The organism is Vibrio sp. KUL78 (genome assembly GCF_059725505.1).
In genome coordinates, this window is the sequence record NZ_AP045838.1 from 690,406 (window position 1) to 921,091 (window position 230,686).

The window sequence follows — 230,686 nt, forward strand, 5'->3', positions numbered from 1 at the left end:
CATCCCAAGTCTTTTCTAGTAACGCTCGAGCTGCAGCAACCTGGTGCGTCGATTCAGCCAAACGCATCAATGCAGGTGTTGCCACTCCAACATTCGCCCCTGTATAGGCACGGACTCGGTTCTTCTGTTTCTCTTTATAGACTTCCAACATTCGCTCTGCGATACCCAAACTGATTGCCGCGAAGCCACAAGCAAAATATGGACGGTATGGGGTATAGAAAATATCGCTTTCTGGATACAAGTCAAAACCGGCAGAGTACCCTTCCATCATGCCTTTCGCTGTCTCAATGCGGTGTTCAGGGATAAAGACGTCGCGAAGCTCTAGTGTCTTAGTGCCACTGGACTTCATTCCTGCGGCATACCAATCATCGACAATCTTGTATTGATGGCGAGGTACGACACCAAAACAGTAAACCTTGTTGCCGTCTTCATCGAATCGATTAAATCCTAAGATGGCCCAGTCAGCGTGATCGCAGCCGCTACTCCAACGCATGTCGCCATTAAAGATTACACCACCTTCGGTTTCTTCTGTCTTACCAAATGGCGCAATACTACTGCTTGCTGTTGCTTCTGGGTCGGTTCCCCAAAACTCTTCTTGTGCCTGTTTGGAGAACATCGCCATTTGATGACTATGCGTTGCGAGCAAGCTCGCCCCCCAAGCCGTGCCACCACAAGCGCCAGCTAGCGCGGCAACACAATCCGCAAACTCAGGAAGAGAGATCTCTAAGCCACCATACGCTTTAGGCTGAAACGCTCTAAAGAAGCCAATTTCTCGTAACAAGCGAATATTCTCTTCCGGTGGTGTACGGTCCTGTTCAGCTTGCATGGCATTGCTAGCAATAGTTGGAAGAACAGTTTGAAGTTTTTCGAGTAGAGGATTAGGTCTTTTCATCATCGATTCCTTTTGAACGTTAGCCCTGTAGTAATTGTGTTGGGTGGGCAATTACTACGTAGTATGTTCACAAAACCGACAATGTTAAATGGATGTTAGCAACGTTAACTTGTACTTTTCGTAGATTTACCTAATATATTAACTATTATCAAAATCAAAAGGTGAGTTGGATACATGGAAGGACTAACGATCCCGAATTTGAACATTGGGAAAGTCTACGACTCTCGTTACGAGGAGAGTGAATTTCACGTCGAAAAGCTCGATAGTTTGGCGCTGTTTTTTGGTCGAAACATGCCAACACACTACCATGATCGCTACTACCAGATTCACTGCATTTTGGAGGGAACTACCCACGTATTGTTGGATGAATCTCACTACTCCAAACACGGTGTCACTCTATTCTTTACCCCTCCGACAGTACCGCACTCATTCGTGACAGATGATCACGCCAACGGCTTTGTGATTACGGCAAGCCAAACATTAGTCTGGAGACTTTTGGACATCGAAATTGGGCGCAATGATGTAGCTTCAACCGCGATGCAGCCATTTTGTACTGAGGTCGCGGAAGACCACCGACTTATTCAACGCTTTGAGCAGTTGATTGATGAGCAAAGTGGCGCGGATTTCATGAGTGACTCTGCATGTCAGGCTATATTGCAATTGATCCTAATTGATGTACTGCGGCTTGCTAATGCGCAGCCAACGAACACCACCTACCGTAGCAATGATGTCCATGTTTTCAATCAGTTTAGTCAGCTCATCGAGCAAAATTATAAGTCTCATTGGACCTTACCTCAGTACGCGGATCAATTAGGTTTAACCACAGCGAGGCTCAATGATATTTGTCGCCGAGTGAGTGGGCTTGCTTCTAAACGCCTAGTAGCCGACCGTGTCATGCAAGAAGCAAGGCGCTTGCTACTCCTTACCGCTATGTCGGTACAAGAAGTGGCGTACGAACTGGGTTATCAAGATCCGGCGTACTTTGCGAGGTTTTTTAAGAAAAACTCAGGGGAAACTGCGTCTGGGTTTAGAGAAAGGGAGCAGCGCTAACGGCTCTCCCTTATTATGAGATTTGCAGAATGGGGATGGTCAAGTATGGCTAATCTAGACCACCCATAAACAAGTACTTCATTTCCATAAATTCATCCATCCCGTGACGTGAACCTTCGCGGCCGAGCCCTGACTCTTTAACACCACCAAACGGAGCAGCAGCTGTCGATATCAAGCCTTCATTGATGCCTACCATCCCAACTTCTAGTGCATCCCCGACTCGCCACGCCTTACCTAATGACTTGGTATAGAAATAACCAGCAAGACCAGACTCGGTGTCATTGGCTCGCTCGATAACCTCTGCTTCACTAGTAAACCTAAACAATGGGGCCAAAGGCCCAAACGTTTCTTCTTCAGCAATCAGCATCTCATCGGTCACTTCAGTTACAACGAACGGGTGAACAAACTGACTATTAACGGAGTCAAACTCACCACACTGAACCACCGCCCCTTTTTCAAGGGCATCACTGACGTGAGCTTGCACTTTTGCTACTGCTTGTTGATTGATTAACGGTCCAATAGTAACGCCTTCTTCAAAGCCATCACCGACCTTTAGTGCTAGCACTCTTTGAGTCAATTTACTTTCAAACTCATCGTAAACCGCGTCATGTACGTACAGTCGATTAGCGCACACGCAGGTTTGTCCGGCGTTTCTAAACTTGGCGATCATGGCACCTTCGACAGCAGCATCAATATCTGCATCTTCAAATACAATAAATGGCGCATTTCCACCAAGCTCAAGTGCCATCTTTTTGATAGAAGACGCAGATTGATTCATGAGGATTCGACCCACGTTAGTGGAACCGGTAAACGACACTTTACGGACCTTCTTACTCGACGTCAGCACGCTACCAATTTCGATTGCATCACCGGTAATCACATTGAACAAACCATCAGGGATCCCCGCCTGTTGAGCCAATTTCGCTAGCGCTAACGCGGTAAATGGCGTTTCCGGTGCTGGCTTTAGTACGACGGAACAACCTGCTGCAAAAGCGGGAGCACATTTGCGCGTAATCATTGCTGCAGGGAAGTTCCAAGGGGTAATCGCTGCCACCACACCTATAGGCTCTTTCGTGACAACGATCTTGCCATCCGCTTTGTGGCTAGGGATGATTTCTCCATAAGCGCGCTTCGCTTCTTCGCTGTACCAAAGAACAAAGCTTGCGGCGTAAGCGATTTCCCCTTTCGCTTCAGTAAACGGCTTCCCCTGCTCTGTCGTCAAGATACGGGCTAAATCATCCGTATTTTCAACGATTAGATCGTACCATTTCCTCAATACCAAAGACTTATGCTCTGCCGTCGTTTGCTTCCACCCTTGAAACGCCGCTTGGGCAACTTCAACGGATAGTTCAGCCTCTACTGAACCAAGATTCGGGACACCACCTAGAGACTGCAGAGTCGAGGGGTTCATTACACTTGTGTTGCTTTGAGTGGGCGACGCAAACCACTCTCCGCCTATAAAGCAGTGTTCGGTTATGAATAGCGCTGGGTTAGTTAGCTGCATAACGCCCCCTTAATCTGTTACTTCGAATACAACGTTCACTTGTCCGGTACCCGAGCTTGGGAAGTACTCCGTGACTACGGTACTTTCGCCTTCATATTTATCCCAACCGAGTGCACCAAACAGCATGGCGGTATCGTGCATGCCACCTTCCCCAGAGCAGAGGTTGGCGTAATCGGGTAACATCTTCAGGAAGGTCGAATAATCTCGCTGCGCCCACAGTTCAAGGACTCTTAAATCCACCTGTCGGTTGAACTCTTTTGAGATGGTGAAGGTGCCATTGTTGGCTTCGTAGTCCTCATTATTCCAAATTCGATGCGATAACGACCCTGAAGCGAGCAACATCACGCGACTATTACTGGCTTCAATCGCTTCTCGAATCGCTTCTCCCAGTCTTCTAGACGATTGGATGTCGTGAACCGTACACCAAGCGGCAATTGAGACGACCTTAAACTGACAGTCTTCGTTCATATAACGCATAGGAACCAAGGTACCATACTCTAGATCCAGAGAATCTACTTGATGCGACAAGGTATACACGCCTTTTTCTGTCGCCAGCTCAGCGATTTTATCGCCCAGTTCTGGGTTTCCGTAGTATTGGTAGCCTAGGTTTTGAATAAAATGGGGAAACTCGTTACTGGTATAGGTGCCAGAGAACTTGTCTCGCGCATTGATGTGATAGCCCGCATTGACCAGCCAGTGCGTATCTAAGATGACAACAGTATCAACATCGAGATCCTTAGCCATCTGAGCGATCTGCTTGTGGCCATCAATCGCAGGCTTTCGACAACCATGAAGACGGCCAGGTTCTTCGGACATTAACATGGTTGGTACATGAGTAATTTTGGCGGCAACGCAGAGTTTTCCCATCGTTCTATTCCTTTTGAATATGGCTTCCCGTCATTGTGCAAAGAAGCTCGTTGTACGGTTTCAAGTTATCGATTAAGCCCTTAATAGAGGCTAAAAATCATGATGACCGATGCCGTCACTAGGCTCACGGTCACCATTGCAAAAATGGTGGTTGGAAGCAGCACTGCTGAGCAGATGGCTCCCATGTTGTATTTCTGTCCAATCACGGCGTAGACACCAAACATAGGCATGCTTGCCAAAATTACGGCAACAGCAGCCATAGTCGGCTCAAGGTCAAACCAAAGCAGAATCATTATTAGCAACAGCAAAGGGTGTATAAGCAGCTTGCCCAGCATCACCGTGCCGATTTCCTTCTTGCGTCCGCGAACACTGACGCCAACCAGACCGCCCCCTATGGTAAACAAGGCCACACCTGTGACTGTATTTGCTAACATGTCAACGATATGGGTTGCGGTTTCGGGTGTTTTTATCCCAAGCGCTGACACGGACATACCCAGCACTATCGCCATCACGACCGGGTTCTTAGTCAGGCTAAAAAACGTTGCTTTCATTTTCTCAGTTAACTGACTACCGCCACCGCCGTTTGTCAGGTCTGCGAGCGTAAGGAGTAGCGGTAGCATGATTAAGTTTTCCACCACGAGCGTGAGTGAAAACGGCACTAATGCTTGTGTTCCAAACAGAAAGAAGATAATCGGAAAACCAATAAGTAGACTGTTTGAAAAACTCCCCCCAAGTCCTAGCACCACGCTTTCTGTCAGGTTCTTTTGTAGAACTAACGCACTCACCACAGCGACCAAGGTGAAAGCAAGCAGAGAGCCGATGGTGTAAACCAGCAAATAGTCCGCATTCCAAATTTCCAACAGTGGTCTGGTACTTAGCGCACTGAAAATGGCCGCTGGCAATCCGAAGTTAAACACAAACGCCGCAAGCGCCTTGTGACCATTTTCCGGAATAATTTTTTGTTTAGAAGCAAGGTAGCCCAGGCCAATAACGAGAAAAACAGGAAGAATAGTCATCACCACATGATTCAAATGCCCTAGTGACAGCATGTTGCTCTCCCTTTCTCTTTCAAGCGTTATTGTTCGCCGCTAGCTTCTGATGAATATTGTTCTTCTTGTAATTCAGCTCTGGATGCAGCTCGATCATCTCAAAACCAATGCTGAGATATTGGCTATCAAACGTTGGCTGTAAATAGTCACAAAACACGTTAAAGATACGCTCTGCTGCTTGTCGGCGAACCTCAAGGTCTCGCCCTACTCCCACTTTTGCCGTGAGATGTATAAAGCGATTGTTTGGGTCTTCGTCGGCGATGAGGTAATAGTCACTTTTGACGGCACGGGTTCGAATTCCACCCTTTGGAAATACGCCTGTTTCGATGGCTTCTCGGTGAATCACTTTCATCAGCTCTGGAATATCGATATCCGACTCAATATTTGGTGAGAATTCCATAATAAAATGTGGCATTGGGTCACTCCTTAAAAAAGGCTCGCTAAGCAGCGCGAAGCGAGCCTGCGCAAAGGTTGTTATTATTGTTTCAACTACTACCTATTGTTTTCCTAGCGTAGGGACGTTGTGAGTGTCATGCGCAATACAAATGTTCTTCGTTTCCATATAGAAATCGAAGCTCCAGTCTCCACCATCACGACCAATGCCCGACATTTTTACACCGCCAAATGGTGATGGTAGGTTTCGATTATTTTCAGAGTTCACCCAGATCATTCCTGCTTCTACTTTGCTTGCCATGCGCATAGCTCGACCTGTGTTTGAGGTCCAGATATACCCTGACAGCCCGTAGTCAGTGTCGTTTGCAATCTCTAGAGCTTGCTCTTCACTGTCAAACTCAATACAGGTTAGTACGGGTCCAAAGATCTCTTCTTTGGCAATACGCATGCTGTTATCGGCGTCTGTAAACAGCGTAGGCGTCAGGTAGTTACCATTTCCAAAGCTATCAATCGCTTTGCCACCAACAGCAATGGTCGCGCCATCTTCGGTTGCAGCGTCCATATAACTTAGGACTTTGTTGTAATGGGATTGATGAACCAAAGGGCCAACTTCTGTTGCAGGATCCAATGGATGGCCGACTTGAATGTTCTCGACTCGTGCTTTTAGTGCTTCAATGAACTTGGGCTTGATACCACTTTGGATAAGAAGGCGGCTTGAACTGGTACAGCGCTGACCGTTCAAGCTGTAGATCATGAACACAACAGCATCGAGTGCACGTTCGAAATCGGCATCATCAAACACGATGACAGGGTTCTTTCCGCCAAGTTCAAAGTGAACACGCTTAAGCGTTGGTGCGCCTTGAGCTTGAATCATTGAGCCAGTCACGGTTTCACCAACAAATGCCACCGCTTTGATTGCTTTATGTTCGGTCAGAGCTTTACCTGCAACTTCACCAAAACCGTTCACCATGTTCCACACACCCGCTGGTAAACCTGCCGCTTCCGCACATTCCGCCAATATTGCTGCCGTTAACGGACTGAATTCCGCCGGTTTATGAACTACAGTACAACCCGCCGCCAACGCTGGTGCAATCTTCCACGTTGATAACATGAAAGGCGTGTTCCAAGGAGTGATGACGCCAACAGGACCAATCGGTGTACGAACCGTATAGTTAGTGTGATTGTCTTGGTGTAGAGACAATCCGTTTTTCGCTTCCGGTGACTTATCCGCAAAAAATCGGAAGTTCGCTGCGCCTCGAATAGCTGCCTGCTTCATAAAGCGCAGAGGCTGACCGCAGTCCATGGATTCAACCAAAGCGATCTCTTCAGCTCGCTCTTCGATTTTGTCGGCTAGGCGATGCAGGATCTTTTTACGATCACTACCAGCCATCTCCGCCCATTCCGTAAAGGCTGATTGCGCCGCAAGGCACGCTTGGTTCACATCTTCGGCGCTGCCTTTAACGACTTTACCAAGGCTTTCGTTGTTCGTTGGCGATAAGTTTTCGAATGTTTCACTCTCTGAGCCTAAGCTCCACTCGCCAGCAATATAATGACCGAGTGTTTGGTTGCGATATTTTGCTAGGTACTGCTCGGCTTTGGTGAGGTTGCTATCTAGTTGTTGAGCCATAATCTTTGTTCCTTTTTCTTATTCTGAGCTATCGCTGGGCGTAAAAATCTTGTTCCGAAAGGACTGGGTTTTCGAGCGCACCAATGCCTTCTATTTCGCAGCGAACCACATCGCCTGGATGAATGTCTTTGAGTCCTTTCGGCGTGCCTGTCGCGATAAGATCGCCCGGTTTTAGAGTCATAAATTCACTCAAGTACTCAATCAAGAAAGGCACATCGAAGATCATGTCTGCAGTCGTCCCAACCTGAGTCACTTCGCCATTGACCTGAGTTTCAAGTTTGAGGTTGGTGACATCTTCGATGTCGTCTACATCCACAATCCACGGACCAATAGGACACAGCGAGTCTCGGCTTTTCACTCTTAGGTTTGGTCGGTAGTAATTCTCTAGGTAGTCGCGAATGGCGTAATCGTTACACACGGTAAAACCACTCAAATACTGCAGCGCATCCTCACGCTTTACGTTGCGTGCTTCCTTGCCAATCACAGCAACAAGCTCACACTCGTAATGCATAAATTCGATACCATCTGGTCGATATGATGGCTTGCCGTGCGGTGTTAGCGTGTTTTGACCCTTGAGGAAAACTAACGGTTCTTTTGGCGGCTCAAAGGCGAGCTCTGACGCATGATCGGCATAGTTAAGTCCCAGCGCGAAAATTGTTCCTGGGTTCTCTACTGGCACCAAAAACTCATAGGCACCTGACTCAATGACATCACCCGCTTCGGTATTCACCGATAGATCGTCATTGACTGTCACATTCAGCACTTGTTGTTGATATTGAATACGTGCCCGTTTCATTACTCACCTCCTGCGACAATATTTTCTAAACGTAGTACCTCACCAAGCGTTGAGGTGACGTGATCGTATGGTTGGAGTTCGACGCGCTCACCCGCAAAACCAACCGCGATGACATCTCCTTTCTCTAGCGTCATAATGCGAGAGATCTTCTCAAGTAATTGCTCAACATCACGCTCTAATCGGCTCAAAGGAAAGTAGCGCTTCACCGAACCATTAACTGCCGTCACCAACTCCAGTTCTTTGTAGTTGCTCAAATCTGATGTGAGCACAGGGACAGATATCGTGGCAGATTTGTCGATACATTTACCTTTGATATCTGGGCGGTAATAGCTCGCTTCTGGCAAAGAAAAATCATGTAGCAGCGCAAACCCTTCCACATAATTAAGAGCTGCTTCTTGAGTCACTCGACAGCAATGCTTGCCAATAATCACGGCGAGACTCGCACCAACAACCAGCTCGTTTTGCTTCACAGGCCATTCGATAGCACGGTTATCCTGATTCCAAGTATTGTGTGGCTTGAAATACAGCACAGGCTCTGTCGGCAATGCTTTGTATGGTGGTTGCTTAAAGGTGTCAGCTAGGTTTTCGAGCTGCTGGCTATCGTTGAGCGCCACGCAAACTACTTTCCCTTGTAATTTCGCATTCATCGTTTTTCCTACCTTTAATAGACGTTATCGATGACGGGGGTTTCAATATCGTCAACGTGTTTAAGTTTGTATGCGAGCTGCTCCGCGCTTAGACGAAGCAGCAGCGTATCGACGCCAGCGCCGATGAAGGTAACGCCGCGATCGGCATAATCTTTCGCTTGTGTTGGGTTGAGAGAGAGTATCCCCACTGCTTTGCCTGCTTTTTGAATCACGTCGATTGCGTGGTCGATGGCGGCAGTCACTTGAGGGTGACTAGGGTTTCCAATGTGCCCCATCGAACCACTTAGGTCTGACGGACCAATGAAAATGCCATCAATGCCCTCAACAGCGGCGATTGCCTCAATGTTTTCGATTGCTTCTTTGGTCTCTACTTGAACCAAAATGCAAATCTGGTCGTTAGCGCGGTGCAGATACTGTGGAATGCGATTCCACTGCGATGCTCGTGCGAGCGCACTGCCAATACCACGAGTACCAAGCGGCGGGTATAACGCTGATTTAACAACATTTTCTGCTTGTTCAGCGGTATTAATCATTGGCACTAGCAAAGTTTGCGCGCCAATATCAAGCAGACGCTTAATCAATGTGGGATTCGCATCTTCCGCACGGACTATTGGTGATGTGTTGTATGGTGCGAGCGCTTGCAGATGAAGCTTAATATTGGTTAGGTCAAACGAGGCGTGTTCGCCATCGATTAATACCCAATCGAACCCTGCACCACCGCAGATCTCTGCGCAGCTTGTATCTGGCAAGCCTAGCCACAATCCCCAAAGAGGGTCATTACCTGATAGCGACTGTTTAAATTGGTTTTCCAACATAACTTTCCCCTACACGAACTTGACTGAAATACCGCCTAACGGACCAAAGTCAGCATGAATCGTATCGCCTTCTTTCACTGGAACGGGTCTTGTAAAGGAGCCCGCTAGAATGACCTGACCCGGCTCAAGAGAGACACCGTGCGGCGCAAAGCGCTTACAGACCCAGCAGATACCATTTGCAGGATGGCCCAATACCGCAGCAGCAAGGCCGGTCTCTTCGATCTGTCCATTGAGATACAACATGGCGCCAGCCCATCGAAGGTCGATTTCTGTTGGTTTGATCGGTCGTCCACCTAAAATGATGCCGGCATTTGCAGCGTTATCTGCGATGGTGTCGTACACCTTGCGGGTATAGCCTGTCTCGGGATCGGTTCGATGGCATCGAGCTGCAATAAGTTCAAGCGCAGGAATGACGTAATCGGTCGCGTTGAGGACATCGAAAATAGTGACATTGTCACCTTCTAATTTGTCCTTTAGAACAAAAGCCAGCTCTACTTCGATGCGGGGGTCTAGGAAGTCTGAAACAGCGATCTGCGCACCATCAGAAAAGAACATGTCATCCAAAAGCACACCGTAGTCAGGTTGGTCGATATTGACGGCCATTTGCATAGCGCGTGACGTTAGCCCGATTTTGTAACCTTTAACCTCTGCCCCTTCGCGTTTTTTGCGTTCCACCCAGCGGCTCTGGATCTTGTAGGCATCGTCCATCGACATTTCTGGGTAATCCAACGTAAGAGCAGCGATCTGCTCTCTGGTTTTCTCTGCCTTATAGAGACGTTCGGCAGCTACTTGAATTTGCTCTTCTGTTAACATTCGATTTCCTTTCGTTTCCGTGCTGGCTAAAGCAATGACTTATTGTTTTCTATTTTGGTCTTGCTGATTGAGCGGTTACCCGCCCAAAGTAATTAATATGTTAAGTACTTTAGTTAATATGTTAAGTAAAGTCCAGAAATGACAAAATCCAGATTAAGCTGCTGTTTTTAAATAAATTTAATTAAAACTCCAATTTTACAGAATGATGAAATGTAACTTCATTTCACGCTTACCGTGACAGGAGTCATGATTTTTGATGGGTATTCAGAGCAAAGTGAGGCATCTATCACTAAGAGTGTTTTACAAAACCCTGATTAATTTTTGTTTCATTGATCTAGTTAACATATTAAGCATTATTGATACATTTAATTAACACTGGCGATTTGATTTTGAGCGAAACTAGTTAATACATTAAGTAATCAACAAAACAACGACTCACTAAGTGGGCAATGCTCAAGCAGGATCGAGCAACTAATAAACCGTGAAACGAAAGGAAAGACGTTATGCGAGTAAATAAAGTCGCCGCTATTACTACAACTGCTCTACTTCTTATGGGATCTTTTTCCGTACACGCTGAACCAGAAAAAGTCATTAAAATCAGTACTTGGGGTTCACCCAACCATGGCATCAACAAGGTTGTATGGCCAACTTGGGGACAATGGATAGAAGAAGCGACTGATGGTCGTGTCGGTATCAAAATTGAATACGATCTCGCCCCACCACAAACACAAGTTGATGTCGTTACAGATGGCATCGGTGATGTCACTTGGATTTTTCATGGTCACAAAGCAGGACGCTTTCAGTTGACTCAGTTACCTGAAATTCCAACCTTTTCTGAAGGCACTAGCTCTGAGTTAATGTCACAAGCTTACTGGCGAACCTACGATAAGTACCTTAAGAAAGGGCGTGAGCACCGCGGTGTTGAAGTGATGGCATTGAGCGTCCACGGACCCGGTCAGCTCATTACTAAAAATCCCGTAGAGTCCCTTGAAGCTATCCAGGGTAAGAAAATTCGTGTCGGTGGTGGTGTGATTTCTTCTGTCGCCAAAGATATGAAGGTGACTCCAGTTTTCATTCCAACAACTAAAGTTTACGAGTCTATCTCTCAAGGTGTCGTTGAAGGCGCGTATCAACCGGTTGAGGCGCTGAGTTCATTCCGACTTGCCGAAGTTGCAGACAATACACTAGTGATTCCTGGCGGCCTGTATCGCGGCAGCTTTGCCATCGTTATGAACATCGATACCTTCCGTGGACTTTCGAAAGAAGATCAACAAGCGATCAAAGATGTTTCCGGTGAAAAACTCTCGCGTTTGTTCGGCAAAATGTGGGATGACGTTGACAACGCTGCTTACGAAACCGCTTTAGAGGGCGGGCATACTTTCACTCCAGCATCACCAGAAATGATTGAGTCGTTGAAAAAATCCAGCGAGCCGCTCGTCAATAACTGGTACAAGGTTGCGAAAAAGCGCAAGGTCGATGGTCCTGCCGCTTATGAGTATTTCTACCAACAACTTGATCAAGGATTGTAATCACTATGAATGGTTTTAGTGTTGCTAAGACCATACGGCGAGGGCTAGAAACCCTCGCTGCCATCAGCTTACTTCTCATGATGTTGATAACGTTCGTTGATGTGACTGGTCGATACTTCTTTAACGCTCCCGTGATGGGGTCTACTGAGCTCATCGAAGTATTGCTCGCAGTGATGGTTTTTATGGCGTTTCCACTGGTGTCGTGGAATGAAGAAAATATATGTGTTGACCTGCTCGACAACTACTTCCCAGAGAAGTGGATTGGCGTGAGGCAGATTGTGATTAACCTCATCTGCAGCTGCTCGCTTATTTTGGTGGCAATGATGAACTGGAAGCTAGCCGGACGCTCTCTGGAATACGAAGAGGTGACCGAGATCCTTGAAATGCCACTAGGCTATGTCACTTATCTCATCTCCATTACCGGCTTTGTTGGTGGCGCACTTACAGGTTTCAACGCTCTGGTGTACGCAAAAGGCTTATTTAGCAAAAAGAGCCCTGCTCCAACCGTCAACACAAATAGCAAGGAGGCGTAAATGATTGAGTCAATTATCGGCTTTACTGCATTGATCATTATGGTATTTCTTCGCCTTCCTCTCGCGTTTGCGATGGGTGTGGTTGGATTTATCGGCTTTTGGTATATCAATGACTACAACTGGAATGCCGCCATGTCGATGGCAGCAAGACGCATCATCGATACCGGCCAAGACTACAGTCTTTCAGTCATTCCACTATTTATCTTAATGGGCAACTTCGTAACTAAAGCGGGCTTATCGAACGAGCTTTACCGCGCTTGTAATGCCTTTGTTGGGCACAAGCGAGGCGGGCTATCGATGTCGACGATTCTTGCCTGCGGTGGGTTCTCTGCAATATGCGGGTCTAGTCTTGCAACCTCTGCCACCATGTCACAAGTTGCCATGCCGCCGATGCGAAAGTATGGCTACTCTGATGGCTTAGCAGCTGCGTCCATTGCGGCAGGAGGTACACTTGGGATCCTTATTCCACCGAGTGTCATGCTGGTAATTTATGGACTGCTCACTGAGAGCAGTATTCGCGAACTCTTTGCCGCAGGCTTCTTACCTGGACTGCTTGGTATCGGGCTCTATCTTGCGGCAGTACAGTGGGTTGTATTCCGCTCCCCTGAAAGTGCACCTCCTGGTGAGCGCATACCTTGGGGTCAAAGATTTATCGCATTAAAAGGCATCCTCTCAACGCTACTCTTGTTTGTGCTTGTGATGGGAGGCATCTATGTGGGAGCCTTTACGCCAACGGAAGCAGCTGGTATAGGTGCAACAGGTGCATTTACGCTCGCCGCATATCGACGCAAGCTCAACTATCAGGTGATGCGTGATATTTTGGTGGATACTGCAAAAACGTCCGCTTCACTCTTCGCTGTTGTCATTTGCGCGCTGATTCTGTCTAACTTTATTAACCGTGCTGGGCTGCCAACTGCCTTAGTTGAAATGATTCAAGCCGCTAACGTAACACCAATGATGGCGCTCGGTTTGATTCTACTGGTCTACATCATTCTCGGTTGCGTGTTTGAAAGTATGTCGATGATGCTACTGACGGTGCCAATCTTCTTCCCCGTCGTGGTTGAATTGGGCTTCGATCCTATCTGGTTTGGTATTGTTGTTGTCGTGGTAACGGAGATCAGCTTGATAACCCCACCTGTGGGTCTAAACGTATTTGTTCTCTCGGGCATTATAAAAGACATCAACACCGGTACTATTTTCAAAGGCGTGTTCCCATTTTGGGTAGCAGATATGGTTCGATTAGCCGTTATCGTTCTAGTACCCGCTATTGTGTTGTTCTTGCCTAACATGTTGTATTAAAAAGCAAAGTGGCTTTCCTTTGGGGAAGCCACTTTTTCGTTTAGAGTAAAGTATCTATCTGTATTTATTGACAAATAAATCACCATATATCAATAGGATGACTTCATTTTATTTCTGATATATGGTTTATTAGTAGTAAGGAAATTATGAAGGTTAACCTAGTGACAAAATACGAAGATTCTCTGCCGCTCCAACTGATTAGAGCCAGAGACATCGCCATGGAATATTTCCGTCCCGTGCTGGCAAGTAACGACCTTACCGAGCAGCAATGGCGCGTTATGCGTGTATTGGACACCAAAGGCGAAATCGACTTCACTACCCTATCTCGTGAGTCTTGTATTCTCAGTCCCAGTCTCACTGGTATTATCAATCGACTCGAAAAGCTTGGTTATGTAGAGAAGAAGAAGTGCGAACACGACGGACGCAAGTCCTACATTCACCTAACTGCCAAAGCGGAAAGCTTGGTAGAACGCTTACGGCCACAAATTGAAGAGCAATATGTCGCTCTAAAAGAGCGTATTGGAGAGGATCGTTATTCAGAGCTCTCTAACTTGCTCAACGAACTTATCGCGAGCAAACACTAAAACACCCGCTTATGCGGGTGTTTTTATTTTTATTCCTACTTAGCTTTTTAACGACTATGCCACTTCGGCGACCTTCACATCTGCTTGTAGATGTTTGAACTGACGGTCAAAGTACATGAGCGCATCTTTGTCTTGTGTCGTGATTGCCTCGACTTCTAAAAAGAACACCGTGTGCGTCCCCACTTCTTTCATATCACTGATGCGACCCTCAAGCGTGGTTAGTGCACCGTTCAATACTGGTACCTGATGCTGGTTGAGCTTCCAACCTTCCAGCTCGAAACGCTCTTCCATCTCTAATCCTGTCATTCCAGCAAAGTGCATGGACATTTCCTGGTGTTCACTCGCACAGGTATTGATGCACATACGACCATTGCGCTTAAAGATATCGTTAGAAGCACTGGAACGGTTCACACAAACCAACAAGGTTGCTGGGCTATCTGTTACCGAACACACGGCGGTAGCGGTAATGCCAATGGTACCTGCTTCACCGCCCGTGGTCACAATGTTGACGGCAGCTGCGAGTTTCGACATCGCGTTACGAAATTCTTGTTGTAGAGACATGGTATCTTCCTTTTCGCTAGACTGAGTTTTGGCGCTTTGGAGAGCGCTCCCTGTTATGTGCTTTCATTGTGGTTTATTAACGCAGATTGGAACATAGACAGTTATCGTGTTCGCTTGTACTTTTCGCAGCAGTTGGAGTAATACATCGAGGGGATAAAAGTAAAGGAATAAGGTAGGTGAATGGATTTCAATCATTTTCAGCCCCAAAACCAACAAACCCACATGCTAAGCATATGGGTTTACTGTTATGAACAGTCTTTTGTTGAGACCTGACTAGTCTCGATCAATGGCAAACGGTGACCAAGCTTGACGTGTCGGCATCACCTCAACTCTGTTGATATTAATGTGCTCGGGAAGATTGGCGATATAAAACATATGCTCAGCAATATCTTGAGCGCTAAGTGGAGTTGTACCTTTGTATAAGTTATCTGAGGCCGTTTGATCGCCTTTGGTCCTTACCAAGGTAAACTCTGTCTCAGCAATACCTGGAGCGAGATCTGTCACTCTTACACCTGTGCCTTGAAGGTCACAGCGCAGGTTGTAGCTAAACTGCTTAACAAATGCCTTACTTGCACCATAAACGTGGCTACCTGGATAAGGCCATTGTCCTGCAATAGAGCCAACATTAATGATAGTTGTCCCCGCGCCTACTTCAATTAGCTTCGGCAGTAAGGCATGGGTCACGTTGACGAGCCCCGTGCAGTTGGTATCAATCATGGTGTGCCAATCGGATAGGTCCACATCTGCAGCGCCTTCTGGCGCCAGCGCTAGCCCTGCGTTATTGATAAGTGCGGTTATCTCTGAGAACTCACTCGGTAGGGATTCGACAGCCTCTTTCACAGCCGCTGCATCTCGTACATCCAACTGAATGATATGCGTTGGGACATCAAAACATTCCTTAAGATCTAACAATCTTTCCAAGCGTCTTCCCGATAGCACTAAAGACCACCCCTCACTTGCAAATTTCTCTGCGGCTGCACGTCCAAAACCAGAAGTTGCGCCAGTAATAAATGCAATTTTCTTCATCTTGCTGTTCCCTCTCAAAGTAAGTCCATATCAAAGTAAAAAAAGTAACGAGCGCTAAACCCATTAAAATTGGAGCTGTAGTAAACCTTGGCGAGAGCTCAGGTAGCCATTGATGCATCTTTTGCCCAAGCAAATTACCCACTAAAGCAAAAGGCAGCAGTGTAAGACCGACTAACATCAAATATCTACTAACCGCTCCAATTGCCGTTAACCCCACCAATGAGGTCAAAGCACTGACCATAAAAAAGACGATGGCTGTTGCCCTGAGCTCTTTGCTGCTCATCGTCAGATTCAACAAGTACAAAATAAGCGGTGGTCCACCTGCAGAACCGGCAGTCATACCAAACCCGGAGAACGCCCCGACTGCGAGTGAATATCGCTTGTCGAGCCAAAGCAGCCTTAAATCCAGCATTATCAGCCCTCCCGCCGCCATAGACAGCCCGGCGATTAACATTTTCAAAGCCTCAGATGAAATCCAAGACACGACAAATAGCGAAAACGGCGTAGCGATAAGCATGCCTACTATCAACCTCTTGACTAGCGGTTTGTCTATCTCGGTATGCACACCACGCAGCAAGCAAACGCTACTAAGTAGGTCCAGCGTAATGGCGATAACAATCGACTCAATCGGTGTAAAAACAAAGTTCAAACAAAGAGCCGCAATGACCGCAAAACCAAATCCGGAATAGCCACGTACCACTCCTGCAAAAACGATCAGTACCGACGCGATCCCTATCTCAATCCATGCCATGACGATGCTGTTCCAATGTGCTGACCTCAAATCTCAATACTGATGCGCTGTGTGTTTTCAATGTAAATAGATTGCGTTTGGTGCCATAGAGCCAGTTTGAAGAATCCTCTAGGGCAGACAGATGCTGGAATTACTGACCCACGACTTTTTTGAAACTGACACTACTTCCATGACGCCATTTCTCGCCAAGATAGCTTTACTGCTCGCGTTTCAAGAGCGATGTCATTGCACAGGAGAGAAAAATGGATTTGTTATCATCTGAAATTACTAACCAAGACGTTATTGAACTGGATAAACACGTCTTCCATTCTTGGTCAGTTCAAGAGAGTGCGACGCCCATCGCGATTGCTAATGGGCAAGGCTGCACTATGTGGGATTTTGACGGAAAAGAGTATTTAGACTTTAGCAGCCAGTTGGTGAATACCAATATCGGTCATCAACATCCTAAGGTCATTGAAGCGCTAAAGAATCAGGCAGATACGCTAGCAACCATAGCGCCAGCTACTGCCAACTTCACTCGCGGTATGGCGGCCAAACGCATTCTTGAGCGTGCGCCTGATAGCTTCAAAAAGGTATTCTTCACCAATGCAGGTGCCGATGCTAACGAGAACGCCATTCGCATGGCAAGGCAGTTTACTGGACGTGATAAAGTCCTCTCAGCCTATCGCTCTTATCATGGCAACACTGGTTCAGCAATCGCAGCGACTGGCGACTTCAGACGCGTGCCGAATGAGTACAGTCGCGGTCACGTGCACTTCTTTAACCCGTATCTGTATCGCACCGAATTTAACTCGACTTCTGAACATGAAGAGTGTGAACGCGCACTTGCTCACCTAAAACGAGTCATTGAGTGCGAAGGACCAAACTCAATTGCCGCTATTATTCTTGAAACCATCCCAGGAACGGCTGGATTTCTATTGCCCCCTGAAGGTTACCTACAAGGTGTGCGTGACATCGCGACACAACATGGCATTCAGCTGATCTTCGATGAAGTGATGGTCGGCTTCGGACGCACTGGCAAATGGTTTGCGTTTGAACACTTCAATGTGACGCCTGATCTTGTGACCTTTGCTAAAGGGGTCAACTCCGGATATGTGCCCGTGGGAGGCGTGATGGTTAGCGAAGCTATCTGCGAGTTCTTTAAGTCCGAATTCTTTATGGGTGGACTGACCTACTCAGGCCATCCGCTTGCCATGTCGACAATTGTCGCGGCAATCGATGCAATGGAAGAAGAAGGCATCATTCATTACGCCGATGAGATCGGAAACTCATTGCTCGGCCCTTCATTAATGGCCCTGTGCGACCAGCGCAGCGTCATTGGTAACATTCGAGGTAAAGGGATGTTTTGGGCGGTAGAACTCGTCGAAGACAAATCAACCAAAGAGCCGCTGAGTAATGCGAAGATGGGACTCATCAAGCAAAAACTCACTGAGCGAGGATTGTTGACCTTTATCGTTAATAACCGTATTCATGTCACCCCACCGCTGATCATCAAGCCAAACGAGATCAAGCATGGCGTCGCTCTTATTGACGAAGTCTTAGCTGAATTCGATTAACAACAGCAATAAGTGCCAAGCGATTCGCTTGGCACTTACTTTCACTCTCTCTAAACTATCCGCTAACCAAACTATTAAGGCACTACCTTAGCCCATCAAACGCTTTTGCGAGCTCGATAATACCGGGTTGTATTAGTGCTTTATCAATGGAATGAAACCCCAACCTGAAATAGCGATTAGCATCGTTACTCATCAACGTATTAGACATTGTCCATTGATCACCTAAATCGGGCTGAGATGCCGTCATAAAGTGCGAATACCCGGTTTCCACTAATACCCCATGTTGTGCTGCGCGCGAAACAAGTCTTTGGCTGCTTATCTTGTCGGGAGTTTGCAACCATAGAGCGTTGCTCAGTTCATTCTTGGCAAGTCTGTCGCAGTATGGGATGTGTTTTGATACTGCATCATTGATAATATCCCAGCGCTGTCGGGTGTTTTCACGAAAACGACGTACAAAGCTATCGTAGTAGCCTTGAGCGATGAAATGCGCCATCTCCATCTGTAATCGAGTCGGTGGATGACGAAACATCAACCGGCGCAGCGCTCTCAGCTCATAAATAAGCTCCTCTGGAGCGACAATAAACCCAAGTCTGAGTCCTGGTGCGAGGATTTTCGAGAAGCTACTTACGTATATCACTCTACCGGACTTGTCTTGCGCTTTTAAAGCCGGTGCAGGGTTGAGCTCAAAGTTACTGTTGGAGTCGTAGTCATCTTCAATAACGATGGCGTCGTTCCGCTGCGCAAGTTCCAATAGCTCTTTTCGACGCTGCTGGCTCATCGTTACTCCCGTTGGCGCTTGATGACTAGGCGTTACATAGAAATAGTCGCACATTGAAGAGAGTGAGTTTGGTTTCAAACCTTCATCATCAACTTGATGTGGATGTAACTGCGCACCTGCCAAGCCGAAAATGTTGTACGCCTCTTTGTAGCCAGGATTCTCAACACCCACCCTTGAATCACGATTCATCAGCAACTGAGACAACAAATAGAGACCATTTTGAGATCCAATGGTAATCAAAATCTCATCATTGCTGGCGTGAATGCCCCTTTGCGGAAGAACGCGAGTTCGTATCTGTTCAACGAGCAACTCAACATCCTTATCAACCTTGTCGCAAAGCCAGCCATGATCGTGGGAGTCGGCAATCACCTTTCTTGTGGCCTCTCTCCAGTGTGATAATGGAAAATCATTAATATAGGGCTGACCATAAATAAACGGATACTTATAGCAACTCCAATGTGTCGGTTTTACAATTCTTGGAAATTGGTGGGTATTCACCTTTATTTTATCGTCCCAATTTGGTGCAGCGTCTGCACTATTATCTGCACTTAGCTCTATATTCACAGCACTCTCTTGCGAGCTTTCTTTATAGCCATCAGATAAATAATACCCACTTCTTGGACGACTAATTAGATAACCATCGTCTAGCAGACTCTCATACACCAAAGAGACAGTATTCCTAGAAACTTTCAGTTGCTGGGACAGCTTACGACAAGATGGGAGCGCCTGCTCAGGCGAGAAGATCCCCGACAAAATCGCTTTCACAAGGTATTCACGAACTTGCTCCTGCAAGCTTCTGGTTGAATCAAACTCAATAAAACACTGATAATCCACGGCCACAACTTAACCCCTCCAGAAATACATTACGACGACTAACTGTTAATTAAGAGAGCAAGAAATAGACCACAACAACTGTGGGTATTATTTGTTTACAAACTGCAGCTGTCCCATGCCGATTTTAAAATTGGCTCTAACTCCGAATGGTTACAAATATCTAAAGTGAATGTGTTCAAAGAAAACGTTCACAATATTGAAAAGGATGGATATATGGGACATGGAAAGCAGATTAAAAAATGGTTCTCAGTCGCGGCAATTGCATTAGCAGTAGGCTCTTCAGCTAGCGCTGTCAGTGCCGACCTTCCACAGGTTTTGGAGTCGGGCGTACTAAAGGTGGCGACAGAGGATAACTACTCACCGTTTAACTACATCGCTAAAGGTCAACCAAGCGGCATCAACAAAGATCTTCTCGATGAGCTTCGCGAATACGCAAAGTTTGAGGTCAAACAAGACATCCTACCTTGGACAGGCCTACTCGCTTCTGTTTCTGCGGGTCAATATGACTTGGCTCTAACTGGCGCAATCGTCACCGATGCAAGGCTTCAAGTTTTTGATTTCACTCCCCCTATCGCCTCTGCTCAGCATTACTTCTTAGCTCGAGCCAAAGATGACTCGATATCTGGCGTATCTGACTTAGACGGGAAAACAGTGGGCCTTCAAGCCGGTAGCGCTCTGCTAGAGCGTCTCCCAGAGCTTAAAACCATGCTTGAGGCCGAGGGCAAATCTTTGGGTCGAGTGGTTGAATATCAATCTTACCCAGAAGCCTATGCCGATCTTGCGAATGGACGCGTTGACTATGTCATTAACAGCATCGTTTCCGTCAATGAGGTAGTGAAGACTAAGTCGAAGGTGTTTAAGAAGGGTGAAGCGGTATCTGGTCCTGGTTTCGTAAGCTGGCCCGTACCAAAACAAAATCCAGAACTCTTGGCATACCTAACGGACTTTTTCAAACACCTCAAAGAAACGGGACGATTAGCTGAGCTCCAAGAGAAATGGTTCGGCGAATCCTTTGATGACTTGCCAATCGAGCCAATCACAACAGTTGAACAATACCACTCATTAACTGCAGTAAACCCTAGCTAAACGATGACCTAAGCAAGTGGGCTTGTCATGTAACTGCAAGCCCACATTCCTAAACAATCTTTTTGGAGGTGCATACATTATGGATTACTACGCATGGATGCAGTTATTAGAAGGCGCGTGGACGACCGCTTGGATCTCCCTTGTTTCTATCGCTTTAGGCGTTGTCATAGGACTCGTGATTGCTCTGGTTAGGATGGCGAAAGTGCCTTTCTTAGACCAATTTCTAGGCGTCTACGTCAGTTGGGCGAGAGCGACACCACTGGTCACGTTAGCCTTGTTTATTTTCTTATCTTTCCCATCATTTGGCATCAATCTAGACAAACACCTTTCCGCTATCTTATGTCTCACACTCAATACGTCCGCGTTCAACGCTGAAATCTGGCGCAATGCGTTTCTCAACTTTTCAAATGGACAAAAAGAAGCCGCCGAAGCGATCGGCATGTCTCGATTAGTATATTTTCGCCGCATTATGTTCCCACAGATGGTGATCGTTAGCCTACCCGCGCTTGTGAATGAAATGTCGTTCTTAATTAAGGGCAGCCCAGCAATTGCCGTCATTGGTGTGGTAGACCTAACACGCGTAACTAACCGTATCGCAGCCGTCACTTATGAACCTCTAGGACCAATACTCTGCGCGGCTGTCCTATATATGTGCATCATCGGCTTACTGATAAAGCTTCAACATATGGCTGAGCAAAAAGCCAGTAACTTAGCCGCGTAGGAGGAAACAGTATGAACGAATGGCAAATTATTTGGGATCAACGCGAGATCTTTACCTACGGCCTATTTACGACAGTCATGCTGTTTGTGTCGGCATCAACGATAAGCTTTTTTATGGGATTAGCACTTCTAAGCGTGCTTGAAAATGGCAGCAAGGGTCTAAGCTACTGCGTGCGAGGTAGTATCAACATAATGAGGACGCTGCCGTTTCTTATCCTTGCCTACTTACTCTATTACGGCTTACCGCAAGTTGGCATTCGCATGGATGCTATCACCGCCGGTCTCGTTTCACTGTGTTTGTACCACAGCACCTATTTCTGCGAAATATTCCGTGGTGTCAGAAAGGATATGGATGAAGGCTACATAGAAGCCGCTAAATCCTGTGGCTTCTCGAAGTTCAAGATTTTCACTCGAGTTATTGCACCGAATGTGTTGTTTAAGTCCATTCCACTCATTGCGAATCAACTCATTATCTGTCTCAAGGATACGGCATTTTTGAGCATCATTACCGTCAGCGAGATCACCGCCGCTGCGAACAGCATTCAATCTACCTACTTTATCCCACTCAATGCCTTTATCGTCGCGATTGGTTTGTATTGGATGGTCAGTATTGCAGTTGAACAAGTAACCAAATTAGCACTTAGCAAAGTGCAACAACGAGGGCTAAGTCATGCTTAAACAATCAGTTGAAACTACTCCAGACATCCCACTCAGCACATTTAAAGAAAGCGCGGAGCTGCACATCGTTGACACCGTTGAGCACCAAGAAACGCCATTAATTGACACGACTCAAGATGCTATTGAAGATGATAAAGATTCAATCATCAAAATCATTAATCTATCTAAGCAGTTTGACGGCATCGAAGTGCTTCGAGATATCAACCTCAATATACAAAAAGGCGAAGTCGTCAGCATTCTTGGCTCATCGGGCTCAGGTAAATCTACCTTGTTGCGCTGCATTAACTGGCTCGAGCAGCCGGAGCGCGGTTTTATCTATGTTGGCGACGAACGTATCGGTGTCAACGCCGAGACCAACAAGCCAGCTAAATACAAAGAGCTTGCCAAGATGCGACAACGCGTCGGCATGGTATTTCAAAGCTTCAATTTATGGCCGCACCTTACCGTTAAGCAAAACGTGATGGAAGCGCTCATTCATGTGAAAAAATGGTCGAAGTCCGAAGCAGAGAGCATGGCGGAAACACAACTAGAGAAAGTTGGCATGTCACACAAACTCGACAGTTACCCAAGCATGCTATCGGGAGGACAGAAGCAGCGCGTGGCTATTGCTCGCGCATTAGCAATGGAGCCTGAGGTACTGCTCTTTGATGAGCCAACCTCAGCTCTTGACCCTGAGCTCGTAGAGGAAGTACTAACGGTTATGCAAAAGCTCTCTAAAGAGGGCTATACCATGGTCATCGTCACCCATGAGATGGATTTCGCTCGACAAGTTTCTGACCAAGTAGTGTTTTTGGAAAAAGGCATATTGATTGAGAAAAATCCCCCAGAAAAATTCTTTACCGACCCAGATTCCACTCGAGTAAGACAGTTTTTGAAACTCGATGCGAGCTAACCCACCTACGAAAATCGGAGAGTCTTGCTCTCCGATTTTCTCTCTCCTGTTTCCTACATTTCATCGAACCCTCGATACTTATCACTGCTAAATCGCCATCCCATATACGTCAGCCAATGTCCCTACAAAATTTTTCAAACATTGCAAAACTAGGCGCTAGAGCACAATTTCACGTTCTGAATATTTCGCTAACTCCTGAACAATGATATCTACCTTATCAAAATGTATGACAATAATATAAAAAGGTTTAACTCATGAAAAATAAGCTTATCTCTACTGCTGTGTTGCTTGCTATCTCTTCAATGGCGAGTGCAAATGTTCAGTTTTCGAATCCTGAAGGCAAACTAGGTGAACCTGCAGATTACCCTCAATACAGCAATGTGTTATCGGCTTCTGAGCTGCAAATCTCTGATCCTGATGGAAAGAAAGGCAACAAAGAGTATTTTGCGCTCGACAACAACTATTCAGGTATTGTGAACGACAACTTCTATGTCGACAAAACGAGCGAAGCTTTGGTCTTCAAGATGAAGAACGACCATCTTCGTAATGAATTAAGAGTACAAGAAAACTTTCGTACTGATCTTCCAAATGAGTTCTATACACTCAGCTCAAAAGTTGAAATCGTGAACCCTGAAACAGCGATGGAAAACTCGAAGTCCAAACAGAACGAAATCACCTTCTTGCAAGTTCATAACAAAGGTCTGGACGACCTAGGCACACACAATGTTCCGCACCCACTTCTTCGTGTCGTGTGGAAGCAAGACAATAACGGCGTTCAAGGGCACTACTGGGCTATCGTGAAAAACAATGCGGTAATTTGCAAAGGCTCGATGGGCAAGAAAAACAAAGACAAAGAGATGTGCAAATCTGACGTTGCGTACTCTCAGATTGACTTAGGTAAAGCGCCTGTTGGTGAAACGACTGAGTTTGACATCACCGTCGGCAACAAGATCCTTGCGGTCGATGTAAATGGCGAGAGAAAAATGGAGAAGGACATCGACTATTGGCGTCACCTTCTCAGCTACTTCAAAGCAGGCGTCTACAATCAGTTTACCGATGGTGAGAGCGAAGCTCACTTCTACAAGCTAGAGTACACTGAACACAAAGGCTAATGTCGTAACTTATTCAAACCCTACCAAACCTCTTATGTATGAGTATAAAAGGCTTGGTAGGGCTATTCAAAACGTTATGGCGGAAAGCGCAGTTACTTTTCACGACTTCCAATAACTACTCCCATACCACGATACCGTGTCTATCTATCGTCCCTACTCGATCCCGAGTAATAAATTGAACTCTATGATACTGAACATCGATGGCTTTAAAGCCCGTCTCTAGCATTAGGCTTGCAAGTTTTCGGATAGCCATTGGGCTGAAATGTGTCATTGTGCGCCTCCCTTAGTGTGTTTGATGGACTAAAGTTAGCTTGATAGCAGCAAGATCAAAAATCGTTCTTGTAGGATGCGACCCTTCGTTTTAGCCATATTGAGGCAAACGCTTGCTTCGTTTATGTACGAAAATCTAAAGCCGAATAAAATTGACTGAAAAACGAATATTTACTATCGAAAAACCACAAAAGCTCTGATACCTTTACGCCATCAAAAAAAGACCCCCAGATTGATTAGACGGACCTATGCCTTCCACTCAAACCATCAAGAAAATCGTCGATATTGGTGACACGCTTCATCGAAGCGGCTGTGCTCCCTACAAAGTAGAGAAATACGCTCAACATTACGCCCAAAAGCACGGGGTTGACGTTATGGTCCAAGCGACACCAACGGCAATCAACTACCAGTTTCCCGACAAGAACAATACGGTGGTTTTGAAGCGCTTAAAGCCAGCATCAATCAATCTTAGCCTACTCGCTAACACCATTATTCGCATCAATCAGCCAAGTAATGAACCGGTTCCAGAGCCAGTAGGCTATCCGAAGTGGATCGTAGCACTTGCCAATATGGGTATACCACCCGCTTATCTGATGCTGGTTGGTAGCACACTCGAAGCGATTGCCTTTTCTATGTTGCTGGGTTTAATGGTATGGGTTTGTCAGTTAGTTTATCGTGGCCGCAACGCAATCGCGGTTGAGTTTATCTCAGCACTGCTAACGGGTGTTTTGGTCGCCTTTATTGCCAGTACTGGCGCCGCAATACCGATATGGGCGCTCTGTATTGCGAGTGTGGTGCTTTTTGTGCCCGGACTTTCCATTGCCAACTCGCTCGAATGTTTGGCCTTTAATGATTTGGTGTCCGGGACCGCGCTTTTGGGTCAAAGTGCCCTAACCCTCATCAAACTCTTTATCGGCGTGATGATGGGACTGAATATCGGTGAAGCCTTTTGGGGACAAACCGACTCTATCTCTTACACTAACGAAGTTCCGCTATGGCTGCATTGCTTTGGCCTGTTGCTCATCTCCACCTCTATCGGCGTGATATTCAACGCAAGACCGAAAGATATCTTATTGGGATTGCCGGTAGCAGTACTCGGAATGTGGGGACCGTTTTATCTTGGTTTTGAAAGTGGTTGGGTTGTTGGAACTTGGGTCACGACAGTACTTATTACCCTCTATGGCACCTGGGTAGCTAAGCGTCTGGACCTCACAGGTTCTATTTATATTGTTCAAGGCATCATTATTTTGGTACCAGGCAGTCGAGTAATGGTGAGCGCCAGCCAGTCGGTTTTTGAACAATCGATTCTACCGATACCTAATATCGGTTTATCCGCATTATTTATGTTCTCAGCAATTGTGGCAGGACAAATTACCGCATACTCAATATATTCGCCTAAAATAGAGAGGTAGCGTCTTACTTTAATTGGTAATTCTATAAAAACCGCTAGCGCTTCAAAATACTAATAATGTTTGCACAATCTTTACAAAACATTATTTCGAAGCGCTAAATAATGTTTTATATCAATACGTTACAAGCTTTGCACATTTGTTGACCTAGCATCAAAAATTTATCTTCGCGTTTGAAAATGTCATGTAAGTGACACCTAAAAACGAGCTGCACTTCAAATATTCAGACAAATTGTAATTGCAGCTCTTTGACTTACCTAAGAACTCGCTTATATTCGTGACTGGCTAGAAAAAAAAGTTACATTGTTTACAAGTAGCATTCGTTGAATTCTCGTGATTCCCCCGACGCGTTGTACGCAATAGCAATTTCCTTTTCACGCTATAGCTGCCGGATTGGCAATAAAGAAACAAAAGATAGTAGAAAATTTTAGGATATAAGTATGTCTAACACAGTTACTGGTACAGTTAAGTGGTTCAACGAAACTAAAGGCTTTGGCTTCATTCAACAAGAGAACGGTCCAGACGTTTTCGCTCACTTCAGCAACATCAAAGCAGACGGTTTCCGTACGCTTACTGAAGGTCAGAAAGTTGAATTTCGCGTGACTCAAGGTCAAAAAGGACCTCAAGCGGAAGAAATCCAACCAGTCTAAGTACTCGCTTCCAGTACATTCTGATAAATAGCCAGCTCAGCTGGCTATTTTTGTATCAGTTAGCACATGTGCGCCCCTTTGTTAGTGTCCTTTTACCCATAGACGCGTACTATAGGCATTAATGCATTCAAATATCCCCAGAGCAATCTCATGGCTTTAAAACCAACTATTTACAAATTTCGTGTCGCATTGACAGACATGAATCGCGATTATTACGACTCTCTGAATCTTACCGTCGCTCTACACCCATCAGAGAATGAGCAGCGCATGATGGCAAGGCTAATGGCATTCTGTCTTAACGCCTCTCCTGAGCTCCAGTTCACCAAAGGGCTGTCCACCATTGAAGAGCCTGATATTTGGGAAAAGTCTTTGGACGACCAAACACTAGTATGGATTGATATCGGCGAACCTGATGTCGATCGTGTGAAGAAAGCGACTCGCCTTTCAAAGAAAACGAAGGTATATAGCTTCAACACCAAAAGCGATGTTTGGTGGCAACAAAACCAAGGCAAGTTTGGCTATCTAGATGCAAGCATCTTCCGCTTTAACAATGAATCGATCGAGTCTCTAGCTGGTCTTGTCACTCGCACTATGGATCTATCGGTAATGATTACTGGCACGTCGCTGTTTGTCGATGCCGAAGGCGGTTCGGTTGAGGTAACAGTCGAGGAACTTCAGGACAAATGATTGAGCTAAGGAAAGCACTAGCAGAAATCCAAATCGACAAGTTAGCAATTGTCGCAACGCACACTGACGCGCTCAATAATTTATGTGAACGTGAAAGTATGCTGTTTGCCAGAGCCCAAGAAAACAAACCTGACAACGCTCCGTCGGATCTGTTGCTAGGCTTGTTCACTAAGCTCAATGTCGAAGCGCTTTCCTCATTAAATGCTCACCTTGATCAGATTCAAGCGATGCAATCGGCCATTGAAGAGCAAGTCGGCAGAAAGCACGCAGAGTCCTTCAAACTACCTGTTGTCGAAGAACTCATGTTGGTCACTCATATTTGGGTTTATGTTCAGGGCTACCTTGGATTGGATTACAGCCTAGCAAACGATCATGCCATGCAAACCAGTGAAACGCTGAGCCCACTCGTTGGGTTGAGCGTGGATGAAATTCGAACTCAGTTTACCCAGAGTTACTATCAAGGCTACCGTGAATTTGAAGCTAAAAAACCACCGTCTTCCGGTTGGAAGCGGTGGTTTGAAAAGTGGTTTAATTAACGACCTGTAAGTTATTAACGATTTATAGGTTAATAACGATTTATAGGTTCGCGTGCGGACCAAATACTTCGTAGTGAACGCGAGAGCGGTCCACATCTAACGCATCTAATTGCTGAACCATAGCATCCATAAAGGCAATCGGGCCACAGATGTAGAACTCACCGAAGTGTACTGGCAATGTCTCTTTGATCGCGTTGAGATCCATCAGCCCTTTCGCCGATTCGTTCTCAGTTTGCTTTGGCTCACGGTACCAAACTTTTTGATTCCAACCTTTCGCAGATACGATCGTCGCGACTTCATCGACAAAGGAATGCTGCTGTTCGTGTTCACAAGCATGCAGATACGTGACGGTTTCGGTCTTGTCGTCTTGTGATAGTTTCTGCAAAATCGCCTGCATCGGCGTACAACCCACACCAGCGGAAATCAATACTACTGGTTTGTCGGTTTCTTTGTAGAAGAAATCACCCGCAGGCGGCATGACATCGATAACGTCCCCTACATTAACACTGTCGTGTAAGTAGTTAGACACTAGACCATTATCGTGAGAATCCGATAGCTCGCGTTTTACCGAGATACGGTAGTTGCTGCCTGTTGGCGCTTGGGACAACGAATACTGACGAATTTCAACGTGTTCACTATTGGTTGGCTTCACCTGAATACCGAGATACTGCCCTACTTCATAGCCAAGAACTTTACCGCCATCTTCTGGTTGAAGCACAAAGCTAGTCACCAACTCAGACTCTGGGGTTTTCTCCGCAACAACAAAGCGGCGCGTACCACGCCAGCCACCCAGCGCTTTTTCACGCAACTGATATAACTCTTCTTCACGGTCAATAAAGATCTGCGCTAGGAAAAGATACGCTTCTGTCCACGCCTCTTCAACTGGCTGGGTGAATGCATCAGGAGCCAATTCTCGCAGAGTCTCAATCAAATGATGTCCCACTATTTGGTAATGTTCCGCTTTGATATTGAAACTGGTGTGCTTATGCGCGATGCGTTCTACTGCTGTGGTAAGTGCGGCTAGGTTTTCAATGTTTTTTGCGTATGCCGCTACCGCTTCGAATAGCGCGACACTTTGACGACCGGTTTTCTGGTGCGTCATGTTAAAGATATCTTTCAGCTCTGGATTGTGAGAAAACATTCTTTGATAGAAATGTTGAGTCAATGCAGGTCCTGCTGATTCTAATAGAGGAATGGTGCTTTTGATGATCTCAATATGTTGGTTGTTTAGCATAGTCGCTCCCTAGAAGGCTTAATAATACTACTTATCGTTTTTATGATATTTTTAATAATAGGCTGAATTGTTGAATACATAGTGTGCACTTCAACAACTGAATATATCATTGCATGGTTTGTGCCAAGTTTAGAAACACCGTAGTCATTGGTTTTATTGGTAATTTTCTTCTGTTAAAAAGTCAAAATGACTCCTTTTCTTTATGTCTAAATGACACTAAAATGAGCTCTTCACTCATTTCGACTCGCTATCCGTTTTTATGCAAGATATCTCCACTTCTAGCCTTATCGATCTCACTGTTGGTCTTGCCAGCAGCAGCAACGATCAAGAGCGCTTCGATTCGCTTCTCAATACTATACGTAAAACCATTCGATGTGATTGCGTTGCCTTGCTCTCTATGCAGGGAGACACGCTCGTACCTCTCGCTATGCAAGGACTGGCTCGAGACACCCTCGGACGAAGGTTCGTCATTCAAGAACACCCTAGATTCGCTGAAATATGTGCTGCCACCAGCCCCGTTATCTTTGATGCTGATAGTGAGTTGCCCGACCCGTTTGATGGTCTGCTGATTGATCATCATGGCGATCTGCCTATGCACTCGTGTATGGGGCTTCCATTGGTTTTTGGCGAGAAAATGCTTGGTGCGCTGACGCTAGATAGCCTCGCCCCGAATGCGTTTGAAGACATTCCACAGCGCAGTCTTGAAGTATTGTCCGCGGTTGCTGCTTCTACGCTAAAAATGGCACTGACATTTTCTCAACTGGAGTATCAAGCAAAGCAATCAAAACAGCTTCTCGAAGAGCTCAATGTTGAAGCCTGGGAGAGAGACGGTGGTGAGATGATTGGCAACAGCGAGCCAATGTTAGCCCTCAAATCCGACATTGAGATCGTCGCACCATCGGATTTCAATATCCTTATCCACGGTGAAACGGGCGTTGGTAAAGAGCTCGTTGCTCGTACTCTCCACTACCAATCGACCCGACGACAGCAGCCTTTGGTCTACGTAAACTGCGCGGCAATTCCAGAGAACTTGATTGAAAGCGAACTGTTTGGTCACGTTAAAGGTGCATTTACCGGAGCAGACAAAAATCGAATGGGTAAATTTGCGCTTGCAGACGGCGGTACGTTATTTCTTGATGAAATCGGTGAGCTGCCACTTGCCGCACAAAGTAAGCTGCTACGAGCACTGCAAAACAATGAGATTCAACCTGTCGGTAAAGACCAGATCCAGAAGATCAACGTGCGTGTTCTAGCGGCAACAAACCGAGACCTAAAAGCAGAAGTCGACAACGGTAAGTTCCGCGCCGATTTGTACCATCGACTCAGTGTTTACCCGATTTCTGTGCCGCCACTAAAGGAGCGCCACGGAGATATCGAGCTTCTCACCGGCTTCTTCTTAGAGCAAGCACGAAGAAAGCTTGGCATTTCACAGATAAAAATGAGCCCCAACGCGGTTACACACCTCAACCGTTATTCCTGGCCAGGCAATGTGCGTGAGCTGGAGCATGTGATTAACCGAGCTGCACTCAAGGCAAAAGCGCGCTCGATGGGCAAAAAAGTTGTCACAGTTAGCATAGACGATTGTGGTCAGTTCGATGACGATGTCTCAACTCCAGCACCTAAGACATCGTCAAAAAACGGCTTGGTTGTCGATACCACTAAAGGCATCCGAGAAGCGACCGAAGAGTATCAACGTGCCCTTATCACCGATGCTCTATTGAGTGCCGATTACAATTGGGCGAAAGCAGCGCGCACCTTGCAAACTGACCGCGCGAACCTGATTCGACTCTCTAAACGTCTAGGGCTAAGTGTTACCAAACGTCACACACTCTCTCGAGACTAGAGTTAAACGTATCAGTAAAGTGAAAGAGGTGTTAATATTCTGCGGTGTGATGCGTGTTTATCACACCCTATAACAACCATAAAGCTCAACGTATTCAAGATAAGAAAGGTAGTTATGAAGTTTATTCGCATTATCTTAGGAAAGATCATCCTTCTACTTAACTTCGTATTTTCACCACGTGGTGTAAAGCGCAGCGAAGAAGCCCAAAAGCAAGCAGATGAAAAAGCATCAACCATGCAACTTTACCAATTCGAGGCATGTCCCTTTTGTGTAAAAGTTCGCCGTGAAATGAAGCGCCAATCGGTAAACATCGCTTTGAAAGACGCTAAGAACGACAACATCGCTCGAGAAGAACTATTGGCCGGTGGTGGTCGAGTTAAGGTGCCATGCCTAAAAATTACTGAAAATGGTAAAGAGACATGGATGTACGAGTCATCTGATATCGTTACCTATCTTCAGAAAGAGTTTGCGTAGTTAGAATAATGCAACCACAGACAATAAAGGGTGTTACTCTACTGAGTGACACCCTTTTTGTTTTTAACCGTTCCTATGATGACGCTATTTCGCTGTAAGTTCTAGTTCGTTTTGACTTAAATATCTATGATTGCAAAAGTAGAACGCGCTAATCCAGTGAAGCACCAAGCTTGAATCTTGAGGTTTGTTAATCTGCTCTAACGCATCAAAGTAATGATTTTCTGTGATTAAAGAACGTCGTTTTTCAATTAGAAGCCGAGTAAATTCGGCGCTGAATTCAGGGTGCCCTTGGACCGTCAAAATATGATTGTCCTTTGCAAGCATGAAGTTGGGACAAAAGTCATTGGTCGCCAATACTTTCATACCGCTGGGTACAATAACCACTTGGTCTTGATGGCTTACTAACATCCTTAGCGAGTCGACGGATAGGTTCATCCATTTCTTTTGAGAAGTAATGTTCACTTCGTAGCTGCCGAGCCCCCAACCTTTGGTCGATTTTTCAACCTTGCCACCCAGAGCACGAGCAATTAACTGATGACCGAAACATATCCCCACCAACGGCTTATGGCGAGCTTCACAGCTTACTATCCAATCACACAGTGCCAGAATCCAAGGATCGCCATCGTAAGCGTTCATCACACTGCCTGTGATTATAAACCCATGGCATGAATCCAAGTCCGGCAACTCGCCTTTTGTTGCGTCAAAATTAGCAAACTCGAAGGTGTTATCCACGGCTGCGAGGTTTGCAGAAATCATATCTGCATATTGACCACTTTCATCACTTAGTGGTGGGTCTACATGTCCACACGTTAATATCCCTATTCTCATTACTCACCTATATCACTGTTAGCACACAAATTTTTCCTTCCATTTGAGTATAGAAGCCACTCCGCCGATTGCCATTGCGAGTAGTCCTCTTCACTTTCAGTGACGGTTCTCTAATACTAAAGCTAGTGTTAAACTTAGCGCCAACATGTCATGTATTAAGAAGGTAAGACAATGAACCCAATTATTGCCCTATTGAAAGAGAACAATATTGGCGACGCTCAGATCAACGAGATTTTCGAGACACTCACTCAAAACCCACTCGCGGCGATGGCAACCATCAGCCAGCTTGGTCTGCCTCAAGACAAGCTACAGCTTCTTATGGGTCAAGTTATGCAAAACCCTAACCTAATCAAAGAAGCGGTTGAAGAGCTAGGACTAGACTTCTCTAAAGTTGAAGCAGCGAAAGAGCAGCTGAACAAGTAGTCTTTGTGCGTCAAGGCGTTGTAGTTTCGAAACACCTTGACGCCTACCTCTAACTACAACGACACCTAATCTCTTACTGCCTTCTTCAGCCTCCAAAATAGTAGAATCACCATGTACCAACTAAGCGTTAATCTTGAAGACTTCCTCGCCAAGTATTGGCAAAAGCAACCCACTATTATCAAAGGTGGATTCGCTGCCTTTATCGATCCTATTTCTCCAGAGGAGCTTGCAGGGCTTTCGATGGAAGAAGAGATCGACTCTCGATTTGTATCGAATGCCAACGACCAATGGCAAGCGGAGCATGGTCCATTCTCTGAAGACAAATTTGTAGGCCTTGGCGCAAGCCACTGGTCTCTGATTATTCAGGCGGTTAACCATTGGCATGCAGGCGCTGCTGAACTCGTCGAGCCATTCAAGGCACTTCCTCAGTGGCTGTTCGATGACCTTATGATCAGCTATTCGGTCGAAGGGGGTGGCGTGGGTCCACACATTGATCAATACGACGTCTTCATTATTCAAGGCTCTGGTAAACGCCATTGGCGAGTGGGCGCTAAAGACGTTGGTCAGTACAAAGAGACCAAGCGCCACGAAGCACTTCGCCAAATTGAATCGTTCGACGCCATCATTGATGATGTGCTCGAGCCTGGCGATATCCTATATATCCCACCCGGTTTCCCACACGATGGTTACGCGTTGGAGCCATCAATGAGCTACTCAGTTGGCTTTCGTTCACCAAAAGAACAAGAGCTAATCAGTAACTTTGCAGACTATGTTCTCGCCCACGATTATGGTGATGTGCACATGCACAAACCAGAGCTTTCGACTCAAGAACACTTCGGTGAAATAACCTCCGGAGATCGAGAGACTCTGACTAAGATGCTGACCTCAGCACTTGAAAATGAAACCACAGTTAAAGACTTTCTTGGCTGCATGTTAAGTCAATCTCGTCACCAACTGAATATTATTGAACCAGACGCTAAATGGACGTCGGAAGAAGTAGCTGAGCATCTTTCACAAGGTGGTGAACTGTATAAAGTAGCCGGCCTTAGAGCTTTAGTTCATGAAGACGAACCGACAATGGTGTACATCAATGGTGAAGTTTTCAAACTGGCCGAGTCACAGGTTTGGTTGGCACGTGCATTGACCAATGAAGAGGTTCTTGTTGACGTTGAACCTAATACTCACGTTGTTCCTCTGCTTACCGAGTTACTCAACAAGGGGTACTGGTACGCAGAATAACCCAAAGCGTAGCTCGTCAACATACTTAAAAAATGGCGCTCTTAAGAGCGCCATGATATTGCAATGTATGTCGTTTAACACCGTATCCGTCCAATATCTAATCTGGACACACAATAACATCCTCTTCTATTTCAACCAGATTTCTTAACTAGTATTAGCTTATCTAATTCAACTCATTAACAGAGTTATATCTAATTTTAGGACTATTTCACAGTTACATATTTGGCAATAATTAGTTTCATAAAAATAATCCTTCACTTGATGCGGATCAGTATTCTGGCACATGGAAATCCTCAAACTATGCACTCTGTTCCAGTCTCTAAGGACCCCCCAATGTCTGATCTAACAAAAGAACGTAAGGTGACAATAGGAAGCTATATTGCTCTGGCTTTCGCTATTGTCTTTTTCTCAGGATTACTTCAATCAAACGAGTGGTATGGTGTTTTTGACTTCACCACACTAAACGGTGCGTTCGGTCAAGTTGCCCATAACGTAACGGAAACCGAAAACGGTGTTCAAGCAGCTACCACCTCTTTCCGTGGTGTGGGTGGCAGCGGTGCACGTGACGGCTTTATCTTCGCTTTAACGCTAATTCCAACCGTGATGTTTGCTCTCGGTATGATCAACGTACTTGAGCACTACGGTGCATTAGATGCTGCTCGTAAACTTCTATCTCCACTTCTTCGTCCACTGATGGGTATTCCAGGTAACTCTGGTTTGGCTCTAATCGCTTCTTTGCAAAGCACTGATGCTGGTGCGGCGATGACGCGCCAGCTTAAAGATGAAGGTCACCTGACTAAACGCGAAACCGATGTCTTCACCATGTTCCAGTTCACTGCCGGTGCAGCGATCGTTAACTTCTTCTCATCGGGTGCCGTGCTATTTACGCTGACTATGATGGACGGTTCACTAGCTGTTACTTCTTCTATTGGTTTGGCGGTAGCTGTCATGTTCCTATTCAAATTTGTCGGCGCTAACCTGTTCCGTGTGTACCTAAACATCACAGAGGGCAAAGAAGACAAATCACCTAAGCAAGACCAAACCAACGCACAGCAGGAGACCGCATAATGAGCGAAGTAAAAGCAAAAAAACCTATGGTCACTGATATCTTCGTAGAAGGTGCGAAAAAAGGTTGGGTTATCGCGACAACGTCTACAGTACCTAACGTACTGATGGCATTCGTTATCATAAAGGCGCTTCAGATTACTGGTGCACTGGATGCAATGGGCGCGATCTTCGCACCTATTATGGCCATCTTTGGTTTGCCAGGTGAAGCGGCGGCAGTATTGATTGGTGCTTGGATGTCGATGGGTGGTGCAGTTGGTGTGGTTATCACGCTATTTGACCAAGGTATCTTGAATGGCTCTCATATCGCGATTCTTGCCCCTGCTATCTACCTAATGGGCTCTCAGATCCAATACATGGGTCGTATCTTGGGTCCAATCGGTACAGAAGGTCGTTACATTCCTGTCATGATTGCTATCTCTGTATTGAATGCCTTTGGTGCTATGTTCTTAATGAACATTCTGGTGTAACCACTCACCGCATATCAGAGATAAAAATGCCCATCGTTTGATGGGCATTTTTTGTTTCTTACTGTCAGTACTTAGACTTTAAAGTTCGATACCTGAGCATGAAGATCCCCAACATTGCTCGTCACCTGCTCGGTCACTTGGTTCGCTGAACGTGTCTGCTCTGCGACTGCGCTCAATGACTCGTTGATATCGTTAACGAGACCCGAGATTCTCTGTGTGGCATTTGCTTGCTGCTCTGCTGTCGCTGCCAGGCTTTCCATCTGCTCATTCACCAACTCCACTTGTCCAGCAGAGGATTGAATACGACTCAGTGCCTGATGGGTCTGTCCCATGGCATCTGACGCTATGGTTGTCCCTTCGTTGATTTGCTGTTCGACTTTGTTGGTTGAAGTGCGAATCGCTTGCACGATGGCGTTGATCTCCGTCGTCGACTCTGTGGTTCGACTTGCCAGCATTCTCACTTCATCTGCAACGACCGCAAAACCTCGTCCCTGCTCACCCGCGCGCGCCGCTTCAATCGCCGCATTCAGCGCTAGCAAGTTGGTCTGCTCAGCCAAGCCTTCAATCACTTCCGTCACTTTGCCAATTGCTTGGCTTTCATTACTTAGCTGCTCAACAAGCTGTTGCGCGTTCTGAATCGCATCGACAAGTGACGTCATATTGCTGTGATTCTCGGTTAGCATACTCTCACCAGAAGCTAACTCTTGCTTAGCGTCCACCAACGCAGATGAAGAAACCTGAACTTGGCTTGCAGTTTGCTCTGAACCCACAGCGACTTCTGAAAGAGAGTGGCCAATGTTGTCTAGGCTTGAAGATTGCTGTTCAACTTGTTCAAGACTTTGACGGCTGTTCTGGGTCAAATCCCCCATTCGCGCTTCCACCGCCTTTACGCTGTGTGAGACCTTGCCGACCAACTGAGCTAACGACTGGTTCATTGAGTTAATTGATGTCATTAGGTCCGCGAGCTCGTCGTTACCTGCTACCTTGAGTGGTTCACTCGATACATCACCAGCTGCAATCAACTGTGCTCGTTTGGCGATAAGAGAGACTCGCCCACCTATCTGGCGTCCTAAGAAATGAGAAACCAAGAAGGCAACCGCAAGTACGATGGCGCAGCTTATCGCCAAGATGGCAATCAACGATGTTACACTACTTGAAATATGCGTTTCCGTCTCGCGAGCTTTTTGCTGTTGCGTAGAAACGATACTGTTGAGTTCAGTCTGGACAGTATCAATCGCAGGCAGTAGTGTACTCGCCATAAGATAGTTAGATTCATTCCAGTTAGGTGACTGTCGCAGTTCAATCACTTGCGCTGCCAGCGGCGTGTAGAGCGATTTCATTTCGTTAAATAGTGACCAAAGGCTCTGATCGCTACTGCTCAGCAGGTCGGTCTTATAGCCGATTTGCTCGACAACTTTTGCATGCGCTTTAATGAAGTCGTTGTATTTTTCTAGATAATCCTTATTACCATACTGAAGATAATCACGCTGAGCAGCAAGCGCATTGGCAAGCGAGTTATACGCATCGGCATAAAGCTTAAACAGATGCTTTCTTTCCCCACCTTCTGAGCGACCTGCTTCGTCGTTGATCAAGCCTTGTAGTTGGTCTAACGCAACCTCGGCAATCGGTGCAGCTTCATTGATGAATAATGCGTGTGCAGGCAAATTTTCGTTGGTTTGAGCAATATCGAGGATTTGGTTTGCCGACTCTTTAATCGAGCTCCAACTGTCGTTGATCGCATGATAGCTTTGGTCTGATAGCAACCCCTCAAGGCTCAGTAGCTGAATGTCGACGCCATCCATATGTTGGAGGACACTTGCTTTAGACTGCTCGACTTGCTCTTCACTGCCCACAAGGAGCATGTGGCCTCGCAGTTCAGACACGGTAGTTTGTAGCGATTGACCTAATTGCCTACTCGCATCAACGGTTGGCAAATCATACTGCAACAATGAATGGGTTTGTGATTGCAGCCCATCAACACTGCGATACACAAACAGAGATGAGACGATAAAAAGTACACCAAGCGCCAGATAACTCGTCCGAAGCTTACCCGATATCGAGAGTTTCATCCTTAAACCTCTATAAAATACAACTGATTTGACACTATATCGACAACCAACGAGAATTTTAAACAATTTGTTTATATTTTTGTTACTGAAGGTTTTGCAGTGCTTGATATTTGTACTTAAGATTGAAATCAGACCTTGTACAATGAGATGTTTTCATGGCTAAAGACTTATTCGCTAACCTCGACCTCAACCTCCTTCGCACCTTCATCATTTTGAATCAAGAACGCAATATGCGAAAAGCATCAGAGCGTTTATTTGTCTCACAACCTGCCGTAAGTAAAGCCCTTCAGCGTTTACGAGATCATTTTGAAGATGAGTTATTTGTGAAGACGCACCATGGTTTGCGAGCGACAGAAAAAGCAAATCAGCTGGCAGAGTCTATATCACCACTGATGGATGAACTTGCCAGTGCGGTTAATCATTCCAGTAAGTTTGATCCGGCCGAATTGGATGTGACGCTCAAAATCGCGATATCACCTTTCCTTCTTTCTGGTATCGCTAAAGATCTATTTAAAGCCATACGCTCAGAAGCTCCGAATGTACAAGTTCAATTACTCAACTGGAGTAAATCGACTATTCAAGACATCGTCAATAACGATATTCACCTCGGTTTGAATTACACCATCGGGCATGCACCCAAAGAGTTGGTCCAAAAAAAGGTCACTGAAGACACATTTAAAGGCTACGTTCGCGCAGACCATCCAATCGAAAAAGATTACCTCGAAATCGACGATGGCGTTGATTTTGAGATCGCTACCTTAGTTGCTGCAGATTGGAACTCCAATCAATCAATTACAGAGAAAATGATCAAAATGCGTGGACATGAAGCCAATATCGTTTTCCGTTCTGAACTACCGTCAGCTATTATCGATATCGTCAAAAATTCGGATATTTTGTTTCCTGGCTCTAGTTTTCTTAACCTCGACGCTCATCCCGGCTTACGACCTTTAGATATCTACTTTGGCAAAGTTCCTTTTGACAGCGACATTAATGCTATCTACCACTATAAAAACCGAAACAATGCGACCACGTTGTGGTTACGTTCATTGGTTAAGAATGTCTTATGTCGTGATAACTCTGAGTTATCAGGCCATTAACTACTATTTATTAATAACTTAGAGTTATATCCATTATTTCAAGCTTTCATTAGAGCTCGTTTCGTGACGTTTTTAGAATACCGCCAATGGAACACCTTGCCGGTGCTTATTTCGACGGATTTTACGGTTTTACACACGAGAACTTAAATGAAGAAAACTAGCTTAACAATTGCAATCATTGGTGCTTTAACTAATTTGGCACACGCGTCATCAACTACTGTCGACAGAGTTGAAGCTGACAGACAGACAAATTTGCTTATTGCGGAACAAATGACCGCAATAGATGCAACTGTGTTAGCTCAGCTGGAAGCTCAAAATTCAAATGTGGTGGTATTCGATAACACCACTTACGAAAAACAAGAAAACGGTGTTTGGAAAATCGTTGGCGGTGCATCAGCAGCACTTCTTGCAGGCATTGTTTCATCTTCCTCTACAACTTCGGAAGGTAAACCTGCAGTAACCAACCCATTGGAAGCTGTTCCAGAAATTGATACAGGAAGAAGTGTCGATCGTATCGCTGAGAACGCTTGGGTAGTAACTACACATGGCGAAGTTGACGGCTACGTTACCTTCGAAAATGGTACCATCTACGTTCGTGACAGCGACCGTCAGGAAGTCGCTAGTTGGAAGCCAGGGTCGAACCTACCGATTCAAGGTGAACCGTCTAACCCGATTGAAGCGACTCCAGAAGCAGATAATGGTCGCTCGGTTGAGAAGATCGCTGAAAACGCTTGGGTAGTAACAACTCACGATGAAGTAGACGGCTACATCACCATCGAAAATGGCACCATCTACGTTCGTGACAGCGACCGTCAGGAAATCGCTAGCTGGAAGCCAGGATCGAACCTACCAATTCAAGGTACACCGTCTAACCCGATTGAAGCGACTCCAGAAGCAGACAATGGTCGCTCGGTTGAGAAGATCGCTGAAAACGCATGGGTAGTGACAACTCACGATGAAGTAGACGGCTACATCACCATCGAAAATGGCACCATCTACGTTCGTGACAGCAACCGCCAGGAAATCGCTAGCTGGAAGCCAGGATCGAACCTACCGATTCAAGGTGAACCGTCTAACCCGATTGAAGCGACTCCAGAAGCAGATAATGGTCGCTCGGTTGAGAAGATCGCTGAAAACGCTTGGGTAGTAACAACTCACGATGAAGTAGACGGCTACATCACCATCGAAAATGGCACCATCTACGTTCGTGACAGCGACCGTCAGGAAATCGCTAGCTGGAAGCCAGGATCGAACCTACCAATTCAAGGTACACCGTCTAACCCGATTGAAGCGACTCCAGAAGCAGACAATGGTCGCTCGGTTGAGAAGATCGCTGAAAACGCATGGGTAGTGACAACTCACGATGAAGTAGACGGCTACATCACCATCGAAAATGGCACCATCTACGTTCGTGACAGCAACCGCCAGGAAATCGCTAGCTGGAAGCCAGGATCGAACCTACCGATTCAAGGTGAACCGTCTAACCCGATTGAAGCGACTCCAGAGGCAGACAATGGTCGCTCGGTTGAGAAGATCGCTGAAAACGCTTGGGTAGTAACAACTCACGATGAAGTAGACGGCTACATCACCATCGAAAATGGCACCATCTACGTTCGTGATAGCGATCGTCAGGAAGTCGCTAGCTGGAAGCCAGGATCGAACCTACCAATTCAAGGTACACCGTCTAATCCGATTGAAGCGACTCCAGAAGCAGACAATGGTCGCTCGGTTGAGAAGATCGCTGAAAACGCATGGGTAGTGACAACTCACGATGAAGTAGACGGCTACATCACCATCGAAAATGGCACCATCTACGTTCGTGACAGCGACCGCCAGGAAATCGCTAGCTGGAAGCCAGGATCGAACCTACCGATTCAAGGTACACCGTCTAACCCGATTGAAGCGACTCCAGAGGCAGACAATGGTCGCTCGGTTGAGAAGATCGCTGAAAACGCTTGGGTAGTAACAACTCACGATGAAGTAGACGGCTACATCACCATCGAAAATGGTACCATCTACGTTCGTGACAGCGACCGTCAGGAAATCGCTAGTTGGAAGCCAGGATCGAACCTACCGATTCAAGGTACACCGTCTAACCCGATTGAAGCGACTCCAGAAGCAGATAATGGTCGCTCGGTTGAGAAGATCGCTGAAAACGCATGGGTGGTGACAACTCATGATGAAGTAGAAGGCTACATCACCATCGAAAATGGCACCATCTACGTTCGTAACAGCGACCTCCAGGAAGTCGCTAGCTGGAAGCCAGGATCGAACCTACCGATTCAAGGTGAACCGTCTAACCCGATTGAAGCGACTCCAGAAGCAGACAATGGTCGCTCGGTTGAGAAAATCGCTGAAAACGCATGGGTAGTGACAACTCACGATGAAGTAGACGGCTACATCACTATCGAAAATGGCACCATCTACGTTCGTGACAGCGACCGTCAGGAAATCGCTAGCTGGAAGCCAGGATCGAACCTACCGATTCAAGGTACACCGTCTAACCCGATTGAAGCGACTCCAGAAGCAGACAATGGTCGCTCGGTTGAGAAGATCGCTGAAAATGCATGGGTCGTGACAACTCACGATGAAGTAGATGGCTACATCACCATCGAAAATGGCACCATCTACGTTCGTGACAGTGACCGTAAGGAAATCGCTAGCTGGAAGCCAGGATCGAACCTACCGATTCAAGGTACACCGTCTAACCCGATTGAAGCGACTCCAGAAGCAGACAACGGTCGCTCAGTTGAGAAGATCGCTGACAACGCATGGGCAGTTTCAACACATGGCACTGTTGACGGCTACATTACCATCGAAAACGGTACGTTATATGTGCGTGACAGTGATTTAAATGAAATTGCTAACTGGTCTCCGAGAAAGCCAGAGTTTGACCGAAACAAGCTAAAACAAAGAATGGAGAAACTAACGATCAAACAAAGGCAGCAAATTAGACAATCTATTAGCAGCCGACTCTAATTGCATAGTTTCCTATAACTAAAAACAGGGAGCCAAACACTCAGGCTCCCTTTTGTTTACCTGCCATGGAGGGAAAGCAAGCGAGAACATCAATGCCAAATAAGCCTCTTCTAGTACTAGCACTATTCATTTCATCAGTCTCCAACCTTGTTTTCGCATCCAATGATGAAAATGAGTTTGACTACTTAGGTTTTATCAACGACACATTTTATTTGTCCGTTGGTAAAAGTGATTTTTCTGGAGAGTATGCGGGGGAATACATAGTTACATTAAATGGCTCTCACAACTTCAACGACACATGGAGACTATTTGGTTCATTTGACAGCGACGCTTATGCCGATATCGGGATAGGTTATTCCTTTATCCTCGCGGAGCAAGTCTACAATGAGGTCTCTTTAACCGTTGGCGGCAAGCTAGAAAATGTATTCACCACGAGTGGCGCACTATTTACTGCATACAAACATAATGATTGGGTCTTCTACAGCAATTTCGAACTTCAATATATTGATAGATATAAAGAGACACTTGATCTACCGATTATAGGTCTGGTTACTATTGACTCTCACACTCTAGCATTGAACAAATTAGTAGGATTTAGCTATGACATAAATACCGTCATATCGATTCTCTCCTCATATGGGCATGATAAGCGCCATATAAATCAAAGCAAAGTCTCAGGGAAATCTGAGCATATTGCCAAGTTAAAACCAAACCACGATAGCTATGTAAATCTCGGTTTTGCTCTAGATCTATGGGGAGTAAAACCTTTTCTGTCCCACCGTTTTAATCTAGAGGACTCTTCATTAAACTATTGGGACTTTAATTTGTCTTTCGACTTTTGACTTTCATCGCTCTTTCTAAACTAATCAAGTTAAATACGATTACATCTCATGCAACCATAGTTCAAGCGTTGACAGGTCTTAAACTATGGTTGCTAACTACTAGTAGAAGTAAATATTATCCAAATACACACTATCGCTAGACGTACCAAATAACTGCATACCAAGCTGCTGCATGTTGGCGCGGTCATAATCAGGACCTGCCTCTAGCGCATCAAAGCCTAGCTCTACCGTAATCCAAGTACCCGTTTCTACATTCTCAATGGTATAAAACAGGGGTTGAGAGCCGGACAATAATTGGAATACCGCTTTGGTGACTCCAGATGTGGCGTAGAAGTCGAAGCGTAGTCCAGTTTTGTCTGAAGCGTCGACTGGTGTCTCTATGCCATATTGGATTCCCGTCACACCGCCCTCTTCTCCATCTGGCGTAATGTCGAACTTAGCGGTCAGATTACCATCAATAGTGATTTCAGAATGTGTTGGCGGGTTCCACCATGGATCGGACCAATTGGTAATCCAATGATTACTCGTTAGGTCGTCACTGTACAAAGAAATCACATCATCACTTGAGACATTAGGTACTGGCGCCGCTTCAGTCGGACCGGTCGCCAATCGTTGTAGCGCAAATACTGGCTGTGCGCCCTCTTCTACTTGGATAATTTGCTGAGCCACTGCAAAGCCATCAGCACTCACTTTGACCTTCTGCTTACCTTGTGAAAGTGAAAGGTCAGCAAAACCGGTAGCATCTGTTGTCACTTTATAGGCTGCATCATGTTCTCCGTCGACACCGACCGACACTTGCGCATTCGGGATTGGCGTTCCGAGATCGTCCGTCACCAGTACTTGTAGTTGATGAGTAATCGCCGTACCAGAGAAGTACAGGTTATCAACAAACACTGCTTGCCCTTCATCGCCCCAAAGCTGCAAGCCTATCATTTGCATTTGGGCGCTATTGAGCGCGACATCGCCATTTAAGGTCATTGACGCTAAAGGAATATCCAGTGACAACCACTGGTCGGTCTCGGGAGCATCTATCATGTAGCTGCTGGAACCGTCTGTAGAAACGAGCTGAAGCAATACTTGTCTCACGCCCGATTCAACGTAGAGATCGATGTGCCAGTAATCGTGTTGAGAAACATCAATGCTGCCGTATTCAATACCATACTCGATCCCTGCTACGCCGCCCTCGGTGCCTGCTCCAACAATCTCATAGCGCGCGTAGTTATCACCATCAATACTGGCTGATGTATATAAAGGGGCATTCCACCAGTTGGCATTCCAAACAGAAATAAACTTGTCTTCTGTGAGCGTATCACTGAACAGCGCAAAGGCATCTTCATCACCGACAGAAGGCACCGGCGCACTGACGCTTGGTTGGCTGTATTCCACTTGCTTGGTAATCAAAGCGATGTCGGTCATCTTCGCCATGCCATCAACGTCACTTGGCAGCACCAACCCCAACCAAACCAATTCTGCAGTGCTAGAAAATGGCACCTCAAACTGGTACCAGCCATTATCTAATGCTTCACCAGAATCTGTCGCATACATGATTTTGGATTCAGTGATATCCGAACCTTGAACGACAACTTCGATGTTTGCAAAACCCTCTGTTTTGATCTTAAAGTTGAGGTGAGTATACGCTGAGGCATCAATACTGTTTTCAGCTTCATTACCCCAAGCAATAGCCGCTCCTTTTCCCCAGTTGGTGCCACTCGTGACAACAAGCACCTCGCCGTAATCAGGGTCGTCATTAGCAGTGCTAATTCCAGAACCAGAGCCCCAATCATCTCCCCAATATTCAATAGCAAATGAAGCTTCGTTGCTGGAGTCAAATATATAGCCAACTTCTGGTAATTCCGGCGTTTCTGCAGTTTGAGTAAGTTCTACCGAAGTCGTTAAGTTCGCGCCCGACACATCGAAACTGTGTTGTGCCATTTGATAGCCACTCATCGTTAACGTCGCTGTGTAGTTTCCGTCTTCTAGATCAAAGTTCGCTTCACCTTGCGCGTTCGTCGCTGCCATCTTGCCACCGATGTCAACAACGACTCCCGATAGCGGGCTTTGAGTGTTCACGTCAAGTACCGTGATACGAACCTGATAATAAGCCTCTTGATTGTCTGTGTTGTTATTACCACCGTTTATTCCGTTGTCTGCAGCTATGGTTGCATCGTCCTCACCACAGCCAACTAAACTAGCGGCGAGAAGGGTAACCACCCAAGCTTTTCCTAGATTTTGCATAGCGTTATTTCCTTGTAATTGGTTTCCGTTTTTTGATTGCAGCTATGGTCAGTAGTGCAAGGAGTGTCCATAGAGATTGCGCGCCGCCATTCGATGTCGAATCAACGCCTGCACTTGGTAGTTCTGGAATGGTTTCATTGGGATTGGCGACGGGCGTATCGTCATCGCAATATTGACTATCGTTAGAGGTAGAACGTTGGCAATGCGCAATATAATCGACCTCCATCGTTGCTTGTTGAAGGTTTGGGTCAATATTACCGCCAAGCATGCCGCCCATTGCGACATTGAGTAAGACGAACATAGGTTCTTTATAACGTGGGCACTGGCTCACATCGTGTCTTGTCACCAACTCATCATCGATGTAGAAGGCTATCTCGTTTTCATCCCACTCCATGGCATAGCGATGCCAATCAAGAACATCTTGTGCACCATTGGGGTAGGTGTAGCGATACTCGCTTCCGCAAGAATGTGCGGTATTGAAAAAATTGGTAATGTAACTTTCTGGTTCATTAGAGAACCATTCCCAAACATCTATCTCACTCGCGCCAGCATTGGGCCAACCTACATTGTCGTTGTCACCTTTGATTGGCTGCTCTGCAATACGATTTTCCAACATCCAGAAGGCGGGCCATGTCCCTCCCTCAAGATTGTGAAAGCGAATTCTAGCTTCCAAGCGACCGTACAAAAATTCCTGCTTGTCTTTGGTATTAATTCGACCTGAAGTCCAAGTCTTTGTTTGTCCGCCCAAGGTCATACACTGATTCGTGCCTTTGCGAGCAATGATTTTCAAAGTGCCATCCGATACGTCGTAGTTACGCTGTTCGGATGAGTCATCATCTGTGTAACACTGAACTTCATTGTTGTAGTTGGCTTGAGTTTGAGCAGTCCAATTATTCCAGTTGACGCTGTTGCCCTCGAAGGTATCAATCCAGTGAACTTGCCAACCCGCCAAGACTGGCATAGTGCAAACGCCGATGATTAGTAGACCAAGACGTCTAAACCAAGTGGTCATTTGGTTTTACTCCGTATTTTTCAGATAGCTCAAAGGCTACTTGCGACATAGTGTCGAAGCAGTATTGGAGCTATTCGGGTTCAAGAGGTGGTGATGGCATGATTGCCATCACCGTGTGATTAGCAGCGGTTATTCAAACCAAGAGATGTTTCGAACTTGAATATCTGCCTCAGTAAGCCCCTCTTTTGTTGTGCCATGCACAATAAATGGCTGGGTAACTTGGGTCAGATTCGGTGAGTTAGAGAACTGGCTGATATCAACTTCAATGGTCTGCCAATCAGTCGTGAGTTGGTAGTCGCCTGTATTAAATCGAATTGTGTGGTTGGTAGACCATTGCCCACCAGTATCGGACTGGAAGCCAACGCCAAAGGTGAACTCGGCTAATGCCTTACCACCCTCGGTGAAGCCTCTAATATCAAACTTGAGTGTTTTAACCGCAGTAAAGTCTCGGCGGCTTTCATCACCAATATGTGTACCCCATCCCCAGTCTTTTGCACTCGTTGGAGAGGTCGCAACAGTCAGCACCCCGTCTTCGTCAACGCCAGCCCAAGCCGTGTCTTCCCATGCGAATGCGCCAGCACCGCTGAACAGGGCAGAACCTAGCACCTTGAACTCTCCCTCAACCGGAGGCTGCTCTACTGGAGCGTATGGCGGCGCGAGCACGTCATCCATTAACGTGGCATAAACGCCACCGTAACTCGCCGTAAAGCTGTTGCAGTCTCGAGTCAGTCCTAGGTCATTGAGCGTATCAACCTTATCCCATGCAACGTACTTGACGTTACAATCTATATCGATAAGACCGAAGTTTTTCTCAGAATGGCCTGGGTTATCGCCACCTTTCCATGGTTCATCGAACGCTTGGAAAAAGAACAGTGATACACCCTCATTGTTGGCGAAATCGCGCATGTCATCATGGAACATCTTCTGTTTGTATTCATCCGCAGCTTGAGTTCCCCCAGCGCCGTAACCGTCAGTTGAGTATGTCGACCACCCCGTTTCACCTATGTGAATAGGTTTCGTTGGATCAACGCTATTGACGAAAGCCTGAGCCGCTGCATACTGCTCGAGAGAGCGTGTGTAAGCCTTCTGCATTGAGATAGCGATTTGCTCTTCTTTACTAAGGGCTTGGTCAGCTTCGGAGACTTTCCAGTCCTCCTTAAAAATTGGGTCATAATGCGTATCGTGGTGCGCGTAGGTATGCAAAGACACATAATCAACTGCTTGGATAAGCGATTTAAGATCAGCTTGCTCACCATAGTTACCATTGTTGTCTATGCCTGCCCACACCGCCCAGTTGTCGGATGTTGTGATCCACAGGTCATCAGTGTCGCTGTTCTCGAGCTTCCAACTCTGCAGGTCATTGACATGATTAAGGATAATCGAAGGGTGTACCTTGTATGACGATGCCCAGTCCACCATCGCTTCATTACCAACAGCAATAACCTTGATGATATCTGGATACGCCAGTGCCAGTTCTTTCGCCTTCGCAATCTCCAACGCGTTTTTCGGCGAGTCTGTGGATGAATCAATAGGAGAGCCAGTCCACGCATTATTGGCATCAATCCAGACACCGAGCATGACGTACATCTCAAACGTATTACCGTCAGCCGCAGCTTCGTCTTTCAGTTGTCGAATCGCCGCCAGTAGATTTTCTGTGTTGCTATAGCCGTCAGTACCGATAAAGCCTTGTGTGTTGTACGTGCGAATAACTTTTATACCCATCGCATTGAGGATCTTCATGTCCTCAATATGCTCCTGAACCGTTGGCACTAAATCTCCAGACTCTCGGGTATCGCTTCGCCACGCACCATAGGAAATTGCTTGATACTGAGGGTTACCCAAAAGCGGCTGACCGCTATCGGAAACTGGAAATGAATCAGGCGTTGGTTGAGCGGATAGACCTGCCCCTTCGAGGCGAAGGTTGTCCCAATAAAACACGTTATCACTACCAACGTTGCCAAAATCGAAGAACAGACTCTTTTTGTTATAGTTAAAAGCCTCGTTAAGTTCGCCTAGGTTTAGTTCCTTGAAGTCAAAAGTAAGCTGCTCCCATTCATTGGCTTTACTTGTGGTCACTAAGACTTCTGCAAACTGAGAGTCATCGGCGTCGTTTTCCACCTTAAAGAGAATAGGAATACCAGCTTCTGGAGAATATACCCAAGCCGTAACGACACTCCTTTCTTCTGAAAGCGCCAAGCTTGATTGATCGGCCACAGTACTGCCCGCCCAGGTTTCCGCACCCGCTGACTTTGTCGTCTTTAATACAGTGCCAGTGACATACATAGAACTAGGATCCGGGTTAATCGCGTTTAGCTCGGTCAAAGCATTGCCAAAATCAATCGGCAATGACGACTTAACATCGAGCTGATAGTCTGGAGTGACTGAGACATTAATATCTCCATTACCATTGTTCCCGTTATTTGCGCCGCCTGAATCCCCACTCCCCGTTGTTGAATCATTTGAATCGGAACCACATGCAGACAGCATGACTGCCGCAGAAGCGAGAACAAGAGGTGTTAGACTTCTTTTCATCATTGTTACTTCCTTGCTATTTTATTTTTTATAAAGCTCGTAGATTCAACGCTGGCATACACATAAACGAATCCACATAAGGTAAGCGCTTTCTTTTCATGAAATAGAATTACGCTATTAGACACTCATTATTTCATTAAGAAACAAGGTTCCTTAATTGCCACAACAACTGATATAGCTAGTATTGATTACGATAATCATCATGTATACATCAAGACTCCAAGTAAGTTTCAGAAGATCGAATCCGCTCACCCAAAAGAAAGCGCTTACTTTAGTGAGCACAAAATCGGATGTTTTGATGGCCCTTAAATGGCAAAAAACGGAGCACCTTGTGATGCTCCGTTTTTCTGCTTAATAGACTCTATTAGCGTGTTATCTTTCAAATCGAATGTTATCGAGTTTGAACGTCATGGCCCCTTGTGGTTCAAAAACCAAGATATTATTTACTGCTTTCGGGTCAGCTTGTGCTCCTGGAGCGAAACTGTTGTCACTATCGAGGATGTCTGCAATGGCGATTTTCACTTGCTTCCACTCTCCCACGTTCGATTTTGGTACCACGTAGTCGCTCGTATTTGGCCAGCCGCTATCCATCTTTATTAGCAGCTCAGTATCTGCTCCCTCTTCTACTTTGATATCAAAGACTAACGTTCCTTCTTTTTTCCATTCCGTCATATCAGTAACCGGGGAACGGAAATAAAGGTTACCAGCGCCGTTTTGTTTAGTGATCTCTAGAACTGACCCTCTTTCGTCTTCTTGCGCTATTTTATGTTCGACAATATTCACTGGGTCATAGCTGGCGTATGCAAGTGCTGCATTCAGCGTATCCGTAAAGATTTCAAGCGTTGGCCCTTCAGCGTAGCTATCATCTGCTGCCAATATTGCTGGCGCTTCGTGTCCCTCAACTACCTTCGCAAACTCAGAGTGGCTTGAACATCCGTGCCCTTTCCATCGGTCAACACCACAGCGATACACCTTAACGTAATCCACCAGCATGGTTTTTGGGTAGTCATTGTCATCAACGCCACCATAGTTGGCATTTGCTGGCCATGAACCACCGATCGCTAGGTTAAGTAGTAAGTGAAACTTCTCGTTGAAAGGCGCCGCACCTTCTGCATTGACCACAAGCCCTTTTTCTTTCTCATATTGGCTGTACCAACCGTCTTGAGTTTGCGTCGCATAATGCAGATCGTCAACATACCAGCGTATCTCACCCTCTTCCCACTCTATTGCATACGTGTGGAAACCATCGGCAGGGTTAACGCCATCGGGTAGCGTTGCTCCCTGTCCGCTATACACATTATCTGGCCAGTTTTTACCATAGTGAAGGCTGCCATAGATACGGTTCTCACCATCGCCTTCTTTTGCTCCCGGTGCATCAGACTGAACCTTAAGGTTAACGGCTTCCATTATGTCTATCTCACCAGATGCAGCCCATGTGCCGTATTTGTTTTCAGTGGGTAGCATCCAAATTGCAGGCCACGTGCCTTGTCCGCTTGGTAGTTTGGCTCGTATTTCAAATCGGCCGTATTTCTGATCTCGCTTTCCTTTGGTGCGAAGTCTGGCAGAGGTATAAGGGAGCGTCTTGTTAATTCCGGCTTTGCCCTCAGGGTTATCCGGTCCCGTGAAGCGTTCTTTGTGAGCAACAATGTGGAGCATTCCATCTTTTACAAACGCGTTTTTGCTTCTATCGGTATAACATTGCTGTTCATTGTTACCGCCGCCCCAACAGTTGGTCTCAAAGCTCCAATTGCGCTTGCTGATGGCGTCACCTTCAAATTGGTCTTCCCAGACGAGTTGCCAATCGTCACTGACCGCTACGGGCACGTTAGTCAGTTCTACTGGCGCTTTGGTTTGGACTAAATCCGTGTTCGCGCTCTCGCCTTCTTCGGTACTGGCACAACCTGACAGTAGAGCCAAAGAAACCACCGAACCTAGAACCGTGGGTGTGTGCTTCATTTTTCGCATTGTTACTCCTTGAATACGAGCATTCTTTTATTGGCAATCACTGATGAGGGCCTCCAAACCGGAGTATGATCGCGGATAAAGTTCATCAAACCTTTATGTAAGCGCTTTCTTTAAAATTCAAAAAAAACGTTATGTATCATACTAATTTGGTACTGAGTAGTTCTTGGAACCACCCTCATCATCCCTTGGTAACTATGACACTATAAATTGACTTCGCTGTATAGAGCTAGTGAGATATCAATATCTAAAAAGCAACCTCGCATCACCAAAAAGAAAGCGCTTTCAAAGTATAGGCAAGTTTTGTGATAATAGAGTCTAGGGATAGTGAGTCAGCCGCACAAAGCAGCTAACCCTTTTAACTATAACTATGCGGCTAAAATGCGGATAGCGAGACGAGCGTCTTGGTGTAGTCCTTTTCTGGGTTCGCAAACAAATGTTGCGTGCTACCCTGCTCCACTATTTGACCGTCTTTCATCACTATAGTGTAATGACACAGCGATTTGACCACATTCAAGTCATGGGAGATAAACAGGTAAGTCAGACCGTGCTTCACTTGTAGCTCTTTCAATAAGTCTAAAACCTGAGCCTGAACCGTCCTATCCAGCGAGGAGGTTGGTTCATCGAGCAGAATGAACTCGGGCTTTAGAATCAGCGCACGTGCAATAGCGATGCGTTGCCTCTGACCACCAGAAAACTCGTTTGGATAACGGTGCCTTGTTTCTGGTTCGAGGTCCACCTCTCGCATCACATCGCAAATCATAGAGTCTAAGGTTTGCTCGTCATGTTCAAAGTGAACTCTTAAACCTTCCCCGATAACTTGGGCAACAGACATCCTCGGGTTTAAGGCTGAGAATGGGTCTTGGAAAACGACCTGCATCCGACTTCGATAAGGCAGCATGCCTTTGCGGTCTAATGATTGAATATCTTGACCATCAAACTCAATCAAGCCTTCACTTTGAACCAGCTTGAGAATAGCCATACCCGTCGTCGACTTACCAGAGCCGCTCTCTCCTACTAAGCCGATAGAGTAGCCCTGTTTAAGTTCAAACTTCATATCGGTCACAGCTTTAACATGGTCGATAACACGTTTGAACAATCCGCCTTTAATTGGAAACCACACTTTAAGGTTTTCAACAGACAGCAAAGGTATCGCTTGCTCATTCACCTCAACAGGTAGCCCCCTTGGATCGGAGTTAATAAGTTTCTGCGTGTATGGATGGCTTGGAGTAGTGAACACCTGCTGGCACTCTCCGACTTCAACTAATTTACCTTGCTGCATAACGGCGACACGGTCCGCAATACGACGCACGATACTAAGATCATGAGTAATGAACAGCATCGCCATCCCCATCTCTTTTTGCAGGTCTTTCAGCAAATCGAGAATTTGCGCCTGAACAGACACATCCAACGCAGTAGTAGGCTCATCAGCTATCAAAAGTTCGGGCTCATTAATAAGCGCCATCGCAATCATAACGCGTTGTCTCTCACCACCAGACAGCTCGTGAGGATACGCAGTAATCTTCTGCTCAGGATTACGAATCCCAACTTTTTTGAGCCAGCTGATTGCCAGTTGCTCTGCTTTATTGGTTCGCATGCCACGGTGAACCGCCAGCGTTTCAACTAGCTGACGTCCGATTTTATGCAGTGGATTAAGTGAGACCATCGGCTCCTGAAAGATCATTCCAATACGACCACCACGAATACCTCTCAATTGGCGCTCTGAGCAATTGAGCATATCAATATCGTCAAACTCAATATGACCGTTCAAATAGTGACTAGAGCCTTTTGGTAACAGCTTGAGAATAGAGTTGGCCGTGACCGATTTGCCAGAACCACTTTCGCCAACCAGTGCCAGAGTTTCACCCTTACGAATATCCAGCGATACATCGAACGTCACTTGTTCGATGTTCTTACCTCGACCAAAACCTACCGATAGGCTGTCGATTGAGAGAACGTGTTTCGGATCGTCTTTTGTCATCATCCTCTCCTTAGCCTTGTTGGTGTGGGTCAAATGCATCGCGAACGGCTTCGCCCGCAAATACGAGAAGGGTTAGCATAATCGACAATACCGCAAACGCAGATAATCCGAGCCATGGCGCTTGTAGGTTTGCTTTACCTTGAGCAAGCAGCTCACCAAGTGATGGTGACCCTGCTGGTAGACCGAACCCTAAGAAATCTAGCGAGGTTAATGTCGTCACAGAGCCGGAAAGAATAAACGGCATCATTGTCAATGATGCCACCATCGCGTTCGGTAGCATGTGACGTAGCATGATACGTTTATCATCAACGCCCATGGCATGGGCTGCCTTTACATAATCAAAATTTCTGCAGCGTAAAAATTCAGCCCGAACAACGCCCACTAAGCTCATCCAGCTAAACAGCACCATAATTCCGAGTAGCCACCAGAAATTCGGCTCTACAAAGCTTGATAGGATAATCAAAAGGAAAAGTGTCGGCATCCCCGACCACACTTCGATAAACCGTTGCCCCAGTAGATCAATCCAGCCGCCATAGTAGCCTTGCGTCGCACCAACAGCGACACCAATTACGCTCGATACCAGCGTCAGAATAAACCCAAACAATACGGAAATTCTAAAACCGTAAATCACCCTAGCTAGAACATCGCGCCCTTTGTCATCGGTGCCCAGCCAGTTCACGTTGTCAGGCGCTGATGGTACGGAGGCGACAATATCGTAATTAATAGTGTCATAGCTGAATCGAATCAACGGCCAGATTAAAAACCCTTTCTCTTCAATAAGGTCAATAACATAAGGGTCTGTATAGTCAGCTTCCGTTTCGAACTCTCCGCCAAACTCGGTTTCAGCGTACTGTTCAAAGATCGGGTAGTACCATTGATTATCAAACTCAACCAAAAGTGGTTTATCGTTGGCAATAAACTCGGCAAATAGACTAAAGAAAAACAGGACCAAAAAGATCCATGTCGACCAATAGCCTCGCTTGTTTGCTTTAAAGCGCTGCCAACGTGCTTTCGTGAGAGGATTCATAGCCATCTATCGCGCCTCGAAATCGATACGAGGATCCACCCACGTATAAGTTAAGTCAGAAATAATGCTCAAAATCAGACCCAATAACGTCATTATATAAAGCGAGCTAAATACCACTGGGTAGTCGCGTTGAATCGTTGACTCAAATCCCAACAGACCTATCCCCTCAAGTGAGAACATCACCTCAATCAACATCGAACCGGTAAAGAAGATACTGATAAAAGCGCTGGGGAATCCAGCAATGATGATTAACATGGCGTTGCGGAAAACGTGCTTGTAGAGAATGCTACTCTCATCGAGACCTTTCGCTCGAGCCGTCACGACATACTGCTTATTGATCTCATCAAGAAACGAGTTCTTAGTAAGCATACTTAAGGTTGCAAACCCACCAATTACCATGGCCAAGATCGGCAGCGTTAGGTGCCAAAAGTAATCAATGATCTGCTGGTACCAGGTTAGCTGGTCAAAATTACTCGACACCAATCCACGCAAAGGGAACCAACTAAAGTAGTTACCACTTGCGAAGAAAATAATCAGGATAATCGCAAATAAGAAGCCAGGGATAGCGTAACCAACAATCACCACAGCACTCGACCAAATATCGAATCGAGAACCATGGTGAATAGCCTTGAGAATTCCAAGTGGTATCGATATCAGATAGATAATCAGCGTACTCCATAATCCAAGCGAGATGGACACGGGAAGACGTTCTTTAATCAAGTCAATAACATTACCACCTCTGAAAAGACTGTCGCCAAAATTAAACATGGCGTAGTTTTTCAGCATATCGAAATAACGTTCGTGCAGCGGCTTATCAAAACCAAACTGGATTTTAATGGCTTCAACAACTTCAGGGTCTAGACCACGAGAGCCTTTATAACCCGTCGCCACGTCACCTTGGTCGGTATCCAAGTCAACCTCTGTACCCCCACCACTGAATCGCTCCATGATGCCAGAATCTAGCCCCTGAGCTTGTGCAATCGCCTGTTCTACAGGCCCCCCAGGAGCAATCTGAATGATAAAAAAGTTGATCGTAATAATCGCCCAAAGCGTTGGAATCACCAACAACAAGCGTCGGAATATATAGGCCGCCATTGTTTCCTCTTATCGACGTTTTGCAGGTAGCTTTTGTGCCTTTTCTTCTGACACCCACCACGTATCAATACCTAAGTCATAAGTAGGTAAGACATCTGGGCGCTCGAATTTATCCCATGTTGCCACACGATATTTTTTGATATGCCACTGAGGGATAACGAAATAGTTCCACTGAAGCACTCTATCTAATGACCGACCTAGGACCAATAATCTTTCTGGATCATCCTGGCTGTCTGCAATTAAGTCGGTCAACTCGTCGATAACAGGGTCTTTTACCCCTGCTTGGTTGTAGGTTGAATCGATAAAATTCGAGTTCCATACAATCTTTAGGTTTGAGCTAGGATAACGCTGTGCTGAATAGCTAGAAGAAATCATATCGTAATCGCGGTCGCGCCAGCGTTTCAGGTACTGTGTTGTATCCACGGTGCGAATACGCATGTCGATCCCCATCGCACGCATGTTCTTTTGGACCGGAATCGCAATTCGCTCAGTCGTTGGGCTGTACATCAACAGCTCGAAACTTAGAGGCTGACCTGTTTCTACATTAGTCATCACCTTGTTTTTAAGCTCCCAACCAGCCTCTTTTAATAGGGCAAATGCTTTGCGCATTTGTGGGCGAATACGACCTGTACCATCGGTAACGGGTGGGTTGTACTCATCAGTGAATACACGCTCAGGTATCTTCCCTTTATACTTATTCAGCACCTCAAGCTCGGCCGAAGAAGGAAGTCCTTTTGCTTCATAATCTGAGTTTTGGAAATAGCTTCGGGTACGAGTGTATTGGTCGTAGAACATGTTTCGGTTCATCCACTCAAAGTCCATCGCATAGCTCAGCGCTTCTCGCACTTTTGGATCGCTAAACACAGGTCGTTCAATATTGAAAACGAAGCCTTGAGTAGCCATTGGCTTGTGATGCTCAATCTCTTCTTTCTTGATAAAACCACGATCAAAATTGGCACCTGTGTATGAGCTAGCCCAGAACTTCGCGCTATTTTCTTGTCTCAGGTCGAACTCACCGGCTTTAAATGCCTCAAGCATCACGGTGTCATCACGGTAATAGTCATACTGGATGGTCTTAAAGTTGTTGCGACCGACATTGACAGGTAGATCTTTTGCCCAGTAGTTTTCATCTAAGGCATAAGTCAGAGACTGACCCATCTTGTAATCAACGATTTTATAAGCGCCGCTTCCTACTGGAGGCTCATTCAAAGGCTCTGCAAAGTTCTTATCTTTCCAAAAATGCTCTGGTAACACTCGAGTGCCCTGAGCCAATCCAAACAGTTTTTCTTTATTAGGAACTGACATTTCGATGCGCACAGTTAGCTTCGACGTCGCCTTAACACTTTTCACGTCTTTGTAATACGCCCTGAACTGAGGAACCCCCTCTTTCATGAACTTATCGAAAGTAAACTCGACGTCTTTCGCTGTGATAGGGACTCCATCACTAAAACGCGCGTTAGGGTTGATGTCGATCTCAAGCCAACTGTAGTCGTCGGCATAACGAACTTTCTCGGCAATCAATGGATAGTAAGAGTCAATCTCATCAGAGGAAGGGAGCATCAGGGGATCATAGAGCTCGCCAGTTGCAGCAGCAGGTTGGCCACGAGAAGCATAGCGATTGAAGTTGTCAAAGGTACCCATTTGTCCAAAGGTAACTTTACCGTATTTGGGTGCTTCTGGGTTTACATAATCAAAGTGCTGGAAGTCTTGCGGGTATTTAGCCGTACCAAACCCGGTTAGAGACGTGGTCTCAACCACATTTGCTGCCATCACACCTGAGGCAAACAGCCCCACTCCTATCGCTAAAAGCGCGTTTCGTTTTAACGTCATCCCTTTCCCCTAAAAATAAAGAAAGGGCGTTTGAGAGCGTCCTTTCCTAAATCAGTTTTATCTTGCTTATACTGTTATAAATAGCTGTATTTGACGGGGTTTTCAAGGGTGAACAGGGGAGGCTGTTTCAAAATTGGGTTAAAGTTTACTGGATGCATGTTCAAGCGATGATTTAATCACCACATTGGCTGCACTCTTGTATAACATGGGTTTCAGGACAATACATGTGGACGCGACCAGAGCACCCTTTTTTAGACATGTAGAGCGCCTTATCCGCACGCTCCACAATACTTCCGTCATCGAGCGCTTGAGTCGCGACACCAATTGAGCATGACACACCAAAGGTTTTACCACTGCTGCTCTGAAATTCGAGCGCATCTATTTTGCGCGACAGACGCGTAGCAAGTGCATAAGCTTGATGAACATTACTGCCGGGTAGCAGCAAGACAAACTCATCTCCACCATATCGACACAATTTATCTTGCTCACGAGTACATTGGTCAATAACAGCGACCACATCAACCAATACTCTGTCGCCAATTGAATGTCCGTATTTGTCGTTAATTGGTTTGAAGCGATCAACATCAATGATCAATAGCGAACTCGGCACTCCGAGATCCCTATGTTTAATTTGCTCTTCTTCTAACGCTAAGTGCATATAACGACGGTTAAAACACCCAGTCAGCCCATCGGTATTAGCCTCCTCGAGCAGAACCTGACGTTCAGCCATGTCTTTGGACACATCTACGGCAAAACCAATGACGCCTAGAACCTGATTATTTTTAATGATTGGGGACGTCACCGTTAAATGGCAGAGCTCACTATTGTCGATGGAGAAAGGAATTTTTTGCTGAGTGGGTTTGCGAGTGTCTATAACGCTCTTATCATTCAAACGCATCATTTTGGCGGTGCGAAAACTAAACAAATGCCAGTCTGTTTTGCCTCTAATTCCATCGAGAGTCACACCAAAAGTGTCTAAGACTTTACGATTGACATAATGATAGTGACCTTCGTTATCTTTTATAAATATATAGGCATCCACAGCGTCAAACACCTCAGATAAACCGAGCAGCTCTTCGTGTGAACCCTGATGTGTTGATAAGATCAGATCAAGCATATAGTTGCTTTAAAATGCACCGTGTTGAATATAATAATCTTAGAGTTTAAACCCTACTTATTGGTTTTGCAGTGATTCTTATCCAATCCCTAAGCCTAAAATCAAATTTTGATATCTAGAGCACGATTTGAACAAAGATCACAGCTTTGCTCTAGAATCTGCCTTTCAATCTATTGACATTGTCGTCATTTACAAAAATAGTTGCGTTTTAAACACAACCTCACGATACGTAGGTCGTTATCTGAAGATAACAAGAGTGGTGACAACGACCTTGTAAATAGAAAAAACCGAACTAGTCTTACTGATAACAAGTGTGACACAAGTCACGTTTGGTACATATTCATTCAGTTCAACGAAAGGACTTAGTCATGAAAGCACTAATCATTGCAGCGCTTACGTTTGGTTTCGCAGTTTCAGCTTCAGCGCAACAATTGGAACCAGCAGGCGTAGCAACCGGACAGGGTGGTTCTAATGTATGTTTGTACAAAGCGGCAGGGACAGATACGGTAGTTTATGCACTCAACACCAATACGCCTTGCCCTACTCTCACCAGCAATTAATCTGCTTCGATAAGTTGTCGTGTGTTAAGAGATAAGATTGCAAATGGAAGAGTATAGTTTCAGGGCAACAAATTAAACGTTGCCCTGAATGCTTGGAACACTTTTTGATCGCCCATTAGTACTGTTTCATCGCGTCAACAAAGGCTTGTTGAGCGCTCTTTGAGCCTAAGCTCTCCGCTTCTTTTGATAGTCTCAGCGCTTTCTCAAACTCACCTTGTTCAACAGCTCGTTCAATGGCTTCATTAAATGCTTTTTCTTGTGACACCGAGAGCTGTTCTGGCACTACTGTTTCCGAGTGCTGAGCAACCGCTTCCTGCCTTGTTTGCTGCTCTGCTTCTGTTTCCGAACGTAAACCGGTTGGCTCATAGTCAAGCTCTAACGTGACTTTACCAACCGCAGAATGTGTAATAGTAAGATTTGAGTAATATGGGTCATTAGCCGAAACCGAGCCTGATTGCAGGGCAAACTCACTCGGTGGCATTGGCTCAGAACTCGTCGCTAGTGCTTCTTTTGTGGTTACAACGGCGAGATAAACAGGCTTTTGGCCATTAGAGAAGCGATTTGGGATCGCGTATTCACCCAAATAGCCAGATTTGTATAGTATCGAGCTCTCCCTATGTTTGATGATATCTTCTCCAATAACATCAAGAACTTGAAATTGCTCATCAAGCACAAGTACTGTCGGTACAAAAACTTGTTTGTCGATAATAGAGTAAACCGTTAACTTTATCTCACCGAGCGCAGACGGCAGTTCAATACCTTCAGCAAAAGTGCGCCCGCTGTTTAGTTCAATTTTTGGCGACTGAGTAGACAAGTTGATCTCTACAGCGCCCGGTTTGCTCACTGGAGCGAAACTCACATTGGCCAAAGATTCACAGCACCCTTGTTGTGAGCTTAAAGCTGCTATACCTGCCTCATCTTTACTATTGTTTGTGTCTTGTGCTTGGCTGGCACAGCCCACTATGGTTGCCAGCGCTAAGGCGAGAATCGTCTTTCGTATCATAGCAACACTCCTTAACTACTTATATTCACATCATTGTAGAATGACTATTATTTTACCTAAAAAGTAAACGCTTTCACGAAACAATTAGACAAAATTAGAACTCAAACAAAAAAAGCCACTCAGCAAGCTGAGTGGCAAAATCAAACTGCCCTGAATATACAAGAACCAATGCACTTATTATCAAAGACATAAACACAATATGAATCATGAATATTGTGAAAAATACGGGTATGCTCTCTCCCTATGATGCACATACCCGTCCCCTCTCCTAAGACAGTGGTTGGGGTTACCACCACATATCAGCTTGGATGCCTACTAACAAATCCGCTTTATCACGGTCAGAACCATCTAGGTACGTCGCTAGGAAACGAATCTCTGGTGCAGGGCCGAATCCAGTACCTACTGTCACTGTTGGTGCGATAGTCAGTTTATAGTCATAGTTACTGCCGCCTACGCCATTTTCATCAGACCAATCGCCATACTGGTAGCCCGCTTCAGTTGCGATAGACCAGTTTTTAGAAATTGGGAAAGTTGGTCGAATCATTGCAGATGCCCAAGAGTCTTTACCACGTTTTTCGAGATCATTATATTGACCTTGAATAGAGTGGAAAATACTTACGCCATTCTCAAAGAAGTAGCCACCCCAAATAAGTGCACGAGTCGATACATCACCAGAATCAATTTTCTTCATGTTATCAGGACCCATCGCACCGCCGTAACCTGGCTTCCATGCATTATAGGTTGTAATTGTACCACCCAATAATTGTCCTGAACCTAAACCTTGACCTGCTTGTGCAATATATTTAGTAAAGCCTTTTTCAGACAAACCAAATACAGTATCAGAATGATAAATACCGGTAACTTCAAAACCAGAATCTGCATATTCAACATCATCTACAAAGTTATCTGGTAAATATTTACCCATAGCATGTAGTTCAAAAGAACCAAAGTTAACGCCCACGTGTACAGCATGCATTGGGTTATTATCATCAAGTCCCCAGTAACCACCCTCAGCGTTGTCACTCGCTACGTATGCGAAATCCCATTTATTTCCACCAAGCTCGATACCTTCAATACCAACACCAGTACCTGACATATCTGTATAGAAGAAGTCAGTCATAAAGATGTAGTTATCTTTACCATAGAAACGCTTACCACCCCACATGGTGCCTGTTTCTGTCACGCCGTCAAACTCTACAAACGTCTCGATTAAACCAATGCTACCGTTTGCAGCATCAGCGTTTGTACCTAGCTGGTTTTTACCTCCTGACTGAGCATTATCTGCACCTGCACGGGTTTTAATTCTCACCGATTGACCATCTGCAGTATCAAAGTTTTTCTGAAGTGCAAGCTCAAAGTGGTTATCAGATTCAATACCTAAACGACCAAGTTTTTCTTTTGTTGCTGGGAACTTAGAGCGCTTAAAATCGTCATTAGTGCTATATAATGCACCAGCACGAAAATAACCATGAAACTCAAAACCTTGTGTATTTTCACTTGCAATCACGTTAGAACTAGCAGCACTTAATCCAGCCATTAAACAGGCTAGAGTCACTTGTGATAATTTCATTATCAACTCCTAAATTTTATTATAAATTTTCCATTTTTTAAGTGCGTATAAATAAAGACAACCACTGCTTTCATTTAATTCACACTGAGAGTTAGAAGAAAAATGAACCTAGACCCCCTCCAAATTCACTCCACTTCCGGTTTTCCTTTCCGCCTATAGAAAAGACAGAAATAAAATTAGTTATTCTGATATTTTTACGGTTAGCACGTACCAAGCTCGAAGCTATGTGCTTATAAATTCACCAAAAATCCTTTCCACCTCAAGTAAGCGCTTTCAAAATTCACTATGCAAAAATTAGCATAGCGTGTTACACGCAACCCAGTTAACTTAATCAAATAAGGCTTTGGTTCGATTTATACCTCAAGTCCTTAAGAAAACCTTTCAATCTATTAAGAAAGCGCTTTCATTAAAAAGGAAAAAATTAAGAGAAAGTGCCTTGTCTTGACTCTGTTCCCCATTGCTTGATAACTATATTAATTGTTGAGCCAGGCTATGTATATAGGTCGAAATTGCACGTATCTACAAAACATGAGGCTCGTCACCACAAAGAAAGCGCTTACTTTTACTAATGTGGAGTCAGTCACTAAATGTGAGAAAGCAATCCGATATGATGCTCTCCGCACTACAAATCGCTAACCAGATCACAGTTCACCGTCGTGGAACGTATCTACAACACTCGAATTACCATCAGATGAGCGCTTTGTAGTATAGTGAGTGGAAGTCATTGAAGAAATTTCCAATAATTTCAACAAGATTGAATGATAGGATCGCGAATTGATTACGATAAAAGAAGTCGCTGAGTTAGCTCAAGTCTCGCAAGCAACAGTGTCAAGGACACTGAACGGTCACTCTTCGGTTAAAGAAGCTAACAAGCAAAAAGTGTATGCCGCAATGGAAGAATTAGGTTACCAACCTAATACGTTTGCGCAGGCACTCGCCTCAAACCGCTCTTGCAGTATTGGTATGCTTGTCGGTACGCTTGATGGTCCCTTTTATGGGCCAATGATGCACGAAGTCGAAAAGGTCGTTCGCTCGGAAAACTATCACCTGATTATTACTAGCGGCCACGAAGAGTATGATGAAGAACATGAATCGATTCGTTTTCTTCGCTCAAAGAAAGTGGACGGGCTGGTGTTGACTGTCGATACCCTATCGGACAGTGAACTTCTTGAGATCTCGCGCCAAAATGAAGCGACAGTACTTATCAACCGCTACATTCCTGAAATGGCTGACCGCTGTGTATGGCTCGACAATGAAAAAGGTGGCTTTTTAGCCACTGAGTATCTGATTAAAAAAGGTCATACACAAATTGGATGTATCAGTGGTCAGCTCAGTAAAGTCGATAGTCGCGACCGTCTGCAAGGATATCGCAATGCATTGAGCCATTACGGCGTGGATTACAATCCCAATGCTGTTGTCGAGGGCCGATTTGACCATCAATGTAATCATGATGCCATTCGTCGTTTGTTAGATCGAGATATCCCGTTAACCGCCATCTTCTGTATGAACGATAATATCGCGATGACCGCCTACACGTTATGTTTGGAACGCGGACTCCGCGTTGGTGAAGATATCTCAATTATCGGATTCGATAACGTACCCTTTGGTCAGCACATGACACCAGGGTTAACAACTGTAGATTTCCCAATTCAAAAAATGGCAACCGCCGCAGCTAAAAAAGTAATGGCGATTGTTAAAGGTAAAAGTAGTGCTTCACAACCCATCGAACCTATCGAACCGACTATCATCAGCCGAGGGTCTGTGAAAAACCTCGCTTGAATGACGAAAGGTTAAACCTTTATTACGCTCAGAAGATAAAAAAAGGCAGGACAACTAAATTGTCCTGCCTTTTTGTTTGCCCTGATATCTAGTTAATGTGTGGCTAGATAACCAGTTTTTCTGCTGGAATCGTCACGTAAACAGCTTTCACCTGAGCACTGCGATCAAAAATGTGCTTACTTAGATTCTCTGGAATCATGTTCGATATTTTTTCAATCGTAGGCCCATTGGTTAGCTCAACAGTCAAAGACACATCATGTTGTTCTTCACTCAATGTGTATACAAACGGAACCTGGCATAGCGTAAACGCTAGGCTCCCCACATTCACATCGATACGATTCACCTGACCTTGCAAATCAAAGTACTCAAATGCCACAGGTTCAGTCAAGAACTCGCTTTCAGACAACAAGTTAGGCGTGATCTGGATTTCTCCATCCGTCACGGTAATACCCAGCTCGCCAAAGCGTGTAATCACTTCTTCTTTAACCTGACCAGTCATACCTGGCTGCTGTGCACCTGCTTGTTTTGGCGTATGCGAATATGGATCCGTTGGGAACGCACCGTACACTTCTGGTGTTTTGTTAAAGCCAATGCCTTCACGCACTCGGTAGTAGAACTCACCCAATTGCTTAGTCTTATCACAGTTACCTAGCTCTACCCATGCTTGCTGGTAGTTCTCTTGAACCGCAAGTAGAAGTTTAGAGACCATGTGCCAATAGATACAACCTAAGCCTTCATAACCAAACATAGTACCAGAGCGACCTGTAAACGCTTTGTGGTTGAAGGTCTGCTCATAGATATCAGACACTTCGGCCCACTCTTTGCGACCAAAGCGAGGGTAATCCTCAGCAACAGTTGCAATACGAGCCTCTAAAATCGCTGCGTTCTCGAAATCAGCATTAAAATGAACTCGGTTCTCAATATCTTGATTAACGATTCGTTTATCGCCATTCGCCAGCATCGCCTGAAGCAGCTCACTATTATCAACAAGATTCTTAGTGATATGGTTCTTCTTCAAAAATGCCGTTAGATCACGATCCGGGTAAAGCATGAAGCTCAGTTGATCTTCACGGAACATCTCGCTATCAAACAGCTTAGTCAGCAAATCTACCGCTTGTGTCGCATCCAGAATACCCGCACTTAGGATGGCAACCTGCCCTTCCAGCATTGGATATAGATATTCGACATTCGCACCATCACCTTGAAGGTCAAGGATGTTGTAAGCATTGTACAGGCCATCATCGCGCTTGTTGCTATGGATGGTGTGGTCAAGCAAAGTCTTAGATACGCGAAGTAACTCTTCAACTTCTGTCATCTCCAGCGTCGATTTACCCGAGAAGCCGTTGGCATAAACGCCCATACGATACTCTTCTGCGACTTTAGCCAATTTCGTGAGCAGCGATTTACGAGACTGAGGTGTAATTTTCTCAACTCGCAGCGATGCCGCCGCTTCAGACAATACCTGACTTGTCTTGGTTAGCCATACTGCCACTTCGCTCGATAGCGCAACATTAATTGGAGCGCGGCAAATTAGCTTCTGCATAAAGGTTACATAACGACGCATGTAGTACAGTGTCACCATCGAGAGACCGTTACCCACAATAGCGTTGTTGGCATCATTCCACTCTGGACGTTGCGTGTTAAGCCAAATACCGCCATCAATGACGAAGTTGCTTAGCTTAGACAACAGCGGTACAAGGAGCTTCTCAAGTAGGTTCACTTGATAAACATCGCCATTCTCACCCATCACCAATCGACCGTCGCTACCTAGTGAATCGGTAAGCTCTTCCGTCGCAGCTTGCTTTTGCTCATTAAAGGCAACCGTATCTTTCGGGTTAGCAAACAGCTGCTCAACACCCGCAATTTCATACGGTACATTTGCATAGCTGTAGGTTTCTTCGCTCAGCCATTCGATAAGGTCATTACTTTGATACTTATCGGCAAGCTCTAGGAACTTGAGTAGATAGATGATTTGGTGGTCACCCCAGTAACCAATGTTGCTCCATGGATCATCCAAATCAAGTAGCTCCCAGTCCACGCCCTCTTTGGTGATGCGGTAAGGGTTATAGCCATCAATCGTCGACGCATTTACAAACTTAGCGACAAATGAACCGATAAAGTTTGGATAGCTCAATGCCATCGCTTCCCAGTTCTGGAAGATATCACGCCAGTTGCCTTGATAAGCCAACAAACGTTGTCCCTCATCGTCACGTACCTTGATTTCAAAATGGTTCCAAGGACGGCTTGGGTCACCGTGACGACGACCAAAGGTGAGTGGCAAATATTCGTAGGCCATACGCAGAAGCTGTTGATCACCTGTCTCTTTCGCCATCGATACTAACTGCGGATGCGATAGGTTTTCTGGAAGCGTGCGTAGCAGTGCAGAATGTTTTTCTACGACTCTTTTGTTGATGCGAGTAAATGTAGCGAGGACATCATCCGCATCCAACTTATAACCAGAGACAAACACGCCACCACGCATGTTGTTAAATAGCACGTTCGCATAGTGATGAACGGCAGTCTCTTCCGAAGAGGTTAACTGCCACGCGTCTGCACCCGCCATAAGAAGTTTCAGCTCATCTTGGTTCGCTTGGACGTCTTGTTTAACGGTTACTGCGATCTCATCGTCTAAGACCATCTGATTTTTCAACGCAGCAACATCTGCATGAGACTTGTCGATATCAGCCACCATCAGCCAAGATTCCGTCTCACCCGCCTCAAGTACTAGAGATTGAGTGATAAGGAAGGCGCCACGTTCACCACGAGTTAATGGCTGCGCATCAAGTGGTTGCCCTTTACGGAACTTAGCTACGTCTTTGGCATTAAGAGAAATTTGCTGCGCTTTTTCTGCAATACCAAATACAGTAGTCGCTCTTAAAGATTCCGCTGGCTCAGCACGGTCACTGAGCTTGGCGTACATACTGTAGGTTGCCATCGGTAGATCATCGATTCGCTCGTTCCATTTATAAGCATCGACCAGCGCGCTGCGTGTTTGGAGCGCTTGAAGCGGCGCGCCAGATGGAAGTAGGTTTTGAATACCATCGATAATCTCAAATTGTACCTGTTCATCAGCAAGGTTCGTCACATGTGTTTCGCGTACAAAACCAAATTTATCCGACGTAGACCAGCTGTATTGATAGCGAAGGCCTAAGGTGTGGTTTAGCTCTTCAAATAGGATCTTGTCACCGACAGCATTTTTGTAAAGGTTGCGCTGCACTTGGTACAAACCATCATGGTGCGGGTTGAAAGGTTCCCATAATGCAGGTGCCCCATCGGTAGTCGCCACACGAATAACGGCTTTAGAGCCTGTGTTGTCCGCATTTTCATGAATATGATCAACTGAGCGATACGGGAAAAGTGCATTCTCTGGACGAATGCGTCCCGCAGACAAGCTGCCTGTTGATGAAATAAACAACCAATGATTACTGGCAGAGACAACACTGATAAAAAACGGTGCCATCTGATCGACATTAGATATCTGGTAAAAACGTTCTTCGTTGAGAGTGATAAATTTCCCGTTCACTTCAAACGCTTGATTAGCTTGTAATTGTTCCATAATTTGGTCACTTCTGATTTTTTGTAAGCGCTTTCTTTAGAGCGCAAAATTTTTGGGATTCTTTAAACTACATGTTGTGGCAACGAACAAAGTGTTGCTCTGAGATCTGCGTCGTTTCAGGCATCTCTTTAGTACAGATTTCGCTTGCGTTCGGGCAGCGAGTAGCAAAAGGACAACCGACACTCGATGGCTTCCATAGAGGGATCTCCCCTTTCTTCACGGCAAGATCGCGTCGACCCGCATTGCCTACTTCTGGTACCGCAGAAAGCAGTAGCTTAGAGTAAGGATGCTGTGGGTTTTGCGTCACGCTGTCACTTTCGCCCCACTCCACCATGTGACCGACATACATGACGGCTGTCTTCTCCGCAAAGTAGCGAGCAGTCGCAATATCGTGGGTGATGTACATAAATGAAATGCCGTGCTTATCTTTTAAGTCAGCCATTAGGTTCAAAATACCAAGGCGAACAGACACATCGAGCATAGAGATAGGCTCATCCGCTAGAATAACCTCAGGATCAACAGCAATTGCACGAGCGATAGCAACGCGCTGTCTTTGACCACCACTGAGCTCATGTGGGAACTTCTCTGCCGTCTCTTTTACCGGAGTCAAACCCACCAGCTCAAGCAAATCATAGACTAGCTGCGGGATAGCTTTCTTATCTGCGCGATTGTGAATCATCAAAGGGCGCGCGATATGGTGATAGATGGTATGTACTGGGTTAAGCGATCCAAACGGGTCTTGGAAAATCATTTGCACCTGACGTGCATACTCCAATTGACCATTTTGCTCAATGTATTCATTGATCGGTACACCTTTGAAATGGATATCGCCAGCCGTCTTGTCATAAATCTGAGTCAAGATACGTGCACCCGTGCTCTTACCGGAGCCCGATTCGCCTACGATTGCCAAAGCTTCACCTTTACGAAGCTCAAACGACACGTCGTTTACTGCTCGCATTAGGTTCGACTTCACTGATTGGCCCAGAGGAAAATCTTTAACTAAGTTTTTTACCGATAGGATGACTTCGTTACTTTGCATCATTACTTCCTTAAACCAGATGACAAGAGACTTGACGACCATTCGCCAGAGCAGAGAGCGCAGGCTCTACCGATTTACACTTCTCAAAACACTCTCCACAGCGAGCTTGGAAGTTACACCCTGTCGGGATATCGAGTAGGTTCACTGGATTACCAGGAATGCCGTATAGACGCTCTTTTGGACCGTGAATTGTAGGGAATGAAGCTACCAAGCCTTTGGTATACGGATGCTCAGGAGCACCAAACACCTGCTGAGCGTCACCCAGTTCAATTAGGTTACCTGCGTACATCACACCAATACGGTCAGCAATTTCACCCATCAAGCTCAAGTCATGGCTGATGAACAAAATTGAAAAGCCAAACTTAGTTTTAAGGTCATACAACTCGTTAAGAATTTCACGTTCGACAACCACATCCAATGCCGTAGTTGGTTCATCCATAATGATGAGCTTAGGCTCAAGGGCAAGTGCTACGGCAATAACCACACGCTGACGCATACCACCACTCAATTGGTGCGGGAAGCTACCCATGCGGTCACCGTGAATCCCAACAATGGATAGAAGCTCAACTGCCTTTTCATGGGCTTGCTTGTAAGGAATCTTCTTGTGAGCCAAGATCACGTCCGTTAGCTGCTCGCCGATGGTGATTACAGGGTTAAGCGAGTTCATAGCACTTTGAAACACGACAGACACATCGTTCCAGCGGAACTGGCGCAATTTACGGTCGTTCATTTTCAGCACGTCTTCGCCTTTATAAAGGATTTCACCTTCTGAAATCAGTGCAGGTGCTTTGTGTAAGCGAGAGATAGCAAACGCTAGCGTACTTTTACCGCAACCAGACTCACCAGCAATGCCAAGTGTTTCGCCTTCTTTGATCGTTAGGCTGACATTATTGACCGCGCGAGCAACGCCGTTTGGCGATACATAGTCGACACATAGATTATTGATTTCGAGTAATGCGCTCATCGTAGGCCTCTCTTCTTATCTGCTTCTTTTTTCAGTTTGTGCCACAGTTTGATGTGTGGACCTGTACGAAGTTTCGGGTTACTCACTTGGTCAATCGACATGTTGATCAGTGCCAATGCACCACCTGTGATTGCTAGCGCCATTGCTGGAACCATCATTTCCCACCAAGCACCTGTGTATAGTGACGATGACGTTTGTGCCCAGTACAGCATTGAACCCCAGCTCACTTCTGTCGCATCACCAAGACCAAGGATACCCAAGCCAGCCTCAGCGCCCATTGCGTAGATAACTGTGCCCAAGAAGCCACCAAACACGATAGAGATTAGGTTTGGTAAGATCTCAACAAGAATGATGCGGATCTTAGACTCACCCATTACCTCAGCAGAAATAATGAACTCCTTATTACGAATCGCCATTGTCTGAGAACGTATCACCCTCGCGCCCCACGGCCAGGAGGTGATACCGAGCAACACGGTAATAACGAGGGACCCCACCTGCCCTAAGAATGCTGCTAATACTATGAGTAACGGAAGCTGTGGAAACACCAGAAATACGTTAGTAAGAAAGTTCAAGCGTTCATCGATTTTGCCACCAAAATAGCCCGAAGAAACACCAACCAAAACCGCAATACTCATTGCAATAACTCCAGCCGTGAGGGCTACGGTTAGCGACTTTCTCGCTCCATAAAGCACTTGGCTATAGACATCACGACCACTACGTGTCGAGCCCAGTACATGCTCAGCGTTGGGCGCAACATGAGGGCGCGCTACGCGGCGTTCTGGATCATGAGTTGCCAATGCAGGTGCAAAGATGGCTCCAGCAAGAACAACGGTAAGTAGAAATCCTCCGATTATCGCTGGCGGGTTGCCATAGAAGAAGGCATATACCTTACCTAGTTTCGATTTGATGTTTTTCCATGAGAAAGCAGATTCTCGTACCGCGAGCTTCGACTCGTGGTCATATTTATGCGCGTCTATTAACTTTTCCATAATACGGCCTAGTTGGAAATTCGTGGGTCTAGCCAAACGTATAGAAGATCGGCGATAAAGTTAGCAGTCAGAACTGCGGTCACTAAGATAAGCAGAATGGCTTGGATTAGCGGATAGTCACGAGCAACGATGCCTTTAAGCAGAATGTTACCCAAACCTTGGTAGTTGAAGACCACCTCAGTCATGATTGAGCCCGCAAATGAGAAACCAATCGCCATTGCGATAGCCGTCGCAACAGGCAAGATGGCGTTACGACCTGCATAGCGGTACATCACGCGGAAGCTACTCAATCCTTTGGCTTCAGCCATGGTGACATAGTCTTCGCCTAATACGTTGATCATGGCGTTACGCATGTTGAATACCCAAGTCGCGATTCCGACCACCACCATAGAGCCAACCGGCAACACAGCATGTTTAGCGACGCTTGCGATGAACTCCCACGTCCAACCTGGTTCTAGTGAAGGGTCGTAGGTATACGCAAGTGGTAGTAACTCCATCTTCAAACCGAAGAAGTAGAACAAAAGCAGTGCGGTTACTATGTATGGGAAGTTACTGATAAATGCCAATACTGGCGGTACAACCTGACCAAAGAAGCCTTCGCGGCGATACGACGCGTAAGTACCAATGCTGACACCAATAATGAGAGCAACAATGAGAGAGCCTAGAGCTAGGAACATGGTCCAAGGAAGTGCCATCGCGATGACGTCAGACACGTTAATTGGGAACATGAGAACCGAAGGGCCAAGGTCGAGCGTGAAAACACTCTTGATGTAATGGATGTATTGAACAAATACGTTGCCATCAACAAAGCCGTACATTTCGCGAACAGCATCCATCTGAGCCGGATCCATACGTCCCTGCGCTGCTGCAAATAGTGCATCTACAGGGTCACCAGGCATAAGACGAGGCAACATAAAGTTAAACGAAATTGCGATAAGAAACGCAGTGAAATAAAAGCCAAAGCGGCGAGCTAAAAACGACATAGCAGTACCTTTTAAATGTGGGGCCTCATTCGAGACCCCAAGTGTTACGATTTACTTAAGGTGCAAGTTATTTAGGATAAGAACTCGCTTACCACCATCGTAAAATACTGGCTGAACGTAAGGGTTTTCTTCACTTGGCCAACCAACGATTTTATCCGTGTTGTATTGGAACCATGTTGCGTTAGAGAACAGCGGAATAAACGGTAGATTTTGTGCCGTAAACTCTTGAAGCTCAGAGATGATCTCTTGCTGCTTAACCGCATCACCCGTTTTGCCGAAGCTATCGATTAGCGCGTCGATTTCAGGGCTGTTTACGCCGTGACCTGCGTGCCAAATCTTACCAACGTAAGCTGATGAGAAGTATGCTTGGTACGCCAAGATTGGGTTAGTCGATACCATTGACCAGTTGATAGACATCTTGTAGTTGCTGTCTTTAAGGTTCTTGTCATATACCGCCCAGTCGACAGTCTTAACGTTCGCCTTCACACCAACTTCATCAAAGTACTCAGTTGCCATCTGAACAACTTGAATCCAGTCCGTCCAGCCGTTTACCACTTCGATATCAAACACAAACTTGTCGCCGTTTGGCATATCACGGTAGCCGTCACCATCGAGGTCTTTCAGACCTGCAGCATCAAGTAGTTTCTTTGCTTCATCTGGGTTGTAAGTCGTCAGGCCGCGATATTTATCTGTCACGCCTTGGTCGATACTTGATTTATATAGTTCACCAATACCACCCGCGTTGTAGTTCACCGTTGGGTAACCGTAAGCGGCAATATCGACAATCATTTCGCGATCAAGCGACATAGAAAGCGCTTGGCGCACACGGATATCATCAAATGGCGCTTCCTTCGTGTTTACATAAAGATGGATTGCGTCATTCGCTGGATACCAGAAATGGTGGTTATCAGGGTTTTGCTTCACAAACGTGCTTTCGATATCAGCAATGAAGTTTGAGCCCCAATCAATCTCACCTTTGATCAATGCTGGCTGGATTTGAGAGTTGTCGTTGTATGAGCGGAACGTCATACAATCTAGGTAAGGACGATTCTCTAGATAGTAGTTTTCGTTACGGCAAAGCTCCATTTGTTGCGGCTTAAGATACTTAACCGTCGTCATTGGACCGCTACCAATTGGATTTGGGTTGGTAAACGTGGTTAGGTCTTCTGCTTTGCTCCAAACTTTCTTAGGAACAATGTGATAGTCCGCTAGGTTCCAAAGGAACGTCGAATCCGCTTCAGCAAGGTTAACCTTCAAAGTGCGTGCATCAACGACATCGATATTCTTAAGGTTACCGCCAGACCAAATACCTTTAAGGTCAAAAGCTGGCGCTTTTTGCGTCATTTCAAAACTAAACGCCACGTCTTCTGCTGTTAATGGGCTGCCGTCAGACCACTTAAGACCCTCTCTCAACTTGATCGTAATGGTCTTAAGATCATCTGAGTAGTCCGCTGACTCAGCCAAACGCCAGTGCGTTTCTCCAGTCATGTTGTTGAACACCATCAATGGTTCAAACATGGTGCCGTTGTAAATATCTTTTACTGTGTATGGATTGAAGTTATCAACAAAGCCTGTGTTGATAATTGGCACAGTCAAGGTGCCCCCCTGTTTAATTTCTTCCGCTTGCGCAGTCACTGCACTACCAGCAAACAATGCACCACAAATCACTGAGGCGATGAATGTTTTCTTTTGCATCACTGTATCCTTTAGTTTTGTTTTCGGGTTTAGCGATTTCCATTTAAGTGGAACTAAAAAGTTCGGGGGTAACACCTCAAGAAAGCGCTTTCTCAGAATACTAAGTAGTCTCGACGCATTTAACAAAATACAGACCCAAAAAGCCTGCATTGATCACATTAAAATTAATTCTTTAATATCAATGACTTAAGCAAATCATAGCTGGTCAAAAGAAAAACAACAGAGAAATTAACTCTTATAATTCAGTGTATTATCGCCACATCAATCTACTCATATTTCCATATTTAGAAGTGTGATCGCTTTAACGATGTAACACAGGTTAACAAGCCAAAAAGCCTTTTCAAGATAGAAACCTCCTTGCATAGATGAACAAATAGCCGCCTCATAATGATTCGTTATTATTTTAATAACAGTAACTTATAATAGTTTTCGGAACTATTATTCCGTTATGTGATCTGCTCACTATCCCCATATTAGCATCCTGATTATTCTAAAAAGAAACCGCTTACTTTTGGTGATAGATGTGACAACAATAAAATCGGTACGTTTTTGGAACGGCAATAAATCTGCGTATCGTCAACAATTTGAGTTTGATGTGCTGAGTTTATTGCTTACGGCAACCGCCGATAGCTACGGACATGCAAACATTATTGATGACAGAACCGACCTGCCTTTGGCCGAACAAGAAGGCGCGGTGTTAGATAATGGCAGCGATGTACTTGTAACCGTAAAAGGCAATGCGAAGTTTGCCGGGAAACGATTTATCGAGCTTGCTCTTTCTGTTACCAAACAATTGCTTGGGCAAAGAATACTGTTCGCTCGTGACGACAAAATCGCTGATTTCACAACGACCGAAGCCATTAAGTCGATGTCTGTTGGCGTCCCTGAGACCTGGGTTGATGCCGAGCTATTTCGTCAAAATGGCTTTAATGTCGTTGAACGAGGTGACTTCGATCGCGTTTTCAGACGCCTAACTGATGGCGAATTTGATTTTGTTTGCTTTGGTGCCAATGAAGCGCTAGAAGTGTTTGAAAGTCGAGTGGCTAATCAATACCCCATTAGCCTAGTGGGTGGCGTGATGATCGAATACCCCTTCCCTCTCGTTTTCTACATCAACGCGGACAATCCCGAGCTTGCCCAAAGGTTGCAGACAGGCTGTGAAATTGTCCTTGCTAGCGGTGAGTATGAAGCCCTTTACCAACGCTATTTTTCTGAAATCGAGAACACGTTGCACCTAGCGCAACGAGAGCGACTATTACTCGAGAACCCGTTTATTTAACTCTCATACCAACGATAACAACCAACAAAAACAGGAATTGGAATTCATTTATGCCCTTGACTACCATCGAATCGGCAAGACAAGCTCTTGCCCCTGTCAGTCGCCAAGCCGCGACTGAAGGGATTGTTTTACTTAAGAACATCGACGGCACCCTACCACTGCCTTCAATGAGTAGAGTCTCACTATTTGGTCGATGCCAGATTGATACTGTACGCAGCGGCACAGGTTCTGGTGGTGCAGTCAATGTTCCATACAGTGTCAATGCGCTAGAAGGGCTCTCCGCTCATCCATGTATCCAGGTAAACATGGACTTAGTATCCATCTATCAATCATGGCTAGAGCAACATCCATTTGACGATGGCGGCGGTGGCTGGGCAGCTGAACCTTGGTATCAAGAAGAAATGCCGCTTTCAAGTGAAATTGTTTCACAAGCACGTAAACAAAGTGACTATGCACTCGTGTTTATCGGTCGTACAGCAGGTGAAGATCAAGACAATGCCGATGAATCCGGCAGCTATCGTCTTACCGAAACCGAATACGACATGCTGCATAAGGTCTGCGGGCAATTCGACAAGGTCATTGTTGTTCTAAACGTCACTAACATCATCGATATGTCTTGGGTTGACAGCATGGAGAACGCGGATTCAATTAAGGCGATTCTTTACAGCTGGGCAGCGGGAATGGAAGGAGGGCACGCGCTTGCTGATGTATTATCAGGCGATGTGTCACCAAGCGGAAAATTAGCAGACACCATCGCTAAACAGCTCGTTGATTACCCTTCTCATGCTAACTTCGGTAATAGTGATCAAAACCTTTACTGCGAAGACATCTATCTGGGTTACCGCTACTTTTCTACCTTTAAGCCGGATGCGGTACGCTATGCCTTCGGTGAAGGCCTAAGTTACACAAGCTTCACTCGAAAATTTGTATCCTCTTCAATTGAGGGCTCAGGCAAGAACAGAGCCATTCATTTCCACGTAGAAGTGACCAATGTCGGTGATACGCACCGCGGAAAAGAGGTGGTACAAATCTACGTTGAAGCACCACAGGGTAAGCTTGGCAAACCTGCACGAGTTCTCGCGGGTTTTGGAAAATCAAAAACGCTGGCTCCCAATGAGTCAGAGCTGATGCGCATTATTGTACCAGTGTCTGCTCTCGCGTCTTATGACGATTCAGGATGCACCGGTTATAAATCTTGCTACGTATTAGAAGCTGGTCGCTACCAGTTCCATCTGGGCGGCAGTGTTCGTGAAGCCACGCTCATCGATGCATCGTTTGATGTCGACACATTGCAGGTAATCGAACAGTTATCTGAATCTGCCGCCCCTGTCACCCCTTTCCAGCGCATAAAGCCCGCAGCTACAAGTAATGCTCTACCTTACGCCATCGAGCACGAATCCGTCCCGACTCGCTCGATTTGTATGGAAACGCGTATTTCAGAAAGGTTGCCGGTCGATATCGAAATCACAGGTGACACGGGTATCAAACTCAAAGATGTCGCCTCAGGCTCTGCGTCAATGAGTTCATTTGTAGCTCAGTTCACTCCAGCCATGTTGGCCACCATTGTCCGTGGTGAAGGCATGTGTAGCCCGAAAGTAACACCGGGGACTGCTGCAGCATTTGGCGGCGTCAGTGATACGCTTTTCGATTTAGGTATTCCAGTAGCCGCAGCAGCAGATGGTCCTTCTGGCATACGTATGGATAGCGGTCATAAAGCTACGCAAGTACCGATTGGCACTTTGCTGGGTTGTACGTGGAATACCGAACTTAATGAACACCTGTTCTACCTAGTTGGTGGCGAGCTACAAAGCTACAACATCGATACTCTACTTGGTCCTGGAATCAATATTCACCGCCACCCGCTTAATGGGCGCAACTTTGAGTACTTCTCTGAAGACCCGCTACTGACTGGCTCTATGGCTGCAGCTCAAGTAGGCGGCTTAAAGAAAGCTGGCGTATCGGGCACAATCAAGCACTTTGCTTCAAACGATCAAGAAACATCGCGATTTGACGTCGACAGCGTCATGTCTGAGCGTGCTCTTCGCGAAGTGCACATCAAGCCTTTCGAGCTCGCGGTCAAACATGGTGGTGCTACGACTATCATGACATCTTATAACCCAATCAATGGTCACTGGGGGGCGTCAAATTACGATCTTAACACTTCCATTCTACGAGGAGAGTGGGGCTTTGACGGCATCGTAATGTCTGACTGGTGGGCAAAAATGAACCACCCTGTGCACGGTGGTGACGAAGCGAAGACATATACCTCTTACATGGTTCGCGCTCAAAACGATTTGTATATGGTTGTCGATAACGATGGCGCTGAGCGCAATGCCATGAAAGATGACACGCTAGCTGCACTAGAATCCGGTACTCTCACGCTTGGAGAGCTGCAGCGCAGTGCTATGAATATCTGCCGATTCTTAATCAACACACCGGCTATGCAGCGCCCTATCGAGAGATATAACCCGGTCAAGCCATTTGCCGCAAAACAGCAAGCACCAGATGGGCAATCACATACCATTAAGCAACCTGTGAAGCTTGCGACGTCAAACGATACTTCTGCGGTTATCAATGTAGACAAAGCCGCCAAGTATCTAGTGAGCGTCCAAGTGAGCTACGACCGCAACGAGCTGGCACAGTCATCTTGCAGCTTAAGTTTCAATGGCGAGTACAGTATGTCGCTGTCCACCAACGGAACGGATGGTGCAATCACAGATATTGATGGCTTAATTGTCGACCTAGAATCGGGTTGGTATGAAGTTGGCGTTGCTTTTGTAAAACCAGGACTCACTCTACACCACATTGCGTTTAGTGAAATCAAATAGTCACGATTTGCACTCAATCAAAAAGGGCTAATCCATGGATTAGCCCTTTTTACATCTGTAGATACTATCGCCATCAACTAGACTGTTGCCTGACGATGATTGATCACCCACAGTCGGATATGGTCATACGTTAAGTTAAACAAGAATGCGTAGACAGTAACAAAAATGGTCACGCCAATATCCATCAAAAATGCCTGCCATAAATTTACACCTAACATGTACGCCATGACGGGAACTGTGGCTATCAATAGTCCCGCTTCAAACAGTAGCACGTGAACAACTCGAACCATCACGGTTCGTTCTACACGCTCACCCTTAACGAAGTAGTCGAAGATAAGATTGAAGATATAATTCCAACACATCGCCATTGTCGCGATAACAATCATGGTCCCTGATAGTCGAGTGACATCATGATCAGTAAAAATGGCTAAACCCGCAATAGATAAGCTCACTGCTAACACTTCAAACAATACTGAATGAAAGACTCTTTCAAGCACTCCCATTTTCAACTCCTCATTTTCTGTTCTTTGTTTAATAATGAATTGACAGTGATTATGCCTAGCTAAAATTAGATAGAAAGTTAACAACCATCACACATCGTGATACCTTTGAAATAAATCTGTGATTTGGAATCGCTATGTACAGTTTCGAACAGCTTAAAGTCTTTGTTGCCGTGTGCGAATACGGCTCTTTCTCAGCCGCAGCACGCAAACTAGGTCGAGCACAATCAGGCGTTAGCCAGGCCGTATCAAACTTAGAAATCGCGATTGACCAAACCCTATTCAGTCGAGAGAAAAATACGCCTGAACTGACTGACAGCGGCAGAGCGTTATTGCCGATAGCCCGCTCAATACTTCACCAGCAACAGTATTTTGATCAGAAAGTGGATTCCTTGGCGAACGATTATGAGCATGAGCTGGTGATTGCCGTCGACGAAAGCTTGATGAGCAAAACTCTGCTCTCCATTCTTGCTCCTCTCGCAAACCAATATCCTGTTACCAACTTCGAAATCATCACTGCCTCTACGTTTGATGTCGAACAATTGGTTCGAGACGAAGTTGCGCAGATAGGCATCGTCTATGCCGACGGTGAGTTGCGAGTGGATATGGATTTCTTCGTGCTCGGACAAGCGAGATTTCTAACGGTTGTCGCTCCTGATCACGCCCTAGTAACACTGCCCATAGTTAAAGATTCTGACCTCAAAGCGTATCGCCAATGCGTACATCGTAGTTCGGACAAAGAAGAGCTTTGGTTTACTTACGGCATCAGCACCAATGTTTGGTATGCGAACACTCATCAAAACCTTGTAGACATGGTGTTGCAGGGAATCGGTTGGTCAAACTTACCTGAGATGTTGGTTAAACAACCTATACAAGACGGGAAGCTCATCGCCCTACCCGTTGCGCATGAGAAAAGTGGCTGGGTGACGACGGTAGGTTGTTTAGTCTCCCGTCGCCATGCCAACGGTCCAGTGCTTTCAGAGCTTATTGGGTTATTGCAAAAACACCAATTTGTTAACGACCACTGGAGGTAGCTGCAGGTGGACATCAAAGCTTGAAACTTGACTATAAAGCCCGAAACTTTTCGATGTTTTTTGTCGTGATTTGACCTACTTCTCCTAATCAGCATAGTGTCTATGAAAGTGGGGTCTTACCCACTTCGTCTACTATTTCGAATAGGCCGTCTTATTTCCATTTTTTAACCTACCGAAGAAACGTGTTCTCTGTTAGAGTCACCGTCAACTACGCATTGAATAAAGACACCCACAGATCGCATGTGATTGATGGATTTTTATTCACCCTTAGAACTCATTTTAGGAATCCCTAGTGACTAACAACCAAATTTTACGTCGTATCCAACACGCGTTAAACCTTAAAAACGCACAGATAATGAAAGCTTTCGGGCAGGCCGAAGTCACTGTGGCTCACGATAAAGTGGCAAACTGGTTAAAAGATGAAAGCGACAAATCTTACGTTAAGATGAAGGATCAAGAGCTAGCGGTATTCTTAAATGGCTTTATTAACCTCAAGCGAGGAAAAAAAGACGGCGAGCAACCTAAGCCAGAAGTCTCGTTGACCAACAACATGATTTTCATGAAGCTGCGCATCGCGCTAGACATGAAAGCAGAAGACGTGTTGGACGTACTAGAAGTGGTTGGTATTAGTTTAAGTAAATACGAAATTGGTGCGTATTTCCGCAAGCCAAACAACAAAAACTATAAACAGTGTGAAGACCAACTGCTGTGCGACTTCTTAAATGGTGTGCAGTTTACCAATCGTCCCGATTCTGAAGAGTTTACTGGGTAATTTTTATCTCGAATCGAACGTGATAATTGACTAAAAAGCGAGAACCATTTTATTTGGCTACTCGCTTCTATCATGTTAAAGACCGATATTAGAGCTTCACAATCACGTCTACTCTTTGACTTTCTTCAGTAGATACCTATCAAACCATGCTGAAATCTGCTCGGCTTTTAGAATCAAGACACACACCGCCCTCTATGATCCTACCAAGATAAGCCCAAGCTAAAACCTTAAGCCAGTTAAGAGCCTATATTCCGGTCAAGCTATTCCAGGCATTTTGTAGTGATTCACTAAAACTGGCCACGTATATAGAGTTTTTCCATACTTTCAGTCATGCGAGCAAGGTCACGACTAACTCCATTGGTAACACGAAATTGCCCCATTGTTTGTTACGAATAGTAGAAAGCACGTCTATTCCAATAGTTAAGTGAATTAGTTTTTCTTATGAAAGTAGATTGTTACTTTAACGAAAAAAGCTCCCAACAAAATGGGAGCTTTGATTCCTTACCTAAACAAGTCGTAGTTTACTTTGGAGACACATCTTTAGTCATGATGCGGTTCCATACTTGCTCTTCCCAACCTTGGTTGTTCATACCTGGGTGGTTTGGCTTGATGCCTGTGTCGAATACAGAAACGTACACTGGATTTGGCTTCGCTTCTGGGAACGGTAGTTGTTGGTCTGCGTATGGGCAGTTTGATACTACGAAGTACTGGTCTTTCTCTGCGTAGAACTCAACAGCTGTACCGTCTGGCACTGCTGGTGCAGGCGCTAGAACACAGCGAGTGATGTCACCTTCCATTTGTGTGAAACGGTTCGGTTGGAAGATGTTTACATCGTTACGGTTCGCATGGAAGATAGCCGTTTCACGACGCTCAGTTTCGTCTTCAATAGCTGCAATAGCAGGTACACGCAGGAAGCCGTGCAGGAAGTTCTCGTTACAAGAGTTTACGTTACCTTCCTCACCGTACAGCATGGTTAGCCAGTCAGCGTTACAGTGTGCTGCGTAGAAGATGTGCGTGAAGCCTTCTTCTAGTTTTTCGTATGGGAAGTTATCCTCCACTAGTGTCGCCATTTTTTCCATCTTGTGACGCTGAGACCACACACCAGAGTTAACACGTAGGTTCAAGCCTTCAAGTGCAGAAGTGTTTAGGTGGTCAGCCCACTGAGTTAGGTCAGGAGTAATCATCTGAACGTCGATGATTTGAGTACGACCGTTGTGGCGGCTTGGGTTGTTCTCAAAGCGGATAACTTGACCAGCTTTAACGAAGAACGCGTTACCAGTGTGAGCTTCTAGGATGTCGTCATATACGTGAGTACGAGTGCCGTTTACTTTTGTTGCACGCACTGAATCGTAGAAGGCCATATCTGGAGAAGCCATACGCTCATACGTTTTTGCAGGATCTGCATCTTCGTTGTACTCGTAAACACCGCTCTCGTTGATTTTGCTTTCTACTACTTTGATATCAGACATAATATGTACCTTTTATCTTAAACTTAACTTTGTCCTTACCAGTCTCGGTTGATGTATGAGTAGGCTTCCTCTTTGCCAGTGGTTGTAGAATAGCAAGTAAAAATGAAAGAAAAAGTCAGTTTACCTTAAGAATAATTTACACAAAGAGATGAAAATGCTTTTGACTAGGGTTTGTTTCTGTACGGCCACTATGTGACTTGAGCTTTCAGTTAATGTCATCTAAATTAGCAGGAAAGTTGCTGATTATTTAAGTATTTCTTATGCTGAACATTAACCTGTTACAACTGCAAGCATTTGTCCTTTCTGCGGAGTTAGGGTCATTTTCTGCTGCCGCAAGAAAACTTCGTAAAACGCACTCGGCCATCAGTATGACGGTCTCCAACTTAGAGCTTGATCTCAACCAAGAGCTGTTTGAACGAAGCACACGAAACCCAAGCCTTACCGCTGCTGGCGAGACGCTCTACAGAGAAGCCAAATTAATTCTTGGACGCTGCCAACATTTCGAGCAGTTGGCAAGGGAACTTGAACCTCAGCAAGAATCACAAATCATAATCGCATTAGACTCAGCGTATAATGTACCGCAAGAACGTGAGCTCCTTAGCTTTTTAGATAAATACTATCCAGAGCTCGAGCTAAAACTTATCGAACGCTCATCCGAAGATGTGATTAGTCACATAGTGAAAGGAGAAGCTGATATAGGTTTTACGCTTCTTGAACAACCCATTTTTAGCAACCTACATTCCATCGCTTTACCTGAAGCTGAACAACTTTATGTCGCCGCTCCTGATCATCCTCTCGCTGCTCTTGAACAAGTCACTATCAGCGATCTGCAAAAATACAGACAAGCAAGCTTACAAAGAAGGAGCGAACAACGCCTAACAGAGATATCCTCATACCAATGGAAATGTGATTCAGTTGTCGCGACTACAGTTGTCGCACAATACGGACTTGCATGGACTATGGCTGTCAGGCCATTTCTAAGAAAATATTTGGAGTCTGGTAGTTTAGTAGAGTTGAATGTCGTAGCCGATTTAAAACGCTCTATACCTGCCTCACTTATCTGGAGAACAGACAAAGGTGATGGGATAATTCACACCGCAATTCGTCAACTCATCCGTGAGCACAGCGTAGGCAGCTAGGGACGTCTAGACGCTCTATCACTGCTCATTTCTACAACCGAAAAGCACTCAGTTACGCTGAGCGCTTTATCTAGTTGATCAAATTGGTAAGTATCACTTTTACTTGCTAAAGATTTTTTTCATTTTCGACTTTACCAGTGCAACCATTGGCTTACCAAGCAGTAAAGCAGAGCCAAGAATCAGCACTTCAGTCGTGATAAAAGCCATGCCAGAATAGGATGCAATTTCGCTGGCACTCCAACCTAAAGAGCCACCAATCGCTGCTACTGATTCTGGTGCTGCCACAACGCCAATATTGGCCACAACAAATGTGGCTAATGCTAGCTTTTTAACTGGTGTGTTTGCTAGATCCTTAATAGTAGGTTGGACCGTGTGGTCGTTGTTAGTCCTAGCGATTGAGTTTATAGATGTTTGGTGATTGGACATGGTGTATTCCCCATAATTCGTTGGTTTCACAGTTATCCCATCCATATGACTCTGTGGTTGGTACAGTTATAGCGACTTCATACTTTGTCGCCCTGCTCTTGGAATACCATTATTATTTGACAGATAATGTTTAATAAAAAATCATTAAACATTAAGAATTACTGACAGGTTGCGACGCACACCAAAATACGCGCACACCGCCAATACACTAGAAAGGCGACATGCCTTTACTGTAATACCTACCTCACTTCTTTATCACTAACCAACCACCATTATTTGATCCGCACAACACGACTCAAAACTAAACTGCAGCGACTAAGATTGTGCTTGTTGACGTGTAAGAATTTCTTAAGGTTTACTGCAATTGTATTTAATTTATGAATGCGTAGTATGTAACCCATCGGCGGGGTGATTAACTGATTCGCAAGCCCTTAAGATACTTTTCTAGAAGTCGTGCACGGAACCCACGGCCATTACCGAAAAGGAATCCGCAGCTATAGGTTTTAATACTATGACTGAACTAAGCAATGTAACTGAAGCAGAACTAAACGCACTTGAGAACTTTGACTCAAACTACGACGCTGACGTTGACCCAGTAAAAACGTTCTCTGACTCTGTGTCTCCAGACCTAGACTTCTACGAGCGTGTTCGTGAAACTAAGCGTAACGGCACTCGTAAGCTTGTTTACACAGACATCTTAGAGCGCGAAACGGGTAATGCATTCCTAGTTAAAGCGGGCCAAACAATCCGTATCGAACAACGTCCAAACGCAGAAGGCAACGATGGCCGTACGCAAATCATGGATGTGATGTTCGTGACTCCTGACCTAAGCCAGTACGGTGACCACCTAAACTCAACAGCGATGGACGGTTTCAACCAGCGTCTATACTCAGGTGTTTGGACTCAGTCGCGTAATTTCCGCAAGATTGCGACGCTAGTAGAAGACGAGTTCCCATACGATGAACTACCAGAAGGCTTCACGCACATTTGGCTAGCAGCGCACTGTTCGCCAGAGTACATTGGTCTTGCACACGGTCTAGACAAAGTAACAAACAGCTGTCACGAGAACTTCCTACACGGTTTCTCACGCATCCCAGCGATTGCAGCCATCGAAGACAAGAAACTACGTCGTGAAGTGTGTCAGTTCTTCTCTGACCACAACGACTGGAACATCTTCCAAGGTAACCAGTTCATGCTAGACGATCAAAACATCACTCGCGCTCGCATGTGCCCAACACCACCAGTGAAAGATGGTACTGCAATCGAATGGTACGCAGAGCAGGACATGTATGTGGTTATCTCTAACTGCCCATACGGTGACCAGCACACTTGTTACACTAAGATTGAAAACAACGATGTATTCATCGAAGTGTACGACACAGGTATCGCACCTTACTCACAAGCGTCAACTGACCGCATTCAAGGTTGGGAAGAAGCAGCGTGGGAACGTGTTGAAGCACGCGGCGGCAAGCTAGCAGAGCAACAGCTTCTAGAGCCCGTAGAAATTACTCTACCGTTCGACGTGGTGAAAATTGAAGGCAAATAAAGCCTAGTCCGATTGTAACCCTCTCGACTTGTTGAGAGGGTTTCTTGGTATTTGTATTGTGGCTAATTTAGCTGATACACCAACTCATTCCTGCCCCAATTCGGTGTTTCAAACCATACCCAAAATCACCGTCATCCCCTTGAAAAAGGGGATCTCATTCAGCGCGTTGAAAAGTTGAATTACGTGATTTAGTCGAATATTTTCAGTCACCTACACGTGATAGGAGATCCTCACTTTCGCGATGTATGGACTCCCTCCCTCAAGAGGGAACTAAAATTACTGGTGACGAAACCATAATCCTTAGGAGTCCATACATGAACAAGTCTACGACCATTGCTATTGATTTAGCAAAAAACTCATTCCAAGTTTGTAAGCTGGTTGGCAATCATGTCGCTACAGAGAAACCATTCAGTAAAGCCAAACTGAAATCCTGGTTACTCAAACAACCGCCTTGCACCGTCGTAATGGAGTCCTGTGCTACTTCTCACTTCTGGGGGCGTTTGTGCCAATCCGTAGGGCATAACGTTATCTTGATCGCGCCAAAGAATGTCTCACCATTTCGCACTAATCAAAAAACAGACAAGAATGATGCAATGGCCATTGCAGTCGCAGCTAAACAGCCAAATGTTCACTTCATTGCAGTCAAATCTGTAAGGGCGCAATCACTTCAATCCATCGACAAGATGAGACAGCACTTGGTCGATACAATCACTGCTACTAGCAATATGATTAGAGCACTAATTGCCGAGTTTGGGATTGATATTCCACGCGGAACGTCCGCTTTTGGAAAGCAAGTCCCTTTCGTCTTGGAAGATGCTAAAAATGGCTTACCGGATATTGTCAGAGAACAAGTATCGACAATGTATTGGTTGTACCAAGACCTTACAGATAGGAAAGAAAAGGTCGTAAAACAACTCAACAATGAGATTCAACAACAACCGGAATGTCGTGCTCTATCTGCTCTTGAGGGCGTAGGTAATGTCAATGCATTAGCCTTGTATCTCTCGATAGGTGAAGGTGGTGGCAACTTCAAGAATGGCCGTGAAGCTTCTGCGTGCATTGGCCTGACACCAAAACAGTACAGCACTGGTGGCAAGACTGTACTTTTAGGTATTGGTAAAAAATTCGCCTGTAAACGAATACGAGCTAATTTGATCCAAGGTGCTCTCGCTTTTGTTCGGGTTGTCGACCGAAGGGAGCCTAAGACAACAAAAGAGGCTTGGGTCAAAAGCCTGATAGAAAGAGCAGGGCTTCGAAGAGCAGCAGTTGCTCTCGCTAACAAAACAGTCAGAACGGCATGGTCAATGCTTAATCACCACCAACCATACCGATTACCCGAACTAGTTTAAGTACCTTATTTAGATTACAACCAAGAGTAAGACGAAAACAGGTAAGACCGACCCTAACGAGCCAGATCATCCTCATGGTACTAGGTACCTTTTTCGCGAAGTGGCATTAGGGTGCGAAAACATCAAGGGGCAGAGTTCGCTACTCAACAAGAGCCCGAATATGCGCATGCTTCCTACTTATTTCCGTCCTCTAGTTGCAATCTAATGGGAGTCCATATATGAGGATGACCAATATCTGGTGAGCGGAGGGGTTGAAATCAACAAGAAACTTTTGTCCAAAAATGAGTTTCAAACTTTGTTGTCCAACGTCATTACCAAACGACAACTTATTCGCGTTGCCAGCGTATGTTCGCTATGACAACGTCAAGTGTTCCTATAGTCTCGATGCCAAAAGGGATTTGGATTTGTTTTAACGCTGCCGAATTAGAAGCAACCGAAGTCACGGGAATTACCACGGTTTTAAACTTGTCATTGGAGCGAAGCTGTTCAGTGATGTCTAACTTGGTGAACTGGCTACAAACCTCATTACTTTGCCTCTCAATTAAGAGATAGACTGGCTCGCTACTAGGTGAGATGACTTTTGCATCAAACGCGATACTGCCAGACTCATAGAACTGAGCAAAGTTTTCAGGCTCTTGATCACCAGTTGCCATTGTTAGTGCCGCATCTCCACCCAGAAAGTTCACGTGAACGGCATCCTGCTGCTGTTGGTAGTTATAGGGCTTGGTAGAAATCGCGCTAAGTTGAAGAGCGTTATTGCGTGAAACATTTATACCCTCTGAGTGGTCGCCATCTTCTACTTTCATTTGATAGTCGCCAATAGACGCCCTCACTCCAAACAAATGCTCGGTATTGACGTCTGCAGATCCCGCAAGCTCATCAGTGATATCTAGAGGAATGTTAGTGAGATCCCTTGTTTGCAGTTTATCCGAGTAATTAAGCCCGTAGCCGTACTCAAACAGAGGTCGATGCTCACCGTTCGGACACTGTTCAAACTCTGGAACATCATAGTCTGGGATATGTAATGGTTGGCGACTAACCATCGTGCCTAATTTGGTATTGGGCCAGCTGTAAGATAGCGTCCCTTGAAAATCGAATCTTGGTTTACCTGAGTCGTCGGCAATCAACACATCAGTAATGCCCGCACCTTCACTTCCTGGTAACCACGCCGCAACGAAAGCGTCTGATTTTGCTATCTCCTCATTGAGGTAAAGAGGACGACCGCTGAATAAAATCGTAATCACGCGCACTCCGTGTTGGTGAAGCAGACGGATCTTCTCTGCATCTTTACGATAACTGCGCTTCAGCTTGGCAAACTCTAAGCTCTGCCATGACTTGATATCTCCCATCATCTCGGCGTATGGGTCTTCACCGATGACTACGATAGCGACATCTTGTTTTGAAAGCGGTACATCTAACGACGGGCTAAAGGTGACATTGTCACGGCCAAGCTCTTCGATCAATGCCATTTTAACCGTCGTCGCACCGGGGAAGTCATCTAAGCTGTTCTCATCGCCCTGCCATGTTAGGTTCCAACCTCCGGATTGCTTTTGAATATCATCCGCTCCGCTTCCAGTAAGAATCACGCGTTGATCGGGGTGCAACGGCAGGATTTGCTCTTCATTTTTGAGCAATACCAGAGATTTACGAACGGCCTCACACGCGACAGATCTATGCTCTGGAGCTCCTAGTATGTTTTGCTTACCCGCGAGCGCGCGCTTTGACGGACAAGGCTTATCCCAAAGTCCCGCACGCATCTTCACCCTGAGGATACGAGTCACCGCATCATCAACGCGACTCATGGGTATGACACCTGATTTAATATCCGCTAACGCCTTTTCGTATACCTCTATCCAGTGTTCGTAAACAGGTACCATCAATACGTCGTTACCTGCATTGATAGCGTATGTCGCGTCGCCATCAGAACACTTACTGACTTCTGCATGACCATGCCAATCTGTGACGACAAAGCCATCGAATCCCATTTTTCCTTTGAGAACGTCTTCGATGAGATAGCGACTGCCATGGATTTTGTGATTATAGGCTTCGCCGTCTTGTGGAGAGTGATCGTAGTTAGCTAGATTGACCCAAGAATTGAAAGAAGACATCACCACTTGAGCGCCAGCTTCTAATCCACTGAAATAGCCCACGGCATGAATATTGCGAAGCGAAGACTCATCATAGTGATTTCTACCCCTATCCTCCCCCTCAAGCGTTCCGCCATCCCCAACCCAATGCTTCACGTTAGAGATAACGCGTTGGTCGCCTTTTAGCTCTTCTGCCGACCCCTGAAGACCTTTGACCATTTTTGACGCATACAGATAGGTAATTTCGGGGTCTTCTGAGTAACCTTCATAGACTCTGCCCCATCTTAGATTTCTGGGGACAGCAACCGTAGGAGCAAATGTCCAATCTAGCCCGGTTACCGCGACCTCTTTGGCCGTAATGAAGCCTATTTTCTCAATGAGGTCTGGGTCCCGAGCCGCCCCTAAGCCAATATTGTGTGGAAAAACGGTCGCAGAGAAGACATTGTTGTGTCCATGGACGGCATCCGTCGCCCACATAAAGGGGATTCTGAATGGACGGTCGCGATATGCCTCCTCTACCGCGTGCCAAAGTTCGTCAGCAAGCAACACCCACTCACGCGCACTTGCCCGCTTGTTCTCATTTGGCCACGCGCCTCCTCCGTTCAATATGGAGCCGAGTTTGTACTGCTTCGCCAATTCGGGCGTGACACCTCGAAGATCTGGCTGAATCATTTGACCTAGCTTCTCTTCAATTGTCATCAGAGAAACCAGTCTAGCCACCTCAGTCTCTATCAAGGGGTCTTGCTTAATCGCAGAGTCAATGCGCGGCCAATCTTCAAAGTATGGCAGTGAGTGGTGCATATCTATTTCCTATTTACATTAGGTATACTCTATACTTTACAGTACTTTAGATAACTAGCGTCCCAAGTTATGTGCGGATGCTTTTCCTATTGTCATTTCTCTTTTGACATCCATCACAGATAGCGAATCTTAAAGGGCAAAACATGCAGACTCCCTCCGAGACGAAACAACAACGTAAAAACTTGGGGATCTTGGTAGAACTACTCGCCTTTATTCGACCCTATCGTATGAAGGTGTTTGCGGCTCTTATCGCTTTAATCGTTACCGCAGGGTTAACGCTCTCTGTCGGCCATGGTGTTCGAATCCTAATAGACCAAGGATTCACGCAGCAATCTCTATCCGACCTTGAAAACGCTATCCAGTTTATTCTGGTCATCACATTATGCATTTCGATTGGCACCTTTTTCCGCTTCTACTTAGTCTCATCAGTTGGTGAGCGCGTGAGTGCCGACATTCGTCAAGCCGTGTTTGACCACATTATTACGCTGCATCCAAGCTACTTTGAAACCAACGGTAGCGGCGACATCATGTCACGTATCACCACAGACACGACGCTACTGCAAAGCATCATCGGCTCGTCTTTTTCTATGGCAATGCGTAGCGCGTTAATGTGCGTAGGGGCCATCGTCATGCTATTTGCGACCAATATCAAACTGACGCTAATTGTACTTGCCTCCGTGCCATTTATTTTAGTTCCTATTTTGTTTTATGGCAGACGAGTTCGAGCCCTTTCAAGACAAAGCCAAGACTCAATGGCAGATGTAGGAAGCTATGCCGGGGAAGCCATTGAGCATATTAAGACGGTACAAAGCTACAGCTTTGAAGCGCAAGAGCGCGCTTCGTTCGCCACAGAAGTAGAACGCGCTTATGAGATAGGTCGACGACGAGTAAAACAGCGCGCAATTCTCATCTCTGGTGTCATCGTGATTGTCTTTAGTGCAATCGCAGGCATGTTGTGGGTAGGTGGCAGTGACGTGATCAATGGCGTTATGTCAGCCGGCGACCTAGGTGCATTTGTGTTTTACGCTATTATGGTTGCCTCTTCTCTCGCCACTATTTCTGAAGTTTTGGGAGAGCTACAACGAGCTGCTGGCGCAACCGAGCGATTAATTGAGATCCTACAGGTCGAAAGCCACATCACGGCACCAACGGAAGACGTGCTTTCTCCTGATACATTGCGCCCAGAAGTCGCCTTCAATCAAGTTGTCTTCCATTACCCTTCTAGACCGACACAAGCGGCGGTTGAATCGCTTGATCTTGTTGCCGAAGAAGGGAAAGTGCTCGCGCTTGTGGGGCCATCTGGAGCAGGAAAAACAACCTTATTTGAATTGATGCAACGATTCTACGACCCAGAAAGCGGACAAGTCACGCTTGGCGGAGTTGATATCAAACGTTTCGATCCGCTTGAGCTTCGCAAACAGATGGCATTGGTTCCGCAGCAGCCTGCACTGTTCAGTAATGATGTGTTCCACAACATTCGATATGGCAACCCAACCGCCACTGATGAAGAGGTGATTGAAGCCGCGAAAAAGGCGCATGCGCACGATTTTATTATGAACTTACCTGACGATTATGGAAGCTTCTTGGGAGAGCGAGGAGTGCGACTCTCTGGCGGACAACGTCAACGCATTGCCATCGCTAGGGCCATTCTAAAAGATCCAAAGATCCTGTTATTGGATGAAGCCACCAGCGCCCTAGATAGCGAAAGCGAACATCACGTCCAACAGGCACTGGACGAGCTAATGCAAGGTCGCACAACCATCATCATCGCACACCGCTTATCCACCATTCAGCATGCCGACCAAATTGCGGTACTTGACCATGGTCGCCTGATCGATAAAGGCAATCACCGAGAACTTCTACAGACGTGCGAGCTATATCGAAGGCTCGTCGACCTGCAGTTTAAACACTTGGCGAGCTAACTCTACCCTCTAACCATGCTTGATGTGACAGTCCATAGATAGCATGGCTAACGACTCGACCATTTAGATTCTCGGCACACGTGATAACGCCTTCAAGGGTAAAACCGAGTCTCTCGCACACCGCTCGGCTTGGTTGGTTCTCACTTGCCGCCGAGATCTGAACCTTCTCCATTTTTAGCTCTAAGAAAGCAAATTCGATGAGTTTTGAGACAGCTCGCGTGACGATGCCGCGCCCCTGCATAGACTGGCTTAGCCAATAGCCTAGCTCGACTCTTTTTAATGACGAATCTATAGTGTTGAAACTGATGTTCCCAACGACCTCATCTTGATAAATCATCGCGCAGGTCATGGATTTTCCATCGGCATAATCATGTAAAGATTGTCTTATGAAACTTAGGAAAAACGCTTCATCTTGAGCGTGTGGCGGCCAGGCTAGCCACTGTGAAAGATAGTCACGTTCATGGGTAACAATCTCAAGATACCGAGCAGCAAAACTCGGCTGTACCAACGCTAGTGATAAATCCTTATCTACTTTTAGTGTGAACATGCGACTTCCCTAATAAATACATATACCTAGACATACTATATCAACCTAATCGTCTGCTAAGTGATTTCTGCGCAAACTGTTTTCTTAACTATGACAACGGAATGAGTATGCCGATGCTTTTTCTCCTCTTTATTCATTTTTGAAGGAGGCAAGCAATCATATCGGTAATCCAAGCCTAAATATGAATGATTTCATCCATCAAAATGAATTACTGAGAATTCGTATTGCTCGATAGACTCAAAATTCAACGGGAGTTACTGCCTTTGTACAGTAACAAACAGAAATAAAGAACAACCAAAAGCTGCACACTGAATAGTCGATGAGAATTCTATGACGAAAAAACTACTAGCATTATCAATCAGCGCCCTAATGACAACAGGCGCAGCCTTCGCGGAGAACATTGTGAACGCCGACACAACCAACAAAGAAGTCTACGACATTCACGAGTTTTTCTCTGAACAAGGAAATCGTGTCAAACTTCAGTTTCCTATTGAGCAAGCTGCATTTGCTTGGCAAAACTTAAGTCGTTTTTACCCTACTGCGATGATTGAGCGTGATGGTGAGGTGGTTAACCTCCCTTATAAGTTCAATGACGACATTGGCAAGGTAAAAGCTACCGTCAAAGGTGAAACTAAAACACTAAACGAGCACTTAGATAGCAACCCTGTCGATGGTTTCCTAGTCATCAAAGACGGAGAGATAGTGTTTGAGCGCTATAACACTATGCGTAAAACAGACAAGCACAACTGGTTTTCAAATTCGAAAATCACGGCTGGCATTGAGTTAGCAAAACTCGTCAATAGCGGCAAGGTAGACCCTGACGACGTTGTTTCCAAGTACATTCCAGAGCTAAAAGAATCAGTTTGGGATACAGTGAAAGTGATTGAAGTTGCCAACCAGGCCACAGGTCTAAATGCGACCGAGCACGATGAACCCACTGCCGATTCACGTACTAACCCAGACCAACCATTTTTTAAGTGGATCGTTTCTATCGGTGTGTTTGAAGGCGAGAGTCAGAAAATGCCTTTGGAAGTTCTAGCAGAAATGGAACGAAGAACGAAAGGCGGACAAACCTTTGAATATAATTCGATAAACACATTCATCCTTTCTCGTATTGTTGAGAATGTTCGTGGCTTACCTTTCAACGAGATTCTTAGTGATGACATTTGGAAGCATATGGGAGCCAATAATGATGCGTATACCGTTGTGTCACCAAAAGGCGGATACCCTTTAATGTTCTTTTCGATGAACTCTACCTTAGAGGATATGGCTAAGTTTGGCATGTTACTGACGCCATCAGGTGCAAAGCTTGGCACCGCGCATATCTCTTCTGACGTGGTTAAGATCATTCAAGAGTCTGGTGATCCTGCAGCCTTTGGTGGTGGGTATGTCGGCAAAATGATGCAAAACTCATTTTACAACGACAAAGACCTTAAAAACGGATATATGTTCGACACTATTTTTGACGATGGTGACTTGTTCAAAGCAGGTGTCGGAGGACAAGGTATCTACATCTCTCCAGAGAAGGACCTTGTAGTCGCATTTTTCTCAACTGGCGATGGTAGTAATCAAGAAGAAAGCTATGCTCGTGAGATCGCTCGTTACTTCAAGTAGTTGCCTAGTAATCGGTACTCAGCAAAACTTCATATCGCACATAATGTCGTGATTTTGATATACAAGCATTCCACTCTGGTGGAATGCTTTTAATCTTTGCAATTGGCTTAAATGATCAGAAATTATTCACCTACATTAATTACCAATGGATATCCAAATCTTGATTAAGACCACTTTGAATGTCATGCCACTCAGCCATTAAAGTACTCGCCTTTTCGCTGCTGATTGGCTTTTCTAACGAGGCATCTTTGTGGTCTTTTAATGTTAACAGGTAGGTCTTTGCATTGAGGTCAGCGCTGATAGCGTGGTATTCATCGATACATTCCTGCGTGGTTTTGTTTGGTCCCCACGCGAGCACTATTTTACTTCCGTTAATGTCCATTGAGATGGCAAGTGAGCAACAGTCCATGTCTTTCTCCTTTGTTATTTAGAGTTTTTATACTAGTAAGAATAGTCACTTTCCTAGGTGCCGCGAGCTATCTGTTCGAAACAGTGACTAAATCCGCACTAGTTACACAACTAACTACGCAACTCCAATAGTTCCAGTTTCCTTTTCTGGAACAATTCTCTTTAACCACTTTACGTTAGTAGAGAAGAAACAGCCCTTGATAACCGCCAATAGTGACTTCTTCAACGTAACCTCCAATTTGACCATCAGCACCCACCACTCTCATCGGAGTATTCAAATAGACAATGACAGGCTCTGATTGATAGAAGTCGCTGCTCTTACCAAAGAAATCGGTTCGATACAGGACCTTGCCTTTAGTAAACTCTCTAGCAAGGACCATATCTTCAGGTCCACCAGTAACTACAGTACTTTCTGATTGATACAGAAAATAGGTGTAGGTTGGCAAGAGGTGACTTATCCCTTCTGGAAGGTCTGCATGTACTACAGAGGTTTGAGAAGCGTCTCCGACAACAGTGTAATCGGCTGGATAAGGAGTTTCAGTTGAGAGCATCAAAGGAATTGGCTCATATCCTTCTGGGATCTGCTCTGCCGGCTGGCCTAGATCCACAGCCAATAACGCGCTTGGTTGATATGCCATGTTCTTGGGCACACCTGACTGCCAGAAGTTGTCTGATGATGTGTTGTCACTTCCGTAGACATAGCCGTTGTTCCATTGATTAAAAAAGCTAAGTTCTGGGTGGCTATTTAAGTAGTAGATCGCCAACGCTGCATACTGGTCTTGCTGCCAATTGTCCTGTGAGTTACCAAAATACTGGACGCGTCCATATCGGGTACTCGCTTGAAAGATGACACTGCGTCCGTCGCTCGCAAATACGGAGTTATCCCAGTATTTTGCAATCCCAGCGTAGCCACTAAGCCCCGTTGAAGGGAAGATATAGTGCTCACGCAGATACAGTGACGCGGCTTCGGTCAATGCCTGTTGTCCATTTCTTCCTAATAAGTTAGCAGTACCAACGTTAACACTTATCAGCGAATTACTTTGGCGCACAGAGAGTTCTTGCAGGAACTTGGCGAACTGAGTCTGATATAGCTGATCCGCCGCTTCAGAGCCTGCCACGACGTCAAGTTCTGCCACCCGACCACCGCTGTAAACATGAAATTGATTCGGACCAAGGAGCTTATTTGTGTCGTCGTTATACGCACCATTCAGTCCTTGTTCTGACCAGATTGACGCATAGTAATCGCTCATCAAGGCAAGGTAACTTGGGTTGGCTAGATTAGTCAGCGCCCAAGATGAGTTTTGATTCCACATTCGACCAAATGGAATGACTCGAGATTCCCAACGAAAGCGTGCAGTAGCCTGTTTATTACTCCGGTTTTTGTACTCAGACCACGAAAGGTAATTGTCACCATCAAGATCCGCTGACGCATCAAACCCCCGTACCTTACGCCAGCGCTCTATCGTTTTTCCGTCAGTGGTTTCCGTTGGGGCATCGGTTAGTTTCACTGTCTGGAAGCTATTTTTGAGTTTCACCTCTTTTAGACGCGGACGATGCTCTGGGTCACTCCCGCTCCAACGAATACGCGCAACGTATAATTTGCCACCATCCCGCAGATACGTAGAACCAAAGTACTGACCGCCGCCATAGCTTGCGCCAGAGCCATCGTGTGTTGTTGCCCTCAACCAATCCGTTGGAACACTCCAAATCACATTTTGATTTTTTGTCATGTTTAAGGTTTTGTCTTTAGTGATGGTAAAACGCTCCCATGTTAACGCCTTACCATTACCATCAACCGAGCTTGGATACTCGACCCAAAACTCCCCACCTTGGGCATATTTGGAAAACTTCAACACTAGGCGATCGAACGGTTCAGAATGATAAACATACAAAGCACCACCAGACGTAAAGTTCTCGAACACATCGGCGTCCCAAGGGGGAGCTTGATAAAGCCAAAAGCCCGCGTGATCCTCGTTGGCGGTATAGCCAACTATCATAGGTTTACGATTCAGAATAGTATTCTCACCGTGCGTTTTATCTACCTCGGCAAACACCGTATCTTCAGAAAAGTGCAAAAACAGGTCTTCGAAGTCTATACCTTGCTGTTCCGCTTTCTCTCTAAGTTCATGTTCAAGCCAATTGGAATTCATCTCTAGCTTTTGGTTGTACATGTAACCCACGGCTTGCGTACGCTGGTTATCCGCAGTGTCAGCATAAGAGCCGAACACAAGATCACTGTGGTTTATTTCCCAATCAATCACATCTTGCGAAGATACTGCAGAGCCCGACAAGTCCACCCCATTTTCATGAAGACCGGGAAGAACGATAGCCGTATTAGCGGAGGGGTATTGGGCGGCGATAAGAGGTAAAGAGGCGAAAAATACGGCAAGTGGCACAATGTGTTTCATTCGGGTGTCCTTTCTCGTCGAGCTGGCAAAATGTCATTTTGCTTCTCAATTTGAGAGAGAAAGTATTGTAGAGCGGCCTATACTGCGCAAGGCAGTTGCCGCTCCAAAGCTAATCAAAATAAGCGATTCCAACAAGTGAGACACAGTTTGCGCCTCAAGCTTAGAATCAAGTCACGACAAATTTTCTCAAAATGAGAATGCGGTACTCAGTTGTTAAGCCTTTCCTTGTTCAAGGTTTCTCGCCATCTTCTCAGCAGTTTTCGTGAAATCAACCAATTCATCCTGGTTTATCCCGTTAGACATAATCTCGAAAACTCGGCGGTCAATATCCGCCAGACTCGTCATCACTTTCTGCCCTGATTCAGTAAGCTCCAAAAAGTGGCTGCGCTTGTCAGCAGGGTTCGCAGCTTTAACCAACAAACCTTGCGAAATAAGCGCATTTATCAAGCGTGTTACCTGAGCTTTATCTCGATCAAGGTAGTGGGCGATATCGATAGACGTACACGGTGACGTTTTAGTAATTATCTTCATTACGCGCATATGCATAGGTGCAATATCGTAGTCGAGCTGCTCGATTTGTTCGGTCATCTGACGTTTCAAAGAGTGGACTAAACGAAAGACAGATTCCAAAGAGGTGTTTTCAGACATGATCGATCCCTTAAAAATATAGTTGACACTGTCAACTACTGGATTTATAGTTGACATTATCAACTTAATTGAACGCTATTTCAAGACTGGAGAATCGAAATGACGACACAACTAACACTTAGTCCATTAGAGTCAAACGCCTCTCTAGAGACCAACAAAAAAACACCTGTCCTTCTTAAAGTACTCGTTATGGTGAGCATGATGAGCCTAGTCGGAGGATCACTGACCGCAGTGATGACCTACATGAACGTCGGATTTGGTGAGTCATTCGTTCATCAATGGTTGTCTTCATTTGCCCTAGCCGCATTGGTGATGATGCCCGTGGGTATGGGAATGATGACGCTGATGACCAAACTTATCAGCAAGCTAATGCCAGAGAAAAGCGAGCACGTTCGCAACTTGGTGGTTGGCTTATTCATGGCCGTTGTTATGGAGTCACTTTTGGCTTTCGTGACCGCTGCCAACACAATTGGATTTTCTGATGCTTCAGATTTTACCACTGGATGGTTCAACGGCTTTATCGCCGCGCTCCCAGTTGGCCTAACGATCATGATCGTTATGTCACTGACCATAAAACCTAAGATTGAAAAGTTTCTTAAAAGCTAACTCAGTTACTAATTTTTGGAGAACCACATGAAATCACTTATCAGCAAACACAACCAATACCGTATTACTATTGAAGAAGTCAGCACCAAAGCAGAGCGTGAACCGCAAACGCTGACTTTCGAGTTCGAGGATCGCGAAGACATGTTCAATGTCATCGAAAAAATGAAACAAGGCAGCGGTCTCGATGAGCAGTCCGCGACTCGTTTGGGCTTAAGCATCCGCCTGCTTGGTCCTTTGATGATGCAAGACAGAAAGAACCCATTATTTGCGGACTTCTTCCCACACTTCAAAGACTTCATGCAAAACCTAAAGAAGACCATTAAAGGTCAGATCAAAGGTCAATAAGCCTAACTAGCCTCGCAATTGCGGGGCTTTTTTCTGTTACTTATCTCTTCTCGATACACGTCGAATTTTTACAAACGGTAACGTCATTTCTATCAAAAATAGAATGAGTTAACAGCGCAGTCAGAACTTTACTGCTAGGGTTTAGGTTCACCCATAAATCAATCTAGGCAATGTATGTCAAAGACAGCAAAATTAGAAAACGAAGACAAGTTGTTCAAAAAGGCACTTGAAGTGGGTTGTAAAATGGCAGCAATGCAGGGCTATCCAATACACGACCCGTCCGCAAGTCAGTCTATGAAAGCTAGAGCGCTTTATCTGTTCTTAGTAGAAGTTCGCCAAATCGTCCCGCTGCCAGAAGATAAAGTCGATGGGCAGAATATTAAGAAGCGTCTTGCGCTTTGGTTGCATAGTGCGCTGCCGGATGGTGATCCTCTAAAATAATCCCCTACTTCGATTGATAAGACCACAAACTAAAAAAGCCCCCAAAGGGGCTTTTGTACATATAAAACTATAACTGGGCAATCTATTTAAAAGTGTATTGAGCACCTACACCAACAGCCAAATCACTCTTCGTGTATTTGCCCGCAGTCTCGTAGCTACCGATAAAGTTACCGCTCCAGTTTTCGTTGAATTGATACGCACCACCGATTGCCAATGCACGCTTACTGCCCGCAGCACCAATACCCGCACCAACGGCAAACTCGCCTGGCTCAGACGTAAATGCACGTGCTGACATTGCAGCGTGAGTTGACGCTTTAACGCCGTCGTAGCGCTCACGCATTTCTTCACCTTGGCGTTGTAAATCATCACGAAGAGAGTCAATGCGGGCTGAGTTTTCTTCAATCTTATCAGAGTTCGCAGTGACCTGACTGTCTACAGTAGCCATCTTTTTAGACACAGCTCCTTGAAATTCTTTATATTCTGAGTCCGCAGCTTTCACATCATGATCAACCTCAGCCTGAACTCGTTTGTATTCATCTTGAGCTTCTTTGTTTTCTTTATCTAGGCGGTCGTTGATATCTTTGGTGTTTTTATCTACTTTCTTCTCGATGCGGTTACGCTCGCTATTGCCACGACGATCTACGTCTTCAATTGCACGCTTATTAGCGTCGATGTTGTCTTTGTTTTCGTCAACTTTACGACCATTGTCATCAATTCGACGGTTTGCATCGTCTACACGCTTGTTGGTGTCGTCGATACGTTTGCCGTTCTCATCGATACGGTCAGAGTTACCTTTAATAGCATCTTTGTTCTTCTCGATATTCTGACGGTTGTACTCCGACTTAGTCTCGTTGTTAATTGAGCGATCTTCGTTAGCACGGCTGCGTTTGTCGTTGTCGATAGAGCGCTTTTCATTTGCATCAGATTTAACATCGCGATTTTGGTTTTCACGATCAATACGACCAATTTCAGATTTGTTCTTATCGATACCCTGTCGATTTTCTTCGCTGCGGCGAGAGTTTTCTTCACGCTGCTGGTCTTGACGATCAATCTCATCATTAATTATTTTAACATTACCTTCAGCAGCACCTTTCCAATCCTCGGTTCGACTCGTCGGCGTATAATCTTTCATAGCATCCTTTGCTGCATCGAAATCTTCTTTTGTCGCACCTGCTTTCACCATCTCATCACGCATAGCACGTTGATGCGCGTTGTTTGGAGTACCAGATACAGCTCCTTTAAGATCAGCCAATAAGTGATCTCCCGCGCCCCATGCTTTATCTTCACCACCAACTTTAGTAGCAATAGTGTTCGCCACGTCAATTAGCTGTGGGTTTTCTGCTGCAGCCCTTGCAAACTCCAATGCGCCTTGAGCGCGTACAGCTGGCTCATCAGAACCAAAGTATTTGTCAAAGCCTGGAATACCAGATTCAGAAGCTATTGCAGCACCGGTACCGTTAATAACCAACTCGTCGACAAAGTCGCCTGTTGGCTCGTTAGCAAACGCAGTTCCAGATGTAATAGCAACCATTAGAGCCATTGCAAGTGTCTTTTTTATTCATTTTAAATTGTCTCGATAATTAAAAGGCTTTGCCAATTCCATCGACAATGTGGTCCATCCTCATGGAGCGGCGCGAACTCTACGAACGAACACAATTTGTTACAAAATGGAAAGCATTCACGAATCGAATGGGTTCAACTGTGGCGGGCGCTAGCGAGATGTTTGCTGAAAAAATTATTAATAGAACAATCAAAAAGCCCCAGCGCTATGGCTGGGGCTCATTCATAAAAACAGCTTATTTTAGGTGTTCGGCAGGTTTACTTTGCCTCAGTGTCGGTTGATTCATCCGTCCAAACATTCCTAAAATCAGGCCATGACCAGTCGGTTATTTTTACTCCTTGCAGCACGCTACCCCATCGCAGAGTTTGTCTATGGTGGAACAAAGGCAGAAGCCTGTTTTCTATCAATAGATTCGTCGCAACAGACTCTAGTTCTTTGAGGTAGAAGTCTGCGCTTTGTTGCTCTCTGATTTCAGTGAGTTGTGTATCCAGCCATTCTAGACTGGGCGCATCGAGTCCTTGTCTCAGAACCGCATCCGAGCACATCCAGCGATAGACAGATACTGGAAGGTTGTCATCAACAATAAAGCTGGCGATTGTGATCTCTTCTGTGAGCTTTCTTTCGTTCGCTTTACTGTGCAATGCCTCGAGCGTATACACATTGATTTGGCACTCTACACCTAACAAGGCTAACTGTGCTTTGATGCCGTTCGCGCAGTCTAGTATCACTTGATGGTCATACACGGCTATGCTCAGTGTCTCTGGTAGCGCGACTCTTTCGGCGACACGTCGTTTGATCTTGGTCCAGCTTGGCAAGATATTGTGAGCGGGAATAGAGGCTCTTGAGAGTGGGTTGAGGTCTGGGTTTTCTAGTATCGAATACGGGGAGAGAACACTGCAAAGGTAGGCTCTTTGTAAGTTGCTCAGCGAGTGTGGAGATCCATTGGCATTCAAGATTAAATAAAGGCACCCATTCTCAATACGAGTTTGGGTGTGAGCTTGAGCGTTCAGATTCTCGCGTTTCACAGAACCACTCTCTGCCTGTGAGTGTTCAAGTTCAATCCGTTCATTTGCCGTCTTATCAAGCTGCCAAATTGTCACGGTATCGGTTAGTGGGGGAAGATCGAAGAATCTATCGTACGCTTCTAACCGAAGGCGATCATCCGAATGCTCGATGACTCGAAACGCACCACATCCATCCACGACTCGCCCCACTAAACCCTCCAGTTGCTTTGGGGGCTGAATCGAATAGCGTAAATCCGACACCAAAGCATCAAAGCTGCAATCCGGACGATCTAGCTCAAAAGTGACGGTTTGATGCCCAAATTTTACTGCTCTTAAGTGAGCCAGTTCGGAGTCATATTCCGGTAGTGATTTGAGTTTAGAGAACAGCTCTGCCACGACTTCTGGAGTAAGCGCTAGACCTGAGTGAAATTCCAGTCTCGGTCTTAAATAAAAGCGCCACTGGGTATGATTTTCGTTCACCGTCCAATGATGAGCTAGCTGTGGTGATACGTTTCCTTCATGATCGCACGCCGTCAGACACGAATAGATCTGGCGAACCAAAAACCGCTCGCTATTTCTGAGTGGCTTATGTGGCAAGATAGTCTGGAAAGCACGTTGGTAAGTCAGCTGAATATGAAGCTGCCCTTCTCTAACCATGGTTCCGGAAGTTTGTTGCAGTAATTGCGAAAACTGTTGTTGATCGCCATGCAACAGTGAAAAAGCAGACTCATATTGCCCCTGTTCAATCAGCTCTTTACTCAACTGCTGGCGCAGAGTTTTAGCATCAAAATGCAACGTGAGGTGGGAACGCTGGTTTCTGCCAACTTTTGGGTTCCAAGTTAACCAACCTCGTTGCTGAAGAGCTTGCAGAACAGTTCTTGCATGCCGTGCTGTGGTAAACAAAACATCGGCGACATCAGCCAAAGGCAGGTGGTATTCATTGTTCGAAACTGAACGTTCAGCATCTAGATTTTTAGAACTAAGACTCAACAGTCTCTCGTAGTATTGCAGCGCTCGTTCGTCTTTCATACGTTTACAATTTAAGGAAATAAATAGATAGCTAGCTTCCTTATATTAGCCTTTGAACGTCAATAATCCTAAGAATATTCGCTTTACTCCCTATTGGGGAAATTTATAATTAAAACTAAGCTCTTTTTATCTTCCCATTTAAGTCAGATACTAAGTCTATATTGAACAAGCGCGTATACGCTGCGCTGCCCACCAATCTCATCAATCCAGAGGTTTCTATGACTCAGTTTCCAGACAATTTCCTATGGGGTGGCGCTATCGCCGCAAACCAAGTTGAAGGTTCGTATATCCTTGATGGTAAAGGACTCTCGACATCCGACATGTTGCCCTCTGGTATTTTAAGCCCACACCAAACGCGTGACGAGCGCACTTCGGGAATTAAGGATATAGCGATCGACTTCTACAATCGCTACCCAGAAGACATAGCTCTGTTCGATGAGATGGGCTTTAACTGCCTGAGATTATCCATAGCATGGACCCGCATCTTCCCTAATGGCGATGATGCAGAACCGAACGAAGCGGGTCTCGCCTACTATGACCGCATTTTCGACGAACTGGCAAAATACAACATGACGCCATTTGTGACCCTATCGCATTACGAAATGCCTTACGCGCTGGTCGAGAATTATGGCGGCTGGGGCGATCGTCGGTTGATTGTTCTGTTTGAGCGCTACGTGACAACTGTGTTTGAGCGTTACAAAAACAAGGTCAAACTTTGGCTCACATTTAACGAGATCAACATGTCTTTGCATGCCCCGTTCACGGGTGTGGGTCTGCAAGAAAATGCCACTGAACAAGAGATCTACCAAGCTATCCATCATCAATTGGTGGCGAATGCCAAAGCAGTACAAGCCTGTAAGCGTATTATCCCAGATGGCCAGATCGGTAATATGCTGCTTGGAGCGCTGAACTACCCGTACACCTGCAACCCTGACGATGTCATTGCCGCCATGCACGAAAACAACAAGTGGTTGTTCTTTGGTGATGTACAAACTCGAGGTAAATACCCAGGCTACATGCTGCGTTACTTCCGTGAAAACGGCATCGAGCTAGCTATGGAAGATGGTGATTTGGAGACCATTGCGAACGCCTCTGTCGATTTCATTTCGTTCAGTTATTATGCAAGTGGCTGTGCGAGTGCCGATCCAAAGCAAAAAGAAGTGGGAAACATTGTTGATAGCGTGCCAAACCCTTACTTAGAGAAAAGTCAGTGGGGCTGGCTGATCGACCCTAAAGGGCTGCGCGTGCTGCTTAACTTCTTGTATGACCGCTACCAAAAACCACTATTCATTGTTGAAAATGGTTTAGGTGCGCGAGATGAGCTCGATGCAAACGGAGATATCCAAGATGACTACCGTATCGCTTATTTGAACGATCACTTAGTTCAAGCGAGAGAAGCCGTTGCAGATGGTGTCGAGCTTATGGGTTTTACAAGCTGGGGGCCGATTGACCTAGTTGCCAACTCCACTGCCGAAATGAGTAAGCGCTATGGCTTTATCTACGTCGATCGTCATGACGATGGCACGGGCTCATTAGAGCGAAAACGCAAGAAGAGCTTCCACTGGTACCAAGGTGTCATTTCAAGCAACGGTCAGTCACTAACAGAATAGTATCCGCCTACATTACAGCTGGTAAAGAATTCATCGATCGCGTTCAAACATAAGATAAACCTCTAGTTTCGGCGCGAATTCAGTGTTAAATTTATGAAAAAATTAACAAGGAGTTCACGATGAATTCGAAAATTGCAGTGGTAATGGGCTTAGCGTTGGCGGCTGTACTAGCGGGCTGTGCCCCATCAAACGAATATCGTAACAACCAAGAAATTGGTACTAAGATGGAAGAGGACGCGAAGCGCGAAAAAGAGATTTGTACGGCATTGGGTGACATCAACTGCGCACAGCAGCTTTAACCCCATCTTATTGAAACCAAAAAGGTAGCTCTCTTTACGTTACAATAAGAGTGACAAACACAATACATACCAACAAGTTCAAGATCCGAGTATATCCCGTGTACTCGGATTTTTTTATTACAAAATTCAGCACGTAATAAGAGCGGCTTGTTCTGAAGAAAAATTGACAAGCATCGCTCGACCTATGAATACCAATATTCAAGTGTTCTGGATGTTTGAAACATGAAGGTGTTAAATTTGTAAATATACTTTATCAATACTGTGATCTAGCCTATGTTTTACCCGAAGGTAAACAGACAGGAGAGAACACTATGAAACTGCTAATTGCATCAACAATGCTTTTCTCAGCGGCAACTTTCGCGTCAACCGATGCTGAGATGTGTCAACAGTATGGACGTGACATAGCGAGTAGCTCCACCGAAAACCAAACCGCATTTCTTGAGCACTTAACAGAACAGGTAAGCACTGGAACCTGGACACTTAGCATGACCGAGTGCAACGTCCACATCCAACGGGGAAAGCACGAGCACAACTTTGAAATTGCAGATTTGGTGAACGATGGCTAGACGATAACGCCTTCTCAAAGCAGTTTAGCTTCTCAACTTGATTTTCCTTGGAATCAACTCGACGCCAGGATTGTATCGCCTGGCAGACGCGTTGAGTGCCAACTCTAGTGCACTATCACAAATGAGTTCAAACTGCTGAGGGAGGGAGTTCACTCTAAGCGGCAGAAAATCAAGCAAACGGTTATCACCGAAAGTGCCTATTTTAATCTTGCCCATAAGCTCAGGTTTATCAATCAAGACATCCAGAACACCTTCTAGTAAGGTATAAGATGTAGTGACCAACGCGTTAGGGAGTTTTCCTTGCTCTATCCATTCCATAAATACGCGTTTACCTTCGTCACTGTTAAAGTGATCACCATAGGCAACTTGTGATGTGAGTTGCTTTTCCTTTATCGCAGTCTCAAAACCCAGCTGACGTTCGCGAGAGATGTTTAGCTCAGGCAGTGCGCCAATCAATCCGATGGTCTCAACCTGCTCATCAATAACAGATTGAGTCAACTCATACGCTGCCCCGTGATCTTCACTGATCACGCAGCTAAAATGTTCATCATCAAGGCTACGGTCAATTGCGATAACTGGCGTACCACGCTGCTGAATCGACAAGTAGTAGTCACTGGCATCGGTGATGGCACTGGCAACAAACAGCGCATCTATGCGACGTGATATTAGAGCATCGGCCACCAGCTTTTCGGTGTCAGGATCATCATCCGAACAACCTATTAGTATCTGGAAACCCGCCTTACGAGAGTTCTGTTCAAGCAATTTTGCAATGCGTGCATAACTGGTGTTCTCAAGGTCAGGGATGATCAAACCAAACGACCGGCTCTGCCCCGCACGCAAAGAAGACGCGGCGTGGTCTGGTCGATAGTTATGTTCTTCAACGACCGCCATCACCTTACGCTGTGTTTTTTCTGAGATTCTATACTTTTGAGCTTTGCCATTAATGACATAGCTCGCGGTCGTCTTAGACACGCCAGCTAATTTCGCTATCTCGTCGAGAGTCATGTTTCGATCCTTTTCTGTGCGATGGATCATATAAATGAATTCCAAGCCAACTGATAAATTGAATTATATGCTGAATCGGTTCAGTATAAAAGCTGAAAGGATTCAGCATAGTTCACAGTTTTAGAATTTGGTCCATAATGATAGTGGACAGACAGTGAACATAGACAAGAGTGGCGCTAAGTCTGATGCGGAGAATTACGCATCCTTGTGAGTAGCAACTCCATAAAAAAGACCACCAAGACAACAGCAAAGGACATGCTGACTTTTTTTGAGATTTTTGCTGAATCGATTCAGTTAAGCTTAAAGCAGTAAGCGTCAAGCAAACGAGAATCGGTTCTTAAATAGAATTAAACAGGTGAGCAACTATGCTTCAACTCGACACGAACACGATTACACTGAATCAATCCTCCGATAACAAACTTAACGCTATCAAAGCGATCGCTGCCGACCTAACCTCTAAAGGCTTGGTACAAGATGGCTACGTTGATGGCATGCTCAATCGCGAAGGTCAAAACTCAACATTTCTAGGCAATGGTATCGCCATTCCTCACGGCACTACCGATACCCGAGATCTTGTTAAGCAAACTGGCGTTGCCGTTCATCACTTCCCTAACGGTGTAGATTGGGGTGATGGCAATGTGGCGTACGTTGCGATTGGTATCGCGGCGAAGTCTGACGAGCACCTAGGCATCCTAAAACAGCTAACGAAGATCCTTTCAGCTGACGGTGTAGAACAAAAGCTAAAACAAGCTAAGAGCGAGAAAGACATCATCTCCCTGCTTAACGGTGACGTGCAGCTGGAAGCAGATTTCGATGCTTCGTTAATCCAACTTAACTTCCCAGCAAGCGACATGGTTCAGATGGCAGCCGTCGCTGGTGGCCTACTTAAAAACACCGGTGGCGCAGGCGCTGAATTCGTTGCTGATCTCGTTACTAAGTCCCCTACTCACCTTGGTAAAGGTCTGTGGCTGGTTAGTAGCGATAAAGCGGTAACACGTACAGGTATGGCGTTTGTTTCTACGATTAATCAGTGCGACCTTGACGGTACGCCAGTACAAGGGCTGATTGCCTTTGCAGCGTGTAACAACGTGCACCAACCTATGCTCAATAAAATCACCGAAGTGGTCTTCAAGCAAGAGCAAGACAAACTGCTTTCGCTGTCTGCGGAACAAGTACTTGGTTTCTTCACGGGCGAGGAAGTTCAAGCTGCGAGCTCTGAAGATGGCAACGTGGCTGTATTCAAGATTAAAAATGCTCACGGTCTTCATGCTCGTCCGGGCGCGATGCTGGTTGCAGAAGCGAAGAAATTCGAATCGTCAATCAAGGTGTCTAACCTAAATGGCGATGGCAAAGCAGTAAACGCGAAAAGCCTTATGAAAGTTATCGCTCTTGGTGTGAAACACGGTCACGAGCTGCAGTTCAGTGCTGAAGGTACTGATGCCGCTGAAGCATTGGAAGCGATTGGTAAAGCCATTGCTTCTGGCCTAGGTGAAGGCTAAGGAGTCGGTTATGACAGTTACAAACAAAGTCGTCACCATCACACTTAACCCAGCATTGGATTTGACAGGTAGCTTAGACACGCTGAACAAGGGCTCAGTAAGCTTGGTCAATCAAGGCTCATTGCATGCTGCGGGTAAAGGCGTCAACGTTGCCAAAGTATTAAGCGATCTCGGTGCAGATGTCACAGTAACCGGCTTTCTGGGCACAGATAACCAAGAGCTATTCTGTCAACTGTTCGCTGACATGGGTGCACAAGACAAGTTTGTTCGCGTAGCAGGTTCAACTCGCATCAACGTAAAACTTGTGGAAGCGAACGGTGACGTTAGTGATATCAACTTTCCTGGCGTCGAAGTCAACACTGACGCTATCGACGCGTTTGAACAAACCCTTAACGAGTTAATGAAAGAGCACGATTACTTTGTGTTCGCAGGCAGCCTACCTCGCGGTATTACGCCTGAGCAATGCGCAGTTTGGATTGAGCTTCTTCAAGAAAACGGTAAGCGCGTTTTGTTCGATAGCAGCCGTGATGCGCTGGCAAAAGGACTGGACTCTAAACCTTGGTTGATCAAACCAAACGACGAAGAGCTATCCCAATTCGTTGGTCGCCATTTAACGACTCAAGAACAATGCCTTGAAGCTGCCGAGTCACTGTCTGACAAAGGCATTGCCAATATCGTCGTCTCCATGGGTGCTGAAGGCGTGTTGTGGCTTGAAAACGGCGAATGGCTACAAGCCAAGCCACCAAAAATGTCCGTCGTTAGCACCGTCGGTGCGGGCGACACCTTAGTTGCAGGTCTATGTTGGGGACACATGCAATCTAAGCCAAAAACAGAATTACTCTCTTTCGCAACCGCTCTGTCTGCACTAGCTGTTAGTCAAGTTGGCGTGGGTGTTTCGGATGTGGACGAAGTTTTATCCCTACAACAAAAAATAGAGTTACAAAAGCTTAGCCACTAATTTCCCTAAGTCTTTGGCTTAGATTCTTGTGGCAATGGACACGAAGGTCGAACCTATGAAAATTTCAATTATTACCGCTTGCCCTAGTGGCGTAGCAAACAGCATTATCGCGGCAGGTCTATTAGACCAAGCAGCAAAAGCGCTAGGACATGAGGCAAATGTCGAATGTCATTCTAGTGTGGTTGAAACGCAAACGCTTAGCGATGCACAAATCAGCGAAGCCGACGTTATTGTTATTGCGGCAAATACGCCGGTTGATACACAGCGTTTTGTGGGTAAAAAAGTCTATCAAGCGAGCATCTCAGAATGTACGTCTGATCCAAAAGCATTCCTGACGGATGCTATCGAAAAAGCAACCGAACTAGAGCAAGGTGTCGCAGTAGCATCAGCGCCTGAACAGTCTGCAAACGGCGCGAAGAAGATCGTGGCGATTACTGCCTGCCCTACTGGCGTGGCACACACCTTCATGGCAGCAGAAGCGCTAGAAGAAGAAGCGAAACGCCTAGGTCACACTATCAAAGTAGAAACTCGTGGCTCTGTTGGTGCTAAGAACCAACTGACAGCGCAAGAGATTGCCGATGCTGACCTAGTCATCATCGCTGCTGATATCGAAGTACCTCTCGATCGTTTCGACGGTAAGCCGATGTACAAAACCAGCACAGGTCTAGCGCTTAAAAAGACCGAACAAGAGATCAACAAAGCATTTGTTGAAGCTGCACTTTACAAACACACCGCTGGCGCAAGCCAATCGGGTGGGACTGAAGAGAAGAAAGGCGTTTATAAGCACCTGATGACAGGTGTATCGCACATGCTTCCTGTTGTCGTAGCGGGTGGTTTGATCATCGCCCTATCATTTGTATTCGGTATCGAAGCGTTTAAAGAAGAAGGCACATTAGCAGCTGCACTCATGACTATTGGTGGCGGTAGCGCCTTTGCTCTAATGATCCCTGTTCTTGCGGGTTACATTGCATTCTCAATTGCTGACCGTCCTGGCCTAGCTCCTGGTCTTATTGGCGGCATGCTAGCGAGCTCAACAGGTGCAGGCTTCCTAGGTGGTATTGTGGCTGGTTTCCTTGCAGGTTACTCAGCAAAACTGATTGCCGATAAAGTCAGCCTTCCTCAATCAATGGAAGCGCTCAAACCAATCTTGATCATTCCATTTATTGCTAGCTTGTTCACCGGCCTTGTGATGATTTACATCGTTGGCGGCCCGGTTTCTGGCATTATGGCGGGTCTAACTGACTTCCTAAACAACATGGGTAGTGCAAACGCGGTTCTGCTCGGTGTGCTTTTAGGCGCAATGATGTGTTTCGATTTGGGTGGTCCAGTAAACAAAGCGGCATACACCTTTGGTGTGGGTCTATTGGCTTCTCAAACTTATGCTCCAATGGCAGCGATCATGGCAGCGGGTATGGTACCAGCACTTGGCATGGGTCTGGCGACATTCCTAGCGAAAGACAAGTTCGAAGCGGGCGAGCGCGAAGCTGGTAAAGCGTCATTCGTACTCGGTATGTGCTTTATTTCTGAAGGTGCGATTCCATTTGCAGCGAAAGATCCTGTACGTGTTATCCCTTCATGCATGATCGGTGGTGCGTTAACGGGTGCGCTATCTATGCTGATTGGTGCGAAGCTAATGGCTCCACACGGTGGCCTCTTCGTACTACTAATCCCAGGTGCAATTTCCCCAGTGCTAATGTACTTGGTAGCGATTGCAGCAGGTACGGCAGTCACTGGCTTTACTTACGCATTCCTAAAGCGTCGCGCTGACGACAAAGCGCTCGCTACGGCTTAATTGCGACAAGCCCGAGTAACACTTGGGCTAAACATCCACTCACCCCCAATAGTGGAATTTTAATAGCGCTGCCCTCGCAGCGCTTTTTTTAGTTCTGTTATTCTGGTTCACGCCTTCGAAGCACAGCCAGTGACAACAGACCGAGTGAGAGCCACAAAGACCACTCTCCGCCACCATCGCCTTCCGTCGTGCTGATGGACCCACCTTGATAAATAACACGACCATTTAACGCAAGGTAATCCAATCTATCTTGCTCAGTCACCGTGACCGTTGGTACTTCTTGTCCAGCCAACACACTGTCAATCCAGTCAACATAATCAGCGACTTCTGTATAAGCCGCCGTAACATCTGACGAAGAGTCGCCGCAAGTTGCAGGCCCGAAACTCGTAATACCTACCTGTTTAAATGTTCCGTTGTCATCCCAATAGATAGGACCGCCCGAATCGCCCTGACAAGTTCCGGCTTTCAATCCGTTGGAAATAGACGTCGCACCACTAAAGCAAATTTGTTTGTCAGTTAGGAAGCGTCCATTGGTGAAGTTGTTAGCGCAAGTAAGATTAGTGACCCAAAAAAAGGTCTGCTCTTTGCAGAATCGACGTCCCAGAAACTCCCGTTGCTACATCCCCATGACCGAGAGCCACGAAAGAGGCTGAGAAACTACGATATAGCGATGCTTCAGCGGAGGTAGCACGCATCACTGCACTGCCATCATTGACCGCTTGCTCAAGTCGCAAGATCACTATGTCATTGGGTAACAATCGAGAGATATTATTTTCAAAATTAGGATGGAAGAACACGGCTTCTACGCGCTGCTTTTCTGCATTTAAAAAGCGGTTTTCGTTCTCTAACCCAACAACCGCACTGGTAAATAAGACTGCACCTTCATCATAGGTGTCGAAGCTCGACAAGCAGTGCCCTGCTGTCATTACATGCGTGTTGTTAAGTAAAGTTCCCCCACAATAAGCTCCCGACGAATAGCGACCGTCATACTCTAACGAGTCGATGTACAGGCTCACGAATGAGGGAAAGTCGAGTATCGAGGCATTGGTACCATTTACAATCATCGGAGCCACTTCGACGCTTTCGGCGTGTACTTTGCCGACCGCCAAAGTAAAAGGCAGCAGAACGGATGCAATCAACGCGGATTTCACGCTTAGATTCATTCGGAATCTCCTTTTCTGAATAATCTGTGGGAGTTAACGTGATTTAGCTCTCACTTTCAGTATAGAGTGTTACGAACGATCCGTTAGGTTCGATTAAACAAGTCTTAGCAATGAGTCTATAGACAACAAAAAAACGCCGCGTGGAAGACGCGACGTTTTATTATAGGAATCATAAAGATAGATAATCACTGTCTCCTACGACGTGACCAACCTACTAAAGCTAATAAGGAGCCGAATAGTAGAGACATACTACCACCGCCACCGCTGCCAGAAGTAGACACATTCGGAGTCGGTGATATGGCTTGGCCAAAGTCTATACGGTCTTGCTCTGAAATCGTATAGGTTGCCGTTTCGTGACCGCCTAATACAGATTCAATCCAATCGTAATGATCGGCAACCTCAGTAAACACAGAAGTTACTGGTATTGATGGGTCGCCACACGTTGTCGGACCAAAGCTAGTAATCCCTACTTGTACCAGACGACCATTATCATTCCAATAGACAGGCCCACCAGAATCGCCTTGGCATGTGCCGCCATTGAGTTGTGTCACCGCGCTGTAATCACCACTAAAACAAATGTAATCATCACGCACGTTACTCAAACCAAATGCCTGGCATTGACTATCAGTGACATAATTAAGCGAAACTTGGAGCAAGTCGGTGGAATCGTCGAATCCAGTTCTCGTATCACCATGCCCAACTGCCTTAAAGCTTGCCGGTTCGTTTCGATAGTCCTTTGAAAAGCCATAGTTTACAACCTCACCACGAGTCGCTGGTGTCGCTAGCTTTAAGATGGCAATGTCATTTGACCAGAGATAACGCTCGCCATCCTTGTAATTAGGGTGCATGTAAATCTCTGCAATTCGCAAACGCTCAGCGCTCGCCGCTTCGCTTGAGTCTTGAAGCTCAGTCACTGCAACCGTAAAGAGTCGGTTCCACTTAGCATTGTTGTCACTGCCGTAAAAACAGTGCGCTGCCGTCAATACATACTCTTGATTAAGCAAGGTAGCACCGCACAATGGACCTTCAATAGAATAGTTTGTATAGCCTGTTGGATCGGAAAACAGTGAGATGAATGAGCGATAGTCATCAATGTTCGCAACGTTACCATTCACAATGTATGGTGCGACTGATGTACTATTTTCAACGGCATCTGCTGCGTGCGCGCCAAATGATGCTAGACCTAAACTGGTTGTCAAAATAGCAGTCGAGACAGGACTGCGAGAAAATAAGCTTTGAAACACTAAACGATACTCCTTTCGTGTGTACAGCTACGATACGCCTATCATGGCGCTTATTATCAGTGACCGCTGATAGTAACCGTCTTCAATTCCGTAAGTTTTTAAGCTTCTCACAGGATGACAAAATTCAGACAAAAAAGCACCACTGTCTTACAGTGGTGCTTTTGATGTTGGTAGCAAAACCGAGAGAATGTTCTCTAAGATGCTTTTATGAACTAAGTTGGCTTAGCCGCGGTAGTAGCGTTGAGGCACAAACGGCATTTTCTCTACCGTCATCGCCAGTTTTTTACCACGTACTTCTGCAAATACTTCAGTGCCAATCGCAGCAAACTCGGTCTTAACATAACCCATAGACACTGGCTTGCCTGCTGTTGGGCCGGCAGTACCACTGGTCACGATACCGATTTCATTGTCATTTGCATCAAACAGCTTCGCGCCTTCACGCACTGGCGCTTTAGTTTGGCCAATCAAGCCGATACGTTTACGAGCTACATCTTTGGTTTCGATTTGGTTTAGAACGATATCTGCACCAGGGAAGCCACCTGCGCGCTCGCCGTCATTACGACGTACTTTCTGAATGCCCCATAGTAGGCTTGCTTCAACTGGCGTAGTCGTTGTGTCTAGATCATGACCGTACAAACACAGACCACACTCAAGACGCAGCGAGTCACGAGCACCAAGGCCGATCCACTCTACTTCTTCATATTCTGTTAGCGCTTGTGCAAGAGCTTCTGCATTTTCAGATGGTACTGAGATTTCGTAACCGTCCTCACCTGTGTAACCAGAGCGGCTAACAATGCACTCAACACCGTTGATATCCAGTTTACGAACATCCATGAACAACATCTCAGCCACTTCTGGTTGAATGCGCGCTAAGACTTCAGCCGCTTTAGGACCTTGAAGTGCAAGCAGAGCGCGATCTTCGATCACTTCCATCTCAACACCTTCATCAAGGTGCGCTTGGAGGTGAGCAATATCCTGCTCTTTACACGCAGCGTTGACCACAACAAACAGATGATCGCCTAGGTTTGCCACCATAAGATCATCCATGATGCCGCCTTGCTCATTAGTAAAGAACGCATAGCGCTGTTTACCTGCTGGTAGATCCATAATATCGACAGGAACCAATGTTTCGAGGATTTTAGCGGCATTTGCACCGTGCAGACGAATCTGTCCCATATGCGAAACATCGAACAGTCCTGCAGCATCACGACAATGAAGGTGTTCCTTCTTTACACCCAATGGGTATTGTACCGGCATATCGTAGCCAGCAAATGGCACCATCTTAGCGCCAACACTTACGTGTAATGCGTGCAGCGGTGTTTTCAATAGATCTTGGGTTGCTTGTTCTTGAGCCATTGTAATCTCCATTGGGTTGGACCACGTTTCAGTGAGTCCTGCTCCTGTTGTAAGGTGAGTGGTTCACTATCTTCATCTGCGCAAGTTTACTGACTTACGCATGTCCGATGGATTCAATCGGTATCCATTAAAACAGTATCCAGAGTGGTGAATAGTTCACCACCAGGAAACCATGTTTCCTATAGTAAACAAGAATGCGGGTATTTTTCTCATTTAACAAGATACAAACACCGCAAAATGTGACATTTAACATCTTATTCACAGTATAACTGTCAATAAAAAAGCGCCATTTCGACGAGATTACCGTCAAAACCGCGCTTTATCAGGGCATTTTCGCAACAAAGCAAACGTTTGCCTTTATTATAAGAAACTTAATCAACTGGCGATTATTTCGCCGTCACCCAGAGGATGTGAGCGTCTTCATCACTGGTTGAGATAAGCATATGCCCCATGTTCGCATCGTAATAAACACTGTCACCTTCACTCATTGACATAGGTTCATAAAACTCAGAAAAGAACATCACTTGACCAGACAAAATAAGCAAAAATTCTTCACCATCATGCCTTACCCAATCACTGTATTCTTCAAAGGTACGCGCTCTGACGGTGCTTTTGAATGGCATCATCTTTTTGTTCGATAATTGCGTTGCTAAAAGCTCGTGTTCATACGTTGGCGTAGGGTGCGGTTTTCCTTCTCCACGCTTGGTAAAGTCACGACGCCCTGTAGCTACTTTTTTCTTAGGTGGTTCAAAGAGTTGAGGCATGTCGATATGCAGACCTGAAGCCAGCTTTTGCATCGCCTGAAAGGTCGGAGAGATCTGCTCGTTTTCAATCTTGCTCAATGTAGAGCGCGCAAGCCCTGTTCGCTGGCTCGCTTCTTCGAGCGTGAGCCCCATCTTAGAACGAATGTCCTTGATGCGCTCTCCCAGTTTTAGGGGTTCTATATTTTCGTCCGTCGACTCTCTGGCCAACGTTAGAGACGGATACTCATCGTAGATGTCTTCTGACATGCGATCCTTCTTATTCATGACTTCCTGTATTGCAATTTCATTGTTGCATGAAGCGACTTCTATATTAAAGACCATGTATAAAAATAAAGCGTGCTCTCGATAACATTTTTGGAAACTGTGTTTCCTATAGGAAATTTCTGATTGATTGTTTGGGCTGACAGAGGTATGTTATCGGCTTGTTAGATGAAGAGATGCACTTGCGAGCTGGCGAGCTAATGGAAATCCCCTACTCTACAGCCCGTTTACTGAATGATTTTTGTCCTACCTATTGGGACTTATTCGCGCCGCTGTTTTGAACAGGTTGACTGTTCTTACAGTACTAAGACACGACTCAATCGACACAATGACAAACACAAACGTCGATTGGATAATGGAAGGTTCAACGCCATGAATGCTCAGTACTCAAAAAGCTATCCAAATCACAGCCTAGAAAACTTCTTCTCAACCAATTTGTCTGCGACAGACGATGCTGTGTTCACAGGAATCCAAGCAGAGTTCGCTCGCCAGAATGACCAAATCGAGCTGATTGCCTCTGAAAACATCGTTTCAAAAGCAGTCATGCAAGCGCAAGGCACTTGCCTAACCAATAAATACGCAGAAGGTTACCCTAACCGTCGTTACTACGGTGGTTGTGAGCACGTTGATACCGTGGAAGCCATCGCTATCGAACGCGCTAAATCTCTTTTTAAGTGCGAATACGCAAACGTTCAACCTCACTCAGGTGCTCAAGCTAACGGTGCAGTAAAACTGGCGCTACTTCAGCCTGGCGACACAATCATGGGCATGTCACTTGATGCTGGTGGTCACCTTACACACGGTGCTCGCCCAGCGCTTTCTGGTAAATGGTTCAACGCCGTTCAATACGGTGTGGACAAAGAAACGCTAGAGATTAACTACGATGACGTACGCGCTCTAGCAGTTGAACATAAGCCAAAAATGATCATCGCTGGCGGCAGTGCGATTCCTCGCGTTATCGACTTTGCTAAGTTCCGTGAAATCGCTGACGAAGTTGACGCGATCCTAATGGTTGACATGGCGCACATCGCAGGTCTGATTGCGACTGGTGCACACCCTAGTCCATTACCGCACGCACACGTTGTTACTACAACAACACACAAAACACTGCGTGGCCCTCGTGGTGGCATGATCCTGACCAACCACGAAGACATCATTAAGAAAATCAACTCAGCGGTATTCCCTGGCCTTCAAGGCGGTCCGCTGATGCACGTGATTGCAGCCAAAGCCGTCTCGTTCGGTGAGGCGCTAGGCCCACAATTTTCAACTTATATCGATTCAGTGATCGCGAACGCAAAAGTACTTTCTGAAGTATTGCAAACTCGCGGTTGCGACATCGTGACTGGCGGCACTGACACTCATCTAATGCTTGTTGACCTACGTCCAAAAGGTCTAAAAGGCAACAAAGCAGAAGAAGCCTTAGAGCGTGCTGGCATCACATGTAATAAAAATGGCATCCCGTTCGACACAGAAAAACCTATGATTACATCTGGTATTCGCTTAGGGACGCCAGCTGGAACCACTCGTGGTTTCGGTACAGAAGAATTTAAACTCATTGGTGAGTGGATTGGTGACGTGCTAGACGGATTAGTGGAGAGCCCTGAGGGCAATCCAGAAGTCGAAAAGCGCGTACGTAAAGAAGTGAAGGCACTGTGTGCTCGCTTCCCGCTCTACACTTAAAGAATAAAACATCCTTAATTTTGGAGATAAAGCAATGGACAACACTTTGAAGTTTTCTGACAGCCACGAATGGGTACGCGACAACGGTGACGGTACTGTGACTATCGGTATTTCAGAGCACGCTCAAGAAATGCTAGGTGACGTAGTATTCGTTGACCTACCAGAAGTAGAAGACGAAATCGAAGCTGGTGAAAGCTTCTCTCTAGTTGAGTCAGTAAAAGCTGCATCTGACATCTACGCGCCAATCACTGGTGAAATCGTTGAAATTAACGAAGAGCTAGAAGACAGCCCAGAGCTTATCAACGAAGAGTCATACGAAGGTGGCTGGATCGTTAAAGTGAAAATGTCTGATGCTTCTGAGCTAGACAATCTTAAGAGCGCTGAGGAATACCTAGCGTCTATCGAAGACGAATAAGCAACACGCAACCGTTGCCTGAATAAACCTAACATACGAGTCATCCCTGCGCAGGCAGGGATCTTGTTTAAGTTGGGTACTCGCTTTTAGTAGATTCCTGCCTGCGCAGGAATGACGTACAAAGCAGAAACACGTAAAAACTTCGGGCTACGATTTTAAAGATCTCGCAGAGGATCTTTGAGAAGGTAAAGGAACCATGACTGAATTACTCAACAGCCTAAGCACACAGAATGAATTTGTTGCTCGCCACAATGGGCCAAACAAATCTGACCAACAAAAAATGCTGGACGCGATTAACGTTCTAAACCTAGACACGCTTATCGACGAGACTGTCCCAGCTCAAATCCGCCTAGAACAACCAATGACGCTAGAAGCTCCAATGAGCGAAGCAGACATGCTGGTAGAAATGAAAAAGTTCGCGGATTTGAACCAAGTAAAACGCACATTCATCGGTCAGGGTTACTACAACACCTTCACACCAAATGTGATTCTGCGAAACGTTCTAGAGAATCCAGGTTGGTACACAGCGTACACGCCATATCAGCCAGAAATCTCACAAGGTCGCCTTGAGTCATTGCTTAACTACCAGCAAATGGTCATGGACCTAACGGGCATGGAGATTGCGAACGCATCTCTGCTTGACGAAGCAACTGCAGCTGCAGAAGCGATGACGCTGTGTAAGCGTGCAGGTAAGAGCAAGAGCAAAGTCTTCTTCGTGGCAGATGATGTTCACCCACAAACACTTGAAGTTGTGAAAACTCGTGCTGAGTTCATCGGCTTTGAAGTACAAGTAGGTTCTCTAGAGTCTCTTCCAGAGCAAGATGTATTTGGCGCGTTAGTTCAATACCCAGGCACTACGGGTGAAGTTCGCGACCTAACAGACATCATCGCTGCTGCTCAAGCAAACAAGACACTTGTTACGGTTGCAACGGACCTACTTGCTTCTGCACTGCTTAAGCCAGCTGGTGAGATGGGTGCTGATGTTGTTATCGGCTCTGCACAACGCTTTGGCGTTCCAATGGGCTACGGCGGTCCACACGCTGCGTTCATGGCAACCAAAGATAAGCACAAGCGTACTATGCCTGGTCGTGTAATCGGTGTGTCTATCGACACCAACGGTAACCAAGCTTTGCGTATGGCAATGCAGACTCGTGAGCAGCACATCCGCCGCGAAAAAGCGACATCGAACATTTGTACTGCGCAAGCATTGCTAGCCAACATGGCGGCGTTCTACGCGGTATACCACGGTGAGGAAGGTCTTAAGACTATCGCTCGCCGTACGCACCACATGACGGCAATCTTAGCAGCCGGTCTAACGAAAGCGGGCTATGAATTGGCTCACAACAGCTTCTTCGATACCATCACAGTAAACACTGGTGACAACACAGACAAGCTGGTTCAAAAAGCTCTAGCGTCTGACATCAACCTTCGTCAACTAGAAGGTCAAATCGGTATCAGCTTTGATGAAACTACCACCATCGAAGATATCAACGTTCTATTCTCTGTATTTGAAGTAAAAGAGAGCGTTGAAGCTCTATCTACAGAAATTGCTGGCAACGAGTTTGCAGCGATTCCTGAAAACTGCCGTCGTACCTCTCGCTACCTAACTCACCCTGTGTTTAACACTCACCACAGTGAAACACAGATGATGCGTTACCTAAAACAGTTAGAGAACAAAGACTTCTCACTAACGCACGGTATGATCCCGCTTGGCAGCTGTACCATGAAGCTAAACGCTGCCGCAGAGATGATCCCGGTAACGTGGCCAGAATTTGGCTCTATCCACCCATTCGCGCCACTTGATCAAGCAGCAGGCTACACTGCCCTAGCGGATGACCTTAAGAAGAAGCTATGCGAAATTACAGGCTACGATGAGTTCTCACTTCAGCCTAACTCAGGTGCATCGGGCGAATACGCTGGTCTAATCGCGATTCAGCGCTACCACGAAAGCCGTGGCGAAGGTCACCGTAATGTGTGTCTGATCCCAAGCTCTGCGCACGGTACTAACCCTGCAACGGCGTCTATGGTGTCAATGAAAGTGGTTGTGGTTAAGTGTGACGACAACGGCAACATCGATACTGACGACCTAGCAGCGAAGATCGAAAAGCACCGTGACAACCTATCAAGCATCATGATCACCTACCCTTCTACGCACGGCGTATACGAAGAGCACGTGAAAGAAGTATGCGAAATGGTTCACGAAGCTGGCGGTCAGGTTTACCTTGATGGCGCAAACATGAACGCGCAGGTTGGTCTAACTAACCCAGGCTTCATCGGCTCAGACGTATCGCACCTTAACCTACACAAAACTTTCTGTATCCCACACGGTGGCGGCGGTCCAGGTATGGGTCCTATCGGTGTTAAATCACACCTAGCGCCATTCCTACCAGGTCACATCGAGAACGGTGTAGAAGGCGAAGACTACGCAGTTTCTGCAGCCGACCTTGGCAGTGCTTCGATCCTACCAATCTCGTGGGCATACATCGCGATGATGGGTGAAGCAGGCCTAACGGATGCAACCAAAGTCGCTATCCTAAACGCGAACTACGTGATGGAGCGTCTACTTCCGCACTACCCTGTTCTTTACCGTGGCACCAACGGCCGTGTAGCGCACGAATGTATTATCGACATTCGACCACTGAAAGAAGAAACAGGCATCAGCGAAGAAGACATCGCTAAGCGTCTAATGGACTACGGCTTCCACGCACCAACCATGTCGTTCCCTGTAGCGGGCACACTTATGGTTGAGCCTACTGAATCTGAAGATCTTGAAGAGCTAGACCGTTTCTGCGAAGCGATGATCGCTATCCGCGAAGAAATGACTCAAGTGAAAGACGGCGTATGGCCACTAGACAACAATCCACTAGTGAACGCACCACACACACAAGTTGACCTTTCAAAAGATGAATGGGACCGCCCATACTCTCGCGAACTAGGCTGCTTCCCATCTTCTCACCAGAGAACTTGGAAGTACTGGCCAACGGTTAACCGCGTAGACAACGTTTACGGTGACCGTAATCTGATTTGTTCTTGCCCTTCGATTGAGAACTATGAAGATTAATGAAGTTGGTGATCACAGATAACCAAGTTGGAAACTGTGATAACCGAGTTGGAAACCGATAACTAAGTTGGAAACTAACTTGAATAACAAAAGGCGAACCATTTGGTTCGCCTTTTGATGTGAGCAATCAAACTGAGTCAATTGCTGCTATTGGTATCTACTGGTTAACATATATCCTTATGATGATTTCGATGTTCATAGCTTACAAACAAATGAAAGCACCATAAAAATCAAGAAGCTAAAGTAAATGTGTTATCAAAACCCTATCACAATCGTGATATGCGGTGAAACCTTTTGCTGAACGCCTCTCGTCCACCTTCCATTATTTCACAGACTTCGTCTCTAATATGTTGCTCTATTAAACTACCACTGGCTTTGATTTGTACTTGTCCTCCGCGAAACTCCATTACATTGACTAGTTCAGCGTCTCCATTTACCACAATGTTAGGGTTATGCGTAACAATGATAATTTGTCGTCGTGCCTTATTATTTTGAATCTGATTAACAATCAAGCTATAGACTAGAGCATTATCTAGATCATCTTCAGGCTGGTCGATAATGATTGGTTCCTCTCCGTGACTTAACAAGAAAGCGAGTATCGCAGCGGCCTTTTGACCAGCAGAGCCTCTGCTAATACTTGCAAAATGAGTCCCATCCCCACGTGGTGAGTACTTAACTTCTAGCAAATCATCGGGCTGCCAACAGTCTAACCTTGCCATAAATTCAGGCTCTCGCTCATACCTTTCTGTAAGGAAATCCATGAATCGACGATCAATTCTGTATCCATTAGGTTGTTCACCCAATACCAATGATTTTATAGCACTCTTGAGTTCCCCAAGTGCCGATGTTTTTTCTTCGAAAGTACTACTTGCATTGAAAAGTCCATACAGTAACGAAGTATCATTTCCCTCTTCGTATACAGAAGAAGAGAATCTATCATGCCCGACAATAGTTCTGAATTGACGCTCTGCTTTGGATAAGTCTGAAAATGGTCTGATTGTCATCTGAACATAATCGTTATTGATAAGAACACTATCTATAAACTCTTGCCGCTTAGTCTGTAGTTCACGTCTAAGTTCTAACATCGTATTAAGTACACCTTCCTTTTGTGCACTTACTTCACTCAACCGCGCCTTGTCTACTTCGATGCATTCTAGTTGTTGTTCTATCCTCACTTTTTCTGAAGTCCACGACTCATATTCCTGTGTATTAAATTCAGAGCCACGTTCTTGATATTCACTAACAAGGTCTTGATAACGCTCATCCGACAACACTTTTTGTGTATGCCAATTGGATGATTGAATAGCTTGGTCACGTAACTCCTTAGCTCTAACTATCCGAGTTTTAAGTGTTTCAATTTGGCCTAGTACTTCATTCACTTCAGTTTCAAATGCACTTTGTATAGCAACAAGCTCTTCCTTAAGAGGATCCTCAAGCAACTCTATTTGAGTCGTATTCAAGCTAGGAACGGTTTCTTGAAGCAATTCATCGAAGCTGTTCGAAATATCATCGATGTTACCTGCATTCGAAAGTAGACGGCTTGATGTCGTCATCAGTTGGTTTCGAATCAATACTTGACTATGCCCACCAGACTCAAAGCCATTTATGTCGCTCATCAATTCTTGGAGCCTTGAGTTCTTAGAACCTTCTTTCGAAATGTTGCGACTTAGCTGAACTTCCTCTGAACTTAGCTCCATATAGAGTCGCTGGTGAGGTTCAAATCGAGAATTCCAGCTTTCTATATCTACAATAGGAGAACGATCGACTAGTTCTAAAAAGGCTTGTTGGGTTTGAGGCAAGTGCGTTTATTTGCTTTTGGCTGTATATATTAACGGCAAACCTTTCACTCACATCGCCTTCATCTACAACCCAACCTCCTTCATCAGCTCTTTCGAACTTTACGCCCCCCTCTTTAGTCCAACTAACTCGGTAACTAGAGGTATTTCTAACGAATCTAGCCTCAATTAGAGTGCGGTCTGTAGTGACTCCATCTACAAAAGACTGTACATCAGCTCCAACACTAGGCAAGTCATCTAGTTCTTGGCTCCTTCCAAGAGACAACCTTAATGACTCAATAAAAGTTGACTTTCCTGTACCGCGCCCGCCGATTATAGAGTTAAACAAAGGGTGTAATTGAAATTTTGGGATGTTAGTCGGATTCATTCCACAATGCTTCATACCGCCGATTTCTAATGATTCGATATAAGATCTTGGAAGGTTGTTTGGATTCTCAGCTTGATTCAGTATACAAAATTGGTGATCTTTCAAGGCAAAGTTGAGAGCTTCAATAGAAGGTGTTCCCATCTTAATCCAACTATAGCTACCACCAATGGCAGCCAGCGTATGAGCATCGGAACCCATAACGGTTGCTAGGTGGCTTGCATCTCTTTTTAACTCTTCATGAATAGAGTCACTCGATAGATAATCTCGATCAACAAATTGCGCTCCGTCAAACAGTGTTAAATGAGCTTTGATGTCTGGGTTCGTATTAGTAACTTCATGCAACAAGCCTTTAGGGGCGTCAATATGCGCAGGTATAGCGACACCATTTGATTCAGCGATTTTCTTTACTACAGTTTCTATCGATTGAGTGGTATAGCACGCCTCAGGATCACCAAAATCACCTTGCAAATCACAACTACCCAAGAATCTAGTCAGATCCTGTGTTGACTTACTTGGGTCGAAAATTGCTAACAGGTGTATTCGTGACGCTCCCAAAGAGATCGTGATTTCTACTCCAGGAAAAATCACAAGTGGACGGAACCACTCTTCAGACTCTATTTGTTCATATGTAGCCTTGAGTCTATCTATCCACCCCCCTGAATTGTGATCTGTAATCGCTATGCAGTCCAGTTCTCGCTCCATTGCCGTTCTAAGCCACAACTCAGGCTCGGGAGATGAGGCCTCACGATAATCTCTGGACTCGGGTGTATGTGTATGAAAATCGAATTTATACCATTTATTCGTAATATTAGCTGCGGGCATGTACTCTAACTCACTATGATGACATATGACTCTTACTGTTATGCAACTATACCATGCATCTAAACATTGCATCATTTATAACTTACTGATTCGCGGGTAGTTCATCTTTTAATCTTCATCTGAATTGATTAATGGGCCACCGCACAACAGCTCAAATAACAGCTAGAACACTCCCAGCTATAGCTGTTGATAAAGCGAGGGTGAACAACTTTATTGATCACTTGTTTAATTTACGAGGCTTTCATCTAATTCAAGCCAACACAATCTCGATAGAACGCTCCCTCACTATTTTGAAACAACCTTACCTTCCCCTCATTCGTAACCAAGAAAACAACAACAAGCCCAATAACATTGCTATTGATCAGTAAAGACCTTAACCAAAATGTTTCATTACACTCCAAAGGTGCCAGCGCGTCAGCTCCTTCAAAAATGACAAGTGTCTTGCGTCTACAACCTTCCAAAGTAGCAACCAATTCTCGGTTCTCTTCTGCTGCGAAAGCAGCTAGGGGGGATTCATACTCATTAAAGTTCAGATTAAAGACATCTATGCCTCTACTCTTAGCTTGGTCTCTACACACATCCAAGTAGCCCTCTGGTGTTTGGTCAGTTATCAATGAGCAGATGGTGAGCTCTAGTTCCCATGCCATACTGATAAATCTTTCTGCGCTAACCATAACCAAGCCTAACTAATCATCACATGTTTGTAATACTAGCCTCTTTAAAAAAGATATCTAACTCTGTCGAAAATAAGCAACCAGAACAATAAATTTGCATGTTTTATAAGTTTTTTTGAGTTAGGAATCCAAGTGTACGATCCGTGAACAATTCTTTCTTAAAGCAATGAAATATAAAGACATTAGATTCTATATCGATTTATATAAGGAATAATAATTAAGCCTAATGAAAAACTGCAAATTCCATGTATCCCTTCAAATATCACATTGAATTACAAGCTTTTCTAATTCAGCTCCCTAAGCTCTAAGTCAATTATATAAGTTATAATAAATCCTTTATTTACATAGACTTACAAGCACACCCAGTTAGACAAACCCTAGAAAGGCTGCTAACAATATATTAGTAAGTGAGGATTAGGCATATGAAAATAGTTAAGCAACCATACATAACAAACTATGAGCTCAGAAAATTAGAAAAACACTTAAAGAAGATTAAGAATGGTGAGTACGAGCCATATATTACAGTTCGACGTTCAAATAGTGTCGGTCTATCTCATATTGTTTTCAGTCACAAGACGAAACGCTGCCATCACTTATTCAGCTTAGGTGAGCTTGCTCTATTCCTTCATCTTGAGCACGATCCTGAAGTCTTGGATATACAAGAGCAATACCCCTTACCGTTAAATGAAACTCTCAAGTGGGCTAAATATCTGAATTATCGACACCCTGCTAAATACAAAGAACGGGATGGTAAAGATATTCCTGCTGCAACCATGACCACGGATTTCGTTGTCACCTTGTATGATGCGACAAGAGACCAGCTTGGCATTCAGCCGTATAACTATAAACCGAGCTCAGCACTAAGCACTGAATTTGAGCCTCCCCAAAAAGTCACACGAACCCAACAAAAGTTCAAAATTGAAGAGATGTACTGGGGGCATTACAACCATCATCTAACGCAAATAACAGATGAAGACTTAAACCCCAACAAAACATACAACCTTCAATGGCTTAGAGAGACTTACCATCATGTACGCGAGAGCCAAATCGAAGGCCCACTGTGCGAAGGGATGTTAAACACTCTAAACAAGAGCCTTATGAACGACCCAGAGAAAACTCTAAAGCAGCATTTGAATCACGCATCATTAGTACATGATGTAACCGAACTTGCTGCGTTAGAGATATTTCAACATCTTGCGTATTCAGGTCAACTAGACGTTGACCTGAATGAGCGCATAGAAGTTTTTCGCCCTGTAATGATGATTACGCAACACGATGAGAATTAATCAAAAATTAGTCGATGGCAAAAAAGGGCTTGAATATCTTATCGTAGATATTTGCCAAGACCTCGACCAAATTGCTGTCACTCAGCTCAATGTTGAACGCCCTAAAAGGCCTCATACGATTATGCTAAGTGATACGTTGAGGCAAATAGAGCTGGGCAAATGGAAAGTGCTAGAGCATTCCTTTAGCCCTTACCTATACATGTCGGACGAAGAGTTACTGAAGGATAAGAAGCGCAGAAAGTGGTTACAACGCAGAGATAGCAGCTTTAACATTATTGCCCCGTTAATCGATAACGACGAACTACGTTACAACTATCTTTTTATCGATAGCAGTTCAATCTTACATCGATTGATAGAAACATCAGGTCGCAGCCGCAGTTATGTAGCAAAAATTTTAAATCGTTACTGGTATTACGGTTCTCACGTCAATGCTCTACTCCCTCTATGGAGAAATTGCGGAACGAATCAGTCTTTACCTGAAGTACCGTCATTTGACCAAGACCCTGAGTTAGGCAAAAGTGGCCCGAAAACCAAATATGGAAGTCCTTATCGTGGAGTCACTCTACAAGACATTAAACATATTCGACGATTTGCTAAAACCATTCCAAACGGTGGCAAAGCTAGGCTGAGTGACCTTTTACGATCAGTTTACACGCAAGTTCATGTATGCGCGTGTTAAACCAATGATTGAAGAAGCACATGAGATAGCTTTACCTGTTCCAAGGGCCAAACTCATTTCACGAAATGCATTTAAATATCATTTTAAGCAAAACGTAGATCAACTTGAATTGATAAGGAAGGCTGTCGGCACGACCAATTTTCAAAAAGACTACCGAGGCCGTGCAGGCCTTGCTCGACAGGGTGTTCGTGGCCCCACAAGTCGCTATGAAATAGATGCAACAGTCGTCGATCAATACATACGCTACCCCTACGACAAAACCAATCAGTTAGCCACGGGACGCCCTGTGATCTATCTAGTTGTAGATACGTGGTCTGGCATGTTTGTTGGCACTCATGCTTGTTTTCACGGCCCAGATTGGACTGGAGCATCACAAGCCCTTTTCAATGCTTTTACCAACAAAGTCCAGTTTGCTAAACGCTATGGCGTTGAAATTACTGAAAACGAATGGCCGTGCCACCATGTCTGCTCACAGTTAGTCATGGATCGAGGTTCCGAGTATACAGACCGTAACATTGAAAGCATGCTTAAGGGTGAAATTGGCTTATCAATCGCCAGTTTCGCTCCGTATCATCGCGGGGATTGTAAAGGAACTGTCGAGAAAGCATTTGATATTTTTCATCAAAATGCTGTTCGATTTGTGCCTGGTCAAGTCATGAAAGTACCCAGCAAGGAAGAGCAACACGCTTCTAGAAAAGCGTCGATGTCCTTCGAAGCATTCATGGAAAAGCTCATAAGGACAATCATTTATACCAATAACAACCGCCTTAGAAAGAACAACCATAACTTCGAGATGTCTCGTGATGATGTAGGTTTCTCTCCTAGAGACTTATATCTCTACGGGCTAGAAGAAATGATGATACCGCCAGCTCAGATTCCTGAAGAGCGACTTCGTTTCGCATTGCTACCTGCTGACAAGGCGACTGTGAGAATGGAGGGCGTTTACTTTAAGGGGCTGTATTACAGCGCTAACAAAATCATTCATAAACAATGGTTAGACAAAGCTCGTAATTTTGGCCGATACACAGTGGAAGTTCGATACGACCAAAATTCAACGAACTTTATTTGGTGTAAAGACCCTGAGTCTAACGAACTAATTACTTTAGAACTCACTGATCGCTCTGAAGCGTATCGTAATCAAATTTGGCAATCGACCCTTCATGAAATCGAATTAACCAAACAAAAACAAAGCCTTCATGAAGAACGTTCATTCGCTAACAAAATTGAGTTCTTAAACAAACTGGATGAAATCGATAAACAAGCAAAAGCTGACGCTCGATACTTAAAAACATCGTCAGCAAAGTCTATCCAGACAGGTATCAAAGAACGAAAGAGTATCGTCTCTTCTATTGAACGCAGCAAACAATCTGAGCAAATAGCAGCAACGTTAAGTTCCGAAGATAACGCTAGCTCCACTGCTAAAAAGAATACCCAACACTTGGAAACACCTGATTTTTTTGACTTTGATGATGAACAAGATGATAGCTAATTATATACCTCACCCTAACTCTCAGATGGCACAAAATCCTCTGATTGAAGCGCTTGGAATGCCATTGCTACCTAAACAATTTATCCAGGCAACAACACTATCTCCTGACATGATGATTGATGTCAGTTCGCTCCCTACTGAGCATCATGGTTACTACACCAGAACATTCATTGATAACCTATCTGAGTGCTATGTTGTTCAGGATGAAGCCCCACGCCTTTATGACACCGTATTTCGCATGATTGAGCGAGGCTATATCTATCGCAACCCTTTGGTGTATGGCGATATTAAACAATTGCAATTTGCCGACTCTATTGAAATACCTGAAGGGCAAGAGCGCACTCTAAAGCAAACAGCAAATCAGCAGAGTTTTTTGGTAGCAGGTCTATCAGGTCGCGGAAAGTCAGCGATGGTAGAAAGCATCTTGTCTGCCATTCCTCAAGTCATTTCACATCAAGAGTACCAAGGACAAAAGTTCATCTACGAACAGATTGTCTGGCTCAAGATCGATATCCCAACAGCTCGCGGGCAGCGTGCACTACTCTGGAGGATTCTTGAGTCCATCGATTCGGTAACTGGTGAGAGTTATTACGAATCACATCAGAAAAGCTCAGTTACAGCACTAATGATTGCGGTTCGTAAGGCTCTACTCATCCATGGTGTTGGGATTATTGTTCTAGATGAAGCTCAGAACCTATCTGAAACTCGACAGTACGAGAAAGTCGGTAACAACGAGAACGCCACACTAAAGTTCGTGGAAGAGTTGTTTAACAAGGTTGGTGTACCACTATTACTCGTCGGGACACTATCAACACTTAATCTGTTTTCTAAAGAGATGACTGCCGCTAGGCGAATTGGAAAGACAGGGTCGCTAATCTTAGAGCAATGTGATGTTGAAAGTTCGTTTTGGAAACGCTTCATTAAGCAAATGTGCCCGACACAATTACTTAAGAATCAGACAACTGACATTGATACTCTAACACGCCATGTTCACTACTTATCAGCAGGGATCCCTGCTATCGCGAGCAGCCTAATAAAGGCCACATTGTCTTATCTGACTTATCTAACACCAAACAATCAAGACCTAAGCATGGCTGCTCTAGACCATGTATTCAAAGAACAATTTCTCTTGGTCTCAGGCGCATTAACGGCACTAAAGCGTGGTCAATTTTATAAATATGAGGATTGCAATCCTTTGTCTCAATTGCACTCGGTTCAACAGGATTTGTTTTCTGAAAGTGGCTCAGATATTGACGGCAACCAAGTCTATAAGAAATCCATTAGAAGCTCTCGTTCTGCCGCAAACCTTACTGAGAAAGACCAAGAAATGCTAGAGAACTTAACTCCTGAAGCCTTATTAGCGCAGGCTAGAAAATATGAATAACATCTTGTACCTGCTACCGAACGAACACCTAAGAAGCTTCCTTAGCCGAGTTCATACTATGTCCCCTTTTGGCACTTTTGCTACTTCAGCAAAACGTGTAGGGCTGGCAAATTTCAGTGCGTCGCCAGTTACAGTCATGTCTGACCTAGACGCCATACTGATGAATATTCTTAATGATGACAATCGTTCGATTTGGCAAATGCATATGAACGGTAACGTCATCGAGTCTTTCCTCAACGAGCGAGAGAAACGCGAGCTACCATTGTTTTTGAAAGGAAAGCCATATGACATCGACTTCACACAATCCCAAACGGTACATAATCGTTTTTGGCGTTACTGCAAAGACTGTATTTCTGAAGACTTAGATACTGTTGGTATTTCATATTTTCACCAACAGCACCAACTACAGGGTGTTTTTCACTGCTACAAACACGGAACGAGGCTCATTAATAGCTGTTCTTCATGCACTTACACTGTAAAGAATCTTAGTCGAATGCAAACCCCAGCATTAATCTGTCCGAGCTGTGGTTCCAGCATGACAAGTCAGGAAGCGTACTATGATGAAACAATGCTAAAAGTTGAACAGCTTATGTTGGCGTTAAATGATCAAACGCTCACCCTATGCCTTGAATCAGTGCAACAAAATACGTTGGCACACATCGGATTTACGCTTGAGCAAACTGAAACGTTGGCTTTTAAGAAAGCTTGTGGCGATTGGTACAAAGAGATTTTCGTGACTCTAGGGAAAGGCGCTCTGGAGCAGTACTTCTCGAACACGAGGAAGGTAAATGATCACATAATTTCTCCCACTATGAGGACTACACGATTATTTTTATCGACTTCAACAAACAGATTTAGTCCACCACTGATCTACATTCTCATGCTGGTTGCTACAGGACAGTTATAGACCTATGTACCTGCACGAAATAGCTGGTGAAGCCTTTTATAGCCTTGTTGCGCGACACCACGCAGCCTCACCAAGACGCTCGCTACGCGAAAAAACCGAGCTCTCCTAGGGCGCACAGATGTTCGCATTAACCCCCAGCTTCCTTGCATGCTCGAACAAGTTGCCAAACAGACTTCAATAGATGCGGAAAGGTTGTTGTTTAACAGTACTTGTTTCCCTGTTGTCGGCGCTTGCCTTCAAGATAACAAAAGCAAAGTAAGACTTAGATTGCACCTGTTGAGCAATGATGGCAGTCACATCGCGGTCTTATCACGTACTACTTCTTCTCGGTTAAGGTTTAGCAGCGCACTAAAGTTCTGTCCGCAATGCCTTGAGGAAGACACATTGAAATGGGGGCATGGTATTTGGCGTACCGTACATCAGTATTGCGGTATGTTCGTTTGTCCAAAGCATGCTTGTTGGCTGCAATATGCACCGACAGATGCCGATGGCCTTAACAAACGCATCGAACTACCACCAACACCTTACGATAGATGTTTCCATGGTTCTGATCTTTGTTTAGAACGAGCGTTGAGGTTATCGCAATTCATCAGTAGTTGGCATCGCTATGAATGCGAACGTCGATACGAGCATATTGCTACACCCTCTCACTCATCTTGGATGATTAAGACCCATTTGTTAACTCCGAAAGGACAGATCAGGCAATCAGAAGCCGTCAATCGTCTACAAGACTTTTGGGCTCCTCTATTTACTGGTGCAAAGCTACTGCCTTCGAAGCTATATAAATTCAATTTCTTAAGGTGCCTTCTCCTAAACGACCACTACAACCATTACATACAGCATGCATTGGTTGGTGCTTTCTTTGCGAAGAACGCCAAGTGTTACTTTCGACAAACTTTTCAGGTCTCGAACTATTGTAGTCGGGAATCTCATAAGCCTCGTGTCTGTCTATCCGAGTTGGCCTCAGGAAACTCGCTTCGTTCTGTCGCCAAGGCGACAGGATGTTCGGTTGGCTTTCTGGCAGCCATGGCGCAACGCAATGGGGTCACAATCAAGCATCGATTTAAAAGACTCAACGATGCATTAGTCGACCAAATATTGAGACTCGCTTTTCGCGGGACTCATAGACGAGATATCGCCAAATTATGCGGTGTTAGCGTTGGTACTGTAGAACAGCAAATAAATGCGATGTCAGGATTATCCGCATGGAGAAAACGACTCTGGTTCTGCCAAAAACGACATCAATATCGTCAAACACTCCAGAAGATCATTTCCCAAAACCCAACATTAACTCGGACAGAGATTAAACATTCGAGCAGTTGCTACATGTGGCTATTTCGATATGACAAGGACTGGCTAAACCAGCACTTACCAAAACGAGAGCCTGCCAAGTACCATCCATCTATTGATTGGAATCTGGCAGATAAAAAGCTGGCTAAACAAATTAAGCAACACGTAAAGAAGGCAACTTCGGTGTCAGACGTCGAAAGACAGGTGGACTCACAACACTCATTAATCAAAAACAGAAAACGCCTCCCCGTTTCGATTGGGCAAGCAGAAGAAATCGTCTCAAAATCCAAAAATTAGGAACAATTACTATGAAATTTCTCGGTACATTCAAACAAATTTTCGAAGCACACGAAGTCAAACCTCACTTACGTGACATCGCGATGTTTGTGACTCTTAATAATACAAGGCTCTATCCGAGAGAGCAGTTTGATGAAAATGGAGACATTCATCCGTACCTAGCACCACGTCTTAACCTGATTAAGATCATCAAACAAGAAAACTCAGTTAAGTGGTTCTTTACTGAAAGAACTTATCAAATTTGGGATTACAAAGTACCTGCTAGGCGCCCAGGTTTCCTCAAGGCACGCATGAAACAATACATGAAAGCCGAAAAGTTGTTTGAGCAAAGTCGTAACTATGTCACAGCTAGCCCTGCATCACTCTTAAGAAGAGACGATGAAGCGAAAGTGTTCAACATGTTCTGTGATTACATGCTCACATTTAATCAAATCGCTGTTGAGAGCAAATCTATAACATTGAATGAATGGCTTGTGTGGTATTCAGACATGAGGCGTATTGAAGCAGAAAAAGAAGAAAACAAAGAAAAACAAAGACGTCACCGAGAAGTTATCGCTGAATGTAACAAATTGGAAAATGACCAAGACTCAACCGACGAAAATTAACCGTATGATGACCAACGCAATGATCGCTGTGAGGAGTTCTGATGAAAAAGCTCGAAACTAAGCGATTAAAAGCTATTGTCTCGCTTCTCAACGGCCTAGAACTCATTTCTCATGAGGAATTACCCGAAGAGCAGCACGACGCTCTTTGTATCAATGTGAACGGCTGGAGGTACTACCCATCCTTTCAGTTCGATGAGCATTTTAATCTTATAGATAACCTTAGAAACAATCTTAGCCTCATGCGAGAAGGCCGAGACGACACTGATATTCTACTTTGGATGATCTCCGAGAAATCGGTATTGGTGGAGCGAGCTGTTGCTCCACCAGCATTAGTTTCTAAATACCTAGATAAAGGTGACTTAGAAGGCTACGAGAGATTGGTCTCAGCAGAAGCGCGAAGTCATAAATACGTAACCGCCAAACCTTGTGAGTTGATTGATGACCCTTTGTTTGAGGTGTTCCTCGAGGACTGGTTGAACTCAGATGAAAGAATGATCAAAGCCAAGCTAGTGCAACTTCCTAGAGAATAAACAACTTTTACGCTTTGTTAGGCTTCCAAATGCAAACGTAAGCACAATTCCCTTCCGACCTAAACCTGTACAATGAGCCACATACAGGTTCCTTAGATCCTTCTCATAATATAAAGTATGATTAACCATAATTATGCAATGGGTATCATTGCATTTGCACGCTTTAACATTTACAAAAGGAATATCAATGCCTGAAACTGCTGAATCCTACCAGTTAGTATGGATCGTACTAGCATTGCTGACGCTAACCTTCTTGTTATCCACTCGCTCTACAAAGAAAAAGCATAAAAGTCTTCTGGAATATATTGATAAAAAGCAGAAAGCTCTAGCTGAAAAGTCCGTCGAGGAATTGGTTCAAGATTTGAATAATCAAATTAGCGACGTTGAAACAAAAATTGAGTATGGAAGGCCTATCTACTCAAGGCTTAAAGACGAAGCAACTAAAAACAAAGAGCAAATGAAATACATTAACGTCGGCCTCTTTCCACCCGCTTACAAGTTTGATGACAGCCAGTCACTAAAAGATAAAATTGCCACTTGCATTGAACATCAGTATCAGGTTATTGAATCGGGTCGAGCTACAAGTGCCTATTCAGACTGGGATTGGTTTGGTAGTAAAGCAAAAGGAGCGCAGATGGTCACTTCATACCGACGCCTTCTTCTCAAAGCATTTAATGCTGAGTTCGATATGATTCGAAAGAAAATGCGCCACTCGAGCTTCGACACCGCCTTAAATAAACTAGACAGATTAGAACAACAATTGGAGAAGCTCGGTGAAACAGCAAACGTCGCCATTTCAGAAGAATACTTCAATTTAAAGGTAGAAGAACTCTCCATCTGGCATAAAGAGATGCTTCACAAAGAGAAAATTAAACAAGAAAAGAAGAAACAACAAGCACTCCTGCGAGAGCAAGCTAAACAGGCTAAGCAATCTGGAGGTGATACGGACGAGCTGGAAGACGAGATTTACTATAAAAAATCAGATCTTGTGAAAGCACAAAAACTCGCGAAAGAACTTCACGGTACCGATGCTCTAGGTATGGAAGAAAAGATCGCCAAAATGCAAAAAGAGATCGAAAAGCTAGAAAGTAAGTTTGAACGCGCAACCTCTCAAGCTCAAATTACGAAAGCTGGTTATATATATGTAATCTCTAACATCGGTAGCTTTGGGGAAGGTGTCTTGAAAATCGGAATGACGCGCCGATTAGAGCCTATGGATCGAGTCAACGAGCTAGGTGATGCCAGTGTACCATTCAAATTTGATGTGCATGCCTTAACCTTTGTAGAGAATGCGCCGAAAATAGAGAAAGAGCTTCACCGCAAGTTTAATAAGGCACGGGTGAACATTGAAAATCATCGCAAAGAGTTCTTCAGAGTGACTCCTCAAGAAGTTGCAACAGCAATGGAAGAACTTGGTGTTGAATGCGATTGGTACTTCGACGTAGAAGCCAAAGAATATCGTGAGAGCCACCTAATCAGAGAAGCTCGCAAACGAGAAACAGTGGAAACAGCTTCCGCTTCTAACCAGTTACCACAGTCAATTTAAGGAGTGTCTATGTTCGTTACTATCGCCTTAGCTGCGTTTACTGTGCTCTCACTGGTTTTATTAATAAGGTCTCGTTCTTCACTGAAAGAACTACAACTGCAAGATGAAGATATTGAGAAAGTTTATGCCCCAGTAACTGAGAAAGAACAACTACTCTCAGATATTGCAAAGAACTACCAAGCTCTACAAGAGAGTTATAAAAAAGAGCTGTTCCTCCTGAAAGAAGGTGAAAAACAACTCTCTCATTACTACCTTGGTGTCGGCACGACTGACTCAATATCTTACACCAACCTATCCCAGTCACGTGACCTAGTAAGTCTTGAGAGCAGATACTCTGAGACTAAGTTGGCAATAAAACAACTCGTTAGCGATAAACGGGCATGTATCTGCTCTATGGGCAAAAACGTCGCTGTTAATGGTAAAAAGTCAGAGGCTAAAAAACTGTTTAACAGAGAAATCAAATTAAGATTACGATGCCTAGATAACGAGTTTAAAGCGGCTTCAGCCTTGGTCGATTGGAACAATATCAACCGACTTATAGAGCGCACTCAAAAAACCTTTGAGGAGATTAATTCTTCAGCAGACTTAGTTAAAACACACCTAAAAAATGAATATTTGCAGCTGAAAATTAAGGAACTAAGGTTGGGTTACGAGATCGCCCAGCTCAAGCAAGAACTCAAGGATGAAGAACGCCAAGAGCTTCAGATTCAAAGAGAAGCTGAACGTGAGGAAAAACGAATAAAAGCTGCTGCGGAGAAAGCAGAGAAAGAACGACAAGTTATGGAGCGCTTGGTTGCTGAAGAACTTAGTAAACTAGAATCCAGCAGTTCAGAGCAAAAGGCTTTGTATGAATTGCATAAGCAAGAACTGGAAAAGCTTCGTGAAAAAGAGAAAAGAGCAGTTTCTCTAGCTCAGCAAACAAGAGCTGGGTATGTGTATGTGATATCAAATAAATTGTCGTTTGGCGATAGCATCGTCAAGATAGGAATGACACGACGTGCAGACCCAAATGACCGAGTAAAAGAGCTAGGTGATGCTTCAGTACCTGAACTATTTGATGTCCACGCATTCGCATTTACTGAAGATGCACCAACATTTGAGCGATTCTTGCACACAAGGTTTGCCGAACAAAGAGTAAACCTTGTTAATGGTAGGAAAGAGTTCTTCTTTGTTTCCGCAGATGAAGTCCTGGAAGAAATGAAAAACTACGAAGGTAACTACGAGCTAAATGAGATAGCAGCATAACTTAGTGACACAATGTTCTTACTGGCAAAGGCGAACCAATTGGTTCGCCTTTGTGTGATTAAGTAAGCTCTGATTGTTAACTCGAAAACACGACGCCCGTTTCGAGCCTACTGCTTACACAATCGACTATTCTCTAAATTACCCACACGTTGTGCTTACAATAAACAGACTTAGCTCATCACGACCGTCTTTAAGAATATCATCAGATCTATTAATCACTGTGCCTCGCATCACCAATACGATGCAAACTGTTGAGTAAAGACCCTAATCAGTATAATGTTAAACAATTAATTGCATACGATATACTTTCCGATATTGAAAGAATGTAGAAGTTTGAATCTGATAGGATAATTAAAACAATGACTGGTCTAGAGACAATCTACAAAGAGCGAGCCAAGTTCATAATACTAGGGCTTACTGGAAGAACTGGTTCTGGGTGTACAACTCTTTCAAAGTTACTGAAAAACAATACTTTCTCCGATCTCAACCCGCCAAAACCGCATCAAGCAGCGTTTCCTAATGACGAAGAAAGAAAATATAGAATTGTATATAACTACCTATCTGAACATTGGTGTAAGTTCCACCATATTAGAATGAGTGACGTCGTATCGACCTTCTTATTAGAACTACCTTTTAAAGATTTTGACAAGCTTTATAAGGCAACGCTAGATAATGAGCTCGGAACAAATAGTGAATCTCTAGATGAAAAGCTCGAACAATGCTACTCCGAGTACTACAAAAAAAGAGACAGTGCTAAAAAACATGCTGAGAAGTGTAAAGACAACCTATACAACAAAGAAATTTATGACTTTTACTTCAATGAGTTACCCGAATTTACAGATAAACTACGAAAAATCCTTCATAGAGTTCAACCAGGTTCATTTACCAAGTTTTATCAGATAGTAGGCAATAACATCAGAAAATCTGGCACTGCCGAGTCAGATGATTACGATTCTAGTAAAATCTATATGTTCTCACAGAGAGTGAACAAACTGATTAAGGTATTAAGGCATAAGTCAAAGAGCGACGGGGAAAATGTCTGTGTAGTTTTAGATGCAATAAGAAACCCTTACGAAGCATTTTTTTTCAGAGAAAGATACTCTGCGTTCTACTTGCTTTCAGTAACCACTGAAAATGACAAACGAATCAATAGATTACTGTCAGAATCAAGTATTTCCAAGGAAGATATTAAGGCCATTGATTCAAGAGAGAACCCTGATTCATTAAAAGGTGAGGATCGTTTTTGGTCTCTAGACCTCCAGAGATGTATTGAAATTTCAGACATCCACCTCTACAACCCAGATGACAACTACAAGTTGAAATCCCTTAAAAGGCAACTCATTAAATATATATCTCTGATAATGCATCCAGGCCTAGTTACGCCTTCTCAAGATGAGCGCTGCATGCAGATAGCTTACAATGCAAAACTAAACTCAGGTTGCCTTTCTCGCCAAGTTGGCGCTGTAGTTACAGATTCAGACAAGTCAATTAAAGCTGTTGGTTGGAACAATGTGGCTCAAGGTCAAACGCCATGTAATTTACGAAGGGCGGAAGACTTATTGACCAATGAAGACGAGTCTGCATTTAGCCTTTTTGAACGAGAAAACACTAAGTTCAGAACAAGCCTCGGAAACATTTATTCATTTACAGAATCCACTAACAAATCATTCCGTGGAAAACCAGTCTCCTACTGCTTTAAAGACATTAAAAACTCTATTGATGGAGAAAAGAACCAAGTTCATACAAGAGCTCTTCATGCCGAAGAGAACGCTTTTCTTCAAGTCTCTAAGTATGGTGGGATGCCAGTAAAACATGGATATTTATACACTACAGCTAGCCCATGTGAACTCTGCGCAAAAAAAGCGTATCAGTTGAAAATTGATAGTGTAATCTTCATAGATCCATACCCTGGCGTGGCAAATGACCACATAATTAATTGTGGTGTAGATACGCCTAAACTGAAGCTTTTCTCAGGCGCTATTGGTAGAGCCTATCAACAATTATTCGAACCGATCATCCCTTACAAAGATGAGCTAGAAATAGGTCTACAACTAAATGTACCAAACCAAAAAAAGATCTTAGTAGAGCAAAATAAAGAGCTGATACATAAGGCTAACTCCTTAGAAGAAAAGACTAAAGTCCTAGAAAAAGAGTTGGAGACCCTTAGAAATGAACTAACCGCAGCTCAAAAATCAAAGGCAAAAGCATCACAAGATACTGCTAAATAACACTCAAGTATTTGTCGTGTCGCTGGACATAGACATCTAAAACTCAAGGACTACAAAATGAATGATGAATACATAAAAGAGCTTCAGCTTAACCCTGATCACGAGTATAGACTCATAAAATCTGAATCAAAAGACAAAGGCAGGCTTGACTCCGACTACGAAACATACGAAGAGTATGACTTAGAGGGGAACCTAGTTCGGACATTTACAATAAAAGACGCCACCGAAAAATATCCGCCATTTTCAAGAACGATTTCATATGCGTAGCAGTGAAATGATATGCATTTGTAAAAAATTAGAGCTTATTGCGGTAGCAAAGCCGCAATAACACTCACCGAGCATCTGTATCATTGCAATGGTCGACAAGCTAGTCGTGCTATTGAAGTACGATTGAGAAGACCATTGCACTAAAAAGTGTCACCCCTTATAAGAACGGGGGACTTTTTATGTGAAATGACTAACTAAGCTCACAGCTCACCAACTGGCACTGATTTTTAATCAAGTGCTCTTGCGTTATTGCCAATGTATTCTTCTCAATGAAAGTTAAATGCTCTCGTATCGATACGGCGACATCTCTGCTCTTGAGCCTGTCAAGCTGCTCTAGTTGTTTCAAAAATTCATCGAGCTTATTGATACTTCGAAATAACTCCAGATTTAAAGCAGGGACAACCCAATAGTGCTTAGCATTGCTTAGCTGCTCAACCATATCCAAGCCTGCTGGATCGTAATCATAGAAAAAGCCTACTTCAACGGCATTGTTGTCAAAGCATTCAATCAGAGTAGGTAGATCTTTTTGGTTTTTTCCGTGACCACGGTAAACGAGCACAGCGGATTGCCATTCATCTGGCAAAGAGAGTACAACGTCTTTCCATCGAACCATTAGCTCGCCATTTTCGATAATAAGTACTCGGCTAAAACGCGGGAAATCTAGATCATCCAACTCTACAGAAGCTACATACCTAGCTTCTTTGGGTACATCTGGCTGGTTCTTTAAAGGGACATTCACATTACCAGCTAAGCTAATGAGCTGCTGAAACACACCACCTTTTGCAGACTTCTCGCTAATACCAGGGCGTGCAGTATCCATCCGAGAGTTGCTACTCTGTTGAAAGGTCAGAAGATTTTGTCCCAATGTTGAAGTAAAATACTTTTCAATTTCCCTCAATTCTGAACGGGATAAAAGAATTGAATTGCCACTAACAGCCCCGACTTCTACGAGCCTGCAAACTTCAGTATTGGACTTGTTGGCAGGAACCCTCTCCCTCGAATTAACAACAATCCTCTTAGCAGCATTAATTAGCGATAGAGATAGCGTCATTTAGCACCTCCGATTGTTTCAAAAACAATATCACTAATAATAACATTACCGTCATAAGGTAATACGACTTCTCTTTCTTCCTTAATTTGGACGATACTCTTCAAACTGACTTTTTGCGCACTAATGTAACCATCGACCAGTAAAAGCCAGTCCTCCAGTTCTATATCGAGATCAAACAGTGTATAGCTTTGCGCAGCAGATAGAGGGAGAATGTTAGGGTTGGATTTTATTGCCTCAAACATTAACTCTAGCGCTTCATCTACCTCGTTTAGTTCAAACTCTTCTTCATCTTCACGGACATCCGTAACTTCGATACTGTCTAAATCTGAAGCTTTACCTTTTTTCCTCTCACAGCTAGCAAGAGCCCTTACAGCCAGAACAATTAAGTCATCAGATTGAATGTCACTGTTAGTATTTCCGTAGGCTCGTACTTCTGTTTCCGAAACCTGAGACAAGCAGTCAGGCAAACATTCAATGGAATCTATAGATGGCGAAAAGGTTTTGTCATCTTGGAACTTAGCTGCAAAAACATCAATAATGCGATTAAGCTTGGAAGATTTCTTATCTCGCTGAAGCTTTGCCAACATATCGACCATTTTTTTGTTTGATACATTTAAGTCCTTCAATGCTATATCGATTTTAGATTTAAGTAGCTTCAAAAGAATTCGCTCAAGGTGAATGTCAGTTTGTACCCACTCCCTTAGCTTTTTCACACTTAAATGCTCGAAGATACTATTGATTCTACCGATCTCACGTTTGCATCGACCGATTTGACGAATTTTGTCATCAACATCAGTGACCATGCTGAATTCATCAGCAACGATCCTATGAAAAGAAGATACGGTCTCAACTAAGGCGTCATTTATCTCGACTGTTATCTCTCGAATTTCATCTAAGTAGTGTTGTTTTTTATCGTCATTAAAGTCCTTAACTCGTCGGTAACTGTCAACGGCATAATCCAAGTTTTCAATCTGATTAGAAAACTCACCATGACGTTCTCTGAATCTATAACGACTAGTTACCCTATCCAGTAAACGTTTAACAGAAGAATGAACTTGGACTCCATGCTCATCATCTAAGTGATATGCCAACTGATGTTTTGTAAGTGCTGCAATTGCAGCTTTATTGCTTTCACTATGATGAAGTACTCCAGCTTGCTCATAGCAAGCCTCGTCTACTACCTCAGTATGAGTGCTTAAAGCTCGCACAGCTTCTTTTGACTCCACTTGTCGAGACATCTAAATCAACCCCATTTGAGTATCTAATTCATTTCCACCATCAGCTTCACTTTCCAGCATCCCTTCATTAATAGCGATAAACTCCAAAGTCTCATAAAGCAATGACCATTTCGCTGTAGCGATAAAGAGAGAACCAGTTGATGATGGAGATACAAAGTATCCTTCTTGGACAAGATAATCTAAGATAGACCTCAGCTTCGTTTTACTCTCTTTGCTTTTATGGGCTCTTTTAAGCTTGTGTGCAATATGATCAAGCTGATTTTGAAGTGAGTTACTTTCCTCTATAGCTGCGAGTAACTCTGACTCCGAAAGCTTGCCACCAGCCATGATAGGTCTGGAGTCTGAATCAATATTTCGGGCTAGTTTGAGCCAAGCGATTATTCCTTCCATCGTCTGCGAAAAAACTTCAAAGTCTTTGAGAACTTCGTTTTTCTTTCGAGTGTTATCGATGTTCTCGTATCCACAGTAAAAACCTAGGCCGTCTTGTGTTTCGACTGTTGTCATGCTTATTCGAGACAAGTATTGGTTCATGTCACTTCGATTTCTGGTATCGGATAAGTATGTGTACTCAATAGGAGATGCATATTCACATATCACCTTTTTACTCATGAGCATTCGGAAAACCGATTCAAACTTATTCATTCAACCACCTCCGTAGACTGATTTTGTTTCGACTCAGAAAGCAATGGATTGACTCTGCTTCTACGTCCACCAATAAATGATTTGACACCTACATTCTTCACAATGTGATTTTTAGTGGCGAAGTACTTGTAAGTAGCTGGATGCAGATCTGGCTGAGCTGTGAACAAGCAAATACCTTTTTGAGCCATCATGTCGAATAAAATAGCCAGGTTAGAAATAGAAATTTTCCCTAATTCGTCGAGCGGCCAGTGAATGGCAACGTCTTCATCCTGACACAAGAATCGAGTCATCCCACAGAAAACAACGATAATAGCCAGTTTGGAAATCCCTTCGGAGCCGACCTTTTCTAAATCTTCATCATTCCGAACCACTGCTGGGCGTCCATTCTCAACAATCGTTATCTCCATCTCGACCAAAGACTCTAGGTTTTTAGATATCTGAGCCTCTTTAAATGAAGCCAACAGTTGCTTGAAGGAAGCAAGAAACGCTTTGGAAGGTAGACCTCTTGAGGTTTCGCCTGACCATCTATCCAATTCGACACTAAATAGATTAAGGTCTTTCCAAAGATCAAAAGTATGTATCTTGCTTGATAATTTGATATGTATGCTGTCGATAGCAGGAAAAGGATTGCCCGTTTCAATCGACTTGTCCAAAGTGCTCGAAACTGAATCTACTTTACTATTCACCTGTTTAAGGGTTTGGTGATAGTTAGAAATCTGAGTCGATATTGAACGAAGTGTCTCAATTTTAACGTCCCTAACATCTGGAATCACGTTAAGGACAAGCTCTTCAAGATCTCCCAAGCAAGCAAGGGAAAATTGAGGACTATCGTAGTTGATAGCATAGTCATAATTTTCTGAGAGCTTCGTCATGGTCGCAGAGCGCATCTGTTCCCACATCATCTTTATTTCATGGTTGTCGTCCAACCCTAAGATTGTGTTACTTACGTCTTTTACTTTACTAACGATTTCTTTCTTAAGAGTGTTAATCGCAGTGATTTTATCCGTCACTAGACTCACTGCGTGCTCAACAGAATGAAATTCCGAATCTACAGAGACATCCTCTACGTTAGCTAAATCCGATTCATCGACCGCTTTTTCTAGACTGTTAGTACAAGTAGTAAGCTGCGCTATGGCCTCCTTGACTGTAATGAGTTCTTCTTCATCTAACTTAATTGAAGACAATACTTCATCAATTCTTTTGTTTACCGACTTCTCATAGTCGTCTCTCTTCGCTTCACCTCTCGCTATCTGGCGCTCTAAAACCAGAATTTCAGAATTATAGCTATCAATGTATTTCCATTCCGATTCTAGCCAAGTACCATAACCGTGAATTAAAGCTTGAAATGTTTTTATTTCCTCACATTGGCGCTCGAGGGATTCCCAGTTCAACTTGGCTCTTTCGATGCTAACTGGATCCACTCCTTTATTCATCAACGCCTGGTTGAACGCTAACTTGTAGTCACTAACTCTGTCTGAAGTTATCTTTTCTTTATTTTTAATCAGATCATCAATAGCACTTTTTTTCGCGTCTTCTTCTGACAAACGATAGTCGAAGTTAGCTTTTACCTGAACACGCTCCTGTTGATGGCGCTGTTCTTCGTTTTCAAGTTTTTCTTTCAGCTCAGACTTGATAGCGAAAAATTGCGACTCTAGTACGCTTTTCTGTTTCTTAACTTCAGATGTACGACTTTCAGCATCACTTTCAAACTGGACTGTTTTTTGATCTTTCAGGAGATTGAGCTTGCTCAGTTCTTCCTCAAAGACTTTTGTTCTTTGACTTTGAATTTTTATTTCTTTGTGAAGCTTATCTACTTCTTGCTCATCACTTTTGGCCCTGCTCTTCGCTTTACCTTGCCGAACTTCTACTTCTGACTCCTTGATTTTTAGAGTCTCTAATCGCTCTGAAAGCTTCTCTTCACTCAGACAAAAATCAGGAAGTGCGATTGAATCCAGATCCAAATAAAGACCAAAAATCGACTCCGCAGCTTCTGGGTCGAAAAATGGTTTCAAGTTTTTCGCATTTAACAAACTAGGAGTGATTACTTTGCCTATATTGCCGTGCCAATCAGGCACTTTTTGATCTAGGTACTCGTTGAGCGATCCTTTTGCTGGCAATAATGCACGACTAACAGAAACTATTTCATCTGAAATTTCTTTTAATTCGCTAGTACATGTGTGGTAAGTAGAAAGACTGTTCTCATGATTTTTCTCTGCCTGACGTAGTTGCTCATTCAAATGAATTACTGCATTGTGGGAAGCGTTAAGTTGTTCACGCTTACTCTCAAGATCACTTTCCAGACTACGTAATTCGCCTTTTTGTTCTGGTGTGAACTCTAAAGACTGCCCTTCTAGAATTGCAAGTCGGAATTGTTCTTGTCTTATCTTGTCAGACTGTTCATCGAACTCATCTTGCAACTTTTTCTTTTGAAGGTTGAGGTCACTCTGCATCGCCTCTAAACGGTCGTTTTTTTGCTCGAATATCTCTTCCTTAGTGTTAAGTATGTTATTGATCTCTTTTTGCTTACTGGAGCGGAAATTAGCACATTCGAGTTCCAATTTTTGTACCTGACTGTTAAACGTACTTTCTTCGGTTTCTACATCTTCCAGTAAGTTGTCGTAATGTTTCCTTGCAGATTCTGCTTCCTTCAGCAAGTCACTCAAGCTATTGTAAAGCGTGATTTTTTCTAAAATATCATCCTCGTTCTCGTACTTGTCACGCTTATTGTAAATAGCATCAACTACTTTGGATTTCCTTTCAAACTCAGTCCGATGAATGCTTAACTCAGTATCAAGCTTTTGAAGTCTATCTTTCCTCTCACTGACTAGGGAGCCGTGCAACTCCTTCTGCGAACGAATTTTGTCAGACAACTGAGTGTCATTTAGTGCCAGTTGACGCAGGTAAGAAGCGATTTGAGCTCGATAGGAGTTTAGTTGCTTGATGTACTCATCAAGGCTGTCTTTACTTGCAACTGCTTCATCGAACTTGCTCTTTTTAGTGTCTAGTTGAACAAACACATCTAGGCTATTTGCTAGGTTGATATACTCTTTCTTATATGGAACATCGTCCATCGATGTATTGTTCAAGAAACAGTCCACAATCATCGTCTTAAAACGGCTCAACATCTTCTTGTGACGCATCATTGTCGCCGTCAAAATGTCGATATGATTCATGTTATGGCTCGCAGAACACAACGAGTACTCATGGGCGATTGCTACTAAGTTTTTACCCGCACTGCGTCTTTGGGCCAAACGCTTTTTATTGTTTAGAATTACTGAACGGTAATCGACACTAGTTTCAATTTGCGAACTTACAGACATTGACTGAGACACAAGGTTTTTAAGCCATGTTCGAGTTTCACTTCCTTGCTTAATTAGCTCGTCGTACAAATGCTGAGAAAACAATTGTTCAGCGGTTCCTGTCAAAAACCTATAAGCGACACTGGAGCCATTTCGATACATTACAGAACACTTTCTCTCACCAAGCTTTTCATATTCGAACACGATGACAGATTTTGGGGTGGGCAAGTAGTAATCAACAAAGGAAACTTTATCCGCTTGTCTATCTACCAGCTTACTCGGATCGGCTCCATAGAACGCTGGAAGTAAGCTTAACAAAGTGGACTTACCAGCTCCGTTATCACCCGTATTGTTGCTATGCCCGATAGCCTTGACCTTGAATAGTTTCCCAGGGATAAAGGAGTGGAAAAGTACGATCCCTAGTAGTTTTGAGCTTTTTGTTTCAGATTTATTCATTTCTTTCATCACAGCGCGGTAGAGATATTCTCAACCCCTCGGTTAGTGAATGTTCTACAACAAACTTACTGACTCGGCTGCCACTAAGTAAGTCCATTATTTGTGCTTCCAACTTCCACCAGAGTTAAGAGGCTGCGTTTAAGATAGAAATGCCTCAACACCCAAAAGAGCCAAGTGTGTCGTGTCTACTAGCGGTCAAAGAATCAACTAGTGTCATATTACACTGGAATCAAATGATTCGTTAGAGTAAATTAGTACAGTTCATTTTGATAAGGGTAATCATTGTGCGTTGTGTCGAATCTCCACAAACCAAACGACTAAGGCTTATTGATTTCTATCTCTGCTTCTTTGGGAAAGTGAATCGCTCCGACCTTATTCAGCACGGTGATATTGCCGTTGCTACAGCAAGCCGTTCTTTTAATGCTTACAAAGAACGTTTTCCCGACAACACGGTTTTCAACGAAAGCTTGCGAGCATACATGAGGTCAGCATCGTTTAGTCCAGCTTTTGAGCATGATCCAGAAGCTGCTCTGAGGTTAATCGCATGGGGTCAGGAGCTTAACTCAATTCCAGTAACAACTTATGGTGTGAGCAGCTTTGCAACAGTGTTGGATTCACTATCCATTGATATCGTCTCTCAAGTCACTAGGTCGATCCTTAATAAGCACTGTATTTCTGTCCTGTATAGTTCCTCAACTAGCACCGAGACTAGAACTCTGACGCCTCATTCTCTATTCAAAGGACTTGGGGCTTGGCACATTCGCGCTTGGGACAGTAAAAGACGTAAATTCCTGTGCTTTAGAATCAGTCGAATTCTGAGGGCTCAGCAAACTGACTGCTCATACGACAAGACTATAGAGGACGATACTCTTTGGAACCGTGACGTTGTCCTAAGTGTTGCACCGCACTCTAAGCATGAAAATAGAAATGACCTAGCTATTGATCTTGGTATGGAGGGTCAATACGTGCGAAACATTACAAGCAACGAAGCGTTAGCTGGTTACGTGCTCAATGACCTCCACGTAGACTGCACGCCTAATGCTTCTTTGCCGCCGCATGCCTTCAACTTGCAGTTGATGAATAGACACGAGCTAGAGCATGTTGACTCTATTCGAGCCCTAGTACCTGGATTTATACAGAACAAAGATGATAAAGCTTGAGGTAAGTAAGCCCTGAGCATATTGAGTTGTTTACACAAACAAGCGGCTGATTCATTACAAATTGCGGTTCGTAAAGTACGGTTCGGGTTTTACGAACTGAACAATCACTCTAATTGAGAGAGTTCTATTGAAAAGAGAGTTTTCAACTTAGTTAACCAAAACTGATGGCTTCATTTGCCATTAAGCGGCGGGAGTTTGCAACTTGGTTATTTTTGAGGGGTATTCTAGATGGTTGATTTAGAAGACTGGCGAGTTTTCATCTTAGTTATCTGTGATCAGTTGGATAACTTCTAGAAATTGAAAAGCGAACCTTGGTGGTTCGCTTTTTTTTGAAATAAACAGTAAGTCTCAATTACACCAGAAGCCTAACTCATTATAAATCACCCTTAGAGACAGAATCATGAAACAATAGGATGAGCAAATGAATTTCACTAACCCTAGTTTTGTTACAGAGTGTGGAAAATGCGCTAGACAAAGCAACAGTACTTAAAAAGGTGTACAGTCTACGCTGAATTAATGCTTAAAGAACACCTTCAAACATTAGTATAAAACGTCAACTAAAAAGAATACCTCAGGCCCAGCATAACTTCATTATCATCATTATCTCCTAAACCACCTTTCCCTTCATTTAGCAGATTGATTTTATAACTTCCAAACAAAGTAACATCACTAAAGGTTCTTGCATACTCAAGACCCACGAAGTTGATATCTAATTCATCCAGACCTTCAGCATCAAAATAACTGTACGTAACATTGACGTTATTATCACCAAATGAGTAACCAAGATAAGCGTCTGCGGATTGATAATTTGCTTCTACGACTTCAAGCTTTGAGATTTGACCTCCTTGGTACAACACAGAAACCCATAAACCGTTATCATTGACATATTTAGCCGCTAACATCTGAGCATTGGATTTTGCGGTATCGGAACCTTCACTATAAGTCTCGTCACTTGTTGCGTAACCAATACCAACCTCTAAGCCAATTGGCAAGCTATAGGCAAGAACCGCACCAACGCCTGTACTATTTTCAGCATCTACATCTGAGTTAAAGTTACCACTCAATTGAAACGTCATTCTTTCATTGGTGTAATCGTACTTCAGAACATTTTTTGCTCGGTCTGATGTGGTCACTGTATATTCATTGATGTAACCACTGAAAGTCTCAGCCATATCCGTCCAATCTGTTAAATACGTAACTGCATTATTTTGATGTCCGTAGTATATACTTCCATAATTAGTTTCCGCTCCTACATATAAGTATCTAGTATTAATAGAAACGTCATCTATCTCACCATCATCAGTTTCAGTCAACTCAAACTCATACTTTCCTGTAAAAGCGAGCCCATCACTAACGCTCTGCTTTCCTTCAATATTAAGTCTTCCGCGAGACGCATCTGAAAATTGGCTGCTTGATGTATCGCTTTCATTTGCCTTGGAGAAATTAGCTCGGGCTTCAATTCGCCCACCAATATCAAGGCTCGAGTCTTCACTTTGATATACTGTAGCTGCGGTAGAATTAAAGGTTGTCATAGCAGTAGCTACCGCTAAAGCAGCAAATCTTAGTTTCATTGGTAATTAAGTCCTTATTAAATAGTAATGTAAAGATAAATATTTTTTCACTTAAATAAAGTGTAAGTAGCCCTTGAATGTATCTAACACTCAAGGACATCATTGGTTAAATTAAATATGAAAAGTTCGTAATTAAATTAAGTTACTTACCTAGATGGAACTTTAATTAGTTCAGATTAGTCGTTTTTTAAACACAGTACGCAATACATACCACCTTCAACTTCAGCACCTTCTACTTCATGCTCAAAACCAGGGAATTGGCGATCCCATCCACCAAGTTTAATTAGGTAGTCAATTTGTGGGCTGTCTTGCTCATCAAATTTCTCACCAGACATCACCATTGGGATACCTGGTGGATACGGCATAACAGCATTAGCAGCGATTCGGCCATGAAGTCTATCTGCGGGAACTAACTCAACTTGATCCTTAACAAGACGCTGGAAAGTATCACGTGGTGTAAGCACTGGTTCAGGTAGAGACGAGTACGCGCGGTTTAATGATGTGCCTGGATCTTCATTCTTAATAAAGTCAAACATTTGGTCACCTAAGTCTTTTAAGCCAAGGCCCGCATAACGCTCTGGGTTCTCCTTAACCAAGCTGGGAATAGCCTGTTCAAGTGGTGTGTTTTCATCATACATACGCTTGAAAGTAAGCATTGTGTTGACCAATGTTGCCCATTTACCACGAGTCACACCGATGCTGAACAAGAACATCACTTGGAAATCAGTAGTACGAGTAGGAACAATGCCGAATTGACCTGCGTAAGCAGTAAATAGTTCTGCAGGCACACCTGTTTCTAATAGGTTACCGTCTTCGTCCATTCCCGGAGTTAATAGACTCACTTTAACCGGATCAAGCATGACCCAGTTATCTTCTAAATCGCTGAAGCCATGCCATTTATCTTTTGGATCTAATCTCCAACATTTTTGTTCTGTTGATAGTAGTTCCAGAGGTGCTTCTTCAAAGTTGAACGTCTCACCTGTTGTGCTATCAGTAACCACGGATGCGTTCCATGGTTTGAAGAACCAATCACCGTCGGCTTCATGACGCTTGTGAATGCGTCCAACAGCCTGACGGAATCCAATCGCTTCTTCAATCGCTTCATTGGTCAGTAACTTACCGCCATTTCCGTCCATCATTGCCGATGCAATATCATTAGATGCAACAATCGAGTACAGCGGAGATGTTGTTGCGTGCATCATGTATGACTGATTAAAACGGTCATGCGGAATAGAATCACGGCCTTCGCGCATATGGATATAGGATGCTTGAGACAATGCAGCTAGCAGTTTGTGTGTTGAGTGGGTAGCAAAGACAGTAGGAGCATTTGGCTCACCTTTTGCCTCATCACGCATTGCGAAGTGCTTGTCGTAAATAGGGTTGAAACGTGCGTAACCATACCAAGCTTCATCCATATGCACTCGCGGTGAGCTTTGACCAAGCAAGTGTTCAGCTTTTTCAGCGTTGTAGCACAAGCCATCATAAGTACAGCTTGTTAGGATAGAATAAACAGCGTTTTTGTTGTCGAGATCTTTTGTTAGTGGGCTCGAGTTGATCTTGTCTTGGATACTTTCAACAGACATATCGCTTGCAGGTACAGGACCGATGATACCGTATTGGTTACGTGTTGGAACCAGATACACTGGGCGAGCACCAGTGAGCATTAAGCCTTGCTCGACAGATTTATGTGAGTTTCGGTCGCAAATAGCCACTTCATCTTCAACCATACACGCTTGCATAATGGTGCGGTTAGATTCTGATGTACCACCTACTACGTTATAAGAACGGTCAGCACCAAACACTTTCGCAGCGTATTTTTCACTCTCTGCAACAGGGCCAGAGTGATCAAGTAGCGACCCAAGCTCTCCGCGCTCAATACCCATGTCTGTGCGGAACAAGTTTTCACCATAAAAATCGAAAAACGCACGACCCACAGGCAGTTTAGTAAACGCGATACCACCTTGGTGACCCGGAGCAGACCAAGAGTGCTCTTTACGCTGAGAGTATTTTGCCAGTGCCGATGCGAATGGAGGCAAAAGCTGATCACGATAGCGTGTTACTGCCGCAATCATACGCCCTGCAATAAAATCTGCCGTATCTTGTAGCATCCACACAAACTCTGTCGTTTTTTTCATCACGTTTTCGTCAATCGTTTTGACTTTGTCACTGTGTGTGGCCATTAGAAAAACAGGAATGTTTTCATGACGAAGTGATAGTTCTTCCAGAATCAATTTAGCTGCTGCGTGATTATCCGCTCCGCCTTGCAGCTCCCAGTTCAAGAACACACCGTGAATCGATGCATCTGAAGATGCTGTTGCAATGCCATCCTCAAGAGAGGTGGCGTGTGAGACAAATACATCTCGTATATTTAGCTCTTCAATAAGAGCGCCAACGTTACGAAACATACTGGTATTAGATGAACTGTCGTCAACCACAAGAACTTTACTTTTTACGGGTGTGTAACCTGTAGAAATCATGAGTAAACCTTTTTAAATACGCCGCTTGGGCATTTTGATTATTCTGTTATTTGGGGAGCAACATCTGTGCCCCCATGATGTTTATTTCAAGCAATATAAGCTGTAGTAACTTTCGCCCTGTTCATTGGTCTCAACCTCAACACCATGCGTGTCGTGCTCAAAACCAGGGAACTGTGCATCAAACTCTTGCAGCGCTAGCAAGTAGTCGATGACTGCAGTGTTGCTCGCTTCTACTTTCTCGCCTGGCATCATTAGTGGGATACCTGGTGGGTATGGCACAACTTGAACAGCGACGATACGGCCCACCATGTCTTTAACAGCGACTTTCTCTACGTTGCGTTTAACAAGCTGACCATAGGTTTCTCGTGGGCTTTTCACTACGTCTGGCAATTGAGTAAAGGCATTGTCCATATGCTTTAACATGCCTGTTTCTACAATAGCTAGGTGCATCTGCTTAGCGAGATCTTGAATGCCCATATCAGCGTAACGATCCGGGTAGCCTTCAGCCAAGTCAGGTAACACAACACTCAATGGAGCGTTCTCATCGTAATAACGTTTAAATTCGACTAGACCAGAAATCAGTGAGCCCCATTTACCTTTGGTTGCGCCAATCGAGAACAGAACTAAGAACGAATAGGGTTCGGTCTTTTCAACGACTATGCCGCGGCTAGAGAGGAATGAGGAAACCAAGGTTGCAGGAATACCTGATTGCTCTAGCTGCCCATCAATGTCCATTCCTGGTGTTAATATCGTGGCTTTGATTGGATCCAGCATGCAGTAGTCTTCACCTAAGTCATCAAAACCATGCCATTTTTCATTTGGTTTTAAGCACCAGCAGCTTGGGTCTGTCTTAAGTTTATCTTCAGCTACTTCAGTAAATGGAACACCGTCGATTTGGTCTGGCTGCCACATATCAAACCACCAATCGTTGGCATCACGCTGTTGGATCTGTTGCTTGATGTTGACGATTGATTTGCGGAATGCGATTGCTTCACTAATACACTCATCTGTTAGGTATTCACCTGAGTCATCCATCATTTTGGCAGATACGTCTGTCGATGCGATGATGCTGTATTGTGGTGACGTTGACGTGTGCATCATAAAGGCTTCATTAAACAGCGCCGGCTCAACGGGTACTTTGCCTGAACGCAGATGAATCATCGAAGCTTGGGACAGTGCCGCAAGAAGCTTGTGCGTTGAATGCGTCACAGAGATCGTTGCATCATCAGGATGACGTTCACCACGATGCATGCCGTAACGGCCTTCATAGAGGTTATTGAAACGTGCATAAGCGTACCAAGCTTCATCATAGTGAATACGAGGAACCGAATTGCTCAAAAGACGCGTGGTCGTTTCAACGTTGTAGCACAAGCCGTCGTAGGTTGAGTTTGTTAATGCTGCAAGGACTGGCATCGTTTGTTTGTCGACAACGATTGGGCTCTCTTCAATCTTCTGCTCAATGGCTTCTTGAGTCATTTGACTAGAAGGAACTGGGCCGATTAAACCTCGCGCATTTCGCTTAGGGACCATGTAAATAGGCATAGCCCCAGACATGTTTAACGCGTAGTTAAGCGATTTGTGACAGTTACGATCGACCAGTACTGTGTCGCCATCGGTAACTGCAGAGTGAAGAATGATCTCGTTACTTGATGAGCTTCCGCCCACTGAGAAGTATGTGTGGTCTGCTCCGAACACGCGTGCAGCATTTTTCTCAGCTTCTGCAACGGGCCCGTTGTGGTCATTAAGCGAACCTAGTTCTCCAACAGAAATCGATAAGTCAGAACGCAGCATTTGCTCACCATAAAAATCAACAAATGCTTTACCCACTGGTGTCTTCATAAACGCTGTACCACCAGTGTGGCCAGGGGTATGCCAAGAATACTCGTGAGAGTCATCAAAGTTGACCATTGCACCAAAAAATGGCGGTAGAATAGTATCTAAATAACGTTTGGCAGCCGCTTTAATGCGACCGGCGATAAACCTCGGGCTGTCTTCCGGAACATAAATAACTCCATCCATGGTCTCTATAAACTCTAGTGGAATAATAGAAGATTGTTCTTTTGACATACCAAGTAAGATTGGAATACCTGAACATTTAGAGCGAAGAGTTCTAATTGTGTCTATCGCGAATGCTTGGTTAGTTTGACACAGATGCCAACTGACAATAACAGTACTAAAGGCTGGATTTGAAGAAGCAAATGTAGAAAACTCTTTAAGTGTACGACATATTTCAACATCAATATTATCCTCTTTTAGGAAATTCTTGATTGAGGAAATACTCATATCATTAGCAATATCATTTGTTTTTTCTGAAACTAAAAGCACTGGGAACTGGCGTGCTAATCTATTTGGTAGAGAGTGGGTTATATTACTCAAATTTCCTCCTGAATTCTGTAAGCCTCAATAAGTTAGCCACATTATGCTCCCAATGAAAATGACGATAAAATACATTTTGAAGGATCGAACCCTACAAAGAGTCAACGCCCACTTAATAAACACAAACCAACAATCCATTGAAATATTTTGTTACATTCAGATTTTATTGATATTACTTGGCCAATAAATTCATTCGCCTTTAAGACCATCAGTTAACACAAGTTATATTTTGAAGGATTTGATCCTACAAAAATGATTATGCAATTGCATATAAATAACTTAGCATTCCAATTCAATGTCTTATCGATACCAAAGTCACACAACTATAATTCAACCAATGGCAGTTAAATTATTTAGCAGATGACAAACATCTCATAATGGCATTACTAACTGATAATTAGCAAACTCAAATATAGCTCTTTTTATCTGCTATATATCGAATCGGTTATCAATCATCCTGTAAGCAAAGTACTCAAACAGGGACCACATTCATTCAACTATTTTCTAGGAGAATAAAATGGCTGAATCTAGCAATAAAAAGATGACGCTAGCTGGACTAACAACATTAGTTGCAGTAAATATGATGGGATCCGGCATTATCATGCTCCCATCATCTATGGCACAAATTGGTGCTGTATCATTACTTTCATGGGTAATAACAGCGGTAGGCTCAATGGCAATTGCCTACTCTTTTGCTCAACTTGGTGTTTTTTGTAATCGCTCTGGCGGTATGTCTGCTTATTCTGAAGAAGCGCATGGTAAATCAAGCTTCTTTATGGCGTCATTCCTTTACTACCTATCACTCGCCATTGGTAACGTAGCCATTGCTATCTCTGCGGTAGGTTATTTAACTCCCTTTATTCCATGGTTGGGTACAGGTGCAACACCGTTATTTGTTGGTGTGGTAGGCTTGATTTGGCTGACTATCGTCGCAAACTTTGGTGGTGCCAGGCTTACGGGTAAGATTGGCTCTATTACAGTTTGGGGCGTAATCATCCCAGTAGCGGGACTTGGCATCATTGGTTGGTTCTGGTTCTCTGCAGATACATTTGCACAAGCGTGGAATCCACATAGCCTAGAATTTTCAGACGCAGTCGCAAAGAGTATTCCGCTTACTCTATGGGCTTTCCTAGGTATGGAGTCTGCGGCGCAAAACTCGGATGCTGTGGAAAATCCAAAGAAAAACGTTCCACTAGCGTGTTTGCTCGGGACCCTCGGCGCAGCAGTAATTTATGTACTCTCGACTTCCGTAATATTTGGTATTGTTCCAAATTCGGAGCTTGCGAACTCAAGTGCGCCTTTTGCTTACGTATATGCTCAAATGTTTAACCCATTTGTTGGACAAATCATCATGGCACTGGCAGTGATTGCTTGTGTTGGCTCACTGCTTGGTTGGCAGTTCACGCTAGCCGAAACAGCAAAATTCACTGCGGACTTCCGCATGTTCCCTAAAGTATTTGCGAAACTAAATAAAGTAGGTGCTCCTGTTGCTGGCATGATCATCGCAGGTGTTATTCAAACTCTATTTGCAGTTTCTACCATGTCTCCAGATGCGGCCGCTCAGTTTGGCAAACTTGTTGACCTAGCAGCCGTCACGAACATTGTCCCTTACATCACATCGATTTCTGCACTTGTTATTGTCATGAAAAAAGCAAACGTGACAGGTAAGGCATACACGCTAAATATCATCTGCATGTTAATCGCTATTACTTATAGTGCTTATGCTTTGTATGCCTCAGGTATGGAAGCAGTCTTCGGAGGAATGGTTGTCATGATGGTGTCTTACCTACTTTACGGCTTCATCGCTTACCGATTTGTTGACGGCGACTCTATTAAGTCAAGCGATTAAATATCTGCATCGCGACCATATGATTTATATACAAGATTAGGAACGTAGATATGTTTAATAAAACATCCTTTATTAAAAGTGCGCTGACTGTATCTGTCGTACTTTCAGCAACCACAAGTGTTGCAATTGCTGACGACAGCGATCTCACTTTTGGCTACATTCAAGATGAAGCACCATTCTCATCACTCAACTCGGTAACAGGTCAAGCCGATGGCTATACCGTTGAACTATGCCACGCTATTGCGCATTCAATGGATATAGATGGAAGCAAAGTTAATTTTGTTCCAATGACACTCGATGATGGTATACAAAAAATCGCTAACAACGAGATTGATATGTTGTGTAGTGCGATCATTCCGACAACAGAGAGACGTCAGCAAGCTAGCTTTTCCATCCCTGTATTCCAAGGTGGTATAAGCGCTATTATCCGTGAGGATGCAGCGCATGATCTTAAGCGTGTACTAGAAGGCAAACCTGCGCATGATGGGCCAAAATGGCGCGCTACGATTAATCGTGGTTTGGCAAACCATACTTATGTAGTGCATAAAGATACCGTTACAGAAGAATGGGTCAAAAACCAAGTTAAACATCTTGGTGTGATTGCTAAAGTGGTTAGCGTTGACACAGACGAGCAGGGTCTTGAGATGGTCAACTCCGGAAAAGCGGATGCATATTTTGGTGAATTGAGTTCTTTAAGTAATGAGTTAAACAAAAGTGGACTCACTAACTTAGAGCTTTCTGGTCAGGTTTATGACACGGCTATGCTTTCGCTTGTTGTTCCTCGCGACAACGATGATTTCAGATTTGCCGTTGATAAAGCCTTAAGCGATGCGTACAACAGTACTGAGTTTACTGAAGTGTTCCAGCGCTACTTTGGTCATCAAAGCGATGAGAGCTTAAAAGCTATCAAGCACTTTTCACTGAAATAATACATAACCTAACTCGCCCCACAATACCTATTTTGGTATGGGGCGAATGCGTTCTCATGCACACCTCTGAACACAAAGTATGGCGTGCTGAAAGTACTTCGATGTTTGGTTTACTTTTGTAACAGTGACAGTTTTGCCCTTCCTCATGAGATTCTTGTCCGAAAAGTTAGTGTCAAAACTTAACCAAGCGATTATTCAACTACTCATCAAGCAAACACAACAATGACAACATCAACTCCTACCAACACTAAGTCCCTAGGACTGTGGACTTGTACCGCTTTGATTATAGGCAATATGATAGGCTCAGGTTTCTTTATTGCACCTGCGGCTTTAGCACCTTATGGTACCGTTGCTATTATTGGCTGGGGTTTAATGGCATTTGCTGCCGTTTGCTTAGGTATGGTTTTCGCCCGCCTAGCGCGAATCGCACCAGCAACAGGCGGACCTTATGCATACACTCGGCTTGGATTCGGTCGATTCACAGGCTTTTTAGTGGCATGGGGCTATTGGATTTCTATATGGGCTTCACTGCCCGCCATGGCTGCAGGATTAGTTGGTTATCTGAACAGTCTAATTCCAGCTCTAAATGGAGTCACCGGAGCCAACGTGCTTATCGGTTTAGGTTCTATTTGGTTTATTGCCGCCATTAACATAAAAGGTGTAAAAGAAGCGGGATTATTCCAAGCAGTAACCGTCTACACTAAGCTGGTTCCGTTTATAGGTATTAGCGTCTTTGGACTATTTTGGGTTGACTGGGGTCATTTTGCAGTAATCAATCCAAGTGACAAACCATTCTTCAGCGCCCTTGCAGCAACAGCGCCATTAACGATGTTTGCTTTTCTCGGTATAGAGTCAGCAACTGTGCCTGCTGGTGATGTAGAAAACGCCGACAAAACGATCCCAAGAGCTACCATTTTAGGAACTATCGTTTCATCATTGGTATATATTCTCGGAACGACCGTTGTGCTAGGCGTACTCCCAAGCGAAGTGCTCATCCATTCTAGTGCCCCATTCGCTGATGCGGCCTATGCGATGTGGGGTTCAACCGCCTCAAAAATTATTTCCATCGCTGCCGTCATCTCTTCTCTCGGTGCAATTAACGGCTGGACGCTCCTTATGGGACAAGTTCCTATGGCCGCAGCCAAAAACGGAGCCATGCCCAAAGTGTTCGCTAAAGTTAACAAAGCCGGTTCTCCTATGTTTGGCATTTTGATTTCTGCCACTTTAGCTAGTCTATTGCTGGTCATCGATGTTTCTGGCGGCAAAGCCATGGCGACGTTTTATAATCTTATCGTCGATTTATCAACGGATGCCGCAATGATTCCCTACGTGTTTTGCTGCGCAGTAGAAGGCATACTGTTTGTAAAGCGAGACAAACTTTCGAGCATCCTGAATATTAAACACTACATTCCTGTTGGTACTGTGGCGTTTGTTTTTTCTGTTGCGACAATCTACGGAAGTGGTCCATCTGCCGGTATGTGGAGCTTACTTCTGCTTATGCTAGCGGTACCAGTTTGGTTGATCATTGAAAAAGAGCATCATGGAGTCAAAGATGTCGACTAATGCTCATAAGAAGGAACATAGACTTATTCAATTTTCCATAGCTATGGGAACCATCTACACCACAGTTGGAATCGCCTGGGGTTTAATCATTCAGTCTGGCATCATTCTATTCGATGCCATTTATTCAGGTGTTTCTATCTTACTGTCCATGATAACGATGTACGCTTTAGTCATTATCAGCAAAGATGACAGCTTTGATGCCCAAAACATACCTAATAGCCGCTTCCATATGGGGTCAATGGCGGTTGAACCTCTAGTGAACATGATCAAATCTCTGGTTATCATCTCCATTTGTTTGTATGGCTTTGCGAGTGCCATTCTGTTAATCATTAATGGTGGTTCTGAAAGTGCTAACGCTTTCTCTGGTGTCTACTATGGATTAATTACTGCTTTGATTTGTTCATGTAGCTGGTGTTTTCTCAAATATTTCGGAAGAAATCAAAACGACCTAATCCAAGCAGAATGTGAACAATGGATGGTTGACGCCATTTTTAGTGTATTGGTTGTTCTTTCTTTTTTGCTCAGTTATTGGATGAGCCAGACCGAAACACTCCGAGGTTTGGCGCGGTATATAGATCCCCTTTCAGTGATCATTGCAACGCTGTACTTTATCAAAGTGCCGTTCAATAGACTGCTAATTAGCACGAAAGAACTTCTGGTTATGGCTCCAGAAGAGAGCATTCAGAACAATATAGAAAAAGCTTTGCGGCCGTTTGTATCAAAGCACAGCTTCTCTGATTACTTCGTCAGAGCTACGAAGACAGGTCGTCAGTTAAGTGTCGATGTGACGTTCATTGTCGGAGATTCTATGAGCCATTTTGATATTCAACAGCAAGACTCAGTTCGAAAAAAGATAGAACAACGTCTCACACCACTTAGTGAGAATCTTTGGTTAAGTGTTTGCTTCACCAATGACCTTTATTGGGCATAGTTGGTTTGGTTTCACAATTAATTCGGTCTCCTGAAATCTAATATTCTATTCAAGAACCCTATCTAACATGAAGAATAATAAATTAGGTATCCTATATGCCTTATTAGGCGTACTCATTTTGAGCTTTGACAGTGTTCTTGTGCACTTAATCGACAGTGCAATATGGGATCTCGTTTTTTGGAGAGGTTTACTATTATCTCTAACAATATTAATCATTGCATCAGCTTCACTCGCAACAACGCGACGTAAAGCGCCAACAGCATATCGCACAATTGACCTTCTCGGGGGGTGTGCGTTTGCATTATCCACTTCCTTTTTCGTTCTATCAATAGATAGTACAGATGCCGCTAGTACTTTAGCTATCTTTAATACTGCACCATTTTTTGCTGCTGTTATCGCTTTTTTCACGCTCAAAGAGAGAATCGAAAAGCACACTGTGGCTGCAATGATGACTTCAATACTAGGGGTTGGCGTTATCTTCTTACATGGTGCAACCTCAGGCCAATTGACGGGAGACTACTATGCGATTATTGCCGCAGTTGGCTCAGCGAGCTATCTAGTTTGCTTAAGAAAGCGACAAGGTAATAATAGTCATAACATTCTCATCACTGGCGGGATAGTGATGGCCAGCATCGCGTTACTGAATGGTGCTAACCCAACATCTCTTAATGGTGTGCAGTTTATCTACATGGCACTATTAGGTTGCATTGTTGTCCCCTTCTCTGGTCTATTTATCGCCCAATCATCGAAGTACCTTCCAGCTGCCCAAACTGCACTGATATTGCTCCTCGAGCTTCTACTTGGACCGCTTTGGATATTTTTGGTATTGAGTATTGTGCCAGAAAAAGAAAACTTGTTAGGAGGGACGATTGTACTCATCTCACTCGTTATACATTCTCTTTGGGATCGAAAACTAAAATATGGAAGCGACGCCGACATATACTAAACCTGACTTTGGCATCACGATGCTCTTATCAGAGAGAACATAGCTGGCCACTCATACCTTAACGAACATGCTCATCAGATTCATAATTTATCTAGGCCTATTCTAAGCTACTTAAATAGGCTGCTATCTCTGATTTATCTTCGGCAATGGCCTTTTCAAGCGGCGTATTGCCATCGTGTCCTTTGATTGAGACATTTCCACCGTTTTCGACCAAGATTTTCAATGCAGGAAAGTTGTTTCCCCACACCGCATCATGAAGCGGTGTATAACCATTTCTTGGACCCACAGCGTTTACGTCAAATCCCGCGTCAATCAATAACTCAACAATTCGTGTATTGTCTTGAAACATGGCAGCATGCAATGCTGTGCCACCAGATGAGTCTCTATCATCTGGGTCTGGGTTAGCTTTCAATAATTCAATCACTCGTTGCTCGTTACCGTGGTAAGCCACTAGGTGAATGGTATCCGCGCAATAGGCTTGAAATGCAGCTGTCATTGCGGCGGCAAGAATTGAGAAGAGAACAATTAGCTTTTTCATGAGTAGACTAACCCTATCAATAACTAAAAAGTACTGAGCCACGTTGCAACACTTATTTATCAGCCATGAAGTGTGACCCAATACAGTATTGACGAATTCAGGCATAACCTGTAGCTTCATTTCAATTACTCTATAAATAACTATTGGTTAATGAAATCACTACCAACGCAACTTCCTATCTTCATTCAAGTAGCGAAAGTTGGCAGCTTTGCTAAGGCCGCCAGAGAACTTGGTGTATCGGCTCCTGCGGTGAGCAAGGCCATCAGTAAGCTTGAGCAAGAATGGCAAACCAAGTTATTCCTGCGCTCCTCACATTCGTTAAGCCTTACCCCTGCGGGTGAGCAGCTTTATGCGAGCCTTTCTCCATCGGTCAACTCTATTCAGAACGTGATCAGCCAGCTAACTGACGATCCCACACGCATATCAGGAAGAATAAAAGCTAACCTTCCTGCAAGCTCTATAGGTCAAGATATCATTCTGCCTATCATCATCGAGTTTATGGCGCTTTACCCCGAGGTGATATGCGAGGTCAGCTTTGACGATAGAAACGTCAGCATTGTCGAAGAGGGTTTTGATCTTGGCGTTGGTGCATCTATAAACGAAGATTCACGATTAGTCGGAAGACCTATTCTACATACAGAGATAGGGCTCTATGCGTCGAAAGAATATATCGATAAGTTTGGCAGTCCAAAATCACTAGACGACTTAGACAAACATCGTTGTCTGCCTGTGCGCTCGCTCACTACGGGAAAAATGCATAAATGGCGTTTAAGACAAGGCGACCATGCCGTTTTACTTGAGCCGAAAGGCAATCTCGTCGTCAATAACTTCTCAGCAGCCAAAGAAGCCGCTCTTTTAGGTGCAGGGATCGCCTGTTTAGGCAATTGGATGTTTGAACAAGAGCTAAAACAAGGAAAAGTCGTACCTTTGCTAGAAGATTGTTGGGGCGAGACGATTCCAATTTGGCTGTACTATTCGTCACGCGAATATCTTCCATCTCAAGTTCGACTTCTTATTGACTTTATCGTTGATAAAACAAGACGATTACCTTGAGTCATCAAGGTAATCGCCAATAACAAAACTGGTAGTTCCTAAAACGTAAAGGTCAGCGAAAACTCGGGATAATAGCCGGAATCCCAGGTAGAAGACCCACCAACGCCATCACGGTACTCAGCACAATAAACATAATTCCAGGCAATACCCAGCGGCTCATTTTGCTCAGTTCACCGCTGCGTTCTTTACAGCCGACTAGGCCCAAATTATCCAATAGCATGGTGAGAGACCAGCCAAATGCTGGGTTAACTAGCACTGATGAAAATACAACGATCGCTGCTGACTGTGTGGTTTTTCCTTCTCGTGTCATTTCCATTCCGGCTTCCAGTAATGGAACAAATACCCCAACAATGAGCGCCACACAAAGAACGGGCTGCCAAATAGCTAAATCCATTGGGTAACCCCAAACGGCAGCGATGATACAAAACAGTGCCGTCAACAAAGCACCCGCCGGAATCGGACGTTTAGCAATCGCCGCTGGTACGATATAAGTGCCCCACGAAGAAGTGAAATTAGTGCCACCAAGCAGTGAACCGAATGTTTGGCGAATTGACGCCGTCGTCATGGTGTCGTCGATGTTCATGTGTACTTTTTCGGTACGTTCTGGATAACTGATTTTTTGAAACACTTGATGGCCTAAAAAGTCAGGCGACCACATAGCTACAGCCAAAATAGCAAACGGCAATACCACCATGAAGTGTTCTATCGTCGGTAAGCCTAGCATCCAACCGGTATCTTCTCCCCACCAATACATAGGGTTCATATTGGGTAAACCTGGCTCGGTTTGAAAAGAGAACGGCGCACCCATAGCAAAAGCTAACGTACCACCTAGCAAGCAACTAAGAGGCACCGCTAGCCAGCGCTTACGAAAATGCTCCAATAGAGCGTATAGAATAATGGTGCAGAAGATCACGACAAAGGCAATGTGGCTCATGCCGATTCCGTCAGCCCAAGCGAATAACTTTTTAACTTGAGATGCGGTTCCAACAAAGCCAAGGTAGAGCAACAGCCCACCACAGACCCCTTTACTAGTCAGGTTTGCCAGCATACTGCCACCTTTACTGATGGCGAGTAATAAACCAAAGGCACCAATCAACAGCCCAAAAGCCATTGGGTGTCCACCAGCGGCAACAACGATTGGGATTAAAGGGATCAAAGGTCCGTGTGTACCTGCAAGGTTTGCGGTCGGTAGTAGAAAGCCTGAGAAAACAATAATGAACACAGAGGCGATGAGTAATTCATAACGCACGTTCTCTAAAACAAAGCCCTCATTTAGTCCTAAAGCCCCGGCAAAAGTTGCAGCAATGGCCCCCACCATAACAACTTTACCAATCGTAGCCGCCATAGCTGGAATGGTATCTTCTAGCTCAAATCGATAATCCTTGAATGGAAAATTAGGGCGCCAGCGTTTAGGTGCCATGATTTGTAACTCATGCTCTAAATATTGTTCTCGGGAAGAAAACTCTGAACTTGATTTATGTTGTTGTTCATAAGTGAGTTCATCTTGGTTGGCTTGAGGATTTTCTGTTCCTGCGTGTACGGCTTCTAAAGTGCTGCTCATTTTGATTCCTTTCATTCACACTCTATGGTGTGTTGTTCCAACAAACGTTATTGGTTCACTGCACAAAGGTTTAGCAAGTAGTTTCTACTTACTTTTGCCATGAGGTTCTGGCTAGCTCTTCTTTTGGAGACCTTTGAACTTCAGTTGCTAGTACCTTATATCAAACGAAAAAAAACAAATAGTCTCAGTCAGTTAGACATTAGTCGTAGATCAAAGCTACTAGTATGAACTTTACATATTGGATGGAAGTGAATCAGGAAGTTATCAACGGATTGACTGTTTTATTTGCATGAATCAAAAAAGGTGACTCGACAAAAACGGTTGTTCTAGGTTTTTGTCGACAACAACCAAACATCTTGCATTATAGTTTCACACGCTGTGTTTATTAATGTGTTGTTTACACCTCTATAGCGCTTGATGCATTCGTTCGTCATATTGAGCACATGGCAGCATTTACCATCAAACGTCTCGAAATCCGCTTTCGTTATGCATAATGGTTGCATCGTACCTCTTAGTGCGGCATAGAGCAGTTCTTGCTCAAAAAGAAAGGAAAAACTTTCTAACAGACTTTTTAATCTATTTAGCTTTTTTCTTGTCACATGGGCTTTCATATCAATTCTTGTCTCGATATCGATGAGTCATTAATTTGCTTTGGGATGATTTTGCTCTTGGTAGACAGAGCACTCCTTTGCCCTGAGATAAAACTTCCTGCCCGTAAGATGCAGAGCTAGTCAAAGCACACTTTGGTATAATCTTCTTTCATGAACAGTGGGTTTTCCGGTGCAAATTCCGCGCAACCTGTATTTAGATCCCAAATAAACGCTTTTGTCGTAACAAACTCATCTCCGTTGTACTTAGAGAGATTGACTGGCTTGGAGTTAAACAAATATTTCATCGACTCCACTGTCAGCTCTGGCGTGTATCGAATGAAATTCTCCGCGGCATCTTTACGAGCAAACGTCCAAAAATTCTTCTTGTTGACCTCTGTCTCTTGCTGTGCAGAAGTCCCTTCAGGCAATAGCTTTGCACGAAGAGAGTCGGAGTGATTTGTAAAAGCAACGCCTTTATCGTTACCTCTATGAACGACGGTGTCCTCACCAGCAACGTTAATGGCTGCGTAGTCACCATTTTTATCAGCAACCGTCATGTTCATTGGCACAACTAACTTGTATTGCTTTGCCAATGCGATCACTTCTTCGACAGAGTTCATTCGTGCTGCCGTTGAAGCCAGTGCGTCTAAAGTGATGATATTGCTGTAATCGGCCGTAGATTGAATCGACATACGTCCCAGGTGAGTAATCGTGACACCAACATTACGACCCATCTGTTGATACAAAGTACCATCAGCAATTTCCCCGATTTGTGTGTCTGACTTCAATAATGTCGTGTCCGACTTAATCGAATCTAATGGCCAGTCTAATGTTTGCCCTACGAGGCCGTTGTTGAATGCGAGAGACGTGCAGCCGTTTGGTAAACTGATGTAGTCAGAAAGTTCATCACCAGAAACGGCTGAATCGATGATGTAATCAGGAGCTATCGTACTCGCTACCAACCTTTCTAGTGTGATTCCTCTGTAATTGGCTTGAGATTTAAGCATACGCAGATGATCAGGATTAATCTTTTCTATGTTTTTTACCGCTTGTGAAGCAATGTCTAACCACAACTCGGCGTTGTCTCCAAGAGAAGCCAGTTCCTCACCACGCTCGATAGAGCTTTTTGCAATAATGACCCCGATCTCCTCCGGTGATTTGCCTGTAGCGTCGATGATAAGCGCTTTTTCTTGTATAGCTGGTCTATCAGCATTGAAATATGGCAGGTTATCACCAATCGTTTTATCGGAAGCAAGTACTGGAAGCGTCGTTGCAGCGGCAATGAAAGTAACAAGTAATTTAAGTTTCATAGTAGCCCTTTAGTGAGGTCTGTTGACTGATGCAATTAGATTAACAACCAAATATCGATTATTATTAACTCATTACTATGCATAAATCGGATAGCCATGATCTCTCATAACCAAATGAATGCCTTTGTCACTGTCGTTGAAATGGGATCTATGAGTCGCGCCAGTAGAAAACTCAACTGCTCACAATCGACAATCAGTCGACATATCGAGCAGTTAGAAGACGAAACAGGTTTGATTCTATTCAAGAGAGACTTCTCATCTAAGCGACTTGAACTGACCGAAGACGGGGAAGCGATACTCACCAAGTGCCATCAGACGCTCGACAACCTTTTGGAGTTTCAGACTTTTTGTCATGGGCTGAGTATGGGAATCGAACCTGAATTTTCTATTGCCCTACCCCAGATTTTTGAGGAAACACAAGTACAAAAAATGATATCTAGCCTAGTGAGGCAGTTTCCGAACACTCAATTTTCCTTCGTGGAACCAAGTATTCACGCTATTACCGAGTTGGTAGAAAGTGGAGAGGTCGATTTTGGGTTTAATGTGATGACTTACGAATATGGAAAAGGTCTAAAAGTTCTAGGGATGAGTTCCATTTCGGCGTGTTTAGTTTGTCATGAGGCGCACCCTATGACGAATAAAAACGAGATCAATGCAAGTGACTTAGAGTCTGAGTGTCACATCACATTCTTTAACCCAGACAGAACAACGCGCTCACTAGGTTTCAACTTTTCAAGAAAAACGATAGAAACTCAAACACTCCAGCGACAATTATCACTGGTCAGTTCAGGGGTAGGTTATGCTCTGATACCTGAGAGTTTGTACCTATTAAATAGACATCAGTATAAACTAGCACGTCTAAAAACTACCCTGGATAGCAGGCTAGTGTATTCCTGCCAAGCGCTATACGCCGACGCTAACCACAGCAAACCCATAAACACATGGTTGAGAAACTACATAAAGGAACATTGGTAATTATCCACGACCACGCTATGTTGACTGACCGCTAAAGCAATAGAAAGCGCGTCGTTATTTTTTTGTCTCTACCGACGTATGTTGTTCAACCATAAAGGCAAGCATTTCATCACTTAAGCAAGATTTGCTGACGTATTGGCGCTGTTTACCTATGTGAATAATGAGTCCCAAATCACTTTGTTGCAGTTGGTCGATATCACCCCATGCAATGGTGTTATTGACCTTGCCACTTTTATACGTCACGCCTTTGGCATCAACGTTGAGCTCTACTTTACTGCCAGCGCTCGAACTAATGTTCTGACGCCACACCCACCAACCTCTTTTAAAATAAACGCTTAGTACTTCGACAAAACTCAAAACAATAAAGAACCAACCCAAATAGCCGTTAGGCAGTAACTCAAACTTAACCAAAACTGAGCCAAAGAGAAGAAACAGCGCGGCTTTATAATAAGATTTAGGGAATTCAGTTGGAGTACTGGTTTGATCATAACACTCAGCGAAAAACGCTTTGTTGAGGGTGTATTCTGCGGTGAATTCTTGTTTATCGGACATATAGGGCTTCTTTGGGGCTTTCTGTGGATGAGCATTCTATGCTGCGACGTCGCAACTCAGGTATTGTATATCTTCTACAGCGTTTTCTTTAGTCATTTTAAACCTCGTATGTAAATCAATGATTCCTCTGGTGTCGAGCTCTTGGTAGCCACTCAACTACTATGTCGTAGGACACCGTGTTAGAATTCCTTCACTCGAACACGACCGTGATTAGAATGAGCACATGCGAAAACTGCACTCTCCCCTAATACTCACTTCATCGGAAACACTCCTTTACTATATACCGTACTTAGAAAGTAAGGGGATACGCTGGAGAGAGATCGCTTCAGACTGTGGCTTGCCTAGTGACGATGTGATCAACGAGTCGTGGCTACCAATGAAAGAGCTAGCGCTTTTTTTAAGCCGAATCGCTCCGCTATGTGAGGACGATATGCCCTTGATAGTGGGACAGAACATAGCGCAGCAAGTTATAGAAGGGAAATGGGGACTTATTGATAATGGTCTTGACTTTAAGCAGACTATTCAATCACTTATGAGTAATGAACATCGCTTCAGCCGTCAAAACACTTACTGGCTTGAGAAGGTGTCTGGTGTTTGGAGTTGGTGTCACCGAGGTTTACTTAAACCCAGTTTTCCTGGTTCAAATATTAATGAGTGGTTTCGGGTTTCCCTATTACTTCATATTTGTCGTCATTGGCTTGGAAATGACTGGAAGCCAGCTAGCTTAAGTCTAATGAGTAACAAGAATCAGGGCAGAATATACGCAGACATCCTGTTATCTGATACAGAAATTCGCTACGAACAAGCGTATTTTAGCTTAGAGCTCACTGACGTAGAAAACCTAGAGCCTATGGCAAACCGGGCATTGAAATCCCGAGACATAAGCGAAATCCTACTTTTAGCTGAGAGTTACTGCCATATACCCCACTTTACCGCAGATTGGGTCGCGAGTTTATTTGGGGTCACACCAAAAACACTCTATCGCTACTTTAAAGATCACGACACCTCTTTCTTGGAAATCAAAAAACACGCCATTCTTAAGCGAAGCAAACAGTTACTTTTAGACACGGACGAGTCTGTAAGTAATATCGCCTATCGAATGGGATACGATAATGTTTCTAACTACAACCGCGCCATCAAAGCCATGTGTGGTTTAACACCAGCGCAATTAAGAAGAGCCAGAACTGAGTGACCCCTACATGCCATTCATATTCTCGGCTTTAACTCACCACCCAATCTATTGTCAATTCGACTCTACCTGTCCATCGCTCAAACCTAATGCCGCTTTCTTGTAGGCACTCCATCATTTTTCGCTGACAAAGCCATCATCAAATGTCCAAAAATGACCTATTCAATGTCCAAAAATGACCTATATAGATCTTTGAAGACCTCTTAACATACCCTCATCGGAAGGAGTCTTTACGCCAACGTAGTTGCTGTAATTTACGCAAAAGGATTTTGTATCTCTCACATCTAAAACTTAGAGAATCATAGATGACAAATACAAGATCAATCCTTGTTCTATCGTTGCTAGCAGCGTCGGCTCCAGTATTGGCGGCAGACAAAACGCCCGATCCTTCAGACCTCACTGAAACCAACACATCCGCCTACGTAGGTATGAATAATCAAGGTGGTGTGAAAGGTTCAATCTCCGGTGATATGAAGTTCGATAACGGTCAGCAAGGCATGTTTACCCTCGAAGCTGCGATGGATAAGGATGGCAAATATACTGACAGCAGATTTCAATACTTTCATGTATTTACGACAGAAAACACAGCCGTTCCAAAGATCGCCGCATCACTTGATGTTCTAGATAACGCACTGTTCACCTCTGCATCACCAGGTGTGACACTCGCTATTAACTCTGGCGTTAAAGGGTTGAATATATTTCCTCGTGCGGGTGTTCTTGGTGGCAAATTTTCGGATGAAGTAAAGTCTTTCGCTAGCCTATCTGACCAAAATGCTATTGGTGGCTCTGCCGCTCTCTATGTTTTCTATACCGCTGGTGACGACGGTACTTACTTTGGTTTGTATCCAGAATACAACTACTTATCTGGTGATGTAGACATGTCTGTTCTCAATACAAACTTTCTCATGTCTACGCCTTTCAGCAAAGACCGAACACGCTGGGGCCAAATTAAAGTCACCAACACCAACACGACCATTAAAAATAGCTTTGTCGATAAAAGCATCAACGAGACGGTCGTTTGGGCAAACTACAAATTCTATTTTTAGTTCATCCAGACTCGCACTAAAAAGCACATTAATTCAAAGCTCTAGGTACTTATCATGAAAAAGTTGTTCAAAATCCGACATGCTGCATTCGTAATCGCGTCCACTTTAATGGCAGGTGTTGCCCACGCAGAATCACCACTCGAAAAGGCGTTAGCTCAGCCGGGTGCAAAACCGACGATCCCAGTGACACAAGTGAAAGAGGGATTCAGCAAACAATTCATTGACCAAGCAAACGCTAGTTTTGGCAATTTCCACATGCAAATGGGTGGTGATCATGCGCTGTATTACGCCATTAACATGTCCAAGTACATGCCAGCTGAACTGGCGATGCCTCACGGTGAAGTGAGCGTACTTAAGCGCAATATAGACAAGTCCCTAAACGATCTAACCTTCACTATGGGTGATGGAACAGAGTCTGTTTCATTGAACGACTACATCCATGATGAAAAAACGCGTGTACAGGGAATCATGATCCTAAAAGGTGGTGAAGTCGTTTATGAAGCCTTCCCCGGAATGAACCCATACGATACACACCTTTGGGCATCGGTAGCCAAATCTTCTGTTGGTACCATTCTTACCATGCTAGAAGTTGAAGGTAAAGTCGATATGAGCAGGCCTATAACTGAGTATGTGCCTGAGCTAAAAGGCACGGAATGGGATAGCGTGATTATGCTCGATGCTATGAACATGGCTTCCGGTCTTGATATCAGTGAAAATGCAGCGAATACACTCAATCCAAACTCTGTGTTCCAACGCATGTTGTCTGCGGACTTTAACGTAAAAAATGCGAAAGGTGTGATTGAAGACGAAATGAAAGTACTGCGTGATGTGGTACCTCTAGAAGGCGAACCATCTGGCGAAGTCGCGCGTTATAGTTCAACAATCACAAAGGTACTTGGTGTTGCTATCGAAAACATCACTCAAGAACCCTTTACGCAAGTTTTTGAAGAACGTATTTGGTCTAAGATTGGTGCTCGCGCATCGGCGCAAATTAACGTATCGCCAGCAGGACACGCCATTTCTTACGGCCTGATCAATACCCGCCTGGACGATTTGGCTCGATATGGCCTGCTGTTTACCCCAAGCTGGAACAAGGTATCTAAAGAGCAAGTCGTATCTCCGCAGGTACTTGAGAAAATGCAAAAAGGCGGTAACCACGAAGCTTACCTAGCCGGTGATTTCACTGACCACTCTTGGGTTAAAGCATCATTCGGCAAAGATATGCCTATCTATAACACTCATCAATGGGATGCAGCTTGGGAAGATGGTGCTCTGTTCAAACACGGCAACCTTTACCAAAACCTGTATGTCGATCCTGAGCGCGATGTAGTCGGCGTTGCCTACTCCACATCACCAGTTTACTTAACGCCGGATCTGATCCCTGGATACCTGCGCGAAGCTGCTAAACAGCTATCAGATAAGTAAGTCCCTCTTTTCAAGAAGTAAACCTTAAAACCTACGCACCTAAGTCTTGATTAGGTGCGGGGTTCACTACGTGCATTAGATGATAAAAAGCAGAATTTCGATGAATAGCAAACCGACACATCAAAGACATTACTCAACGCGCAAAACCTTCTCTATCCCCTCTGCGCTCGCGCTCGCATTGAGTGTTTCGCCAGCCTCGAGTGCGCTTGACGTTCTTGACCGAACAGAGGTGGACATCTCAGGTAAAGTCGTTGGAGCGTTAATTGCCGACAGTAATGTATCTGGAATGGGTGTAAATAACACACCGAACGGCCTATATGGTCGTAATGACGACCCAAGCGTACACATTGATACCACATTAACTCGCCTTAACTTCGGTACCAATACTCAGCTCGAAGGAGACGAGTCGATCCGCTCATTCATTTCATTCGATTTCAATGGTGCCAACAACGGGAACATGGAACTGCGTATGCGCGAGGCGCTGGTTGATTGGCAAATAGGCAATGGGTCACTGCTCATCGGGCAAACCTGGTCAACGCTTATGGATATGAACCGCCTTCCGGACACAGTACTTGAACCGACATTAAGCGGCGTTGTATTCACCCGCCAACCTATGATCCGTTGGTCGCAGAGCTTTGGGAATTTCCGCTACGACCTAGCACTTGAGAGTGGCTCAAACCGCGTTCAGATAGATGACAGTCACGATTTGGAAACGCGTTTAGATAACACGTCCAGATTCCCAGATTTCGTCATTGGCGTGCAAAACAGCACCGATGACTATTGGGTTAGAGCGTCTGCAGTGGTGAACCACATCACCACCAAAGTCGACCAAGGACAGTTTGCGGGAGAATCGTTTAGCGATAACGGATGGGCCTATCAGGTTTCGGGTGGGATTAAGTTTAACCCTAAAGATCACTTCTCAATTGCTTACTACAACAGTTACGGCAATGACCGCTACGTACTAGGTGTGAATAACACAGGTCCATTGTTTGAGCCGAGCACTGGGGAATTCCACCTACGTGAATCTCAATCACTGTGGACATCTTTAGGTCATTCATGGACCGATTCCTTGAAGTCAACTTTCGCCTATGGCGTTTGGCAAGCGGAAGAAATCGAGTGGCAAAGTGACACTTTCACTAAAACACAATTTGCATTAGCCAATATCAAATGGACTGCGCGCGAAAACCTCGTTCTGGGCCTGGAGTACAACTACACCACCTATGAACGTTCAACATCAGATGACCGCGACAATCACCGAGTGATTTTCGCCGTCGATTACACATTCTAATCAGAGAATTAACTCTTACTTTTAATCTTCTAATGAACTCAAGTTCATGACGAATAAACTTTTTAGGAAATTAACATGAAAACATTCAAATCAAATAAACTCTATACCACCATAGCGCTTAGCTTGGGGCTTTCATTTTCTGCAGCATCTCTAGCAGAGACTCAAATAAACCCTAACGGCCCAACGTTGGCTGAACAAACAAACTTGAGCACCGCAATATCAGTCGATGATATCAATAATATCAGCCGTTTCTTTAATCAGCCGCAAAATAAGGTAAAGATACAGTTCCCGTCAGCACAAACCGAGTTTGCTTGGGTAAACATGTCAAAGTTTTACCCAACGTCACAAGTGCCAAGAGATGGACAAGTGTCGGAACTCCCTTATGCAATCAATGCTGACATTAACAACGTCAAATATATGAACTATCGCTCTGAAAAAGAGATCTCAGTTGATGAGCATTTCGACACCAAACCCATTGATGCGATGGTTGTGATAAAAGACGGAAAGATTGTTTTCGAGCGATACAAAACCATGCGTCCTGAAGACAAGCACCTTTGGATGTCGGTTTCTAAGGTAACGGGTTCAACCATACTAGCGATGCTAGAACAAGAAGGGAAAATCGATACTCAAAAGCCCGTCAGCCACTATCTACCTGAGCTGAAAGGCTCGGTTTGGGATACAGTAAAAGTTGAAGAGTCACTGGATATGGCATCGGGCCTCAATGGTACAGAGCACGATGAACCGACGCCAGACTCACGCACTAACCCAGACCAAATTTGGTACCGCTGGGCGGCTACGGATATGATCGGCATGGCACCAGATGTTCGTAACCGCAAAGAGTCTTGGATTGATGTGTTAAGTTCAATGGAACGTAAAACACCTGGCCATCAAAAGTTTGAATATAACTCAATCAATACGTTTGTGATCAATCGAATTGTCGAGCATGTCACCGACAAACCGCTTTCTGAGCTATTCGCAGAGCGTATTTGGAGTAAGCTAGGTACCGAGCACGATGCATACTATATCGCTAGCCCTTCAGGCAACACGCTTGGCTTTATGGGTGTGAACTCAACGCTAAGAGACCTTGCGCGCTTTGGCATGGCATTCACTCCGAGTGCTAAACAGATTGCCGGTGAGCAAATCGTCTCCGATGAGATCATGGCGAAGATCCACGACCGCAAATACATTGACCAATACCCTGATGGCTACTTGGGCAAAAAACTGACTAAAAACTTCGCTGACGACGCTGGCAAGATCAGTAACCGCTACCAGTGGGATGCGGTCACTTCTGAAGGTGATATGTATAAAGCGGGCGTTGGTGGTCAAGGTCTTTATATTTCTCCATCAACCAATACCGTCGTAGCTTGGTTCGCGACAGGTGATGGTGAAAACCAAGAGGAATCTATGGCTCGAGCAATCGTTCAGTCAATTAACTAGTATTCCGTCCCTAGCCCCGGAGCACTCTGGTTCGGGGCTAAGTCCTTGCGTAAGGTGACACTATGAAAGTCCTCTTGTTTTTGCTCATCTCTGTCGTTGCTTTCTTCTTGGTTACAGAGATAGCCAGCTCTTCATCTGATGACGCGACCACGCCTGAAGCCATGCTCCACCAAAGCACCGCTTTTTCTTTATTCAATTAACGACTCTTGTGAGCCAGCATATCGTTGGAGAATACCATGTACGCTAATACCGACTTTTTGATCGACTTAATTACTATTTTAGGGATCAGCGCTTTCGCGTTGTCTGCCGTACTTGCCGCTAGGGAAAAGAAAGCCGATCTGTTCACCGTCATAGTATTAGGCATCGTGACCGCTGTGGGTGGAGGGACAGTAAGAGATTGTATTCTCAACGTTCCAATGTTTTGGGCTGAGCATACTTACTTTATCTGGGTGGCCATTGTCAGCAGTACATTGGGGTTTTTCTTCGTCCCACTTTTAGAAAAGCGACTCGTTAACAAGGCAAACCTCTATATCGACTCTATTGCTCTCGCAATGTTCTCTATTCAAGCAACTGATAAAGCATGGAGTCTAGATTTTGGTTTGCCCATAGCCCCCATTCTAATGGGTATCATGACAGGCGTTGGCGGCGGCGTCATAAGAGATGTGCTTATACAAAGACCAAGTTTGCTGCTCAACAAAGAGCTTTATGCCACACCAGTAGCAATTGGTTGTGTTATCCATGCATCGGTTCTTTACTTTGCGCCCGCACTGTCTGATATAAGTGCTTTAGTTGCCATTGGATTGATCATTTATCTAAGGCATTTATCTATCAGCAGGCAGTTACAAGTGCCAAGTTGGGCGGTTTTGAAATAGTGTGTCATCGACTGCGACATTTAGTCATTGCACCCCAAATCGGTTTCAGCGCAACGGCTCTAACATAGATTTCCTGCTAATCCGTTATTTTTAGCACTGGCACTTTATGATCAATAACGCCATAATCCGCCCCACTAAATTCTCTACAACCCCGATCGATAAAGTAGTACCACAGCAATGACAACAAACTCGAAAGTCGTTATCGGCCTGCACAACCCTAAAAGCCCAACTAATGTCGGCGCAGTCATGCGAGCTGCTGGGTGCTACGACGCGGGTGAAGTACGCTATAACGGTACACGCTATAGCCGAGCCGTTCGATTTCAAACTGATACCCAAAACATTCATGAGCGAATTGCTTTGGTAGAAAAGGAAGATCTCACCGCTGATTTAGCCGAAGATGTGAAAATTGTTTGTATTGAGTTTGCTGTAGGTGCGAGCTCTCTGCCTCACTTTGAACACCCAGAGAAAGCCATCTATGTATTTGGCCCAGAGGATGGCTCCTTGCCACAAGAACTTGTAGATAAAGCCCATCACGTTGTTTACGTCCCGACAAATGGCTGTATGAACCTTGCTGCGACGGTTAATGTGGTTCTATATGACCGCTTGGCTAAGACGATCGGAGCCATTGATGACCACCAACAAGTTATTGCCAATCGCGACAACAAGAACCGATTAAAAGTGAAAGCGGTTTAACCGTTTAAAGTTAACGTGACATTGCTATAGAAGCACATGCACTACATACTTTGTTTAACTTCGCCCTAAAATGAGTGAGACCCTGAAATGATGACTGACGAAGAAAGAATCGAGCTGCAACAGAACACCCCACTGCATGGGTTAAAACTAGAAACCATGTTGCAAGAGTTAGTCGACTTTTACGGCTGGGACATTCTCGATACCGCCATGCGCTTCAACTGCTTTAATACTAAGCCATCGATTGCTAGTAGCGTGAAGTACCTAAAGAAAACCGAATGGGCGAGAGAGAAGTTAGAGAACTTTTATCTCTATCGCTTTAAACGCATGCCAAGAGCAAGCGCAGAAGAATACAACATTCCACCAAGAGCACGTACTTTCCCGCACGGCCTTGAACCGAAAGAGCCAATGGCACTTACTGTTGAGTCGATTCTTAAATCACAGGCAAAAGCGGCCACAGCATTTAAAAAACGCTCCTCTCGTGGACGTCCACCACGCCGATAACGCGTTGCTGGATACTCAAATACAAAAAAGCCTTACTTGATGCTTCAAGTAAGGCTTTTTTGTATTTGATTACAGTGATGGTTCAGAAACCGATTTCGCTACTCCCCACCAAACTCACTTTATTGACTGCGCTTTTTCTTCTTTTTGCCAGTGCCAGCTGGTTTTGCGCGTGGCTTCATTGGAGCAAAGTAAGCTTCGCTTTGATCGTCTTCTACTTCAAAACCTTTAACTTGCTCGCGCTCTAGCTGGAACTTGTTTTTCTTCTCAATCACCTTGAAGTGGTGGTAATCATCGTAATCAATAAGCGATAAGCCCAGACCAACTTCGCCCGCGCGGCCACTACGACCGATTCGGTGCATATAGTCAGCAGGACTGCGCGGAAGATCGAAGTTAATCACGACTGGCAGTTTTTCGATATCTAGACCACGTGCGGCGATATCAGTCGCGATCAACACTTGAATCTCACCAGATTTAAAGCCTTCTAGTACGCGAGTACGAGCGCCCTGCCCTTTATCACCATGGAATACTTCCGCCGTGATGCCGCGCTTTGACAGTTTTTGAGCCAAGTGATTACAAGCGTTCTTAGCGTTTACAAAGATCAGCGTCTGTCGCCACTGATTCTCTTTGATGAGGTGTGCAAGTACCGCGGTCTTCTGACCTTTATTAACGCTGAATACGCGTTGAACCAAGGTACTGGCTTCGGCACTTTGAAGTTGCACTTCAACAGGGTCATTCAACAAACCTGTAGCAAGGTTCGTCACTTTTTCAGGGAACGTGGCAGAAAACAGCAGCGTTTGCTTCTTCTCTGGCAGCAATGCCAGGATCTTGTTCAGTTCCTCGGTAAACCCAAGGCTCAACATACGGTCTGCTTCATCAAGAACAAGCGTTTTCACTTGGTCCAACTTAACGGCATTGCTTGAAACCAAATCCAGTAGGCGACCCGGTGTCGCGACAATAACGTCAGCACCACCGCGAAGTGCTAGCATCTGAGGGTTCACTGAAACGCCACCAAACACCGCAACCGTTTTTATCTTATCTCTTAGGTGATAAGAGTAAGATTTAACGTTGTAAGCCACCTGTGAGGCCAATTCACGAGTTGGAACTAATATCAGATGAGATACATAGTTGCCACGACGATTCGCTGATGTCTCTTGTTGACAGATTTTCTGAAGAATCGGCAACGCAAATGCAGCAGTCTTACCAGAACCCGTATTGGCACCACCTACGATATCTCGCCCTTCAAGTACATGAGGGATAGTGTGAGATTGAATTGGGGTTGGCTGGCTATATTCCAAAGCTTCTAGCCTTTCGACTAGGGTTGGAATGAGACCAAGGCTGGCAAATGTCGCTTGCGTTGTAGTATCTGTCATTACAAAAAGTGGCTCAGTGCTAGGTAAAGGGCGTGTATCTTATGCTATTTGCCGCAAAGATGTTAGCAATATTGAAATCGAGGGGGGTAAACCAAAAAGCTCCCGACGATGCGAGAGCTTTTAGAACTGTTCATATTCTGCTTATAAGTGCTTGAGCGAAATGCCATCCTCATTGAACAAGTGGATCTTTTCTGGGTCCGCTTTCAGATAAATCTCTTCTCCCTTATGAAAATCCAAAATACCCGGCAGCTTTGCTACCACGGTTTCTTCATGCCCTTCTACTCGAATATGAAGCAGAGTGACTTCTCCTAATGATTCCACAAACAGTACCTTCCCAGACATCAATGCGTCGGCTGGCTCTGCCACCAAAAAATCTTCAGGTCGAATACCAAGTTGCAGTTTCGAGCCCGTTAGGGATTCTTGTGACGTCACTGGCACTTCGATATTGAGGCCACTTTCTGCCGTCACTAATGACTTTTCCCCGGCTTTTTCCATTCTTGCCTGACTAATGTTCATTGCGGGAGAACCAATGAACTGCGCAACAAAGACGTTTGCAGGGTCGGTATAAAGCTCTAGTGGCGTACCAACTTGCTCAATACGCCCAGCAGAGAGCACGACGATGCGATCGGCTAGTGTCATCGCTTCGACCTGATCGTGTGTCACGTAGATCATCGTCGTTTCAGTTAGCGCCTCTTTTAAGTTGGCGATTTCAATACGAGTCTGAACACGCAGCGCTGCGTCTAGGTTAGATAATGGTTCATCAAATAGGAACACCTTCGGCTGACGTACGATCGCTCGTCCAATGGCCACGCGCTGACGTTGGCCACCGGATAGTGCCTTAGGTAAACGATCTAGGTATGGCTCAAGTTGTAGCATTCGCGCAGCTTCCATCACGCGCTCATGAATCGCCTCTTTTGACTCTTTAGCGATTCGCATGGCAAACGCCATGTTGTCATACACCGTCATGTGCGGGTATAACGCGTAAGTTTGGAATACCATCGCAATACCGCGCATCGCAGCGGGTAGCTCATTGACTCTCGCGCCTTCAATACACACCTCACCGGAGGTTATCTCTTCAAGCCCCGCAATCATGCGAAGTAATGTCGATTTTCCGCAGCCTGATGGGCCTACGAATACGATAAACTCTCCTTGACTGATTTCGAGGTCAATCCCTTGCAGTACCTGAGTTTCACCGTATGATTTTTTAACGTTTGTTAAAGATAATCCTGTCATTTCACTAATCTCATCTTAAAATCAGTCACATCGTTGAATCAGGAACTGCTTATTTAACAGAACCAGAAAGTAGTCCACGAACTAAATATCGTTGCAGCACAAAGAACACACATAGCGGCACAGCAATAGAGACGAACGCCGATGCGGTTAAGATTTCCCAGTTACCGCCACGAGACCCCAATAGTTCACGCAACCTTGCGGTCAGAACCATATGCTCTTCACCTGTTCCCAAGAATACGGTCGCCACAAGTAAGTCATTCCATACCCATAAGAACTGGAAAATAGCGAATGACGCCAATGCGGGGAACGACAAAGGCAGTACGATGCGCATAAAGATCTCAAAGTCGGTAGCGCCGTCGACCTTTGCTGATTCAATGATTTCTCGCGGTAAGCTAGAGATATAATTGCGCAGTAGATAGATTGCGAGCGGCAGACCAAAACCAGTATGCGCCAACCAAATTCCAAGGTAGGTTTTCGCCCCAACACCAAAAAACGCACCGATATCGTTGTACAAACGCAGAAGTGGGATCAAAGACATCTGCAATGGCACGACAAGCAAACCAACAACGAGCGCGATCAATAAATTGCGCCCTGGCATTTTCATCCACGACAACGCATAAGCGGCGTAAGCAGCAATAAGAATTGGAATGATGGTGGCCGGAATAGTCACCGTCAGCGAGTTGATAAATGAGCGCCCTATCCCTTCAGCAGTTAATACTTCACGATAGTTATCCAACCCGAACTTAGGAGGCACCACTGCGGTATAGAAGATTCGCTTTCCGCGCTTGCCAGTAAAAGGCTCAGGCGATGTCATTTTATAGTGACCGTCTTCGGTAACAGTGAGCGTTCCATCTTTACGCATTTGTGCAACATCGTTTGGCATGAACTTAGTCGGCTCTCGAGATGAAAAACCAAATGCCATGATCTCTGTTGGGCTGCCATCTACCAATAATTGTCCAGACAGCACGTAGACATCGCCCTCTTGAACCTGCGTATCTGGGTTGTCTGTCCGTGCGACGAGGTTTTGCTCGGATGCAGTTAAGGACGTCCACCAGCCCGACAAAGCCAATTGATCTTTGTCTCTAAATGAAGAAATAAGTAGGCCTGCGGTAGGGAGCGTCCACAGAATAACTATCAGAAGTACAGATAAATGAACCAATATGGTTAGCGGCGAGCGGCGAAGCTTACTCATGCTAAATTTGGCGTTATCTGGTTCAGTCGGTGTAGGAGCAACAGCTTTACTTGTCATTATCTGTCCTCCATTTGTGCGCTCGCTTGGCGCATGTTCCAGACCATAACTGGAATTACGGCAATCATTATGATGACAGCAATCGCAGCGCCACGACCGAAATCACCCCCTCCTCTAAACATCCAGTCAAACATCATGTTGGCGAGCACCTGAGTACTCCACTGACCGTTAGTCATCGCAAGGACGATATCGAACACCTTAAGCACAAGAATAGTAATCGTGGTCCAGACTACGGCTATCGTTCCCCATATTTGTGGGATCAAGATCTTAAAGAAAATCTGAACACCATTCGCGCCATCAAGGACAGCCGCTTCCACCGTTTCTTCTGGAATGCCTCGAAGTGCTGCCGCTAAGATCACCATTGCGAAACCGGTTTGAATCCAGATCAAGATGACCATCAAAAAGAAGTTATTCCAAAACGGGATGGTTATCCAAGCTTGAGCTGTGCCACCAAATGCCTCGACGATAGCATTCAATATCCCTATCTGTTCTGAGCCCGGCGCACGATAGTCGTACACAAACTTCCAAATAATCGACGCACCAATAAAAGAGATCGCCATAGGCATGAAGACCAAACTCTTGGCAATGTTTCCCCAACTCACTCTGTCAGTGAGTGCAGCGATAACCAAGCCGAAAAACGTCGACGCTGCTGGAACCACAAGCAGCCACAGCAGATTGTTGAACAGAGACTCTCTAAACTCTGGATCCTTAAATAGCCAGGTATAGTTGCCCATTCCTACAAACTGGTCTCCATTTCGATCATGTAATGATAAGTACAAAGATTCGAAGACAGGATAGATAAGATACAGAGTTAAAAACGCAAGCGCTGGACCCAAGAACAGCCAAGGACGAATCGCCGCTGCGCGTCTTAGGTTCTTCGCCATCGTCTGGTTGGATACGTTTCTGGTCGGGAAAATAACGGTGAGCAAGAAGTTACTGCCAAAAAAGTACACGACGCAACTCGCTACGCCTAACACCATGATAAATAGAGAGGAATAAAGCTGTTCCATCACTACCTCGCTTTATTGATGCCTAACAAAGGTGTGAAATGTGAACACCGGTAGACACACTAAAAACTGCATCTACCGGTTTCACCTGACTATGCCTTATTACTTAAGTGCATCCCATGTTTTTTGGATGTCGTTGGCTACGTCTTCAGCAGATTTACCGCCACTGTAATCCACCATACCAGTCCAAAATGCACCGGCACCAATCTTACCAGGCATCAAATCAGAGCCGTCAAAGCGGAACGTCGTCGCATCGAGCAAGATCTCACCCTGTTTCTTGAGGGTATCATTGCCGTATGCGTCGATGTTGACGCCTTTATGCGGTGTTAAGAACCCAGATTGAGCCATCCAGATTTCGTGAGCGATTGGCGATTGTAGGAAAGCCATGAAAGCACGTGCTGCTTCGGAGTCTTTGGTGATACTCCACATGGTACCTGCACCAAGTACTGGCTTACCGAGATCTTTTGATTCGTAAGCTGGGAAGTAGAAGAAATCGACATCGGTCCCTAGCTCTGTGCCTTCAGGGAAGAAACTTGGAATAAACGAAGCTTGGCGATGTAGGTAACATTTCGCTGGCGACGTAAACAGACCCTTAGGCGAATCACGGAAGTCTGTCGCAGCGACTGCGCGTGCGCCACCATCGACAAACGTATCGTTTCTTACAAACCATCCGAACTCTTCAATCGCACCGACAACTTTAGGATCGTTGAACTTAAGCTCGTTCGTAGTCCACTTGTCGTAATCAGAAGGGGATTGGGTGCGAAGCATCATATCTTCAACCCAGTCGGTTGCTGGCCATCCAGTTGCACCGCCTGAACCGAGCCCTACACACCAAGGTGTCTCGCCATCTTTAACGATTTGTTCTGTCAGCGCTTTTAGCTCTTCCATCGTTTCAGGCACTTCATACCCGACATCTTCAAAGTTTTCAGGCACATACCAAACCAGAGACTTCAAGTCGACTTTGTAGAAGAATCCATATAAGTGATCTTTGCCGTCTTTGTCTGCAAACGTACCTAAATCAACCCAAGAAGAACCCGCAGCATAGTTATCGTTAATCCACTCACCCATCTTAGGATCCAGAGGCGTTAGAAAGCCTTTCGAAGCAAGATCAGCAGCAAGACCTGGTTGAGGGAAAATAGCGATATTCGGCGCACTACCCGCTTGGACGTCAATGGCTATTTGTTGCTCAAAAGAGTCGGAGCCAGAGTAGTTCACTGTTGCTCCCGTCGCCGCCTCAAAATACGCGATGACGCTTTCAACGAGTTCTTTATCTTCGGTTAACCAAGGTCCAAATATGGTGACAGTTTCACCTTTTAGATCCGTTTTTTTAAGCTCTTCAAAGCTCTGCCAGTTAAAGCGAGCATCTTCGCCAGGTGTGTACTTGAGGTCAGCAGCAAACGCAGAGGAGGTAGAAATCGTAAGCGCTATCGCACTAGCAAGTAGGGAAGTTTTCATCAGCAAGACTCCATGTATTTAGATACTTTTTATTTGTCTCTTCAGTCCTTGGCTTTCGGATTGGTAGCGTGCACAACAAAATAACTTAATCGGTTAAGCCAATATTACCTACCATAAATCCTTATTGACATTTCGACCACTTTCTAACCAGTTCTTGTGCCATCGATCATGTTTTATGTCGCTCTATTTTCAACAAGATGACGAAGTTCAAACTATTCACTCCACCTCAAAAAGTCGCATTTTCATTCTTACTTAATCGTTTTAGAATTAATCAATATCACTCGCTATTCTTGGTTCAATCTAGGGACAATCAGGGGTTGCTATGCAGCGCAAGAAGCCGACTCTAAAAACTGTCGCCGCCCATTTGGGGGTTTCAACGGCTACGGTCTCCAATGCTTTCAATCGCCCTAGCCAGCTATCTAAGGCGCTGCGAGAAAGCATTCTTCTTGAGTGCGAAAAGCTCGGCTATACCGGACCAAGCATCACAGCGCGGAGTCTTCGGACAGGTAAAACAGGTGTCATTGGGGTCTTGCTGGCAGACAATTTGGCATACAACTTCACAGACCCTGTCGCCACAGAGTTTTTGGCCGGCGTCTCCAAAACCCTAGATGAAGCACACGTAAATATGCTGTTGCTTCCTCCGAGCAGAGAAAACTATCAAAACACCCAGGTAGAGACGATCCCAGATAGCTTCATCGTCTACGGAAAGCCTGTCGATTCAAACATTATAGATTTGATATTAAGGCAGCATAAGCCCGTGGTCGCCGTCGATTTTTCGCTACCCGATATCCCATCCATTAACATTGATAACCACAAAGCTAGCTACGATATTGCGATGCACGCGATCCACTGCAGCGACGACAATGTGCTCATATTAGGTCTAAGACTTGAGCCGTCTACCTCGCTCTCGTTGGCAAATCTCGACAACCTGTATTCCAGTGAAGAATCCGTTTCGCGTTGTCGCTTTAATGGCTACAAACAAGCGCTCGAGGAAAACGGCATCATACTGTCAAATGAGAACGTTTGGCAGATCCACGACCTTGAAGAAGCCACGCTCAAGACCATGCTAAGAGGCGCGCTCACCGCTCCTAGAAAAGTCGATGTGTTGCTCTGTATGAGTGACAAGATCGCTCTTGCCGCGCTATCCGTGGCAAAAGAGCTCAACGTTAATACTCGAATCGTAGGCTTCGACGGCATTCCCAAGTCTGCCGAAGCCGAACTGACAACCGTTCAGCAACCTATTGCCAAAAAAGGTCAAATCGCCGCGCAGATGGCGCTTGGCCAACTACCCTACGAATCTATTCAGCTGGAATCGGAACTCATTATTCGTAGCAGCAGTTAGAACTTACCTCACTTGCTAAGGAGAACACTTCCATGAGCACGGAACAACTAGAGCGCCGTTGGTGGCACGACGCCGTGGTTTATCAGATTTATCCTAGAAGTTTTAATGACTCTAATGGCGATGGCATTGGCGATATCCCAGGTATTATTGAGAAGCTTGACTACATTCAAGGATTAGGCGTCAACGTGATTTGGCTAAGTCCAGTCTACAAGTCACCAATGGATGACAACGGCTATGATATTTCTGGATATCAAGAGATCGCCCCAGAATTTGGGACCATGGCAGACATGGAGAGACTCTTGAAGGAAGCCGATCAGCGTGGCATCAAGATAGTCATGGATTTAGTCGTCAATCACACCTCAGATGAACATCCATGGTTTATCGAATCCAGAAGTAGCAAAGATAATCCGAAACGCGACTGGTACATCTGGAAAGATCCCAAAGAAGATGGCAGCGAGCCTAACAATTGGGAATCGTTCTTTAAGCCCAAAGCATGGACGCTTGATGAAAACACAGGGCAATATTACCTACACCTGTTTAGCAATAAGCAACCAGATTTAAACTGGGCGAACCCAGAAGTAAGAGAAGCGGTCTACGATATGATGCACTTCTGGCTTAAAAAAGGCTTGGGTGGGTTTAGAATGGACGTCATCAACATGATAGGTAAGCCTTCAGACTACCCAGATGCAACGATTTTTGATTCAGGTGTTGCAGGATGGGAGCATTGGTCAAATAACCTACTCGTACACCAATACCTTCGAGAGATGCATGAGAAAGTGCTTAAGCATTATGATGTGCTCACTGTTGGCGAGACACCTTTCACCACCACGCTTGACGGGCGTTACTACTCTCACCCTGACCGTAATGAAATTAGCATGATCTTCCAGTTCGAGCACGTCAGCATCGACCGAGAAGAACACAACGCCGTCAAGAAAGATTTCGATTTAGTTCAGTACAAAGAAATCATGTCGCGCTGGCAAGACGATCTCTACCAAAAAAGGCTGGAACAGTCTCTATTGGAGTAATCACGATCAACCGAGAACCGTATCTCGCTATGGTTCTGATTGTGCCGAATATCGAGTCATCAGCGCCAAGATGCTTGGTACCGTGCTTCATATGATGAGCGGCACACCTTATATCTACCAAGGTGAAGAGATAGGCATGACCAATAAACACTTCAATGATATTGGAGAGTTTAACGATCTTATGGCGAAGTTCCATTATCAGAAAATGATGGAGCGCGGTGTGTCCGATGAAGACGCTATCGCCTTTCTCAACGACTTCTCTCGAGACCATGCTCGTGTTCCTGTACAATGGGATGACACAAAACACGCTGGCTTCACGACAGGTACGCCCTGGCTTCCCGTCAATGACAATTACGTCGATATTAATGCACAGCAAGCCGTCAACGACGAAACGTCTATCTACCATCACTACCGCCAACTTATTGCCCTGCGAAAAAGTGAGGAGTATGGCGGTGTGATTGTGTATGGGAACCACACACTACTCGACCCAGAAGACAGCGATGTCTACGCGTACATTCGTACATTTGAAGGCAAATCACTGCTCACCATCGCTAACTTTACCAACCAGACCTTAGAGAGAACTTACGAATACGGCGTAAAAGCAACCGTTATTAATAATTACTCTAATACCTTGAGTTCATTACACAATATGATGCTTAAGCCTTACCAAGCGTTAGTTATAGAGATATAAATAAACGATTGAAAAACTCACAGGCGAACCCACCTGGTTCGCCTTTTTATTGTCAGTTCTAACAAAAAGAATGTTCACATAGAAATGAGCTAGCTCTCTATTAACACTTTCATTTAATCCCGCAGTCATACTCAACAAAGATATTCGAGCAACAACTCAGACATCGCGCCAAGCTACATATTTAGCAACACATTTCACTCTTCTCTAAAGATCTTCGCAACTTAGTGCATACAATTTCTTTAGTTAACCACAAAAGAGGAAAAGAAATGTCTGAGTTCCATATTACTAGCACTCAACCCCTAGCGCTAAATACCACCAACCTGAAATCAACCGAAGACGTTAAGACTTTATTTCTGAGAGAAGTCCACAACTATATTGTGGCTAACGACGATAGAAAAGTTTTTGAGGTAATTATCAGTAAACGATTAGAACAGTTAAATAATCTCGATAATTCATGTAATTACGAAGGAAATTTAGATGCAAAATACAACTCCGATACTATGTCGGCACTGGTTGAAGACACCACGCTTTTTGGCGTTCCCAACTTCTACCACTACATCGAACTTCAATCACTTTCACTCTTTGGTGGGTTGTTGCCGTTCTGGGTAGAGTATAAGCGATACACCTTACTGTTAGACAATGTGTTACTGAAGTGGAGCAAGCAATCTGAGCAGGCGGTTCTACTGGGAAGGTGCGAATTAGAAGATGGGTACGTGGCAGAGCTGGTGCAGAACATTGAAAATGATGAAAGGCGCTTTCGGACTCAGTTCGCAAACGAATCACTACCTCTATCAAGTGCCAATACGCTGATTAATCTTGAAACCTTTGTAAGGCAACAGCATTGGTATGAAATGTTATCTGAACTAGAGCTGTCGTCTAAAGGTGAACATTTTATATTGTACCAACAAGACGACGAGGGTCACAAAACCTTGGTATCGTCGGCAAAAATTCAACGCTGGCGCGAAAAAAATGATTGGCTGGCTTTCAATCCATTTTTTCAATCCGATAATTGGACTGTTTCACTGGAGGATAGAAATATAAAAGCACTAGACTTTTCAGGTATTTTTAATGATAACTTAGCCAATAAACTTAACCTAACTAACCCTAAAGGCCTAGATCAATCCTTTATTCAAAACGTCAAACATGGACGAGACTGTTGTGAGTTGATTAGAATGGCAATAGGAGCCCCAGTCAGTAAACTCAATAACATCTTATTTTTGACAATTAAATATATTTCTATATTTATGAAGCAAGTAGGTATAAAAGGAGTGTATGTTATTACCGAACAACCCGCGCTGCTCTATTTTTTTCAGTCTGTAAATTTATACAGTGACCTCAATGATTGCTATGTCCCTATGACTTATCAACAAATTAACCCGACCGCACCACAAACCTATAAGGGCTTAATTTTAAGTGCGCCTATGGTTAAAGCTATTGGAGAATGCAACTATAAGCAGTACTATAAGAAGGTTTTGTCAGCACGGAAAAGAAGTAAGACACTTTTTGCATCATGCATGAAATTCTAGGATACGCTCTGTCCCATACACCAGCACTGATCATGTACTTGATCGGTACTGGTGTACTTATATGGACAGTTTACATGTCATATAAGATGGCAGAGAACCAGTTTGGAGTAGATCAATCGATCTACCTCCCTTACTGTCTGTACACCTTTTTCATCGCGTGTTGGATCTTCGCTAACGCTTACTTTCAATCGGATCTACTCACCTACTATGACACTGATGTTGCCTGGTACATGGCTATCGGCGCGAATGTTTTCTGTGCTTTTGCGATTCTCTCAGCTTATTGGTTTTCCTGTAAGCTCATCTCCAAGTCTAAAAGCCGGAAAATATCTCGATTACAGTTAGTACTTTTGGTAGGACTGTCGCTCCACTCCCTTATCGTGAACATCATTCCAGGGATGACTGTCATTAGTGTAGAGACCCGTGCAGCCGGTGAGTTTTTAATCCGCTTCGGGGATTACAACACAATCTTTTTCCTTACCGCTCCTTTCATCATCTGTCTGACTTTTATTAACTTTCTGCGAGCATGGAAGAGCGAACTACGGTTAACACAGTTGAAATCTGGCTACATGATGGGTGGTGTCATCCTGTTTATGGTCTCTACCTTGATTGTGATGATCTTTATACCCTACTTCTTTGACGACTTTTCGCTGGTCTGGGTTGCCCCCACCTTGTCAGTCTTCGAGATGACATTAATTGGTTACGCTTTACTGTGTAATCGATTCTATAGCGGTCGATACATCACACTGGTCGGCGTAAGTTCTTTAACTAACATCGCCATCTTCTTAGCTCCTGCACTCATAATCACGGATTTCGGTGGTCATCAAAACATCGCTCTACTCTGCTGGATAGTGATCACTGGCCTTTTCTATCAAAAGCTCTTCAAGAAAGTTTATTGGTTCTTTAATCAGTTCCTTTACGGCAAAGCAGGTAATAGCATTGACCAATTAGTTAGCCTTGAATCTGAGTTCCGATTCTCGTGCGACGATGCGGTTGATAAGCTCAATCAAACATTAGGAGTTAAGCGCGGCTACATAAGAAAAGTGCTGGCGGACAAAGATGCCCTACTTCTGGACTTTTTCGCAAAAGGCGAGCGAATCATCATCAAGGAAGAACTGGAGTATATTCTCGACAACCATATGGGCGGTCGGGACAAGATTGCCGAGATCGTCGGTTTCATCTCCGCCAACAACGTGTCTTTGGTCCTGCCCATCTTTGGAAGCCGCAAAGAGGTTACCCACTTCTATCTTGCGCGTCAGTCTAAACAGCACCCTTTAATTACTGCGGACCAAGAGGTCGGACTGCATGCGCTTTTCAACGAGGCTAGCCGTTGGATCATCGCCGAAGAAAAAGTACGTAAGAGCCAGATCATTGCGGGTTCAATCGCCCACGAAATACGTAACCCATTTAGCAAGCTCAAATATCACTTTGACCAGATCGATACCAAAGTGCTTGGCAAAGAAAGCATCGACTTGGGGAATCAGAGCTCAGAGGAGATCAAGGAACTCCATCAAGCGCTTAACGAGAGTAAACGAGCGGTGTTATCTGGAACACGCTTTATTGATGCGATGTTAGCAGAGATACGCGGCGATACACTTAAGTCAGAGCTGTTCTCTTTGCACTCTGCTAGTGAGTTAACCATTTCAGCCATCAACGACTTCAGCTTCAATAAACCGGAAAATAGGCAGCGCGTCAGTCTGACCCTCGAAGACTTTGTGTTTTGGGGCGACGATACCCTGTTTAGCTTCGTCATATTTAACCTGCTTAAGAACGCAACGTATTACTTCGAGCAGTATCCAGAAAGTAAAATAGACATCAAGCTGAGCCGAGGAAAAACCGCAAACACCTTGCTTGTTACCGACTATGGTCCTGGTATTCCAGAGTCAAACCTGCCACACCTTTTTGACGACCTGTTTACCGATGGTAAAGACTCGGGTACGGGTCTTGGACTTGCCTATTGCAAGAGAGTAATGGAGGCATTCAAAGGCAACATAAGCTGCACATCCCAACAAGGTGTCTATGCTACATTTAAACTCTCTTTTCCCTTAGTAGATGATTCAGAGTTTGAAGCTGAGCTACGCTCCAGTCTTCAACCACACCTATCGAACAAGCTTGCGCTAGTCGTCTCTCCTGCCGCACAGCAGAGACCTCTTGACCCATATCTTAATGATGCCTTTGACGTTTCTGTTCATTACAGCCAAAACAGTGATCAGGCGACAGGTCAAATCGAGACATCCGCGGTCGATTTTGTCCTGATATCCGACTGCGAACCATCCACAGCATCTGAAATTGCCAATGCGGTTCGGAGTACTGTACAAGGGAGTGAACTGCCAATATTGTACTGCCGCTCATATTTTCATGAGGAGCTTAGCCCAAGTGACAACGTGTTTGATGCAGCACTGTCGGTCTCAAGTAAACACAGTTTCTGGCGTTCATTCGTTAAAGCTTGTGAAGCTGGCGCTCTCAAGAAAAAGGTGTCACTGACAGGTAAGAAAGTGCTTGTCGTTGACGATACTCACGTGAATCGACTCTTAGTACAAAGCTACCTAGTTTTAGAAGGTGTCGATGTACACCTTGCAGCATCAGGAATGGAAGCCATTGAAAAGGCGAAGCAAACGGCCTTTGATCTTATTTTCATGGACATTCGAATGCCTAATATGAATGGCTTTGAAGCCTGTGAAGAGATTCGAAAGTTCTGCCGCTCTGTGCCCATTATTTCGCTCTCAGGGGAAAGCGGACCTGATGCCCGCCAATCTATCGATGAGTTAATGGATGACTATATTCCGAAGCCTGCGGAGAAAAAGCAGCTCGTATCTATGATTCGTAAATGGTGTGACGAGGATTGCTCTACAGATAATCAAAAGCCATCAGCCTCAATGGTCATTGGACAATAATCATACTCCCCTAATCCCTCTCCAAATTAGCGAAAGACTCGCTTCGTTCGACTTGCACATTTTTTTTGTATGACTAATATATGCTCCCTTTTGTAAATACTATCCCTTTATCATGCTCACTCGACTACAACGCTACCTGTTCCCGACATTAGTGCTTGCACTTGCAACACTCATTCTTTATCTCTCCCCCATTGTCAGCGAAGGCTTTCGACCTGCCGCATACAACCAGCAAACTTTTGTAAAAGCGACAGCGGAAACCATCCTCAGAGAAGAGGTTCGTCCTGATCCAATGGTGCCGAGTATTGTCACGGGAAGGCAGAGAGTCATCGCTACGATTGACGAAGGAGAGCAAATTGGTGAGCAGGTTGAAGTCGAGAACAACATAAGTCGGCTCCATAATGTCTATTTACAAGAAGGCGATTCATTCATTCTTCTCATACGCGACCGTGCATCTAGTACTCTATACTGGCCTTTTAATCATGACCGTGCGAGTGCAGTCTATTGGATGCTCGGGATAATCGTCGCGCTCATCATCCTGCTCGCTGGTTTTCAGGGTTTCAACTCCGTTGTATCACTTTATTTCACGGGTGCACTTCTCATTGGCGTCCTTATCCCTGCTATTTTTGCTGGCTTGAATCCTGTTCTAGTCACTTTAGCCCTGATGTCTCTGAAAATCATAGTCAACTTCTTACTGATCGCTGGATGGAATAAGAAGTCTCTATCAGCCATGCTTGGCACATTAGCTGGAGTTGTCGCCGCCGGCGTTGCCGCGCAGTTATTTGGGGAAATGGCACAGCTTAACGGGCTGTATCTCGAGAAAGGGGAAGACCTACTCTACCTTGGTGGTTCTGCTCAGATTCAGATTCGCTGGCTGCTGTTCGTCGCCATTATGATTTCTGCGCTGGGTGCGGTCATGGATGTTGCCATATCAATGGTTTCTTCATATCACGAACTCAGAGAAGCTAACCCTGAGCAAAGCGAGAAGGATAGACTCTTAGCGACGATTCGAATTGGTAGAGACATTCTTGGCACCATGACCAATACGCTTGTGCTTGCGTTTGTCGGTAGTAGTTTAACGACGATTATGATGGTTTGGGGCTTCCAGATGCCTGTAATGCAATTCATGAATATCCCTGCCATTTCACTAGCTATGATTCACGGGCTTGCTGGCAGTATTGGCTTGATTCTAACCGTGCCGTTTTCTGTTGCTATCGCGAGTTACATCTATCGACGCTAGCCCCCCTCTCTCACCAACCCGCTCGATAGCGGGTTTTTTTGTATCCAAAACAACCGAAAACAAGCCGAATTCAATCATATAAATGTAAGTAAATACACATCACAGAACACTGCAACTCAATAAACCTTCACGGCATATCAATTGCGACGGAGATCACAATTCAAAGCTAATATGTTAGCGTTTTTACCGTTTGCGCAACCGATTACTCCGTTGCGAAAATGTAATTTAGAACACCAAAAAAACACATGCAATCGTTTACTTCATCAGTAAACATTACCAAACTTACAAAATACATATTTGCTAACACTCTACATTAACTAGGTGTTTTACTCTAAATCTCTATACGTATAGTCAGCGCCGAGTTCGAACAAAGCAGACGCTAATAATATGTATAAATTTTCAAAACCACTTTCGCTTGTAGCTGCCGCATTGGTAATTGCAGGCTGTAATAGCAGTGATGACAACAATACAAACCCACCCGTTCATCTACCTGAACTGGAGGTTTGTAAAACTTTCCAAAACAAAAGCCCAATGATCGTTCGTGGTGATAATCCAGATCTGTATCACCAGAAAATCACTATCGGTGCTACAGGTGACATGCACGGTCGTATCTGGGCTTATGACTATGCCCTTGATGATGAAGATGTAAACGCAGGCTTTACTAAGATTGCGACTCTTCTTCACGAAGAGCGTGCGAACGCTGAAAACATGCTAATGATCGACCTTGGTGATACCGTTCAAGGTAATTCAGCTGAGCTATTTAACAGTGAACCAGTTCACCCAGTTGTCGAAACCATGAACTTTATGGATTACGACCTATGGGTTCCGGGTAACCACGAGTTTGATTTTGAGCGCTCGTTCCTGTTCCGTAACTTAGAGGGCTTTAAAGGTTCAATTATCTCTTCAAACATCATCTGGGAAGACAACATCACAGAATGTAAAACTGAAGGTCAAGAAATCCCGCTACTGCCTCCTTATCAGGTTTATGAGTTTAACGGTGCTCGCGTAGCAATCGTAGGTTTAACTCCATCTTGGGTAAAAGTTTGGCAAGCTGCGTCACCTGACAACTTCCGCAATTTGGACTTCAAAGATGAGTTTACTTCTGTCGAGTCTGCCGTAAATGAAGTTATCAACGAGTACAACCCAGATGTGGTTATTGGTGCACTTCACTACGGTCGTAAGGAAAATGGCGACGGTGTACACAAAATTGCGTCTAAGCTTGCGGATAAGTTTGACGTAATCTTCATGGGTCACGAACACGCTCGTTTCATCGAGCAAGTCGAAAAAGACTCTGATTACACTGAAGAGATGCTTGAGATTTCAATCGATGGCGAAGCTGAGATGGAAGACAAGTCTATCTCAGGAGAGTACAACTCTGAAAACCGTCACACGAAAGTAAAAGTTATTGAGCCAGGCAACTGGGGCTGGGCGCTAGCTAAAGCTGAGATCGAGCTTGAGAAAGACGATAATGGCAAGTGGCAGATTGTCGATACGACGCTTTCAAACCGAAAAGTAGATGAAATTGAAGAAGACGCTGCGCTGCAAAATAAAATGCAGTGGGTACACGATATATCTGTTGCAGATGCGAACGAACTGATTGGTGAAGTTGAAGGTAACTTTACTAACTCAGCAAACGGCGGTGCTGATGAAGCGACCGGTGAAGAGCAAGTGTTAAACAACGATGGCCTTCGTCTCTACACTACCATTCACAACGCTAAACTCGCTGATTCGCCTCTGTCGGCATTGATCAACGACATTCAAATCATGAATATCGAAGAGAAAGGCCCACAAGGCATTAAAGTTGACGTTTCTGCTGCGGCAATCTTCTCTGATGGCTCAAACCTATTTAACGGTCAAGAGTACAAAAAGAAAGACAGTGCAAACCTGTACATGTACGACAACGAACTTGTCGCAGTATCGATTAAAGGTGAGCAGCTAAAAGACTACATGGAATGGTCATACAGCTACTTCAACCAATATGTAGAAGGCGACATCACAGTATCGTTCAACCCAAACATGCCAGCATTCAACTACGACATCTTTGGCGGTTCAATCAAGTACGTTGTGGACCTAAGCAAACAAGGTCGTGTTGAAGACAGTGAAGGTAACAAGATCACCGATGGCGAGCGTATCGACATTGTTGAAATCGCAGGTACTGAGTTTGATGCGAATGCAACTTACACGCTAGCCGTAAACGACTACCGCTACGGCACAACTATGCTGTCAAAAGGCTGGATCACTGAAGCGGATAACCTATGGCAGTCAACAAACGAGCCAATCTATGCTGTTCGTGACATGCTAACTGACTATGTTGATACTCACCACACGCTAGCTCGCAAAGACTTTGACTATCAAAACTGGTATATCAAACAATATGGCATTGTGGCTGAAGATGGCAGCATCACAGAGCAAGGCAGCATGATAGATACTCGCGAAGGTGAAGGTAAAACGCTTTGGAACAAGCTGCAGAACAAAGAGATCTGTATCCTGCGCGCAGAAGCTGGAGCACGCTCCTCAATCTATAAAGCCGTAAACATTAATGATGAATCAACTTACTTTACGAACCCAGAGTTTGGTTCAGCACAAGGTAATGCTCTTTATCAAGGTTGTGTTTACGCTAACCAACCATAAAGAGTGATTCATTAGATAACGCTCTGACAAAGCCTCTCGATACGAGAGGCTTTATTAATTCGGGATTAATAAAATTTCAATCACTGCCTATTCGCTTTCTTTATGCCAGTTCTTGATAGCATGTTTGCCGGCTTCTACACCCAACTGATACGCTTTTGTCAGTTCTCCCTTCGATTGTGTCAGTCGACTCAACGAAAACCCATCTGGCGGACAAACTTCTAATATCTGGATACCTTTTGGCGGATGATTGATAAGCTCAAGCGTTTGATTATAACGCTCATAGATGGTTTGCATTGGCGTAATAAGAGCCGGCGTTTTTTTCAAAAACAGAGGATAACTAGCGCCTAACTTCGGCTTGGATTTCTTATACGATTTATCTCGGCTTCGTATGATCATGATCTTTGAAGCGCCACGTTTTATCGCCTCTTCGATAGGAATAGAATCCGACACGCCGCCATCGACGAAGTGACCATTGTCGAGTTCTACACCACTACGATAAAGAATGGGTAGTGCGCTACTCGCCTTCATTGTTTCCGCTAATAGCTCAGAGTCCGGCGTGAGGTATTCCGGCTGACCTGTTGCACTGTTCGTCACAACAAGAAAAAATGGACGCATATCGCTATCAAAAGTTTGCTTATCGATACCGAGTTCTTTAAGGGTAATCTCCCACATCCAGTCCAAGTCAATCATGTCGCCGCCACGAATAAAACGAGAGAGCGATACAAACTCTTTTCTCAAACTATAATCAAGATAAATACGCTTGTTCCTTAGTGGCATCTTAGCGAGGTATGCAGCCAAGTTACTCGCACCGGCCGATACTCCCCAAAAGCTGTCAAAAGGCGAAAAGTCCATTGCCATAAAGTGGTCCAACACGCCGCATGAAAAGACGCTTCTCATCGCGCCACCTTCAACGATTAAGGCCGTTTTTCCGACACGTTCCATGTAGACCTACTCCTTATTTAAGCTCTGCTTCCATTTCGTCAACTCATCGATATGGCGCGGCTCAATGCCACAACAGCCACCAATGATAGAAGCGCCAAGGGCATGCCAGCGTTTCGCGAACACCAAGTACTCTTGCGGAGAAAAATGCCTCACAGTTTGAATCGATGCATTGGCTTGATGACCCGACTTGATTGGCGTAAAGCTATTAGCAAACACACCTACTTCAAGTGACTTACCCACTTGGTTGGTAACCTGATTGACCACTTCTATCGCTCGCTCAATCACTTCTGGGATCGAGCAGTTAAAAAAGACACCCTGTGCGTCAATATCTGCCAATAAGGCGATGGCGTCTTTCAAAGACTCTCCCGAACGTAGCGTTGCAGGCTGATCCTCTTCATCTTGCAGCGTAAAACAGATGTACGCAGGTTTATTGGTGAGACTGAAGAGCTCAGCATACATTTTCGCTTCAGCAATACTTGCGACTGTCTCCGCCAACCACAAATCGACATACTCATCTTGTGCGTGTAGCAGTTCAATGCTTATTGCTTTCCCGCGCTCTGGTTCAAATAGATCGGGGCGATACGAACCAAATACAGGTGGCAGTGAACCTGCTACCTGCACCTTTTGCTCGCTCTGCGATGCAACTTCATGAGCCAACCGTGCTGCTTTACCCGCGAGTGAGACGCCTTGTTCTTCGTATAGCTCATCTCCGAGGTGAAACGGAACGCAAGCGTAACTGTTGACCGTGATGATCTCAGCACCGGCATCAATAAAAGCTTGGTGAGCTTGCTTAACATAATGGGGGGTTTCAATAAGAGCTTGCGCACTCCACAAAGGCTGCGAAAAAGGCGCACCAATACGCTCTAGCTCTCGCCCCATGCCACCATCTAAAATTGTTAATCTAGCCATCCTTCTCACCTACTGCTCTATATTGGTGTTTGTAGACCAGCCATTAAACCATAAATTTGAATAACTTTAAGTGTAGGATGGAAACAAGATAGATCATGGTGACCGTGAAGCTTAAGCGGGATTGATGCTGGCCCCAGCTGGAACCAGCATCTCATCTAGTGAGAGTTACTGAATTAACCCGAACATTCTTGGCAATGTAAGACTGATCTCTGGAATAAAAGTAATCGCCAACAAGGTAATTATGAGTAACGCACAGAAAGGTATCACCGATTTAATGACGCTCTCAATCTTGGCTCCACTGACACTACAACCTACAAATAATGCAGTGCCAACTGGAGGCGTTGCAATACCGATACATAGATTAAAGATGATCATCATAGCAAAGTGCACAGGATGCATACCCAACTGAGTTGCAATAGGCATGAAAATAGGGGTGAAAATCAATACGGCGGGGGTCAAGTCCATGAACATGCCCACAACCAACAGTATGAGGTTCATCATGATAAATATCATGATTGGATCGTCTGATATAGACATCATCCACTCACTGATCAAGCTTGGAAGTCCAGTAAATGCCATTGCCCATGACATAATGGTAGAAGCACCAATTAAGAACAACATAATGCCCGTAATTTCTGCCGTTTCTACCAGTATGGTTTTCATGATGTTTAGATTCAAAGTGCGATAGCACAAAGACAGTGCAAAAGCATAAAGCACTGCAATGCACGCCCCCTCTGTTGCTGTAAATATACCTCCGATAATCCCACCGATAACCACAACGATGAGGCCTAAACTCGGCATTGCACGTAAACTTATCTGGAGAGCTTCACGCACTGAAACTCTTGGTGACGTATCTTGGTACCCACGTTTTTTAGCAATAAAGTAGGCAAGTACCATACAGGTTACGCCCATCAATATGCCAGGAATGTAACCCGCAATGAAAAGTGCAGCGATAGAAGTACCACCACTTACTACCGAAAATACAATCAGCGAGTTACTTGGCGGAATAAGCAAACCTGCAGGACATGAAGCAACGTTTACGGCAGTCGAGAAGGATTTGTCGTAACCCTCTTTTTCGAGCTCTGGTTCAAGCGTTTTACCAACTGCTGCCGCAGCGGCTACCGCAGAGCCCGAAACTGAACCAAAAAGCATGTTCGCTATCACGTTAACGTGACATAAACTCCCTGGCATTTTTCCTACTAGAACCTTCGCAAAGTCAACGAGCCTTGCTGCAATACCCCCACGATTCATAATATTGCCCGCAAGAATAAAGAACGGAATCGCTAACAGGCTAAAACTATCAATTCCCGTCACTATTTTCTGCCCTGCGGTCATAAATGCCACATTCGTAGGCATGATAGTGCACATGATAATCAACGAAGAGGTCGCTATAGCAATTGCGATAGGTACGCTAAAAGCAATCAACCCCAAGAACAAACATAGAAGCCAAAAACCAACTGAAATATCCATAACTAACCTCCGCTATGTTCGGGTTTGGTGAATAGCTCTAACGTATTAAGAACGATATAGAGCGTCATGAGTACACCCGCAACTGGGAGAATTGTGTATACATAGGACATTGGGATTTGAAGCGCTGGAGACAACTGAGAACCTGTTCTTCCAATTAGCTGCAAGCCCCCTTTGATCATAGCGACACTGATAAAGGCCACACATGTCGCGTTAATCACTAAGTAGGCGTATTTCTGGTGTGTGCTCTTCAACGCACCAACAAATAAAGTAATGGCTAAATGACCATTCTTGCCAAATAAATAGCTGGCTCCCGCCAAACCAAACCAAATCATTAAGTAACGAGCTGCTTCATCGGTCCACGAACTTGGATCATTGAGTACATAACGACTAAACACCTGCCATGTTACGGCCAACACAAGACTGATAATGGCAAAGCCACAAAAGCAGAGGACAAATTTATCCATCCACTGCTTAATCATATGGATATATTTATACATAAAACTTACCTAATCGAATGCGCCAAAGGGAAATGACCCTTGGCGCAGATAGAGAACGGATGTTGCTTATAGTGCTTCAATTGCGTTGATGTAGTAGCCCAGAACAGGGTCCGATTTGGCTTGCGTGATCATAGGGGCAACTCGCTCACGGAACTTAGATTTATCCACCTCGATAAACTCAACGTTTGCTTGCTTCGCTTTTTTCATGTTAGCGGAATCGATCTCGGCCCAGATTTTGATTTCTTCTTCCATCGACTCGGTCGCAGCTTCCTTAACGATTTTTTGATGCTCTGGAGACAGCCCATTCCACGTGGTTTCAGAAATCATGATGAGGTCAGGTGTAATCATGTGCTGGTCCATAGCGTAGAATTTCGCCACTTCCATGTGCTTCATTTCAACTAGTGAAGAGATATTGTTTTCTGCTGCATCAATGACTCCTTGTTGCAACGCAGTGTAAACCTCCGTAAATGGGACCGGCGTTGCTTTTGCTCCTAATAAACGAATCATCTCAATCATAGTTGGTGATTCTGGAACACGGATCTTTAGACCTGCCAAATCATCAGGAGAATGAATAGGTTTTGAGCTGTAGAAGCTTCGGGAACCACTATCATAAAATGTTAAGCCTAAAAAACCTTTACCTTGGCTAGACTGGAGCATTTTTTCCGCTGCTTCGCTTCGAATGAAGTCATGCATGTGCTCAGAACTTCTAAACAAAAATGGAATAGAAACCGCTTTAAACGTTGGTTCAAAAGACTCGGCTAATGAGCCATTGATTTTCGCCATATCAATGGCACCAGTGACCACTTGTTCTGCTTGATCACGTTCAGAACCTAACATTCCGTTAGCAAAGATGCGCACGTCCAAGTCACCACCAGACTTTTCTTTCACTTTTGCAGCAAAAATCTCCATGCCTTTGTGCGCCGCACTTTCTAAGTTCATCGCGTGGCCGAGTGTTAACGTTTTAGCCTGTACACCGCAAGCAAGAAGTACTGAAGCAGCAGCGAGGGTCAGAGTAGGTTTGATCTTCATGTTTTCATTCCTTGATAGGTAAGTTAGTTTTAATTCTTTTGGTTACTTATTGCACTATCAATGAATACTCTTATATTTTTGTATTACAATTTATCAGCTACACTTATGTGATGGATTGCTTATTTTTTTACCACGTCATATAGCAAACTGTGACAAATTTCTAAAATTGTAGATTCGATATAAAGATAGGAAAGATTAGACAGTTTAGAGCATAAGAATCGCTCTCAAAGTACTATTTTAAAAGCATTAATTATTCTTATTAGCTGCAACATTTGATCGCTGAAATAGGCTAATTTTGTTAACTAGCGCCAATATTCAATACGCAGTTTTGGTTGATATGTGATCGGCTACACATATCAATTTAACTCAACTTTTCATTCTATTTTGCCTAAATATTATGTAAGACAATATGACATTACAATGGAATTAACATAATGAAAAAGTTGACCATCATTGCCGGCTCTATCCTACTCTCCCTACCATTAACCACACTAGCTGATGTCGCTAACAATGGCGTTTCATATCCTGTACCTGCTGACAAGTTTGACATGCGTAACTGGAAGATCACGATCCCATCTGACATTAATGAAGATGGTAAGGTCGATGAAATTGAAGGGGTAGCTATGCTTAGCTACTCTCACGAGGACTTCTTCCATCTCGATCAAGATGGCAACCTAGTATTTGAAGTACACAACAAAGCCATCACCACCAAGAACTCAAAGAATGCACGCTCTGAGCTTCGTCAAATGCCACGCGGCGCGAACTTCGATAACATTCTCACCAACGACAAACTCAACCAATGGGCTCTCTCTAGCCACCCAGATGCCAAAAGCTACAGCGCTGTGGGCGGAACGCTTGAGGCAACGTTGAAAGTCAATCACGTTTCCATGAACGCAAAATTCCCTGAGAAGTACCCTGCACACTCTGTGGTGGTTGGTCAGATTCACGCTAAAAAACACAACGAGTTAATTGAAGCGAAAACCGGTTATGGGCACGGTAATGAACCGCTGAAGATTTTCTACAAGAAGTTTCCTGACCACGAGTATGGTTCCGTTTTCTGGAACTATGAGCGTAACCTAGCCAAAGCTGACCCTGATCGCGCAGACATCGCTTACCCAGTTTGGGGTAACACATGGGAAAACCCAGCAGAACCAGGCAAAGCAGGTATCAAGCTTGGAGAAGAGTTCAGCTACAAAGTGGAAGTGAAAGGCACCATGATGTATCTAACGTTTGAGACTGCTCGACACGATACCGTGAAATACGAAATCGACCTAAGTAAAGGCATCGATGAGAAAGACTTTCCAACTGGCTACGCGGAAGATGACTTCTACTTCAAGGCAGGTGCTTACGGTCAATGTAGCACCCAAGAAAAACACCCAGTTTGGGGACCAGGCTGTGCAGGTACGGGTGACTTCGCGACAGATAAGAAAAATGGCGATTACAACAGCGTAACCTTCTCAGTACTTAAGCTGAATGGTAAATAAAACCGCTCACTAAGACTATTGCGCTCTTGGCACATCTCCAGTTCAAAGAGCGCAATAGATGTGCCACGCGTTATTTCAAGCGCACCGACCGATAAAATACACTCACCTATCAAATAGCATGTCATAAAATACTTGTCTCGACTCAGAAGTACTGCCTCGGTGTGTCACGTAATTGGCGTGTTCATCGTTTGAAGCCGTCGGCGACAACTCGATGCTCCATAGCGCTTTAAACTCATTAGGTACAACCGAATACCTAACGTCCATAATTCGGGATGAGTTATTGGGATCTTGAGCTAGGTATCCATGAGAGAACCAACGAAATCGCTCCACGTCTTTCGCTTGCTGCGAATTTGGATCTAACCAAGGAAAATCTCTGGTAACCACCAGTTTATTAATGGACTCTCCCGGATAAGTTTTTACTGTCCTCCCCACTCGCACTGCATCCGCAAAGTAACTATCCTCAGTCTCATAAACTACCTTCCACACTAGGATATTGGCAAAACTCGGTTTGGCTTCCAGCTCAACAACCTGATGTTGACGCGCCTTGGCCAGTTGCCAGCCCGCAACCTCAGCACGATCCCTTTGAACCATTCCAACAAGCGGATAAGCTAGCGCCCATATCATGGCGATTCTGGCGAACCACGGACTACGCTTTAGTGTTGCGATGACCAACAACATTAAAAGAGGCAAGGTAAATGTGGGATCGATAACTGACACCACACGCCACGCATACCTATCATTGCTAAATGGCCAGAGAAGCTGAGTACCGTAAGAGGTGCACGCATCCAAAAGCGCATGGGTACCGTATCCTAGAGCGCAGTAAAACAAAGTCTGTGCGAATGAAAAGCCGAAACGTTTGGCAAACACGTGGAACAAAACAAAGGCACAAATAACACTGCCAAAGGGGATAAAAAGTAGAGAGTGGGTAAACTGGCGGTGATACTCCAAGAACAGCAAAGGATCGCTTGAAGAGCGAATTAAAACGTCGAGATCAGGCGACATGCCAGCAAGAAGCCCAAGAGCGCCAGCAATCAGTATATTTTGCTTTTTACTCGCCGATTGCGACAAAGACGCGCCGAGGACACCCTGTGTTATTGGATCCATAATTCACTCTAAAGCTGATAATTTCGAAGAGACCATACAATCAGCTATAGCAGTAAATGACTGATCTTTCTAATGTAGCTATGATTGAAGTGAAATCTTTTACCTATCGAGCAAATAGGTTTATACCTATTCCTATATAACAATAAGTATCTATTCATTATGACCGTCAAAGAGATCCTGCAAGTTCGCAACGTCCGCTGTTTCTTAATGTTCCGAAGCAGTTACTTTGCACGCTTTTACTACCCAGTTTTCACACTACTCTACTTGGATTACGGTCTTACCCTCTCACAGTTTGCTATGCTCAATGTCGTTTGGGCGGCGACCATTGTCATTTCAGAAGTGCCATCGGGCGCATTTGCTGACACCTTAGGTCGCAAAAAGCTGGTCGTCCTCTCCTCGCTCGTGATGTTTGTTGAAATCGCCATGATAGCCTTGGTTCCGACAGAGAACCCCAACGTGGTCTTCATGGTTTTCTTGATTAATCGAGTGTTGAGTGGGCTCGCTATGTCATTGGCAAGTGGTGCCGACGAAGCACTCGCGTACGACACACTCAAAGATCAAGGTAAAGAAGAAGTCTGGCCCCAAGTTCTGCAAATGCAGCTTCGCATTGCCTCAAGCGTAGGGATTGTCGTTACCTTGCTTGGTGCGGCGATGTACGATGTGAACTTTATGGCTTCGATTTTTGAAGTGCTTGGGATGAACAGGCCAGAGTCAACACAAGACATCATGCGTATTCCAGTGTTCGCCACTCTAATTGTCGCTCTCATTGCTATCTATGCTGCATTTAGTATGGAAGAAGAGAAAAAGGAGAAGACGGCCGAAGGCGGAAAACTCGCTACAACGATGGCGAGCCTTAAGCTAACCATGAATACTGGGAAGTGGGTGCTATCAACTCCTTACGTTCTGTTTATTTTGCTCTACTACAGCCTATTCGAGCATACCTCGCGCATGTTTCTCACCATGAACAGTCAATATTATCGAGCGATTGAGATCCCCATTATCTACATCGGCTTTATTGGCGCAGGAATCAGTGTGTTTCAAATACTACTCGCAGGAAGGAGCCGCAGGCTGGCTGAACAAATGGAGCCAAAACGATTCATCCTAGCAATGGGGGTCGCCACCATCGCAACCTACTATTGCATTAGTCTGGGCTGGCCTATCTTTGGAGTCATTCCCGCACTAGCATTAATCTTCATCACCATGACGATGAATATATTCATCAGCTATCACCTGAACAAGAAGACCGAATCGCACAACAGAGCCACTGTACTTAGTTTTAAGGGACTCATGTTTAATCTTGGCTATGGGTTTATCGGCATGCTATACGCCTATTACTACAAACTGCTTTCCCAAAACTACACGGAACAACAAATTGAGCAACATATTGATTTCATTGCCTCTCTGTCATCGTTTGTTTACTACTTTGCGTTTCTGTTTATCGCTATCAGTGCTTGGTTCTACATAAACAACAAGCGAAAAACAGTGTTTTCTTAATGGCTAGCTTGGAAGTTATGTAATGCAGTCTATTTCTCTCGCACAGGCTCAGAAAATTGCTCTGCTGTCTCAGGGGCTCCCGGCTCAAAAACTAACTGGCACCGCTTACCAGAAAAGCGTGCAAGCGATGCAGACGTTAGGCTATGTGCAGATTGATACTATCTCTGTAGTGCAACGCGCTCACCACCATACCTTATGGAGCCGGAATCATAGTTACGCTCCAGAGCACTTAGATCGGATGGTGAAAGAACGTTTGGTATACGAATATTGGTCTCATGCTGCTTCGTATCTGGATATGGCAAATTTTCAATTTTCACTACCTCGAAAACACGCCATCAAGTCAGACAAGCAAAATCACTGGTTTAGGAAAAACCCTAAGCTGATGTCGGAGGTACTCGCGAGAATCACATCAGATGGGCCATTAATGGCGAAAGACTTCGATTCTACGGTCACAAAGAAAACGGGATGGGAGAGCAAACCAACTAAACAAGCGCTTGAAATGCTGTATATGCAAGGTGATTTAATGATCACTGAACGCAAAAACTTCCATAAAGTTTACGATCTAACTGAACGTGTACTGCCATCTAGTATCAATACAACCACTCCCTCGGCGCTAGAGTACGCCAAGTTTCTTGTCATTAACTCGCTTGTGACTCATGGTCTAGCCACATTGGCAGAAATAACCTATCTACAAAAAGGTATGAAAGCGAGCGTCAATGAAGCGATAAATCAGCTAATTGAGGAGGGAGAAATAGATAAGGTATCAGTGAATGGAGAGATCTATTTCACTCGTCCTCAATCCCTTTCGTTATTGGATAAAAGGCTGAATCGAAAACAAACACGCATCCTCTCCCCTTTGATAATCTTGTCATTCAGCGCGACAGGGTGAGCAAGCTTTTTAACTTCGATTACCTTCTAGAGTGCTACGTCCCCGCGACCAAACGGCAACATGGCTACTTTGTCTTACCGATATTGTGGGACGGGCGATTGGTTGCGAGAGCAGATTGTAAAGCCCACAGGAAAGAGGCGCACCTAGAGGTTATAACGCTCCACATTGAGCCCAGTGCGAACAAGCAGACTGCATTTAAGGACAATCTGGAGCTTGAACTCACACAATTTGCTCATTTCAACGGATGTGCAACATTCAGTATCACACGACAGATTAGCTAACTCACATGCGAGCCCTAGCCTTTTACTTTTTTAGACACACCGAAGAACTGCTCTGGCGTTTTCTCTTCACCCTGGGCAATAACAAATGCCAGCTCATCCGCCAGAGGTGAACGCAATTGTCTCAGCGTATCTAGATCTTCTCTCGCGAGTGCGGCATTGCCCATCTGAACATGTAATACACCTCGATACATGTAAGGTTCAGGCATTTTTGGAGAGAGAGCTATGGCTTTGTTGTAGTGAAACATCGCGGTATTGTAATGGTCTGGGCCTTGCTTTCTTAGGGTATACGCTAGGTTGTTGTGCGCTTCCGCCCAGTCTTTATCTCGCTTCAAGGCTGTTCGAAATTTTCGCTCTGCATCAAGAAACTGCTTGTCCATCATCAACTCAACACCCTGATTGTATATCCGCTCAGCCCGGCTGAGAGGGTTGCTGCTCGAGCCAGAGCCGGCAGCCCAAAGGCTTGATGAAACGATCATACTGGTTACGAGGATTATAGTGCTTCGCATGGTTCTCTCCTGATTTGCCGACGCTCTTTACTTACGCGACGCAATTCTTACTGGTTCACCTTTTAGCAAAATCACCACACCTCAAATACCAGAAAACACACTCCCTTCGTGTTACCAAAAACGATCCCGTTATCAGTTTGTAATATTTGGTTATATTTCCTCAATAAGAGAACAGTCTCAGAATTTTATATTGAACAGACCTGTCGTTAACGATAAAAATCAGAATTATCTCAAAAACAGCTAACAAAACGCAGCAAGAAAACTTGCACATTTTGTGACCTATTACTCTCACCCTTTGCACTCATCCCCCTTCACCTCTTTAGGGGGATGAGTAGCTATTTTGGGGTGAGGAATATCCTAGGCTCGCCCTAACCAAAAATAAAAAAGGACAAACCATGACATCAATAAAATCTGCTCTGTCTATGGCAGTGATAAGTGCACTAATGTTTGGCTGTGCGTCTGACCCAGCGACATCATCAGCGGATGACAGTGCTGCAACAACGACAGCTGCTGTGGCGGCTGCTCCAGCAGGCGTCGATACCGCCGCAATGGCAGCCTGTGACGCGCCAACGGTTGCTGATAAAGGTCCTGTTAGCAAACAGCTTTTCGTAGTCGGTACGTTTGCCGATTCAAACTGGAAACACGTCGACGGACGTAAGTTCGAGCACAAAGGAGACGGCTTGTATCAAGCAGTGATCGACGAAAAACCAGGTAAGTTCAGCATGCAGTACGCAGCTTCAGACTGGAAACCACAATACACCGCTGAAGGTCGTTCGCTTAACCCAGGAGAGACAAAAGTACTTAAATGGGGTGGCTATGGCAAAGATACTAAATCTGTCATTGAAACTGCTGGAAAGTACGTTTGGTCAGTTAAGTTCGACGAGAAAGCAAATCCCGTCGCCGTTTCAGTGAATAAGTGCATGTAGCGCCTCGTAGCCAAGTGAGTGAACCTCACTTGGCTTCAAATCTCGCTTGACCCCTCAAAACTCTCAATGGCTAACTCAATAGGTTTGCCAATATCCCTCTTTCGTCGCTATCATTTATACCATCTGATGTAATTCACAAAGCCCGCAATGAAAAAGCATGAACAGCTGGTTCAAGACCTGATCAGTAAAATCTGCCAAGGTGTTATCACACACAAACTGCCTTCAGAAAGAGAACTCGCCGACAAATATCAATTATCTCGATTCTCTATTAGAAAGGCCCTATCGAAACTTGAGGCAATTGGTGTAGCCAAACCCAAAACGGGGTCGGGGTATTTTGTTAATACAGCGATGATTGGCTCGCCACTCATATATAACTCGATAACAGAAAATAGCTTCGAGCAGATCTCCTATAAAAAAGTTCAGCTTAACAAACGAGTACCTACTCATCACGAGATGCAAGTTTTCTCTATAGGTGAAAATGATTACTTGTGGCACATCAAACGGTTAAGACTCGTTCAAGATAAAATCACTCAAATAGAAGAAACGATTCTACCGGTACATTTATTCCCTAAAATGAACGACACTATCGTTGAAAGTTCGCTGCAAAAGCTCGCGCTTTCATTGGGCTTAGAAATAGACAGCTACTTAACGAGTTATAAAGCCGTTAGTTTATCTTCAGAAGATGCTAAGTTACTAGAATGCAAACGTTCTACGTCGGCTATGAATATTACTAATCGAGGTTTTCTTTTATCGGGAGAGGCTTTTATTGTCAGTGATATTCTCGATATTAACTATCAATGTACGTATCACACCAAATTTAATAACGAAAGTTTGCAATACCGAGATCAAAACGACCGCTAAATTAGCGGTCGCTTTCTATTAATCATTTTATGGCGTATGGATTGAACCATCAGGCAGTCTACTTTGTGTCCATTCATGTGGACGATATTCAACCGGGAAGTCTTTCGCTGCTTGCACATCCATTTCAACGCCAATACCTGGCTTTTCTGAAGCGTACAAGAAACCTTTTCTTGGCTCTGCTGCATTCGGGAACACGCGGCGCGTATTCTCTTTGTAATGCACGTGTTCTTGAATGGCCGCGTTGTGCAGATGGACATTCATATGCGTGTTCACTGCAGCACCGATTGGTGTCATATCTGGTGGGCAGTGCCAAGCAATTCGCACACCGAAGCTCTCGCAGAAATGACCGAGTTTCAATGCAGGTGTGATACCACCGATTTGCGAAACATGGCAACGAATAAAATCAATCTGACGATTAATGATGATCGACTTCCACTCTTCTGGATTGTTAAACAGCTCGCCTAAAGCCAAAGATACCGAGGTCTGACTGCGGATGTTACTCAACCATTCAGTTTGATTTGGTGGCAGGATATCTTCAATAAAGTATGGATAATACTGCTCGACTTGCTTGGCAAATTGAATCGCTTGGTTCGGGAACAACCTTTCGTGAACATCATGCAGAATATGGAACTGATTACCGTACTTCTCACGAAGTAGCTTAAACATGTTCAGTGTATTCGCCATGTATTGGTCTTGATCGTAATACGAGCCTTCCGTTGGGCTTTCTGTTGTGTGCATGTTCTCTGGTACGCCACCGTAAAAACCAAGCTGACAACGAATGTGCTTATAGCCCTGTTTTAGGAACTGATCGACTTGCTCGTACAAGCCTTCCATAGTGTCACTGGTTGCATGCGTGTAGACCTGAATCGCATCTCTTGATTTGCCGCCAAATAGTTGATGTAACGGCATATTTGCAAGCTTTGCTTTAATGTCCCAAAGCGCCATATCCACACCAGAAATCGCATTATTAATGACTGGTCCATTTCGCCAATAGGAATTAACCATCATCATCTGCCACAGGTCTTCGATGTTATTTGCATTTCGACCAATAACCAGTGGCTTAATATATTCATCCACCATTGTTTTTACGGTAAGTGGACGCTGCTGAAATGTTGCACAACCATAACCTGTCACCCCTGATTCGGTTTCCACAATCACTGTAATTAGATTATGACGGTCTGGTTTGGTAATCACACATTCAATATTTGTAATGAGATTTTCTTTCACGATATTGGCTCTAGGTCAGAAATTTCATTCTATCTAACAGCGAAAAAAAACAGAATTCAAGCGCTATTTTATGGCAAAATTTGACTGGTTCGTTATCGATGGACTTTTGCAAAGAAAAACGAACCAATCGATGAAAATAGCTTAAAATTAATGAATTGACGCATTTAATGTGACGAATCTCTCTGTTTTTTCGATTGGGGCAGATACGCCCTCTGGATATTATGTCCCCATCAAATAACGGCAGGAAATTCCATTATGCAACTGACTGAAACGCTTGATGACGTGAACTCAACAACGAAAAATAATAGTGAGCAAAACGGTTTCAACGACAACCTAAAAGTGCTAGTGACGGCGCTTGGTGGTGAGAGCAACATCGTAAACATTACCCACTGTATGACGCGCCTGCGCTTTAAGCTTGCAGACGAGTCACTGGCAAAGAAAGATGCCCTTGAGAAAATCCCTGGTGTGCGAGGCGTTGTGCTAGCACAGGGACAGACTCAAGTTGTCATCGGTGTCGATGTGGAGAAATGGTACAACGCGCTCTCTGGTGTCAGCACGAGTACCGAAGAGCCAACTCTCGAAGTCGAAAAAGGTAAACTGTTCCAAAGTGCAATGCGCGTGGTAGCGGGTATTTTCGGGCCAGTAGTACCAGCCATCGCTGGTGCCGGTATGTTAATGGGACTGTTGTCTGGTCTTATCGCTACCAATGTGATTTCAGAATCATCCGATACGGTCTACTTCTTCCGTTCAATCTCTACAGCCGTTTTCTTTTTCCTACCTATGCTGGTTTCTTTCTCTGCTGCTAAGGTGTTTAAAGTTAACGAGTACATCGCACTAGCCGTGTCGTCAGCAATGCTGGCACCAAAACTGGTTGAGAAAGCAGCGCTACTTAAAGATGCTGGCGCGGCACCTGAACTCACCGTAATGGGCGTGATTCCAGTAGAGCTCCTGAACTACGGCGGCGCTATTGTTCCGGCCATCCTAGCCGTTTGGGTACTCTCAAAGGTGACACCGTTTGTTGACCGATTCGTTCCATCGTCAGCAAAACCGGTATTCACACCGCTGCTCGCCTTTACTGTGACATCTACAATCGTCCTATCTTTAGTTGCTCCAGCGGGTATGTGGCTAAGTAACGGTGCGGGCTGGGTAGTGAGCTCACTTCTTGAGATTTCACCAACGCTAACTGGTTTCGTGTTCGGTTTGACACGCCCAATTACTATCGTGTTTGGTATCCACCACAGCATGACGCCAATCAGCTTGAACAACTTTGCTTTGTACGGAAAAGATCTACTGATGCCAATCATGTGTCTTGGCAACCTAGCAATCGCTGGTGCAACTATGGCTGTGTGGTACAAACAGCGTAAGCATGTTTCTAAAGAAGAGTCGTCAGTAACAGTAGGCTCTGGTATCACCGCAATTCTAGGTATCACTGAACCAGCTCTATTCGGTGTTCTAACTAAGTACACAAAGGCACTGTTTACTGCGAGCTTGGCGGCAGGTGTTGTCGGCGCAATCTCTGTGACGATTGATACTCACCTAACAAGCTACATTCTATCGTCTGTGTTCAGTCTTCCTGCATACCTAGCAAGCGGCACACAGAACTTCATTCAAGCAGTACTTGGCGTTGTGGGTGTATTTGCTCTGGCATTTGCTCTGACTATGATGTTTGTTAACGTCGACGACAAGTAATCTACTATTAGCCTAAAACAAAAAGGCTCATACGCTTATAACTAGAGATAGTTACTGGGGTGTGGGCCTTATTAGCGTCTAATACAAGAGGTACATCCTCGACACGCAGAACGTGTTGCAGGGTCTAATCGACCTCTTTGGATCTTACAATACGCATTTCTAAGCACCCTTCTCGCTGCAAACCAGTCTTCCGGTTTTTGCATCAAAAGATAGCCGTTGAAACGCTTTAAAAGCGGCAGGCGATATTCATCAAGAAACTTGCGATCGTATTCAACCTCAAAGTAGTCAAACACTTGTTCTAAAGCGGTGAAGGTCGCCAGTTTGTCTTGAAGTTCAACAAAGCTCATCGTACTGGAAAGGGTTAAGGAAGTTGTCGAGATTGTAAGCGATCAAATGTGAATAGTCACTTTGGAAGCGAATTAGCAAGAAAGGAAAAGGATAGCTGGGAGCGAGGGACAAGCCCAAGGCGTCATTCCCTAAATGGGAAGCCCCCTAGCCTCGGGCTTGTAAAGTTATGCTTGGTACTCTGGGTAGTCAAGCAGACCGACTTCGTTACCGCCAAACAGGGTGTTTGGATTGTGCTCAGCTAGCGGGTAGCCGTGCTTGATACGATTTGGTAAGTCTGGGTTTGAGATAAATGGACGACCGAAGCCAACCATGTCAGCAAGTCCACCAGCCAGAGCCTGCTCTGCCTTCTCTTGGTTATAGCGACCTGCGTAAATGATGGTACCTTGATACGCTTCACGAACCGCTGTTTTGAACTCAGCTGGTGTGTCAGGCGCGTCATCCCAATCCACTTCCGCAATGTGCATGTACACTACGTTATGTTTATTAAGTACACGTGCAGCCGCGGTATAGGTCTCTACAGGTGTCTTATCGACAGTACCGTTTAGAGAAGTAAATGGCGCTAGGCGAACACCCACTTTATCTGCACCAATGGCATCAACAACAGCAGCAACTACTTCGTCTAGGAAACGTAAGCGGTTTTCAGTTGAACCACCATATTCGTCATCACGGTTGTTCGCTTCAGAGTCGATAAACTGGTTGATTAGGTAGCCGTTTGCACCATGTAGCTCGATACCATCGAAACCCGCTTCAACAGCGTTTAGTGCCGCTTGGCGGTATTGCTCGACCACATCTTTGATGTCTTCCTTGGTCATAGCGCGAGGTTCAACCACGTCAACAAAGCCTGGCTCGTTGGTGCCGTTATCGACGAAAACCTTCACATTCTCTGCTTTTAATGCAGAGGAAGAGATAGGCTGTTCACCACCAATGTTATCAGGGTGCGTAACACGACCTACGTGCCAAAGCTGAGCGAAGATAGCGCCGTCTTTTGCGTGTACTGCATCAGTCACTTTTTTCCAGCCAGCGATCTGTTCTTGAGAATAGATACCCGGCGTCCAAGCGTAGCCTTGACCCATTGGAGAGATCTGTGTGCCCTCTGCAACAATAAGACCTGCTGAAGCGCGCTGTGCGTAGTACTCAGCCATCATATCGTTCGCTGCGTTACCTGGCTGTGACGCGCGAGAGCGAGTCATAGGTGGCATCACGATACGGTTTTTAAGAGTAAGTGAACCCAATTGAATTGGTTGAAACATTGAATCTGTCATAATCATAAACCTCTATATGTTCTCTATTATTTGCTCGATTGAATTAGCTCAATAGAGTAACCATCAGGATCTTTTACAAACGCGATGTGAGTTTCGCCGCCTTTCATTGGACCTGGTGCACGAGTGATGTTGCCACCCAGTTGTTCAATGCGCTCACATGCCGCATAAATATCATCACAACCAATCGCAATATGTCCCCATGCATTGCCTTGGTCGTACTGGTCTGTATCCCAGTTGTAAGTCAGCTCGATGGTAGAGCCTGCATCTTGACCCTCGTAGCCTACAAAGACCAGTGAATAGCGATACTCTTCATTCTCGAAACGGTCTAAAACCTTCATGCCAAGAACTTCTGAGTAGAATTTAATGGACTTATCTAGGTCCACTACGCGAATCATTGTGTGCAAAACTTTCATATTAACCCTCGCCTGAATCTTATGTAGACACTCACCTTTAATCGGCTGAGGTAACCACATAAGCGAAATGGAGATTTCCAACTGGCGCTAGATTACGACAAAAGGGAAAGTACGTGAAATTATCAGATATTATGATTTGCATAATATTTTGGAATGATAGAGGGCAGCTGATGCGGGATAGTAATTAAAGAGCCCACTGTTTAGTGGGCTCTTTACATCGACGAGCAACCTTATTGTTACTGCTTTTGAACGATAAACATATGGTAGCCAAACTCTTCGGCAAATTGAGTACAGATCTCTACCTCATGCTTGATGTCTTTCCATGCAGCCTTTTCAGACATCTCTGGTTCAAGCTCTTTGACTCGTTCACCCAGTGGTCCGTAGTAGTTCATCCAAGCTTCACGGCTCATCGGAAAGTGGTCAACAACTTGGTAGCCCGCATTTTTAATCTGTTCAAGGCGAGTGTCTACCTGTTGGATATCGGGATACTCTTGATTCCAAAACGCCACCGACGCTTCACTTGGCGTCGATGTCTTCCAAACCATGTCACTCAACATAATGTATCCGTGGTCCGTTAAGAAAGACTTCCATTGTGATAGGGCTTTTTCTACTCCCATGATGTAAGCACTACCTTCTGCCCAGATAAGATCGAAACTTTGTGGTTCAAATGGTAGCTCTGTCATACTTGCAACAACGGTATTGAGCCTTTCCGCTAAACCAAGTTGTTGGAAACGCTCGACAAGTCGATCCAACGCTGACTGCTCATTATCGATTGCAGTAATAGTTGCATTACTGTTTTCTGCTAGCACTTTGGTTGCCAGTCCTTTTCCGCAACCAACTTCAAGCAGGTTTTTGGGCGTTTTTGGTACTGCGTTTAGTGCCTTTTGTGTTTCTTGCTCACTTCCCGGTCCCCAACGTTCAAGCGTTTCGAATACCGTCATAAAGTCAGCCATATAAAGTTCGTGTTCGTTCATGTCTTTTGATAACCATTTCAATCTCAGGGCATCTTTTTCACTAAAGCCCTGATTAATTAACCATTCGAGATGGGCATCTGGCGCTAACTTATCTAGCCCTTCATGCCATGCTTTAAGATCACCTTCTCCCAACATAGCGGCTAACAGATCACGCGAGCGCTGCTTCTGCTCAATCTCATCATCCAATACTTGCAAGCGTTTCTGTAACAATGCTCGGTCGACTCTCGCTTCCAAACACGCTTTACACTCTTTCAGAGTCAAACCTCCAGCTTGCAGTTGTTGGATCAATCGGACACGTTGCAGGTCTTTATCGCTGTAGACTCGGTAACCATTGGATAAACGTTTCCCGCTAATAAGGTTCTGTTTTTCATAATAAAGCAGCGCTGTTCTCGACAACCCCACTTCTGCGGCTAACTCTGATATCCGATACACCACAACGTCCTCTCCGATTGATGGTTGGCACTGTAAACTATAAAGCTGTAGACAGGTCAACAGCAAATAGAAAAAACCGCGACCAAAAGGACGCGGTTATCATTATGAACTTCAGCTTATACAGTCAATAGATGGACGCCTACTCAAAACCTGAGTATTTGACCCCTGATAAATGTGCCATTTCCCGATTCCATGTCGCCAAATCTTTCTTATTAAACTGACCGAGTTCATTGTGACCACACGCCCTCGCCATAACCTGCATTAAAGAAACCGAGGCTTCAAAGAAGTTCTTTAGCTGGTGAGAGGCTTTGTCGACGTTTAGTCGCTGCCTTAAATCGGCTTTTTGTGTAGCAATGCCAGCAGGGCAGTTGTTGGTATTGCACATTCGAGCAGCAACGCAGCCGATGGATTGCATCGCACTATTCGAAATCGCTACACCATCAGCACCCAGCGCCATCGCTTTCACAAAATCCATTGGTACTCGCAACCCACCTGTGATGATGAGCGTTACCTTACCGCTCATACCTTGTTGATCCAGATAGCGACGAGCTCTTGCCAGTGCAGGAATCGTTGGCACGCTAATGTGATCCCTAAACATTTCAGGCGCAGCCCCCGTACCGCCTCCTCTACCGTCGAGAATGATGTAATCAGCACTTGCATCCAATGCAAATTGAATGTCTTCCTCAATATGGTTTGCGCTGAGCTTAAAGCCAATAGGAATGCCCCCTGTGACCTCCCGTACTCTATCTGCAAATTTTTTAAAGTCTTCCACCGTATGGAGATCTTTAAAGGTAGGTGGAGATATTGCGGCCTCGCCTTCCGGAATACCGCGAACCTCAGATATCTTCCCAATATTCTTGTTGCCAGGAAGGTGGCCACCGGTTCCTGTTTTTGCGCCCTGCCCTCCTTTAAAGTGGAACGCTTGAACAGATTTCAGCTTTTCTTCATCGTAGCCAAAGCCTGCACTGGCTAGCTCGTAAAAGTAGCGTGAATTAGCGGCTTGCTCTTCTGGAAGCATTCCCCCCTTCTCCAGAGCAAATACCTGTTCCCGCAAGCTCAGCCCCCGTCGCCAGTGAGACTTTCGCCTCTTCGGATAACGCACCAAAACTCATGTCAGATACGAACAGAGGAATGTTCAGCTTGAGCGGCTTCTTAGCTTGTGGGCCAATTACAAGTTCTGTACCTACCGCCACATCTTCCAGCAAAGGCTTTGTCGCCATTTGCGCCACCATAATTTGAAGATCATCCCAATGCGGCAGTAGATGTCGCGGAACACCCATCGACGTCATCGGCCCGTGATGACCAAGCTTTGATAGTCCCTCGCGAGCGAGCTGATGGATAAACTCAACGGTCGGCTCTTCTTTGGTTTGAGTTGCTATCGGTGCGGCATCAGCAGCACTCGAAATACCCGGTCCCTCTTTACCCACCATGTCATCCAAAAAGTTTTTATGTGTGCCATCGCAATAGGGAAGATTTGCAGAATGCTTGCACCGACACAGATAGGCGTCACCCGTTGACTCGGCCTTGAAGCTTTTCGGTTTAAAGTCAGTACCGGCATGAGAGCCGTCACAATAAGGTTGGTTTTTGGAACGGCCACATGTACAGAAGTAATAATCTTGACCTTCGGTCAGCTCAACTTTGACCGGGATGTTATTGGCAATGATTGGTTTGCTCATAGTGCTTCCTTGATCGGATTATAGTTATCGCACTGTAAAGCGTAGAACATCTCCAGATTTTGATCGCTAGCGCACACTGTGAGGTCTCAATGTGACCATAAAAAAGCCAACCACGAGGGTTGGCTTAATTGATAAATGACTCACACTCCTTAGAAAGGAGTGACACAATCGGTGTAGCTTTGAGGCGCTACTGGCAGCGCATCATTGTTATTGAAGCCATCGATTGTTGCTGCAAGCGAGATAATAGCGGAGACATCGTTTGACGACCATGTCGCTACCGCTAGTGCAATGATCTCATCTATGGTCATCCAAGTACCATTGACCTCAATTGATGCTGAGCCGGATAAACCATCAGTTCCTGGACGGTGACGTGTGTTGAAGATAAACGCTAGTAACTGTTGAGCAAGCTGCTCTTTATGCATGTTTTCTTCAGCATTGCCATTACTGTCGACAAGGAAGTGTGACACCTCAGACTGCCAAGTACCCGCTTCCCATATCAGACTGTCGCCACTAAAGGCAGCTGCGACTGGTGCGCCGCCTTGGAACATACCATCGAATGGCTCATCACCCGCGCCAAAATAGGCGGATGGTGAACTGTATGGTGCCAGACTATTTACGTATGTCCTATCTGTTTCATCCAGTTCAGATAGCCCATTTTTGTTATGCCAGTACCCTTTAGTATCAAAGTTCACTAGGACGTCGCAGGTGTTATGGAACGTAAATGTATCGCCGGTTTTGCCGTCGGTACGATTAACCACTTCACCATCAATAACAGGCAAACTGTTTACGTAAGTGAGTACAGATCGAACATCAAACTCGACTTTATCGGTCGTCGTATTACCCCACCCAGGTGATTGACTCAAGCTCTCACTGACCTCGTAAGGGGCTAAATCACCTCGAATATTAGGAACTAACGCTCTGAAGACTGCACACCCGTTGTCTCCTGTATTTTTGCTGATAACACGGTTGTACATGCCACTAATATCATTACCAAAGATGGCGACAAGCTCAGTCCATAGGTCTGGAGTCGCTACTGGGTTGATATCGTCTGGCAATGGCACACTCAATGGTACTGTCAGTTTCACTGGCCAATTCGGAATATATCCTTCACCATCGTCTTTCATGCCATTCTTGTTGCGATCAAACACTTTACACACGGTGATATCAGCAATACCGATACTACCAAACGCGACGACAAGCACAGGATCCGGATCTTCGCCTTTTTTACCCTGAACAGGATCTGCAAAGTCTGTTGGCGTAAAGCCATCATCCGTTTGTTCTCCAGAATCTCGACTTATTACTGCTGCTCCTTGGCCTTGGTCACAGGCTAATGGAGACATAAACCCAAGTCGCAATGCTCCATCGTTATGACGTGCGGCGTAGTTACGAAGCTCTGCAAAGGTCGTAAAGTGCGTGAAGTTCGCATTAAGAGGAGTGACACCATTGACGCTCGCAAACCACATAAAATGATCCACCGACCAAGCAAGCATTTCCTGCTCTAATACGCTAAACGTAATTGGCAGCGCTTCGGAGTCAGTGGTGCGGAAAATAGTTCGGCTCGCGAATGGGTCAGTCACACCAAAGTCCCAGTTTTCGATCAGCTCGTCGCCATTGGCGGGAGTGTTGTAATCTGGGTCATATTGGCAATTCAGGTTCTTATCGTGGAAAGATCGCAAGGCAATGTCGTAGGTAACTGGTATATCTCGGTCACCAAGGCGAACCTTAAAATTGTCAGTTTTGGAGAATCGCGGCACAAACCCAAACACACCACTACAGTTCTCACCGGTTGCGCCATTATCGACATCACCATTACAAGCATCATAGACACTCTCGTAGGTAGACACCCAGGCTTTGTATACGCCACCAGCATTCGGAGTATTGGCAAACGGATAAAGCTGGATAGTATCGCCTTCAGCCAGTTCACCACCATTCTCGGCAATATACTCGCTGCCTAGGACATGTGAACAGGGTATCTCTTGTTCAACCCATTGCCCCTTCACTTTTTGCGTCACAGTGTAAGTTGGATTAGTGAGCGTAATACCATCCTCACCGTCGAAGTAGAACAGACGACATTCAAGAGGTTCTGCAGCAAAAGTCTCGGCGTTTTTCGGTCCACCTTTTCCTTTTACTGCTTCATAACAGGTACCACCATTAACACCCGCATCAGGCTCAATGCTGGACAGCAAACACTTACCCGAAGGGTTCGTGACCTGAAAATAGTAGTAACCTGCCGGAAGCGCAGCAGCACTGCCCGGTGCATTGGGACCCGGACCGCCATCTAAAAATACTTCCAGTTTGGATTCATAACGCACATTCTCATTAACGATCTCCCCTCCGGGGGTGGTCGTGAAAATGGCACCGTCGAGTTTGGCAACCGCGTTTCCTGACAGCGCAAGCGAGGACGCTAGCACAGCAGAGAAACAGAGCCGCTGAGTATAAGTACTGGTTCGCTGAGAGTTCATTCCTTACTCCTTACGAGTTCTGATTGAACTACTACAACAGCAAATCCTATACCGAAGTTAACTAACTGATTTTATTAGGGTTGAAATATAGAGCGGACAGCTTTAAATGTTAACATTTTGATAATTGAGCAGTTTGCTTTTACAGTGGGCGTTACAGTCTGTAACGACGTAGGATGCTAGTGACATCGCGAATAGTGACCTAATTCTAGCTATCTAGCTCTAACTTGTGCTTTTTGATTAAACGATACAACGTAGGACGGGAGATATTGAGATACCTTGCCGATGCGGTCATATTGTATTTGTGGTCTCTAATGACCTTCTCTATGTGTTTTGATGCGAGTTGGTTATGATCGACTGTTCGAAAGTCACACACCATATCGATGCCTAACGCTTCTGGTTCGATGACACTGCCTGTGGCTAACACCACTGCTCTTTTGATGACATTCTTCAACTCACGAATATTGCCTGGCCAAGGATGATGCCTTAAGACGGTAATACTGGCATCCGACAGGGTAAGCGCTTCTATTCCAGACTTTAGCAACTCTTGTTCTAGAAACGAGTTAGCGAGGAGCTCAATGTCACTTGTCCGCTCCCTCAAGGAAGGTATCGTCAGAGGAAGGACATTCAAACGATAGAACAGATCTTGTCTAAAATCCCCATTAGCCATTAGGGTATCGAGCGCTTCATTTGTCGCAGCAATAACACGACAATCGACAGTCTCATTACAGTCTGAACCGAGACTGTGTACCTCTTTAGATTCCAAAAAGTGAAGCAAATGCCCTTGAACTTCCAGCGGCATATCGCCAATTTCATCAAGGAAGAGCGTGCCCGTGTTTGCCCGCTTAATAAAGCCGACATGGTTTTTGACAGCGCCAGTGAAGGCCCCTTTTTCATGTCCAAACAACTCAGATTCGATCAATGAGCGAGGAATCGAACCACAGTTAATTTCGACGAAAGGTCCTTTAGAGCGCATAGATAATTGATGAATTAGCTTAGCACAGCGACTTTTACCTACACCAGTCTCTCCCTGAATCAGTATTTCACTGTCACTGGCTGCATATTGATAAATCCGTTTATTAGTAATATCAATGGCTTTGCTGACTCCACTTAAGCCAGTCAAAGAGTCCTCCTGAATAAACTAAACGACTACTCCTTACAGTTTAGTTGTAGTCACCACGTTTAGAGGAACAGGAGCGTCTCAATAGTGAGACACTGAAATCGAGTGAAATTAACTCTCTGTTGTTAAAGCTGAGTTTCGCTTTTCACATAGGTTGTAGAGAACTCGAACGACTCACACAAATGTTTAGCCACTGAATACTCAAACAGTTGACCATTATCTAGATAAGCATTCTGTGCGACACAAACAAGGTGCTCACCAATTGGTATGTTTAGATACTCTCCCTCAATAGAGGTTGCGTGCCCCACCGTTATCTTGAGGTTCGCACTGTGAACGGTTTGGTTTAGTTGCTCGTTGAGGTAGCCATAAATCGATGATTTAACGTGTTCAATAGACAAGTTTGGAACCACTATTTTGGACAAGTAGATGTACTCAATAATCGTTGGAACACCGTCTAAGATCCGAACGCGCGTAATGCTGTAAACCTCGTCGCCAACCGAACATTTTAGTTTCGCTGCGATGTCTTCTGTCGCTTCAATCAGTTTGAAGGTAACAACTCGAGTATTCACGACTTGTCCACGATCCTCTGCTCTTTTTTTAGTTCCGAGCAGATGGGATTGCGACACCGCATTTGAACGTTGTTTTACAAATGACCCCGAACCACGCTTACGTACTACCAGCCCCTCTTTGACAAGAAAATCCAGCGCTTTCTTGAGCGTTATCTCACTGCATTCAAACTCTTGAGCAAGAGCTTTGCCATCAGGGAGCTTATCGGACGCACTATAGTACCCCGACAAAATGCGCTGCTTCATTTCACTATAAATGCCCTGATACTTGACCATTTCGCTTACTCACTTTCCATAACAATTGAAGTCTACATTAAGTAAAACTGAGATTACTTTCTATTAGAGCTAGCCTCAAGCAATACGACATAAACCTATAGTTTATCCGTTCAATATTTCGACAAAATAGAAAATAATTCGATCAAGATCTAATTTTGAGCCAATAACAATTACAAAACCATATGGTTTTAATATTATTGCCAGCAGAAAACAATTACATGAAAAAGGGTTAATCGGGGTAGTTATGGCATTTCAAGAGAACTTCTTATGGGGCAGCGCATCAGCAGCCTACCAGATCGAAGGCGCAGCGAACCTAGACGGTAAAGGCGATTCGATTTGGGATGTGTACTCACGCGTACCGGGTAATACGTTTAAAGATACAACGGGTGAAGTGGCGATCGACTTCTACCACAAATACGAAGAAGACATCGAACTGATGCGAGAAATGGGTCTTAAGGCTTATCGATTCTCTGTCGCTTGGACGCGCATCATGCCAGATGGTCGCACGGTAAACCCAAAAGGCGTTGAGTTCTACCATAACGTCATTAATAAACTGATCGAATGCGGAATCACACCGATCCTAACAATCTACCACTGGGATCTGCCGCAGGCGCTACAAGATGAATATCAAGGCTGGGAAAGTCGTGAAATTCTGGCGGACTTTACACGTTATTGTGAAGTCTTATTTAGCGAGTATGGTGACAAGGTGCCGTACTGGGTTTGCATGAATGAGCAAAATATTTTCACAAGCCTAGGATATGTTCAAAAGATTCATCCACCTAAAGTCTCTGATTATCAGCGCTTTATTAATGCCAACCATATCGCAAGCCTTGCAAACGCGAGTGCAGTGAAGCGATTCAAAGAGATGGGTGTCAAAGGCCAAATTGGTGCTAGCTTTGCGTACAGTCCTACCTACTCCAAAACAGCCGCGCCAGAAGATGTAATTGCTGCAGAGAACGCGCAAGAGATACAAGATCTGCTCTGGATGGATGTTTACGCAAAAGGTGCTTATCCAAAGATTGGTCTAAAGCTACTGGAGCGTCTTGGCATCCACATCGATTTCCAAGAGGGCGATAAAGAACTGCTTAAAGCGGGTATCTGCGATTTCATGGGTTTGAACTACTATCAATCAGCCACGTTTGTCGCTCCTGAAAACCGCGAGCAGACGGCTCAAACTGGTAATGCGGCGCAGGTTTCTGTAGTTTCTGATGTGGCTCGTATTCCTACTGATGATTACTATGTTCGCGCTGACAACGAACACCTTAAAATGACCGATTGGAACTGGGCTATCGACCCTGAGGGTCTGCGCGTCGCGCTTCGCCGCATCACGTCACGCTACAACCTGCCGATCCTCATCAGTGAGAATGGCTTAGGGGCCTATGATACGCTAACTGAAGACGGTCGAGTACACGATGACTATCGCATCGCATTCCTAAAAGCGCACGTTGAAGCTATCAACGATGCTATTGAAGACGGCTGTGAAGTGATCGGCTACTGCACCTGGTCTTATCAAGATCTGTTCAGCTGGCTGAATGGTTATGCTAAGCGCTATGGCTTTGTTTACGTTGATCGCGATGAAGAGAGCGAGAAAGAGCTAAAACGCTACAAGAAAGACAGTTTCTACTGGTATCAACGAGTCATCGAAAGCAACGGTGAACGACTCGATTAATCAGTGAGTCTCATGGCCTAGCTAATGCTAGGCCTTTTTGTGGAGCCAATAATCAATTGCGATGGCAAGAAAGAACATGACAGCAGGCACCCACATCTCCGTTTGTATGGGTACACCCCATAGCTGCAAAAGCGTTTGAGATTTCCTCTCTCCCGAGTCAGGAAAAACAAGGGGCGCTATTATCAGCAATAGATTTGCAGCAACAGCAAGTAGGGTGTTCAGGGAGATAACCGTGTATCGAACACCTCGATGCGCATAGCAATGGAAAATGAGCAGTGGTACCCAAACGAAAAAATAACTCAGCAACGCTAACGTTGCCCACCCCATGTGTGAAAACTTGAGAAACAAGCAAACGACAACGGAAGCCATTGCCATTTCTATACCCATCGCGCCTTTCGTCTTTACATTCACCGGTGTTAACCTTGTTTTTAGTGAGTGCGTATTGAGTTTAGTTCCAATTGTTACTTCGGACTAAGTAACCAAAAACAACACTACTGAGGTTTCCTTCATCGCTCGTTCAAGCTAGACTTTGCCTCCCATATTATTCCTGAGATTTCACCATGAACGCACCTGCCACTTCCGCCATTGTACTCGACTTCGAGACCACTGGTTTATCACCAAACCAAGGAGATCGCGCAATTGAAATTGGTGCCGTGAAACTAGAAAATGGTGAAGTCGTTGACCGTTTCCAATCGTTGATGAACCCAGGCTTTAGAGTCAGCAGCTTTATTGAAGGCTACACCGGTATCACCAATAAGATGCTGAGCCACGCCCCGAGCTGTGACGTGGTCGCGAGCGAGTTCGTCGATTTTATTGGTGATGCGAATCTAGTGGCTCATAATGCTTCCTTCGATAAACGCTTTCTAGATGCTGAACTGGATTTGATTGGCAAAGGCTATCGCGGTGAGTTTGCTTGCTCACTGTTAGTCTCTCGCCGTCTCAATCAAGAGGCAAGCTCTCACAAACTGGGTGATCTCGTCGCTTATCATAATATTGCTAATGATGGTGTATTTCACCGCGCGTTAGCGGATGCTGAAGTGACCGCGTCACTATGGTTACTGTTGGTCAATTCTCTTACGGATAAGCACGCTATAGGGCAGCCAAGCTTTGAACTGATGCAAAAACTCGCCAAACAGCCAAAAGAATCCGTTGAGAAATTCTTAGCTAAGCAAAGATAGAACCGACTTCAACCTTTCAAAGAGACATCTATGACCTCTACTTTCGACTCCATCGTCCCTGTCGGCGTTCGTTATATGGTGCTATCGGCGCTTGGTTTTGCGCTGATGTCTGCGTGCGTAAAGTACGTGAGTACCTACGGTATTCCTGTATTCGAAATCGTAGCGGCCCGTGCCTTAGTTTCACTCGTACTGAGCTATCTGGATGTAAAACGGAAAGGGATCTGTGTCTGGGGACACAACAGACCCCTGCTGCTATTGCGTGGTATCGTTGGTTCGCTAGCGTTGATCTGCGTGTATTACGCAGTGACGACGCTACCTTTGGCTGAAGCGACCATACTCCAATACATCCACCCTATCTTCACCGCTCTACTGGCGTTTTGGTTTCTAAAAGAGAGCATTCAGAAATCGACCATCATCTGTATCGTGTTGAGCATTTTTGGCTTGATGTTTATGGTAGGTCCGACATTAGGTAGCAACACGTCAGAGCCACTGCCTCTATTTAGTGTTGGTGTCGCGCTTCTTGGTGCATTTGGTAGCTCTATCGCTTACGTTATCGTCAGAAAACTCAGTCAAACTGAAGACAGCTCGGTGATCATTTTCTACTTTCCGCTAGTCGCACTGCCTGTGTCAATCCTCTTGATCGGGGACGACTTCATAATGCCAGATTGGTATCTCACCATGATGTTAGTGGCGGTCGGCGTCTTCACGCAAATTGGTCAGCTAGGTTTAACCAAAGCGATGCAAACACAGGCGGCAGGTAAGGCTTCGGCATACTCTTATGTTCAGATTGTGTTCTCTATTTTGCTGGGGCTAACGCTGTTCAACGAGGTCCCAACCGTCTGGACCTACGTCGGTGGCTCGCTCATCGTGGTTGGGGCACTCATTAATACCTTTGGCAAACGTGCAGCTTCAAAATAGAAAGCTTCATGATCAGTCGGTATAAGCTGCCGACTGATACCTTGCTACCGGTCTTATCGCACTTCTCACGATTGTCAGTAGCCACCAAACGACCGCAAACATTAAACCTCCGCGAAGCGTATAAGTGAGAGTTCTCCACACCAATGTTTCTCTCTCTGCAGATAGCATCAGCTCATAAGGATAGCGCTCAGAGGCTGCTTGGTGTTCTAGTATACGCTCTGACCAATAATCACTGGCAACATCACCATGCTCACTAGAATACCTAGGATTCGCATCTCCTTGCAAAAACACATGGTAGTCATAGTGCTGAGAAGGTTTTTCAAGCCAATGTCCAACTACTCGCCTAGGGTTTACATACGCAAAGTACTTTGTGTCTTGCTCTTGCTTGGCAATGACAAAAGAGGGCTCGGGAAAGTAGTTGGTAAGCAATGACCAACCAATGAAGACACCCTGAGCATTTGCGTTCCCATCCCAATGAGCAAGAGTAGATTGAGTTTCACCAAAGATACTGCAAGCATACCACCCTGCCCCAAGTGCTTTAATGTACCCAAGGGCTCTCACTTCCTCTTCCGTGTATGACACTTGATTGTAGTAGCTCTTGTGTTCAGCCTCACAACCATCATGGCGAGGTAACGCATCAATTAATTCGATTGTCGATTCAATTCGACTGTCAACGCTAACCAAACTTGTTTGCATCTCATCTTTTATTTCTTGAATCAGCGAGGCTCTTGCCAATACATAGCTAAACGCTGCTAACAACCCTAGCAATAGCGCTATTCGAACTGTTTTTCTCATTGTACTTCACTCACTCCATGTGCGTGCTGTCGTCGTCTTCGAATACCAAGAGCCATGACTAAGATAACAACCACACCAAACGCACAAAGAAGACGAATCGCAAAAGTGACCATCCCTTGAGTAAATAATGATGTATCTTTATAGACTGAGATAGAAATCGGGAAACGCTCTGACGTCTTGGTGGTTTTATATTGACTCTGAGCTAGACTACCTTGTTCTAGTAAAGGCTGCTCACTGTTAGAGAAATGGAGAACCCGATATGTTTGATAGGGAATATGTTGCACCCACCACCCCAAGATTGCGCTCGGATTAATAGTAGCAACTGCGATATCAATACCTTGATATACAGTAAGTGCGAAAGAAGGATTACCATCACTTCTTGCGAAGTGCAGTTTAGCAAACCCGATATTATGCTTTCGCTCTTCATTCCAAAAACTTGCATCGAGCACCTGTTTTGTCGGCCCCAAGTTGCTGCATATCTCGTACACCCCGTCTGTCTGGCTACCTACAAACAAACCCCTTATGGGTACACTACGAAACACCGTATGACCTAGCTCTGTTTGCAACGAGCTGTCACAGGCTCTAACCGGCGACAATTGATCGGATATAGATTCAAGTTCACTTTGAACTTGACTAAGTTGCTGCTCGATGCCTTCCAGCACCTGCTCTGCTTCTTGACTTGCTTGTTCGCGAAACGTAAAAAACTGATATACACACCCAACTAAGAGAGTGTAAATAAAAATATAAAATAAGTTCGTAGTAGTCTGTTTCAATCGCATTTATTAGGAATTTTCTGATTTTCCTTACCGTTATACACTAGCATAAACACACGAACTTTATCTCAACGCAATTTTCTTAGAGTAATTAAATACAAGGCTGACATTTACATTTATTTCATAAATATATGTGATATTTTGTTAATTTTGGTAAACACTTAAAATATCCAGGTAGACATTATAAATTAAGCCTTCTAAAGACTCACATGTGGATATCTTTACGTAGGTTTTAATATCGAGCGCCGCAACAGACCAAAGCTACTCCAAATAAAAAATATCGCTATTAACAAACGCAGCCAATAAACTCCTGCTCGTTTGAGCATATCCACAATGGAAGCCGCAGATTGTATTGAATAAGGGTACTTCTTCGAGTGCGCTGACTTCAAAAGCATACTTTGCAGCTCAACGGGAGCGCGCGTGTAGGCCGGTACATTCTCACCATCCAGTCTCAAGCTATAATTTGCGTACGGCAAACTCGGCTCGATCCAATAGCCCAAAACTCGGCGTGGATTGACGTAAGCGAAGGCTTTTAAATTGCCACTTTCTTTACCAACCACAAATGAGGTTTCTGGAAAATGCACCGTCAGTAATGAACGACCAACAAACACGTCCTCAACTTTTGCTCCGCTCCAGTAGTTGAGTTTTGATAAGGTTTTTCCAAACATGCTGCAGACATACCACTGTTCTCCTGCATCAAAAACATACCCTACCGCGCGAATTCGTTCATTCTCATGAGCGATATCGGCGTACTCCCTCTTCACTTCATTTGGGCAGCTTGGGTCGCTAGGTAGATCATCGATGATTTTAAGAATGTCTTCGATTTGCTGGTCAATTTTAGCGGTAGATTGGCTAGCGCTAACCTCAAGTTCATTATTTATCGATAGGTAAGCGAATACTAAGCTTACAGTTCCTGACAGTAAGGCAACGATAAAGGCTCTAATCACGACTCACCTCTAGCTCAGCATCTTGCTGCTCCTTGTGGGTACTGAGTTTATAGACACCAAAAACAAGCAAACACAATAACGCCACCGCTCCTCCAACAGCGAGCCTCTGCAAAAAAGTTATCATTCGTTCTTGCAGCACAAAAGTGGGTTGGGTTGCCTTAATCATGATGGGGTATCGTTCAGATTGGACTGTACTTTCAAACCCTGCATCACTGGTGAACTGCTCTCCAGCAATGATGAGACGCTCACCATCGCTAAAAAATAACTCTAGCTGCGTGTTGGGTACTAAAGGTTCTACCCACCATCCTAGTATGATTCGAGGGTTTATCGTGCCTATTGCTATTTTTCCATTACCAATAACCGCAAGCGCATAAGACAAATCGCGACGGTACTGTTTAGTCTTTAGCTTGGCAAAGAAGATATCTCGCTGAGAACGAGCATTCCAAAAGGTATCGTCAACGTGCCCTGTTTGAGGTCCAAAATTACTGCAGTACACGTTTTTGGCTTGCCTAGCTGAGGAGCGCTCCCCGACCGCAAGCCCACGTAAACCGACACTTTTAAATACATGGTTGGCAAGAGTCCGCTGTACCTCTTCACTGCAATCGCTGGGAACATAGATAGATCTAAGTTCGTCCTCTATCGTAGCGAGTTGGCTTTCAACTTGGGTTAACACACGCTCTGCACTATCACTGAGCTCCTGACGAAACGTCAGCACTTGATACACACAGCCGACAAGCAGAGTGTAGAGAAAAATTAAGATTAGGTTTTGCCAAGTACGCTTTGGAAACACGAGTTAATATTGCTTTTATTTATTAGTAACTTAGCGATAATACTTCGCACCTATTGATGATTTCATTAATCTGACGCAACGTTTTCGTTGCTTGGTATCAGCCAGTGAGAATCACCCCTGTCTTGACTGCGCTCGAATGGATAAAATCTCGTCAGCGTCAATAGATAACGACTCCAAAAACTCCTGATGGGCGTCTGGACGCATTCGTTCAAATTGACAATGCCACTGCTGCATGTCTTTTTCGTCGAAACCAGCACTGCGCATGATCTCAACCCATTGAGCTTTATTCATGGTTGCTGAGGTAGATGTTATGGGCTCACCGAGCGCAGCAAGAATTGCTTTTTGTTGCAGTCTTAGTGATTGAACTTCGTTCTCTAGTGCTTGATATTGATTTCTCAATATCTCTTGGGGTTTCTGATGGTTTTGCTTACCGAGGAGCTCAATAATTTCCTGGATAGGCAAGCCAAACGACCGATACGAAATTATCTGCTTTAATCGCTCGATCTCCTTTGTCCCATACCAACGGTAGCCATTTTCAGAACGACTAGCCGGCATCAAAAGCCCCTCTCGCTCGTAATAGAGAACCGTTGTCCGTGATATCTGGCACTCTCTCGCTAACTGCGTAACCGTCAACATACCTTACTCCTGCGTCCAATCGTTAGATTTGGGATGACAACACTTGATATCAACACGACAACACCTGCAATCGCTAGTGAATTGGGGAGTTCTCCAAATAGATAAAAGCCGAATATCGAAGCGTAAATAATCTTAATGTATTCAACATTCGAAATAACGTTGGCTTTACCATATTGATAAGCCGTCACGCCAAACCATTGTGCAATTGATGATACAAGTCCAACGCCCAGCAGCAACACAAACTGCTCTATGTTTGGAGAAACCCAACCTTGGATACTAAGTGGTAAAGCCAAAAGACCGACAAAAAATGCCTGGTAGGCAAGCAGCGCGACCTTAGATTCCTGCTGAGCTATTTTTCTCACACATAACGCCGCTATAGCCGCTCCAAAAGCAGCAACTAAACCGAGCAAACTATAGAATAATGTTCCACCCTCAAAGCTTGGCTGAACCACCAGCATAACGCCAACAAAGCCGATAATAAGAGTCGCCATTCTCTGCCACGATACACGCTCGCCCAATACTACGCGCGACAACAAAGCGACAAATAGAACTTGAGTGAATCCCAGAGCCGTTGCATTTGCTAATGGGATAGCGGCCACAACAATAAAGCCAAGAACTAACGCGGTAAACGCGCCTGCTATACGCATAACGTGAAGCTGAAGATGTTTGGGACGAAGAAGTCTCGACCAATTGAACCAAATACTCGGTAGCAACACTGCAAGAAACACTGACTGTCGGAATAGTAAGATCTGGAACGCACTCATTGAAGAATCGCTAAGCACTCTCACCATTACCCCAACCGCAGTAAACAATGCTGTTGATACCAGAGCAAAAAGAATGCCTTTAATAGTTGGAGAGAACCTTAGCAGCGAAAACGTACTCACGTCATATGGTTTGAACGGCATTTTTCATTATCTTCCACATCAATAAGTGAGCAAGGAAGATAAACCCTACACTTATAGACGGGTCAAGACGATGTTTAATAAATAACGTCAGGCACTTGGCGACTAGGAGGCTTAGCGGTTAACTGGCGCTTGCTGCATTCGTTGTGCGCGCTCTGCTTCTTGCTCTACCAAAATTTTCTCATGTGTCCTGAAAAATGGTAAGTAAATAAAGTAGGCATTCACCATTGCAAACACAACCATTAAGGCGTTCATGTAGCTACCATTTGCAGCCCATGCCGCTCCTATAGGTGCAGGCACTGACCAAGGAATCATTAATACCACACGATCTAAGACCTCAGCAGAGGTTAAAAACCAAGCAATAGTGGCATTAAACATAGGAACGAAGATAAACGGCACAAGAAAAAGCGGATTCATAATAATTGGGAAGCCGAACAATATTGGTTCGTTTATATTGAATATCGCAGGAATAGCGCCAACTTTACCCACCGACTTCAGCTGCTTCGAACGGCTTTTAATCGCTAGATATACAAGAGGGAGAGTTGAACCCACCCCGCCAATTAGAACAAAAAAAGTCCCAAAAAGCAGGTAGATAAATATGGGGAAGAACCTGACCACCAGCTTCTAATGCAGTCTGATTTTCTAGCAGGTTAGACATCCAAAATGGGTTCATAATTCCGGTAATGATCAGCGCACCGTGAATCCCCATAAACCATAGAAGCTGACAGATGAGTATCGAAATCAAGACCGCAGCAAGACTATCAGAGGCTAACACTAAGGGGCGGAACAGCTCTTCTATCAACTGAGGAAAATGCACACCAAACTGAGCATCTAGAAAAACATTAAATGTCGAGATACTGATCATGACCGCGAAGATAGGCACGATAAGCTTGAAACTTTGAATCGTTAGGATGGGCACGTCTTCGGGCATCTTGATGTACCATCCCATACGGATAAACAACCTGACGATCTCGATAGAGTAAAGACTTGCGATAAGGGCAGTAAAAAAGCCCCGCCCCACCAAGATAGCGAACGTCTTCTTGCCCATCGATATAGAAGCCCGCCAACATGAGAAATGCCATACAGCCTGTCAGTCCAGACAGTCGTTCTGGCAATTGATAGCTCTTAGCGAGACTTGCCGAAACGCCAAAGGAAACGATAAGCCCGACGACACCTAGAGTCAGCTGATAAGTCGGCAACAATATAGGTCTAAGCGCCAGAGATAAGTCCATCCAAGCCATTGACATCCAAGACTCGGAATCCGCAAACGGAGGAAAGATAATCGGAACAAACATACAGCCGACGAAGATGAAGGGCATCGCCAGCTGGAAACCATCACGCATAGCCATAAGGTGCTGACTGCGCATCAGCAGTTTTGCTACAGGATTCATGAACTGCTCTACCTGATTGGCACACAGTCTCATAATGGATTGGTTCATTCACTCTACCAGCTATATGGATCCGCGACAGGATACCCGAAAGCAAAGATACGCGGAAACCGACTATCCAAATCTGCTGACTCCACCACGTTTTTCACCCAACCGTTCGCTAAATTCCGAATTCAGATCACGGTTCATCAGCCAGCGAGCCATTTCAGACGCTGAATTGAAACAATCCACTTCGATTGAACGGGCTGGTTTCCCAAATCCAGAACATTCGTTAACTGTGTCACGAATTTTTCGCCATAACTTTGGTTTCCAGTGATCGTTTTCACACTTGGATGGAAATCATTTGGAAACCGGTTTCCAAATGATTTCCTAGCGTGCATATTGAATAGGCATTCAAGATTCTGGAGAAGAAAAAATGAAAAAAATTATGCTTTGCTGCTCTGCTGGTATGTCTACCTCTCTACTGGTTAAGAAAATGGAAGCGTCTGCGCAAGAACGCGGTATCGAGGCTGAAATCAAAGCATTTGGCGCAAGTGAGTTTGACGTTCAAGTAGGCAACTACGAAGTCGTTCTACTTGGTCCTCAAGTGAAATACATGCAAGCAGATTTCCAAAAGAAAGCAGATGCTCATGGCATCAAGGTTGAGCCAATCAACATGATGGATTACGGCATGCAAAAAGGCGATAAGGTGCTTGATTTTGCACTAGAACTTATCGGCTAACTTCTTTTTGCTCGGTGTCCCCCCTTGGTCACTTTTTGACGCCGAGCTTTTCTTAATTTTATCCTAACGAGAGTAACGACATGGGCGCTATGTACGACAAAATGGTCAATGTTATCGAGCAAAAGGTCACCCCTATTGCCGGTAAGATTGGTCAACAAAAATACATCACTTCTATACGTGACGGCTTTATTGCTGCACTACCTTTTATGATTGTTGGTTCTTTCATGCTGGTGTTTATCTTCCCTCCGTTTTCTGCGGAAACAACTTGGGGATTTGCACGCGCATGGCTAGATTTTTCTGAGACGTATCGTGAGCAGTTGATGCTGCCATTCAACTTGAGTATGGGGATCATGACCATATTCATATCGGTGGGGATAGCGTCCAGCTTGGCTCGCCATCACGATCTTGATCCTGTTACGACAGGTCTACTATCACTAATGAGCTTCCTGCTTGTTGCAGCGCCAGTACAAGACGGCATGCTGTCAATGCAGTACTTCTCGGGCCAAGGTATCTTCACGGCAATCATTACTGCATTGTACTCAACGGAAGTTTACGCATACCTGAAGCGCAACAACATCACCATCAAGCTTCCACCTGAAGTACCAACGGGTGTTGCACGCTCATTTGAAATCCTAATTCCTGTACTGGCGATCATCATTACGCTTCACCCACTAAACCTGTTCATTGAAGCACAAACTGGCATGATCATCCCAGAAGCAATTATGGCCCTAGTTCAGCCTCTAGTTTCTGCATCTGACACGCTTCCAGCGGTTCTACTAGCGGTACTTGTTTGTCAAATCCTATGGTTCGCTGGTATCCACGGTGCGCTTATTGTAACGGGTATCATGAACCCATTCTGGATGGCTAACCTTTCAGTTAACCAAGCTGCAATGGCAGCAGGTGAAGCAATTCCGCACATCTTCGTTCAAGGTTTCTGGGATCACTACCTACTTATCGGTGGTGTAGGTTCAACGCTTCCACTTGCGTTCCTACTACTTCGTAGTAAAGCCGTTCACCTACGCACTATTGGTAAGATGGGTACAGTACCAGGTCTATTTAACATCAACGAACCAATTCTGTTTGGTGCGCCAATCATCATGAACCCAGTGTTCTTCCTACCATTCATCTTGGTACCAATGGTGAACGCGACTCTTGGTTGGTTTGCTCTTGACTGGGGTCTAGTAGAGCGCGTGGTTTCTCTAACGCCTTGGACAACACCAGGACCTATCGGTGCATCGTGGGCAGCTAACTGGGCATTCAGTCCTGTCATCATGTGCTTCATCTGTATGGCTATGTCGGCAATGATGTACCTACCGTTCCTAAAAGCTTATGAGAAGCAACTTCTAGAGCAAGAAGCAGCGGACGAGAAGAAGCAACAAGAAGCTGCAGGTCAACCAGTTACAGCTTAATCAACCAGTTATTAGTAACAACAAACGCAGTTGACATAAATAATAAAAAAGTCGCCCCCTAGTCTTAATTGGGGTTGAGCGTGGGGCGACACTTCCTACCTTCGGGTAGACACCATTTAAGATTTAAGAGGTACGTAAAATGGAAACTATGGATTTAGAAGAACAAGTCATGGGCATCATCATCAACGCGGGTCAATCTCGCAGCCTATGTTATGAAGCGCTTCGCCATGCTAAAAACGGCGAGTTCGAAGAAGCAGAAGGTTTGATGAAAGAAGCACAAGAGTTCGCAAACCAAGCTCACCTAGTGCAGACCCAACTTATCGAAGCTGACGAAGGCACAGGTAAAATGAAGATGACGCTAGTCATGGTTCACGCACAAGATCACCTGATGACCTCTATGCTCGCAAAAGAGCTCGTCGCAGAGATGATTGAACTACATAAGCGTACTGCTAAGTAATTCGGTCTCACCTTACTTTTTCCAGTTTTTCGACCAGACACGGAGCGAGTCAGGCAAGAAGACGTCTTATAGGAGCGTTTTCAACATCTTTGGTCGAAGCAGCTTGGTCGTAGCAGGCCAGTCGTGCTCCATACACTAAGCTGCTTTTTTTCTCGCCCTACATAACCTCTCATCAGACTTGGATCACTACCTCTGAAAGAGTACAATAACGGAAATCTTGGGAAACGGTTTCCCAGTTCTAGAAACTCTATGAATCTATTAAGGTTGTTGTCATGGCTACTATCACCGATGTCTCTCTGCTAGCAAACGTATCGAAAGCGACCGTTTCTCGCGTGATGAGCGGAAGCCGTGGCGTTAAACCAGAGAGTCGTGAGGCTGTATTACGTGCTGCAGAAGAGCTGAACTACCGACCAAATGCCGCTGCGCAAACGTTAGCAAATCAACGCTCTGATTATATCGGCGTGATTCTCTCATCTAGCGATGCAGGGCAAGTTTCTACCTACCTGCCACTCCTTGCAAAGTCATTGAAAGCAAAAGGCAAACACATGCTGGTGCAATTTGCAGAAACTGCAGATGAGCAAGTTCGCATGGTGGAAGAACTCAACCAGAGACACTGTGACGCTATCATCTCGCTCGGTGGCACCGTCGAGGCTCTAGCCAACGACAATGTTATTGCTGTCGACAGTTTGGCGAGCGCCGAGCATGCCATCGGATACGACTATAAGTTTGCGGCTGAGAGCGCATGTCGCTTCTTGTCTAGTAAAGGACATGCGAGCATCGCCATCGTAGTGGATGATGAAAGCTACGCATCGACACAGGTTCTCGAAGGCTATAAAACGTCGCTACAAAATTCAGCCATGCCCGTAAACCGACAGCTTATCGTCACAGCAAATGGCAATAATGAACAAGCAATTATGTCGCTTTTAAACAGCTATCACCCGTTCACGGCGCTAGTAGTTATGCGCGACAGCCAAGCCGCGGTAGCAATGAACCTGTTTAGAGATTTCAACTTAGCGACACCGCAAGAGGTCTCAATCGTATCGCTAGAAGACTCTCAACTGGCAAGTCAGCTTAATCCGCCGCTTACCTGTATCAGTTACCCTTCTCAACAGATCGTCGATATGGCGATGGAGCAATTAGATGCGATTCTAGACGACAAACCCATGTCGAATAAGCCTCTGATTACTGGTCGACTTGTGACTCGTGAGTCGGTTATCAATCGTAGATAGTGACGAGTCAAAAATATCTAAAATCAAAAGAGGAGCGTCTTTTAGAACACGCTCCTTTTTTGATTTTGACTAAGCACGTTCTTCCGACCAATCGACCGACATTTTAAAGTACCAGACACCTGATTTGTTGAACGCTTCACCTTCAACTGCTAACCCAAATTTCTTATAGAAATCTTGAGCACTCACTCTGGCATCGCACCAATAGTAATCGATACCCAACGCGCGAACTGACGCAATGGTATGCTCTAGCATCTTGGTACCAATTCCCTGCCCTTGGTATTCCTCTAGCGTCGCAAACTTTCTTAGCCTGGCTGTTTTGCCATCCAAGTAAACCGACGCTACACACACCAATCGACCATCAATCAAAGCCCCATAATGAAGCGCTTCCTCGTCACCTTCCACTCTACAGAATGATTCCGGCTTATCTGGCCATAAAACCTGATGCCTTATTGGTAATACTTCATCGGCTGTCAGCAGTTTGATTTCCATCTGTGTTCCAATTGCTCCGAGGTGTGTAATAGCAGAGTTATTTTATCGCTATTCTCCTTATTTTCTCCACATTTTGCTCATTTTCTCCACTCAGTCTTCATCGACACTAATGCTTCATTATTGCCAATGAGAGAAACCCCATGAAGAAAACTGTATTCGCACTTTGTATCGTACTGATCGCTACCGCTTTCCAGCCAGCTTTTGCTAAAGGGGAACACAGAAAGCCACCTTCATTTGAAGAGATGGATACCAATGGTGATGGTTTGCTGAGTAAAGATGAACTGCGAGGCCCGCTACTGGATGACTTCGACAAGTTTGATAGCGACGGTGATGGCTTCCTATCTGAGTCTGAGCTTCCTGAGCCACCTGAGCGTCCGAAACGCGATAGCTAATCAACTTTAGTCTCTTCACTGCATAACGGTTCTGTTATGCAGTGTGCTCCTCATTTATATGGAAATAAGGTCTTTACGTGTCCAAGGTATTTCACTTTCCTTTAGTTTGCGCTTTGCTAACCTACCCCATTGTTACTTCTGCTGCTTTGTACCGAGTCGTCGAAGTGGATACATCTTCAACTACCACAGCCAAAGAGTATTACTCCGCTGCGATTTCACCTTCATCATCAACTTGGTGTTTTGAAGATAGCTGCTACGACAGTCAATACACCGTTCTTGGCTACAGTATGAATGGCATGGAAGGTGTCCCTCTCGATCAAGAAGTCGCATTTGGCGTAGACAATCATTTTTACTACCTCGATTATGATTCGCTTTATTCCTACTGCGAGAGCGAGCTGGGGTATGCAACATGTGAGGCGTGGGCAAGCAATCGATGGTACGGCGATGCCAGCACGGGAGTTGGTGGACTCGAGAGCATTCAAGATGCGTTCTACAACGCCAATTACTCTCCACTTTATCACTCGTTTATGGAAAACGACGCCGAGCTTGGCATCGACCCTCAAATGCCCTCGGGATATGAAGAAACGATATTTTCTGTCGGCAATACCACTGAGTTAAAAGCCCGCGCTATCGACTCTGAGGGACGTATTATTGCTAATGCAAGTAGTGGGTACTTTGACTATGACGGTTATTATGTCCAGCCATACAGTAGCCGCGGCTTAATCATTGATGGCAACCAATCGACATCTCTTAAGCCCCAAGCTAACCCTACGTTAAGCTTTGCGGACGCAGAAGGCGAGCAGTTGATCGTTGAAGAGATGGGCTCAACTATTGCGTATGATAGTTTCACCTACCCCATCTCTGGTGAGGAAAGCCAAACCTATATCATAGGCAGCGCTTCGGTCGCCACTTTCGATTATTCAGACTCCTCAAAATACTACAACTCTTTGGATGTCAGCGAGTGTATTGAGTTTGAGCAACCGATTTTGGGTAGCGCATGTCAACACTTTGGTTTCGCAAGCCAGGCATTTATCTGGTCACTCGCAGACGATGGAGAAACACGTTTCCCCGCAAGCAGTTGGGCCACCAGCTACGACAATTATGACTATGCCACAGCTCAAGCCAGCGCCCGCGCAGCTACAATCGTTGAGCGAGAAGACAGCGAATACCAAGGTCTACCAGTGCTCGTTGGATTTAACACCGAGTTAACGGACGATGACTTGATAATGCAAGCTGCGGTCTATTACCCAGGCAGTACTAGCAATTTTTCTGTCGATGAGAACGCGTGGACATCGGTATTTATCAACAACGCCAAACTCGAGTACGACGACAGTTATTACTACAGTAACTCGCTGGCAACGGACATCAACTCACAATTGATTGTTATTGGTGAAACCAAGAGATTGGGAAGCGTACCGGAAGGCGGAGCGGCGGCAAATCGCATGTTTGTTGTAGATGCTGGCCAATCGTCGCCTTCAGCCACCTACTTTAGCGATTTATCACAGTCTATTTTCTTCACTAGCGCTGGCGGTAATGCCAATGCCATCAACACCTACAATGAAATTGTCGGAGAGGTTGATGCAGAAAGTCACACGGAAATTGATGGACCACAACGCCGTCGACGCGGATTTATCTTCCCATACAGTGGCGTCGGAAGTGACGAAGATAGAATGGCGATATTTAGCTCGCGAGCGTGGTGGCTAGATGACCTTACTAATGGTGGCAGCTACGGTGATTTAAACAATGCCTACCGAATCGTTACCGCATCCGACATCAACGACGCGGGCGTCATTTCAGCGACTGCTATTAAATGTGCATCTGGCTATGACAACACCGATCACTTTGCTACTTGTGGCAATGGTTTAGAAGCTGAAACCGTGGTCGCGGTTAAACTCATTCCTATTCAGGGTGCAACAAGTGCCGATATCGATAGTCGGTCAGTGGATACCTCCACAGTCACTCGTGAAGGCGGCAGCATCACCCTGTTTGGCCTATTTTTACTGCTCACGTTTAGGTTGGTCCGTGACTGGTGGTACAGCTAGTCTAAGAACTTATATCGACTTCTACTTCCCCTTAATGACGGAGAAGATCCATAAAGTTATTTATGGATCTTCATCAAAGGAAGTGGACTATACATTCACGACCTTACTGTCACCATCCGCTTGATAACGTGCCCAGATCTGTTCTAGGTTCTCGTTATTGAGCTTTATTTCTTTGTCTTTTAAAAACTCTTCATTATAAAGCTTTGAATAAGAACGATCAGCGAGGTCGCAACTAAACGTCACAATCGTCTTCCCCTTACCCATTCTCGCCGCAGTATAAAATGCACCTGCCACATTGAGAGATGAACTGCTGCCTAAGACAATGCCATCATGCTCCGCAACCAATCGAGAAATGGTCACGAGATCTTGGTCTGGCAACGTGATCGCATGATCGATTTTCGCCTTTCTAAAGTTTTCAACGGTTCGCATAATACCGATGCCCTCGGTAAACGAGCTGCCTTTTGATTGATACTGACCATCTTTCAAAAATGAATAAATGCCTGAACCATCGGGATCGACGAGCCAAGTCTCTAGATCTGGTTTTTTCTGAGATAGGTAGTGCGAGTTACCCGCAATCGTGCCGCCCGTCCCTACTACTGAGACTAACGCGTCGATATTTCCTTGAGTTTGTTGCCAGATTTCGGGACCGGTATTTAAGTAGTGAGCTCGATAGTTACTCAAGTTCTCAAATTGGTCAGCCCACCAACAGTCTTCTCGCTCCGCCCCTATTCGTTTGGCGGTGTGATAGAAATGATCAGGATTCGCAAACGGACAGGGATCAACAAGCAAGAGCTCCGCACCATATAGCGAAATCATCCGCTCTTTCTCTATTGCCTGACCTTTTGGCATAACCACTAGCATTTTGTAGCCTAGCGCCTTTGCCACTAGCGCTAAACCGATCCCGGTATTGCCAGCTGTCCCTTCGACGATCGTCATTCCTGGCTTAAGTTTGCCAGCAGCTATGGCATCGGTAACTAGCTGTAAGGCAGCTCTATCTTTGATTGAACCTCCCGGATTTTGCTGTTCACATTTAAGAAGAATATCGCAGCCAGAAATCTCAGAAAGGCTGTTGATTCGGACGAGATCGGTGTTGCCAATGAGCTCACTTACGTTATTTGCTTTTGGTGCGATTGACATGACAGCTCCACTTATTAATCGATTAACTGATTGATATTCATAAGCGTAGCTCTGAGGCTTACTTAGTCAAGGGAGCGATGAATTGGAAAAGTTCTCATTATCCGAATAGCAATTATAATTAATAGGGTTCAAATCGATTAAGGACAGAGACCATGTTTTTAAAAGAGAGAAAGAGTGGCGACCTCGTAGACGTCGTGGAAATGAGAAGACTGACTAACTTATTCCAAGATAGTGTTGAAGGTCGACTTCAGCCAGGGGAAGAGCAGCAAGACCCACAAGAATTTAAGAAGTCTGATTTGGTTTTTTATGTCCGGTGAAGAGCTACCACGCTGTTGGACGGATCCGAATTACCGCTCCAAAGCTAAGTAGTTCAGCGAGCTCTAGGACTTAGACTTCACAACTTCAAAGAAACCAAACGAGGAAAACCACTAATAGAGAATATTAGTGGTTTTCTTTTGCTAGAGCAGTTTGTTCTTGTATTGCTCCGGTGTCTGGCCCGAATACTTCTTGAACATCGAGAT

Annotated in this window: 190 protein-coding genes and 6 pseudogenes (2 of these 196 running past the window's edge); 98 read left to right on the top strand and 98 right to left on the bottom strand. The window is 44.9% G+C overall.

Features of this window, described 5'->3' with window-relative positions; translation table 11 throughout:
- Positions 1–892: the 5' portion of a p-hydroxyphenylacetate 3-hydroxylase oxygenase component gene (locus AC6I8Y_RS19765; RefSeq protein ID WP_498022808.1), read on the bottom strand. Its footprint begins 278 nt before the window's first position; only the first 892 of its 1,170 coding nucleotides appear in the window; the start codon lies at positions 890–892; its stop codon lies beyond the left edge, outside the window.
- A 174-nt stretch (positions 893–1,066) separates the two neighbouring features.
- Between AC6I8Y_RS19765 and hpaA the strand changes: the two genes are divergently transcribed.
- Positions 1,067–1,942: a 4-hydroxyphenylacetate catabolism regulatory protein HpaA gene (gene hpaA, locus AC6I8Y_RS19770; protein ID WP_498022810.1), complete on the top strand. Its 876-nt coding sequence runs from the start codon at positions 1,067–1,069 to the stop codon at positions 1,940–1,942.
- A 49-nt stretch (positions 1,943–1,991) separates the two neighbouring features.
- On the opposite strand, the gene AC6I8Y_RS19775 is transcribed toward hpaA, so the two are convergent.
- The 9 genes from AC6I8Y_RS19775 to hpaH all read right to left on the bottom strand — a co-directional run bounded on the left by AC6I8Y_RS19775 (position 1,992) and on the right by hpaH (position 10,453).
- Entirely contained in the window at positions 1,992–3,446 is a 1,455-nt protein-coding gene (locus AC6I8Y_RS19775) for an NAD-dependent succinate-semialdehyde dehydrogenase (RefSeq protein ID WP_498022812.1), read from the bottom strand.
- Positions 3,447–3,455: 9 nt separating this feature from the next.
- Positions 3,456–4,313, bottom strand: coding sequence for a 3,4-dihydroxyphenylacetate 2,3-dioxygenase (gene hpaD / locus AC6I8Y_RS19780; RefSeq protein ID WP_498022814.1), 858 nt, complete (start codon positions 4,311–4,313; stop codon positions 3,456–3,458).
- An 80-nt stretch (positions 4,314–4,393) separates the two neighbouring features.
- Positions 4,394–5,362 carry an AEC family transporter gene (locus AC6I8Y_RS19785; protein WP_498022816.1) on the bottom strand — a complete coding sequence of 323 codons (969 nt, stop codon included), beginning with the start codon at positions 5,360–5,362 and terminating at the stop codon, positions 4,394–4,396.
- 19 nt (positions 5,363–5,381) lie between these two features.
- Positions 5,382–5,777, bottom strand: a complete 396-nt coding sequence (locus AC6I8Y_RS19790; RefSeq protein ID WP_042470160.1) for a 5-carboxymethyl-2-hydroxymuconate Delta-isomerase — start codon at positions 5,775–5,777, stop codon at positions 5,382–5,384.
- Between the two features lie 81 nt (positions 5,778–5,858).
- Positions 5,859–7,382 (bottom strand): 5-carboxymethyl-2-hydroxymuconate semialdehyde dehydrogenase, encoded by a 1,524-nt coding sequence (gene hpaE, locus AC6I8Y_RS19795; protein ID WP_498022818.1) that lies wholly within the window; start codon positions 7,380–7,382, stop codon positions 5,859–5,861.
- Positions 7,383–7,410: 28 nt separating this feature from the next.
- Positions 7,411–8,178: a fumarylacetoacetate hydrolase family protein gene (locus AC6I8Y_RS19800; RefSeq protein WP_498022820.1), complete on the bottom strand. Its 768-nt coding sequence runs from the start codon at positions 8,176–8,178 to the stop codon at positions 7,411–7,413.
- Positions 8,178–8,825 carry a fumarylacetoacetate hydrolase family protein gene (locus AC6I8Y_RS19805; protein ID WP_498022822.1) on the bottom strand — a complete coding sequence of 216 codons (648 nt, stop codon included), beginning with the start codon at positions 8,823–8,825 and terminating at the stop codon, positions 8,178–8,180. The genes AC6I8Y_RS19800 and AC6I8Y_RS19805 overlap by 1 nt, the downstream gene beginning before the upstream one ends.
- 14 nt (positions 8,826–8,839) lie before the next feature.
- Entirely contained in the window at positions 8,840–9,637 is a 798-nt protein-coding gene (gene hpaI / locus AC6I8Y_RS19810; protein WP_498023064.1) for a 4-hydroxy-2-oxoheptanedioate aldolase, read from the bottom strand.
- Between the two features lie 12 nt (positions 9,638–9,649).
- Complete coding sequence (gene hpaH / locus AC6I8Y_RS19815) at positions 9,650–10,453, bottom strand: 2-oxo-hept-4-ene-1,7-dioate hydratase (RefSeq protein ID WP_498022823.1); 804 nt, start codon at positions 10,451–10,453, stop codon at positions 9,650–9,652.
- Positions 10,454–10,956: 503 nt separating this feature from the next.
- On the opposite strand from hpaH, the gene AC6I8Y_RS19820 reads away from it, so the two are divergent.
- The 4 genes from AC6I8Y_RS19820 (at position 10,957) to hpaR (ending at position 14,398) form a co-directional block, all read left to right on the top strand.
- Positions 10,957–11,982 (top strand): TRAP transporter substrate-binding protein, encoded by a 1,026-nt coding sequence (locus tag AC6I8Y_RS19820; protein WP_128650474.1) that lies wholly within the window; start codon positions 10,957–10,959, stop codon positions 11,980–11,982.
- A gap of 5 nt (positions 11,983–11,987) precedes the next feature.
- Positions 11,988–12,515 carry a TRAP transporter small permease gene (locus tag AC6I8Y_RS19825; RefSeq protein ID WP_128650473.1) on the top strand — a complete coding sequence of 176 codons (528 nt, stop codon included), beginning with the start codon at positions 11,988–11,990 and terminating at the stop codon, positions 12,513–12,515.
- A complete protein-coding gene (locus tag AC6I8Y_RS19830) occupies positions 12,516–13,814 on the top strand; it encodes a TRAP transporter large permease (protein ID WP_498022824.1) in 1,299 nt (432 codons plus the stop codon).
- A gap of 146 nt (positions 13,815–13,960) precedes the next feature.
- Entirely contained in the window at positions 13,961–14,398 is a 438-nt protein-coding gene (gene hpaR / locus AC6I8Y_RS19835; RefSeq protein ID WP_081935721.1) for a homoprotocatechuate degradation operon regulator HpaR, read from the top strand.
- Positions 14,399–14,452: 54 nt separating this feature from the next.
- Here hpaR and hpaC read toward each other — a convergent pair whose 3' ends face one another.
- The 3 genes from hpaC to AC6I8Y_RS19850 all read right to left on the bottom strand — a co-directional run bounded on the left by hpaC (position 14,453) and on the right by AC6I8Y_RS19850 (position 16,736).
- Entirely contained in the window at positions 14,453–14,959 is a 507-nt protein-coding gene (gene hpaC, locus AC6I8Y_RS19840) for a 4-hydroxyphenylacetate 3-monooxygenase, reductase component (RefSeq protein ID WP_252015113.1), read from the bottom strand.
- Positions 14,960–15,232: 273 nt separating this feature from the next.
- Positions 15,233–15,985 carry an SDR family NAD(P)-dependent oxidoreductase gene (locus AC6I8Y_RS19845; RefSeq protein ID WP_498022825.1) on the bottom strand — a complete coding sequence of 251 codons (753 nt, stop codon included), beginning with the start codon at positions 15,983–15,985 and terminating at the stop codon, positions 15,233–15,235.
- Positions 15,912–16,736 carry a sulfite exporter TauE/SafE family protein gene (locus AC6I8Y_RS19850; RefSeq protein WP_498022826.1) on the bottom strand — a complete coding sequence of 275 codons (825 nt, stop codon included), beginning with the start codon at positions 16,734–16,736 and terminating at the stop codon, positions 15,912–15,914. Before AC6I8Y_RS19850 ends, AC6I8Y_RS19845 begins: the two co-directional genes overlap by 74 nt.
- A gap of 242 nt (positions 16,737–16,978) precedes the next feature.
- Here AC6I8Y_RS19850 and AC6I8Y_RS19855 point away from each other — a divergent pair, with 242 nt between their 5' ends.
- On the top strand, positions 16,979–18,292 hold the full coding sequence (locus AC6I8Y_RS19855) for an aspartate aminotransferase family protein (protein ID WP_498022827.1): 1,314 nt from the start codon (positions 16,979–16,981) through the stop codon (positions 18,290–18,292).
- A gap of 82 nt (positions 18,293–18,374) precedes the next feature.
- On the opposite strand, the gene pdxR is transcribed toward AC6I8Y_RS19855, so the two are convergent.
- Positions 18,375–19,910, bottom strand: coding sequence for a MocR-like pyridoxine biosynthesis transcription factor PdxR (pdxR, locus tag AC6I8Y_RS19860; RefSeq protein ID WP_498022828.1), 1,536 nt, complete (start codon positions 19,908–19,910; stop codon positions 18,375–18,377).
- Positions 19,911–20,117: 207 nt separating this feature from the next.
- Between pdxR and AC6I8Y_RS19865 the strand changes: the two genes are divergently transcribed.
- The 5 genes from AC6I8Y_RS19865 (at position 20,118) to AC6I8Y_RS19885 (ending at position 24,392) form a co-directional block, all read left to right on the top strand.
- Positions 20,118–20,990, top strand: coding sequence for a transporter substrate-binding domain-containing protein (locus AC6I8Y_RS19865; RefSeq protein WP_042470138.1), 873 nt, complete (start codon positions 20,118–20,120; stop codon positions 20,988–20,990).
- A 79-nt stretch (positions 20,991–21,069) separates the two neighbouring features.
- The gene (locus AC6I8Y_RS19870) at positions 21,070–21,711 is read left to right on the top strand and encodes an amino acid ABC transporter permease (protein ID WP_498022829.1); all 642 of its coding nucleotides are present in this window, start codon (positions 21,070–21,072) and stop codon (positions 21,709–21,711) included.
- 11 nt (positions 21,712–21,722) lie between these two features.
- Positions 21,723–22,388 (top strand): amino acid ABC transporter permease, encoded by a 666-nt coding sequence (locus AC6I8Y_RS19875; protein WP_234496489.1) that lies wholly within the window; start codon positions 21,723–21,725, stop codon positions 22,386–22,388.
- The gene (locus tag AC6I8Y_RS19880; RefSeq protein WP_081935719.1) at positions 22,381–23,280 is read left to right on the top strand and encodes an amino acid ABC transporter ATP-binding protein; all 900 of its coding nucleotides are present in this window, start codon (positions 22,381–22,383) and stop codon (positions 23,278–23,280) included. Before AC6I8Y_RS19875 ends, AC6I8Y_RS19880 begins: the two co-directional genes overlap by 8 nt.
- A 254-nt stretch (positions 23,281–23,534) precedes the next feature.
- Positions 23,535–24,392: a polysaccharide lyase family 7 protein gene (locus AC6I8Y_RS19885; protein WP_498022830.1), complete on the top strand. Its 858-nt coding sequence runs from the start codon at positions 23,535–23,537 to the stop codon at positions 24,390–24,392.
- 115 nt (positions 24,393–24,507) lie between these two features.
- Here the strand turns inward: AC6I8Y_RS19885 and AC6I8Y_RS19890 are convergent, their stop codons facing one another.
- A complete protein-coding gene (locus AC6I8Y_RS19890; RefSeq protein WP_234496487.1) occupies positions 24,508–24,663 on the bottom strand; it encodes a hypothetical protein in 156 nt (51 codons plus the stop codon).
- Positions 24,664–24,910: 247 nt separating this feature from the next.
- Between AC6I8Y_RS19890 and AC6I8Y_RS19895 the strand changes: the two genes are divergently transcribed.
- From AC6I8Y_RS19895 to AC6I8Y_RS19910, 4 genes are all read left to right on the top strand, one after another.
- The gene (locus tag AC6I8Y_RS19895; RefSeq protein WP_234496486.1) at positions 24,911–26,074 is read left to right on the top strand and encodes a threonine/serine exporter family protein; all 1,164 of its coding nucleotides are present in this window, start codon (positions 24,911–24,913) and stop codon (positions 26,072–26,074) included.
- 437 nt (positions 26,075–26,511) lie between these two features.
- Positions 26,512–26,721 (top strand): cold-shock protein, encoded by a 210-nt coding sequence (locus AC6I8Y_RS19900; protein ID WP_042470128.1) that lies wholly within the window; start codon positions 26,512–26,514, stop codon positions 26,719–26,721.
- A gap of 150 nt (positions 26,722–26,871) precedes the next feature.
- Positions 26,872–27,408 carry a YaeQ family protein gene (locus AC6I8Y_RS19905; protein ID WP_498022831.1) on the top strand — a complete coding sequence of 179 codons (537 nt, stop codon included), beginning with the start codon at positions 26,872–26,874 and terminating at the stop codon, positions 27,406–27,408.
- Entirely contained in the window at positions 27,405–27,944 is a 540-nt protein-coding gene (locus AC6I8Y_RS19910) for a hypothetical protein (protein ID WP_498022832.1), read from the top strand. Before AC6I8Y_RS19905 ends, AC6I8Y_RS19910 begins: the two co-directional genes overlap by 4 nt.
- A 40-nt stretch (positions 27,945–27,984) precedes the next feature.
- Here AC6I8Y_RS19910 and hmpA read toward each other — a convergent pair whose 3' ends face one another.
- Positions 27,985–29,178, bottom strand: coding sequence for an NO-inducible flavohemoprotein (gene hmpA / locus AC6I8Y_RS19915; protein WP_498022833.1), 1,194 nt, complete (start codon positions 29,176–29,178; stop codon positions 27,985–27,987).
- A 259-nt stretch (positions 29,179–29,437) separates the two neighbouring features.
- On the opposite strand from hmpA, the gene norR reads away from it, so the two are divergent.
- Together norR and AC6I8Y_RS19925 are read left to right on the top strand one after the other, a co-directional pair.
- Complete coding sequence (gene norR, locus AC6I8Y_RS19920) at positions 29,438–31,021, top strand: nitric oxide reductase transcriptional regulator NorR (RefSeq protein ID WP_498022835.1); 1,584 nt, start codon at positions 29,438–29,440, stop codon at positions 31,019–31,021.
- 114 nt (positions 31,022–31,135) lie between these two features.
- Positions 31,136–31,495: a glutaredoxin family protein gene (locus tag AC6I8Y_RS19925; RefSeq protein WP_042470121.1), complete on the top strand. Its 360-nt coding sequence runs from the start codon at positions 31,136–31,138 to the stop codon at positions 31,493–31,495.
- Between the two features lie 84 nt (positions 31,496–31,579).
- Here the strand turns inward: AC6I8Y_RS19925 and AC6I8Y_RS19930 are convergent, their stop codons facing one another.
- Positions 31,580–32,323: a glutamine amidotransferase-related protein gene (locus AC6I8Y_RS19930; protein ID WP_498022836.1), complete on the bottom strand. Its 744-nt coding sequence runs from the start codon at positions 32,321–32,323 to the stop codon at positions 31,580–31,582.
- Positions 32,324–32,494: 171 nt separating this feature from the next.
- Here AC6I8Y_RS19930 and AC6I8Y_RS19935 point away from each other — a divergent pair, with 171 nt between their 5' ends.
- The 4 genes from AC6I8Y_RS19935 to AC6I8Y_RS19950 all read left to right on the top strand — a co-directional run bounded on the left by AC6I8Y_RS19935 (position 32,495) and on the right by AC6I8Y_RS19950 (position 35,520).
- Positions 32,495–32,746, top strand: a complete 252-nt coding sequence (locus AC6I8Y_RS19935) for a DUF2999 family protein (protein WP_042470114.1) — start codon at positions 32,495–32,497, stop codon at positions 32,744–32,746.
- Positions 32,747–32,857: 111 nt separating this feature from the next.
- Positions 32,858–33,985, top strand: coding sequence for a ribosomal protein uL16 3-hydroxylase (locus tag AC6I8Y_RS19940; protein WP_498022838.1), 1,128 nt, complete (start codon positions 32,858–32,860; stop codon positions 33,983–33,985).
- Between the two features lie 333 nt (positions 33,986–34,318).
- Positions 34,319–35,053, top strand: a complete 735-nt coding sequence (locus AC6I8Y_RS19945; RefSeq protein ID WP_498022839.1) for a nucleoside recognition domain-containing protein — start codon at positions 34,319–34,321, stop codon at positions 35,051–35,053.
- Positions 35,053–35,520 (top strand): YjiG family protein, encoded by a 468-nt coding sequence (locus tag AC6I8Y_RS19950; protein ID WP_042470104.1) that lies wholly within the window; start codon positions 35,053–35,055, stop codon positions 35,518–35,520. Before AC6I8Y_RS19945 ends, AC6I8Y_RS19950 begins: the two co-directional genes overlap by 1 nt.
- Before the next feature lie 71 nt (positions 35,521–35,591).
- Here AC6I8Y_RS19950 and AC6I8Y_RS19955 read toward each other — a convergent pair whose 3' ends face one another.
- Complete coding sequence (locus AC6I8Y_RS19955) at positions 35,592–37,589, bottom strand: HAMP domain-containing methyl-accepting chemotaxis protein (RefSeq protein WP_498022841.1); 1,998 nt, start codon at positions 37,587–37,589, stop codon at positions 35,592–35,594.
- Positions 37,590–37,744: 155 nt separating this feature from the next.
- Here AC6I8Y_RS19955 and AC6I8Y_RS19960 point away from each other — a divergent pair, with 155 nt between their 5' ends.
- The 3 genes from AC6I8Y_RS19960 to AC6I8Y_RS19970 all read left to right on the top strand — a co-directional run bounded on the left by AC6I8Y_RS19960 (position 37,745) and on the right by AC6I8Y_RS19970 (position 42,507).
- Positions 37,745–38,686: a LysR family transcriptional regulator gene (locus AC6I8Y_RS19960; RefSeq protein ID WP_498022842.1), complete on the top strand. Its 942-nt coding sequence runs from the start codon at positions 37,745–37,747 to the stop codon at positions 38,684–38,686.
- Between the two features lie 147 nt (positions 38,687–38,833).
- Positions 38,834–41,665, top strand: coding sequence for a hypothetical protein (locus AC6I8Y_RS19965; protein WP_498022844.1), 2,832 nt, complete (start codon positions 38,834–38,836; stop codon positions 41,663–41,665).
- A 92-nt stretch (positions 41,666–41,757) separates the two neighbouring features.
- A complete protein-coding gene (locus tag AC6I8Y_RS19970; protein ID WP_394149015.1) occupies positions 41,758–42,507 on the top strand; it encodes a hypothetical protein in 750 nt (249 codons plus the stop codon).
- Positions 42,508–42,606: 99 nt separating this feature from the next.
- Here the strand turns inward: AC6I8Y_RS19970 and AC6I8Y_RS19975 are convergent, their stop codons facing one another.
- From AC6I8Y_RS19975 to AC6I8Y_RS20015, 9 genes are all read right to left on the bottom strand, one after another.
- Complete coding sequence (locus AC6I8Y_RS19975; protein ID WP_498022846.1) at positions 42,607–44,742, bottom strand: carboxypeptidase regulatory-like domain-containing protein; 2,136 nt, start codon at positions 44,740–44,742, stop codon at positions 42,607–42,609.
- A 4-nt stretch (positions 44,743–44,746) separates the two neighbouring features.
- Positions 44,747–45,754: a glycoside hydrolase family 16 protein gene (locus AC6I8Y_RS19980; RefSeq protein ID WP_498022848.1), complete on the bottom strand. Its 1,008-nt coding sequence runs from the start codon at positions 45,752–45,754 to the stop codon at positions 44,747–44,749.
- 129 nt (positions 45,755–45,883) lie between these two features.
- A complete protein-coding gene (locus AC6I8Y_RS19985) occupies positions 45,884–48,289 on the bottom strand; it encodes a glycoside hydrolase family 17 protein (protein WP_498022850.1) in 2,406 nt (801 codons plus the stop codon).
- A gap of 369 nt (positions 48,290–48,658) precedes the next feature.
- Positions 48,659–50,251 carry a glycoside hydrolase family 16 protein gene (locus tag AC6I8Y_RS19990; RefSeq protein ID WP_252015160.1) on the bottom strand — a complete coding sequence of 531 codons (1,593 nt, stop codon included), beginning with the start codon at positions 50,249–50,251 and terminating at the stop codon, positions 48,659–48,661.
- Positions 50,252–50,624: 373 nt separating this feature from the next.
- On the bottom strand, positions 50,625–52,229 hold the full coding sequence (locus AC6I8Y_RS19995; protein ID WP_498023065.1) for an ABC transporter ATP-binding protein: 1,605 nt from the start codon (positions 52,227–52,229) through the stop codon (positions 50,625–50,627).
- A 10-nt stretch (positions 52,230–52,239) separates the two neighbouring features.
- Entirely contained in the window at positions 52,240–53,262 is a 1,023-nt protein-coding gene (locus AC6I8Y_RS20000; protein ID WP_042470095.1) for an ABC transporter permease, read from the bottom strand.
- A complete protein-coding gene (locus tag AC6I8Y_RS20005) occupies positions 53,263–54,351 on the bottom strand; it encodes a microcin C ABC transporter permease YejB (protein ID WP_042470094.1) in 1,089 nt (362 codons plus the stop codon).
- Positions 54,352–54,360: 9 nt separating this feature from the next.
- Positions 54,361–56,121 (bottom strand): extracellular solute-binding protein, encoded by a 1,761-nt coding sequence (locus tag AC6I8Y_RS20010; protein ID WP_394150432.1) that lies wholly within the window; start codon positions 56,119–56,121, stop codon positions 54,361–54,363.
- A gap of 232 nt (positions 56,122–56,353) precedes the next feature.
- Positions 56,354–57,298: a GGDEF domain-containing protein gene (locus AC6I8Y_RS20015; RefSeq protein ID WP_498022852.1), complete on the bottom strand. Its 945-nt coding sequence runs from the start codon at positions 57,296–57,298 to the stop codon at positions 56,354–56,356.
- A 368-nt stretch (positions 57,299–57,666) separates the two neighbouring features.
- On the opposite strand from AC6I8Y_RS20015, the gene AC6I8Y_RS20020 reads away from it, so the two are divergent.
- Positions 57,667–57,858, top strand: coding sequence for a hypothetical protein (locus AC6I8Y_RS20020; protein ID WP_042470091.1), 192 nt, complete (start codon positions 57,667–57,669; stop codon positions 57,856–57,858).
- Positions 57,859–57,973: 115 nt separating this feature from the next.
- Here the strand turns inward: AC6I8Y_RS20020 and AC6I8Y_RS20025 are convergent, their stop codons facing one another.
- Positions 57,974–58,861 carry a MalM family protein gene (locus AC6I8Y_RS20025; RefSeq protein ID WP_498022853.1) on the bottom strand — a complete coding sequence of 296 codons (888 nt, stop codon included), beginning with the start codon at positions 58,859–58,861 and terminating at the stop codon, positions 57,974–57,976.
- Positions 58,862–59,147: 286 nt separating this feature from the next.
- The gene (locus tag AC6I8Y_RS20030; protein WP_394149034.1) at positions 59,148–60,431 is read right to left on the bottom strand and encodes a carbohydrate porin; all 1,284 of its coding nucleotides are present in this window, start codon (positions 60,429–60,431) and stop codon (positions 59,148–59,150) included.
- A gap of 774 nt (positions 60,432–61,205) precedes the next feature.
- On the opposite strand from AC6I8Y_RS20030, the gene AC6I8Y_RS20035 reads away from it, so the two are divergent.
- Positions 61,206–62,210 (top strand): LacI family DNA-binding transcriptional regulator, encoded by a 1,005-nt coding sequence (locus AC6I8Y_RS20035; protein ID WP_042470085.1) that lies wholly within the window; start codon positions 61,206–61,208, stop codon positions 62,208–62,210.
- A 103-nt stretch (positions 62,211–62,313) separates the two neighbouring features.
- Here the strand turns inward: AC6I8Y_RS20035 and AC6I8Y_RS20040 are convergent, their stop codons facing one another.
- The 6 genes from AC6I8Y_RS20040 to AC6I8Y_RS20065 all read right to left on the bottom strand — a co-directional run bounded on the left by AC6I8Y_RS20040 (position 62,314) and on the right by AC6I8Y_RS20065 (position 71,436).
- Entirely contained in the window at positions 62,314–65,766 is a 3,453-nt protein-coding gene (locus AC6I8Y_RS20040; RefSeq protein ID WP_498022856.1) for a 1,3-beta-D-glucan phosphorylase, GH149 family, read from the bottom strand.
- A gap of 67 nt (positions 65,767–65,833) precedes the next feature.
- Positions 65,834–66,808, bottom strand: coding sequence for an ABC transporter ATP-binding protein (locus AC6I8Y_RS20045; RefSeq protein WP_042470083.1), 975 nt, complete (start codon positions 66,806–66,808; stop codon positions 65,834–65,836).
- 7 nt (positions 66,809–66,815) lie between these two features.
- Positions 66,816–67,769: an ABC transporter ATP-binding protein gene (locus AC6I8Y_RS20050; RefSeq protein ID WP_042470081.1), complete on the bottom strand. Its 954-nt coding sequence runs from the start codon at positions 67,767–67,769 to the stop codon at positions 66,816–66,818.
- The gene (locus AC6I8Y_RS20055; protein ID WP_042470079.1) at positions 67,766–68,758 is read right to left on the bottom strand and encodes an ABC transporter permease; all 993 of its coding nucleotides are present in this window, start codon (positions 68,756–68,758) and stop codon (positions 67,766–67,768) included. The genes AC6I8Y_RS20050 and AC6I8Y_RS20055 overlap by 4 nt, the downstream gene beginning before the upstream one ends.
- A gap of 8 nt (positions 68,759–68,766) precedes the next feature.
- Positions 68,767–69,741: an ABC transporter permease gene (locus tag AC6I8Y_RS20060; RefSeq protein WP_042470078.1), complete on the bottom strand. Its 975-nt coding sequence runs from the start codon at positions 69,739–69,741 to the stop codon at positions 68,767–68,769.
- Between the two features lie 51 nt (positions 69,742–69,792).
- Complete coding sequence (locus AC6I8Y_RS20065; protein WP_498022857.1) at positions 69,793–71,436, bottom strand: ABC transporter substrate-binding protein; 1,644 nt, start codon at positions 71,434–71,436, stop codon at positions 69,793–69,795.
- Positions 71,437–71,959: 523 nt separating this feature from the next.
- Here AC6I8Y_RS20065 and AC6I8Y_RS20070 point away from each other — a divergent pair.
- Both AC6I8Y_RS20070 and AC6I8Y_RS20075 read left to right on the top strand, forming a co-directional pair.
- Positions 71,960–72,715 (top strand): transporter substrate-binding domain-containing protein, encoded by a 756-nt coding sequence (locus tag AC6I8Y_RS20070; RefSeq protein ID WP_498022858.1) that lies wholly within the window; start codon positions 71,960–71,962, stop codon positions 72,713–72,715.
- A 50-nt stretch (positions 72,716–72,765) separates the two neighbouring features.
- On the top strand, positions 72,766–75,543 hold the full coding sequence (locus AC6I8Y_RS20075) for a glycoside hydrolase family 3 protein (RefSeq protein WP_498022859.1): 2,778 nt from the start codon (positions 72,766–72,768) through the stop codon (positions 75,541–75,543).
- Between the two features lie 77 nt (positions 75,544–75,620).
- Here the strand turns inward: AC6I8Y_RS20075 and AC6I8Y_RS20080 are convergent, their stop codons facing one another.
- Positions 75,621–76,046 carry a PACE efflux transporter gene (locus AC6I8Y_RS20080; protein ID WP_252015185.1) on the bottom strand — a complete coding sequence of 142 codons (426 nt, stop codon included), beginning with the start codon at positions 76,044–76,046 and terminating at the stop codon, positions 75,621–75,623.
- A 134-nt stretch (positions 76,047–76,180) separates the two neighbouring features.
- Here AC6I8Y_RS20080 and AC6I8Y_RS20085 point away from each other — a divergent pair, with 134 nt between their 5' ends.
- Positions 76,181–77,077, top strand: a complete 897-nt coding sequence (locus AC6I8Y_RS20085; protein ID WP_498022860.1) for a LysR family transcriptional regulator — start codon at positions 76,181–76,183, stop codon at positions 77,075–77,077.
- 292 nt (positions 77,078–77,369) lie between these two features.
- Positions 77,370–77,849, top strand: coding sequence for a YehS family protein (locus AC6I8Y_RS20090; RefSeq protein ID WP_498022861.1), 480 nt, complete (start codon positions 77,370–77,372; stop codon positions 77,847–77,849).
- A gap of 521 nt (positions 77,850–78,370) precedes the next feature.
- Here the strand turns inward: AC6I8Y_RS20090 and AC6I8Y_RS20095 are convergent.
- Positions 78,371–79,318, bottom strand: a complete 948-nt coding sequence (locus tag AC6I8Y_RS20095) for a DUF1989 domain-containing protein (RefSeq protein WP_498022862.1) — start codon at positions 79,316–79,318, stop codon at positions 78,371–78,373.
- Between the two features lie 260 nt (positions 79,319–79,578).
- On the opposite strand from AC6I8Y_RS20095, the gene AC6I8Y_RS20100 reads away from it, so the two are divergent.
- Positions 79,579–80,457, top strand: a complete 879-nt coding sequence (locus AC6I8Y_RS20100; protein ID WP_498022863.1) for a LysR family transcriptional regulator — start codon at positions 79,579–79,581, stop codon at positions 80,455–80,457.
- A gap of 99 nt (positions 80,458–80,556) precedes the next feature.
- Here the strand turns inward: AC6I8Y_RS20100 and AC6I8Y_RS20105 are convergent, their stop codons facing one another.
- Entirely contained in the window at positions 80,557–80,883 is a 327-nt protein-coding gene (locus AC6I8Y_RS20105; protein ID WP_498022864.1) for a hypothetical protein, read from the bottom strand.
- 511 nt (positions 80,884–81,394) lie between these two features.
- On the opposite strand from AC6I8Y_RS20105, the gene AC6I8Y_RS20110 reads away from it, so the two are divergent.
- Positions 81,395–82,429 carry a DUF1989 domain-containing protein gene (locus AC6I8Y_RS20110; RefSeq protein ID WP_498022865.1) on the top strand — a complete coding sequence of 345 codons (1,035 nt, stop codon included), beginning with the start codon at positions 81,395–81,397 and terminating at the stop codon, positions 82,427–82,429.
- A 314-nt stretch (positions 82,430–82,743) separates the two neighbouring features.
- The gene (locus AC6I8Y_RS20115; RefSeq protein ID WP_498021793.1) at positions 82,744–83,778 is read left to right on the top strand and encodes an IS110 family RNA-guided transposase; all 1,035 of its coding nucleotides are present in this window, start codon (positions 82,744–82,746) and stop codon (positions 83,776–83,778) included.
- A 326-nt stretch (positions 83,779–84,104) separates the two neighbouring features.
- On the opposite strand, the gene AC6I8Y_RS20120 is transcribed toward AC6I8Y_RS20115, so the two are convergent.
- On the bottom strand, positions 84,105–86,666 hold the full coding sequence (locus AC6I8Y_RS20120) for a glycoside hydrolase family 3 protein (protein ID WP_498022866.1): 2,562 nt from the start codon (positions 86,664–86,666) through the stop codon (positions 84,105–84,107).
- 143 nt (positions 86,667–86,809) lie between these two features.
- Between AC6I8Y_RS20120 and AC6I8Y_RS20125 the strand changes: the two genes are divergently transcribed.
- Positions 86,810–88,588, top strand: coding sequence for an ABC transporter ATP-binding protein/permease (locus AC6I8Y_RS20125; RefSeq protein ID WP_498022867.1), 1,779 nt, complete (start codon positions 86,810–86,812; stop codon positions 88,586–88,588).
- Here the strand turns inward: AC6I8Y_RS20125 and AC6I8Y_RS20130 are convergent.
- Positions 88,569–89,135, bottom strand: a complete 567-nt coding sequence (locus AC6I8Y_RS20130; RefSeq protein WP_498022868.1) for a GNAT family N-acetyltransferase — start codon at positions 89,133–89,135, stop codon at positions 88,569–88,571. The two genes, AC6I8Y_RS20125 and AC6I8Y_RS20130, sit on opposite strands and share 20 nt — an antisense overlap.
- A 330-nt stretch (positions 89,136–89,465) precedes the next feature.
- Between AC6I8Y_RS20130 and AC6I8Y_RS20135 the strand changes: the two genes are divergently transcribed.
- Positions 89,466–90,749, top strand: coding sequence for a serine hydrolase domain-containing protein (locus tag AC6I8Y_RS20135; protein ID WP_498022869.1), 1,284 nt, complete (start codon positions 89,466–89,468; stop codon positions 90,747–90,749).
- Positions 90,750–90,888: 139 nt separating this feature from the next.
- Here AC6I8Y_RS20135 and AC6I8Y_RS20140 read toward each other — a convergent pair whose 3' ends face one another.
- The 3 genes from AC6I8Y_RS20140 to AC6I8Y_RS20150 form a co-directional block, all read right to left on the bottom strand.
- On the bottom strand, positions 90,889–91,158 hold the full coding sequence (locus AC6I8Y_RS20140; protein ID WP_498022870.1) for a hypothetical protein: 270 nt from the start codon (positions 91,156–91,158) through the stop codon (positions 90,889–90,891).
- Between the two features lie 175 nt (positions 91,159–91,333).
- On the bottom strand, positions 91,334–93,565 hold the full coding sequence (locus tag AC6I8Y_RS20145) for a hypothetical protein (protein ID WP_498022871.1): 2,232 nt from the start codon (positions 93,563–93,565) through the stop codon (positions 91,334–91,336).
- 213 nt (positions 93,566–93,778) lie between these two features.
- Positions 93,779–94,213 (bottom strand): MarR family winged helix-turn-helix transcriptional regulator, encoded by a 435-nt coding sequence (locus AC6I8Y_RS20150; protein WP_498022872.1) that lies wholly within the window; start codon positions 94,211–94,213, stop codon positions 93,779–93,781.
- A gap of 99 nt (positions 94,214–94,312) precedes the next feature.
- Here AC6I8Y_RS20150 and AC6I8Y_RS20155 point away from each other — a divergent pair, with 99 nt between their 5' ends.
- The 3 genes from AC6I8Y_RS20155 to AC6I8Y_RS20165 all read left to right on the top strand — a co-directional run bounded on the left by AC6I8Y_RS20155 (position 94,313) and on the right by AC6I8Y_RS20165 (position 95,605).
- The gene (locus tag AC6I8Y_RS20155) at positions 94,313–94,819 is read left to right on the top strand and encodes a DUF2798 domain-containing protein (protein WP_498022873.1); all 507 of its coding nucleotides are present in this window, start codon (positions 94,313–94,315) and stop codon (positions 94,817–94,819) included.
- A 27-nt stretch (positions 94,820–94,846) separates the two neighbouring features.
- Positions 94,847–95,164, top strand: coding sequence for a DUF3861 domain-containing protein (locus AC6I8Y_RS20160; RefSeq protein ID WP_498022874.1), 318 nt, complete (start codon positions 94,847–94,849; stop codon positions 95,162–95,164).
- A gap of 174 nt (positions 95,165–95,338) precedes the next feature.
- Complete coding sequence (locus tag AC6I8Y_RS20165) at positions 95,339–95,605, top strand: DUF5062 family protein (RefSeq protein WP_042470062.1); 267 nt, start codon at positions 95,339–95,341, stop codon at positions 95,603–95,605.
- Positions 95,606–95,687: 82 nt separating this feature from the next.
- Here AC6I8Y_RS20165 and AC6I8Y_RS20170 read toward each other — a convergent pair whose 3' ends face one another.
- Positions 95,688–97,145, bottom strand: coding sequence for a YadA-like family protein (locus AC6I8Y_RS20170; protein WP_498022875.1), 1,458 nt, complete (start codon positions 97,143–97,145; stop codon positions 95,688–95,690).
- Positions 97,146–97,423: 278 nt separating this feature from the next.
- Positions 97,424–99,199, bottom strand: a complete 1,776-nt coding sequence (locus AC6I8Y_RS20175; RefSeq protein ID WP_498022876.1) for an SgrR family transcriptional regulator — start codon at positions 99,197–99,199, stop codon at positions 97,424–97,426.
- Between the two features lie 218 nt (positions 99,200–99,417).
- On the opposite strand from AC6I8Y_RS20175, the gene AC6I8Y_RS20180 reads away from it, so the two are divergent.
- The 3 genes from AC6I8Y_RS20180 to AC6I8Y_RS20190 all read left to right on the top strand — a co-directional run bounded on the left by AC6I8Y_RS20180 (position 99,418) and on the right by AC6I8Y_RS20190 (position 101,674).
- Complete coding sequence (locus AC6I8Y_RS20180; RefSeq protein ID WP_498022877.1) at positions 99,418–100,809, top strand: glycoside hydrolase family 1 protein; 1,392 nt, start codon at positions 99,418–99,420, stop codon at positions 100,807–100,809.
- Between the two features lie 119 nt (positions 100,810–100,928).
- Positions 100,929–101,108 (top strand): hypothetical protein, encoded by a 180-nt coding sequence (locus AC6I8Y_RS20185; protein ID WP_112480879.1) that lies wholly within the window; start codon positions 100,929–100,931, stop codon positions 101,106–101,108.
- Between the two features lie 311 nt (positions 101,109–101,419).
- On the top strand, positions 101,420–101,674 hold the full coding sequence (locus tag AC6I8Y_RS20190; protein WP_498022878.1) for a hypothetical protein: 255 nt from the start codon (positions 101,420–101,422) through the stop codon (positions 101,672–101,674).
- 24 nt (positions 101,675–101,698) lie between these two features.
- On the opposite strand, the gene cra is transcribed toward AC6I8Y_RS20190, so the two are convergent.
- Positions 101,699–102,679, bottom strand: a complete 981-nt coding sequence (gene cra / locus AC6I8Y_RS20195) for a catabolite repressor/activator (protein WP_498022879.1) — start codon at positions 102,677–102,679, stop codon at positions 101,699–101,701.
- Between the two features lie 365 nt (positions 102,680–103,044).
- On the opposite strand from cra, the gene fruB reads away from it, so the two are divergent.
- From fruB to fruA, 3 genes are read left to right on the top strand one after another with little or no spacing between them, the layout of a single operon-like run.
- A complete protein-coding gene (gene fruB, locus AC6I8Y_RS20200) occupies positions 103,045–104,178 on the top strand; it encodes a fused PTS fructose transporter subunit IIA/HPr protein (protein ID WP_394149088.1) in 1,134 nt (377 codons plus the stop codon).
- A gap of 10 nt (positions 104,179–104,188) precedes the next feature.
- Positions 104,189–105,136 (top strand): 1-phosphofructokinase, encoded by a 948-nt coding sequence (pfkB, locus tag AC6I8Y_RS20205; RefSeq protein ID WP_394149090.1) that lies wholly within the window; start codon positions 104,189–104,191, stop codon positions 105,134–105,136.
- A 55-nt stretch (positions 105,137–105,191) separates the two neighbouring features.
- Positions 105,192–106,928 carry a PTS fructose transporter subunit IIBC gene (fruA, locus tag AC6I8Y_RS20210; RefSeq protein WP_394149092.1) on the top strand — a complete coding sequence of 579 codons (1,737 nt, stop codon included), beginning with the start codon at positions 105,192–105,194 and terminating at the stop codon, positions 106,926–106,928.
- A gap of 97 nt (positions 106,929–107,025) precedes the next feature.
- On the opposite strand, the gene AC6I8Y_RS20215 is transcribed toward fruA, so the two are convergent.
- From AC6I8Y_RS20215 to AC6I8Y_RS20235, 5 genes are all read right to left on the bottom strand, one after another.
- On the bottom strand, positions 107,026–107,532 hold the full coding sequence (locus AC6I8Y_RS20215) for a trypsin-like serine protease (protein WP_498023066.1): 507 nt from the start codon (positions 107,530–107,532) through the stop codon (positions 107,026–107,028).
- Positions 107,486–108,091 (bottom strand): trypsin-like serine protease, encoded by a 606-nt coding sequence (locus tag AC6I8Y_RS20220; RefSeq protein ID WP_498022880.1) that lies wholly within the window; start codon positions 108,089–108,091, stop codon positions 107,486–107,488. The genes AC6I8Y_RS20215 and AC6I8Y_RS20220 overlap by 47 nt, the downstream gene beginning before the upstream one ends.
- A gap of 185 nt (positions 108,092–108,276) precedes the next feature.
- Positions 108,277–109,335, bottom strand: coding sequence for a S1 family peptidase (locus AC6I8Y_RS20225; protein ID WP_394149096.1), 1,059 nt, complete (start codon positions 109,333–109,335; stop codon positions 108,277–108,279).
- Positions 109,336–109,557: 222 nt separating this feature from the next.
- Entirely contained in the window at positions 109,558–110,691 is a 1,134-nt protein-coding gene (gene gcvT / locus AC6I8Y_RS20230) for a glycine cleavage system aminomethyltransferase GcvT (RefSeq protein ID WP_394149098.1), read from the bottom strand.
- A gap of 386 nt (positions 110,692–111,077) precedes the next feature.
- Entirely contained in the window at positions 111,078–111,701 is a 624-nt protein-coding gene (locus AC6I8Y_RS20235; protein ID WP_394150434.1) for a helix-turn-helix domain-containing protein, read from the bottom strand.
- A 387-nt stretch (positions 111,702–112,088) separates the two neighbouring features.
- Here AC6I8Y_RS20235 and AC6I8Y_RS20240 point away from each other — a divergent pair, with 387 nt between their 5' ends.
- The 3 genes from AC6I8Y_RS20240 (at position 112,089) to gcvP (ending at position 116,872) form a co-directional block, all read left to right on the top strand.
- Positions 112,089–113,396 (top strand): serine hydroxymethyltransferase, encoded by a 1,308-nt coding sequence (locus AC6I8Y_RS20240; protein WP_498022881.1) that lies wholly within the window; start codon positions 112,089–112,091, stop codon positions 113,394–113,396.
- 34 nt (positions 113,397–113,430) lie between these two features.
- Entirely contained in the window at positions 113,431–113,811 is a 381-nt protein-coding gene (gcvH, locus tag AC6I8Y_RS20245; protein WP_042497316.1) for a glycine cleavage system protein GcvH, read from the top strand.
- A gap of 196 nt (positions 113,812–114,007) precedes the next feature.
- Positions 114,008–116,872 (top strand): aminomethyl-transferring glycine dehydrogenase, encoded by a 2,865-nt coding sequence (gene gcvP / locus AC6I8Y_RS20250; RefSeq protein ID WP_498022882.1) that lies wholly within the window; start codon positions 114,008–114,010, stop codon positions 116,870–116,872.
- 266 nt (positions 116,873–117,138) lie between these two features.
- Here gcvP and AC6I8Y_RS20255 read toward each other — a convergent pair whose 3' ends face one another.
- The 3 genes from AC6I8Y_RS20255 to AC6I8Y_RS20265 all read right to left on the bottom strand — a co-directional run bounded on the left by AC6I8Y_RS20255 (position 117,139) and on the right by AC6I8Y_RS20265 (position 120,504).
- Positions 117,139–118,671, bottom strand: coding sequence for an AAA family ATPase (locus AC6I8Y_RS20255; protein ID WP_498022883.1), 1,533 nt, complete (start codon positions 118,669–118,671; stop codon positions 117,139–117,141).
- A complete protein-coding gene (locus tag AC6I8Y_RS20260) occupies positions 118,589–119,857 on the bottom strand; it encodes a hypothetical protein (protein WP_498022884.1) in 1,269 nt (422 codons plus the stop codon). Before AC6I8Y_RS20260 ends, AC6I8Y_RS20255 begins: the two co-directional genes overlap by 83 nt.
- A gap of 245 nt (positions 119,858–120,102) precedes the next feature.
- Entirely contained in the window at positions 120,103–120,504 is a 402-nt protein-coding gene (locus AC6I8Y_RS20265) for a hypothetical protein (protein ID WP_498022885.1), read from the bottom strand.
- 449 nt (positions 120,505–120,953) lie between these two features.
- On the opposite strand from AC6I8Y_RS20265, the gene AC6I8Y_RS20270 reads away from it, so the two are divergent.
- From AC6I8Y_RS20270 to AC6I8Y_RS20330, 13 genes and pseudogenes are all read left to right on the top strand, one after another.
- Positions 120,954–121,817 (top strand): heteromeric transposase endonuclease subunit TnsA, encoded by an 864-nt coding sequence (locus AC6I8Y_RS20270; RefSeq protein WP_047103492.1) that lies wholly within the window; start codon positions 120,954–120,956, stop codon positions 121,815–121,817.
- The gene (locus tag AC6I8Y_RS20275) at positions 121,807–122,496 is read left to right on the top strand and encodes a hypothetical protein (protein WP_498022886.1); all 690 of its coding nucleotides are present in this window, start codon (positions 121,807–121,809) and stop codon (positions 122,494–122,496) included. Before AC6I8Y_RS20270 ends, AC6I8Y_RS20275 begins: the two co-directional genes overlap by 11 nt.
- A gap of 4 nt (positions 122,497–122,500) precedes the next feature.
- Complete coding sequence (locus tag AC6I8Y_RS20280; RefSeq protein WP_498022887.1) at positions 122,501–123,985, top strand: TnsB C-terminal domain-containing protein; 1,485 nt, start codon at positions 122,501–122,503, stop codon at positions 123,983–123,985.
- Complete coding sequence (locus AC6I8Y_RS20285; protein WP_498022888.1) at positions 123,975–125,369, top strand: ATP-binding protein; 1,395 nt, start codon at positions 123,975–123,977, stop codon at positions 125,367–125,369. Before AC6I8Y_RS20280 ends, AC6I8Y_RS20285 begins: the two co-directional genes overlap by 11 nt.
- 58 nt (positions 125,370–125,427) lie before the next feature.
- Positions 125,428–126,276, top strand: a complete 849-nt coding sequence (locus AC6I8Y_RS20290; RefSeq protein WP_498022890.1) for a TniQ family protein — start codon at positions 125,428–125,430, stop codon at positions 126,274–126,276.
- A 111-nt stretch (positions 126,277–126,387) separates the two neighbouring features.
- A pseudogene (locus tag AC6I8Y_RS20295) lies at positions 126,388–126,681 on the top strand (TniQ family protein); the annotation flags it as partial.
- Positions 126,682–126,708: 27 nt separating this feature from the next.
- The gene (locus AC6I8Y_RS20300) at positions 126,709–127,863 is read left to right on the top strand and encodes a TnsD family Tn7-like transposition protein (RefSeq protein WP_498023067.1); all 1,155 of its coding nucleotides are present in this window, start codon (positions 126,709–126,711) and stop codon (positions 127,861–127,863) included.
- Between the two features lie 11 nt (positions 127,864–127,874).
- Positions 127,875–128,468 (top strand): hypothetical protein, encoded by a 594-nt coding sequence (locus tag AC6I8Y_RS20305; RefSeq protein WP_498022892.1) that lies wholly within the window; start codon positions 127,875–127,877, stop codon positions 128,466–128,468.
- Between the two features lie 41 nt (positions 128,469–128,509).
- On the top strand, positions 128,510–128,998 hold the full coding sequence (locus AC6I8Y_RS20310; protein WP_498022893.1) for a hypothetical protein: 489 nt from the start codon (positions 128,510–128,512) through the stop codon (positions 128,996–128,998).
- A 133-nt stretch (positions 128,999–129,131) separates the two neighbouring features.
- Entirely contained in the window at positions 129,132–130,544 is a 1,413-nt protein-coding gene (locus tag AC6I8Y_RS20315) for an SNIPE associated domain-containing protein (RefSeq protein ID WP_498022895.1), read from the top strand.
- Positions 130,545–130,553: 9 nt separating this feature from the next.
- Complete coding sequence (locus tag AC6I8Y_RS20320; RefSeq protein ID WP_063605098.1) at positions 130,554–131,789, top strand: SNIPE associated domain-containing protein; 1,236 nt, start codon at positions 130,554–130,556, stop codon at positions 131,787–131,789.
- A gap of 359 nt (positions 131,790–132,148) precedes the next feature.
- Positions 132,149–134,017 carry an anti-phage dCTP deaminase gene (locus tag AC6I8Y_RS20325; RefSeq protein WP_498022897.1) on the top strand — a complete coding sequence of 623 codons (1,869 nt, stop codon included), beginning with the start codon at positions 132,149–132,151 and terminating at the stop codon, positions 134,015–134,017.
- Between the two features lie 57 nt (positions 134,018–134,074).
- Positions 134,075–134,284, top strand: coding sequence for a hypothetical protein (locus AC6I8Y_RS20330; RefSeq protein ID WP_047103481.1), 210 nt, complete (start codon positions 134,075–134,077; stop codon positions 134,282–134,284).
- A 190-nt stretch (positions 134,285–134,474) separates the two neighbouring features.
- On the opposite strand, the gene AC6I8Y_RS20335 is transcribed toward AC6I8Y_RS20330, so the two are convergent.
- From AC6I8Y_RS20335 to AC6I8Y_RS20350, 4 genes are all read right to left on the bottom strand, one after another.
- On the bottom strand, positions 134,475–135,104 hold the full coding sequence (locus tag AC6I8Y_RS20335; protein ID WP_498022899.1) for a DUF7281 domain-containing protein: 630 nt from the start codon (positions 135,102–135,104) through the stop codon (positions 134,475–134,477).
- Between the two features lie 227 nt (positions 135,105–135,331).
- Entirely contained in the window at positions 135,332–136,573 is a 1,242-nt protein-coding gene (locus AC6I8Y_RS20340; RefSeq protein ID WP_498022900.1) for a hypothetical protein, read from the bottom strand.
- Positions 136,574–137,215, bottom strand: a complete 642-nt coding sequence (locus AC6I8Y_RS20345) for a condensin complex protein MksE (RefSeq protein ID WP_045401984.1) — start codon at positions 137,213–137,215, stop codon at positions 136,574–136,576.
- The gene (locus tag AC6I8Y_RS20350; protein ID WP_498022903.1) at positions 137,212–140,970 is read right to left on the bottom strand and encodes an ATP-binding protein; all 3,759 of its coding nucleotides are present in this window, start codon (positions 140,968–140,970) and stop codon (positions 137,212–137,214) included. The genes AC6I8Y_RS20345 and AC6I8Y_RS20350 overlap by 4 nt, the downstream gene beginning before the upstream one ends.
- 284 nt (positions 140,971–141,254) lie before the next feature.
- Here AC6I8Y_RS20350 and AC6I8Y_RS20355 point away from each other — a divergent pair, with 284 nt between their 5' ends.
- Positions 141,255–142,130 (top strand): BrxR family helix-turn-helix transcriptional regulator, encoded by an 876-nt coding sequence (locus AC6I8Y_RS20355; RefSeq protein ID WP_171374877.1) that lies wholly within the window; start codon positions 141,255–141,257, stop codon positions 142,128–142,130.
- Positions 142,131–142,687: 557 nt separating this feature from the next.
- Here AC6I8Y_RS20355 and AC6I8Y_RS20360 read toward each other — a convergent pair.
- From AC6I8Y_RS20360 to AC6I8Y_RS20370, 3 genes are all read right to left on the bottom strand, one after another.
- Positions 142,688–143,701 (bottom strand): porin, encoded by a 1,014-nt coding sequence (locus AC6I8Y_RS20360; RefSeq protein ID WP_394149101.1) that lies wholly within the window; start codon positions 143,699–143,701, stop codon positions 142,688–142,690.
- A gap of 176 nt (positions 143,702–143,877) precedes the next feature.
- Positions 143,878–146,178, bottom strand: coding sequence for an arginine decarboxylase (gene adiA / locus AC6I8Y_RS20365; RefSeq protein ID WP_498022905.1), 2,301 nt, complete (start codon positions 146,176–146,178; stop codon positions 143,878–143,880).
- A gap of 81 nt (positions 146,179–146,259) precedes the next feature.
- Complete coding sequence (locus AC6I8Y_RS20370; RefSeq protein ID WP_498022907.1) at positions 146,260–148,554, bottom strand: Orn/Lys/Arg family decarboxylase; 2,295 nt, start codon at positions 148,552–148,554, stop codon at positions 146,260–146,262.
- A 517-nt stretch (positions 148,555–149,071) separates the two neighbouring features.
- Between AC6I8Y_RS20370 and potE the strand changes: the two genes are divergently transcribed.
- From potE to AC6I8Y_RS20395, 5 genes are all read left to right on the top strand, one after another.
- Entirely contained in the window at positions 149,072–150,403 is a 1,332-nt protein-coding gene (gene potE, locus AC6I8Y_RS20375; protein WP_498022909.1) for a putrescine-ornithine antiporter, read from the top strand.
- 50 nt (positions 150,404–150,453) lie between these two features.
- Positions 150,454–151,332 carry a transporter substrate-binding domain-containing protein gene (locus AC6I8Y_RS20380; protein WP_498022911.1) on the top strand — a complete coding sequence of 293 codons (879 nt, stop codon included), beginning with the start codon at positions 150,454–150,456 and terminating at the stop codon, positions 151,330–151,332.
- A 222-nt stretch (positions 151,333–151,554) separates the two neighbouring features.
- Positions 151,555–152,895 carry an amino acid permease gene (locus tag AC6I8Y_RS20385; RefSeq protein WP_498022912.1) on the top strand — a complete coding sequence of 447 codons (1,341 nt, stop codon included), beginning with the start codon at positions 151,555–151,557 and terminating at the stop codon, positions 152,893–152,895.
- Positions 152,885–153,826: a cation diffusion facilitator family transporter gene (locus tag AC6I8Y_RS20390; RefSeq protein ID WP_498022913.1), complete on the top strand. Its 942-nt coding sequence runs from the start codon at positions 152,885–152,887 to the stop codon at positions 153,824–153,826. Before AC6I8Y_RS20385 ends, AC6I8Y_RS20390 begins: the two co-directional genes overlap by 11 nt.
- 67 nt (positions 153,827–153,893) lie before the next feature.
- On the top strand, positions 153,894–154,772 hold the full coding sequence (locus tag AC6I8Y_RS20395; RefSeq protein ID WP_498022914.1) for a DMT family transporter: 879 nt from the start codon (positions 153,894–153,896) through the stop codon (positions 154,770–154,772).
- 97 nt (positions 154,773–154,869) lie between these two features.
- Here the strand turns inward: AC6I8Y_RS20395 and AC6I8Y_RS20400 are convergent, their stop codons facing one another.
- Positions 154,870–155,310: an ankyrin repeat domain-containing protein gene (locus AC6I8Y_RS20400; protein ID WP_498022915.1), complete on the bottom strand. Its 441-nt coding sequence runs from the start codon at positions 155,308–155,310 to the stop codon at positions 154,870–154,872.
- A 150-nt stretch (positions 155,311–155,460) separates the two neighbouring features.
- Here AC6I8Y_RS20400 and AC6I8Y_RS20405 point away from each other — a divergent pair, with 150 nt between their 5' ends.
- Positions 155,461–156,363, top strand: a complete 903-nt coding sequence (locus AC6I8Y_RS20405) for a LysR family transcriptional regulator (protein WP_498022916.1) — start codon at positions 155,461–155,463, stop codon at positions 156,361–156,363.
- Between the two features lie 52 nt (positions 156,364–156,415).
- Here AC6I8Y_RS20405 and AC6I8Y_RS20410 read toward each other — a convergent pair whose 3' ends face one another.
- Positions 156,416–157,924 (bottom strand): DUF3360 domain-containing protein, encoded by a 1,509-nt coding sequence (locus AC6I8Y_RS20410; RefSeq protein ID WP_498022917.1) that lies wholly within the window; start codon positions 157,922–157,924, stop codon positions 156,416–156,418.
- A 727-nt stretch (positions 157,925–158,651) separates the two neighbouring features.
- A complete protein-coding gene (locus tag AC6I8Y_RS20415) occupies positions 158,652–159,824 on the bottom strand; it encodes a C45 family peptidase (RefSeq protein WP_498022918.1) in 1,173 nt (390 codons plus the stop codon).
- A 96-nt stretch (positions 159,825–159,920) separates the two neighbouring features.
- Here AC6I8Y_RS20415 and AC6I8Y_RS20420 point away from each other — a divergent pair, with 96 nt between their 5' ends.
- Positions 159,921–160,799 (top strand): LysR family transcriptional regulator, encoded by an 879-nt coding sequence (locus AC6I8Y_RS20420; protein WP_498022919.1) that lies wholly within the window; start codon positions 159,921–159,923, stop codon positions 160,797–160,799.
- Positions 160,800–160,853: 54 nt separating this feature from the next.
- On the opposite strand, the gene AC6I8Y_RS20425 is transcribed toward AC6I8Y_RS20420, so the two are convergent.
- On the bottom strand, positions 160,854–161,351 hold the full coding sequence (locus AC6I8Y_RS20425; RefSeq protein WP_394149118.1) for a YcxB family protein: 498 nt from the start codon (positions 161,349–161,351) through the stop codon (positions 160,854–160,856).
- A 223-nt stretch (positions 161,352–161,574) separates the two neighbouring features.
- Here AC6I8Y_RS20425 and AC6I8Y_RS20430 point away from each other — a divergent pair, with 223 nt between their 5' ends.
- The 5 genes from AC6I8Y_RS20430 to AC6I8Y_RS20450 all read left to right on the top strand — a co-directional run bounded on the left by AC6I8Y_RS20430 (position 161,575) and on the right by AC6I8Y_RS20450 (position 167,736).
- A complete protein-coding gene (locus AC6I8Y_RS20430) occupies positions 161,575–162,543 on the top strand; it encodes a helix-turn-helix domain-containing protein (RefSeq protein WP_394149120.1) in 969 nt (322 codons plus the stop codon).
- A gap of 302 nt (positions 162,544–162,845) precedes the next feature.
- Positions 162,846–163,586, top strand: a complete 741-nt coding sequence (locus tag AC6I8Y_RS20435) for a hypothetical protein (protein WP_394149122.1) — start codon at positions 162,846–162,848, stop codon at positions 163,584–163,586.
- 54 nt (positions 163,587–163,640) lie between these two features.
- Positions 163,641–165,011 carry a serine hydrolase domain-containing protein gene (locus tag AC6I8Y_RS20440; protein ID WP_394149123.1) on the top strand — a complete coding sequence of 457 codons (1,371 nt, stop codon included), beginning with the start codon at positions 163,641–163,643 and terminating at the stop codon, positions 165,009–165,011.
- Between the two features lie 100 nt (positions 165,012–165,111).
- A complete protein-coding gene (locus tag AC6I8Y_RS20445) occupies positions 165,112–166,299 on the top strand; it encodes a DcaP family trimeric outer membrane transporter (protein WP_394149125.1) in 1,188 nt (395 codons plus the stop codon).
- 75 nt (positions 166,300–166,374) lie between these two features.
- The gene (locus AC6I8Y_RS20450) at positions 166,375–167,736 is read left to right on the top strand and encodes a serine hydrolase domain-containing protein (protein WP_498022920.1); all 1,362 of its coding nucleotides are present in this window, start codon (positions 166,375–166,377) and stop codon (positions 167,734–167,736) included.
- 37 nt (positions 167,737–167,773) lie between these two features.
- Here AC6I8Y_RS20450 and AC6I8Y_RS20455 read toward each other — a convergent pair whose 3' ends face one another.
- Entirely contained in the window at positions 167,774–167,932 is a 159-nt protein-coding gene (locus tag AC6I8Y_RS20455; protein WP_498022921.1) for a hypothetical protein, read from the bottom strand.
- Between the two features lie 40 nt (positions 167,933–167,972).
- Here AC6I8Y_RS20455 and AC6I8Y_RS20460 point away from each other — a divergent pair, with 40 nt between their 5' ends.
- The 3 genes from AC6I8Y_RS20460 to AC6I8Y_RS20470 all read left to right on the top strand — a co-directional run bounded on the left by AC6I8Y_RS20460 (position 167,973) and on the right by AC6I8Y_RS20470 (position 169,802).
- A complete protein-coding gene (locus AC6I8Y_RS20460) occupies positions 167,973–168,608 on the top strand; it encodes a trimeric intracellular cation channel family protein (RefSeq protein WP_498022922.1) in 636 nt (211 codons plus the stop codon).
- 177 nt (positions 168,609–168,785) lie between these two features.
- Complete coding sequence (locus tag AC6I8Y_RS20465; RefSeq protein WP_394149131.1) at positions 168,786–169,301, top strand: RNA methyltransferase; 516 nt, start codon at positions 168,786–168,788, stop codon at positions 169,299–169,301.
- 87 nt (positions 169,302–169,388) lie between these two features.
- A complete protein-coding gene (locus AC6I8Y_RS20470) occupies positions 169,389–169,802 on the top strand; it encodes a VF530 family protein (protein WP_498022923.1) in 414 nt (137 codons plus the stop codon).
- 119 nt (positions 169,803–169,921) lie between these two features.
- Here the strand turns inward: AC6I8Y_RS20470 and AC6I8Y_RS20475 are convergent, their stop codons facing one another.
- The 5 genes from AC6I8Y_RS20475 to AC6I8Y_RS20495 form a co-directional block, all read right to left on the bottom strand.
- Positions 169,922–171,172, bottom strand: a complete 1,251-nt coding sequence (locus AC6I8Y_RS20475) for a DEAD/DEAH box helicase (protein ID WP_498022924.1) — start codon at positions 171,170–171,172, stop codon at positions 169,922–169,924.
- Positions 171,173–171,313: 141 nt separating this feature from the next.
- The gene (locus AC6I8Y_RS20480) at positions 171,314–172,405 is read right to left on the bottom strand and encodes an ABC transporter ATP-binding protein (protein WP_394149134.1); all 1,092 of its coding nucleotides are present in this window, start codon (positions 172,403–172,405) and stop codon (positions 171,314–171,316) included.
- Positions 172,406–172,454: 49 nt separating this feature from the next.
- Positions 172,455–173,597, bottom strand: coding sequence for a carbohydrate ABC transporter permease (locus AC6I8Y_RS20485; RefSeq protein ID WP_498019599.1), 1,143 nt, complete (start codon positions 173,595–173,597; stop codon positions 172,455–172,457).
- 56 nt (positions 173,598–173,653) lie between these two features.
- Positions 173,654–174,664 (bottom strand): carbohydrate ABC transporter permease, encoded by a 1,011-nt coding sequence (locus tag AC6I8Y_RS20490; RefSeq protein ID WP_498022926.1) that lies wholly within the window; start codon positions 174,662–174,664, stop codon positions 173,654–173,656.
- Between the two features lie 99 nt (positions 174,665–174,763).
- Positions 174,764–176,116 carry an ABC transporter substrate-binding protein gene (locus tag AC6I8Y_RS20495; RefSeq protein ID WP_498022927.1) on the bottom strand — a complete coding sequence of 451 codons (1,353 nt, stop codon included), beginning with the start codon at positions 176,114–176,116 and terminating at the stop codon, positions 174,764–174,766.
- A gap of 322 nt (positions 176,117–176,438) precedes the next feature.
- Between AC6I8Y_RS20495 and AC6I8Y_RS20500 the strand changes: the two genes are divergently transcribed.
- The 6 genes and pseudogenes from AC6I8Y_RS20500 to AC6I8Y_RS20525 all read left to right on the top strand — a co-directional run bounded on the left by AC6I8Y_RS20500 (position 176,439) and on the right by AC6I8Y_RS20525 (position 187,459).
- Entirely contained in the window at positions 176,439–177,458 is a 1,020-nt protein-coding gene (locus AC6I8Y_RS20500; RefSeq protein ID WP_498022929.1) for a LacI family DNA-binding transcriptional regulator, read from the top strand.
- Between the two features lie 32 nt (positions 177,459–177,490).
- Positions 177,491–179,174: pseudogene (locus AC6I8Y_RS20505) on the top strand (glycoside hydrolase family 13 protein).
- A gap of 266 nt (positions 179,175–179,440) precedes the next feature.
- Positions 179,441–180,700: an acyl-homoserine-lactone synthase gene (locus AC6I8Y_RS20510; protein WP_498022930.1), complete on the top strand. Its 1,260-nt coding sequence runs from the start codon at positions 179,441–179,443 to the stop codon at positions 180,698–180,700.
- Positions 180,701–180,774: 74 nt separating this feature from the next.
- Complete coding sequence (locus tag AC6I8Y_RS20515) at positions 180,775–183,591, top strand: response regulator (RefSeq protein WP_498022932.1); 2,817 nt, start codon at positions 180,775–180,777, stop codon at positions 183,589–183,591.
- Positions 183,592–183,703: 112 nt separating this feature from the next.
- Positions 183,704–184,828, top strand: coding sequence for a YibE/F family protein (locus AC6I8Y_RS20520; RefSeq protein ID WP_394149144.1), 1,125 nt, complete (start codon positions 183,704–183,706; stop codon positions 184,826–184,828).
- 387 nt (positions 184,829–185,215) lie between these two features.
- Positions 185,216–187,459 carry a bifunctional metallophosphatase/5'-nucleotidase gene (locus tag AC6I8Y_RS20525; RefSeq protein WP_498022934.1) on the top strand — a complete coding sequence of 748 codons (2,244 nt, stop codon included), beginning with the start codon at positions 185,216–185,218 and terminating at the stop codon, positions 187,457–187,459.
- Positions 187,460–187,546: 87 nt separating this feature from the next.
- Here AC6I8Y_RS20525 and AC6I8Y_RS20530 read toward each other — a convergent pair whose 3' ends face one another.
- The 5 genes from AC6I8Y_RS20530 to AC6I8Y_RS20550 form a co-directional block, all read right to left on the bottom strand.
- Complete coding sequence (locus AC6I8Y_RS20530; protein WP_498022936.1) at positions 187,547–188,401, bottom strand: patatin-like phospholipase family protein; 855 nt, start codon at positions 188,399–188,401, stop codon at positions 187,547–187,549.
- Between the two features lie 6 nt (positions 188,402–188,407).
- A complete protein-coding gene (locus tag AC6I8Y_RS20535) occupies positions 188,408–189,310 on the bottom strand; it encodes a homocysteine S-methyltransferase family protein (RefSeq protein WP_498022938.1) in 903 nt (300 codons plus the stop codon).
- A gap of 165 nt (positions 189,311–189,475) precedes the next feature.
- Entirely contained in the window at positions 189,476–190,780 is a 1,305-nt protein-coding gene (locus tag AC6I8Y_RS20540) for a TRAP transporter large permease (RefSeq protein WP_394149149.1), read from the bottom strand.
- 2 nt (positions 190,781–190,782) lie between these two features.
- Positions 190,783–191,277 carry a TRAP transporter small permease gene (locus AC6I8Y_RS20545; RefSeq protein ID WP_394149151.1) on the bottom strand — a complete coding sequence of 165 codons (495 nt, stop codon included), beginning with the start codon at positions 191,275–191,277 and terminating at the stop codon, positions 190,783–190,785.
- Between the two features lie 66 nt (positions 191,278–191,343).
- The gene (locus AC6I8Y_RS20550) at positions 191,344–192,306 is read right to left on the bottom strand and encodes a TRAP transporter substrate-binding protein (RefSeq protein ID WP_252015282.1); all 963 of its coding nucleotides are present in this window, start codon (positions 192,304–192,306) and stop codon (positions 191,344–191,346) included.
- A gap of 434 nt (positions 192,307–192,740) precedes the next feature.
- Between AC6I8Y_RS20550 and AC6I8Y_RS20555 the strand changes: the two genes are divergently transcribed.
- Positions 192,741–193,790: a polysaccharide lyase family 7 protein gene (locus tag AC6I8Y_RS20555; RefSeq protein ID WP_498022941.1), complete on the top strand. Its 1,050-nt coding sequence runs from the start codon at positions 192,741–192,743 to the stop codon at positions 193,788–193,790.
- A 102-nt stretch (positions 193,791–193,892) separates the two neighbouring features.
- On the opposite strand, the gene AC6I8Y_RS20560 is transcribed toward AC6I8Y_RS20555, so the two are convergent.
- Positions 193,893–194,894: a metal-dependent hydrolase gene (locus AC6I8Y_RS20560; protein WP_498022943.1), complete on the bottom strand. Its 1,002-nt coding sequence runs from the start codon at positions 194,892–194,894 to the stop codon at positions 193,893–193,895.
- Between the two features lie 159 nt (positions 194,895–195,053).
- Here AC6I8Y_RS20560 and AC6I8Y_RS20565 point away from each other — a divergent pair, with 159 nt between their 5' ends.
- Both AC6I8Y_RS20565 and AC6I8Y_RS20570 read left to right on the top strand, forming a co-directional pair.
- Complete coding sequence (locus tag AC6I8Y_RS20565; protein ID WP_498022945.1) at positions 195,054–196,388, top strand: MFS transporter; 1,335 nt, start codon at positions 195,054–195,056, stop codon at positions 196,386–196,388.
- A 22-nt stretch (positions 196,389–196,410) separates the two neighbouring features.
- A pseudogene (locus AC6I8Y_RS20570) lies at positions 196,411–197,558 on the top strand (winged helix-turn-helix domain-containing protein).
- A gap of 14 nt (positions 197,559–197,572) precedes the next feature.
- On the opposite strand, the gene AC6I8Y_RS20575 reads toward AC6I8Y_RS20570, so the two are convergent.
- A complete protein-coding gene (locus tag AC6I8Y_RS20575) occupies positions 197,573–198,064 on the bottom strand; it encodes a tetratricopeptide repeat protein (protein WP_498022947.1) in 492 nt (163 codons plus the stop codon).
- A gap of 395 nt (positions 198,065–198,459) precedes the next feature.
- Between AC6I8Y_RS20575 and AC6I8Y_RS20580 the strand changes: the two genes are divergently transcribed.
- Positions 198,460–198,990, top strand: a complete 531-nt coding sequence (locus AC6I8Y_RS20580; RefSeq protein ID WP_394149159.1) for an early set domain-containing protein — start codon at positions 198,460–198,462, stop codon at positions 198,988–198,990.
- Between the two features lie 147 nt (positions 198,991–199,137).
- On the top strand, positions 199,138–199,851 hold the full coding sequence (locus tag AC6I8Y_RS20585) for a GntR family transcriptional regulator (protein ID WP_234496403.1): 714 nt from the start codon (positions 199,138–199,140) through the stop codon (positions 199,849–199,851).
- A 27-nt stretch (positions 199,852–199,878) separates the two neighbouring features.
- On the opposite strand, the gene AC6I8Y_RS20590 is transcribed toward AC6I8Y_RS20585, so the two are convergent.
- Complete coding sequence (locus AC6I8Y_RS20590) at positions 199,879–201,078, bottom strand: enolase C-terminal domain-like protein (protein WP_498022950.1); 1,200 nt, start codon at positions 201,076–201,078, stop codon at positions 199,879–199,881.
- A gap of 255 nt (positions 201,079–201,333) precedes the next feature.
- Between AC6I8Y_RS20590 and AC6I8Y_RS20595 the strand changes: the two genes are divergently transcribed.
- A complete protein-coding gene (locus AC6I8Y_RS20595) occupies positions 201,334–202,767 on the top strand; it encodes a PTS transporter subunit EIIC (protein ID WP_234496401.1) in 1,434 nt (477 codons plus the stop codon).
- A gap of 71 nt (positions 202,768–202,838) precedes the next feature.
- Here AC6I8Y_RS20595 and AC6I8Y_RS20600 read toward each other — a convergent pair whose 3' ends face one another.
- The 8 genes and pseudogenes from AC6I8Y_RS20600 to AC6I8Y_RS20635 form a co-directional block, all read right to left on the bottom strand.
- Positions 202,839–203,114, bottom strand: coding sequence for a nitrogenase-stabilizing/protective protein NifW (locus tag AC6I8Y_RS20600; RefSeq protein ID WP_128649176.1), 276 nt, complete (start codon positions 203,112–203,114; stop codon positions 202,839–202,841).
- A gap of 165 nt (positions 203,115–203,279) precedes the next feature.
- Positions 203,280–204,377: an alkene reductase gene (locus AC6I8Y_RS20605; RefSeq protein ID WP_498022952.1), complete on the bottom strand. Its 1,098-nt coding sequence runs from the start codon at positions 204,375–204,377 to the stop codon at positions 203,280–203,282.
- Positions 204,378–204,403: 26 nt separating this feature from the next.
- Complete coding sequence (gene gloA, locus AC6I8Y_RS20610; protein WP_042470576.1) at positions 204,404–204,790, bottom strand: lactoylglutathione lyase; 387 nt, start codon at positions 204,788–204,790, stop codon at positions 204,404–204,406.
- Between the two features lie 236 nt (positions 204,791–205,026).
- A complete protein-coding gene (locus AC6I8Y_RS20615; RefSeq protein WP_498022953.1) occupies positions 205,027–206,196 on the bottom strand; it encodes a MerR family transcriptional regulator in 1,170 nt (389 codons plus the stop codon).
- Positions 206,197–206,335: 139 nt separating this feature from the next.
- A pseudogene (locus AC6I8Y_RS20620) lies at positions 206,336–207,872 on the bottom strand (glutamate synthase-related protein).
- A 149-nt stretch (positions 207,873–208,021) separates the two neighbouring features.
- The gene (locus AC6I8Y_RS20625; protein ID WP_498022955.1) at positions 208,022–210,334 is read right to left on the bottom strand and encodes a hypothetical protein; all 2,313 of its coding nucleotides are present in this window, start codon (positions 210,332–210,334) and stop codon (positions 208,022–208,024) included.
- A 205-nt stretch (positions 210,335–210,539) separates the two neighbouring features.
- Positions 210,540–211,454 (bottom strand): sigma-54 interaction domain-containing protein, encoded by a 915-nt coding sequence (locus AC6I8Y_RS20630; protein ID WP_394149168.1) that lies wholly within the window; start codon positions 211,452–211,454, stop codon positions 210,540–210,542.
- Between the two features lie 122 nt (positions 211,455–211,576).
- A complete protein-coding gene (locus AC6I8Y_RS20635) occupies positions 211,577–212,293 on the bottom strand; it encodes a GntR family transcriptional regulator (RefSeq protein WP_498022956.1) in 717 nt (238 codons plus the stop codon).
- Positions 212,294–212,537: 244 nt separating this feature from the next.
- Here AC6I8Y_RS20635 and AC6I8Y_RS20640 point away from each other — a divergent pair, with 244 nt between their 5' ends.
- On the top strand, positions 212,538–213,962 hold the full coding sequence (locus AC6I8Y_RS20640) for a glycoside hydrolase family 1 protein (RefSeq protein ID WP_498022957.1): 1,425 nt from the start codon (positions 212,538–212,540) through the stop codon (positions 213,960–213,962).
- Between the two features lie 27 nt (positions 213,963–213,989).
- Here the strand turns inward: AC6I8Y_RS20640 and AC6I8Y_RS20645 are convergent, their stop codons facing one another.
- On the bottom strand, positions 213,990–214,373 hold the full coding sequence (locus AC6I8Y_RS20645; protein ID WP_394149173.1) for a hypothetical protein: 384 nt from the start codon (positions 214,371–214,373) through the stop codon (positions 213,990–213,992).
- A 149-nt stretch (positions 214,374–214,522) separates the two neighbouring features.
- Here AC6I8Y_RS20645 and AC6I8Y_RS20650 point away from each other — a divergent pair, with 149 nt between their 5' ends.
- Positions 214,523–215,140, top strand: a complete 618-nt coding sequence (locus AC6I8Y_RS20650; protein WP_498022958.1) for a 3'-5' exonuclease — start codon at positions 214,523–214,525, stop codon at positions 215,138–215,140.
- Positions 215,141–215,170: 30 nt separating this feature from the next.
- The gene (locus AC6I8Y_RS20655) at positions 215,171–216,058 is read left to right on the top strand and encodes a DMT family transporter (protein WP_498022959.1); all 888 of its coding nucleotides are present in this window, start codon (positions 215,171–215,173) and stop codon (positions 216,056–216,058) included.
- Between the two features lie 12 nt (positions 216,059–216,070).
- Here AC6I8Y_RS20655 and AC6I8Y_RS20660 read toward each other — a convergent pair whose 3' ends face one another.
- The 7 genes and pseudogenes from AC6I8Y_RS20660 to AC6I8Y_RS20690 form a co-directional block, all read right to left on the bottom strand.
- Positions 216,071–216,853, bottom strand: a complete 783-nt coding sequence (locus AC6I8Y_RS20660) for a hypothetical protein (protein ID WP_498022961.1) — start codon at positions 216,851–216,853, stop codon at positions 216,071–216,073.
- Complete coding sequence (locus AC6I8Y_RS20665; RefSeq protein ID WP_394149178.1) at positions 216,850–217,515, bottom strand: hypothetical protein; 666 nt, start codon at positions 217,513–217,515, stop codon at positions 216,850–216,852. The genes AC6I8Y_RS20660 and AC6I8Y_RS20665 overlap by 4 nt, the downstream gene beginning before the upstream one ends.
- A 332-nt stretch (positions 217,516–217,847) precedes the next feature.
- Positions 217,848–218,573, bottom strand: a complete 726-nt coding sequence (locus AC6I8Y_RS20670; protein ID WP_498022963.1) for a hypothetical protein — start codon at positions 218,571–218,573, stop codon at positions 217,848–217,850.
- Entirely contained in the window at positions 218,566–219,363 is a 798-nt protein-coding gene (locus tag AC6I8Y_RS20675; RefSeq protein ID WP_498022965.1) for a hypothetical protein, read from the bottom strand. Before AC6I8Y_RS20675 ends, AC6I8Y_RS20670 begins: the two co-directional genes overlap by 8 nt.
- Positions 219,364–219,474: 111 nt before the next feature.
- Positions 219,475–219,999, bottom strand: coding sequence for a MerR family transcriptional regulator (locus AC6I8Y_RS20680; RefSeq protein ID WP_498022966.1), 525 nt, complete (start codon positions 219,997–219,999; stop codon positions 219,475–219,477).
- On the bottom strand, positions 219,993–220,904 hold the full coding sequence (locus tag AC6I8Y_RS20685) for a DMT family transporter (RefSeq protein ID WP_394149182.1): 912 nt from the start codon (positions 220,902–220,904) through the stop codon (positions 219,993–219,995). Before AC6I8Y_RS20685 ends, AC6I8Y_RS20680 begins: the two co-directional genes overlap by 7 nt.
- A 111-nt stretch (positions 220,905–221,015) precedes the next feature.
- Positions 221,016–222,340: pseudogene (locus AC6I8Y_RS20690) on the bottom strand (PTS sugar transporter subunit IIC).
- Positions 222,341–222,704: 364 nt separating this feature from the next.
- On the opposite strand from AC6I8Y_RS20690, the gene AC6I8Y_RS20695 reads away from it, so the two are divergent.
- From AC6I8Y_RS20695 to AC6I8Y_RS20710, 4 genes are all read left to right on the top strand, one after another.
- A complete protein-coding gene (locus AC6I8Y_RS20695) occupies positions 222,705–223,010 on the top strand; it encodes a PTS sugar transporter subunit IIB (protein WP_042470000.1) in 306 nt (101 codons plus the stop codon).
- A gap of 80 nt (positions 223,011–223,090) precedes the next feature.
- The gene (locus AC6I8Y_RS20700; protein WP_394149183.1) at positions 223,091–224,419 is read left to right on the top strand and encodes a PTS sugar transporter subunit IIC; all 1,329 of its coding nucleotides are present in this window, start codon (positions 223,091–223,093) and stop codon (positions 224,417–224,419) included.
- Positions 224,420–224,567: 148 nt separating this feature from the next.
- Entirely contained in the window at positions 224,568–224,876 is a 309-nt protein-coding gene (gene chbA / locus AC6I8Y_RS20705; RefSeq protein ID WP_031496580.1) for a PTS N,N'-diacetylchitobiose transporter subunit IIA, read from the top strand.
- A gap of 272 nt (positions 224,877–225,148) precedes the next feature.
- Positions 225,149–226,105 (top strand): LacI family DNA-binding transcriptional regulator, encoded by a 957-nt coding sequence (locus AC6I8Y_RS20710; RefSeq protein WP_498022967.1) that lies wholly within the window; start codon positions 225,149–225,151, stop codon positions 226,103–226,105.
- A 69-nt stretch (positions 226,106–226,174) separates the two neighbouring features.
- Here the strand turns inward: AC6I8Y_RS20710 and AC6I8Y_RS20715 are convergent, their stop codons facing one another.
- Positions 226,175–226,594, bottom strand: a complete 420-nt coding sequence (locus AC6I8Y_RS20715) for a GNAT family N-acetyltransferase (protein WP_394149184.1) — start codon at positions 226,592–226,594, stop codon at positions 226,175–226,177.
- A 140-nt stretch (positions 226,595–226,734) separates the two neighbouring features.
- Between AC6I8Y_RS20715 and AC6I8Y_RS20720 the strand changes: the two genes are divergently transcribed.
- Both AC6I8Y_RS20720 and AC6I8Y_RS20725 read left to right on the top strand, forming a co-directional pair.
- Positions 226,735–226,986, top strand: coding sequence for an EF-hand domain-containing protein (locus AC6I8Y_RS20720; protein WP_042469993.1), 252 nt, complete (start codon positions 226,735–226,737; stop codon positions 226,984–226,986).
- 77 nt (positions 226,987–227,063) lie between these two features.
- Complete coding sequence (locus AC6I8Y_RS20725; protein WP_498022968.1) at positions 227,064–229,028, top strand: DUF3466 family protein; 1,965 nt, start codon at positions 227,064–227,066, stop codon at positions 229,026–229,028.
- An 87-nt stretch (positions 229,029–229,115) separates the two neighbouring features.
- Here AC6I8Y_RS20725 and AC6I8Y_RS20730 read toward each other — a convergent pair whose 3' ends face one another.
- Entirely contained in the window at positions 229,116–230,165 is a 1,050-nt protein-coding gene (locus tag AC6I8Y_RS20730) for a cysteine synthase A (protein WP_498022969.1), read from the bottom strand.
- Positions 230,166–230,317: 152 nt separating this feature from the next.
- Here AC6I8Y_RS20730 and AC6I8Y_RS20735 point away from each other — a divergent pair.
- Positions 230,318–230,534, top strand: a pseudogene (locus AC6I8Y_RS20735) (acetyltransferase).
- An 89-nt stretch (positions 230,535–230,623) separates the two neighbouring features.
- On the opposite strand, the gene AC6I8Y_RS20740 reads toward AC6I8Y_RS20735, so the two are convergent.
- Positions 230,624–230,686, bottom strand: partial view of an AraC family transcriptional regulator gene (locus tag AC6I8Y_RS20740; protein ID WP_042469984.1) — the 3' end only. The gene runs 726 nt beyond the window's last position; only the last 63 of its 789 coding nucleotides appear in the window; its start codon lies off the right edge, out of view; the stop codon is at positions 230,624–230,626.

Coding starts and splice junctions, on each gene's coding strand:
- hpaA (WP_498022810.1), top strand. CDS start 1,067: ATGGAAGGACTAACGATCCCGAATTTGAACATTGGGAAAGTCTACGAC.
- AC6I8Y_RS19775 (WP_498022812.1), bottom strand. CDS start 3,446: ATGCAGCTAACTAACCCAGCGCTATTCATAACCGAACACTGCTTTATA.
- hpaD (WP_498022814.1), bottom strand. CDS start 4,313: ATGGGAAAACTCTGCGTTGCCGCCAAAATTACTCATGTACCAACCATG.
- AC6I8Y_RS19785 (WP_498022816.1), bottom strand. CDS start 5,362: ATGCTGTCACTAGGGCATTTGAATCATGTGGTGATGACTATTCTTCCT.
- AC6I8Y_RS19790 (WP_042470160.1), bottom strand. CDS start 5,777: ATGCCACATTTTATTATGGAATTCTCACCAAATATTGAGTCGGATATC.
- hpaE (WP_498022818.1), bottom strand. CDS start 7,382: ATGGCTCAACAACTAGATAGCAACCTCACCAAAGCCGAGCAGTACCTA.
- AC6I8Y_RS19800 (WP_498022820.1), bottom strand. CDS start 8,178: ATGAAACGGGCACGTATTCAATATCAACAACAAGTGCTGAATGTGACA.
- AC6I8Y_RS19805 (WP_498022822.1), bottom strand. CDS start 8,825: ATGAATGCGAAATTACAAGGGAAAGTAGTTTGCGTGGCGCTCAACGAT.
- hpaH (WP_498022823.1), bottom strand. CDS start 10,453: ATGTTAACAGAAGAGCAAATTCAAGTAGCTGCCGAACGTCTCTATAAG.
- AC6I8Y_RS19820 (WP_128650474.1), top strand. CDS start 10,957: ATGCGAGTAAATAAAGTCGCCGCTATTACTACAACTGCTCTACTTCTT.
- AC6I8Y_RS19825 (WP_128650473.1), top strand. CDS start 11,988: ATGAATGGTTTTAGTGTTGCTAAGACCATACGGCGAGGGCTAGAAACC.
- AC6I8Y_RS19830 (WP_498022824.1), top strand. CDS start 12,516: ATGATTGAGTCAATTATCGGCTTTACTGCATTGATCATTATGGTATTT.
- hpaR (WP_081935721.1), top strand. CDS start 13,961: ATGAAGGTTAACCTAGTGACAAAATACGAAGATTCTCTGCCGCTCCAA.
- hpaC (WP_252015113.1), bottom strand. CDS start 14,959: ATGTCTCTACAACAAGAATTTCGTAACGCGATGTCGAAACTCGCAGCT.
- AC6I8Y_RS19845 (WP_498022825.1), bottom strand. CDS start 15,985: ATGAAGAAAATTGCATTTATTACTGGCGCAACTTCTGGTTTTGGACGT.
- AC6I8Y_RS19850 (WP_498022826.1), bottom strand. CDS start 16,736: ATGGCATGGATTGAGATAGGGATCGCGTCGGTACTGATCGTTTTTGCA.
- AC6I8Y_RS19855 (WP_498022827.1), top strand. CDS start 16,979: ATGGATTTGTTATCATCTGAAATTACTAACCAAGACGTTATTGAACTG.
- AC6I8Y_RS19865 (WP_042470138.1), top strand. CDS start 20,118: ATGGGACATGGAAAGCAGATTAAAAAATGGTTCTCAGTCGCGGCAATT.
- AC6I8Y_RS19870 (WP_498022829.1), top strand. CDS start 21,070: ATGGATTACTACGCATGGATGCAGTTATTAGAAGGCGCGTGGACGACC.
- AC6I8Y_RS19875 (WP_234496489.1), top strand. CDS start 21,723: ATGAACGAATGGCAAATTATTTGGGATCAACGCGAGATCTTTACCTAC.
- AC6I8Y_RS19880 (WP_081935719.1), top strand. CDS start 22,381: ATGCTTAAACAATCAGTTGAAACTACTCCAGACATCCCACTCAGCACA.
- AC6I8Y_RS19885 (WP_498022830.1), top strand. CDS start 23,535: ATGAAAAATAAGCTTATCTCTACTGCTGTGTTGCTTGCTATCTCTTCA.
- AC6I8Y_RS19890 (WP_234496487.1), bottom strand. CDS start 24,663: ATGACACATTTCAGCCCAATGGCTATCCGAAAACTTGCAAGCCTAATG.
- AC6I8Y_RS19895 (WP_234496486.1), top strand. CDS start 24,911: ATGCCTTCCACTCAAACCATCAAGAAAATCGTCGATATTGGTGACACG.
- AC6I8Y_RS19900 (WP_042470128.1), top strand. CDS start 26,512: ATGTCTAACACAGTTACTGGTACAGTTAAGTGGTTCAACGAAACTAAA.
- AC6I8Y_RS19905 (WP_498022831.1), top strand. CDS start 26,872: ATGGCTTTAAAACCAACTATTTACAAATTTCGTGTCGCATTGACAGAC.
- AC6I8Y_RS19910 (WP_498022832.1), top strand. CDS start 27,405: ATGATTGAGCTAAGGAAAGCACTAGCAGAAATCCAAATCGACAAGTTA.
- hmpA (WP_498022833.1), bottom strand. CDS start 29,178: ATGCTAAACAACCAACATATTGAGATCATCAAAAGCACCATTCCTCTA.
- norR (WP_498022835.1), top strand. CDS start 29,438: ATGCAAGATATCTCCACTTCTAGCCTTATCGATCTCACTGTTGGTCTT.
- AC6I8Y_RS19925 (WP_042470121.1), top strand. CDS start 31,136: ATGAAGTTTATTCGCATTATCTTAGGAAAGATCATCCTTCTACTTAAC.
- AC6I8Y_RS19930 (WP_498022836.1), bottom strand. CDS start 32,323: ATGAGAATAGGGATATTAACGTGTGGACATGTAGACCCACCACTAAGT.
- AC6I8Y_RS19935 (WP_042470114.1), top strand. CDS start 32,495: ATGAACCCAATTATTGCCCTATTGAAAGAGAACAATATTGGCGACGCT.
- AC6I8Y_RS19940 (WP_498022838.1), top strand. CDS start 32,858: ATGTACCAACTAAGCGTTAATCTTGAAGACTTCCTCGCCAAGTATTGG.
- AC6I8Y_RS19945 (WP_498022839.1), top strand. CDS start 34,319: ATGTCTGATCTAACAAAAGAACGTAAGGTGACAATAGGAAGCTATATT.
- AC6I8Y_RS19950 (WP_042470104.1), top strand. CDS start 35,053: ATGAGCGAAGTAAAAGCAAAAAAACCTATGGTCACTGATATCTTCGTA.
- AC6I8Y_RS19955 (WP_498022841.1), bottom strand. CDS start 37,589: ATGAAACTCTCGATATCGGGTAAGCTTCGGACGAGTTATCTGGCGCTT.
- AC6I8Y_RS19960 (WP_498022842.1), top strand. CDS start 37,745: ATGGCTAAAGACTTATTCGCTAACCTCGACCTCAACCTCCTTCGCACC.
- AC6I8Y_RS19965 (WP_498022844.1), top strand. CDS start 38,834: ATGAAGAAAACTAGCTTAACAATTGCAATCATTGGTGCTTTAACTAAT.
- AC6I8Y_RS19970 (WP_394149015.1), top strand. CDS start 41,758: ATGCCAAATAAGCCTCTTCTAGTACTAGCACTATTCATTTCATCAGTC.
- AC6I8Y_RS19975 (WP_498022846.1), bottom strand. CDS start 44,742: ATGCAAAATCTAGGAAAAGCTTGGGTGGTTACCCTTCTCGCCGCTAGT.
- AC6I8Y_RS19980 (WP_498022848.1), bottom strand. CDS start 45,754: ATGACCACTTGGTTTAGACGTCTTGGTCTACTAATCATCGGCGTTTGC.
- AC6I8Y_RS19985 (WP_498022850.1), bottom strand. CDS start 48,289: ATGATGAAAAGAAGTCTAACACCTCTTGTTCTCGCTTCTGCGGCAGTC.
- AC6I8Y_RS19990 (WP_252015160.1), bottom strand. CDS start 50,251: ATGCGAAAAATGAAGCACACACCCACGGTTCTAGGTTCGGTGGTTTCT.
- AC6I8Y_RS19995 (WP_498023065.1), bottom strand. CDS start 52,229: ATGACAAAAGACGATCCGAAACACGTTCTCTCAATCGACAGCCTATCG.
- AC6I8Y_RS20000 (WP_042470095.1), bottom strand. CDS start 53,262: ATGGCTATGAATCCTCTCACGAAAGCACGTTGGCAGCGCTTTAAAGCA.
- AC6I8Y_RS20005 (WP_042470094.1), bottom strand. CDS start 54,351: ATGGCGGCCTATATATTCCGACGCTTGTTGTTGGTGATTCCAACGCTT.
- AC6I8Y_RS20010 (WP_394150432.1), bottom strand. CDS start 56,121: ATGGCAGCAAATGTGGTTGAGACCACGTCTCTAACCGGGTTTGGTACG.
- AC6I8Y_RS20015 (WP_498022852.1), bottom strand. CDS start 57,298: ATGCTTGATCTGATCTTATCAACACATCAGGGTTCACACGAAGAGCTG.
- AC6I8Y_RS20020 (WP_042470091.1), top strand. CDS start 57,667: ATGAAAGCACTAATCATTGCAGCGCTTACGTTTGGTTTCGCAGTTTCA.
- AC6I8Y_RS20025 (WP_498022853.1), bottom strand. CDS start 58,861: ATGATACGAAAGACGATTCTCGCCTTAGCGCTGGCAACCATAGTGGGC.
- AC6I8Y_RS20030 (WP_394149034.1), bottom strand. CDS start 60,431: ATGAAATTATCACAAGTGACTCTAGCCTGTTTAATGGCTGGATTAAGT.
- AC6I8Y_RS20040 (WP_498022856.1), bottom strand. CDS start 65,766: ATGGAACAATTACAAGCTAATCAAGCGTTTGAAGTGAACGGGAAATTT.
- AC6I8Y_RS20045 (WP_042470083.1), bottom strand. CDS start 66,808: ATGATGCAAAGTAACGAAGTCATCCTATCGGTAAAAAACTTAGTTAAA.
- AC6I8Y_RS20050 (WP_042470081.1), bottom strand. CDS start 67,769: ATGAGCGCATTACTCGAAATCAATAATCTATGTGTCGACTATGTATCG.
- AC6I8Y_RS20055 (WP_042470079.1), bottom strand. CDS start 68,758: ATGGAAAAGTTAATAGACGCGCATAAATATGACCACGAGTCGAAGCTC.
- AC6I8Y_RS20060 (WP_042470078.1), bottom strand. CDS start 69,741: ATGTCGTTTTTAGCTCGCCGCTTTGGCTTTTATTTCACTGCGTTTCTT.
- AC6I8Y_RS20065 (WP_498022857.1), bottom strand. CDS start 71,436: ATGCAAAAGAAAACATTCATCGCCTCAGTGATTTGTGGTGCATTGTTT.
- AC6I8Y_RS20075 (WP_498022859.1), top strand. CDS start 72,766: ATGCCCTTGACTACCATCGAATCGGCAAGACAAGCTCTTGCCCCTGTC.
- AC6I8Y_RS20080 (WP_252015185.1), bottom strand. CDS start 76,046: ATGGGAGTGCTTGAAAGAGTCTTTCATTCAGTATTGTTTGAAGTGTTA.
- AC6I8Y_RS20085 (WP_498022860.1), top strand. CDS start 76,181: ATGTACAGTTTCGAACAGCTTAAAGTCTTTGTTGCCGTGTGCGAATAC.
- AC6I8Y_RS20095 (WP_498022862.1), bottom strand. CDS start 79,318: ATGTCTGATATCAAAGTAGTAGAAAGCAAAATCAACGAGAGCGGTGTT.
- AC6I8Y_RS20100 (WP_498022863.1), top strand. CDS start 79,579: ATGCTGAACATTAACCTGTTACAACTGCAAGCATTTGTCCTTTCTGCG.
- AC6I8Y_RS20105 (WP_498022864.1), bottom strand. CDS start 80,883: ATGTCCAATCACCAAACATCTATAAACTCAATCGCTAGGACTAACAAC.
- AC6I8Y_RS20110 (WP_498022865.1), top strand. CDS start 81,395: ATGACTGAACTAAGCAATGTAACTGAAGCAGAACTAAACGCACTTGAG.
- AC6I8Y_RS20115 (WP_498021793.1), top strand. CDS start 82,744: ATGAACAAGTCTACGACCATTGCTATTGATTTAGCAAAAAACTCATTC.
- AC6I8Y_RS20120 (WP_498022866.1), bottom strand. CDS start 86,666: ATGCACCACTCACTGCCATACTTTGAAGATTGGCCGCGCATTGACTCT.
- AC6I8Y_RS20125 (WP_498022867.1), top strand. CDS start 86,810: ATGCAGACTCCCTCCGAGACGAAACAACAACGTAAAAACTTGGGGATC.
- AC6I8Y_RS20130 (WP_498022868.1), bottom strand. CDS start 89,135: ATGTTCACACTAAAAGTAGATAAGGATTTATCACTAGCGTTGGTACAG.
- AC6I8Y_RS20135 (WP_498022869.1), top strand. CDS start 89,466: ATGACGAAAAAACTACTAGCATTATCAATCAGCGCCCTAATGACAACA.
- AC6I8Y_RS20140 (WP_498022870.1), bottom strand. CDS start 91,158: ATGGACTGTTGCTCACTTGCCATCTCAATGGACATTAACGGAAGTAAA.
- AC6I8Y_RS20145 (WP_498022871.1), bottom strand. CDS start 93,565: ATGAAACACATTGTGCCACTTGCCGTATTTTTCGCCTCTTTACCTCTT.
- AC6I8Y_RS20150 (WP_498022872.1), bottom strand. CDS start 94,213: ATGTCTGAAAACACCTCTTTGGAATCTGTCTTTCGTTTAGTCCACTCT.
- AC6I8Y_RS20155 (WP_498022873.1), top strand. CDS start 94,313: ATGACGACACAACTAACACTTAGTCCATTAGAGTCAAACGCCTCTCTA.
- AC6I8Y_RS20160 (WP_498022874.1), top strand. CDS start 94,847: ATGAAATCACTTATCAGCAAACACAACCAATACCGTATTACTATTGAA.
- AC6I8Y_RS20165 (WP_042470062.1), top strand. CDS start 95,339: ATGTCAAAGACAGCAAAATTAGAAAACGAAGACAAGTTGTTCAAAAAG.
- AC6I8Y_RS20170 (WP_498022875.1), bottom strand. CDS start 97,145: ATGGCTCTAATGGTTGCTATTACATCTGGAACTGCGTTTGCTAACGAG.
- AC6I8Y_RS20175 (WP_498022876.1), bottom strand. CDS start 99,199: ATGAAAGACGAACGAGCGCTGCAATACTACGAGAGACTGTTGAGTCTT.
- AC6I8Y_RS20180 (WP_498022877.1), top strand. CDS start 99,418: ATGACTCAGTTTCCAGACAATTTCCTATGGGGTGGCGCTATCGCCGCA.
- AC6I8Y_RS20185 (WP_112480879.1), top strand. CDS start 100,929: ATGAATTCGAAAATTGCAGTGGTAATGGGCTTAGCGTTGGCGGCTGTA.
- AC6I8Y_RS20190 (WP_498022878.1), top strand. CDS start 101,420: ATGAAACTGCTAATTGCATCAACAATGCTTTTCTCAGCGGCAACTTTC.
- cra (WP_498022879.1), bottom strand. CDS start 102,679: ATGACTCTCGACGAGATAGCGAAATTAGCTGGCGTGTCTAAGACGACC.
- fruB (WP_394149088.1), top strand. CDS start 103,045: ATGCTTCAACTCGACACGAACACGATTACACTGAATCAATCCTCCGAT.
- pfkB (WP_394149090.1), top strand. CDS start 104,189: ATGACAGTTACAAACAAAGTCGTCACCATCACACTTAACCCAGCATTG.
- fruA (WP_394149092.1), top strand. CDS start 105,192: ATGAAAATTTCAATTATTACCGCTTGCCCTAGTGGCGTAGCAAACAGC.
- AC6I8Y_RS20220 (WP_498022880.1), bottom strand. CDS start 108,091: ATGAATCTAAGCGTGAAATCCGCGTTGATTGCATCCGTTCTGCTGCCT.
- gcvT (WP_394149098.1), bottom strand. CDS start 110,691: ATGGCTCAAGAACAAGCAACCCAAGATCTATTGAAAACACCGCTGCAC.
- AC6I8Y_RS20235 (WP_394150434.1), bottom strand. CDS start 111,701: ATGTCAGAAGACATCTACGATGAGTATCCGTCTCTAACGTTGGCCAGA.
- AC6I8Y_RS20240 (WP_498022881.1), top strand. CDS start 112,089: ATGAATGCTCAGTACTCAAAAAGCTATCCAAATCACAGCCTAGAAAAC.
- gcvH (WP_042497316.1), top strand. CDS start 113,431: ATGGACAACACTTTGAAGTTTTCTGACAGCCACGAATGGGTACGCGAC.
- gcvP (WP_498022882.1), top strand. CDS start 114,008: ATGACTGAATTACTCAACAGCCTAAGCACACAGAATGAATTTGTTGCT.
- AC6I8Y_RS20260 (WP_498022884.1), bottom strand. CDS start 119,857: ATGCCCGCAGCTAATATTACGAATAAATGGTATAAATTCGATTTTCAT.
- AC6I8Y_RS20265 (WP_498022885.1), bottom strand. CDS start 120,504: ATGGCATGGGAACTAGAGCTCACCATCTGCTCATTGATAACTGACCAA.
- AC6I8Y_RS20270 (WP_047103492.1), top strand. CDS start 120,954: ATGAAAATAGTTAAGCAACCATACATAACAAACTATGAGCTCAGAAAA.
- AC6I8Y_RS20275 (WP_498022886.1), top strand. CDS start 121,807: ATGAGAATTAATCAAAAATTAGTCGATGGCAAAAAAGGGCTTGAATAT.
- AC6I8Y_RS20280 (WP_498022887.1), top strand. CDS start 122,501: ATGATTGAAGAAGCACATGAGATAGCTTTACCTGTTCCAAGGGCCAAA.
- AC6I8Y_RS20285 (WP_498022888.1), top strand. CDS start 123,975: ATGATAGCTAATTATATACCTCACCCTAACTCTCAGATGGCACAAAAT.
- AC6I8Y_RS20290 (WP_498022890.1), top strand. CDS start 125,428: ATGTCCCCTTTTGGCACTTTTGCTACTTCAGCAAAACGTGTAGGGCTG.
- AC6I8Y_RS20300 (WP_498023067.1), top strand. CDS start 126,709: ATGTTCGTTTGTCCAAAGCATGCTTGTTGGCTGCAATATGCACCGACA.
- AC6I8Y_RS20305 (WP_498022892.1), top strand. CDS start 127,875: ATGAAATTTCTCGGTACATTCAAACAAATTTTCGAAGCACACGAAGTC.
- AC6I8Y_RS20310 (WP_498022893.1), top strand. CDS start 128,510: ATGAAAAAGCTCGAAACTAAGCGATTAAAAGCTATTGTCTCGCTTCTC.
- AC6I8Y_RS20315 (WP_498022895.1), top strand. CDS start 129,132: ATGCAATGGGTATCATTGCATTTGCACGCTTTAACATTTACAAAAGGA.
- AC6I8Y_RS20320 (WP_063605098.1), top strand. CDS start 130,554: ATGTTCGTTACTATCGCCTTAGCTGCGTTTACTGTGCTCTCACTGGTT.
- AC6I8Y_RS20325 (WP_498022897.1), top strand. CDS start 132,149: ATGACTGGTCTAGAGACAATCTACAAAGAGCGAGCCAAGTTCATAATA.
- AC6I8Y_RS20330 (WP_047103481.1), top strand. CDS start 134,075: ATGAATGATGAATACATAAAAGAGCTTCAGCTTAACCCTGATCACGAG.
- AC6I8Y_RS20335 (WP_498022899.1), bottom strand. CDS start 135,104: ATGGATACTGCACGCCCTGGTATTAGCGAGAAGTCTGCAAAAGGTGGT.
- AC6I8Y_RS20340 (WP_498022900.1), bottom strand. CDS start 136,573: ATGTCTCGACAAGTGGAGTCAAAAGAAGCTGTGCGAGCTTTAAGCACT.
- AC6I8Y_RS20345 (WP_045401984.1), bottom strand. CDS start 137,215: ATGAATAAGTTTGAATCGGTTTTCCGAATGCTCATGAGTAAAAAGGTG.
- AC6I8Y_RS20350 (WP_498022903.1), bottom strand. CDS start 140,970: ATGAATAAATCTGAAACAAAAAGCTCAAAACTACTAGGGATCGTACTT.
- AC6I8Y_RS20360 (WP_394149101.1), bottom strand. CDS start 143,701: ATGAAACTAAGATTTGCTGCTTTAGCGGTAGCTACTGCTATGACAACC.
- adiA (WP_498022905.1), bottom strand. CDS start 146,178: ATGATTTCTACAGGTTACACACCCGTAAAAAGTAAAGTTCTTGTGGTT.
- potE (WP_498022909.1), top strand. CDS start 149,072: ATGGCTGAATCTAGCAATAAAAAGATGACGCTAGCTGGACTAACAACA.
- AC6I8Y_RS20380 (WP_498022911.1), top strand. CDS start 150,454: ATGTTTAATAAAACATCCTTTATTAAAAGTGCGCTGACTGTATCTGTC.
- AC6I8Y_RS20385 (WP_498022912.1), top strand. CDS start 151,555: ATGACAACATCAACTCCTACCAACACTAAGTCCCTAGGACTGTGGACT.
- AC6I8Y_RS20390 (WP_498022913.1), top strand. CDS start 152,885: ATGTCGACTAATGCTCATAAGAAGGAACATAGACTTATTCAATTTTCC.
- AC6I8Y_RS20395 (WP_498022914.1), top strand. CDS start 153,894: ATGAAGAATAATAAATTAGGTATCCTATATGCCTTATTAGGCGTACTC.
- AC6I8Y_RS20400 (WP_498022915.1), bottom strand. CDS start 155,310: ATGAAAAAGCTAATTGTTCTCTTCTCAATTCTTGCCGCCGCAATGACA.
- AC6I8Y_RS20405 (WP_498022916.1), top strand. CDS start 155,461: ATGAAATCACTACCAACGCAACTTCCTATCTTCATTCAAGTAGCGAAA.
- AC6I8Y_RS20410 (WP_498022917.1), bottom strand. CDS start 157,924: ATGAGCAGCACTTTAGAAGCCGTACACGCAGGAACAGAAAATCCTCAA.
- AC6I8Y_RS20415 (WP_498022918.1), bottom strand. CDS start 159,824: ATGAAACTTAAATTACTTGTTACTTTCATTGCCGCTGCAACGACGCTT.
- AC6I8Y_RS20420 (WP_498022919.1), top strand. CDS start 159,921: ATGATCTCTCATAACCAAATGAATGCCTTTGTCACTGTCGTTGAAATG.
- AC6I8Y_RS20425 (WP_394149118.1), bottom strand. CDS start 161,351: ATGTCCGATAAACAAGAATTCACCGCAGAATACACCCTCAACAAAGCG.
- AC6I8Y_RS20430 (WP_394149120.1), top strand. CDS start 161,575: ATGCGAAAACTGCACTCTCCCCTAATACTCACTTCATCGGAAACACTC.
- AC6I8Y_RS20435 (WP_394149122.1), top strand. CDS start 162,846: ATGACAAATACAAGATCAATCCTTGTTCTATCGTTGCTAGCAGCGTCG.
- AC6I8Y_RS20440 (WP_394149123.1), top strand. CDS start 163,641: ATGAAAAAGTTGTTCAAAATCCGACATGCTGCATTCGTAATCGCGTCC.
- AC6I8Y_RS20445 (WP_394149125.1), top strand. CDS start 165,112: ATGAATAGCAAACCGACACATCAAAGACATTACTCAACGCGCAAAACC.
- AC6I8Y_RS20450 (WP_498022920.1), top strand. CDS start 166,375: ATGAAAACATTCAAATCAAATAAACTCTATACCACCATAGCGCTTAGC.
- AC6I8Y_RS20460 (WP_498022922.1), top strand. CDS start 167,973: ATGTACGCTAATACCGACTTTTTGATCGACTTAATTACTATTTTAGGG.
- AC6I8Y_RS20465 (WP_394149131.1), top strand. CDS start 168,786: ATGACAACAAACTCGAAAGTCGTTATCGGCCTGCACAACCCTAAAAGC.
- AC6I8Y_RS20470 (WP_498022923.1), top strand. CDS start 169,389: ATGATGACTGACGAAGAAAGAATCGAGCTGCAACAGAACACCCCACTG.
- AC6I8Y_RS20475 (WP_498022924.1), bottom strand. CDS start 171,172: ATGACAGATACTACAACGCAAGCGACATTTGCCAGCCTTGGTCTCATT.
- AC6I8Y_RS20480 (WP_394149134.1), bottom strand. CDS start 172,405: ATGACAGGATTATCTTTAACAAACGTTAAAAAATCATACGGTGAAACT.
- AC6I8Y_RS20485 (WP_498019599.1), bottom strand. CDS start 173,597: ATGAGTAAGCTTCGCCGCTCGCCGCTAACCATATTGGTTCATTTATCT.
- AC6I8Y_RS20490 (WP_498022926.1), bottom strand. CDS start 174,664: ATGGAACAGCTTTATTCCTCTCTATTTATCATGGTGTTAGGCGTAGCG.
- AC6I8Y_RS20495 (WP_498022927.1), bottom strand. CDS start 176,116: ATGAAAACTTCCCTACTTGCTAGTGCGATAGCGCTTACGATTTCTACC.
- AC6I8Y_RS20500 (WP_498022929.1), top strand. CDS start 176,439: ATGCAGCGCAAGAAGCCGACTCTAAAAACTGTCGCCGCCCATTTGGGG.
- AC6I8Y_RS20510 (WP_498022930.1), top strand. CDS start 179,441: ATGTCTGAGTTCCATATTACTAGCACTCAACCCCTAGCGCTAAATACC.
- AC6I8Y_RS20515 (WP_498022932.1), top strand. CDS start 180,775: ATGTCATATAAGATGGCAGAGAACCAGTTTGGAGTAGATCAATCGATC.
- AC6I8Y_RS20520 (WP_394149144.1), top strand. CDS start 183,704: ATGCTCACTCGACTACAACGCTACCTGTTCCCGACATTAGTGCTTGCA.
- AC6I8Y_RS20525 (WP_498022934.1), top strand. CDS start 185,216: ATGTATAAATTTTCAAAACCACTTTCGCTTGTAGCTGCCGCATTGGTA.
- AC6I8Y_RS20530 (WP_498022936.1), bottom strand. CDS start 188,401: ATGGAACGTGTCGGAAAAACGGCCTTAATCGTTGAAGGTGGCGCGATG.
- AC6I8Y_RS20535 (WP_498022938.1), bottom strand. CDS start 189,310: ATGGCTAGATTAACAATTTTAGATGGTGGCATGGGGCGAGAGCTAGAG.
- AC6I8Y_RS20540 (WP_394149149.1), bottom strand. CDS start 190,780: ATGGATATTTCAGTTGGTTTTTGGCTTCTATGTTTGTTCTTGGGGTTG.
- AC6I8Y_RS20545 (WP_394149151.1), bottom strand. CDS start 191,277: ATGTATAAATATATCCATATGATTAAGCAGTGGATGGATAAATTTGTC.
- AC6I8Y_RS20550 (WP_252015282.1), bottom strand. CDS start 192,306: ATGAAGATCAAACCTACTCTGACCCTCGCTGCTGCTTCAGTACTTCTT.
- AC6I8Y_RS20555 (WP_498022941.1), top strand. CDS start 192,741: ATGAAAAAGTTGACCATCATTGCCGGCTCTATCCTACTCTCCCTACCA.
- AC6I8Y_RS20560 (WP_498022943.1), bottom strand. CDS start 194,894: ATGGATCCAATAACACAGGGTGTCCTCGGCGCGTCTTTGTCGCAATCG.
- AC6I8Y_RS20565 (WP_498022945.1), top strand. CDS start 195,054: ATGACCGTCAAAGAGATCCTGCAAGTTCGCAACGTCCGCTGTTTCTTA.
- AC6I8Y_RS20575 (WP_498022947.1), bottom strand. CDS start 198,064: ATGCGAAGCACTATAATCCTCGTAACCAGTATGATCGTTTCATCAAGC.
- AC6I8Y_RS20580 (WP_394149159.1), top strand. CDS start 198,460: ATGACATCAATAAAATCTGCTCTGTCTATGGCAGTGATAAGTGCACTA.
- AC6I8Y_RS20585 (WP_234496403.1), top strand. CDS start 199,138: ATGAAAAAGCATGAACAGCTGGTTCAAGACCTGATCAGTAAAATCTGC.
- AC6I8Y_RS20595 (WP_234496401.1), top strand. CDS start 201,334: ATGCAACTGACTGAAACGCTTGATGACGTGAACTCAACAACGAAAAAT.
- AC6I8Y_RS20600 (WP_128649176.1), bottom strand. CDS start 203,114: ATGAGCTTTGTTGAACTTCAAGACAAACTGGCGACCTTCACCGCTTTA.
- AC6I8Y_RS20605 (WP_498022952.1), bottom strand. CDS start 204,377: ATGACAGATTCAATGTTTCAACCAATTCAATTGGGTTCACTTACTCTT.
- gloA (WP_042470576.1), bottom strand. CDS start 204,790: ATGAAAGTTTTGCACACAATGATTCGCGTAGTGGACCTAGATAAGTCC.
- AC6I8Y_RS20625 (WP_498022955.1), bottom strand. CDS start 210,334: ATGAACTCTCAGCGAACCAGTACTTATACTCAGCGGCTCTGTTTCTCT.
- AC6I8Y_RS20635 (WP_498022956.1), bottom strand. CDS start 212,293: ATGGTCAAGTATCAGGGCATTTATAGTGAAATGAAGCAGCGCATTTTG.
- AC6I8Y_RS20640 (WP_498022957.1), top strand. CDS start 212,538: ATGGCATTTCAAGAGAACTTCTTATGGGGCAGCGCATCAGCAGCCTAC.
- AC6I8Y_RS20650 (WP_498022958.1), top strand. CDS start 214,523: ATGAACGCACCTGCCACTTCCGCCATTGTACTCGACTTCGAGACCACT.
- AC6I8Y_RS20655 (WP_498022959.1), top strand. CDS start 215,171: ATGACCTCTACTTTCGACTCCATCGTCCCTGTCGGCGTTCGTTATATG.
- AC6I8Y_RS20660 (WP_498022961.1), bottom strand. CDS start 216,853: ATGAGAAAAACAGTTCGAATAGCGCTATTGCTAGGGTTGTTAGCAGCG.
- AC6I8Y_RS20680 (WP_498022966.1), bottom strand. CDS start 219,999: ATGTTGACGGTTACGCAGTTAGCGAGAGAGTGCCAGATATCACGGACA.
- AC6I8Y_RS20685 (WP_394149182.1), bottom strand. CDS start 220,904: ATGCCGTTCAAACCATATGACGTGAGTACGTTTTCGCTGCTAAGGTTC.
- AC6I8Y_RS20695 (WP_042470000.1), top strand. CDS start 222,705: ATGAAAAAAATTATGCTTTGCTGCTCTGCTGGTATGTCTACCTCTCTA.
- AC6I8Y_RS20700 (WP_394149183.1), top strand. CDS start 223,091: ATGGGCGCTATGTACGACAAAATGGTCAATGTTATCGAGCAAAAGGTC.
- chbA (WP_031496580.1), top strand. CDS start 224,568: ATGGATTTAGAAGAACAAGTCATGGGCATCATCATCAACGCGGGTCAA.
- AC6I8Y_RS20710 (WP_498022967.1), top strand. CDS start 225,149: ATGGCTACTATCACCGATGTCTCTCTGCTAGCAAACGTATCGAAAGCG.
- AC6I8Y_RS20715 (WP_394149184.1), bottom strand. CDS start 226,594: ATGGAAATCAAACTGCTGACAGCCGATGAAGTATTACCAATAAGGCAT.
- AC6I8Y_RS20720 (WP_042469993.1), top strand. CDS start 226,735: ATGAAGAAAACTGTATTCGCACTTTGTATCGTACTGATCGCTACCGCT.
- AC6I8Y_RS20730 (WP_498022969.1), bottom strand. CDS start 230,165: ATGTCAATCGCACCAAAAGCAAATAACGTAAGTGAGCTCATTGGCAAC.